The 225,418-nt window shown below is 72.4% G+C and carries 204 protein-coding genes, 1 pseudogene and 1 riboswitch (1 of these 206 only partly in view); of the genes and pseudogenes, 89 read left to right on the top strand and 116 right to left on the bottom strand.

Annotated elements, in window-relative coordinates; translation table 11 throughout:
• A protein-coding gene (locus OHS17_RS21590; protein WP_330313502.1) for a GNAT family N-acetyltransferase crosses the window boundary here: on the top strand, positions 1 to 351 show its 3' portion. It extends 246 nt beyond the left edge of the window; the window shows 351 of its 597 coding nt (coding positions 247-597); its start codon lies beyond the left edge, outside the window; the stop codon is at positions 349 to 351.
• 41 nt (positions 352 to 392) lie between these two features.
• A complete protein-coding gene (locus tag OHS17_RS21585) occupies positions 393 to 896 on the top strand; it encodes a DinB family protein (RefSeq protein ID WP_330313501.1) in 504 nt (167 codons plus the stop codon).
• On the opposite strand, the gene OHS17_RS21580 is transcribed toward OHS17_RS21585, so the two are convergent.
• Positions 893 to 1,804, bottom strand: a complete 912-nt coding sequence (locus OHS17_RS21580) for a YihY/virulence factor BrkB family protein (RefSeq protein ID WP_330313500.1) — start codon at positions 1,802 to 1,804, stop codon at positions 893 to 895. The two genes, OHS17_RS21585 and OHS17_RS21580, sit on opposite strands and share 4 nt — an antisense overlap.
• 172 nt (positions 1,805 to 1,976) lie before the next feature.
• Between OHS17_RS21580 and OHS17_RS21575 the strand changes: the two genes are divergently transcribed.
• The 4 genes from OHS17_RS21575 (at position 1,977) to OHS17_RS21560 (ending at position 6,816) form a co-directional block, all read left to right on the top strand.
• Positions 1,977 to 2,405 (top strand): hypothetical protein, encoded by a 429-nt coding sequence (locus OHS17_RS21575; protein WP_330313499.1) that lies wholly within the window; start codon positions 1,977 to 1,979, stop codon positions 2,403 to 2,405.
• The gene (locus OHS17_RS21570) at positions 2,402 to 3,127 is read left to right on the top strand and encodes a YqjF family protein (protein ID WP_330313498.1); all 726 of its coding nucleotides are present in this window, start codon (positions 2,402 to 2,404) and stop codon (positions 3,125 to 3,127) included. Before OHS17_RS21575 ends, OHS17_RS21570 begins: the two co-directional genes overlap by 4 nt.
• Before the next feature lie 252 nt (positions 3,128 to 3,379).
• On the top strand, positions 3,380 to 5,023 hold the full coding sequence (locus OHS17_RS21565) for a TlrC/CarA/OleB/SrmB family ABC-F type ribosomal protection protein (protein ID WP_330313497.1): 1,644 nt from the start codon (positions 3,380 to 3,382) through the stop codon (positions 5,021 to 5,023).
• Between the two features lie 122 nt (positions 5,024 to 5,145).
• Positions 5,146 to 6,816, top strand: a complete 1,671-nt coding sequence (locus OHS17_RS21560; protein ID WP_330313496.1) for an FG-GAP repeat domain-containing protein — start codon at positions 5,146 to 5,148, stop codon at positions 6,814 to 6,816.
• Between the two features lie 54 nt (positions 6,817 to 6,870).
• On the opposite strand, the gene OHS17_RS21555 is transcribed toward OHS17_RS21560, so the two are convergent.
• The 12 genes from OHS17_RS21555 to OHS17_RS21500 form a co-directional block, all read right to left on the bottom strand.
• On the bottom strand, positions 6,871 to 7,497 hold the full coding sequence (locus tag OHS17_RS21555) for an OmpA family protein (RefSeq protein WP_018100967.1): 627 nt from the start codon (positions 7,495 to 7,497) through the stop codon (positions 6,871 to 6,873).
• Positions 7,494 to 8,087, bottom strand: coding sequence for a hypothetical protein (locus OHS17_RS21550; protein ID WP_330313495.1), 594 nt, complete (start codon positions 8,085 to 8,087; stop codon positions 7,494 to 7,496). Before OHS17_RS21550 ends, OHS17_RS21555 begins: the two co-directional genes overlap by 4 nt.
• Positions 8,088 to 8,113: 26 nt before the next feature.
• The gene (locus OHS17_RS21545; RefSeq protein ID WP_330313494.1) at positions 8,114 to 8,785 is read right to left on the bottom strand and encodes a pilus assembly protein TadG-related protein; all 672 of its coding nucleotides are present in this window, start codon (positions 8,783 to 8,785) and stop codon (positions 8,114 to 8,116) included.
• Complete coding sequence (locus OHS17_RS21540) at positions 8,782 to 9,015, bottom strand: hypothetical protein (protein ID WP_330313493.1); 234 nt, start codon at positions 9,013 to 9,015, stop codon at positions 8,782 to 8,784. The genes OHS17_RS21545 and OHS17_RS21540 overlap by 4 nt, the downstream gene beginning before the upstream one ends.
• A 230-nt stretch (positions 9,016 to 9,245) precedes the next feature.
• Positions 9,246 to 10,133: a DUF5936 domain-containing protein gene (locus OHS17_RS21535; protein WP_330313492.1), complete on the bottom strand. Its 888-nt coding sequence runs from the start codon at positions 10,131 to 10,133 to the stop codon at positions 9,246 to 9,248.
• A 19-nt stretch (positions 10,134 to 10,152) separates the two neighbouring features.
• Positions 10,153 to 11,091 (bottom strand): type II secretion system F family protein, encoded by a 939-nt coding sequence (locus tag OHS17_RS21530; protein WP_330313491.1) that lies wholly within the window; start codon positions 11,089 to 11,091, stop codon positions 10,153 to 10,155.
• A gap of 36 nt (positions 11,092 to 11,127) precedes the next feature.
• Positions 11,128 to 12,468, bottom strand: a complete 1,341-nt coding sequence (locus OHS17_RS21525) for a CpaF family protein (RefSeq protein WP_330313490.1) — start codon at positions 12,466 to 12,468, stop codon at positions 11,128 to 11,130.
• A 45-nt stretch (positions 12,469 to 12,513) separates the two neighbouring features.
• Positions 12,514 to 12,879, bottom strand: coding sequence for a TadE/TadG family type IV pilus assembly protein (locus OHS17_RS21520; protein ID WP_330313489.1), 366 nt, complete (start codon positions 12,877 to 12,879; stop codon positions 12,514 to 12,516).
• A complete protein-coding gene (locus OHS17_RS21515; RefSeq protein WP_330313488.1) occupies positions 12,873 to 13,283 on the bottom strand; it encodes a TadE/TadG family type IV pilus assembly protein in 411 nt (136 codons plus the stop codon). Before OHS17_RS21515 ends, OHS17_RS21520 begins: the two co-directional genes overlap by 7 nt.
• Before the next feature lie 23 nt (positions 13,284 to 13,306).
• Positions 13,307 to 14,554: an AAA family ATPase gene (locus OHS17_RS21510; protein WP_161206760.1), complete on the bottom strand. Its 1,248-nt coding sequence runs from the start codon at positions 14,552 to 14,554 to the stop codon at positions 13,307 to 13,309.
• A gap of 7 nt (positions 14,555 to 14,561) precedes the next feature.
• Positions 14,562 to 15,275, bottom strand: a complete 714-nt coding sequence (cpaB, locus tag OHS17_RS21505; protein ID WP_330313487.1) for a Flp pilus assembly protein CpaB — start codon at positions 15,273 to 15,275, stop codon at positions 14,562 to 14,564.
• 66 nt (positions 15,276 to 15,341) lie between these two features.
• A complete protein-coding gene (locus OHS17_RS21500; RefSeq protein ID WP_330315318.1) occupies positions 15,342 to 16,178 on the bottom strand; it encodes a hypothetical protein in 837 nt (278 codons plus the stop codon).
• A 331-nt stretch (positions 16,179 to 16,509) separates the two neighbouring features.
• On the opposite strand from OHS17_RS21500, the gene OHS17_RS21495 reads away from it, so the two are divergent.
• The gene (locus OHS17_RS21495; RefSeq protein ID WP_330313486.1) at positions 16,510 to 18,240 is read left to right on the top strand and encodes a chitinase; all 1,731 of its coding nucleotides are present in this window, start codon (positions 16,510 to 16,512) and stop codon (positions 18,238 to 18,240) included.
• A gap of 191 nt (positions 18,241 to 18,431) precedes the next feature.
• Positions 18,432 to 20,621, top strand: a complete 2,190-nt coding sequence (locus OHS17_RS21490) for a serine/threonine-protein kinase (RefSeq protein ID WP_330313485.1) — start codon at positions 18,432 to 18,434, stop codon at positions 20,619 to 20,621.
• Between the two features lie 15 nt (positions 20,622 to 20,636).
• Here OHS17_RS21490 and OHS17_RS21485 read toward each other — a convergent pair whose 3' ends face one another.
• The 4 genes from OHS17_RS21485 to OHS17_RS21470 all read right to left on the bottom strand — a co-directional run bounded on the left by OHS17_RS21485 (position 20,637) and on the right by OHS17_RS21470 (position 24,450).
• Positions 20,637 to 22,112, bottom strand: coding sequence for a GntP family permease (locus tag OHS17_RS21485; protein WP_330313484.1), 1,476 nt, complete (start codon positions 22,110 to 22,112; stop codon positions 20,637 to 20,639).
• Between the two features lie 107 nt (positions 22,113 to 22,219).
• Entirely contained in the window at positions 22,220 to 22,630 is a 411-nt protein-coding gene (locus OHS17_RS21480) for a RidA family protein (RefSeq protein WP_018100981.1), read from the bottom strand.
• Positions 22,631 to 22,636: 6 nt separating this feature from the next.
• A complete protein-coding gene (locus OHS17_RS21475) occupies positions 22,637 to 23,395 on the bottom strand; it encodes an IclR family transcriptional regulator (protein WP_330313483.1) in 759 nt (252 codons plus the stop codon).
• Positions 23,392 to 24,450, bottom strand: a complete 1,059-nt coding sequence (locus OHS17_RS21470; protein ID WP_330313482.1) for a sugar kinase — start codon at positions 24,448 to 24,450, stop codon at positions 23,392 to 23,394. Before OHS17_RS21470 ends, OHS17_RS21475 begins: the two co-directional genes overlap by 4 nt.
• A gap of 149 nt (positions 24,451 to 24,599) precedes the next feature.
• On the opposite strand from OHS17_RS21470, the gene OHS17_RS21465 reads away from it, so the two are divergent.
• The 3 genes from OHS17_RS21465 to OHS17_RS21455 are packed head-to-tail and all read left to right on the top strand — an operon-like array spanning position 24,600 to position 28,431.
• Entirely contained in the window at positions 24,600 to 25,889 is a 1,290-nt protein-coding gene (locus OHS17_RS21465; RefSeq protein ID WP_330313481.1) for an amino acid deaminase, read from the top strand.
• A 34-nt stretch (positions 25,890 to 25,923) separates the two neighbouring features.
• The gene (locus OHS17_RS21460) at positions 25,924 to 27,534 is read left to right on the top strand and encodes an N-acyl-D-amino-acid deacylase family protein (protein ID WP_330313480.1); all 1,611 of its coding nucleotides are present in this window, start codon (positions 25,924 to 25,926) and stop codon (positions 27,532 to 27,534) included.
• Positions 27,535 to 27,567: 33 nt separating this feature from the next.
• Positions 27,568 to 28,431 (top strand): DUF1206 domain-containing protein, encoded by an 864-nt coding sequence (locus OHS17_RS21455; protein WP_330313479.1) that lies wholly within the window; start codon positions 27,568 to 27,570, stop codon positions 28,429 to 28,431.
• A gap of 63 nt (positions 28,432 to 28,494) precedes the next feature.
• Here OHS17_RS21455 and OHS17_RS21450 read toward each other — a convergent pair whose 3' ends face one another.
• The 5 genes from OHS17_RS21450 to OHS17_RS21430 all read right to left on the bottom strand — a co-directional run bounded on the left by OHS17_RS21450 (position 28,495) and on the right by OHS17_RS21430 (position 32,634).
• A complete protein-coding gene (locus OHS17_RS21450; protein WP_330313478.1) occupies positions 28,495 to 29,367 on the bottom strand; it encodes a S1 family peptidase in 873 nt (290 codons plus the stop codon).
• A 131-nt stretch (positions 29,368 to 29,498) separates the two neighbouring features.
• On the bottom strand, positions 29,499 to 30,158 hold the full coding sequence (locus tag OHS17_RS21445; RefSeq protein WP_330313477.1) for a response regulator transcription factor: 660 nt from the start codon (positions 30,156 to 30,158) through the stop codon (positions 29,499 to 29,501).
• Positions 30,155 to 31,306 carry a sensor histidine kinase gene (locus tag OHS17_RS21440; RefSeq protein ID WP_330315317.1) on the bottom strand — a complete coding sequence of 384 codons (1,152 nt, stop codon included), beginning with the start codon at positions 31,304 to 31,306 and terminating at the stop codon, positions 30,155 to 30,157. Before OHS17_RS21440 ends, OHS17_RS21445 begins: the two co-directional genes overlap by 4 nt.
• Positions 31,307 to 31,341: 35 nt before the next feature.
• Entirely contained in the window at positions 31,342 to 32,181 is an 840-nt protein-coding gene (locus OHS17_RS21435; protein WP_330313476.1) for a CPBP family intramembrane glutamic endopeptidase, read from the bottom strand.
• A gap of 129 nt (positions 32,182 to 32,310) precedes the next feature.
• Positions 32,311 to 32,634, bottom strand: a complete 324-nt coding sequence (locus tag OHS17_RS21430; protein WP_330313475.1) for a hypothetical protein — start codon at positions 32,632 to 32,634, stop codon at positions 32,311 to 32,313.
• Positions 32,635 to 32,777: 143 nt separating this feature from the next.
• On the opposite strand from OHS17_RS21430, the gene OHS17_RS21425 reads away from it, so the two are divergent.
• From OHS17_RS21425 to OHS17_RS21415, 3 genes are all read left to right on the top strand, one after another.
• Positions 32,778 to 33,614, top strand: a complete 837-nt coding sequence (locus OHS17_RS21425; protein WP_330313474.1) for an arylamine N-acetyltransferase family protein — start codon at positions 32,778 to 32,780, stop codon at positions 33,612 to 33,614.
• A 226-nt stretch (positions 33,615 to 33,840) separates the two neighbouring features.
• The gene (locus OHS17_RS21420; protein ID WP_330313473.1) at positions 33,841 to 35,052 is read left to right on the top strand and encodes a pyridoxal phosphate-dependent aminotransferase; all 1,212 of its coding nucleotides are present in this window, start codon (positions 33,841 to 33,843) and stop codon (positions 35,050 to 35,052) included.
• A gap of 91 nt (positions 35,053 to 35,143) precedes the next feature.
• Positions 35,144 to 35,539 carry an SCO4983 family protein gene (locus tag OHS17_RS21415; RefSeq protein ID WP_018100994.1) on the top strand — a complete coding sequence of 132 codons (396 nt, stop codon included), beginning with the start codon at positions 35,144 to 35,146 and terminating at the stop codon, positions 35,537 to 35,539.
• 384 nt (positions 35,540 to 35,923) lie between these two features.
• On the opposite strand, the gene OHS17_RS21410 is transcribed toward OHS17_RS21415, so the two are convergent.
• Both OHS17_RS21410 and OHS17_RS21405 read right to left on the bottom strand, forming a co-directional pair.
• Positions 35,924 to 36,370, bottom strand: a complete 447-nt coding sequence (locus OHS17_RS21410) for a hypothetical protein (RefSeq protein ID WP_330313472.1) — start codon at positions 36,368 to 36,370, stop codon at positions 35,924 to 35,926.
• A gap of 249 nt (positions 36,371 to 36,619) precedes the next feature.
• The gene (locus OHS17_RS21405) at positions 36,620 to 38,446 is read right to left on the bottom strand and encodes a phosphoenolpyruvate carboxykinase (GTP) (RefSeq protein ID WP_330313471.1); all 1,827 of its coding nucleotides are present in this window, start codon (positions 38,444 to 38,446) and stop codon (positions 36,620 to 36,622) included.
• Positions 38,447 to 38,675: 229 nt separating this feature from the next.
• On the opposite strand from OHS17_RS21405, the gene trhA reads away from it, so the two are divergent.
• Positions 38,676 to 39,374 carry a PAQR family membrane homeostasis protein TrhA gene (gene trhA, locus OHS17_RS21400; RefSeq protein ID WP_330313470.1) on the top strand — a complete coding sequence of 233 codons (699 nt, stop codon included), beginning with the start codon at positions 38,676 to 38,678 and terminating at the stop codon, positions 39,372 to 39,374.
• 53 nt (positions 39,375 to 39,427) lie between these two features.
• Here the strand turns inward: trhA and OHS17_RS21395 are convergent, their stop codons facing one another.
• Entirely contained in the window at positions 39,428 to 41,452 is a 2,025-nt protein-coding gene (locus tag OHS17_RS21395) for a thioredoxin domain-containing protein (protein WP_330313469.1), read from the bottom strand.
• A 119-nt stretch (positions 41,453 to 41,571) separates the two neighbouring features.
• On the opposite strand from OHS17_RS21395, the pseudogene OHS17_RS21390 reads away from it, so the two are divergent.
• Together OHS17_RS21390 and OHS17_RS21385 are read left to right on the top strand one after the other, a co-directional pair.
• Positions 41,572 to 42,137, top strand: a pseudogene (locus OHS17_RS21390) (Uma2 family endonuclease).
• A gap of 507 nt (positions 42,138 to 42,644) precedes the next feature.
• Complete coding sequence (locus tag OHS17_RS21385) at positions 42,645 to 45,824, top strand: tetratricopeptide repeat protein (protein WP_330313468.1); 3,180 nt, start codon at positions 42,645 to 42,647, stop codon at positions 45,822 to 45,824.
• A gap of 49 nt (positions 45,825 to 45,873) precedes the next feature.
• Here the strand turns inward: OHS17_RS21385 and OHS17_RS21380 are convergent, their stop codons facing one another.
• Positions 45,874 to 46,101, bottom strand: coding sequence for a hypothetical protein (locus OHS17_RS21380; RefSeq protein WP_330313467.1), 228 nt, complete (start codon positions 46,099 to 46,101; stop codon positions 45,874 to 45,876).
• 1 nt (position 46,102) lies between these two features.
• Entirely contained in the window at positions 46,103 to 46,984 is an 882-nt protein-coding gene (gene mca, locus OHS17_RS21375; protein WP_330313466.1) for a mycothiol conjugate amidase Mca, read from the bottom strand.
• Positions 46,985 to 47,136: 152 nt separating this feature from the next.
• Here mca and OHS17_RS21370 point away from each other — a divergent pair, with 152 nt between their 5' ends.
• Complete coding sequence (locus OHS17_RS21370) at positions 47,137 to 47,553, top strand: DUF4307 domain-containing protein (RefSeq protein WP_161207250.1); 417 nt, start codon at positions 47,137 to 47,139, stop codon at positions 47,551 to 47,553.
• 183 nt (positions 47,554 to 47,736) lie between these two features.
• Positions 47,737 to 48,234, top strand: a complete 498-nt coding sequence (gene greA / locus OHS17_RS21365; RefSeq protein ID WP_018101005.1) for a transcription elongation factor GreA — start codon at positions 47,737 to 47,739, stop codon at positions 48,232 to 48,234.
• Positions 48,235 to 48,307: 73 nt separating this feature from the next.
• Here greA and OHS17_RS21360 read toward each other — a convergent pair whose 3' ends face one another.
• The 3 genes from OHS17_RS21360 to ilvA all read right to left on the bottom strand — a co-directional run bounded on the left by OHS17_RS21360 (position 48,308) and on the right by ilvA (position 51,487).
• Positions 48,308 to 49,171 carry an ABC transporter permease gene (locus OHS17_RS21360; RefSeq protein ID WP_330313465.1) on the bottom strand — a complete coding sequence of 288 codons (864 nt, stop codon included), beginning with the start codon at positions 49,169 to 49,171 and terminating at the stop codon, positions 48,308 to 48,310.
• Positions 49,168 to 50,154 carry an ATP-binding cassette domain-containing protein gene (locus OHS17_RS21355; RefSeq protein ID WP_330313464.1) on the bottom strand — a complete coding sequence of 329 codons (987 nt, stop codon included), beginning with the start codon at positions 50,152 to 50,154 and terminating at the stop codon, positions 49,168 to 49,170. Before OHS17_RS21355 ends, OHS17_RS21360 begins: the two co-directional genes overlap by 4 nt.
• Before the next feature lie 103 nt (positions 50,155 to 50,257).
• Positions 50,258 to 51,487 (bottom strand): threonine ammonia-lyase, encoded by a 1,230-nt coding sequence (gene ilvA, locus OHS17_RS21350; RefSeq protein WP_330313463.1) that lies wholly within the window; start codon positions 51,485 to 51,487, stop codon positions 50,258 to 50,260.
• A 156-nt stretch (positions 51,488 to 51,643) separates the two neighbouring features.
• On the opposite strand from ilvA, the gene OHS17_RS21345 reads away from it, so the two are divergent.
• From OHS17_RS21345 to OHS17_RS21330, 4 genes are read left to right on the top strand one after another with little or no spacing between them, the layout of a single operon-like run.
• Positions 51,644 to 52,174, top strand: coding sequence for a MarR family winged helix-turn-helix transcriptional regulator (locus OHS17_RS21345; RefSeq protein ID WP_026171246.1), 531 nt, complete (start codon positions 51,644 to 51,646; stop codon positions 52,172 to 52,174).
• Positions 52,175 to 52,231: 57 nt separating this feature from the next.
• Complete coding sequence (locus OHS17_RS21340) at positions 52,232 to 52,726, top strand: sigma factor-like helix-turn-helix DNA-binding protein (RefSeq protein WP_330313462.1); 495 nt, start codon at positions 52,232 to 52,234, stop codon at positions 52,724 to 52,726.
• Positions 52,723 to 52,971: a hypothetical protein gene (locus tag OHS17_RS21335; RefSeq protein ID WP_330313461.1), complete on the top strand. Its 249-nt coding sequence runs from the start codon at positions 52,723 to 52,725 to the stop codon at positions 52,969 to 52,971. The genes OHS17_RS21340 and OHS17_RS21335 overlap by 4 nt, the downstream gene beginning before the upstream one ends.
• Before the next feature lie 56 nt (positions 52,972 to 53,027).
• Positions 53,028 to 53,213, top strand: a complete 186-nt coding sequence (locus OHS17_RS21330; RefSeq protein ID WP_073862753.1) for a DUF1059 domain-containing protein — start codon at positions 53,028 to 53,030, stop codon at positions 53,211 to 53,213.
• Positions 53,214 to 53,274: 61 nt separating this feature from the next.
• Here OHS17_RS21330 and OHS17_RS21325 read toward each other — a convergent pair whose 3' ends face one another.
• Positions 53,275 to 54,420 (bottom strand): cystathionine gamma-synthase, encoded by a 1,146-nt coding sequence (locus OHS17_RS21325; protein WP_330313460.1) that lies wholly within the window; start codon positions 54,418 to 54,420, stop codon positions 53,275 to 53,277.
• A gap of 66 nt (positions 54,421 to 54,486) precedes the next feature.
• Between OHS17_RS21325 and OHS17_RS21320 the strand changes: the two genes are divergently transcribed.
• Together OHS17_RS21320 and msrA are read left to right on the top strand one after the other, a co-directional pair.
• On the top strand, positions 54,487 to 55,593 hold the full coding sequence (locus OHS17_RS21320; RefSeq protein ID WP_330313459.1) for a hypothetical protein: 1,107 nt from the start codon (positions 54,487 to 54,489) through the stop codon (positions 55,591 to 55,593).
• Positions 55,594 to 55,654: 61 nt separating this feature from the next.
• Positions 55,655 to 56,320 (top strand): peptide-methionine (S)-S-oxide reductase MsrA, encoded by a 666-nt coding sequence (gene msrA, locus OHS17_RS21315; RefSeq protein WP_330313458.1) that lies wholly within the window; start codon positions 55,655 to 55,657, stop codon positions 56,318 to 56,320.
• Between the two features lie 61 nt (positions 56,321 to 56,381).
• Here msrA and OHS17_RS21310 read toward each other — a convergent pair whose 3' ends face one another.
• The 4 genes from OHS17_RS21310 to OHS17_RS21295 form a co-directional block, all read right to left on the bottom strand.
• Positions 56,382 to 56,651, bottom strand: a complete 270-nt coding sequence (locus tag OHS17_RS21310) for a type II toxin-antitoxin system RelE family toxin (protein WP_330313457.1) — start codon at positions 56,649 to 56,651, stop codon at positions 56,382 to 56,384.
• A complete protein-coding gene (locus tag OHS17_RS21305) occupies positions 56,648 to 56,908 on the bottom strand; it encodes a type II toxin-antitoxin system Phd/YefM family antitoxin (RefSeq protein WP_161212904.1) in 261 nt (86 codons plus the stop codon). The genes OHS17_RS21310 and OHS17_RS21305 overlap by 4 nt, the downstream gene beginning before the upstream one ends.
• Positions 56,909 to 57,011: 103 nt before the next feature.
• On the bottom strand, positions 57,012 to 58,391 hold the full coding sequence (gdhA, locus tag OHS17_RS21300; protein ID WP_018101015.1) for an NADP-specific glutamate dehydrogenase: 1,380 nt from the start codon (positions 58,389 to 58,391) through the stop codon (positions 57,012 to 57,014).
• Positions 58,392 to 58,640: 249 nt separating this feature from the next.
• Positions 58,641 to 58,997, bottom strand: a complete 357-nt coding sequence (locus OHS17_RS21295; protein ID WP_330313456.1) for a DUF1330 domain-containing protein — start codon at positions 58,995 to 58,997, stop codon at positions 58,641 to 58,643.
• Positions 58,998 to 59,264: 267 nt separating this feature from the next.
• Between OHS17_RS21295 and OHS17_RS21290 the strand changes: the two genes are divergently transcribed.
• Complete coding sequence (locus OHS17_RS21290) at positions 59,265 to 59,714, top strand: RDD family protein (RefSeq protein ID WP_330315316.1); 450 nt, start codon at positions 59,265 to 59,267, stop codon at positions 59,712 to 59,714.
• Between the two features lie 61 nt (positions 59,715 to 59,775).
• Here the strand turns inward: OHS17_RS21290 and OHS17_RS21285 are convergent, their stop codons facing one another.
• The 3 genes from OHS17_RS21285 to OHS17_RS21275 all read right to left on the bottom strand — a co-directional run bounded on the left by OHS17_RS21285 (position 59,776) and on the right by OHS17_RS21275 (position 63,373).
• Complete coding sequence (locus OHS17_RS21285) at positions 59,776 to 60,459, bottom strand: ABC transporter ATP-binding protein (RefSeq protein WP_330313455.1); 684 nt, start codon at positions 60,457 to 60,459, stop codon at positions 59,776 to 59,778.
• Between the two features lie 35 nt (positions 60,460 to 60,494).
• Positions 60,495 to 61,961 carry an ABC transporter permease gene (locus OHS17_RS21280; protein ID WP_330313454.1) on the bottom strand — a complete coding sequence of 489 codons (1,467 nt, stop codon included), beginning with the start codon at positions 61,959 to 61,961 and terminating at the stop codon, positions 60,495 to 60,497.
• A 146-nt stretch (positions 61,962 to 62,107) separates the two neighbouring features.
• Entirely contained in the window at positions 62,108 to 63,373 is a 1,266-nt protein-coding gene (locus tag OHS17_RS21275) for a L,D-transpeptidase (protein WP_330313453.1), read from the bottom strand.
• A gap of 414 nt (positions 63,374 to 63,787) precedes the next feature.
• On the opposite strand from OHS17_RS21275, the gene OHS17_RS21270 reads away from it, so the two are divergent.
• Positions 63,788 to 64,078 carry a hypothetical protein gene (locus OHS17_RS21270; RefSeq protein WP_330313452.1) on the top strand — a complete coding sequence of 97 codons (291 nt, stop codon included), beginning with the start codon at positions 63,788 to 63,790 and terminating at the stop codon, positions 64,076 to 64,078.
• A 12-nt stretch (positions 64,079 to 64,090) separates the two neighbouring features.
• On the opposite strand, the gene hutH is transcribed toward OHS17_RS21270, so the two are convergent.
• The 5 genes from hutH to OHS17_RS21245 form a co-directional block, all read right to left on the bottom strand.
• Positions 64,091 to 65,635: a histidine ammonia-lyase gene (hutH, locus tag OHS17_RS21265; protein ID WP_330315315.1), complete on the bottom strand. Its 1,545-nt coding sequence runs from the start codon at positions 65,633 to 65,635 to the stop codon at positions 64,091 to 64,093.
• 124 nt (positions 65,636 to 65,759) lie between these two features.
• On the bottom strand, positions 65,760 to 66,941 hold the full coding sequence (locus tag OHS17_RS21260) for a GGDEF domain-containing protein (RefSeq protein WP_330313451.1): 1,182 nt from the start codon (positions 66,939 to 66,941) through the stop codon (positions 65,760 to 65,762).
• An 85-nt stretch (positions 66,942 to 67,026) separates the two neighbouring features.
• Positions 67,027 to 67,839, bottom strand: a complete 813-nt coding sequence (locus OHS17_RS21255) for an enoyl-CoA hydratase/isomerase family protein (protein ID WP_330313450.1) — start codon at positions 67,837 to 67,839, stop codon at positions 67,027 to 67,029.
• Positions 67,840 to 67,915: 76 nt separating this feature from the next.
• Positions 67,916 to 69,097 carry an adenylate/guanylate cyclase domain-containing protein gene (locus OHS17_RS21250; RefSeq protein WP_161209083.1) on the bottom strand — a complete coding sequence of 394 codons (1,182 nt, stop codon included), beginning with the start codon at positions 69,095 to 69,097 and terminating at the stop codon, positions 67,916 to 67,918.
• Between the two features lie 125 nt (positions 69,098 to 69,222).
• A complete protein-coding gene (locus tag OHS17_RS21245) occupies positions 69,223 to 70,086 on the bottom strand; it encodes a biotin--[acetyl-CoA-carboxylase] ligase (RefSeq protein ID WP_330313449.1) in 864 nt (287 codons plus the stop codon).
• 133 nt (positions 70,087 to 70,219) lie between these two features.
• Between OHS17_RS21245 and OHS17_RS21240 the strand changes: the two genes are divergently transcribed.
• From OHS17_RS21240 to OHS17_RS21225, 4 genes are all read left to right on the top strand, one after another.
• Positions 70,220 to 71,803, top strand: coding sequence for an acyl-CoA carboxylase subunit beta (locus tag OHS17_RS21240; protein ID WP_330313448.1), 1,584 nt, complete (start codon positions 70,220 to 70,222; stop codon positions 71,801 to 71,803).
• A 14-nt stretch (positions 71,804 to 71,817) separates the two neighbouring features.
• On the top strand, positions 71,818 to 72,024 hold the full coding sequence (locus tag OHS17_RS21235; RefSeq protein ID WP_330313447.1) for an acyl-CoA carboxylase subunit epsilon: 207 nt from the start codon (positions 71,818 to 71,820) through the stop codon (positions 72,022 to 72,024).
• An 81-nt stretch (positions 72,025 to 72,105) separates the two neighbouring features.
• Positions 72,106 to 72,234 (top strand): morphogenic membrane protein MmpB, encoded by a 129-nt coding sequence (mmpB, locus tag OHS17_RS21230; RefSeq protein WP_018101029.1) that lies wholly within the window; start codon positions 72,106 to 72,108, stop codon positions 72,232 to 72,234.
• 132 nt (positions 72,235 to 72,366) lie between these two features.
• Positions 72,367 to 72,975 carry a Maf family protein gene (locus tag OHS17_RS21225; RefSeq protein ID WP_330313446.1) on the top strand — a complete coding sequence of 203 codons (609 nt, stop codon included), beginning with the start codon at positions 72,367 to 72,369 and terminating at the stop codon, positions 72,973 to 72,975.
• A gap of 7 nt (positions 72,976 to 72,982) precedes the next feature.
• Here OHS17_RS21225 and OHS17_RS21220 read toward each other — a convergent pair whose 3' ends face one another.
• Positions 72,983 to 73,450: a hypothetical protein gene (locus tag OHS17_RS21220; RefSeq protein WP_330313445.1), complete on the bottom strand. Its 468-nt coding sequence runs from the start codon at positions 73,448 to 73,450 to the stop codon at positions 72,983 to 72,985.
• A gap of 372 nt (positions 73,451 to 73,822) precedes the next feature.
• Here OHS17_RS21220 and OHS17_RS21215 point away from each other — a divergent pair, with 372 nt between their 5' ends.
• Both OHS17_RS21215 and OHS17_RS21210 read left to right on the top strand, forming a co-directional pair.
• Entirely contained in the window at positions 73,823 to 75,577 is a 1,755-nt protein-coding gene (locus OHS17_RS21215) for an acetyl/propionyl/methylcrotonyl-CoA carboxylase subunit alpha (protein WP_330313444.1), read from the top strand.
• Positions 75,578 to 75,704: 127 nt separating this feature from the next.
• The gene (locus OHS17_RS21210) at positions 75,705 to 76,349 is read left to right on the top strand and encodes a TetR/AcrR family transcriptional regulator (protein ID WP_330313443.1); all 645 of its coding nucleotides are present in this window, start codon (positions 75,705 to 75,707) and stop codon (positions 76,347 to 76,349) included.
• Between the two features lie 31 nt (positions 76,350 to 76,380).
• Here the strand turns inward: OHS17_RS21210 and OHS17_RS21205 are convergent, their stop codons facing one another.
• Positions 76,381 to 77,298 (bottom strand): DeoR/GlpR family DNA-binding transcription regulator, encoded by a 918-nt coding sequence (locus OHS17_RS21205; protein WP_443066175.1) that lies wholly within the window; start codon positions 77,296 to 77,298, stop codon positions 76,381 to 76,383.
• A 165-nt stretch (positions 77,299 to 77,463) separates the two neighbouring features.
• A complete protein-coding gene (locus tag OHS17_RS21200; protein ID WP_018101035.1) occupies positions 77,464 to 78,903 on the bottom strand; it encodes an NAD(P)H-quinone dehydrogenase in 1,440 nt (479 codons plus the stop codon).
• A 261-nt stretch (positions 78,904 to 79,164) separates the two neighbouring features.
• On the opposite strand from OHS17_RS21200, the gene OHS17_RS21195 reads away from it, so the two are divergent.
• From OHS17_RS21195 to OHS17_RS21185, 3 genes are all read left to right on the top strand, one after another.
• Positions 79,165 to 79,602: a gamma-glutamylcyclotransferase gene (locus OHS17_RS21195; protein WP_026171252.1), complete on the top strand. Its 438-nt coding sequence runs from the start codon at positions 79,165 to 79,167 to the stop codon at positions 79,600 to 79,602.
• Between the two features lie 105 nt (positions 79,603 to 79,707).
• Entirely contained in the window at positions 79,708 to 80,532 is an 825-nt protein-coding gene (locus tag OHS17_RS21190) for a purine-nucleoside phosphorylase (protein ID WP_330313441.1), read from the top strand.
• Between the two features lie 137 nt (positions 80,533 to 80,669).
• The gene (locus tag OHS17_RS21185; protein WP_330313440.1) at positions 80,670 to 82,316 is read left to right on the top strand and encodes a phospho-sugar mutase; all 1,647 of its coding nucleotides are present in this window, start codon (positions 80,670 to 80,672) and stop codon (positions 82,314 to 82,316) included.
• 37 nt (positions 82,317 to 82,353) lie between these two features.
• On the opposite strand, the gene OHS17_RS21180 is transcribed toward OHS17_RS21185, so the two are convergent.
• The gene (locus OHS17_RS21180; RefSeq protein WP_330313439.1) at positions 82,354 to 83,775 is read right to left on the bottom strand and encodes an aminopeptidase P family protein; all 1,422 of its coding nucleotides are present in this window, start codon (positions 83,773 to 83,775) and stop codon (positions 82,354 to 82,356) included.
• Positions 83,776 to 83,914: 139 nt separating this feature from the next.
• Between OHS17_RS21180 and OHS17_RS21175 the strand changes: the two genes are divergently transcribed.
• On the top strand, positions 83,915 to 84,907 hold the full coding sequence (locus tag OHS17_RS21175) for a LuxR family transcriptional regulator (protein WP_383164689.1): 993 nt from the start codon (positions 83,915 to 83,917) through the stop codon (positions 84,905 to 84,907).
• A gap of 12 nt (positions 84,908 to 84,919) precedes the next feature.
• On the opposite strand, the gene OHS17_RS21170 is transcribed toward OHS17_RS21175, so the two are convergent.
• Positions 84,920 to 85,558, bottom strand: coding sequence for a PH domain-containing protein (locus OHS17_RS21170; protein WP_330313437.1), 639 nt, complete (start codon positions 85,556 to 85,558; stop codon positions 84,920 to 84,922).
• A 135-nt stretch (positions 85,559 to 85,693) separates the two neighbouring features.
• On the opposite strand from OHS17_RS21170, the gene deoC reads away from it, so the two are divergent.
• From deoC to OHS17_RS21155, 3 genes are read left to right on the top strand one after another with little or no spacing between them, the layout of a single operon-like run.
• Complete coding sequence (deoC, locus tag OHS17_RS21165; RefSeq protein WP_018519122.1) at positions 85,694 to 86,641, top strand: deoxyribose-phosphate aldolase; 948 nt, start codon at positions 85,694 to 85,696, stop codon at positions 86,639 to 86,641.
• A gap of 5 nt (positions 86,642 to 86,646) precedes the next feature.
• Positions 86,647 to 88,086, top strand: coding sequence for an aldehyde dehydrogenase family protein (locus OHS17_RS21160; RefSeq protein ID WP_330313436.1), 1,440 nt, complete (start codon positions 86,647 to 86,649; stop codon positions 88,084 to 88,086).
• The gene (locus OHS17_RS21155; protein ID WP_330313435.1) at positions 88,076 to 88,975 is read left to right on the top strand and encodes an aldehyde dehydrogenase family protein; all 900 of its coding nucleotides are present in this window, start codon (positions 88,076 to 88,078) and stop codon (positions 88,973 to 88,975) included. The genes OHS17_RS21160 and OHS17_RS21155 overlap by 11 nt, the downstream gene beginning before the upstream one ends.
• A gap of 70 nt (positions 88,976 to 89,045) precedes the next feature.
• On the opposite strand, the gene OHS17_RS21150 is transcribed toward OHS17_RS21155, so the two are convergent.
• Positions 89,046 to 89,462 (bottom strand): hypothetical protein, encoded by a 417-nt coding sequence (locus OHS17_RS21150; RefSeq protein WP_330313434.1) that lies wholly within the window; start codon positions 89,460 to 89,462, stop codon positions 89,046 to 89,048.
• Between the two features lie 140 nt (positions 89,463 to 89,602).
• Between OHS17_RS21150 and OHS17_RS21145 the strand changes: the two genes are divergently transcribed.
• Positions 89,603 to 90,283 (top strand): uridine kinase family protein, encoded by a 681-nt coding sequence (locus OHS17_RS21145; RefSeq protein ID WP_330313433.1) that lies wholly within the window; start codon positions 89,603 to 89,605, stop codon positions 90,281 to 90,283.
• A 199-nt stretch (positions 90,284 to 90,482) separates the two neighbouring features.
• Here OHS17_RS21145 and OHS17_RS21140 read toward each other — a convergent pair whose 3' ends face one another.
• Positions 90,483 to 91,229, bottom strand: coding sequence for a SigE family RNA polymerase sigma factor (locus OHS17_RS21140; RefSeq protein ID WP_026171254.1), 747 nt, complete (start codon positions 91,227 to 91,229; stop codon positions 90,483 to 90,485).
• A gap of 212 nt (positions 91,230 to 91,441) precedes the next feature.
• On the opposite strand from OHS17_RS21140, the gene afsQ1 reads away from it, so the two are divergent.
• The 5 genes from afsQ1 to OHS17_RS21115 all read left to right on the top strand — a co-directional run bounded on the left by afsQ1 (position 91,442) and on the right by OHS17_RS21115 (position 95,201).
• On the top strand, positions 91,442 to 92,119 hold the full coding sequence (afsQ1, locus tag OHS17_RS21135) for a two-component system response regulator AfsQ1 (RefSeq protein ID WP_026171255.1): 678 nt from the start codon (positions 91,442 to 91,444) through the stop codon (positions 92,117 to 92,119).
• The gene (locus OHS17_RS21130; RefSeq protein ID WP_330313432.1) at positions 92,116 to 93,657 is read left to right on the top strand and encodes a HAMP domain-containing sensor histidine kinase; all 1,542 of its coding nucleotides are present in this window, start codon (positions 92,116 to 92,118) and stop codon (positions 93,655 to 93,657) included. The genes afsQ1 and OHS17_RS21130 overlap by 4 nt, the downstream gene beginning before the upstream one ends.
• Positions 93,654 to 94,265 carry a hypothetical protein gene (locus tag OHS17_RS21125; RefSeq protein ID WP_330313431.1) on the top strand — a complete coding sequence of 204 codons (612 nt, stop codon included), beginning with the start codon at positions 93,654 to 93,656 and terminating at the stop codon, positions 94,263 to 94,265. The genes OHS17_RS21130 and OHS17_RS21125 overlap by 4 nt, the downstream gene beginning before the upstream one ends.
• A 90-nt stretch (positions 94,266 to 94,355) precedes the next feature.
• Positions 94,356 to 94,907 (top strand): VanZ family protein, encoded by a 552-nt coding sequence (locus tag OHS17_RS21120; RefSeq protein ID WP_330313430.1) that lies wholly within the window; start codon positions 94,356 to 94,358, stop codon positions 94,905 to 94,907.
• Between the two features lie 90 nt (positions 94,908 to 94,997).
• Positions 94,998 to 95,201, top strand: coding sequence for a PspC domain-containing protein (locus OHS17_RS21115; protein WP_330313429.1), 204 nt, complete (start codon positions 94,998 to 95,000; stop codon positions 95,199 to 95,201).
• Positions 95,202 to 95,274: 73 nt separating this feature from the next.
• On the opposite strand, the gene OHS17_RS21110 is transcribed toward OHS17_RS21115, so the two are convergent.
• Together OHS17_RS21110 and OHS17_RS21105 are read right to left on the bottom strand one after the other, a co-directional pair.
• Complete coding sequence (locus tag OHS17_RS21110) at positions 95,275 to 95,589, bottom strand: hypothetical protein (protein ID WP_018101053.1); 315 nt, start codon at positions 95,587 to 95,589, stop codon at positions 95,275 to 95,277.
• A 134-nt stretch (positions 95,590 to 95,723) separates the two neighbouring features.
• Positions 95,724 to 96,878 (bottom strand): adenosine deaminase, encoded by a 1,155-nt coding sequence (locus tag OHS17_RS21105; RefSeq protein ID WP_330313428.1) that lies wholly within the window; start codon positions 96,876 to 96,878, stop codon positions 95,724 to 95,726.
• A 222-nt stretch (positions 96,879 to 97,100) separates the two neighbouring features.
• Between OHS17_RS21105 and OHS17_RS21100 the strand changes: the two genes are divergently transcribed.
• Positions 97,101 to 97,781 (top strand): alpha/beta hydrolase, encoded by a 681-nt coding sequence (locus OHS17_RS21100; protein ID WP_330315314.1) that lies wholly within the window; start codon positions 97,101 to 97,103, stop codon positions 97,779 to 97,781.
• On the opposite strand, the gene OHS17_RS21095 is transcribed toward OHS17_RS21100, so the two are convergent.
• Positions 97,774 to 101,145 (bottom strand): hypothetical protein, encoded by a 3,372-nt coding sequence (locus OHS17_RS21095; RefSeq protein ID WP_330313427.1) that lies wholly within the window; start codon positions 101,143 to 101,145, stop codon positions 97,774 to 97,776. The two genes, OHS17_RS21100 and OHS17_RS21095, sit on opposite strands and share 8 nt — an antisense overlap.
• Before the next feature lie 477 nt (positions 101,146 to 101,622).
• Between OHS17_RS21095 and OHS17_RS21090 the strand changes: the two genes are divergently transcribed.
• A complete protein-coding gene (locus OHS17_RS21090; protein WP_330313426.1) occupies positions 101,623 to 101,805 on the top strand; it encodes a hypothetical protein in 183 nt (60 codons plus the stop codon).
• 139 nt (positions 101,806 to 101,944) lie between these two features.
• On the opposite strand, the gene OHS17_RS21085 is transcribed toward OHS17_RS21090, so the two are convergent.
• The 6 genes from OHS17_RS21085 to OHS17_RS21060 form a co-directional block, all read right to left on the bottom strand.
• Complete coding sequence (locus tag OHS17_RS21085; protein WP_330313425.1) at positions 101,945 to 102,667, bottom strand: type I-E CRISPR-associated protein Cas6/Cse3/CasE; 723 nt, start codon at positions 102,665 to 102,667, stop codon at positions 101,945 to 101,947.
• On the bottom strand, positions 102,664 to 103,512 hold the full coding sequence (cas5e, locus tag OHS17_RS21080) for a type I-E CRISPR-associated protein Cas5/CasD (RefSeq protein ID WP_330313424.1): 849 nt from the start codon (positions 103,510 to 103,512) through the stop codon (positions 102,664 to 102,666). Before cas5e ends, OHS17_RS21085 begins: the two co-directional genes overlap by 4 nt.
• Positions 103,509 to 104,867 (bottom strand): type I-E CRISPR-associated protein Cas7/Cse4/CasC, encoded by a 1,359-nt coding sequence (locus tag OHS17_RS21075; RefSeq protein ID WP_330313423.1) that lies wholly within the window; start codon positions 104,865 to 104,867, stop codon positions 103,509 to 103,511. The genes cas5e and OHS17_RS21075 overlap by 4 nt, the downstream gene beginning before the upstream one ends.
• On the bottom strand, positions 104,864 to 105,433 hold the full coding sequence (gene casB / locus OHS17_RS21070) for a type I-E CRISPR-associated protein Cse2/CasB (RefSeq protein WP_330313422.1): 570 nt from the start codon (positions 105,431 to 105,433) through the stop codon (positions 104,864 to 104,866). Before casB ends, OHS17_RS21075 begins: the two co-directional genes overlap by 4 nt.
• Positions 105,430 to 107,049 (bottom strand): type I-E CRISPR-associated protein Cse1/CasA, encoded by a 1,620-nt coding sequence (locus tag OHS17_RS21065; RefSeq protein ID WP_383164701.1) that lies wholly within the window; start codon positions 107,047 to 107,049, stop codon positions 105,430 to 105,432. The genes casB and OHS17_RS21065 overlap by 4 nt, the downstream gene beginning before the upstream one ends.
• 282 nt (positions 107,050 to 107,331) lie before the next feature.
• On the bottom strand, positions 107,332 to 108,285 hold the full coding sequence (locus OHS17_RS21060) for a LysR family transcriptional regulator (protein WP_018101065.1): 954 nt from the start codon (positions 108,283 to 108,285) through the stop codon (positions 107,332 to 107,334).
• 63 nt (positions 108,286 to 108,348) lie between these two features.
• Between OHS17_RS21060 and OHS17_RS21055 the strand changes: the two genes are divergently transcribed.
• The 3 genes from OHS17_RS21055 to OHS17_RS21045 all read left to right on the top strand — a co-directional run bounded on the left by OHS17_RS21055 (position 108,349) and on the right by OHS17_RS21045 (position 111,573).
• The gene (locus tag OHS17_RS21055) at positions 108,349 to 109,647 is read left to right on the top strand and encodes an MFS transporter (RefSeq protein WP_018101066.1); all 1,299 of its coding nucleotides are present in this window, start codon (positions 108,349 to 108,351) and stop codon (positions 109,645 to 109,647) included.
• 103 nt (positions 109,648 to 109,750) lie between these two features.
• Positions 109,751 to 110,461, top strand: coding sequence for a L,D-transpeptidase family protein (locus OHS17_RS21050; protein ID WP_330313420.1), 711 nt, complete (start codon positions 109,751 to 109,753; stop codon positions 110,459 to 110,461).
• A 98-nt stretch (positions 110,462 to 110,559) separates the two neighbouring features.
• Entirely contained in the window at positions 110,560 to 111,573 is a 1,014-nt protein-coding gene (locus tag OHS17_RS21045; RefSeq protein WP_330313419.1) for a sigma-70 family RNA polymerase sigma factor, read from the top strand.
• On the opposite strand, the gene OHS17_RS21040 is transcribed toward OHS17_RS21045, so the two are convergent.
• From OHS17_RS21040 to OHS17_RS21005, 8 genes are all read right to left on the bottom strand, one after another.
• Positions 111,485 to 111,865 (bottom strand): STAS domain-containing protein, encoded by a 381-nt coding sequence (locus OHS17_RS21040; RefSeq protein ID WP_330313418.1) that lies wholly within the window; start codon positions 111,863 to 111,865, stop codon positions 111,485 to 111,487. The two genes, OHS17_RS21045 and OHS17_RS21040, sit on opposite strands and share 89 nt — an antisense overlap.
• A gap of 43 nt (positions 111,866 to 111,908) precedes the next feature.
• A complete protein-coding gene (locus OHS17_RS21035) occupies positions 111,909 to 113,186 on the bottom strand; it encodes a thymidine phosphorylase (RefSeq protein WP_330313417.1) in 1,278 nt (425 codons plus the stop codon).
• A 118-nt stretch (positions 113,187 to 113,304) separates the two neighbouring features.
• On the bottom strand, positions 113,305 to 113,709 hold the full coding sequence (locus OHS17_RS21030) for a cytidine deaminase (protein ID WP_073964308.1): 405 nt from the start codon (positions 113,707 to 113,709) through the stop codon (positions 113,305 to 113,307).
• A complete protein-coding gene (locus OHS17_RS21025; protein WP_330313416.1) occupies positions 113,706 to 114,995 on the bottom strand; it encodes an ABC transporter permease in 1,290 nt (429 codons plus the stop codon). Before OHS17_RS21025 ends, OHS17_RS21030 begins: the two co-directional genes overlap by 4 nt.
• A complete protein-coding gene (locus OHS17_RS21020) occupies positions 114,992 to 116,107 on the bottom strand; it encodes an ABC transporter permease (RefSeq protein WP_330313415.1) in 1,116 nt (371 codons plus the stop codon). Before OHS17_RS21020 ends, OHS17_RS21025 begins: the two co-directional genes overlap by 4 nt.
• On the bottom strand, positions 116,104 to 117,693 hold the full coding sequence (locus OHS17_RS21015; RefSeq protein ID WP_330313414.1) for an ABC transporter ATP-binding protein: 1,590 nt from the start codon (positions 117,691 to 117,693) through the stop codon (positions 116,104 to 116,106). Before OHS17_RS21015 ends, OHS17_RS21020 begins: the two co-directional genes overlap by 4 nt.
• A gap of 251 nt (positions 117,694 to 117,944) precedes the next feature.
• Complete coding sequence (locus tag OHS17_RS21010) at positions 117,945 to 118,985, bottom strand: BMP family lipoprotein (RefSeq protein ID WP_018101074.1); 1,041 nt, start codon at positions 118,983 to 118,985, stop codon at positions 117,945 to 117,947.
• Between the two features lie 149 nt (positions 118,986 to 119,134).
• Entirely contained in the window at positions 119,135 to 120,364 is a 1,230-nt protein-coding gene (locus OHS17_RS21005) for an amidohydrolase (protein WP_330315313.1), read from the bottom strand.
• 300 nt (positions 120,365 to 120,664) lie between these two features.
• Between OHS17_RS21005 and OHS17_RS21000 the strand changes: the two genes are divergently transcribed.
• Positions 120,665 to 121,909 (top strand): M48 family metallopeptidase, encoded by a 1,245-nt coding sequence (locus tag OHS17_RS21000; protein ID WP_330313413.1) that lies wholly within the window; start codon positions 120,665 to 120,667, stop codon positions 121,907 to 121,909.
• 11 nt (positions 121,910 to 121,920) lie between these two features.
• On the opposite strand, the gene OHS17_RS20995 is transcribed toward OHS17_RS21000, so the two are convergent.
• From OHS17_RS20995 to OHS17_RS20980, 4 genes are read right to left on the bottom strand one after another with little or no spacing between them, the layout of a single operon-like run.
• Positions 121,921 to 122,979: a hypothetical protein gene (locus tag OHS17_RS20995; protein ID WP_330313412.1), complete on the bottom strand. Its 1,059-nt coding sequence runs from the start codon at positions 122,977 to 122,979 to the stop codon at positions 121,921 to 121,923.
• A gap of 11 nt (positions 122,980 to 122,990) precedes the next feature.
• A complete protein-coding gene (locus OHS17_RS20990; protein ID WP_018101077.1) occupies positions 122,991 to 123,926 on the bottom strand; it encodes an N-acetylneuraminate synthase family protein in 936 nt (311 codons plus the stop codon).
• Positions 123,927 to 123,937: 11 nt separating this feature from the next.
• Positions 123,938 to 125,158, bottom strand: coding sequence for an acylneuraminate cytidylyltransferase (locus OHS17_RS20985; RefSeq protein ID WP_330313411.1), 1,221 nt, complete (start codon positions 125,156 to 125,158; stop codon positions 123,938 to 123,940).
• A gap of 29 nt (positions 125,159 to 125,187) precedes the next feature.
• Complete coding sequence (locus OHS17_RS20980) at positions 125,188 to 126,537, bottom strand: DUF6716 putative glycosyltransferase (protein WP_330313410.1); 1,350 nt, start codon at positions 126,535 to 126,537, stop codon at positions 125,188 to 125,190.
• Positions 126,538 to 126,746: 209 nt separating this feature from the next.
• On the opposite strand from OHS17_RS20980, the gene OHS17_RS20975 reads away from it, so the two are divergent.
• The 4 genes from OHS17_RS20975 to OHS17_RS20960 all read left to right on the top strand — a co-directional run bounded on the left by OHS17_RS20975 (position 126,747) and on the right by OHS17_RS20960 (position 132,578).
• Positions 126,747 to 127,724, top strand: a complete 978-nt coding sequence (locus tag OHS17_RS20975) for a glycosyltransferase family 2 protein (protein WP_026171261.1) — start codon at positions 126,747 to 126,749, stop codon at positions 127,722 to 127,724.
• Entirely contained in the window at positions 127,724 to 129,085 is a 1,362-nt protein-coding gene (locus OHS17_RS20970; protein WP_330313409.1) for a polysialyltransferase family glycosyltransferase, read from the top strand. The genes OHS17_RS20975 and OHS17_RS20970 overlap by 1 nt, the downstream gene beginning before the upstream one ends.
• A 2-nt stretch (positions 129,086 to 129,087) precedes the next feature.
• Positions 129,088 to 131,571 carry a YfhO family protein gene (locus OHS17_RS20965; RefSeq protein ID WP_330313408.1) on the top strand — a complete coding sequence of 828 codons (2,484 nt, stop codon included), beginning with the start codon at positions 129,088 to 129,090 and terminating at the stop codon, positions 131,569 to 131,571.
• 80 nt (positions 131,572 to 131,651) lie between these two features.
• Positions 131,652 to 132,578, top strand: coding sequence for a class I SAM-dependent methyltransferase (locus OHS17_RS20960; RefSeq protein WP_330313407.1), 927 nt, complete (start codon positions 131,652 to 131,654; stop codon positions 132,576 to 132,578).
• Positions 132,579 to 132,600: 22 nt separating this feature from the next.
• Here OHS17_RS20960 and leuE read toward each other — a convergent pair whose 3' ends face one another.
• The gene (gene leuE / locus OHS17_RS20955) at positions 132,601 to 133,269 is read right to left on the bottom strand and encodes a leucine efflux protein LeuE (RefSeq protein ID WP_330313406.1); all 669 of its coding nucleotides are present in this window, start codon (positions 133,267 to 133,269) and stop codon (positions 132,601 to 132,603) included.
• A 203-nt stretch (positions 133,270 to 133,472) separates the two neighbouring features.
• Here leuE and OHS17_RS20950 point away from each other — a divergent pair, with 203 nt between their 5' ends.
• Positions 133,473 to 134,384 (top strand): L,D-transpeptidase family protein, encoded by a 912-nt coding sequence (locus tag OHS17_RS20950; RefSeq protein ID WP_330313405.1) that lies wholly within the window; start codon positions 133,473 to 133,475, stop codon positions 134,382 to 134,384.
• Positions 134,385 to 134,561: 177 nt separating this feature from the next.
• Here the strand turns inward: OHS17_RS20950 and OHS17_RS20945 are convergent, their stop codons facing one another.
• Together OHS17_RS20945 and OHS17_RS20940 are read right to left on the bottom strand one after the other, a co-directional pair.
• Positions 134,562 to 135,680, bottom strand: a complete 1,119-nt coding sequence (locus tag OHS17_RS20945) for a hypothetical protein (protein ID WP_330313404.1) — start codon at positions 135,678 to 135,680, stop codon at positions 134,562 to 134,564.
• Complete coding sequence (locus OHS17_RS20940; protein WP_330313403.1) at positions 135,680 to 136,504, bottom strand: RNA polymerase sigma factor; 825 nt, start codon at positions 136,502 to 136,504, stop codon at positions 135,680 to 135,682. Before OHS17_RS20940 ends, OHS17_RS20945 begins: the two co-directional genes overlap by 1 nt.
• Before the next feature lie 295 nt (positions 136,505 to 136,799).
• Between OHS17_RS20940 and OHS17_RS20935 the strand changes: the two genes are divergently transcribed.
• Complete coding sequence (locus tag OHS17_RS20935; RefSeq protein ID WP_330313402.1) at positions 136,800 to 137,300, top strand: NUDIX hydrolase; 501 nt, start codon at positions 136,800 to 136,802, stop codon at positions 137,298 to 137,300.
• An 11-nt stretch (positions 137,301 to 137,311) separates the two neighbouring features.
• Here the strand turns inward: OHS17_RS20935 and OHS17_RS20930 are convergent, their stop codons facing one another.
• From OHS17_RS20930 to OHS17_RS20920, 3 genes are all read right to left on the bottom strand, one after another.
• Positions 137,312 to 137,884 carry a hypothetical protein gene (locus OHS17_RS20930; RefSeq protein WP_330313401.1) on the bottom strand — a complete coding sequence of 191 codons (573 nt, stop codon included), beginning with the start codon at positions 137,882 to 137,884 and terminating at the stop codon, positions 137,312 to 137,314.
• Positions 137,885 to 138,022: 138 nt separating this feature from the next.
• A complete protein-coding gene (locus OHS17_RS20925) occupies positions 138,023 to 138,796 on the bottom strand; it encodes a DUF4328 domain-containing protein (protein ID WP_330313400.1) in 774 nt (257 codons plus the stop codon).
• 186 nt (positions 138,797 to 138,982) lie between these two features.
• Positions 138,983 to 140,578: a beta-N-acetylhexosaminidase gene (locus OHS17_RS20920; protein ID WP_330313399.1), complete on the bottom strand. Its 1,596-nt coding sequence runs from the start codon at positions 140,576 to 140,578 to the stop codon at positions 138,983 to 138,985.
• Between the two features lie 356 nt (positions 140,579 to 140,934).
• On the opposite strand from OHS17_RS20920, the gene OHS17_RS20915 reads away from it, so the two are divergent.
• From OHS17_RS20915 to OHS17_RS20885, 7 genes are all read left to right on the top strand, one after another.
• The gene (locus tag OHS17_RS20915) at positions 140,935 to 141,444 is read left to right on the top strand and encodes a 2-oxo-4-hydroxy-4-carboxy-5-ureidoimidazoline decarboxylase (protein WP_330313398.1); all 510 of its coding nucleotides are present in this window, start codon (positions 140,935 to 140,937) and stop codon (positions 141,442 to 141,444) included.
• A 243-nt stretch (positions 141,445 to 141,687) separates the two neighbouring features.
• Positions 141,688 to 142,068 carry a succinate dehydrogenase, cytochrome b556 subunit gene (sdhC, locus tag OHS17_RS20910; protein ID WP_026171265.1) on the top strand — a complete coding sequence of 127 codons (381 nt, stop codon included), beginning with the start codon at positions 141,688 to 141,690 and terminating at the stop codon, positions 142,066 to 142,068.
• Positions 142,069 to 142,073: 5 nt separating this feature from the next.
• The gene (locus OHS17_RS20905; RefSeq protein ID WP_018101094.1) at positions 142,074 to 142,547 is read left to right on the top strand and encodes a succinate dehydrogenase hydrophobic membrane anchor subunit; all 474 of its coding nucleotides are present in this window, start codon (positions 142,074 to 142,076) and stop codon (positions 142,545 to 142,547) included.
• Between the two features lie 30 nt (positions 142,548 to 142,577).
• Complete coding sequence (gene sdhA, locus OHS17_RS20900) at positions 142,578 to 144,332, top strand: succinate dehydrogenase flavoprotein subunit (protein WP_330313397.1); 1,755 nt, start codon at positions 142,578 to 142,580, stop codon at positions 144,330 to 144,332.
• Positions 144,332 to 145,108, top strand: coding sequence for a succinate dehydrogenase iron-sulfur subunit (locus OHS17_RS20895; RefSeq protein ID WP_018101096.1), 777 nt, complete (start codon positions 144,332 to 144,334; stop codon positions 145,106 to 145,108). The genes sdhA and OHS17_RS20895 overlap by 1 nt, the downstream gene beginning before the upstream one ends.
• A 153-nt stretch (positions 145,109 to 145,261) precedes the next feature.
• On the top strand, positions 145,262 to 145,852 hold the full coding sequence (locus OHS17_RS20890) for a hypothetical protein (protein WP_330313396.1): 591 nt from the start codon (positions 145,262 to 145,264) through the stop codon (positions 145,850 to 145,852).
• Positions 145,853 to 145,865: 13 nt separating this feature from the next.
• Positions 145,866 to 146,639 (top strand): hypothetical protein, encoded by a 774-nt coding sequence (locus OHS17_RS20885; RefSeq protein WP_330313395.1) that lies wholly within the window; start codon positions 145,866 to 145,868, stop codon positions 146,637 to 146,639.
• Between the two features lies 1 nt (position 146,640).
• Here the strand turns inward: OHS17_RS20885 and OHS17_RS20880 are convergent, their stop codons facing one another.
• On the bottom strand, positions 146,641 to 147,150 hold the full coding sequence (locus OHS17_RS20880) for a MarR family winged helix-turn-helix transcriptional regulator (protein WP_073862704.1): 510 nt from the start codon (positions 147,148 to 147,150) through the stop codon (positions 146,641 to 146,643).
• A gap of 130 nt (positions 147,151 to 147,280) precedes the next feature.
• Between OHS17_RS20880 and OHS17_RS20875 the strand changes: the two genes are divergently transcribed.
• Positions 147,281 to 148,552, top strand: coding sequence for an MFS transporter (locus OHS17_RS20875; protein ID WP_330313394.1), 1,272 nt, complete (start codon positions 147,281 to 147,283; stop codon positions 148,550 to 148,552).
• Positions 148,553 to 148,580: 28 nt separating this feature from the next.
• On the top strand, positions 148,581 to 149,306 hold the full coding sequence (locus OHS17_RS20870; protein WP_330313393.1) for a TetR/AcrR family transcriptional regulator: 726 nt from the start codon (positions 148,581 to 148,583) through the stop codon (positions 149,304 to 149,306).
• 27 nt (positions 149,307 to 149,333) lie between these two features.
• Here OHS17_RS20870 and OHS17_RS20865 read toward each other — a convergent pair whose 3' ends face one another.
• The 3 genes from OHS17_RS20865 to OHS17_RS20855 form a co-directional block, all read right to left on the bottom strand.
• Positions 149,334 to 150,887, bottom strand: a complete 1,554-nt coding sequence (locus OHS17_RS20865) for an ABC transporter substrate-binding protein (protein WP_330313392.1) — start codon at positions 150,885 to 150,887, stop codon at positions 149,334 to 149,336.
• A gap of 220 nt (positions 150,888 to 151,107) precedes the next feature.
• Positions 151,108 to 152,388 (bottom strand): metallophosphoesterase, encoded by a 1,281-nt coding sequence (locus tag OHS17_RS20860; RefSeq protein ID WP_330313391.1) that lies wholly within the window; start codon positions 152,386 to 152,388, stop codon positions 151,108 to 151,110.
• Positions 152,389 to 152,453: 65 nt separating this feature from the next.
• Positions 152,454 to 152,699: an SCO4848 family membrane protein gene (locus OHS17_RS20855; protein WP_018101105.1), complete on the bottom strand. Its 246-nt coding sequence runs from the start codon at positions 152,697 to 152,699 to the stop codon at positions 152,454 to 152,456.
• Between the two features lie 121 nt (positions 152,700 to 152,820).
• Between OHS17_RS20855 and OHS17_RS20850 the strand changes: the two genes are divergently transcribed.
• On the top strand, positions 152,821 to 154,089 hold the full coding sequence (locus OHS17_RS20850) for a D-alanyl-D-alanine carboxypeptidase family protein (RefSeq protein ID WP_330313390.1): 1,269 nt from the start codon (positions 152,821 to 152,823) through the stop codon (positions 154,087 to 154,089).
• Here the strand turns inward: OHS17_RS20850 and OHS17_RS20845 are convergent.
• Entirely contained in the window at positions 154,034 to 155,005 is a 972-nt protein-coding gene (locus OHS17_RS20845; RefSeq protein WP_330313389.1) for a YihY/virulence factor BrkB family protein, read from the bottom strand. The genes OHS17_RS20850 and OHS17_RS20845 overlap by 56 nt on opposite strands.
• A 140-nt stretch (positions 155,006 to 155,145) precedes the next feature.
• Here OHS17_RS20845 and OHS17_RS20840 point away from each other — a divergent pair, with 140 nt between their 5' ends.
• Both OHS17_RS20840 and OHS17_RS20835 read left to right on the top strand, forming a co-directional pair.
• Complete coding sequence (locus OHS17_RS20840) at positions 155,146 to 156,486, top strand: FAD-binding oxidoreductase (protein ID WP_330313388.1); 1,341 nt, start codon at positions 155,146 to 155,148, stop codon at positions 156,484 to 156,486.
• 36 nt (positions 156,487 to 156,522) lie between these two features.
• Positions 156,523 to 157,311 carry a decaprenylphospho-beta-D-erythro-pentofuranosid-2-ulose 2-reductase gene (locus OHS17_RS20835; protein ID WP_330313387.1) on the top strand — a complete coding sequence of 263 codons (789 nt, stop codon included), beginning with the start codon at positions 156,523 to 156,525 and terminating at the stop codon, positions 157,309 to 157,311.
• Between the two features lie 5 nt (positions 157,312 to 157,316).
• Here OHS17_RS20835 and OHS17_RS20830 read toward each other — a convergent pair whose 3' ends face one another.
• Together OHS17_RS20830 and trpS are read right to left on the bottom strand one after the other, a co-directional pair.
• Complete coding sequence (locus OHS17_RS20830; protein ID WP_018101110.1) at positions 157,317 to 157,910, bottom strand: 2'-5' RNA ligase family protein; 594 nt, start codon at positions 157,908 to 157,910, stop codon at positions 157,317 to 157,319.
• 106 nt (positions 157,911 to 158,016) lie between these two features.
• Entirely contained in the window at positions 158,017 to 159,030 is a 1,014-nt protein-coding gene (gene trpS / locus OHS17_RS20825) for a tryptophan--tRNA ligase (protein WP_330313386.1), read from the bottom strand.
• Positions 159,031 to 159,209: 179 nt separating this feature from the next.
• Here trpS and rocD point away from each other — a divergent pair, with 179 nt between their 5' ends.
• Positions 159,210 to 160,415: an ornithine--oxo-acid transaminase gene (rocD, locus tag OHS17_RS20820; RefSeq protein WP_330313385.1), complete on the top strand. Its 1,206-nt coding sequence runs from the start codon at positions 159,210 to 159,212 to the stop codon at positions 160,413 to 160,415.
• A 39-nt stretch (positions 160,416 to 160,454) separates the two neighbouring features.
• Here the strand turns inward: rocD and pdxR are convergent, their stop codons facing one another.
• Entirely contained in the window at positions 160,455 to 161,861 is a 1,407-nt protein-coding gene (gene pdxR / locus OHS17_RS20815; RefSeq protein WP_330313384.1) for a MocR-like pyridoxine biosynthesis transcription factor PdxR, read from the bottom strand.
• A 47-nt stretch (positions 161,862 to 161,908) separates the two neighbouring features.
• On the opposite strand from pdxR, the gene OHS17_RS20810 reads away from it, so the two are divergent.
• Both OHS17_RS20810 and OHS17_RS20805 read left to right on the top strand, forming a co-directional pair.
• The gene (locus tag OHS17_RS20810; RefSeq protein ID WP_330313383.1) at positions 161,909 to 162,418 is read left to right on the top strand and encodes a carboxymuconolactone decarboxylase family protein; all 510 of its coding nucleotides are present in this window, start codon (positions 161,909 to 161,911) and stop codon (positions 162,416 to 162,418) included.
• A gap of 8 nt (positions 162,419 to 162,426) precedes the next feature.
• Positions 162,427 to 163,149: an isocitrate lyase/PEP mutase family protein gene (locus OHS17_RS20805; RefSeq protein WP_330313382.1), complete on the top strand. Its 723-nt coding sequence runs from the start codon at positions 162,427 to 162,429 to the stop codon at positions 163,147 to 163,149.
• 63 nt (positions 163,150 to 163,212) lie between these two features.
• On the opposite strand, the gene OHS17_RS20800 is transcribed toward OHS17_RS20805, so the two are convergent.
• The 3 genes from OHS17_RS20800 to OHS17_RS20790 form a co-directional block, all read right to left on the bottom strand.
• Entirely contained in the window at positions 163,213 to 164,202 is a 990-nt protein-coding gene (locus OHS17_RS20800) for a malate dehydrogenase (protein WP_330313381.1), read from the bottom strand.
• A gap of 358 nt (positions 164,203 to 164,560) precedes the next feature.
• Positions 164,561 to 165,058, bottom strand: a complete 498-nt coding sequence (locus OHS17_RS20795) for a DUF3017 domain-containing protein (protein WP_330315312.1) — start codon at positions 165,056 to 165,058, stop codon at positions 164,561 to 164,563.
• Entirely contained in the window at positions 165,039 to 165,908 is an 870-nt protein-coding gene (locus tag OHS17_RS20790; RefSeq protein ID WP_018101118.1) for a bifunctional methylenetetrahydrofolate dehydrogenase/methenyltetrahydrofolate cyclohydrolase, read from the bottom strand. The genes OHS17_RS20795 and OHS17_RS20790 overlap by 20 nt, the downstream gene beginning before the upstream one ends.
• A 226-nt stretch (positions 165,909 to 166,134) precedes the next feature.
• On the opposite strand from OHS17_RS20790, the gene OHS17_RS20785 reads away from it, so the two are divergent.
• Positions 166,135 to 166,719, top strand: coding sequence for an RDD family protein (locus OHS17_RS20785; RefSeq protein WP_330313380.1), 585 nt, complete (start codon positions 166,135 to 166,137; stop codon positions 166,717 to 166,719).
• A gap of 84 nt (positions 166,720 to 166,803) precedes the next feature.
• On the opposite strand, the gene purH is transcribed toward OHS17_RS20785, so the two are convergent.
• Both purH and purN read right to left on the bottom strand, forming a co-directional pair.
• Complete coding sequence (gene purH, locus OHS17_RS20780) at positions 166,804 to 168,357, bottom strand: bifunctional phosphoribosylaminoimidazolecarboxamide formyltransferase/IMP cyclohydrolase (protein WP_330313379.1); 1,554 nt, start codon at positions 168,355 to 168,357, stop codon at positions 166,804 to 166,806.
• Complete coding sequence (purN, locus tag OHS17_RS20775; RefSeq protein ID WP_161211252.1) at positions 168,344 to 169,000, bottom strand: phosphoribosylglycinamide formyltransferase; 657 nt, start codon at positions 168,998 to 169,000, stop codon at positions 168,344 to 168,346. The genes purH and purN overlap by 14 nt, the downstream gene beginning before the upstream one ends.
• 296 nt (positions 169,001 to 169,296) lie before the next feature.
• Here purN and OHS17_RS20770 point away from each other — a divergent pair, with 296 nt between their 5' ends.
• Positions 169,297 to 170,136: a hypothetical protein gene (locus OHS17_RS20770; protein ID WP_330313378.1), complete on the top strand. Its 840-nt coding sequence runs from the start codon at positions 169,297 to 169,299 to the stop codon at positions 170,134 to 170,136.
• On the opposite strand, the gene OHS17_RS20765 is transcribed toward OHS17_RS20770, so the two are convergent.
• Positions 170,126 to 171,691 carry a cell division protein PerM gene (locus OHS17_RS20765; RefSeq protein ID WP_330315311.1) on the bottom strand — a complete coding sequence of 522 codons (1,566 nt, stop codon included), beginning with the start codon at positions 171,689 to 171,691 and terminating at the stop codon, positions 170,126 to 170,128. The two genes, OHS17_RS20770 and OHS17_RS20765, sit on opposite strands and share 11 nt — an antisense overlap.
• A 125-nt stretch (positions 171,692 to 171,816) precedes the next feature.
• Here OHS17_RS20765 and OHS17_RS20760 point away from each other — a divergent pair, with 125 nt between their 5' ends.
• Positions 171,817 to 173,070, top strand: a complete 1,254-nt coding sequence (locus OHS17_RS20760) for a helix-turn-helix domain-containing protein (protein ID WP_330313377.1) — start codon at positions 171,817 to 171,819, stop codon at positions 173,068 to 173,070.
• 104 nt (positions 173,071 to 173,174) lie between these two features.
• On the opposite strand, the gene sucD is transcribed toward OHS17_RS20760, so the two are convergent.
• The 5 genes from sucD to OHS17_RS20735 form a co-directional block, all read right to left on the bottom strand.
• Positions 173,175 to 174,059 carry a succinate--CoA ligase subunit alpha gene (gene sucD / locus OHS17_RS20755; RefSeq protein ID WP_018101125.1) on the bottom strand — a complete coding sequence of 295 codons (885 nt, stop codon included), beginning with the start codon at positions 174,057 to 174,059 and terminating at the stop codon, positions 173,175 to 173,177.
• Between the two features lie 21 nt (positions 174,060 to 174,080).
• On the bottom strand, positions 174,081 to 175,262 hold the full coding sequence (gene sucC, locus OHS17_RS20750; protein ID WP_073862690.1) for an ADP-forming succinate--CoA ligase subunit beta: 1,182 nt from the start codon (positions 175,260 to 175,262) through the stop codon (positions 174,081 to 174,083).
• A gap of 189 nt (positions 175,263 to 175,451) precedes the next feature.
• Positions 175,452 to 176,657, bottom strand: coding sequence for a vWA domain-containing protein (locus OHS17_RS20745; RefSeq protein WP_330313376.1), 1,206 nt, complete (start codon positions 176,655 to 176,657; stop codon positions 175,452 to 175,454).
• Positions 176,654 to 179,011, bottom strand: coding sequence for a DUF5682 family protein (locus tag OHS17_RS20740; protein WP_330313375.1), 2,358 nt, complete (start codon positions 179,009 to 179,011; stop codon positions 176,654 to 176,656). Before OHS17_RS20740 ends, OHS17_RS20745 begins: the two co-directional genes overlap by 4 nt.
• Complete coding sequence (locus tag OHS17_RS20735; protein ID WP_330313374.1) at positions 179,008 to 180,120, bottom strand: ATP-binding protein; 1,113 nt, start codon at positions 180,118 to 180,120, stop codon at positions 179,008 to 179,010. Before OHS17_RS20735 ends, OHS17_RS20740 begins: the two co-directional genes overlap by 4 nt.
• Positions 180,121 to 180,247: 127 nt before the next feature.
• Here OHS17_RS20735 and OHS17_RS20730 point away from each other — a divergent pair, with 127 nt between their 5' ends.
• Together OHS17_RS20730 and OHS17_RS20725 are read left to right on the top strand one after the other, a co-directional pair.
• Positions 180,248 to 181,639 carry an SWIM zinc finger family protein gene (locus OHS17_RS20730; protein ID WP_330313373.1) on the top strand — a complete coding sequence of 464 codons (1,392 nt, stop codon included), beginning with the start codon at positions 180,248 to 180,250 and terminating at the stop codon, positions 181,637 to 181,639.
• A 29-nt stretch (positions 181,640 to 181,668) separates the two neighbouring features.
• Complete coding sequence (locus OHS17_RS20725; protein ID WP_330313372.1) at positions 181,669 to 183,333, top strand: DUF5691 domain-containing protein; 1,665 nt, start codon at positions 181,669 to 181,671, stop codon at positions 183,331 to 183,333.
• 591 nt (positions 183,334 to 183,924) lie between these two features.
• Here the strand turns inward: OHS17_RS20725 and OHS17_RS20720 are convergent.
• Positions 183,925 to 184,338, bottom strand: a complete 414-nt coding sequence (locus OHS17_RS20720; RefSeq protein ID WP_330313371.1) for a cobalamin B12-binding domain-containing protein — start codon at positions 184,336 to 184,338, stop codon at positions 183,925 to 183,927.
• A gap of 326 nt (positions 184,339 to 184,664) precedes the next feature.
• Between OHS17_RS20720 and OHS17_RS20715 the strand changes: the two genes are divergently transcribed.
• On the top strand, positions 184,665 to 185,498 hold the full coding sequence (locus OHS17_RS20715; RefSeq protein ID WP_330313370.1) for an esterase/lipase family protein: 834 nt from the start codon (positions 184,665 to 184,667) through the stop codon (positions 185,496 to 185,498).
• A gap of 199 nt (positions 185,499 to 185,697) precedes the next feature.
• Positions 185,698 to 187,167 carry a M23 family metallopeptidase gene (locus OHS17_RS20710; RefSeq protein WP_330313369.1) on the top strand — a complete coding sequence of 490 codons (1,470 nt, stop codon included), beginning with the start codon at positions 185,698 to 185,700 and terminating at the stop codon, positions 187,165 to 187,167.
• 57 nt (positions 187,168 to 187,224) lie between these two features.
• Here OHS17_RS20710 and pcrA read toward each other — a convergent pair whose 3' ends face one another.
• On the bottom strand, positions 187,225 to 189,663 hold the full coding sequence (gene pcrA / locus OHS17_RS20705; RefSeq protein WP_330313368.1) for a DNA helicase PcrA: 2,439 nt from the start codon (positions 189,661 to 189,663) through the stop codon (positions 187,225 to 187,227).
• A gap of 161 nt (positions 189,664 to 189,824) precedes the next feature.
• Positions 189,825 to 189,975: riboswitch (cyclic di-AMP (ydaO/yuaA leader) on the top strand.
• Here pcrA and OHS17_RS20700 point away from each other — a divergent pair.
• Positions 189,974 to 191,131 carry a C40 family peptidase gene (locus OHS17_RS20700; RefSeq protein WP_330313367.1) on the top strand — a complete coding sequence of 386 codons (1,158 nt, stop codon included), beginning with the start codon at positions 189,974 to 189,976 and terminating at the stop codon, positions 191,129 to 191,131. (Overlaps the previous riboswitch by 2 nt.)
• A 58-nt stretch (positions 191,132 to 191,189) precedes the next feature.
• Here the strand turns inward: OHS17_RS20700 and OHS17_RS20695 are convergent, their stop codons facing one another.
• On the bottom strand, positions 191,190 to 191,543 hold the full coding sequence (locus OHS17_RS20695; protein ID WP_330313366.1) for a hypothetical protein: 354 nt from the start codon (positions 191,541 to 191,543) through the stop codon (positions 191,190 to 191,192).
• Positions 191,544 to 191,852: 309 nt separating this feature from the next.
• Between OHS17_RS20695 and OHS17_RS20690 the strand changes: the two genes are divergently transcribed.
• Together OHS17_RS20690 and OHS17_RS20685 are read left to right on the top strand one after the other, a co-directional pair.
• Positions 191,853 to 192,899 carry a C40 family peptidase gene (locus tag OHS17_RS20690; protein ID WP_330313365.1) on the top strand — a complete coding sequence of 349 codons (1,047 nt, stop codon included), beginning with the start codon at positions 191,853 to 191,855 and terminating at the stop codon, positions 192,897 to 192,899.
• Between the two features lie 42 nt (positions 192,900 to 192,941).
• On the top strand, positions 192,942 to 193,703 hold the full coding sequence (locus tag OHS17_RS20685; protein WP_330313364.1) for a GNAT family N-acetyltransferase: 762 nt from the start codon (positions 192,942 to 192,944) through the stop codon (positions 193,701 to 193,703).
• A 13-nt stretch (positions 193,704 to 193,716) separates the two neighbouring features.
• On the opposite strand, the gene OHS17_RS20680 is transcribed toward OHS17_RS20685, so the two are convergent.
• Entirely contained in the window at positions 193,717 to 194,421 is a 705-nt protein-coding gene (locus OHS17_RS20680) for a LuxR C-terminal-related transcriptional regulator (protein WP_073964369.1), read from the bottom strand.
• The gene (locus OHS17_RS20675; protein ID WP_073862679.1) at positions 194,405 to 195,703 is read right to left on the bottom strand and encodes an ATP-binding protein; all 1,299 of its coding nucleotides are present in this window, start codon (positions 195,701 to 195,703) and stop codon (positions 194,405 to 194,407) included. Before OHS17_RS20675 ends, OHS17_RS20680 begins: the two co-directional genes overlap by 17 nt.
• 197 nt (positions 195,704 to 195,900) lie before the next feature.
• On the opposite strand from OHS17_RS20675, the gene OHS17_RS20670 reads away from it, so the two are divergent.
• Both OHS17_RS20670 and OHS17_RS20665 read left to right on the top strand, forming a co-directional pair.
• Positions 195,901 to 197,211, top strand: a complete 1,311-nt coding sequence (locus OHS17_RS20670; protein WP_330313363.1) for a PspC domain-containing protein — start codon at positions 195,901 to 195,903, stop codon at positions 197,209 to 197,211.
• Positions 197,198 to 197,461: a hypothetical protein gene (locus tag OHS17_RS20665; RefSeq protein ID WP_330313362.1), complete on the top strand. Its 264-nt coding sequence runs from the start codon at positions 197,198 to 197,200 to the stop codon at positions 197,459 to 197,461. The genes OHS17_RS20670 and OHS17_RS20665 overlap by 14 nt, the downstream gene beginning before the upstream one ends.
• Here the strand turns inward: OHS17_RS20665 and OHS17_RS20660 are convergent.
• The 4 genes from OHS17_RS20660 to guaA form a co-directional block, all read right to left on the bottom strand.
• Positions 197,368 to 197,889, bottom strand: a complete 522-nt coding sequence (locus OHS17_RS20660; RefSeq protein WP_330313361.1) for a DoxX family protein — start codon at positions 197,887 to 197,889, stop codon at positions 197,368 to 197,370. The two genes, OHS17_RS20665 and OHS17_RS20660, sit on opposite strands and share 94 nt — an antisense overlap.
• A gap of 173 nt (positions 197,890 to 198,062) precedes the next feature.
• Entirely contained in the window at positions 198,063 to 199,328 is a 1,266-nt protein-coding gene (locus tag OHS17_RS20655; protein WP_330313360.1) for a hypothetical protein, read from the bottom strand.
• Positions 199,329 to 199,474: 146 nt separating this feature from the next.
• A complete protein-coding gene (locus tag OHS17_RS20650; protein WP_330313359.1) occupies positions 199,475 to 200,230 on the bottom strand; it encodes an SAM-dependent methyltransferase in 756 nt (251 codons plus the stop codon).
• A gap of 214 nt (positions 200,231 to 200,444) precedes the next feature.
• A complete protein-coding gene (gene guaA / locus OHS17_RS20645; RefSeq protein WP_330313358.1) occupies positions 200,445 to 202,031 on the bottom strand; it encodes a glutamine-hydrolyzing GMP synthase in 1,587 nt (528 codons plus the stop codon).
• Positions 202,032 to 202,367: 336 nt separating this feature from the next.
• Between guaA and OHS17_RS20640 the strand changes: the two genes are divergently transcribed.
• Positions 202,368 to 202,658, top strand: coding sequence for a chorismate mutase (locus tag OHS17_RS20640; RefSeq protein ID WP_330313357.1), 291 nt, complete (start codon positions 202,368 to 202,370; stop codon positions 202,656 to 202,658).
• Between the two features lie 304 nt (positions 202,659 to 202,962).
• On the opposite strand, the gene OHS17_RS20635 is transcribed toward OHS17_RS20640, so the two are convergent.
• The 6 genes from OHS17_RS20635 to OHS17_RS20610 form a co-directional block, all read right to left on the bottom strand.
• On the bottom strand, positions 202,963 to 204,645 hold the full coding sequence (locus OHS17_RS20635; RefSeq protein ID WP_330315310.1) for a peptidase: 1,683 nt from the start codon (positions 204,643 to 204,645) through the stop codon (positions 202,963 to 202,965).
• A 318-nt stretch (positions 204,646 to 204,963) separates the two neighbouring features.
• The gene (locus tag OHS17_RS20630) at positions 204,964 to 206,802 is read right to left on the bottom strand and encodes a GMC family oxidoreductase (RefSeq protein WP_330313356.1); all 1,839 of its coding nucleotides are present in this window, start codon (positions 206,800 to 206,802) and stop codon (positions 204,964 to 204,966) included.
• A gap of 70 nt (positions 206,803 to 206,872) precedes the next feature.
• Positions 206,873 to 208,501 (bottom strand): succinic semialdehyde dehydrogenase, encoded by a 1,629-nt coding sequence (locus OHS17_RS20625; protein ID WP_330313355.1) that lies wholly within the window; start codon positions 208,499 to 208,501, stop codon positions 206,873 to 206,875.
• A gap of 148 nt (positions 208,502 to 208,649) precedes the next feature.
• Positions 208,650 to 210,293, bottom strand: a complete 1,644-nt coding sequence (locus OHS17_RS20620) for a serine/threonine-protein kinase (RefSeq protein ID WP_330313354.1) — start codon at positions 210,291 to 210,293, stop codon at positions 208,650 to 208,652.
• A gap of 106 nt (positions 210,294 to 210,399) precedes the next feature.
• On the bottom strand, positions 210,400 to 213,282 hold the full coding sequence (locus tag OHS17_RS20615; protein WP_330313353.1) for a protein kinase: 2,883 nt from the start codon (positions 213,280 to 213,282) through the stop codon (positions 210,400 to 210,402).
• A gap of 199 nt (positions 213,283 to 213,481) precedes the next feature.
• The gene (locus OHS17_RS20610) at positions 213,482 to 215,419 is read right to left on the bottom strand and encodes a serine/threonine-protein kinase (RefSeq protein WP_330313352.1); all 1,938 of its coding nucleotides are present in this window, start codon (positions 215,417 to 215,419) and stop codon (positions 213,482 to 213,484) included.
• Between the two features lie 143 nt (positions 215,420 to 215,562).
• On the opposite strand from OHS17_RS20610, the gene OHS17_RS20605 reads away from it, so the two are divergent.
• The gene (locus OHS17_RS20605; RefSeq protein WP_330315309.1) at positions 215,563 to 216,642 is read left to right on the top strand and encodes a serine hydrolase domain-containing protein; all 1,080 of its coding nucleotides are present in this window, start codon (positions 215,563 to 215,565) and stop codon (positions 216,640 to 216,642) included.
• 7 nt (positions 216,643 to 216,649) lie between these two features.
• On the opposite strand, the gene OHS17_RS20600 is transcribed toward OHS17_RS20605, so the two are convergent.
• Positions 216,650 to 218,359 carry a glycerol-3-phosphate dehydrogenase/oxidase gene (locus tag OHS17_RS20600; RefSeq protein WP_330313351.1) on the bottom strand — a complete coding sequence of 570 codons (1,710 nt, stop codon included), beginning with the start codon at positions 218,357 to 218,359 and terminating at the stop codon, positions 216,650 to 216,652.
• Between the two features lie 246 nt (positions 218,360 to 218,605).
• On the opposite strand from OHS17_RS20600, the gene OHS17_RS20595 reads away from it, so the two are divergent.
• Together OHS17_RS20595 and OHS17_RS20590 are read left to right on the top strand one after the other, a co-directional pair.
• A complete protein-coding gene (locus OHS17_RS20595; protein ID WP_073862668.1) occupies positions 218,606 to 219,868 on the top strand; it encodes a nucleotide sugar dehydrogenase in 1,263 nt (420 codons plus the stop codon).
• 122 nt (positions 219,869 to 219,990) lie between these two features.
• Positions 219,991 to 220,524 carry a hypothetical protein gene (locus OHS17_RS20590; RefSeq protein WP_330313350.1) on the top strand — a complete coding sequence of 178 codons (534 nt, stop codon included), beginning with the start codon at positions 219,991 to 219,993 and terminating at the stop codon, positions 220,522 to 220,524.
• 65 nt (positions 220,525 to 220,589) lie between these two features.
• On the opposite strand, the gene OHS17_RS20585 is transcribed toward OHS17_RS20590, so the two are convergent.
• From OHS17_RS20585 to OHS17_RS20570, 4 genes are all read right to left on the bottom strand, one after another.
• Complete coding sequence (locus OHS17_RS20585; protein ID WP_328719853.1) at positions 220,590 to 221,714, bottom strand: GuaB3 family IMP dehydrogenase-related protein; 1,125 nt, start codon at positions 221,712 to 221,714, stop codon at positions 220,590 to 220,592.
• Positions 221,715 to 221,821: 107 nt separating this feature from the next.
• Positions 221,822 to 223,324 carry an IMP dehydrogenase gene (guaB, locus tag OHS17_RS20580; protein ID WP_330313349.1) on the bottom strand — a complete coding sequence of 501 codons (1,503 nt, stop codon included), beginning with the start codon at positions 223,322 to 223,324 and terminating at the stop codon, positions 221,822 to 221,824.
• A gap of 160 nt (positions 223,325 to 223,484) precedes the next feature.
• Complete coding sequence (locus tag OHS17_RS20575; RefSeq protein ID WP_018101160.1) at positions 223,485 to 224,060, bottom strand: sigma-70 family RNA polymerase sigma factor; 576 nt, start codon at positions 224,058 to 224,060, stop codon at positions 223,485 to 223,487.
• A 425-nt stretch (positions 224,061 to 224,485) separates the two neighbouring features.
• Positions 224,486 to 225,097: a response regulator transcription factor gene (locus tag OHS17_RS20570; RefSeq protein WP_003948568.1), complete on the bottom strand. Its 612-nt coding sequence runs from the start codon at positions 225,095 to 225,097 to the stop codon at positions 224,486 to 224,488.
• Positions 225,098 to 225,418 lie beyond the last annotated feature (321 nt).

Here is a 225,418-nt window from a genome sequence, read left to right as displayed (position 1 = left end):
ACCGCCTCCCCCTTCCCGTCCGCCCGGGGCTACGCGGCCGTCGCCTCGGTCCTGGGCCCCGACCGGACGGCGGACTGGCTCGTCGGCGGGCTGGAGGTGGACGAACTCGCGCTCAGCCCGCACGCCCGGGGGACCGGCCTGGCGGCCGCGCTCCTGGAGTCCGTCACCGCGTCCGCGCCCGGGGGCCGCTGCTGGCTGCTGACCTCGGCGGGCGCCGGGCCCGCGGTGCGGCTCTACCGGCGGCTCGGCTGGCGCCGGGTGCCCGGCCCCGCGGGCGGCCCGGACATCGCCGTGTTCCTCGGGCCCGGGCATCCGGCGCTGCGGGACCCCGCCCTGCGCGTCGGGCCATAAGCGGTGGACAACCCCCTTCCGCCCGGGGAAGCTGTGCGGCGATGACACGCACCGACACGCCTCCCGCATGGGACGAGCGCACCCAGCTGACCACCTTCCTCGACTACGCCCGCGCCACCGCGATCGCCAAGTGCGACGGGCTCTCGCAGGAGGACGCCGTGCGGGCGCCCCTGCCCGGCTCCCCGCTGATGACGATCGCGGGGGTGGTCAACCATCTGCGCTGGGTCGAGTACCACTGGTTCGAGCTGGTCCTCCTCGGCGGCGAGGACGAGGGCCCGTGGACGGAGGAGGACCCGGACCGCGAGATGCGGATCGCCGTCGACATGCCGCTCGCCGATGTGCTGCGGGAGTACGAGGAGCAGTCCGCCCGCTACCGGGAGCTGGTCGCCGCCCACGATCTGGACACCCGGGCCGTCCTGAAGCGCTCGAACGGCTCGGCCCCCGATCTGCGCTGGATCCTGCTGCACCTCATCGAGGAGACGGCCCGTCACAACGGCCACATCGACATCATCCGCGAGATCGTGGACGGGACGACGGGGGACTAATCCTGCCGGGCCCGGTCCAGCTCCACGTTGAACTGGACCCCGGACAGCAGTGCCAGGTTGGTGAACCAGACCCAGATCAGGAACACCACCAGGCCCGCCAGTGAGCCGTACAGCCGGCTGTAGGAGCCGACGTACGTGGCGTACAGCGCGAAGCCGGCCGAAGCGGCCAGCCACAACAGCGCCGCGAGCACCCCGCCGGGCACCGCCTGCCGGGCCCGGCGGGCCGGCTCAGGGCCGGTGCGGAAGAGCACCGTGATCAGCCCGGCGACCAGGCAGAGCAGCAGCGGCCACTTCAGCACCGCCCACACCGCGTCTCCCACATGGGTCAGGCCGAGCCGGTGCCCGGCCCAGCGCGCCAGCGGTCCGGTGAGCACGAGGGCGAACGCGCTGGTCATCATCAGCAGGAGCAGCCCGACCGCCCACGCCACGATGATGTGCGCCTGGCGCAGCGCGGGCCGGGTGTCGTGCACGCCGTGCATGGCGTGCAGCGCCCGCCGGAACACCGCGAGATAGCTGGACGCGGACCACAGCGCGCTGACGGACCCGGTCGCGACGAGCACCCAGACGGCGGTGCGCTGCTGGGTGGCGGCCTCCAGCGGCTCGCGCAGCGCGGCGGCGGCCTCGGCGGGCGCGAAGGCGGTGATGTCGGCGATCAGCGCACCGGTGGCCCCCGGGCTGGCGAGCCCGATGACGGACACGGTCACCAGCAGCGCGGGCAGCAGGGCGAGGATCGCGTAGTAAGTGAGGGCCGCGGCCCAGTCCGATATGTCGTCGTTCCACAGCGAGACGGGCGTGCGGCGCAGCGCGAGCGGCCAGTGCCTGGCCCTGCCGGGGCCGGGGGCGGTCGGCGGGGTTCTGCGCGGGTGGGGCGGGGCCCCGGCGGCGGTACCGCTGGACTGACTGGACACGGTTGCGGCTCCGGGGACGTGAGCGGTGTGGAAGGGGTGACGTCGGGGTACGGAGGCGGGCCCGCTCCCCGTCTCTCCTCTTCTGCTCATGTTCCCGCCCGGTACACCCCGCTCCGCACCGGGGTGCGCTGCCGCACCCCCCGTTGTCGTACCCCGCCCCTACGCTCCCCTCATGAGCGTCTCCCTCTACTACACCGCGCACCGCGCGACCCCGCTGACCGGGCCGGAGTCGGCCGCCGTCGCCCGTATCGTCACCGAGCGCCAGGCGTCGTTCCCGTACGAGGACGAGGAGAGCCTGTTCGTGTACGACCCCGGGACGTCGGACCCGGGGACCGTCCTCGACGGCTCCACCAAGATGCCGTTCGACCCCGGCCGGCTGCTGCCGGTGGTCGCCCATGTGCTGGACTCGGTCACGGAGTTCCGCCGGGCGCTGCCGGACGCCGACTGGCGTGTGCACATGGACGACCTGGACGTCGAGTGGGACGAGGCCCGAGGCTACGAGCTGCCCGGGATGCGCGACCCGGACCTCATCGCGGATCTCGCCGCGATCCCGGACGCGGTGGAGAGCGCGCCGGACGGCCCTGCCACGCTTGGCCCGTGACGACCTCGCCCGTGACACCCGACGCCCCCGACGTCCTGCGCCGCCCACTGCTCACGCAGCAGTGGCTCGACCTCTGCTTCGTCCACTGGGCGGTGGAGCCGGAGGCGGTGGCGGGGCTGCTGCCCGCGGGGACGGTGCCCGACACGTTCGACGGGGCCACGTACGTCGGTCTGGTGGCCTTCCGGATGCACCGGGTGGGGTGGCTGGGGCTGCCCGGTGTGCCGTACCTCGGCTCGTTCCCCGAGACGAACGTCCGCCTGTACTCGGTGGACGAGCGGGGGCGGCGCGGGGTCGTCTTCCGCTCGCTGGACGCCTCCCGGCTGGTCCCCGCGGCGATGGGCCGCCTGGGCTTCGGCCTGCCGTACGTGTGGTCCCGGATGCGGGTGGAGGCGGCCGGCGACACGATCGGCTACACCAGCTCGCGCCGCGTGCCCGGCCCTCGCGGCGCGTACAGCCGCATCACCGTGCGCCCCGGCGCACGCATAGACCGGCCCACCGAGTTGGAGCACTTCCTCACCGCGCGCTGGGGCCTGCACCAGTCCCTCCTCGGCCGCACCGCCTACCTGCGCAACGACCATCCGCGTTGGCCGCTGCACCGCGCGGACCTGCTCGTCTGCGAGGAGAACCTGATCGAGGCGGCGGGCCTGCCGGCCCCGAGCGGGGCGCCCGTCAGCGTGCTGTACTCCCCCGGTGTGCCGGTCCGGCTGGGGGGCCCGTCCTGACCGAAAACCGCTTGCCGCCGCCCTGGCGCCCGCCTACCTTGGTGTGCATGGGTTCTCTGTGAAATTCCCCTTGCGCCTGCGTTGAGCCCGGCTCCGCAGTAGCGCATTCTCCTGCGCATCCGCACCTCCACGCCTTCGTACCTCCGTGACGCCTGCCCTTCCGGCACACGTCCTCGGTGCGCCGTCGGCGTGCGCGGACGCGCCCCGACCACCGCGCGCCGATCGGCACGGGCCGAGAATCAGGGGCTTTTCATGCACACCGGACAACTCACACTTCAGAACGTCACCCGCCGCTACGACGACCGCGTCGTGCTGGACGACGTCACCTTCACCGTCGCGCCCGGCGAACGGGCCGGCGTCATCGGCGACAACGGGGCCGGCAAGTCCACGCTGCTCCGGCTGATCGCCGGGCTCGACCGGCCCGACAACGGGGAGCTGACCGTCGTCGCGCCCGGCGGCACGGGCTACCTCGCCCAGGCGCTCGCCCTGCCCACCGGGGCCACCGTCCAGGACGCGGTGGACGCGGCGCTCGCCGGGCTGCGGGAGCTGGAGGCCCGGATGCGCCGGGCCGAGGTCGGGCTCGCGGGGCCGGCGGGCGCGGAGCTGACCGCCGCGCTCGACGCGTACGCGCTGCTGGTCGCGCGCTACGAGGCGCGCGCCGGTTACGAGGCCGACGCGCGGGTGGACATCGCCCTGCACGGTCTCGGGCTGCCCGGCCTGGACCGGGACCGGCCGCTGTCCACGCTGTCGGGCGGCGAGCGGTCGCGGCTGGCGCTGGCGGGGACGCTGGCCTCCCGGCCCGAACTGCTGCTGCTGGACGAGCCGACCAACGACCTGGACGACCGGGCGGTGGACTGGCTGGAGAACCACCTGCGGGCGCACCGGGGCACCGTGCTCGCCGTGACGCACGACCGGGTGTTCCTGGAACGGGTCACCACGACGATCCTGGAGGTCGGCGAGGGCCGGGTGACGCGGTACGGGGACGGCTACGAGGGCTACCTCGGCGCGAAGGCCGCCGACCGGCGGCGCCGGCTGCGGGAGTACGCGGACTGGCGCGCCGAGCTGGCCCGCAACCGCGAGCTGGCCGCGTCCAACGTGGCCCGGCTGGACGCGATCCCGCGCAAGGTGCCGCTCACCGTGTTCGGGCACGGCGGGTTCCGGGCGCGGGGGCGGGGGCACGGGGCGATGGTCCGCATCCGCAACGCGAAGGAGCGCGTCGAGCGGCTGACGGAGCGGCCGGTCGCGCCGCCGCCGGATCCGCTGGTGTTCGCCGCCCGGGTGACCGCCGCGGAGACGTCCGCCCCCCGGGTCGCGGCGGAGCTGGCCGGAATCCGCGTCGGCCGCCGCCTCTCCGTGCCCGCGCTGCGGATCGGGGGCGCGGAACGGCTGCTGATCACGGGGGCGAACGGGGCCGGCAAGTCGACGCTGATGCGGGTGCTCGCGGGTGAGCTGCGGCCGGACGCGGGGACCGTGCGGACGCGGGGGCGGGTCGGGTACCTGCGCCAGGAGGAGACGCCGTGGCCGGCCGGTCTGACGCTCCCGGAGGCCTACGCCCACGGGCGCGGCGGTGACCTCGACGCGCACACGGAACACCTTTTGTCGCTGGGCCTGTTCGGCCCGGCGGACCTGCGCCTCCGGGTGGGCGAGCTGTCCTACGGGCAGCGGCGCCGGATCGAACTGGCCCGCCTGGTCGGCGAACCCGTCGACCTGCTCCTGCTGGACGAGCCGACGAACCACCTCTCCCCGGCGCTGGTGGAGGAGCTGGAGGGCGCGCTGGCCGGGTTCGGGGGTGCGGTGGTCGTCGTCACGCACGACCGGCGGCTGCGGGGCCGCTTCCGCGGCAGGCGGCTGGAACTGGACGGTGGGCGGGTGGTGGAACGTACCGAAGCGGCGTGATGGGCCGATAGGGCACTGGCTTGATGGCTGAAAACAACCCCCTCCAAAGGGATCCAGTACCAGTCATATGAACACCAGCCGACTTTTTGACAGCTGGCTCATAGACAACCCCTGGGGGGGCTTTGCATCTGTCCACACGGAAATCCGGCCGCACCGGCCGCGCGCGCTCGAAGCGCGCGAGCCGGATCGCGGCCTGCACCGCGCTCGTCCTCTCCGCCGGCATGCTGCTGGCGGCCCCGGCCTCGGCCGACGACGCGAAGGGCGCCGAGGCGCCGAAGGCCGTCGGCTCGACGCCGCGCATGGACATCACCGGCGACGGCAGGAGCGACATCCTCTACCAGACGCGGGAGGGTTACCTGTTCCAGTCGGTGGGTACGTCGGTGGCCGACTACCCGCTCGAACTCCACGCGCCCGAGGGCGCCACCGGGCACACCATCTACAAGGACATCATCGCTCCGGGCGATCTGCAGGGCGACGGCCAGCCCGAGCTCCTCACCCTGACGGCGTCCGGCACGCTCACGCTGCACCCGATGGTGGGCATGGACCCGACGGGGGGAACTCCCACCTGGTCCGGGAAGGGCTGGCAGAAGTACAACAAGATCGTCGCGCCGGGGGACCTGACCGGCGACGGGCACAACGACCTGATCGCGCGCACGCCCGCCGGTGACGTCTATCTCTACGTCTCCACCGGGCGCATCGACGGCGAGCCCTTCGAGCCCGCCGTCAAGGTGGCCTCCGGCTGGAACACGTACGACCAGATCGTCGGCCTGAACGACTCCACCGGCGACGGGATCGGCGATGTCGTCACCCGGACGCCCTCCGGTGACCTGTACTTCCACATGGGCACCGGGAATCCGTCGAAGCCGTTCAAGGCAGCGTCCAGGATCGGCTACGGGTTCGACACGTACAACCAGCTCGTGGGTGTCGACGACGTCAACGGGGACGGCTACGGCGACCTCATGGGCCGTCGGCCGAACGGCGACACGTACATCTACCGCTTCTCCGGCCTGGGCCACTACCGGGCGAGGATCCCCGGCACCTTCGGATGGCAGAAGGCGGCCATGTTCGTCGGGGCGGGTGGCAACCCGGCCTTCGGCAAGCGCAGCGTCACGGGGGTAACCTCCGAGGGCGCCGGGTATGTGTACGACTCCAAGAACAACGGCGAGCTCTTCGCCCGCACGCGCGGGTTCGACTACACCGAGGGCAGGCTACGCATCGCCTCCTCCCTCGACGACGGCGGGCGTGCCGACGACCTCTGGGTGCGCGACGGTTCGCTGTACATCGGGTACAACCGGATCGGCGACGGCTGGAACATCTACAACGACCTCATCGGCCCGGGCGACCTGAGCGGTGACGGCGCGGGCGACATCCTCGCGCGCGACACCAAGGGCGACCTGTTCCTGTACCAGGGGAACGGCAAGGGCACCGCGCTCGCGGCGAGGATCAAGGTGGGTTACGGCTACGGCTCGTACCGCCACATCGTCGGCGCGGGTGACCTCACGGGGGACGGCCGGGCGGACGTCGTGGGCATCGCCAAGGACGGCACGCTGTACCTGTACGAGGGCACGGGCAAGGCGTCCGCGCCGCTCAAGGCGCGCGTGAAGATCGGCTCCGGCTTCGACATCTACAACAAGTTCGCCGCGATCGGCGACCTCAACGGGGACGGCAGGGCCGACCTGGTCGGGGTCAATGGCTACGGCGACCTGTACCGGTACACGTCGACCGGAACGGGCAAGCTCAACAAGCGCGTCCGGATCGGCTACGGCTTCAACACGTACAAGGCGCTGTACTGATGTTCTCCGCGCGGCGGCGGCCCCCGTGCGGGGCGCGCCGCCGCGCGGTGCGGGTCAGCTCTGCGAGCCGGTCTCGCCGCGTTGGAAGGAGACCTCCACGCGGCGGTTCTTGCGGCGGCCGTCCTCGTCGTCGTTGCTGGCGATCGGGTAGTCCTCGCCGTAGCCCCGGATCTCGAACGTGATCCCGGAGCCGCCGAGCGCCTCGTCCAGCACGTTGTGGACGGCCTCGGCGCGCTTCTTGGACAGCACGTCGCCGTGTTCGGAGGAGCCGAGGTCGTCGGTGAACCCGAAGACCCTGACCTTCTTGGCGTCCTGCCGCTTGATCTCCTCGGCGATGGCGTTGATCCGCCCCTTGGCCTCACCGCTGAGCTTGGCGCTGTCCTTGCCGAAGAGCACTTCCGCCTGGAGGGCGAACTTGATGTCGGCGTTGGTGTCCTCGCGGCGCTCCTCGCCGCCGAGGTCCTCGATGACGGACTTGATGTCGAGGACTTTGGGCGGGGCGAGGGTGGCGCCCTCGGGGAGCTTCAGGTCGGTGTCGTGGGGGTCGATCTCGACGGGGGGTTCGGCGGACGCGGACGGATAGGGACTGTCCCCGGCAACCGCCTCCGGGGCCACGGCCCCGACACCCCCCAGGGCGACCACCCCGGCGAGGAGGGTTGTCGTGACGCGGCGGGGGGTCATCCGGAGATCTCGATCGTTGCGTTGGGGAAGCCGGGGAACTGCAGGTCGACCTTGGTAGAGGTGCTTGGGGGGGACGGGAACTGAGCGAAGAAGTTCAGGCTCTTCCCTGACGGGATGCTGGGCTCGTAGTTGCTGGTGGTGAGCGGCCGGTTGTCTGTGTCCCGCAGCACGTAGTAGCGCTTCTTGCCGACCGAGTCCACCAGCGTCATGCCTGCGAGCGAAGGCCCGGCGTCGGCTACGGCTTCCTCCTGTCCGCTCCACTCCACAGGCGTGACAAAGCTCTCCGCACCTGAGTTCTTGAACTCGCCGCTGACGGTGAGGAATCCTCCGCTGTCCCTCTTTGCCGAGTACACGACCATCTCGAGGCCCTCGTCGTTCTTGAGGGTCGCGAGCGTCGTGCTGCGGTCGGGCAGCGTTTCGTCTTCAGGCGCCTGCTTGCCCTGCCCCTTCCCCGCGTCGGACGAAGCCGCAGGCGCCTTGTCCGACCCCTTGTCGTCACCGCCGCACGCAGCTACGGAAAAGAGCAGCGACGAAGCCAGGAGGGCGACGGCCCCAGCCCGGCGCACTTTCCTCACGTGCCGGAGATTCATTCGAGATCCTTTGCGTTCATTCGCGGTCAGTTTTCGGCCAAGTGCACGGAGAAGAGGTCAGCTATATCAGGCATGAGCGCCAAGTCCTCGGGGTCCACAACCCATTCTTCGCCTCCGTCACAGCTCACCTTGCCCACCGGCGCGGCCGTCGCCCCCGGATCCGGATCTTCATCCGTGCCTGTGTCCTCGTCCGGAGAGCTTCCCGGGACCGGCGTGTTCTCCGGCTCCTGAGTGAACGAGCAGCGCGGTTCGACCACGGCTACGGCCTCGGCTTCCGCCTTCTCGCCCTTGACGCCCGGCACGATGTCCGTGCTCACGCCCTTACCGGACCGCACACGGACCACATAGCCCCATCTACCGGACAGCTGCCGGCATCGGACGGAGCCGGCCTTGTTCAGCGCAGCGAACTCGGATGCCTTCCAGCAGGCATCGCCCGGGACCCCGAGGTAACGCGCATTGAAAACCGCCTCGAAGTAGTCAGGGTCGGTGAGGTGCGCCATCAGATCCGGTTCGAGGGAACTACGCGATTCCTTGGCCGCCGCCAACGCGGCCGCGTCGGCGGCACTCTGTGCACCATTGCGCTGAACATCGGCTTCGCCGAACGCAAAGAGGACCAACGCGAGGAAGAGCAAACCGGCCACGGCTGCGATGTACAGCGGCGCGGCTTGCCCCGACTCCTCGCAGCCTCCTCGTTTCACTTGTCGAGGACCTTGGTGATCTTCGCCTTGAATTTGTTGGCGATGGAGGCGCCCATCTTTGTGTTGATCAGGGCGATCACGATCGCCACGACGAGAATCGTGATGCCCACATACTCGATGGCACCCTGCCCCCTGTCTCTGCGACGCTTCATGTGATCGACCGTGGAATTCACCCAGTGGTTCACATAAGTCTGCGTCTGCACCGCCGCCTTGAGCGCGATGTCCTTCATGGCGATGTTCCCCCTCCGGGTTCGACCGACCGGGAATCGGTCGACGTTGATCCGTAAGTCCGTGTGTCGTGGGCAAAGTGCATCGGCGCGGCGGCCCTCGTCGTGGGCTGCCGGGCCCATTCCCACTTCTGGGGCTCGTCAGACGTATCGCTTTCAGCCATGCCGTCCCTCCCGCCCCCTCGGCTCCGAATGTCCCACAAATGGCCCTCTGGAGAGGGCACTTCGCGGCCTCAGCTGTTGAAGATCTCATTGATGTTCACGTTCGCCGCGTAGTAGAAGCCGACCGCGATCAGGATGATCGTGCCCGGGAGCATGAAGCTCGTGACGATCAGTGTGGCCTTGGGGACCGCCTTGGAGGCCTTGCGGCGGGCGTTCTGGGCGTCCGTGCGGCGCATGTCGTTGGCGATCTGGATCAGGGTGTCGACGATGGGGGCGCCCAGCTCCTCGCCCTGCTGGAGGGCGGAGACGAACATCGATACCTGTTCGGACTCGTTGCGGCGGCGGAGCTGGTCGAAGGCGTCGCGTCTGCTGACGCCCATGTCCATCTGGCGCAGGGTGATACGGAGCTCGTCGGACCACGGGCCGGTGTACTTCTCCGCCACCCGCTCCAGCGCCTGCCTAAAGCCGAGGCCGGCCGAGACGACGACCGCGAGGACGTCCAGGAAGTCGGGCAGGGTGCGCTCGATGTCGTCCTTGCGTCGGGCGATGGCCGCCCGGATGATCACGTCCGTCCAGAACAGGCCGTAGACGAGCAGGATGATCGCCAGGACCACCTGCCCGTTCATCAGCATCGCCAGGGCGGCCAGGATGCCGAGCCCGCCGAACACCGCGCGCCGGGCGGCGTAGCGGTCGACGGTCAGGCCGCGCGGATTGCCGGCCATGTCGAGCTTCCGGCGGATGCGGTCGACGCGCCGGGGGCCCATCAGCGACAGGACCCGGGGCGCGTACCGCATGCCGATGCGGTCGATGGCCGACCCGGTGGCGCTGGTGCGGCTGGCACCGACCTCCAGGGCGAGGACCAGGTCGCCGGGGAGCTTGGCGTCCGCGCGGTACATGCGGACGCCCTGGAAGGCGCCGAGGACGGCGAGCCCCATGACGGCGGCGAGCAGGATCTCCATGTGTGTCTCCTTCCGGCCCTCAGATGCGGACGCGCGTCAGGCGGTTGATCAGGAAGAAGCCGAGGCCGTAGAGCCCGGCGGCGACGACGATCGCGATGCGGCCGGGGGTCGCGGCGGCCATGTCGTCCAGTGCGCCGTCCCTCATGGTGTTGATGAGGAGCAGGAAGAGCAGCCCGAGGACGGGGACGGCGACGGCGGTGACCTTCACCTGGGAGAGGAGGGTGGTGACCTCGCGCCGGGTCTCCTTGCGCTCCTCCAGCGTGTTGGTGAGGTTGCGCAGCGAGGAGACGATGGTGCCGCCCGCCCGGTTGGAGAGGATGAGCGTCGAGACGAGGACCGTCAGCTCGCGGGAGGGCAGCCGTTCCACGAGTTCGTTGAGGGCGTCGTCCAGGGAGTGCCCGATGGCCAGGCGGTCGGCAACGCGCCGCAGTTCCTCGTGGGCGGGGTCGTCCAGCTCCTCGACGGCCATGGAGATCGCGGTGCGCAGGGCGAGTCCGGCCTGGGTGGCGTTGGCGAGGACGCGGGTGAGTTCGGGGAGCTGGCTGATGAACGCCTCGGTGCGTTTGGCGCGCTGCCAGTTGAGGAAGGCGTTGCCGCCCCACGCGCCGATGAGCACGGCGAGGAGCCCGAAGAACGAGGCGAACACGGCCGCCGTGACGAAGTAGAGCGCGAGCAGGGCGGCGACGACGTACACCGCGTACTCGCCGGGCGTGAGGTCGAGCCCGGTGACCGCGAGCTTCCGCTCGATCCGCTTGCCGAGGCCGGTCCGCCGCAGCCGGCGGTCGATCGACCGGAAGCGCCGGGCGCGCCCCTCGATCGCCGGGGGGCCGGTCCGGGACAGGCGGTCGATGAGCGCCCGCTGCTGTTCCCTGCCGGAGGCGAAGACACGCAGGCCGACGACGGCGAGCACACAGGCGAGCAGGGTCACGCCGACCGTCAGGAGCGGCAGGTTGTCCATGTCCGGAAGCGCCTTCCAAGCGAGGGGGTGCGGGGGTCAGGCCGTGGGCGTACGGGTCAGCAGTTGCTCGGCCGTACGGGCGACCCCGAACGCCGGGGGGACGGTCTCGTTCGCCATGTAGAAGCGGTCCGCGACCCGGCGGGGCACGGGGAAGTACGCGAACTGCCCGTACACGCGCCCGTCCGCCGCCATCGGGAGGGCGTCGAAGCGGCAGACGGAGACGATGCGGTAGTCCTCGCGGCCGTACGAGTCCACGACGGCGATCTCCGTGACGCGGCGGGAGCCGTCGCCGTGCCGGGTCAGCTGGATGATGACGTCGACGGCGCTGTTGATCTGGTCGTGGATCGCGGCGAACGGGATCTCGACCTCGGACATGGAGCTGAGGGTCTGGAGCCGCATCAGCGCGTCCTCCGCGCTGTTGGCGTGGACGGTGGCGAGGGACCCGTCGTGGCCGGTGGACATGGCCTGGAGCATGTCGAGGGTCTCGCCGCCCCGGACCTCGCCGACGATGATGCGGTCGGGCCGCATGCGCAGGGAGTTGCGGACGAGGTCGCGGATGGTGACCCGGCCCTTGCCCTCGACGTTGGGCGGGCGGCTCTCCAGCGTGATGACGTGGGACTGCTGGAGCCGGAGCTCGGCGGAGTCCTCGATGGTGACGATGCGCTCGCCGTCGGGGATCAGCCCGGAGAGCGCGTTGAGCAGGGTGGTCTTGCCGGTGCCGGTGGCGCCGGAGACGATCACGTTGAACTTGGCGCGGACGAACCCGGCGAGCAGGAGCAGCATGTGCTCGTCCAGCGAGCCGAGCGCGATCATCTCCTGGAGCGTGAACGCGCGGGGGAAGCGCCGGATGGTGAGGATCGGCCCGGACAGGGAGAGCGGCGGGATGACGACGTTGACGCGCTCGCCGGAGGGCAGCCGGGCGTCGACCATCGGGTTCGACTCGTCCACCCGGCGGTTGACCGTGGAGACGATGCGCTCGATGGTCTGCATCAGCTGCTCGTGCGAGGAGAAACGCATCGGCAGGAGTTCGAGGCGGCCACCGCGCTCCACGTAGACCTGTTCGGGTCCGTTGACCATGATCTCGCTGATGGAGGCGTCCTCCAGGAGCGGTTCGAGGATGCCGAGGCCCAAGGCCTCGTCCACGACCCGGCGGATGAGTTGCGAGCGCTCCACGGAGGACAGGACAGGGCCCTCGCGGCTGATGATGTGGCCGAGGACGCGTTCGAGCCGTGCCCTGCGGTCGGCCGCCGGAAGGGCGGACATCTCGGCGAGGTCGATCTCCTCCAGCAGTTTGGCGCGGTAGGCGCCGACGAGCCGGCTCTCCTCGCTCATCCCGTTCACGGGTTCGGGGCTGGTGATGCGCGCCCGCAGGCTCATGTGATCGACTCCCTCGTTTCCTGTGGCCGCATGGTCGGTTCCGGGTCAGTCGCTCGGCATGGTGGCGCTCTTCTCGACGGAGCCGAAGGAGAACATCGGCAGCAGGGCGGGCACGGAAACCCGTACGGTCACGGTGACCGACTCCGCGCCGGCCCCGGTGCTGACGGACGCCCCGTCCGCGAGCCAGCCGCTCATGGACTCCCGGGCCACCGCGCCCGCCCGGCCCTGCTGGCCCTCGGTCGACGCCACCCGGGCCGCCGCCCGCGCGGCCGTACCCGCCTGCTGGGCCGCGTACACGGCGAGGCCGAGCTGGACCACGGCCAGCGCGACGACGAGGAGCAGGGTGAGCACGCCCACGTACTCGACGGCGGCCTGCCCGCGCTGGGAGCCGGTGCGGCGCCGGGTCACCATGCGTCCCGCCGCTCGTTCCTGGCCTTCGCCTCGCCGGTGGCGTGCATGGGCACGCTGAACGCCCCGGGGAACAGCAGGGGTACGTCCACGCGCACCTTTACGCTGACCAGCTCACCGAGGGCGTCGCAGCTGTCCATGTGGGCGCTCCAGCCGCCGGGAACGTCCTCGCGTACCGCCTGCGCGCCGGCCGCGCACTGGCTGCCCTTCGCGACGGCGGCGGCCCGGACGGCCTTGTCGGCGGCGTTCCCGGCGAGGATGTACGTGTAGCAGACGAGCCCCGCCTGCCAGAGCAGGGCGAGGGTGAGCAGGATCAGGGGCAGGGTGCCGACGAACTCGATGGCGGTCTGACCCCGGTCGGAGCGGGAGCGGGCGTCACGGCGCACGTCCGCTCGTAAGAGGTTCATGGCACGGCACTCCCCCTCGGTGTTCACTTCGCACGCGCCCGCCGGCCGCCCGACGCGCCGCGCTCACCCTTCAGCCTGCCCCCTCGGGCGGCCGCTTCCGCGTTCTTGACCAGACCGAGGTCTCCGGCCAGCCCCCAAAGAGCTTGTTTCACGGTGGACTTGGCGTCCAGGTCCTGGAGGCGTCCGGCGTCCACAACGGCCTGGAGCTCCTTGAAGTTGGCCGGGACGGCGGTCCGGGCGACCCTGGTGGCGGTGATCTTCTCGATCAGCGCGGGCTGGATCTCCGTGTGGCGGGTGTGGCGGTTGACGAGGGTGATGGTCTCCTCGGCCTTGCGGACCTGGAGCCGGTCCCAGAGCCGGACCATGCGCTTGGCGGCCCGGACGGTGATCACGTCCGGGGTGGTGACGAGCACGGTGCGGTCGGCCATCTCGACCGCCGCGGCGTTGGCCGAGTTCATGTACGTACCGCAGTCGATGACGACGACCTCGTAGCGGTGGCGCAGGGCGCTGACCGTCTGGCGTACGACGCGGTCGGTGACGTCCTCGCCGCGCTCGCCGTCGGCCGGGGCCAGCAGCAACGCGACGCCGGACTCGTGGTTGTACAGGGCGTCCTGGAGGACCCGGGGCGAGATGTCCTGGATGGTGGCGAGGTCCACCACGGACCGGCGGAACTGCACGTCGAGGTAGGAGGCGACGTCCCCCGACTGGAGGTCCAGGTCGGCCAGCGCGACAGTGTGCCCGGAGGCGGCGGCCGCCAGGGCGAGCTGGACGGCGGTGACCGTGGTGCCGACGCCGCCCTTCGCGCCGCTGACGGTGACGACGGTGCCGGCGGGTCCGGTGTGCAGCTCGGCCCCCGCCCCGAGGTGGCGGCGGACGCCGACGGACCAGCCGGAGGCGGCCTGGACGCGCTGCGCCAGCTCCTCGTACGAGAGCGGCAGGCCGACCAGGCCGCGGGCGCCGGAGTCCATGGCGGCGGAGTAGAGCCCGGGGCTGGTGTCGGCGGTGACGAGGACGACGCCGACGGCCGGGAAGCGCAGGGCCACTTCCCGGATCAGCTCCAGGGCCGGGACCGGGCCGATCCGTTCGTGCACGAGGACGACCTCGGGGAGCTCGTCCAGGGATTCGGCGGCGAGCCGGGCGAGGGTGTCGAGCAGTGAGGTCGAGTCGCCGAGCGGGGCGGCCGGTTCCGCGTCGGGGAGCTGGCCGAGGAGCCCGGAGACGGCGCGGGCGGCGTCGGCGTCGCCGACGGCCGGGAGGATGCGTGTGCTCATCCGGTCCTCACTTGTTCTTGTCTTCGTCGAGGTCGTAGCTGCCCTCGCCCGGGCGCAGGGTGGTCGGGCTGTCGGCGGGGAGCAGGGCGAGGCGTACGTGTTCGGCGAAGGACTCCGCGTAGGCGACGCGCTGGGCGTCGTCGGTGTCCAGGGCGAAGGTGATCGGCACGGCCTCGGTGGGGCCGTCGCCGCGGTCCTCCGGCTTGGGTTCGAGGGAGGTGAGCCGGCCGACGTCGATGACCCGGGCGTTGGCCACGATGACGCGCGAGGTCGGCTTCTCCTTGTCGGTGCGGCCGGCGAAGGTGGCGTAGATGTTGACGAGGTTGCCGGGCCTGATCTTGCCGGCGACACCGGTCGCGGCGTCGATCATGATGGCGATCTCCTGCTGCCCGCTCTTCAGCTTCGGGCGGTCGACCAGCATGTCTTCCTGGAGCAGGGAGCCCGGGTGCAGTTCGGTGACGGCGATCTTGCCGCGGAGGGCGGAGAGGTCGGTGACGGCGCTCTTGGAGAGCCACCGCTCGGGCATCGAGATCTTCTCGAACTGGCTGGATTCCAGCGGCTTGTAGGGCGCGATGGTGGTCTTCACCCGGTACGCGGTCACCTCGGGGCCCACCTTCGCGTTCACGTCACCGATCACCCAGAGCACACCGGCGAAGGCGGCGAGGGCGCACAGGACCGACAGGACGAGCAGGATGACGCCGCGGCGTTGCCGTGAATTCATGGGCGGAGCGACCTCGTTGGGGTATGTGGGCCGGTGGTCGGTACGGAGCGGGGCGGTACGGGGACGTCAGGGGTTCAGCGCGGCGGGGCCGCGCGTGCGGTCCTCGGGCGGGTTCAACGGGGCGTTGCACAGCCCGCAGCGGTCGCCGATGAGTTCGTTTCCGCACCAGGTACAGACCTCTCTGCGCACCGAGGAGACCAGTTGGTAGATCAATGAGATGTCCGGCAGATAGGCCGCGAACTCGATCATCTTCGGGGTGCCCCACCAGCCGGGGGACTCGTCGGGCAGGACGGCCTCGTGCACCGCCTGGACCTGCCAGGCCGGGGCCAGCGTCCCGGTCACCCACTCGGACGGGGACTGCCCCCGGGCGACCAGGAGGTGCGTGGCGAAGCGGGGGCCGGACAGCTCCCCCGTACCGGCCCTGACCAGCTGGGGTTCCGGGTTGGCGAGCACGCCGAACTGGGCGCCGGGGAACCAGGACTTGGCGTGCGACTTGAGGCTGACGGGCACCCGGTCGAGCCGGGTCACGGAGTGGAGGAGGGCGCCCGCGTGCACGTAGTGGGACAGGAGCCGCGCGGCGGAGGCGATCACTCCGGCGCTGAAGTCGCAGACGGACAACTGCCGTAACTGGCGCACCAGTACGGCCACGCCGAGCGGCGGCAGGTCCGATTTGAGCAGGGCGATCCGGTCGCTCTCCAGGACCGCGCGGACGGTGTGCAGCCGGCGCTCGTGCGCGGCGGAGATGCCGGCCGGGTAGACGGCGATGACGTGTCCGTGCTGCTCCAGGAGGCGCTGCATGTCCTCCAGGGCCTGGTCCAGGGACTGTTCGGCGGGTCCGCGCAGGACGACCGCCGGGGGCGTCTGGCGGTCCTGCGGGGGCAGCACGAGGCCGGGACCGGTCACTGCTATGGCTGTCGGCACGCCGCTCCCCGTTCCTCGGGCCGCCGCGTACCGCCGGCCGCACTCGCTCCCGCCGGGTGCTTCCGCTCGGATGCTCCCGCCTGAGCACTTTATCCACGTACGGCAGGACAGAGAACACTTTCAAGAAGCCCGCGGAGCACGGGTGATGAGGTCATCGGCACCTTCGGGGGGACCGGAGACCGCCAGAGGTCTTGACAACTTGATTGGTCTGGACCAGTTTATCGGCCAGCGGTGGCCACCGTTCCTCGATTCCACACCCCGGCACCCCCCGTGCCGCCCCCCCGCCATCCCCGACTCCCCCCGGAGGCAGCAAGTGGATCGTTCCCCCGCCCCGAGCCGCAGAAGACGCCACACCCGCCCGGTCCTCGGCTCCGCCGTGGCCGTCGTCGCGGCCGGCGCCCTGACCCTCACCGGGCTCGTGACCAGCGCCGAGGCCGCCGACGTCAACGTCGCCAAGAACGCGGGCTTCGAATCGGGCCTCGCCAACTGGACGTGTACCGGCAACTCCGGCACCACCGTCTCCTCCCCCGTGCACGGCGGCACCTCCGCCCTCAAGGCCACCCCGGCCGGCCAGGACAACGCCAAGTGCTCGCAGACCGTGGCCGTGAAGCCCAACTCCACGTACCAGCTCAGCTCCTGGGTCCAGGGCGGTTACGCGTACCTGGGCGCCAGCGGCACCGGAACCACCGACGTCTCGACGTGGACGCCCGGCTCCTCCGACTGGACGCAGCTGAAGACCAGCTTCACGACCGGCGCGAACACCACGTCCGTCACCGTGTACACGCACGGCTGGTACGGCCAGGCGGCCTACCTCGTGGACGACTTCTCGGTGACCGGCCCCGACGGGGGCGGCGGCACCGACCCCGGCCCGTCGATCCCCGGCGCCCCGGCCGGGCTCGCCGTCGGCTCGACCACCTCGTCCTCGGTCGGCCTGTCCTGGAACGCGGTGTCCGGCGCGACCGGCTACACCGTCTACAAGGACGGCGTGAAGGCCACCACCGCCTCCGGCACCTCGGCGACCGTCACCGGTCTCGCGGCCGACACCGCCTACCAGTTCGCGGTGACCGCCACCAACGCGGCCGGTGAGTCCGTGAAGTCGGCGACCGTCAGCGGCCGCACCGCCAAGTCCGGGTCCACCAACCCGAACCCGGGCACCTCCGTGCCGAAGCACGCGGTCACCGGCTACTGGCAGAACTTCAACAACGGCGCGACCGTCCAGAAGCTCAGCGACGTGCCCGCGAACTACGACATCATCGCGGTCTCCTTCGCCGACGCCACGAGCACGCCCGGCGCCGTCACCTTCAACCTGGACTCGGCGGGCCTGAACGGCTACACCGTCGACCAGTTCAAGGCCGACATCAAGGCGAAGCAGGCGGCCGGCAAGAACGTCATCATCTCGGTCGGCGGCGAGAAGGGCTCGGTCTCGGTCAACAGCGACGCGTCCGCGACCAACTTCGCCAACTCGCTCTACTCCCTCATCCAGGAGTACGGCTTCAACGGCGTCGACATCGACCTGGAGAACGGCCTCAACTCCACGTACATGACGAAGGCGCTGCGTTCGCTGTCGCAGAAGGCGGGCTCCGGCCTCGTCATCACGATGGCCCCGCAGACCATCGACATGCAGTCCACCGCGGGCGAGTACTTCAAGACGGCGCTCAACATCAAGGACATCCTGACCGTCGTCAACATGCAGTACTACAACAGCGGTTCGATGCTCGGCTGCGACGGCAAGGTCTACTCGCAGGGCTCGGTGGACTTCCTCACCGCGCTCGCCTGCATCCAGCTGGAGGGCGGCCTCGACCCGTCGCAGGTCGGCCTCGGCGTCCCCGCCTCCACCCGGGGCGCGGGCAGCGGCTACGTCGCCCCGTCGGTCGTGAACGCGGCGCTGGACTGCCTGGCCAAGGGCACCGGCTGCGGCAGCTTCAAGCCGTCGAAGACCTACCCGGGCCTGCGCGGCGCGATGACCTGGTCGACCAACTGGGACGCGACGGCCGGCAACGCCTGGTCGAACGCGGTCGGCCCGCACGTCCACGGCCTCCCGTAAACCACATCCCCATGACCAGCAGCGCCGCCGCTCCCCCGGCGGCGCTGCTGCGTGTACGGACAGCACCCGCGGGCCACGGCTTCGATACCGGTAACGCAACAGTCGTGTAGGGGAGTTGTGCCACCTCATGGCTGTCCGCGTCCGGACGTGGCACCGTGGTGGGCGCGGTGCTGGGCGACAGGGGGAGTGACATGGCCGGGGCGCGGATCGAAGCGCTGGGCGGGGACGATCCGGTGACGCTCGGGCCGTACCGGCTGCTCGGGCGGCTGGCGTCCGGGGGCATGGGCCGGATCTATCTGGCCCGGGCCGGCGGCCGGGACCTCGTCGCCGTGAAGACGCTCCTCGCGGAGGGCCGGGTCGCCGACACCGACCGGCGGCGCTTCGCCCGGGAGGTGGCGGTCGCCCAGCGGGTGGACAGCGCCTACACCGCCCGCGTACGGGACGCCGATCCGGACGCCGAGCGGCCCTGGATGGCCATCGACTACATCGCCGCGCCCCCGCTCTCCGAACTGGTCCGCTCCTGCGGGGTGCTGCCCGCCTCGGCCGTACGCTGGATCGCGGCCGGCACCGCCCAGGCCCTGGTCACCCTGCACGGGGTGGGGATCGTCCACCGCGACGTGAAGCCGCAGAACGTGCTGCTGCCGCTGGACGGGCCCCGGGTCATCGACTTCGGCATCTCGCACGCCAGCGACCTCACCCTGACGGGCCTCACGCTGGGCACGATCGCCTTCACCTCGCCGGAGCAGGCGCGCGGCGAGGAGTCCACCGCCGCCTCCGACGTGTACTCGCTGGGCGCCACGCTCTTCCTGCTGGCCACCGGCCGGGCGCCCTACCGCGCGGACGGCGACACGCTGCGGCTGCTGGCCCGGGTGCAGCGCGGCGAGCTCGATCTGACCGGGCTGCCCAAGGAGCTGGTCGCGACGATCCGGCCGTGCCTGGCCGTGCAGCCCCGGCACCGTCCGACCCCCGCCGAGCTGCTGGCCCGCTTCCGTGAGCAGCAGGCCGGGCTGCCGATGACGACGAGCGGCACGCGCTGGCTGCCGCCCCGCTGGACGGCGCTGATCGACGCGTACGCGAACCAGGGCCAGGAATGGGCGGGTGGCCGGCCCCCGGGTGGCCCGTCGCACGCCCCGACGGTGACGCAGCGGACGCGCGCGGTGCCGAAACCGCCCCCGACGCTGGTGTATTCGCCGCAGCGGCAGGCCCGGGCCGACCGCGACCGCACCCGCCGCGAGATGGCGGCCCTCGCCCAGCTGGCCGAGCGGCAGCGCGCGGAGCGGGAGCAGTCGGAGCGCGAGGAGGCGGAGCGCCTTGCCCGGGTGCGGGCCGAGCGCGCCGAGCGGGAGGAACGGGAGCGCGCGGAGGCCGCCCGCCGCGAATCCGCCCGCCGCGAGGCCGCCCGCCTGGAGGCCGAGCGTGCGGCGCGGGTGCGCGCCGACCGGGAGCGGGCCGACCGGGAGCGCGCCGAGCAGGAGCGGGCGGCCCGGCAGCGCGCCGAGCACGAGCGCGCCCAGCGGGCGGCCCGGGCCCGGACCGCCTCGCCCGCACCGGCCCCCGTCCCGGCGGGCCCGCGCCCCCGCTCGTCGTCCTCCGGCGGCGCCGCCCTGGGCTGGCTGCTCGCCCTGGTGGCCGTGGCGGGGCTGCTGACGTGGCAGCCGTGGGAGAAGACGGGCGGCGGTTCGTCGTCGGGCGGCAGCGCGTCCGGCTCCGTCACCTCGGGCAGCGACCTCGACACGCACGCGGACGACAGCACGACCGCCGACACGGACACGGACACGTCGGTCAGCGGCGGAGGCTCGACGGCCGACGACACCGACACCGACACCGACGACACCGCGACGGAAGACCCCACCCCGACACCGACACCCACGCCCACACCCACCATGAACGCCACCGACCGCGCCTTCGCCGCCGTGCGCGCGGGTGACTGCCTCGACGTGTACAACGACGGCTACGACCACATGAGCGCGAGCAGCCCGGTCCGGGTGAAGTGCGCCGCCTCGAACGCCTACATGCACGTCAACCAGGTGAGCACCCGCACCGGCGCGTCCGGCTCCTGCGACACGGGCGCGGGTTTCACCTGGTGGAGCCGGTCGGGCGACGACGGGATCACGCGGACGCTGTGCCTGGACCGGGTGTACAGGGCGGGCCAGTGCTTCCCGGCGAAGGTGAACGGGGAGACCAACGCGGACCTGACGGTGGTGTGGAAGTGCAACGCCTTGAAGGTGCCCAAGGCGGGTCAGTCGATCCTGCGGATCACCGGCTTCTACCGGGCCCCGAAGCAGGGCCAGAACTGGACCTGTCCGGCGGGGCCCGGCGAGCGGTTCTGGTACTGGCAGGTCAACCAGGGCCGCAGCATCATCTGCGCCTCGGCCGCCTGACTCGTCGACGTACGGCTAGATCACCAGGCTGAGCAGCGCGGCGACGACGAACCCGGCGACCGACAGGACGGTTTCGAGGACGGTCCAGGACTTCAGGGTGTCGCGTTCGGAGATGCCGAAGTACTTCGACACCATCCAGAAGCCGCCGTCGTTGACGTGCGAGGCGATGATCGAGCCGGCCGAGATGGCCATGATGATCAGCGCGAGGTGGGCCTGCGAGAAGCCCTGGTTCTCCACGAGCGGGACCACGATGCCGGCGGTGGTGACGATGGCGACGGTCGCCGAGCCCTGCGCGATCCGCAGCACGGCCGAGATCAGCCAGGCGAGCAGGATGACGGGCAGGCCGACGTCGTTGAAGGTGTCGGCGAGCGCGTCCGCGATGCCGCTGGCCTTGAGCACGGCACCGAAGATGCCGCCCGCGCCGACGACGAGCAGGATGTTCCCGACCGGCTTCAGCGAGGAAGTGGACACGGACTCCAGGGACTTGCGGGACCAGCCGCGCCGGATGCCGAGCAGGTAGTACGCGAGGAGCAGCGCGATCGTCAGGGCGACGAACGGGTTGCCGAAGAACTCGATGACCGAGCGGCCCGTCGAGGGATCCATCGCGATCGAGGAGAACGTGGCGGCGAGGATCAGGATCAGCGGGGTGCCGATGATGGCGAGCACGGTGGAGAGCGCGACCGGCTCCTCGCGCGGGGTGACCCCGGCGGCCCGCTGCTCGGCGACGACGGCGGCCTTCGCCTCCTCGGCGGCCTCCACCATGTCCTGCGGGACGTCCACGAAGATCCGCTTGCCGATCCAGGCGGCGTAACCCCAGGCGGCGAGCACGGACGGGATGCCGACGAGGGCGCCCATCAGGATGACCCAGCCGAGCGAGACGTGGAAGAGCCCCGCGGCGGCGACCGGGCCGGGGTGCGGGGGCAGGAACGCGTGGGTCATGGAGAGCCCCGCGAGCAGCGGCATGGAGTACAGCAGGATCGATTTGCCGGACCGCTTGGCTGCGGCGTAGACGATCGGCGCGAGGACGAAGATGCCGACGTCGAAGAAGACCGGGATACCGAAGATCAGGCCGGTCAGGCCCATCGCGAGCGGGGCGCGCTTCTCGCCGAAGAGCCGCAGCAGCCGGGCGCTCAGCACCTCGGCGCCGCCGGAGACCTCCAGGATCGCGCCGAGCATCGTGCCGAGGCCGATGATGATCGCGACATGGCCGAGGATGCCGCCCATGCCGGATTCGATGACGGAGACGGCGGCGGACTTCTGCACGGTGCCGAAGAGTTCGGTCACCGAGAGCCCCGCGCCCAGGCCGACGGCTATGGAGACCGCGAGCAGCGCGACGAACGGCTGGAGCCTGACCTTGATGATCAGGAAGAGGAGGAGCGCGATTCCGAGGACGGCGACGGTCAGCAGACCGGGCGTGCCGTCGATCAGGAGAAGGAGTCCACCGGTGTGGGGTGGCGTCTCGGGCGGGGTGGGGCCTGCGGCGAGCTGCATGGGTAACTCCGTTGTTGGTCCATGTTCTTGGGCAGGGGGGGGCCGCGGCACGGCGCCGGTTGGGTGTACGGCGCCGTGCCGGGCAGGGTGCGGATTACGGGGATGGCTCAGCCCAGGACGGCGAGGGCGTCGATCTCGATGAGGAGGCCCTTCGGGAGGCCGACGTAGACCGTGGTGCGCGCGGCCGGGGCCTCCTTGAGGTTCTGCTCGGCGAAGTACGCGTTGTAGATCTCGTTCATCTCGGCGAAGTGGTCCACGTCCGTGAGGTAGACGCGCATCATCATCACGTCGTCCCAGCTCGCGCCGCCCTCCTCCAGGATCGCCTTGACGTTGGCGAAGGTCTGGAGGGTCTGCTCGCGCAGGGTCGGGCCGGCCGGGGTGGGCGCCTGGCCCTCGACGGCGGGCAGGAAGCCGACCTGGCCGGCGACCTGGAGGATGTTGCCCTTGCGCACGCCGTGCGAGAACTTCGCGGGCGGGGTGGTGTGGGTGCTGGGGGTGAGCGCGGTCTTGTCGGTCATCGCTGATCAGACTTTCTTGGGTCGGTTGCTGCCGGAGTACTCCCGGCTGATGGTGTCGGCGGTCCGACGGACCAGGGGGAGCAGGGTGAGGAGTTCCTCGGCCGTGACGACCACGTTCGGCGCGGAGACCGACATCGCGGCGACAACGCGCCCGTCGGCGCCGCGGATCGGGGCGCCGACGCAGTTGATGGACTCCTCGTGGCCGCCGAGGTCGGTGGCCCAGCCCTGTTCGCGTACGGCGGCGAGCTCCTTGAGGAACGCGGCGGCGCCGGGCGTCGAACGGGACGTGTACATGGGGTAGTCGAGCTTGTCGGCGATGGACCGCCGCTCGGCCTCGCTCAGGTCGGCGAGCAGCAGCTTGGCCACGGCGGCGACGGTGATCGCGACGGGCTTGCCGATCCGCGAGTACATCCGGACCGGGTAGCGGCTCTCGACCTTGTCGATGTAGAGGACCTCGTTCTCCTCGTACACGGCGAGGTGGACGGTGTGCCCGCACTGCTCGTTCAGCTCGACGAGGTGCGGGTGGGCGATCTCCCGTACGTCGAGGTTCTCGACGGCCTCCTGCGCGAGCGCGAACAGCCGGGCGCCGAGGCGGTAGCGCTGGTCCTGCTGCCGGTAGACGAGCCCGTGCTCGTGGAGCGTACGGAGCAGGCGCAGCGCGGTGGACTTGTGGACGCCGAGGCGGTCGGCGACCTGTCCGAGGTCGGCGGGCCCCTGGGCGAGGAGCGGCAGGATGCTCAGCGCGCGGTCGACGGTCTGGCTCATGTCGTACGTACCTCCGTGTCGTCCCCCGTCCACCCGGGGCCGAGACGCAGTCTCCCCCACGCGTCGTCGCCCAGTGCGGCGAGCCGGTCGGCGTGCTCGCGGGCGGGGGGTGCGGTGAGGTCGCCGGGGACGGTGAGGACTGCGGCGGCCATGAGGTGGCCGTGCCTGGCGCGCTCCCGCGCGGAGAGTCCCCGCAGCGTGCCCGACAGGAAACCGGCGGCGAAGGCGTCGCCGGCGCCGACGGGGGCGACGACGTCCACGCGGAGGGCGGGGACGTGGGTGACCTCATCAGCCCCGCCGGCGTTTGAGGCGCGGGGTCCGGGGCGGAGCCCCGGTTCATGGGAGAACACCGCCACCCCGTCGGCACCCCGCTTCACGACCACCACCCCCGGCTCCGGCAACGCCTCACGAATCGCGGCGGCTCCCACGACGCCCCACGCCGCCTCCGCCTCGTCCTCCCCCACGAACACCACATCGGCCCGCCGCGCCAGCTCAAGCAGCACCCCGGCCGACTCCCCCCGCCACAACCCCGGCCGGTAGTTCACGTCGAAGGAGATCAGCGGTCGCCCCGCACGCGGAGCGGTCAGCTCGTGGAGCAGCGCCAGGCAGTCCGCCGACAGGGCGGCCGTGATGCCGGACAGGTGCAGGATCCGCCCGGCGGGCAGCCCGTCGCACGGCACGGTGGACGGCGACATCGCGGAGGCCGCGGACCCGGCCCGGTAGTACGCCACCTCGTGGACATCCGTGTCCCGGTCCGTGGCCGTACGGAAGTAGATCCCGGTCGGCCGCGCGGGATCGCGCCGGACGAGGGACGTGTCCACGCCGTACGCGGCGACCGCCTCCACGAGGTGGTCGCCGAAGCCGTCCGCCCCCACCCGGCTCACCCAGGCCGCCCGGTGCCCGGCAGCGGCCAGCGCGCAGGCGACGTTGGACTCGGCGCCACCGATGCCCCGGTCGAAGGAGGGCACGTCGGCGAGGCGCCCGGGGCGTGAGGGCAGGAACGTCACCATGGACTCACCGAGGCACACGACATCGGCGGGCGTCGTTCCGGACACGCGGGGCTCCTCAGCAGTCGGGCGGCGGCACCGGCACTCACCATTGACCGGGCGTCGGCTCGGATGTTAGACAGCCCTGAGCGATATACGCAATGGGTGTTGCATATGTTGCAATCACACACTGACCGGACCCGGACCGAGGAGACCCCATGGCCGCCGCGCACGACGTGACCGCTCTCGCCGACGAACCGGTCGACCACCGGTTCAAGGGCCTCCCGCCCGACGCCGAGGGCCTGACCGTCGGCGCCCTGGCGGCCGAGCGCCGCAACCTCTTCGGCGGCGGGTTCACGACCCCCGTCCTCGCCCTGTCCGCCGAGTCGGTCGAGCACAACCTCGCGCTCCTGGAGACGTACGCGGAACGCCACGGCCTCGCCTTCGCCCCGCACGGCAAGACGTCGATGTCCCCGCAGCTCTTCGCCCGCCAGCTGGAGCACGGCGCGTGGGGCATCACGGCCGCCGTCCCCCACCAGGCGCGGGTCTACCGCGCGTTCGGGATCGGCCGGATCTTCCTCGCCAACGAGCTGGTCGACGCCGCCGCGCTGCGCTGGCTGGCGGGCGAGCTGGACGCCGACCCGGACTTCGCCTTCGTCTGTTACGTGGACTCCGTGCGCGGGGTCGAGCTGATGGACGAGGCCCTGCGCGCGGCGGGCGCCTCCCGCCCGGTCGACGTCGTCGTGGAGCTGGGCGCGGGCGAGGGCGCGCGCACCGGCGCCCGGACCGAGGCGGACTGCGCGGCCGTGGCGGACACGGTGGCGGAGGCGGCGGCCCTCCGCCTGGTCGGCGTGGCCGGTTACGAGGGCGAGGTGCCGGACGCGGACGGCGACCGGGTCCGGGCCTGGCTGCGCAGGCTCGTCGCCCTGGCGGCGGACTTCGACGCGGCGGGCCGCTTCGGCGCGCTGGGGGCCGGTGAGCGCATCGTGATCAGCGCGGGCGGCAGTGCGTGGTTCGACGCGGTGGCGGACGTGTTCGCCGGGATCCCGGAGCTCTCCGCGCCCGTACTGAAGCTGCTGCGCTCGGGGGCGTACGTCTCGCACGACGACGGCCACTACCGCCACCTCACCCCGTTCAACCGCGTCCCGGAGGAGGGCGCCCTGCAGCCCGCGTTCCGGCTGTGGGCGCAGGTGGTGTCGCGCCCGTCCGCCGGGCAGGCGTTCCTGAACGCGGGCAAGCGGGACGCGGCCTACGACCTGGACCTGCCCGAGGCACAGGTGGTCCGCTCGGGCCGGGACGGCTCGGTGCGTCCGGCCGAGGGCATCACCGTGACCGGCCTGTCCGACCAGCACACCTGGGTCCGCACGGACGAGGGCGCGCGCCTTGAGGTCGGGGACTGGGTGGGGATGGGCCTGTCCCACCCCTGCACGAGCTTCGACAAGTGGCAGCTGATCCCGCTCGTGGAGGCGGACGGCACGGTCACGGACTTCGTCCGCACGTTCTTCTGATCCGGGCCAAGCCCTCCGAGAAAGGCCAGGCCGCATGGACCTCGTCATCCGCGACGCGACCGTCATAGACGGCACCGCCACCCCCTCCTACCGCGCCGACGTGGCCGTCACCGACGGCCGCGTCGCGGAGATCCACCGCGAGGACTCCCCCGGCCCCCGCCCCACCGGGACCCGCGTCCTGGACGCCGACGGCCTCGCCCTCTCCCCCGGCTTCATCGACATGCACGCCCACAGCGACCTCGCGCTGCTCCGCGACCCGGACCACAGCGCGAAGGCCGCCCAGGGCGTCACGCTGGAGGTCCTCGGCCAGGACGGCCTGTCGTACGCCCCCGTGGACGACCGCACGCTCGCCCAGGTCCGCCGCTCCATCTCCGGGTGGAACGGCGACGGCGAGGACATCGACTTCGACTGGCGGACCGTCGGCGGCTACCTGGACCGCCTCGACCGCCAGGGCATCGCGGTCAACGCCGCCTACCTCATCCCGCAGGGCACGGTCCGGATGTACGCGGTGGGCTGGGACGACCGCCCCGCGACCGACGCCGAACTGGACCGGATGCGCCAACTCGTTGACCAAGGCATGCGCGAGGGCGCGGTCGGCATGTCCTCGGGCCTCACCTACACCCCCGGCATGTACGCGGACGACGCCGAACTCACCGAGCTGTGCAGGGTGGTGGCCGCTCACAACGGCTACTACTGCCCGCACCACCGCTCGTACGGGGCGGGCGCGCTGGAGGCGTACGAGGAGATGGTGCGGCTCACCCGCAGCGCGGGCTGTTCCCTGCATCTGGCCCACGCGACCATGAACTTCGGGGTCAACGAGGGCCGCGCCCCCGACCTCCTCGCCCTCCTGGACGACGCGCTGGACGCGGGCGCCGACATCTCCCTCGACACCTACCCGTACACCCCCGGCTGCACGACCCTCGTCGCGATGCTGCCCAGCTGGGCGAGCGAGGGCGGCCCGGAGGCGGTCCTGGCCCGGCTCGCCGACGCGGACACGGCCGCCCGCATCCGCCACGACCTGGAGATCGTGGGGTCGGACGGCTGCCACGGGGTCCCGATCGAGTGGGACACCATCGAGATCTCCGGCACCGGCACACCGGACCTTGCCGGATATGTCGGGCGTACGGTCGCCGAGTCGGCGGCCCTGCGGGGCGAGGAGCCCTGGGTGACCGCGCGGCGGCTGCTGGTGGAGGACAGGCTCGGGACGACGATCCTCCAGCACGTCGGCCATGAGGAGAACGTCCGGCAGATCATGCGCCACCGCGTGCACACGGGCGGCAGCGACGGCATCCTCCAGGGCGACAAGCCGCACCCCCGCGCGTACGGCACCTTTCCCCACTACCTGGGCCGTTACGCACGCGAGCTGGGCATCCTCTCCCTGGAGGAGTGCGTCGCCCACCTCACCGCCCGCCCGGCGGCCCGCCTGCGCCTCCCCGACCGGGGTCTCGTACGCGAGGGCTACCGCGCCGACCTGGTGCTCTTCGACCCGGCGACGGTGGCGGCGGGCTCGACGTTCGAGGAACCGCGCGTCCTGCCGGCCGGCATCCCGCACGTGCTGATCGACGGCCGCTTCGTGATCGAGGACGGCAGGCGCACCCAGGTGCTGGCGGGGCGGTCGGTGCGCTCGGCGGCGGGCGGAGTGTAGTTTCCCCGGCCGCCGCCAGGGCAACCGGCTGACATGAATATCTCTGCGACAGCCTCGAAGGGCCAGGGAAAGGCCCGGCAGGCGGGAAACAGCACAGCTGTGGAGGCGGCCGGCCGTGCGGGGTTCGTGGCACGCGGGGTCATCTACTTCCTCGTCGGCTTCCTCGCCCTGCGCATCGCGTTCAACGGCGGCGACAGCGACGGCAAGGGCGGCGGCGGCAAACAGGCGGACCGGGGCGGGGCCCTCGCGGAGATCGCGCAGAAGCCCTTCGGCCACGTCCTGCTGTGGGTCCTGGGCATCGCGCTCGTGGGCATGGCCCTGTGGCGGCTGTCCGAAGCGGCGTTCGGCGCGGCGGGCCCGGACGGGGACAAGGCGACCAAGCGGCTGGCCTCCGGCGGCCGGGCCGTCTTCTACGGCTTCGTCGCCTACTCGGTCCTGTCGTTCGCGGCCAGTGACAAGGGCAGCGGCAGCGGCAAGAGCGATGCCCGCTCCCAGGACGTCACCGCCCGGGTGCTGGATCTGCCCGGTGGGCGCTGGCTGGTGGGCGCGGCCGGTGTGGGCATCGCCTGCGCGGGCCTGTGGATCGCGGGCCGTGCGGCGCTGCGGAAGTTCCACAAGCACCTGCGGATGGAGGACATGTCCCCCGTCGAGCGGCGGGCCGTGGACATCACCGGGATCTTCGGCGGTGTCAGCCGGGGGCTCGTCTTCGCGGTCGCCGGAGGTTTCGCCGTGTCGGCGGCGGTGAAGGCGCGGTCAGGCGAGGCCAAGGGCATGGACGACACCCTGCGGTCCTTCAGCGCGACCCCGGCCGGCCCGTGGCTGCTGGGCCTCATAGCCGTCGGCCTGGTCGCCTTCGGCCTGTTCTCCCTCGCCAACGCGCGGTGGCGCAAGATCTGAGCGGGTGGGGTGCGAGGAAGGGGCGGGGCCACGGCGGCCCCGCCCCTTCTCACGTACGACGGATCACGGCTTGGGCAGCGTGCACCCCGCACGATTCAGGTCGAAGACGTTGCCGGTGCCGATGCACGCGGCGATGCCGTAGGTCTCCTGGGCGTAGTTGATGCCCTGGCGGACCGTCACCTGCCCGCTCTCATCGACCTCGCACGGGTTGTTGTCCGTGCAGCGCTGGCCGTCCTCGTTGCCGGTGTTGTTGACGGCGACCACCTTGCCGGTCGCGTTGTCGATCACGGGCGAGCCGGAGGTGCCGCCGATGGTCTGGCAGGCGGAGGTGTAGCGGACCGAGTCCTTCCAGGTCCAGTTCCCCTCCTTGAGGCGGTAGACGAAGCCGTCCACGTTGCAGCTGTACAGGCGCTTCCAGTACCCGGACGCGACGGTGATCGCGGTGCCCGCGACGGGGTGCGTGGTGCTGAGCTCCAGCGCCTTGATTCCGTAGCGGCTCTCGATCTGCGCGTACGTGGAGGTGAGCTGGTACACCGAGATGTCGGTGTCCGTCATCGTCCCGTACGCGATCTTGCTCGCCCGGACCGTGCCGACTCCGCTGCCGGACGCGTTGAGCAGGGTGAAGCTGCGGGTGGACGAGCGGTTGAACACGACCGCGCCGGGGGCCGGGAAGCCGGTCTCCAGGCAGTGCCCGTTCGACAGCACGAGGGCGGGGTCGCCCGGCTGCGAGGAGGGCGTGCGGACGACCGAGCCGGAGCAGTTGCTGAGCGCCACGGTCCCGGCGAAGTTGACCGCCTTGGCCTGTATCTCCTTCTCGGCCTTGACCGCGGTGTGACCTGCCGGTGCCGCGCCGTGGCTCGTGGCCGCGGTCGCGGGTGCGATGCCCGCTCCGAGGAGCAGCACCGCGAAGAGTGCACCGACGAGAGGCTTTTTCATGTGGGGGTCCCCTCTTACGACTGAACAGAGCACGACTGGCCTCTGCGACCGAAGTTCCTTCGGTTTGACATGCGCATGCTGGCGTACGAAGAGGGGGCGCACAAGGGGCGGATTCCGGCCGCGCGTTCAGGTCAGGTCACCAGGCCGTGCCGGTACGCGTAGACGACCGCCTGGACGCGGTCGCGGAGCCCGAGCTTGGCGAGGATGCGCGAGACGAACGTCTTCACGGTCTCCTGGCTGATCACGAGCGCGGCCGCGATCTCGCTGTTGGAGAAGCCGTCCGCGAGGAGCCGCAGCACCTCCAGTTCGCGCGGGGTCAGCGGGATGTCGGCGGAGGTGTCCCCGGTGGGACGGATCCGGGCGGCGTAGCGGCCGACCAGCCGGCGCGTCACCTCCGGGTCGATCAGCGCCTGGCCCGTGTGCACGGTCCGGATGCCGTGCAGCAGCTGCGCGGGCGGGGCGTCCTTGAGCAGGAACCCGCTCGCCCCGGCGCGCAGCGCCTCGTACACGTATTCGTCCAGGTTGAAGGTGGTCACCACGAGCACCTTGGCGGGCCGCTCCACGCCCGCCCCGGCCAGCAGCCGGGTCGCTTCGATGCCGTCGAGCTCGGGCATCCGGATGTCCATCACCACGACGTCCGGGCGCAGCCGCCCGGCCAGCTCGACGGCGGTACGCCCGTCCCCGCACTCGCCCACCACCTCCAGGTCCGGCTGGGCATCGATGATCGTGGCGAGGCCGGTGCGGACGAGCACCTGGTCGTCGCAGACGAGGACGCGGGCCGGTGCGGTCACGACGCGCTCCCCGAGGGTATGCGGGCCCGCACGACGAACCCGCCGTCCGGACCGGGCTCCGCGCGGAACTCGCCGCCGAGGACGCCGACCCGCTCGCGCAGCCCGGCCAGCCCCCGCCCGCTGCCCGGGGGCACCGCGGCGCGCGCCCCGGAGCCGTCCGTGCCGACCTCCACCGTGATCTCTCTGCCGCCGTGCCGCACGCGCACCGAAGTCCGGCCGCCGTGGGCATGCTTGAGGGCGTTCGTCAGCGCCTCCTGGACCACCCGGTAGGCCACGAGATCGGCGCTCCCGGCGGACTCGGCGGGGGCGCCCTCCTCGCTGAAGTCCACGTCCTGTCCCGCCCGCCGCGCCTGCTCGACCAGGCCCCGGATGCGGCCGGCGGACGGCTCCCGGGCCCCGGCGCCGTGGCCCGGGTCGAGCAGGTCGAGCAGGTGGCGCAGGTCGTTGACGGCCCGCCGCCCGGTGTCGGTGACGCTGCTCAGGGCGCCGTCGAGCCGGTCGGGCGCGGCGGTCAGATAGCGGGCCGCCTCGGCCTGGACGATCATCGCCGTCACGTGATGGGTCACCACATCGTGCAACTCCCGGGCGATCCGGGCCCGTTCGGCGTTACGGCTCTCCTCCGCGACCCGGATCCGCCGGTCGGCCTCGGCGGCCCGGGTGGCGCGCAGCCAGGCTCCGAAGCCCCAGGCGAGGGCCAGCGCCAGGTAGAACGTCAGGAACTCGTCCACCGGCTCCGTGCCGTACCGGTGCAGGGCGAAGGCCAGCGGCAGGTAGGCGGCGGTCAGGGCGAGCGCGACGGCTCGGCGGTGGCGGTCCAGATGGGCCCCCGCGCTCAGCACCGCGAAGGGCAGCGCGGTCCCGGCCACCATGTGGTAGCCGCCCAGCTGGTCGACGGCGAAGCCCAGCGAGACGAGGGCCAGGCAGATCACCGGCCACCGCCGCCGCAGGGCCAGTGACAGGCTCTCCAGTACGGCGGCCACCGCGGCCAGAGCGTCGAACGGACGCTCCGCCACGGCGCCGAGTGCCGTCCCGTGCCGGTGCAGGGCGGGAACGAGCGACATGGCCAGGAGCAGCAGCCCGAACGGCAGGTCGCGGACGACGGGGTCGAGCCGCTGCCACCGCTCCGACCGCCGGACGGCGGTGTCCAACCGCCGCCACCCGGCCGGTACTTCGCGAAGACTGATCACCGGGGCACTGTAGTGGCGGCCGGGGCCTGGGCGGCGCGCCGTCCGGCACGCGGCGCCAGATGGCCGCGCCGGCGGGCCAGCCACAGGAACGCGAGCGTCACGATCACCCCGAAGACCACCGAGTACACACTCGCTTCCGGTCCGAAGTCGCCGCCGGTGACCAGCTCGGAGCCGGTGGCCGTCGAGTCCAGGAGGCCCTGGGAGGCGCCGTTGCCCGAGACCTCCGAGCTGAAGATGCCCGCGGCGGCGAAGTTCCACGCGAAGTGCAGGCCGATGGGCAGCCACAGGCTGCGGGTGGCTGCGTACGCGGCGCCGAGCATGCCGCCCGCCTCGATCGCGATGGCGAGCGCGCCCCACAGGTTCGCGTCCGGGTTGGCCAGGTGCATCAGCCCGAACAGCAACCCGGTCGACGTCAGCGCGATCCAGGTCCCGGCGCGCTCCTCGACGATCCGGAACAGCACGCCGCGGAAGACCACTTCCTCGGTGACGGCGGCAGCGGCCATGAAGCCGACGAACCCGACCGCTCCCGTGACCGACCCCAGGCCGTCCACCTCGTAGTCCCCGAGGAGGGCGAGGTTCGCGATGACCGCCGTGAACAGCACCGCCCCGATGAGCGCGCCGCGCCCCAGGGCCGCCGACGCGCCCTCCCGGGCCAGCTCGGTGACCGGGCGGCGCTCGGTGCGCCCCACCACCCACCGGTAGACGACGACGGCGAGCACCGCCGTCACCAGGCCGGTCACGAGCGTGAGCCACGGATTGCCGTCCACCGCGCTGACGCACTGACCGCCGATCGCCCAGACCGCCACGACGGCGAGAAGCTGCCACACCACTCTCATGAGTCCCCCTTCGACGCCCGCGGCGACCTGCCGCGGCTGCCCCTGAACGCTATGAACGTCCGGCGCCGAAAGCGTCACCGCTGAGGGGACACCTGCGCGTAGCTCGCACGGGGGACAACGTCGGCCGGGCTAGGGTTTCGCCGCCGCCTCCCGCGACAGCTGCACGGCCTGCCGCAGGCTCAGCCCCGGCTCGGCCTGCCGCAGCGCCTTGACCGCCGCCACCGCGTCGAGCGGCCCGTCGTATCCGCCCGCCGTGATCCGCCGCGCGGCCCAGCGCCCGCGCAGCTCCGCGTCCGGGACCCCGGTCTGCGCCTCGGCCAGCGCGAGGGCACGCTCCAGGCCGGGGCGGTCCGCGTCCGAGGCCCGCGCCAGCTCCTCGCGCAGCGCGACGGCCACGGCCTCCGCGTCCCGCACCACGATCACGGCCAGGTCCTTCTTCCCGTTTCCGATCATGTTCCGACCCTCCCCCGGAGCACCCCGGCGCATCCGGCTGTTGAGCTACTTCAGAGGTACGGGAGGACCAGGACCGGCGGACCAGGACCGCCCCGCCCCGGGGCGGAGGCGCCGGACGGCCACCCCCGCATACCGTCGGGGACATGACTCGCGACGCCGCCCACGCCCTCGACCTCGACGCCTATCTCGCCCGGATCGGGTACGACGGGGAGCGCCGCCCCACCGCGGACGTGCTGCGTTCCGTGCACCGGGCGCACGCGCTGGGCATCCCGTTCGAGAATCTGGACCCGCTCCTGGGCACCGTGCCCTCGCTCGCCCTGCCCGACCTGGAGGCGAAGCTCGTACGGGGCGGGCGCGGCGGCTACTGCTACGAGCAGAACACCCTGTTCGCCGCCGCGCTCCGGGTCCTCGGCTTCGGCGTCACCCTGCTCGCCGCCCGCGTGGTGCTGGGCGCGGCCCCCGGTGACGTCCGGCCGCGCACCCACATGCTGATGGAGGTCCGGGTGGCGGGCGAGCCGGACCCGTACCTCGCGGACGTCGGCTTCGGCGGGTCCGGCGCGCTGCTGGAGCCCATCGCGCTGGTCCCGGACGCGGAGCTGCGCGACTCCCCGCGCCACCACCGCCTCGTCCGGCTGCCGCACGACGGGCCGCTGGACCTGTGGGAGTTGCGGGCCCGGACGCGCGACGGGGCGTGGGCGGGGCAGTACGCGTTCACCCGGGAGCCCTTCGAGGCGCCGGACTACGAGGTCATCAACTGGCACATCGCGACCAACCCGCGCTCGCCGTTCTCCCGGCTGCTGTACGTACAGCGCACCACCGGGGACGCCCACCTGTCGCTCTCCGGCCGCACCCTCGTGGTGACGCCGCACGACGGCGGCGCCCGGCGCGAGCGGGAGCTGGCGGACGCCGACGAGGTGGCGCGCGTCCTGGCGGAGGACTTCGCGCTGCGCCTGCCGGAGGGCGTGCGGTTTCCCGGGTGAGCCCCGGCGCACACCACTCCGTGGCGTATGTCACCCGTTCCGGTGCGTCACACCGCCGCGCCACCCCATTCCAAGCCCCGGGCCTCCCGTGACCGGCGTTCCCACGGTTCGCGGGAGGCGGGCGCATGGCGATGAAAGCCCGCGCGGAGCCGTACCGGCGCCCGGCCGGACCAACCTGCGGCGAAAGCCCGGGCGGGCCGTGAAACACAGTCGTAAGCTCGCTGACATGCAGGTCATCCAGTCCACGAAGCTCGCCAACGTCTGCTACGAGATCCGCGGCCCCGTGCTCGAGGAGGCGATGCGGCTGGAGGCGGCCGGGCATCGCATCCTCAAGCTGAACACCGGCAACCCCGCCGCGTTCGGCTTCGAGTGCCCGCCCGAGATCCTCGAGGACATCCTGCGCAACCTCGCCGGGGCGCACGGCTACGGCGACGCGAAGGGGCTGCTGTCCGCGCGCCGGGCGGTGATGCAGCACTACCAGACCAAGGGCATCGATCTGGACGTCGAGGACATCTACCTCGGCAACGGCGTCTCGGAGCTGATCCAGATGTCGATGCAGGCGCTCCTCGACGACGGGGACGAGGTGCTGGTCCCGGCCCCGGACTACCCGCTGTGGACGGCCTCTGTCTCGCTGGCGGGCGGCACGGCCGTGCACTACCGCTGCGACGAGCAGGCGGACTGGATGCCGGACCTCGCCGACATCGAGCGGAAGATCACCGACCGCACCAAGGCGATGGTGATCATCAACCCGAACAACCCGACGGGCGCCGTCTACGACGACGAGATGCTGCGCGCCCTCACGGAGATCGCCCGGCGGCACAATCTGGTCGTCTGCTCCGACGAGATCTACGACCGCATCCTGTACGACGGCGCCACGCACACCCCCACCGCGACGATCGCCCCGGACCTGATGGTCCTCACCTTCAACGGGCTGTCGAAGAACTACCGGGTCGCCGGCTACCGCTCCGGCTGGATGGCCGTCTGCGGCCCCAAGGCGCACGCCTCCTCGTACATCGAGGGGCTGACGATCCTGGCCAACATGCGGCTCTGCGCCAACATGCCCTCGCAGCACGCGGTGGCCACCGCGCTCGGCGGGCGGCAGTCGATCAACGACCTGGTGCTGCCCGGCGGCCGCATCCTGGAGCAGCGCGACGTCGCGTACGACCTGCTGACGCGGATCCCGGGCGTGACCTGCGTGAAGCCGAAGGGCGCGCTGTACCTCTTCCCCCGGCTCGACCCCAAGGTCTACAAGATCAAGGACGACCGGCAGATGGTCCTGGACCTGCTGCGGGCCGAGAAGATCATGGTGGTGCAGGGCACCGGGTTCAACTGGCCGGATCCCGACCACTTCCGCGTGGTGACACTGCCCTCGACCGAGGATCTGACGGACGCGATCGGCCGGATCGCCCACTTCCTGGACGGCTACGGCCAGGTCTAGCGGATCCGCGCTCAAGCTTTTCTCGAAGACGAACAAATTTAGACTGAATCCAAGCTAGGATGGTCCCCACAGCACCACCAGGAGGCCATCCATGTACGAACCGATCCGCACCAAATCGGTCCACACACCGGCCGACCACGCCGGCGACTTCCCGCACCGCACCCGCGAGGAGGAGCTGGACATCCAGCTCGCCGGACACCTGGCCGCCCTGCTCGCGGTCACCGACGAGCTGGGTCTCGGCGAGGCGGGCGACCGCATCGCCGGGCAGGTCGCCAGGCTGCGCGGCGCCCCGCCCGTCCGGCACGCCGGACTCAGCGACGCCCCCGCACCCGTCCTCCACCGCCGCGCCCACGCCCTCGCGGGCCGGGCCCTGGTGGTGGCGGCCTCGCGCGCCGACACGGCGGTCGCGATCCTCTCGGCCGAGCGCATGGACGCCCACACCGAGGCGCTCGCGGCCGACGCCCGAACGCCGGTCGGCGCCCACTGACGGCCCCGGTCCACGCACCGCGGAGGCGCGTGGACCGGGTGCCACCCATGTGTCCAGGGGGACGAAGCCGGGGTCGGCGACCGAGGTGCCGGTGAAGGTCTCGTCCAGCAGCACGGACTCGCCGAGCGCCCGGGCCGACGAGGAGGCGGCGGGGGCGGCGTCGGAGGTGGGGCCGGCGGACTGGGCCACACCGGAGGCGGTGGTCAGCAGGAGCCCCAGCGCCGTTCCCGCACAGGCGGTGGCCGCCACGGCCGGAACGTGGAGCAACCGTTCATATTTGCGCATGAAAAAGCATAAGAAAATGGGACATGACGCTTGGTCAGCCCATCCAGGACACGCCGCATCGGCGGCCGAGTGGCGGCGCGGGCCGCCGGGGCGCAGGGCTCAGGGCGCGGACGGTTCCGGCGACACCGTCGCGGCACCCGCCGTCGACTGGAACGTCACGTCGTCGGCCTCGCACTCCGGGGGCCCCAGCATCGCGGTGGGCCCGACGACCCTCTCCGACACCGTGGCGCCGACCGCCAGGTCCTCCACGACCAGGGTGCGCTTCCCGGCGGCCGCGTCCTTCCCGCTCCCGGCCGCACGGTCCCGGAAGACGAGGTGCACGGTGTACGTCCCGCGCCGCGCCGCCTCACTCGTGATCCGCACCCCCGCCACGGGGCGGCGCGTCTCCTCGTCCATCCGGCAGGAGGTGACGGTGACATCGTCGTACGGGTACCGCATGTCCGCGTGGACCTCGCCGTACGCGTGGGCGAACAGGATCATGACGACGAGCCCGCCCACCGCCGCCAGGGCGATCAGCCCGCCCACGGTGATCAGGGCGATCGTCATGCCACCCATCCGGCGCCCGGGAAAGAGCGGCGGACCCCCCTCGGACGTTTTCGGGTACGGCGGATACTGCATGCCGAGCGGCCCCCCTCCGCTGCCGCGCACCGGCGGCGCGACCGGATCAACCGTACGGGCGCGCGCCTCACCCCCGTAGCTCCGAAGGATCACAACCCGGGTACGAACAGGGCACGTTGGGCAGGCCGATGGCCCCCGAAGCGGCTTCGGGGGCCATCGCCGTACGTACGCGGGACCTCAGCCCAGGCGCTTGACCAGGGAGCGGTACTCGTCCCACAGCTCCTTCGGCGTGTGCTCGCCGAAGGTGTTGAGGTGCTCGGGGACCAGCGCCGCCTCCTCGCGCCAGACCTCCTTGTCGACCTTCAGCAGGAAGTCGAGGTCGGACTCGGAGAGGTCCAGGCCCTCGGTGTCGATGGAGCCCTTCGCGGGAAGGATGCCGATCGGCGTCTCGACGCCCTCCGCCTTCCCCTCCAGGCGCTCCACGATCCACTTCAGGACGCGGCTGTTCTCGCCGAAGCCGGGCCAGACGAACTTGCCCGCGTCGTTCTTGCGGAACCAGTTCACGTAGTAGATCTTCGGCAGCTTCGACTGGTCCGGCTTGTCCGCGCCGACCTTGAGCCAGTGGCCCATGTAGTCGCCCATGTTGTAGCCGCAGAACGGCAGCATGGCGAACGGGTCGCGGCGCAGCTCGCCGACCTTGCCCTCGGCTGCGGCGGTCTTCTCGGAGGCGACGTTGGCGCCGAGGAAGACACCGTGCTGCCAGTTGAAGGACTCGGTGACCAGCGGGACGGCCGAGGCGCGGCGGCCGCCGAAGAGGATGGCCGAGATCGGCACGCCCTTCGGGTCCTCCCACTCGGGCGCGATGATCGGGCACTGCCCGGCCGGGACGGTGAAGCGGGCGTTGGGGTGGGCGGCGGGCGTCCCGGACTCGGGGGTCCAGTCGTTGCCCTTCCAGTCCGTGAGGTGCGCGGGCGGCTCCTCGGTCATGCCCTCCCACCAGACGTCGCCGTCGTCGGTGAGCGCGACGTTGGTGAAGACGGAGTTGCCCCACATCGTCTTCATGGCGTTGGCGTTGGTGTGCTCGCCGGTGCCGGGCGCGACGCCGAAGAACCCGGCCTCCGGGTTGATCGCGTACAGCCGGCCGTCCTCGCCGAACCGCATCCACGCGATGTCGTCGCCGATGGTCTCCACGGTCCAGCCGGAGATCGTGGGCTCCAGCATGGCCAGGTTCGTCTTGCCGCAGGCGCTCGGGAACGCGGCCGCGACGTACTTCGCCTCACCGCGCGGCGGCGTGAGCTTGAGGATCAGCATGTGCTCGGCAAGCCAGCCCTCGTCGCGGGCCATGACGGAGGCGATGCGCAGCGCGTAGCACTTCTTGCCGAGCAGCGCGTTGCCGCCGTAGCCGGAGCCGTACGACCAGATCTCGCGGTCCTCCGGGAAGTGCGAGATGTACTTGGTCTCGTTGCAGGGCCACGGAACGTCCTCCTGGCCCTCCGCCAGGGGGGCCCCGAGGGTGTGGACGGCCTTCACGAAGAAGCCGTCGGAGCCGAGCTCGTCCAGCACCGGCTGCCCCATGCGCGTCATGGTGCGCATCGAGACGGCGACGTACGCGGAGTCGGTGATCTCGACGCCGATCGCGGACAGCGGGGAACCGAGCGGGCCCATGCAGAACGGGACGACGTACATCGTGCGGCCGCGCATCGAGCCGCGGAAGACGCCCCGCTCACCGGTGAAGATCTCCCGCATCTCGGCGGGGTCCTTCCAGTGGTTCGTCGGACCGGCGTCCTCCTCCTTCTCGGAGCAGATGAACGTACGGGTCTCGACGCGGGCGACGTCGCTGGGGTCGGAGGCCGCGTAGTAGGAGTTCGGGCGCTTGATCTCGTCCAGCTTGGTGAAGGTGCCCTTGGCGACGAGCTCCCCGCACAGGCGCTCGTACTCGGCCTCGGAACCGTCGCACCAGACCACCCGGTCCGGCTCGGTGAGTGCTGCGATCTCGTCCACCCAGGAGATCAGCTCCTGGTGGTTGGTGGGAACAGTGAGGGGAGCCGCGATGTCGCGCGCCACGATCGCTCCTTGATGAGGGTGTATTCGGTTGGTGCTCCTGCTGCCCCGTGGGGGCCTCGACCCGGATGCGTGTACCCCTTCGATTCCCCTGGCGCTCATCCGGTGCCGACCGCACTCATTTGATCATCCGACCCCCGCGCCCATATGTCCAGAGGGCCGCCCATGTGAGCATCAGCACTCGGCTCCGGCCCATATCCGGTACCTACGGGCCCGTAGGTACGATGCGGGAATGACTGCTGCCGCTGCCGCACCCGACAACGCCGGCCCCCGCACGGCCACGCTCGCCGACGCCCCGCTGAAGCCTCTGATGCGCGGCTGGCTGCACGCCGGAATGTTCCCCGCCGTGGTCATCGCGGGCATCGTGCTCGTCGCGCTCTCGGACAGCACCCGGGGTCGGATCGCCTGCGGGATCTACGTCCTGACGGCATGCCTGCTCTTCGGCGTGAGCGCGGTCTACCACCGGGGTACGTGGGGGCCGCGCGGCGAGGCCGTCCTGCGCAGGCTCGACCACGCCAACATCTTCCTGATCATCGCGGGGACGTACACCCCGCTGACCCTGCTCCTGCTGCCCGAGTCCACGGGCACCCCGCTGCTCTGGGCGGTGTGGGCGGCGGCGCTCGCCGGCATAGCCTTCCGGGTCTTCTGGGTCGGCGCCCCGCGCTGGCTGTACACGCCGTGCTACATCGCGATGGGCTGGGCGGCCGTCTTCTTCCTGCCCGACTTCATGCGGACCGGCGGGGTCGCGGTGCTGGTGCTGGTGGTCGTCGGCGGCGTGCTCTACAGCGCGGGCGGCGTCATCTACGGCCTCAAGCGGCCGAACCCGTCACCGCGCTGGTTCGGCTTCCACGAGGTGTTCCACTCGCTGACGCTGGCCGCGTTCGTGGTGCATTACGTGGGCATCTCGCTGGTGGCTTACACCCACAGCTGACGTCTTCGCGGAGGTTGACGCGGGGGCGCCCCGGAGGCGCCCCCGCGCGGGACTCAGGCCCCGCCGAGCGCGCGGGCCAGCGCCTCCGCGTCCGTCGTCGGGGCGTCGCAGACGAAGTGCCGGCAGACGTACGCGGTCGGAGCGCCGTCCACCATCGGCCGTTCGGCCAGCAGCGGGAACTCCGCCCCGCCCGGCTCCCCCGCCGCGACGACCGCGCCGGGCGCCCGCCCGAGCAGGGCCGTACGGTGCAGCTCCCCGCCGACCGGTCCGGCCACGGCCACCTCGCGCGGCCCGTCGAGCAGCGCCTCGGCCACCGCGAGCCCCCATCCGATGAAGCGCGGAGCGCGCGGGCCCAGCGCCTTCACGACGCCCAGGGCCTCCTCGGCGGCGGTGCGGTGCGGCTCGGAGCCGGTGTGCGCGGCGTACGAGAGGAGCGCCCCGGCGGCGGCCGTCCAGCCGGCCGGGGTCGCGCTGTCGGTGGGGTCCTGGGGGCGCCGGATCAGCTGCTCGGCGTCGTCCGCGGTGTCGTACAGCTGGCCGCCCTCGCCCCGGAAGTGCTGGAGCACGATGTCCAGCAGGAATCCGGCGAACTCCAGCCAGGCCCCCTCGCCGGTGACCCCGGCCAGGGCGAGGAAGCCCTCCGCGACGTCCCCGTAGTCCTCCAGGACCCCGGCGTGGTCACCGGCCCGCCCGTCCTTCGACGTCCGCACGAGCCGGGCGACGGGGCCCATGTGCACCCGCACCAGCAGATCGGCGGCCTCGGTGGCCCGCTCGATCAGGTCGGGCCGGTCGAAGAAGGCACCGGTCTCCGCGAGCGCGGCGATGGCGAGCCCGTTCCAGGCGGCGACGATCTTGTCGTCGCGCCCGGGTCGCGGGCGCTGCTCCCGGGCGGCGAGCAGCCGCGCGCGTACGGCGGCGGCGCGGGGGTCGTCGGGGTCACGGAGGTCGTCCAGGTCACCGGGCAGCTGGAGCACCGAGGAGCCCTCCTCGAAGGTGCCCTCCTCGGTCACCCCGAAGTGCGCGGCGGCGAACGCGGCGTCCTCCTCGCCCAGCACCTCGCGCAGCTGCTCCGGCGTCCACACGTAGTACGCGCCCTCGACGTGCTTGCCGTGCGCGTCCTCGCTGTCGGCGTCGAGCGCGGAGGCGAAGCCGCCCTCGGGCGTCCGCAGCTCGCGCACCATGAAGTCGGCGGTCTCCAGGGCCACCCGCCGGGCGAGCTCGGACCCGGTGGAACGCCAGAGGTGGGCGTACACGCGGCAGAGCAGCGCGTTGTCGTAGAGCATCTTCTCGAAGTGCGGGACGACCCAGTCCCGGTCCACGGCATACCGGGCGAACCCGCCGCCGAGCTGGTCGTAGATCCCGCCCCGGGCCATCGCCGCGCAGGTGTCGGCGGCCATCTGAAGGGCGCCGTCCGCGCCGGTACGGGCATGGTGGCGCAGCAGGAACTCCAGCGCCATGGACGGGGGGAACTTGGGCGCCCCGCCGAACCCGCCCCGCTTCTCGTCGTAGTCCCGGGTCAGCCCGAGCAGCGCCTGCGCGAGCTCCGCCTCCCCGGGCGGCCCGTCGCCGCCGTGCGCGAGACTCCTCTCGGACAGGTCCCGCACGATCCGCCCGGCGACCTCCCCGACCTCGTCGCGCCGGTCGGTCCAGGCGGCGCCGACCCCTTCGAGCACCTGCCGGAAGGAGGGCATCCCGTGCCGGGCCTCGGGCGGGAAGTAGGTCCCGAAGTAGAACGGCTCCGCGTCCGCGGTGAGAAACACGGTCATCGGCCACCCACCCTGCCCGGTGGCCGCCTGCACCGCCTCCATGTACACCGCGTCCACATCGGGCCGTTCCTCACGGTCCACCTTCACGGACACGAAGTGCTCGTTCATGTACGCGGCGGTCGCCTCGTCCTCGAACGACTCGTGCGCCATGACGTGACACCAGTGACAGGACGAGTACCCGACGCTGAGCAGCACGGGCACGTCCCGCCGCCGCGCCTCCTCGAACGCCTCGGGCGACCAGGGCCACCAGTCGACCGGATTGTCAGCATGCTGAAGCAGATACGGCGAGGTCACACCAGCCAACCGGTTCATGCGGGCCAGCCTCTCACAGTGCCCCACACCGGCATGGGGACCTCGCGGAAGCGGCCTTCCTCGACCACAGGGCAGTGTGCTGAGGCGGAACTGTTCCGGCTCCTCGGAGGACGTACACCGTGACTGCCGAGATGGTGGCGCCCGAGTGGACGCACACGCAGATCAGCCCGGAGCAGTACGACTCCTGGTCCGAGGGGCAGTGCGCCGGCATCGAGATCGTGGACGGGATGGTCGTCGTGAGCCCGAGCGCCTCCAAGCGGCACAACCGCTTGGCCCGCATCCTGGCCAACGCCCTGGACGCGGCCGCGGGCGCGGACTGGAACGCCGACACGGACTTCGACGTCCGCCTGCAGGACGTCCTCTCACCAACCGCCGCCCGGACGTCACGGTGTACCGGGCTGACACCATCGACCTCACCCCGACTCGCCCCGAAGATGTCCTCCTGGTCGTTGAGGTGGTGGCGCCCGGTTCGGAAACCACGGACAGGGTCGTGAAGGTCGACCAGTACGCCAAGGCGGGCATCCCGTTCCACTGGCGCATCGAACAGGCCGCCGCGGGTGTCCCGATCATCTACACGTACGTTCTCGACCCCGCCGCCAACGCTTACAGGGACGGCGAGGTGTTCACCGGCACCGTGAAGGCCACCGCGCCATTCCCTGTCACAGTCGACCTTGGGGCCCTGTAAGCAACGAGGAACCGCCCTCACCGTCGACGCGGGCCGGCTCGTGCTCATCAAGGCGCCTCGGGCACTGCGTTCTCCATGCCGCCGGTACCCTTCCGAGCGACAAGCTCACCGAGTTCTGCCACGGTTTCGCGGACGTGCTCGTCTCACGGGCGGCATTGGAGAGCGCGTAGTGGCACGGCAGGGAGACGTCACGCTGGACTTCATCGCCGCCGTGATCCTGGTGGCCCTCGCTCGGAGTTCGGCCACCAGCGGCTTGTCCGGGCCGCTGAGGATCTTGTTGGCCCGGTCCAGCATTCCGCCGGTGCCGTGGCCGTCGCGGAGGTGGACCAGGACGATGGCGCGCGGCTCCCACAAGCGGGCGAGCAGCCGCACGGACCTGTTGCGCTCACCCAACGCCCCATCGCCCTCAAGGCGTTCCCGGCCGGTGGGCCGCTTCCCTCCCTCGCGCAGACGCGTCGTACGCAGGACACTGGACCTCGCGACCAGCGGAGCCTGAGGGGGACACAGATGCTGATGCGGGACGGCCACCGGGCCGACGCGGAACGGCTGTTGGTACGGGCGGTGGAGGAAGAGGCACGGCGCAGCGGCGGACGGACGGACCCGTCCGTCCTGCTGACCCGGGCGCGGGCCGCCCTCGACACCATCGCGGAGGGCGCGGCGGAGGAGTACGCGGCGTATGTGCAGGCGCTCGACGCCTCGGCGGGCGGACAGCGCTTCAGCAAGGAGAGCATGGCGACGCCGTTGCTGGTCACCGGGGTCGCCGCCGCCGCGGCCTTCGGCGCCGACGTGGCGCTCGGCACGGCGTCCGGTCTCGCGCTCGGCGCGGGCGCGGTCGTCGCCGTGGCGGGGGCCACCGCGACGGTCGCCAAGGCCACCTCCACGCACCGGCCGGCCGCCCCGGCGGGCGCGAGCCCGGAGCAGCTGCGGCTGCAATGGCTGGCCGCCCTGGACGTACGGGGCATACGCCCGTTCCTCGACCAGCAGCGGATGCTCGCCGCCACCACCCGCGCCCCGGCGAAGAAGGCCGCCGCCAAGACGCGCACCCCGCTGCGCGGCGGGGACCGGAGCGCGGCCGCGCGGATGCGGTCGCTGCTTGAGCAGTCGTTCGGCCATCTCCCGGCGGCCGACGGGCTGTTCGCGGGGCGGCGGGGCGAGCTGGCCCGTATCGGCCAGTGGGTGCACGCGGCCCGCGCGTCGACCGAGACGAAGCCGACCGTCGTCGTGCTGCACGGTCCCCCGGGCGCCGGGCGCACCACGCTCGCCGTGCGGGCGGCGCACGAGCTGAGGGACCAGTTCAAGGGCGCGTGCGTGGTGGACCTGCGCGGTGACGCGGAGGGCGAGGCACCGCTGCCGACCCGGGACGCGCTGCTGCATCTGCTGAACCGGCTGGGCGCGCCCCGCGAGCAGCTGCTGTTCCGGGACAGCGCCTCCGCCGAGCAGCAGGTGCGGCGGCTCGGCGAGCTGTACCACCAGCATCTGACGGGCACGGCCGTGACGATCGTCCTGGACGACGCCCGGGACGCGGAGCAGGTCGCGACGCTGATCCCGGAGCGCTCCGACAGCCTGGTCCTGGTCACCGCCCGCGAGCCGCTGGACCTGCCGGATTCACTGCCCGCGTGGGTGCACCGGCTGGAGGTCGGAGCCCTCGATCCGGGCGGCGCGGAGGAGCTGCTGCGCGGGGTCTCGCAGGAGGCCGAGCCGGGTCCGTACGACCATCCGTCGAGCGAGGCGATCACCGAGCTGTGCGGGGGGCTGCCGCTGGCCCTGCGCGTCGCCGGTTCCGCGCTCGGGGCGCGCACGGCGGACGTGCTGGCCGCGGACCTGGCCGCGTACGGCCCGGTGCCGCCCGTGGAGCGCGCCCTGTGGCTGCGCTACACCGACCAGTCCGAGCAGGCCAGGCGGTTGCTGCGGCGGCTCGCGCTGGCGGGCCGGGCGAGCCTGGGCGCGGCGGCGGCCGCGGCGCTGCTCTCCGCCGACGAGCAGGAGGCCGGGCGGCTGCTGACGGCCCTGTCCGGGGCCGGGCTGCTCGACCACGTACGCGGCTCCCGCTACCGGCTGCACGATCTGGTACGCGGCTTCGCCCTGGCCCGGCTGCTGGACGAGGAGGAGCCTGCGGAGCGCGCCGCCGCGCAGGAGCGGCTGATCGCGAACTACGCGGAGCTGGCCGGTGCGGTGATCCGGATGGTGGACGGCAAGATGTCGACCCGGGCCGGTCAGTTCGGCTCGCACGGCTTCAGCTCGCTGGACGCGGCCCTGCGCTGGCTGGACGACGAGTCGAGCTTCATCACCTCCGCCCTGCGCCACGCGGAGGGCGTCGACCAGGCGGCGGTCCTCGCCCTGCTCGGCGCGCTCTGCGACTACTGCCTGCTGCGCGGCGACCTCTACCGGCTGGGTGAGATCAGCGAGCTGTCCCAGGCGGTCGACCAGGGTCTCCTGGAACGCTCGGTGCGGTGGCGTACGGGCATCGCGGCCCGGCAGCTCGGCGAGCTGGACAAGGCCCGCACCACGCTGTCCTCCGTCGTCGGCCTGTACCGGGAGGCGCAGAACGACGCCGGTACGGCGCTGGCGCTGTGCTCCCTCGGCATCACGCTGCACCACCAGGGCAACCTGACCGAGGCGGCGGCCCGGCTCCGCGAGGCGACGGAGCTCCAGCTCGCCGCCGGGCAGGACGAGGACCGGGCCTGGTCGCTGCACGCGCTGGCCGCCGTCGAACGCGACCGGGGCAATCTGGCCGAGGCGGTGACCCTGCTGGACACCGCGCTCACCCTGCACCGCGAGGGCGAGTCCCTGCACGGCGAGGCGTGGACCCGGTTCCAGTCGGGCCAGGTCCGGCTGCGCCTGGGCGAGGTGGAGGAGGCCGAGACCGCCCTGCGCGCCGCCCTCGACCTGTACGGGCGGACCCGGGACGAGCGCGGTGTGGCGTGGGCGACGACCCAGCTGGCGCGGGCCCGGCTGCTGGACGGAGAGCCGGGCGCGGCGGTCGAGCAGCTGGCCGCTGCCCTGGCCCTGCACCGCGACAACGAGGACGCGCGCGGCGAGGCGTGGACGCTGTACTACCTGGGCCAGGCGCTGGAGGAGACGGGCGAAACGGTGGAGGCCGTGCGGCATCTGGAGCGGGCCCGCACGATGTTCTCGCGGATGCGCGATGTCTACGGCCTGGCCTGCGCCCGGCACCACTCGGGCCGCGTCACCCGGGACCAGCGGGCCGCGCAGACGGGCAACCTGCGCAATTCCGGGTTCGCCCGCCAGCTGCTCGCCGACGCGCGGGCGGACTTCCGGCGCATCGGGGTCGCCCACGGCGAGGCGTGGACCTGCCTGGACCTCGCGCTGATCGACGCGGGCAACCAGCGGACGCCCCAGGCCCTCGGGCTGTGCGACGAGGCGGTCGCCCTGTTCGAGTCGTACGGGGACGCGCGCGGCGCGGACTGGGCGCGCTTCCTGCGGTGCACGCTGCTGCCGTACGCCTCGCCGGGCGGCGCCGAGGTGGGCACGGTCGTCGCCCAGCAGGAGCTGGCCGAGCTCCGCGCGTCCGGCCACCCGGCCAGGGACCCCAAGGTGGACGACTGCGCGGACACCTACCGGGTGGTCCTGGACCGGGGCGCGGACCTGGAAACGGGCTGGCAGGCGTGGTCACTGCACCTGACGCCGTCCCGACGGACCCGGGAGATCATGGGCGTAAGGGTCTGACCTCCGCGCCGTCAACGGCGGGCGGGGCGCAGCCGGGCGCCCCGCCGTCCTACTTCCGCTTCGCGGACACCGGCTCGGCCGACTCCTCGGCCGCCGGGTCCGGCCGCTCCTCGAAGTTCACCCGCCCCATGTGCCGGTTCATCGACTTCATGAGCGCCCACACGCCCACGGCGAGCGCCGCGAAGACGATGAAGCCGAGGACCCCGGGGGTCACCTTGTTCTTGTCGAGTTCCTCGGCGAGCGGGACGAGGTTCGTCAGTGCCTGAGTCGCGTACATATCAGGCATTGTCGCGGATGCCCGCGAAGAGGTCGCTCTCGGGGAGGGAGGTATCGACCAGAGACTTCGCCAGCTCGTACTCCTCGGTCGGCCAGACCTCCCGCTGGATGTCCATCGGGACGCGGAACCAGCCGCCGTCGGGATCGATCTGCGTGGCGTGCGCGATCAGCGCCTTGTCACGGATCTCGTAGAAGTCCGCGCAAGGAACGTGCGTGGTCAGGGTGCGCTCGGGGCGCCCGAACTCCTTCCACCGCTCCAGCCACTCCCCGTAGGGCGACTCCATGCCGCGCGCGAGCAGCGCCTCGTGCAGGGCGACGGTGCGCGGCCGGTTGAAGCCCTGGTTGTAGTAGAGCTTCTGCGGCGCCCAGGCGGGGCCGAAGTCCGCCTCGGGGAACTTCTCGGTGTCCGCCGCGCCCTCGAAGGCGATCATCGAGATGGTGTGGGTCATGATGTGGTCGGGGTGCGGGTAGCCCCCGTTCTCGTCGTACGTGGTGATGACCTGCGGCCGGAACGCGCGGATCTTCGCGACGAGGCGGCCGGCGGCGACGGTCTCGTCCTCCAGGGCGAAGCAGCCCTCGGGGAGCGGGGGCAGCGGGTCGCCCTCGGGCAGGCCCGAGTCCACGAAGCCGAGCCACTCCTGCTTCACGCCCAGGATCTCCCGGGCCTCGTCCATCTCCTTGCGGCGCACCTCGTGGATGTTCTCCTCGATGTACGCGTCGCCCTGGAGTTTCGGGTTGAGGATGGAGCCGCGCTCGCCTCCCGTGCAGGTCACGACCAGCACGTCCACCCCCTCGGACACATACTTGGCCATGGTGGCCGCGCCCTTGCTCGACTCGTCGTCGGGGTGAGCGTGTACGGCCATCAGTCGAAGCTGCTCAGTCAAGACTCGATCCTCAGTCATTGGTCGCCATCAAAGGTGCCGTCCCGCAGGGACGCCGGTCTCGGGACGGCGGTCGGGTGACGGGTGGGCGGCTTCTATAGTGACTGAACCGGGGGGTGGAAAATTCCTCGATCCCCGGCACGGGAGGAACGATCATGACGGCGGTGCGCGAGGCGCTTCCCGAGAACCGCTACGGCCGCTCCGCCGACCAGCGCGCGGACCGCAAGCTCAAGATCATCGGCGCGGTGCTCGGCGCCGCCCTGCTGGGCGTGGTCGGCTGGATCGGCTACGACTACGTGGGCGGCAAGGGCCTCAGCGCCGAGATGATCAAGTTCAAGGTCACCTCGGACGAACGCGTCGAGGTGCACCTGGAGGTCCGCAAGGGCCGGGACGACCGGGGCTACTGCACCCTCCGCTCGCTCAGCGAGAACGGCACGGAGGTCGCCCGCAAGGACTTCCGCTTCGACGACGACAGCGACCGGATCGACCGGATCCTGACCCTGCGGACCACGTCCCGGGCGACCGCCGTCGAGCTGCTGGGCTGCACGGAGGACGGCGGGGCGTCGCGTTGACCGCAGCACGCCCGTCGTAACCCCATTTGACCGGCCCTGACCTGCGGTTTCCGCGGTCGGGACTTTTACCTTCTCCCCCTTTTCCCGGTGAATTGTTAGGCTCGTGGTTTCGCCCACCCGTAGCAGCGCATGCTTGCGGGTAGGGCGTTGCTTTGTATTCCCAGTACCGACGAGGAGCACCCTGTGACCCAGACCAGCGAAAACGTCACCTGGCTCACGCAGGAGGCGTACAACCAGCTCAAGGCCGAGCTGGAGTACCTGTCTGGTCCCGCGCGCACGGAGATCGCCGTCAAGATCGCGGCGGCCCGTGAGGAGGGGGACCTGCGCGAGAACGGCGGGTACCACGCGGCCAAGGAGGAGCAGGGCAAGATGGAGCTCCGGGTGCGCCAGCTGACCCAGCTCCTCGAACACGCGAAGGTCGGCGAGGCACCGGCCGACGACGGCGTGGTCGAGCCCGGCATGGTCGTGACGATCGCCTTCGACGGCGACGAGGACGACACCATGACCTTCCTTCTGGCCTCCCGTGAGTACGCGAGCGCGGACATCGAGACGTACTCCCCGCAGTCGCCGCTCGGCGTGGGCGTGAACGGCAAGAAGACCGGCGACAACGCCGACTACGAGCTGCCGAACGGCAAGACCGCCACGGTGAAGATCCTGTCGGCGAAGCCGTACACCGGCTGATCCGCACGTGGGAGAGCCCCGGCCGCACCACGCGGCCGGGGCTCTTCCGTGTCCGGGGCCCGGACGGCGACTCTCAGACGGCGACCGAGCGGTACTTGCGTACGGCCAGGGTCCGGAAGACCACGATGATCAGCACCGACCAGATCAGCGAGGCCCAGACGGGGTGCTCCATCGGCCAGGCGCCGGTCACCGACTTCGGGACGCCCGCGATGGTGTTGCCGAACAGTTCGCGGGCCGCCGCCACCGTCGCGCTGAACGGGTTCCACTCGGCGACGTACTGCAAGAAGGTCGGCATGCCGTTGACCGGTACGAAGGCGTTCGAGATGAACGTCAGCGGGAACAGCCAGATCAGGCCGCCCGAGGTGGCCGCCTCCGGGGTGCGGACGGTGAGGCCGATCAGCGCGCCGATCCAGGTGAACGCGTAGCCGAGCAGGAGCAGCAGGCCGAAGCCGCCGAGGACCTTGCCGATGTTCTCGTGGGTGCGCCAGCCGACGAGCAGCGCGACGCCCCCGAGGACGACGAGCGTGACGGCGGTCTGCACCAGGTCGGCCAGCGTCCGCCCGGTCAGCACCGCGCCCCGGGCCATCGGCAGCGACCTGAACCGGTCGATGAGGCCTTTGTGCATGTCCTCCGCGATGCCCGCGCCGGCGCCCGCCGTGGCGAAGGTGACGGTCTGCGCGAAGATGCCCGCCATCAGGAATTCCTTGTACGCATTGGCGCTGACGCCCGCGCCCGGAATGGCGATGGAGCCGCCGAACACGTACGTGAAGAGCACCACGAACATGACCGGCTGGATGATCCCGAACAGGATCATCTCGGGGATCCGGGTCATCCGGATCAGGTTCCGCTTGCCGATGACCAGGGAGTCGCGGACCGACTGGCCGATGCCGCCGCCCGGGCGTGGGGCGGCGGTACGGGCTTCGCTGAGGGCGCTCATTTCTCCGTCTCCGTTCCGGAATTCCCGGCTTCGTTCTTCTCCTGCTCGGCCGCGTGGCCGGTGAGGGAGATGAACACGTCGTCCAGGGTGGGGCGGCGCAGCCCGATGTCGTCGATCTCCACGCCCTGGGCGTCGAGGTCGCGGATGACCTCGGCGAGGAGCTTGGCGCCGCCGTCGACCGGGACGGTCAGCTTGCGCATGTTCGGCAGCACGGTGGTCTCGCCCTCGCCGAGGCGGGTGAGGACGGTGCGCGCGGGCTCGATCTGCTCGGGGTCGTGCACGACGACCTCGACGCGCTCGCCGCCGATGCGGGCCTTGAGTTGGTCGGAGGTGCCGCGCGCGATGACGCGTCCGTGGTCGATCACGCAGATGTCGTGGGCGAGGTGGTCCGCCTCCTCCAGATACTGCGTGGTCAGCAGCAGGGTCGTCCCCCCGGCGACCAGCTCCTCGATGACCTCCCAGAGCTGCTGGCGGTTGCGCGGGTCGAGCCCGGTCGTCGGCTCGTCCATGAACATGACCGGCGGCGACACGACGAGCGCCGCCGCCAGGTCGAGGCGGCGCCGCATGCCTCCGGAGTACGTCTTGGCGGGGCGGTCCGCCGCGTCGGCCAGGTTGAAGCGGTCGAGCAGCTCGCCCGCCCGGACCTTCGCCGCGCGTCCGCTCATCTGGTAGAGCTGGCCGACCATGCGCAGGTTCTCGCGGCCGGTCAGATATTCGTCCACGGCGGCGAACTGGCCGGAGAGCCCGATCGAGCGCCGCACCTCGTTGGGGTTCTTCAGGACGTCGATCCCCGCCACGAAGGCGCGGCCGCTGTCCGGCCTGAGCAGCGTCGTCAGGACCCGGACGGCGGTCGTCTTGCCGGCCCCGTTGGGGCCGAGGAGTCCGAGCACGGTGCCTTCCGGCACGTCGAGGTCGACACCGCCGAGTGCTCGTACATCACCGAAGGTCTTGACGAGCCCTTCGGCGTAGATGGCGCCTGGCATATGGGATTCCCCCAGTGCGTTCGGGTGGCTACCTCTCAGACCCCAGATCCTAGGTTTGCCGGGGGCGCCGTGCCCGATGAACACACAAGCAGGGGCATACCTGTCAGCCCATCACCAAATAGCCCGCGTCCCGCAGCGCCGCCTTCACGTCGTCGCAGTGCTCCGGCCCCTTGGTCTCCAGGTGCAGTTCCACCTCCGCCTCGGTGAGGCCGAGGCGCGGGTCCGTACGGGCGTGGCTGACGTCCAGCACGTTGGCGTCGGCGACCGAGAGGACGCCGAGCATGGCGGCCAGCGCGCCGGGCCGGTCGGTGAGCCGCAGCCGCAGGCTGAGGTAGCGGCCGGCCGCCGCCATGCCGTGGGTGAGGATGCGCTGCATCAACAGCGGGTCCACGTTGCCGCCGGAGAGCAGGGCCACCACCGGGCCGTGGAACGCCTTCGGGTCGCTCAGGAGCGCGGCGACCGGGCTCGCCCCGGCGGGTTCGACCACCATCTTGGCCCGCTCCAGGCAGAGCAGCAGGGCGCTGGACAGCTCGTCCTCGGAGACCGTACGCACCTCGTCCACCAGGTCCCTGACCAGGGCGAACGGCACGTCGCCGGGGCGCCCGACCTTGATGCCGTCCGCCATGGTCTGGAGCATCCCGATGGAGACGGGGCGGTCGGCCGCCAGGGACGGCGGGTAGCACGCGGCACCGGCCGCCTGCACGCCGACGATGCGCACGTCGGGCCGGACGGCCTTGACCGCGACCGCGATACCGGCCGCGAGCCCGCCGCCGCCCATGCCGACGACGATCGTCCGGACCTCGGGGCACTGCTCCAGGATCTCCAGGCCGACGGTGCCCTGCCCGGCGATGATGTCGGCGTGGTCGAAGGGGTGGATGAACACCGCGCCGGTCTCGCGCGCGTACTCCTGCGCGGCGGCCAGGGTCTCGTCCACGACGGTGCCGTGCAGCCGCACCCGGGCCCCGTACTCGCGGGTGGCGGCGACCTTCGGCAGCGGCGCCCCGACGGGCATGAAGACCGTGGCGCGTACGCCGAGGAGCGCAGACGCGAGGGCGACACCCTGCGCATGGTTCCCGGCGCTCGCGGCCACGACCCCCGCGGCGCGTTCGACCGGGGTGAGTCCCGAGATGCGTACGTAGGCGCCCCGCAGTTTGAACGAACCGGTCCGCTGGAGGTTCTCGCACTTGAAGAGCACGGGCGCGCCCACGAGGCCCGAGAGATGGCGGCTTCCTTCGAGCGGAGTGACCTTGGCGACCCCGGAGAGCATCTTCTGCGCCCCCCGTACGTCATCGAGGATCACGGAGGGGAAGCTGCCGGGCGACGCGAAGTTCATACCGTAAGTCTTGCAGCTCGCAGGGGTCCCGGCCGCCGCTTGCGGGGCCGTCCTGCGCCGATGTCCGCAGGTTTGTGCAGCACTGGTACGCGTTGCCCCGGGGCCGCGTACTCTGTCCCCCACCCATCCGACACCGCACGAAGAGAGCCCCCGGCCATGCCCCCTCAGGACATGACGACTGCCTCGTCTCCTTCCGGGGGCGCTGCCCCGGAAAACCCGGGTCCCGACCACGTTCTCGACACCCTTCAGCATCAGGTGGCCGTATTCGCCCGCCGGGCCGAGCAGACCCGTCTCGGCGGGGTGGGCCAGGTGCGCAACTCCATGGACCGGGCGGCCTATCTGCTGCTGAACCGGCTGGATCTGGAAGGTCCGATGGGCGTCAAGGCGCTGGCCGCCGGGATGGGGATCGACTCGTCCACGGTGACCCGGCAGGTCGCGCCGCTGGTGGACACTGGACTGGTGAAGCGGACCTCGCACCCGGAGGACGGCCGGGCGGTCGTACTCCAGCTGTCGCCGCGCGGCCAGGCCCGTCTTGACGAGGTCCGTGATTCGCGGCGGGAGTTGATGTCGCAGGTGACGGACGGGTGGAGCGAGGAGGAGCGGGACACGTTCTGCGCCCTGCTGACCCGTTTCAACGCGGCGCTGGCGGCCCGGCAGGCCGCGCACCAGACGGCGCACGCGAACTGAACGCCCGCCGCGCTCCGAGGGGTTGACCTGGGGGCCGGGGCGCGTTCGGATTGACGTGTGCGAGAGCGTCATGCGGGCCCGCTGCGGGGCCGCGCCCAGGACTTCGAGTCCTTCGTCGCGGGCGCGGCGGGCCGTCTGCTGCACACGGCCACCCTGCTCACCGCCGAACCGGCGGACGCGTCCGGCGCCCGCCCGCACGCGCTGCGGCTGCTGACCGCCTCGCTGGCCCGGACGTTCGCCGACTGGGAGCGGCTGCGGGGCGAGGACCCGTACGACCGCACCCGGCAGGAGCTCGCGGCGAGGTTCGCCCGCGAGACGTGGCGCCATCACCGGCCGCGCGGCGGCCTGCTGGACCGGCTGACCCCGCAGGAACGCCTCGTCCTGGTGCTGCGGCTGTACGAGGGGGTCCCGGAGGAGCAGACGGCGGCGCTCCTGGGGCTGCCCGAGGACCGGGTGCGTGCGGTCTGCAACCGGTCGGTGGCCACGATGCGCGGCACCAGGAACCCGACCGCCCGCCGGGGCCCGGCCCGGCTGCTGGGGGCCGCGCCGTGAGCGGCACCGGCCGCCGCCAGGACGAGGTGCGCCGGATGCTGGAGGGCCCGCACCCGCCGGTGCCCGCCGGTCTCGCGGCGTCGGCGGCGGAGCGGGGCGCCCGGCTGCTGCGCCGACGGCGGGCGCTGCGCCGGATGTGGGTGCTGGCGCTGGCCGCGGCGATGACGGTGTTCGCGGTGTGGGCGCTGACGGTCCGGTCCTGGGAGACGCCTCCTGCGGAGACGACGCCGGTGGAGGGCTGGTAGACGCGGCAGGCGCGGCGTTCCGGACTACCCTGGAAAGGAGTGGTCAGGAGGCTGTCATGACCCGGAAAATCGCTGACTGCCGCAAGTACCCGAGTGAGACGAACTGCTCGCTGACGATCGCCGGCGAGGAGGAGGAAGTCGTGCGGGCCGCGAGCGAGCACGCCGTCTCCGTCCACCAGCACACGGACGGCCCCGAGCTGCGGGAGCAGGTCAGGGCGACGCTGGAGGACGAACCGGCCTGACGCCCGGGCGGGCGGGACCGGCGAACCGGCCCCGCCCCTTTTACGCCCTGACTCTTACGCCCTAACCCAGCGCCTGCGTCAGGTCCGCGAGGAGGTCGTCCGCGTTCTCGATGCCGACGGAGAGGCGGACCAGGTCGGCCGGGACCTCCAGCGGGGAGCCGGCCGCCGAGGCGTGCGTCATGCGGCCCGGGTGCTCCAGGAGCGATTCGACGCCGCCCAGGGACTCGCCCAGGGTGAACAGCTTCGCCCGGTTGCAGACCTCCAGCGCCGCCTCCTCGCCGCCCTCGACGCGGAAGGACACCATGCCGCCGAAGGACCGCATCTGCTTGGCGGCGACCTCGTGGCCCGGGTGCTCGGGCAGGCCCGGGTAGAGGACCTGGGAGACCTTGGGGTGCCGGGTCAGCAGCTCGGCGATCTTGGTGGCGTTCTCGCTGTGGCGGTCCATGCGCACGGCGAGCGTCTTGATGCCGCGCAGCACCAGCCAGGCGTCGAACGGACCGGCGACGCCGCCCATCGCGTTCTGGTGGAAGACCAACTCGTCGGCCAGGTCGGGGTCGTTGACGATCAGCGCGCCGCCGACGACGTCCGAGTGGCCGCCCATGTACTTGGTGGTGGAGTGCACGACGACGTCCGCGCCGAGCGCCAGCGGCTGCTGGAGGTAGGGGCTCGCGAAGGTGTTGTCCACGACGAGCCGCGCCCCGGCGGTGCGGGCGACCTGGGCGACGGCGGCGATGTCGGTGATGCCGAGCAGCGGGTTGGACGGGGTCTCCACCCAGACCGCCTTGGTGCGCGGGGTGATCGCCGCGCGGACCGCCGCCACGTCCGAGGTGTCGGCGACGGAGAACTCCACGCCCCAGCGCGAGGCGACCTTCGCGAACAGCCGGAACGTGCCGCCGTAGGCGTCGTTCGGGATGACCACGTGGTCGCCGGGGGTCAGCAGCGTACGGAGCAGGCAGTCCTCGGCGGCGAGGCCGGAGGCGAAGGCGAGCCCGCGCCGGCCGCCCTCCAGGGCCGCGAGGTTCTCCTCCAGGGCGGTGCGGGTCGGGTTGGCGCTGCGGCTGTACTCGTAACCGCCGCGCAGCCCGCCCACGCCGTCCTGCTTGTACGTGGACACCTGGTAGATGGGCGGGACCACGGCACCGGTGAGGGGGTCGGCGGTGTTCCCCGCGTGGATCGCGCGCGTTTCGAAGCTGTGCTGGTCGCTCATGGGGCCGAGCGTAGTTCGTCGCGAGGTCCCTCACGGGTCACATGGCCGTCCGGTGACAATGGGGGCATGGAGATTCTGTGGTTCCTGCTCGCGCTGTGCCTGCTGACCGCCGCGATCGGCCCGTACGTGCTGCGCCGCCGCGGCGGCGGCATCCGGCTGGCCGCACCCGGCTCCCCCGATGCCGCCGACCCGCAGGACTACGGCTTCGTCCTCCAGGAGGAGCTGGACGTCCGGACGCCGGGGGCGGACCAGGACCTGCTGGACGTGCTGGAGGTCGTGCAGCACACGCAGGAGTGGCGGGCCGCGTCCCAGCTGCTGGCCGGGACGCCGAAGGAGGGCGAGCTGCGCTGGCAGCGGGTGCAGGCGTTCGCCGGGGCGGCCTCGCTCGAACTGCTGGGGAAGCCGGGCGTCGGCGGGGCGTGGCTGCGCAAGTGGCGCGCGGAGGCGCCGAAGGACGCGGGCGCGGCGGCGGTGCACGCGGAGTTCCTGGTGCAGCAGGCGTGGCGCTCGTCCACGGCGGGGACGGACGACTTCCGGATCATCCTGGAGGAGGCCCGCACGGTGATCGGCGAGGCCGCCCTGCTGGCCCCGGGCGACCCGGTCCCGTACATCGTGGAGCTGGCGGTCGCGCGCGGACTGGGTTACTCCGGCGAGGAGTTCGACCAGCTGTGGGCGAAGATCATCGACCGGGCCCCGGCGCACCTGGGCGCGCACATCGCGGCGCTGCACTTCTGGAGCGAGCGCTGGCACGGCTCGCGCGAGGAGGCCGACCGCTTCGCGACGGCCGCCGCAGCGCGCGCCCCGCAGGGCTCGCTGCTGGCGGGCCTGCCGCTGTTCGCGGTGTACGAGCATCTGCCCGAGGTCAATCTGGTGCGCGGCTTCTACGAGAGCCAGGTGGTGACCCGGGCCGTGGAGGGCGCGATGTACGCGGTGCACTCGGCGCGCGCGGACGACCCGATGCTGCCGCACGTGCGCCATCTGCTGGTGCTGTTCCTGGTGCGGATGGAGCGCTGGGCGGAGGCGGTGCACCAGCTGGTGCACATCGACGGCTACGTGGGCGCGCTGCCGTGGACGGCGAGCGAGGACCCGGCCGCGGAGTACGCGGTGTACCGCGCGCTGGCGGTCGCGGGCTACGAGGCGAACGGCGGCAGCCCGGCGACGCTGCCGCACTAGGAATCCGCGGGGCCCTCCGCGCGTTGTACGGACAGCACGCCGACCCAGGAGGAGCCCCCGCATGTTCCTGCACCGCCGCACCCCCCAGCTCCCCACCCCGGAGGAGGCCCTGCGCGGCCGTCCCGTCCCCGAGTTCACCGTCCCGGCCCGGCATACGGTGCTGGGCAACCCGCTGCTGGGCCCGTACCCGGAGGGTCTGGAGGTCGCGGACTTCGGGCTGGGCTGTTTCTGGGGCGCCGAGCGCAAGTTCTGGCAGACGGACGGCGTCTGGACGACGCTCGTCGGCTACCAGGGCGGCTATACGGAGAACCCCGCGTACGAGGAGGTCTGCTCGGGCCTCACCGGCCACACGGAGGCCGTCCGCGTGGTGTACGACCCGAAGACCGTCACGTACGCCGAGCTGCTGAAGCTGTTCTGGGAGTCCCACGACCCGACCCAGGGCTTCCGCCAGGGCAACGACGTGGGTACGCAGTACCGCTCCGCGGTCTACACCCACACCCCGGACCAGGCGACGGCCGCCGAGGCGTCCCGCCAGGCGTACCAGAAGGTCCTGACGTCCTCCGGCCACGGCGAGATCACCACGGAGATCCTGCCGGCCGAGGGCCGCCCCTTCTACCCCGCCGAAGCAGCGCACCAGCAGTACCTGGACAAGAACCCGGGCGGCTACTGCGGCATCGGCGGCACGGGCGTCTCCTGCCCGGTGGGCGTGGCCCCGGCGGAGAGCTGAGACACCTCTGAACGGGACGGGCCCGGGCAAGCGCGCCCGGGCCCGTCCCGTTCGGCCGGCCTCACAGGCTCCGGTACACATCGCTCCGGTGTCCGAGGTGGAGGACCAGGATGACCAGCACGTCGCCCCGTACCTCGTACACCACCCGGAAGTCTCCGGCGCGCACCCGGTAGAGCCCGTCGTGCCCCGCGAGTTTCTTGACATCCGCGTCCGCCCGGCATGGGTCATCGCCGAGCGGGGTGATGGCTGTGAGGATGCGGAGCGCGTCCTGCCGGTCGATCGCGCGCAGTTGGCGCTGGGCGTGAGCGGTGAAGCGGAAGGCGTACTTCACGCGGCCGGGCTCTCACCCTCGAAGAGGTCGGCGAGGAGTTCCGCCATGCCGACGGTCGGGTCCTGACGGTGCGCCTCCGCCTCCCGGGCGGCCAGTTCGTCGGCAGCCGCGTCCAGGGCGTCGAGAACCTCTATCGGGACCAGCGCGGCAACGCGTTTGCCGTTGCGGGTCACCACCGTCGTTTCGCCGGACTCGGCCCTGTCGATGACCTCCGCCAGGTGCATACGGGCCTCGCGCACGGTCACGGTCTCAGTCATACCTCAAGCGTACACATAAGCGTGTACACAAGCCCGCCCTTCGGAGGACGGGAACGGGCCCGGGGAAGCGTCCCCGGGCCCGTTTCGCGTTGCGTGGCCGGGGTCAGATGAGGCCCTGGGCCAGCATCGCGTCCGCGACCAGTTCGAAGCCGGCGATGTTGGCGCCGACGACGTAGTTGCCGGGGCTGCCGTACTTCTCGGCGGTGGTGTAGCAGGAGTCGTGGATGTGGCGCATGATCTCCGAGAGCCGCTGCTCGGTGTGGGCGAAGGTCCAGGAGTCGCGCGATGCGTTCTGCTGCATCTCCAGGGCGCTGGTGGCCACGCCGCCCGCGTTGGCCGCCTTGCCGGGGGCGAAGGCCACTCCGGCGTCCTGGAAGACGCGGACGGCCTCGGGGGTGGTGGGCATGTTGGCGCCCTCGGCGACCGCCTTGACGCCGTTGCGGACGAGGGCGAGCGCGTCGGCCTCGTGCAGCTCGTTCTGGGTGGCGCAGGGCAGGGCCACGTCGACGGGGACGTTCCAGACGCCGGTGCCCTCGACGTACTTCACGTGCGCGCCGCGCCGCTCGGCGTACTCGGAGATGCGGCCGCGGCCGCGCTCCTTGATCTCCTTGAGCAGGTCGAGGTCGATGCCCTTGTCGTCCACGACGTAGCCGCCGGAGTCCGAGGCGGTGACGACGGTCGCGCCGAGCTGCTGGGCCTTCTCGATGGCGTAGATCGCGACGTTGCCGGAGCCGGAGACGGAGATCCGCTGGCCGTCCAGGGACTCGCCCCGGCTGCGCAGCATCTCGGCGGTGAACATGACGCAGCCGTAGCCGGTCGCCTCGGTGCGGACGAGGGCGCCGCCCCAGCCGAGGCCCTTGCCGGTGAGGACGCCGGACTCGTGGCGGTTGGTGATCCGCTTGTACTGGCCGAAGAGGTAGCCGATCTCGCGGCCGCCGACGCCGATGTCACCGGCGGGCACGTCGGTGTACTCGCCGACGTGGCGGTGGAGCTCGGTCATGAAGGACTGACAGAACCGCATGATCTCGGCGTCGGAGCGGCCCTTCGGGTCGAAGTCCGCGCCGCCCTTGCCGCCGCCGATGGGCATGCCGGTGAGGGCGTTCTTGAAGATCTGCTCGAAGCCGAGGAACTTCACGATGCCGAGGTTCACCGAGGGGTGGAAGCGCAGACCGCCCTTGTACGGGCCGAGCAGGCTGGAGAACTCGACGCGGAAGCCGCGGTTGACGTGGATGTCGCCCGAGTCGTCCGACCACGGCACGCGGAAGATGAGCTGGCGCTCCGGTTCGCATATGCGTTCGATGACCCGGGCGTCCACGAACTCCGGCCGCTTGGCGAGCACGGGACCGAGGGTCTCCAGGACCTCCCGGACCGCCTGGTGGAACTCCTTCTCGCCCTGGTTGCGGCGCAGCACCTCGGCGTACAACGGCTCGATGATGCGGTTCTCGGCGGCGTGCGAGGTGGCGGAGTCAGGGGTGACCGGCATCTGATCAAGACCTTCCATGGGTCGGCTCATACGCGGGGGCAGCCCCGATTCTCCCAGTGGGCCCGCCGGAAGGCCCGTGGCATCCACATGATGACCCTGCCCCGCGACACCCCGGACCTGGGCCAACGGCCTTGCGGGGGCCAGGATCGGCGCGCGATTGGCCGGGCCGGAGCGGCCACCGGGGCCCCGCCGAAGTGGTGAATCTCACAGCCGCGCGGTCTCGACGGTGAGGTTCCGGAAATCCAGCCGTTACGCCACCGGAGCGGCGACCGCCGCCCGCAGCGCCGCGGCGGTCGCCCTCGGGTCGTAGTCCCCCGCTACGCCCTCCACGAGCACCAGGTCGCCCGCCATGTTCCGGGTCCGCAGCGGCGCCAGCTCCTGGTAGGCCGCAGAGGCGTACCAGGCGCGCGCCTCCTCGATGGACGGGAAGCCGAGGACCACCACCGCACCGGGCCACGCGCCCTCGACCACCTCGACCGGCGCGACGTGGACCAGGAAGCGGCCGCCGTACGGGTCCATCGTCGGCTGGATGCGCTCGATGTAGTCGATGACCTCCGCGTTGGGGCGGCCTTCGGGGTACAGGTGCGCGATGGCGTAGGCGGTCATGGCGGGCCCTCCGGTTCGTGCGGTCGTCCGTCGGCTGATGGCTCCATGCTGCCGAGGGCGCCGGAGGACGTCGATTACCCGCGGGGTAATACGGAACGCCCCGGGACGTAATGACGGGTCATCAGACATGATTCGCTCATGACATCCATACGGGGAAACCGCAGAGGTCTCCGTCCGCACCGGCCCGCCGGGCCCGGGCTGCCCGCACGGTCCGGGCGCGGCGGGTCGTTACGCCCCGGGCCGCGCACCCCGCCGCGCGCCGGTGAGATGCGGCGCTGCCTCGCGGTGGGCCTGGACTGCTACCTCTGCGTACTCACGGCGGGGCTGCTGGCCAGGCCGTACGTGGACAGCGCCTCCCTGCCCGAGGCGGCGGCGCTGCTGGCCGGTCCGGTGCTCGCGCTGTCCTTCGTCAACCAGGTCGTGCTCACCGCGTTCCTCGGCGCGGGCGCCGGCAAGCTGATCATGGGCATCCGGGTGGTGAGCCTGCCGGACGTCCGCCGCCCAGGACCCGGCCTGCTGGTGCGGCGCTGGCTCTACGGGCTGGCCTGGCTGCCCCTGCGCCCCTGGTACGGGCTGCGCGGGCGGTACGACGAGGCCGGGTCCCCGCTGGTGCGGAGCTGCGAGCAGGAGGCCTGGTACGCGGACCCGCTCGGCCTGCGCCAGGTCCGCCGGGGCGACCTCGTGGCGTACCGCAGGGCCGCGCGGCCCGGGAGCTGACACCGCCGCCGGGGGCACGAAGGCCCGCCGGCGGCGGTCGGGGACGGGGCGGGAGGGCGGGTCAGGCCGGGGCGTTCTCCGTGATGGTGACCTTGCCCTTGCGGATGGTGGCCAGGCGCGGGGCGCGGCGGGCGATGGCGCTGTCGTGGGTGACCATGACGAAGGTGAGCCCGTGCTCCTTCCACAGGGTCTCCAGGACCTCCATGATCTCGTCGCGCATGGACTCGTCCAGGTTGCCGGTCGGCTCGTCCGCGAGGAGCACCTTGGGCCGCTTGACCAGGGCCCGGGCGATGGCGACGCGCTGCTGCTGGCCGCCGGACATCTCGCCGGGCACATGGCTCAGACGCTCGCCGAGCCCGACGGATTCCAGCGCCTCGGCGGCTCTTCTGCGCCGCTCGGACGCCTTGACGCCGAGGGGCACGAGGGCGGTCTCGACGTTCTCCTGGGCGGTGAGCGTCGGGATGAGGTTGAAGCTCTGGAAGACGAAGCCGATGTTCTCGGCGCGCACCTTGGTGAGCTTGGCCTCGCTGAGCTTGGCCAGGTCCATGCCGTCGAGCTCGATGCTCCCGGCGGTGGGCCGGTCAAGGCCGCCGAGCATCTGGAGCAGGGTGGACTTGCCGCCGCCGGTGGGGCCCTGGATGACCAGGCGGCCGCCGTCCTCGATGGTGAGGTCGACGCCGGCGAGGGCGTGCACGGTGGACTTGCCGCGCTGGTACTGCTTGGTGACGCCTTGAAGGGTGTACATGGGTGCTCTCCTGACGGGGTGTGGGGTCCGGGCTGCTACTCGACGCGGCGGAGCGCGTCCGCCGGGCGCAGCCGGGAAGCGCGCCAGCCGCCGAAGGCGCCCGCGATCAGCCCGCCCGCCACGGCGAGGCCGACGGCGGTGAGGATGACGGAGAGGGAGACGGGCGCGGTGAGCGCGATGTCGAGGGCCTTGGACGCGCTCTGCCGGCCGAAGCCGGGCCCGCCGCCGCCCATCATCCCGCCGCGCGCCCCGCCGCCGGAGGAGCCGAGCTCGGCGGTGAGCGTGGGGCTGACGGCGGTGACCGCGTAGGCGCCGGCCAGGCCGACGGCGATGCCGAGCACGCCGCCGATGAGGCCGTTGACCAGGGCCTCGCCGACGACCTGGCGGGTGACCCGGCCGCTCTTCCAGCCGAGGGCCTTCAGCGTGCCGAACTCGCGCACCCGGCGGCTGACGGCGGAGGAGGTGAGGAGCCCGGCGACCAGGAACGCGGCGGCCAGGACCGCGAAGGACAGCCACTTGCCGACGCCTGCGGCCAGGTCGGACGCGGTGGACAGGGAGCCGGAGACGGTGTCCGCGAGGTCGGCGGAGGTGGTGACGGTGGTGCCGGAGATGTTCTTCTGGATGGCCGACTTGACGCCGTCGATCTGCTGCGAGTCCGCGGCCTTGACGTAGACCGTGGTGACCTTGTCCTTGGAGTCGGACAGGGTCTGCGCCTGCTGGAGCGGGATGTAGAGGTTGGCGGCCGCGTCACCGCTGTCCGCCGTCGAGACGCCGATGATCGTGAACTTGGTGCCGTGGATGGTCACGGTCTTGCCGGTGGCGAGGCTCTTCTCCTTGGCGTACGCGGAGTCGGCCACGGCCACCTTGGCGTTGGTCTCGGTCGTCTTGAACGTACGGCCGGAGGTGATCTTCGAAGAGGTGAGCGGGCCGAGGTCCTGCTGGGTGACGTCGGTTCCGTACACCGTGTAGGAGTTGACGTCGAAGGAGGCGCCGCCGCCCCTGACCTCGCCCTGCGGCTGGCTGTTCCCGCCCCCGCCGGGCCCGCGTCCGCCGCCCTGGCTCGTACCGCCCTCCTGCTTGAACTCGCCGCGCTTGAACTGCCCGTCGACCTTCATGACGGACAGGCTCAGCCCGCCGACCGCACCGGCGACGCCGTCCTGCGCGCCGACCTTGGTGACGGTGGAGGAGGCCAGGGTCTGGAAGCCCTGGACCATGACCCGGTCGGTGCTCTGGGTCGCGTCGTCGTCGCTGTCCTTGGCGTCGAACTCGAATTTGGGGCGGCCGGTGGAGCCCGACCCCGGCGCCGCGGCCGCCTTGGTGACGGTCATGTCGGTGCCGAGCCCGTACAGCGATTCGAGGACCTTGTCCTGGGCCTTGCTCATGCCCGAGGAGACGGAGCTGACGACGATGACCAGCGCAATGCCGAGGGCGAGCCCGGAGGCGACGACGAGCGCCGCCTTTCTGCGGCGGCGCAGCTCGCGCCGGAGGTAGGTGAAGAACATGGCGCGAGGCTAGGAAGGGCTCGTGATGGTGGGTTAAGGCCACCCTGAGAGCCGGATGAGAACAGTGTGTACGCCGAAGGCGGCGGCACCGGATGGGGTGCCGCCGCCTTCGGGCGTACGGGGTGGGGTTCGGCCGGACGGACCGGTCAGGCGGTGGAGCCCGCCGTCCACTCGGCCCAGCTGAGGTTCCAGCCGTTCAGGCCGTTGGAGGGCTGGATCGTCTTGTCCGGGGAGTTCTTGACGACGACGACGTCACCGACCATGGAGTTGTTGTAGAACCACGCGGCGGCCGTGTTGGGGTCACCGGCGCCCTTGGCGTCCTCCAGGCCGACGCAGCCGTGGCTGGTGTTGACCTTGCCGAAGATGCCCTTGCCCCAGTAGTTGCCGTGGATGAAGGTGCCAGACGTGGACAGCCGCATGGCGTGCGGCACGTCCTTGATGTCGTACTCGCCCTTGCCGTCGTCGTCCGTGAAACCGACGGTGGCGCCGTTCATCCGGGTCTCCTTGTACTTCTCGGAGATCACCATCTGACCGTTGTACGTGGGGTTGTCGGGCCCGCCCGCGGAGATCGGGATCGTCTTGACCGTCTTGCCGTCCCGGGTGACGGTCATCATGTGGGTCTTGGCGTCGACCGTGGAGACCTGGTTGCGGCCGACCTTGAAGGTGACCGTCTTCTGCTGGACGCCGTAGACGCCGTCCGCGCCCTCGACGCCGTCCAGGGACAGCTTCAGGGTGACGGTCGAGCCGGCCTGCCAGTAGTCCTCGGGGCGCAGGTCGAGGCGCTGGTTGTTGAACCAGTGGCCGACGACCTCCTGACCGCTGCTGGACGTCACCTTGATGCCGTCCTGGACGGCCTTGGTGTCGGTGATCGGCTTGTTGAAGTTGATCGAGACGGGCATGCCGACGCCGACGGTGGAGCCGTCCTCGGGGGTGAAGTTCCCGATGAAGCTCTTGTCGGGCGAGACGGTGGTGAAGGAGGAGTTCTCGTGCGCCTCGCGGCCCTTGGCGTCCTTCGCCGTGGCGCTGACCTTGTAGGTGGTCGAGCGCTCCAGCTGGGCGTCCGGCTGCCAGCTCGTGCCGTCGGCGGAGAGGGTGCCCTTGACGCTCTTGCCGTCCGCGCTGGTCATGGTGACCTCGGTCAGCTTGCCCTTGGCGACGCTGACCTTGGCGGCGTTGTTGATGCTCGCGTTGGTCGCGCCGTTCTTGGGCGCGATCGTTATCTGCGCCTCGGAGGTCTCCTGGGCCGCCGCCTTGTCGACGTCGGCCGCCTGGGACTTCGAGCTCTCGGGGCTCGGACCGCCCTTGTCGCCGCCGTCGTCGCAGGCGGAAAGCACCAGTACGCCGCCGAGCAGTGCGGACGCGGCCATCAGGCCCTTGCGCCGCTTGCTGTCCGTCATCACACGCTTCTCCATCGTTGCCGAAATCCCCAAAAACCCCGAACAAGGCCGCCCAACGGCGAAACCCCGTCAATGTTCCAAGAACCCCTTGTACGGGATCCCCGTTCCACGTGCGTCGAATGTGTGGGGAACACCACTCTTCGACGCCGTGCCGGGGGCGGTGGTTCCCGCGTCCGCGACACGGACCGGCTCGGGTCCGCCGCGAGCGGGCAGGGCCTGCGTTCCCGCAGGTCGGGCCCGCCGCTCCGGGCCGCCGAAGCCGTCGCCCTCCCTCCCATTGTGCGGGACGCCCGGGGTGCGCCCCGCCGTGCACGCATTCCCCGGCCCCCTCACCCCCATGCGTTCACCGCGGCCCTGGCGTGAGGCGAATGACAGGCCCTAGCATCGGGACGAGCCGGACGTCCGGCCGTCGCAAGGGAGATCCGTTTCGTGGCCATCGCTCGCCGCCCGCTCCTGACCGCCGCTGCTGCGGGGACCCTGCTCTGTGCCCTGTGGTTCGTCCCGTCGGCCAATGCCACGGGCGATACGGGCACCGCGCCCGGCACGGTGGCCACAGACGCGGTGACGGCGGACGAGGACGCGGACTCCGGCCCTCTCACCGAGACGGGGACGGGCGTCGACACCACCCCGTACGTGCTCGGCGGTGTCGCCTTCCTGGGCATCGGGGCCGGTGTGGTGACGTATTCCTCCCACCGGCCGGCCCCGCGCCCCGCGCTCTGAGGCCCGCCCCGGTCAGGCCAGCGGCCCGGTGACCGGCTCCACGGCGGAGACCAGCCCGCCCGCCCGTACGAAGGCGTCGGCGGCGGCCAGGTCCGGCGAGAGGAAGCGGTCGGGGCCGGGGCCCTCGACACCGGCGGCCCGCAGCGCCTCGATGACGGCACGCGTGGCGGGGGCCGGGGTCAGCCCCTGCTGCGCGCGCAGCTCGACCGCGCGGGTTGCCGCGTAGAGCTCGACGGCGACGATCCGGCCGAGGTTGCCGACGGCGGTACGCAGCTTGCGCGCGGCGGACCAGCCCATCGACACGTGGTCCTCCTGCATGGCGGAGGACGGGATGGAGTCGGCGGAGGCCGGGACGGCGAGCCGCTTCATCTCGCTGACCAGGGCGGCCTGGGTGTACTGGGCGATCATCAGCCCGGAGTCCACGCCCGCGTCGTCGGCCAGGAACGGCGGCAGCCCGTGCGAACGGTTCTTGTCGAGCAGCCGGTCCGTACGGCGCTCGGTGATCGAGCCCAGGTCCGCCGCGGCGATGGCCAGGAAGTCGAGGACGTAGGCGACGGGCGCCCCGTGGAAGTTGCCGTTGGACTCCACCCGGCCGTCCGGAAGGACCACCGGGTTGTCCACGGCGGCCGCCAGCTCGCGGTCGGCGACGGTCGCGGCGTACGCGAGGGTGTCCCGGCCCGCCCCGTTGACCTGCGGCGCGCACCGCACCGAGTAGGCGTCCTGGACGCGCGGCGCGTCGTCCTGGTGGTGACCGGTGAGGCCCGAGCCCGCGAGCACCCGCAGCATGTTGTCGGCGCTGGCGCCCTGGCCGGGGTGCGGGCGGATGGCGTGCAGCTCGGGCGCGAGGACCTTGTCCGTGCCGAGCAGGGCCTCCAGGGAGAGGGCGGCGGTGATGTCGGCCGAGGTGTAGAGCGTCCGCAGATCGGCGAGGGCCATGATCAGCATGCCGAGCATGCCGTCGGTGCCGTTGAGGAGGGCCAGGCCCTCCTTCTCGCGCAGCTCGACCGGGGTGATGCCGTGCGCGGCGAGGAGTTCCCCGGCCGGGCGGACGGTGCCGTCGGGGCCCTCCGCGTCGCCCTCGCCCATCAGGGCCAGCGCGCAGTGCGACAGGGGCGCGAGGTCGCCGGAGCAGCCGAGCGATCCGTACTCGTGGACGACGGGGGTGATCCCGGCGTTCAGCAGGTCGGCCATGGACTGCGCGACCCCGGGGCGGACACCGGTGTGGCCGGAGGCGACCGTCTTCAGCCGGAGGAACATCAGCGCGCGGACGACCTCGCGCTCGACGCACGGGCCCATGCCGGCGGCGTGCGAGCGGACGATGTTGCGCTGCAGCTGGGCGCGCAGCTCCGGGCTGATGTGGCGGCTGGCCAGGGCGCCGAAGCCGGTCGAGACGCCGTAGACCGGCTCGGGCTTCGCGGCGAGCGCGTCCACGATCTCGCGGGCGGCGGCGAGCGCGGCCACCGCGTCGGCGGAGAGCTCGACACGGGCGTTGCCGCGGGCCACGGCGATGACGTCCTGAGCGGTGGTACCGGACGTCCCCACCACGACTGTATGCATATCCATATTCAGCAGCGTACGGATTGAAACCCTTCATGTCACCAGTGGTCGGCGGGTTGAACCCTTACGCGAACCCCGACGCGCATCCCGGTGCGAACCCCGGCGCGCGTGCCGGTCGTACGGGTCAGTGCTCGGGCGGATTGCCGCGCAGGCGGCGGCGGTCGTGCGGGGACTTCGGCGGGGAGTCCGCCAGCCGGATGACCTCGTCGTCGCGCCCCGCCACCACCGGGCGGTCCGAGCGGGCCGCCTTCGCCCGGTACTGCGCCGCGTCCGCCAGCCGGAACAGCCGCCGGGCCGAGACCACGGGCCCGATCTCGTCACCGGTGGACGCGATCCCGCAGGCGACCCCGTTGCCGAACTCAAGCCCGGCCGCCCGCTCGCACAACTCGGTGGCCACGGCGACCACCTCGTCCGCCCCGGGGCCCACCGCCAGCAGGCAGAACTCGTCGCCGCCCAGCCGGGCCGCCAGCGCGCCGGGCAGTATGGCCCCGCACCGCGACAGCACCGAGCCGAAACGTTCCAGCAGCCGGTCGCCCACCGCGTGGCCATGGGTGTCGTTGACCCACTTCAGCCCGTTCAGGTCGCAGACGACCAGGCTGACCACCGCCCCCTCCGCCCGGTGCCGCTCCAGCGCCTCGTCCAGCCGCACATCGACGGCCCTGCGGTTGGCGAGGCCGGTCAGCGGGTCCGTGAAGGCCAGCTTGCGGACCTCCTCCAGGCGCTCGGTCTGGGCGAGCCCGGCGGCCACCACGGCGGCCAGCACCGTCGCGAAGTCGGCGTCCGCGCGCCCGAAGACCACCTCGCCCACCGGCCGTGCCACGTACAGCTCGCCCCAGGCCCGCCCGTGCAGCACGATCGGCGCGACCACGCAGCAGCCCCGCCCGCGCCGGCGCAGCGCCGCCACCCGCTGGTGGCAGTAGCCGGGCCCGTACCCGTGCGCCCCGGCCGCCGCCCGCCGTCCCGGGCCGCCGTCCACCGGGCCCTCGGCGGTCTCCACCCAGGCGTCCGGCTCGCCGCCCCCGGCCCACCGCTCGTGCAGGAACTCGGTGATCTCCGGGAACCGGTGGACCGGGTAGACCTCCTCCTCGGGGAACTCCTCCTCGCCCTCGGCCCGCTCCCCCGCGTTGACCAGGACCCTCAGCCGGCCCCGGTCGCGCTCCCAGACCGAGAGCGCGGCGAAGCTGCCGCCCAGCGCCTCGCAGGCCCCCAGGGCGGCAGCTCGCCAGCACCCCCGGGGCGTCTGCGCCGCGGCCATCGTCTGCGCCAGCGAGACCACGGCGCGCAGTCGTGCGTCGTCTCCACCCATTGCGCCAGTTTAGGGCGATATGGCCCCGGTGATCACTCGGCGACTCCGGAGCGTGATCGATCCGCCCGGAAACGGGCACTCAGGGTCACTCCCCCGGCCAGTTCGGCTTCCGCTTCTCGTTGAACGCGGCCACGCCCTCCACCCGGTCCCCGGAGAAGGCCACCGACCGCCACGCGGAGTCCTCGACTTCGAGCCCGGCCCGCAGGTCGAGCCCGTGCCCGAGCCGCAGCGCCCGCTTGGCCGCCCGCAGCCCGACCGGCGAGTGGGCGGCGATCCGGCCGGCCAGGGCCAGCGCCTCGGTCCGGTCCTCGCCCTCCGCCACCAGCTCGTCCACCAGGCCCAGCTCCCGCGCCTCGGGGCCGTGCACCCGGCGGGCGCTGAAGATCAGCTCGGCGGCGCGCGCGGCCCCGACCCGGCGCGGCAGCAACTGGGTGCCGCCGCCCCCCGGGATGACGCCGACGGAGACCTCGGGCAGGCCCATCAGGGCGGTCGGGTCGGCGACGATCAGGTCGCAGGACAGGGCCAGCTCGAAGCCGCCGCCCAGGGCGAAGCCGTGCACGGCGGCGATCGTCGGCATCGGCAGTTCGAGCACACCGGTGTAGGCGGCGCGCGCGGTGGGCCGCTGGCGCACCAGGTCGGCGTCGGAGAAGGAGTTGCGCTCCTTGAGGTCCGCGCCCACGCAGAAGGCCCGCTCATGGCTGGAGGTCAGGACGGTGACGCGTACGTCCCGGTCCGTGGCGAGCGCGTCGCAGGCGGCGGCGATCGAGCGGGCCATGTCCGTGGACACCGCGTTCATGGCCTTCGGCCGGTCGAGAACCAGCTCGGCGACGTGATCGAGGCCCTCGTGACCCCGGACGACGACGAACTCCCCGTACCGCTGCTCGGACGTGACGGTCATGCTGCACCCCTGTCGGTTAACGAGCGTTACCGAAGGGATCCTAGAGCTCTCCCCCGAAAGGGTGTGCGGAACGGATTCAGGAGCCGCCGCGCCGGGCCAGCAGCCAGGGTTCGACCACGCCGAGGCCGCGGACCGGGCGCTGCCACATCGGCTGGAGCCCGTAGCGGTACTTCGGCACCGGGACCACCTCGGCGTCCGGGCCCTCCTTCTCGGCCCGCTCCGCCGCCGCGGCGGCCTCCTCGGCCGCGCGCGCCTCGGAGACCGGGGCGTCGCCCGTACGCGTCAGCTCCTTGGCGAACGCCCCGTCGACCAGCACCGCGTCCTTGGGCGCTATCGAGGTGAGCCGGCTGGCCAGGTTCACCGTGGTGCCGAAGACATCGCCCATCCGGGTGGTGACCGTGCCGAAGGCGATGCCGACCCGGAGCGCCGGCATGGTCTCGTCCACGGTCATCGCCTCGACCAGGCGCAGCGCGATCTCGGCGGCGGTGCCCGCGTCGTCGGCGGCGAACAGGACCTCGTCGCCGAGGGTCTTGATGAGCCGGCCGCCGTGCGCCGCGACCAGGTCGGCGCAGGTGGTCTCGAAGGACTCGACCAGCTCGCCGAGCTCCTCCTCCTCCAGGCGGCGGGTGAGCCGGGTGAAGCCGACCAGGTCCGCGAAGCCGACGGCGAGGCGCCGGTCGACCATCTCGTCGTCGTCGGCCGCCTGCACGACCCGGCCCGTGGCGGCGGCGAGCTGGCGCCGCCACACGTACACCAGGAACTCCTCCAGCTCGGGCAGGAGCAGTTCGACCAGGGGGTACGTGACCTCGGTGCGGGTCATGCCGGGCTCGGGGGGCTCGGTCAGGCCCTCCAGGAAGGAGTCGATCTGCCATTCGGCCAGCCGGGCGGTGGTCTGCCCGGTCGACCGGGCGACCTGGATCGCCATCGGCTCGCTGAGCAGCCCGGCCTCCACGAGACCGGAGAGCCGCCGCAGGGCCAGCACGTCGGCCTCGGTGAGCGCCTTGGCCTGGCCGATGTCCGCGAAGCCCATGGCCCGCCAGAAGCGGGAGGCCAGGTCCATGGAGACGCCGGCCGTGCGGGCCGCCTGGAACGGCGTGTAGCGACGGTCGGCGCCCAGGATCAGCTGTTCCAGCCGGATCGCGAGGGGGTCGTCGGTCGGCTCGGCCGTGTGGTCGACTTCGTGGTGCGGTGTGGCGTGCACCGAGGAGTCCGACGACTGCTGCGCTCCATCGCCGGAGGTCGTGTCGTCGACGGTCACCAGCCGCCTCCTGCCCGTTCCCTGCGCACTGCCCTGCCGATCTGTCCGTCGGTGGATCACCTCAACGATACGGCAGGTGTGCCCTACCTCACGTCCTCAGGGCACGGTGCGCGGGCGGCGCCGGTTCAGGTCAGGCCGCCCGCCGCGCCCCTCAGGTGCACGATGTCGCCCGCGGAGACCGGTTCGCGCAGTCCGCCGTCCGTGGCCAGGACGAGCCGGCCGTCCCCGTCGACGGCGACCGCCTCGCCGGTGAGCGTGCGGTCGCCGGGCAGCTGGGCCCGTACGGCCTTGCCGAGGGTCGCGCAGCCCGCCGCGTACGCCTCCTGCACCCCGCTCGCCGCCGCGTCGCCGTCCGCGTCGCGCCAGAGCCCGTACCAGTGCTCCAGGGACCGCAGGACGCCGCGCAGCAACGTCTCGCGGTCGGTGGAGACCGCCCCGGCCAGGGCGAGCGAGGCGGCGGTGGGGGCCGGGAGCTCGTCGGCGCGCAGGGAGACGTTGAGGCCGATGCCGATGACGACGCCGTCACCGGCCCGCTCGGCGAGGATGCCACCGGTCTTGCGCTCCTCGCCCTCCACCGAGACCAGCAGGTCGTTGGGCCACTTCAGGGCCATGTCGACGCCCGCCGCGCGCGCCAGGCCGGTCGCGGCGGCGACGCCGGTGAGCAGCGGCAGCCAGCCCCAGCGCTCGGCGGGCACGTCCCCGGGGGTCAGGTAGACGGAGAAGAACAGGCCGGAGCGCGCCGGGGCGGTCCAGGTGCGCTCCAGGCGGCCGCGCCCGGCGGTCTGCTCCTCGGCGACGAGGACCGTGCCCTCGGCGAGACCCGCGGCGCGCGCGGCGAGATCGGTGTTGGTGGAGCCGGTCGACTCGACCACGTCGAGGGCGGTCCACAGCGAGCCGGGCCGCAGCAGTCCGCGGCGCAGCGCGGGGACGTTGAGGGGCGGCCGGTCGAGGTCCGACCAACGGCTCTGTGGCGCATCCGAAGGTGTCATGCAAGCCACCCTAGGTGTGTCAAAGGACGCACTGCCGAACCGTATCGGCGCCGATACGCTACGGCTCAGTAGCTGTTCGTCAGCAGATCAGCAGCCAAGTCGTCCCCGTGACCAGGCAGGGAGCCGCCACCCGATGTCCGAGCCGGAAGAGACCGACATCCACACGACCGCGGGCAAGCTCGCGGACCTGCAGCGCCGTATCGAAGAGGCGACCCACGCCGGGTCGGCGCGCGCGGTGGAGAAGCAGCACGCGAAGGGCAAGCTGACGGCGCGCGAGCGCGTGGAGCTGCTCCTGGACGAGGGTTCCTTCGTGGAGCTCGACGAGTTCGCCCGGCACCGCTCGACCAACTTCGGCATCGAGAAGAACCGGCCGTACGGGGACGGCGTCGTCACCGGCTACGGCACGGTCGACGGGCGCCCCGTCTGCGTGTATTCGCAGGACTTCACCATCTTCGGCGGCTCGCTGGGCGAGGTCTACGGTGAGAAGATCGTCAAGGTGATGGACTTCGCGCTGAAGACCGGCTGCCCGGTCATCGGCATCAACGACGGCGGCGGCGCCCGCATCCAGGAGGGCGTCGCGGCGCTGGGTCTCTTCGCGGAGATCTTCCGGCGCAATGTGCACGCCTCGGGTGTGATCCCGCAGATCTCGCTGATCGTCGGCCCGTGCGCGGGCGGCGCGGTGTACTCCCCCGCGATCACCGACTTCACGGTGATGGTCGACCAGACCTCGCACATGTTCATCACGGGTCCCGACGTCATCAAGACGGTGACCGGTGAGGACGTCGGCTTCGAGGAGCTGGGCGGAGCCCGTACGCACAACACCACCTCGGGCGTCGCGCACCACATGGCGGGCGACGAGAAGGACGCCATCGAGTACGTCAAGTCGCTGCTGTCCTACCTCCCGTCGAACAACCTCTCGGAGGCCCCGGCCTTCCCGGAGGAGGCGGACCTGGCGGTGAGCGACGAGGACCGCGAGCTGGACACGCTCATCCCGGACTCGGCGAACCAGCCGTACGACATGCACACCGCGATCGAGCACGTGCTGGACGACGGCGAGTTCCTGGAGACCCAGGCCCTGTTCGCGCCGAACATCGTCACCGGCTTCGGCCGCGTCGAGGGCTACCCCGTCGGCATCGTCGCCAACCAGCCGATGCAGTTCGCCGGCTGCCTGGACATCAACGCCAGTGAGAAGGCGGCGCGTTTCGTCCGCACCTGCGACGCGTTCAACGTGCCGGTGCTGACCTTCGTGGACGTGCCGGGCTTCCTGCCGGGCGTCGACCAGGAGTACGGCGGCATCATCCGGCGCGGCGCCAAGCTGATCTACGCGTACGCGGAGGCGACGGTCCCGCTGATCACGGTGATCACGCGCAAGGCGTTCGGCGGCGCGTACGACGTCATGGGCTCCAAGCACCTGGGCGCCGACATCAACCTCGCCTGGCCGACCGCGCAGATCGCCGTCATGGGCGCGCAGGGCGCGGTGAACATCCTGCACCGCCGCACGATCGCCGCCGCCGAGGATCAGGACGCCACGCGCGCCGAACTGATCGCGGACTACGAGGACACGCTCCTCAATCCGTACGTGGCGGCCGAACGCGGGTACGTGGACGCGGTGATCATGCCGTCCGACACCCGGGCCCACGTGGTCAAGGGCCTGCGCCAGCTCCGCACCAAGCGCGAGTCCCTGCCGCCCAAGAAGCACGGCAACATCCCCCTCTAGAAAGGGTCCTGGCCATGATCAAGGTCGTACGGGGCAACCCGACCCCGGAGGAACTGGCCGCCGCGCTCGCGGTCGTCCAGGCCCGTGCCGCCGCGGTGTCCGCGGTGCCGTCCAACACCCCGGCTCCCCCGGCCGGCTGGTCCCACCCGAGCCGCCTGGCCCGCACCGGCCGCCACCTGCCGGGCCCGCGCGCCTGGGCCCGTACGTACTGGCCCGCGTAACCGCTGGTGACACGGGTACCGGGCGGCGGTTGAGTACGCGTACTCAGGCGCCGCCCGGGCCCTGCGCAGCAGGATCAAGTCATGCTCTGGTCCGACCCCGAGAACAAGCCCCCCAAGGAACTCCGCGACGCGGAAACGATGATGCGTCGAGCCGGTTTGATCCTGGCCCTGGCGATGGTCGTAGCGATGTTCGTACTCGGTACGCGCTGAGGCGTTCCAAGCCCCTCCGCCCGCACAATCAGGCACCCCCGGCGCCAAAATCAAGCCCCTCCGGCGATTGAGGAGCGGGGGCCCGGGGGCAGCACCCCCGCAACGAACCCGCGCGCACCCCACGTCCGTACGATGGCGGTCATGACCGCCCAGCGCCTCGTACTCGCCTCCGCCTCCCCGGCCCGCCTCGGCCTGCTCCGCCAAGCCGGCCTCGCCCCGGAGGTGATCGTCAGCGGCGTCGACGAGGACGCCCTCACCGCAGACACCCCCGCAGAACTCGCTCTCGTCCTCGCCCAGGCCAAGGCGGCCGTCGTCGCCGCGCTCCCCGAGGCCGCCGGCGCCCTGGTCATCGGCTGCGACTCCGTGCTGGAGCTCGACGGACAGGCGCTCGGCAAGCCCGCCGACGCCGAGGAGGCCACCGCCCGCTGGAAGTCGATGCGCGGCCGCGCCGGGGTCCTGCGGACCGGGCACAGCCTGACGGACACCACGACCGGCCGCACGGTCTCGCGGACGGCGTCCACGACCGTGCACTTCGGGGAGCCGACCGACGCCGAGATCGCCGCCTACGTGGCCTCCGGCGAACCGCTGCACGTGGCGGGCGCCTTCACCCTGGACGGGCGCTCGGCGCCGTTCGTGGACTCCATCGAGGGCGACCCGGGCAACGTCATCGGGCTCTCGCTGCCGCTGCTGCGCCGCCTGCTGGGCGAGCTCGGTGTCGAGATCACCGGCCTCTGGGCCTGAGCGGGGATCAGGCCGGCCCGGGCTCCGGCTCGGGCCCGGCCGCCTCGGGAGCGGCCTTCCCGGACCGGGCGGCCGGCTCGGCCCCGTACGCCACCAGGACGAGCACGATCAGGCCGAGCGTCACCATCATGCAGACGAACGCCGTCCAGCCGACGAGTCCGACCGTCAGCGCGCCGAGCACGCCGTGGACGGCCGCGCAGCAGATGAGCACGATCCGGCCCACGCGCCCCGGGCCCCGGTCGCGGATTCCCGCCACCACGAGCAGCACGGCGCACAGGAGCAGGAAGACCCCGGAGACCCCGCCGAGCACCCAGGTGCCCTTGGACATCGCCTCGGGGTCCGTACCGGCGAGGGACATGTCCTGGTTCTTCACGACCGTGCCCAGGACCACGTTGATGATCACGATCCCCACGGCCTCCACGGCCAGCACGAGCGCGGCCAAGAAGGCGACCAGCCTGCGCACCACGACACTCACCCCCTGTTACCAGCAGTACGTGCAATAGCGCGGACCCTACTAACCGGTAATGGCCGCGACAAGAGCTGTGCGCAACCCGGACGCACCCCTACTTCTCCGGGCTTTCGTGGGTCGGGCAAAGAATTGCCCACCCCTTAGTGGGAACTCCACAAAGAATCACGGTAAGTCGCTGCTCGTGCCGATAGAGACCTGGGCCACACCTGGTCGCTACTGTGCGGTTTCAGAACCCGGCGTACCGTGGTGGCACAAGGGATTTCGCGACTCGAGCACACCTCGAATCACACTCCGTGTGGGCAAGCTCACCATTGGGGGCGGGTCGTAGGACCGTGTGGGTTGTCCCTAAACTCAGCTTGTTTCAAGGAGGGAGCCATCGTGCGCAAGGTGCTCATCGCCAACCGTGGCGAAATTGCTGTCCGTGTTGCTCGGGCCTGCCGGGACGCGGGGATCGGGAGCGTGGCCGTCTACGCCGACCCGGACCGTGACGCTCTGCACGTCCGTGCGGCCGACGAGGCATTCGCTCTGGGCGGTGACACCCCGGCGGCCAGTTATCTGGACATCGCCAAGGTGCTCCAGGCTGCCAAGGATTCCGGGGCGGACGCGATCCACCCGGGGTACGGCTTCCTCTCGGAGAACGCCGAGTTCGCCCAGGCGGTGCTGGACGCGGGTCTGACGTGGATCGGGCCGCCGCCGCACGCGATCCGGGACCTGGGTGACAAGGTCGCCGCCCGTCACATCGCGCAGCGCGCCGGTGCCCCGCTGGTCGCGGGCACCCCGGACCCGGTCTCGGGTTCCGAGGAGGTTGTCGCGTTCGCTTCGGAGCACGGGCTGCCGATCGCGATCAAGGCGGCGTTCGGTGGTGGCGGGCGGGGGCTGAAGGTCGCCCGGACGCTGGAGGAGATCCCGGAGCTGTACGACTCCGCGGTGCGTGAGGCGGTTGCCGCGTTCGGGCGCGGGGAGTGCTTCGTGGAGCGCTACCTCGACAAGCCGCGGCATGTGGAGACGCAGTGCCTGGCCGACACGCACGGCAACGTGGTCGTCGTCTCGACGCGTGACTGCTCGTTGCAGCGCCGTCATCAGAAGCTGGTGGAGGAGGCCCCGGCCCCCTTCCTGTCGGATGCGCAGAACGCGGAGCTGTACGCGGCGTCGAAGGCGATCCTGAAGGAGGCCGGCTACGTCGGTGCCGGCACGGTCGAGTTCCTGGTCGGTATGGACGGCACGATCTCCTTCCTGGAGGTCAACACCCGCCTGCAGGTGGAGCACCCGGTGACCGAGGAGGTCTCCGGTATCGACCTGGTCCGCGAGATGTTCCGGATCGCCGACGGCGAGGCCCTGGGTTACGACGACCCGGCCTCGCGCGGTCACTCCTTCGAGTTCCGGATCAACGGCGAGGACCCGGGCCGCGGGTTCCTCCCGGCCCCCGGCACGGTGACCCGGTTCGACGCGCCGTCGGGTCCGGGTGTGCGTCTGGACGCGGGTGTGGAGTCCGGCTCGGTCATCGGCCCGGCGTGGGACTCACTGCTCGCGAAGCTGATCGTGACGGGTGCGACGCGGGAGCAGGCGCTCCAGCGCGCGGCGCGTGCCCTGGCGGAGTTCCACGTCGAGGGCATGGCGACCGCGATCCCGTTCCATCGTGCGGTGGTGGTGGATCCGGCGTTCACCGCGGACCCGTTCCGGGTCCACACGCGCTGGATCGAGACGGAGTTCGTCAACGAGATCAAGCCGTTCGCCGCCCCCGCCGAGGCGGACGCGGATGACGAGGCCGGCCGCGAGACGGTGGTCGTGGAGGTGGGTGGCAAGCGCCTGGAGGTCTCGCTGCCCTCCTCGCTCGGGATGAGCCTGGCCCGTACCGGTCTCGCGGCGGGCGCCAAGCCCAAGCGCCGCGCGGCCAAGAAGTCCGGCTCGGCCGTCTCCGGCGACACCCTCGCCTCCCCCATGCAGGGCACGATCGTCAAGATCGCCGTCGAAGAAGGCCAGGAAGTCAAGGAAGGCGACCTCATCGTCGTCCTGGAAGCCATGAAGATGGAACAGCCGCTGAACGCGCACCGCTCCGGCACGATCAAGAGCCTGGCAGCCGAGGTCGGCAGCTCGATCTCCTCGGGCGCCGTCATCTGCGAGATCAAGGACTGACCCGCGTCTTCCCCGCCGGTGCCCCGGTCATGTCCTCGGACGTGACCGGGGCACCGGCGCATTCGGGGAACGGGGGCCGCCCGCGCGATGGCATCCTGGAGACCGGGGAGACAGGAGGGACCGCACCATGGCGATGAGTACGGCAGGGACGCCGACCCGGCCCATGCGTGCCGACGCGCGCCGCAACTACGGCCGGCTGCTGGCGGAAGCCCGTACCGCCTTCGCGGAACACGGCACCGACGCGTCCCTGGAGGACATCGCCCGGCGCGCGGGGGTGGGCATCGGCACGCTGTACCGCCACTTCCCGACCCGGCACGCCCTGATGAGCGCGGTCTTCCAGGAGGCGGTGACCGCCCTGATCACCCGCTCCCGTGAACTCGCGGGCGCGGATCAGCCGTGTGCCGCGCTGGTGGAGTGGCTGGGCGCGATCGTCACGCACGCGGGCGAGTACCGCGGCCTGGCCCAGGCCCTCATGTCCACGTGCCGCGACGAGAGTTCGGCCCTGGCCCGCTGCAACACCCCGCTGCGCGAGGCGGGTTCCACCCTCCTGACACGGGCCCAGTCGTCGGGCACGGTGAGGCAGGACGTCTCGATAGACGACCTGATGCAGCTGACCAACGCGATCGCCCTGGCAGCGGAACAGTCCCCGGACGACCCGGAACTGGCAAACCGCCTACTGAAGCTGACGCTACGAGGGCTTACTTCAGGCCCCTCCGACGGAGGCAGAACAAGCCCCACCGGCGACGGCACATCAAGCCCCTCCGGCGATTGAGGAGCGGGGGTCCGGGGGCAGCGCCCCCGAGCTACCGCCGCCGCAGGTCCGCCACCCGCGCCCGGTCCCGCTCACCGGCCCCCGCCTCCCCGAGCGCCCGCAACGGCTGCCCCTGCGTACGCCGCTGCCCGGGCAACGGCATCTCGCGCCGGGCGGAGGGCCTCCCACCCGCCCCCGGGTCCGCGGCGGCGGACGACGCCCCCCCGCCCCCCGCGACAGCGATCCGTACGCCCTGATCCGCCAGCGCCTGCAACTCCGCCGCCGACCGGTCGTCATGCGCGGCGGGCTCGTCCGTCACCAGATGGGTGATGAGATCCGTCGGCACCGTCTGGAACATCGTGTCGGAACCGAGCTTCGTGTGGTCCGCGAGGACCACCACCTCCGCCGCGGCCTGCACCAGCGCCCGGTCCACGCTCGCGGAGAGCATGTTGGACGTGGAGAGACCGCGCTCGGCGGTGAGCCCGCTCCCGGACAGGAACGCACGGGAGACCCGCAGCCCCTGGAGGGACTGCTCGGCCCCGCTGCCCACCAGGGCGTAGTTGGAGCCACGCAGGGTGCCTCCGGTCATCACCACCTCCACCCGGTTGGCATGGGCCAGCGCCTGGGCGACGAGCAGCGAGTTGGTGACGACGGTCAGGCCGGGGACGCGCGCGAGCCGGCGGGCCAGCTCCTGCGTGGTCGTACCGGCACCGACGACGATGGCCTCGCCTTCTTCGACCAGGCCGGCGGCCAGGTCGGCGATGGCCGTTTTCTCCGCGGTGGCGAGATGGGATTTCTGCGGAAAGCCGGACTCCCGCGTAAAACCGCCCGGCAAGACCGCACCGCCGTGCCGGCGGTCGAGGAGTCCTTCTGCCTCCAGTGCCCGCACGTCCCGCCGTACGGTCACTTCGGAGGTCTGGACGACGCGGGCGAGCTCACGGAGCGATACCGCCCCGTTGGCACGCACCATTTCGAGGATCAACTGACGACGTTCTGCAGCGAACACGAAACTGACAGTAACGTGACCGCGCGAGACTTTTCAGCAGTTTGCGCCGAATAGCAGAAGTTGGACATACAGGCAGTCACCAAGTGATATAGGAGACTGCCTTGTTGTCCTCTCCTGATCGAACGGCGGTCACGCCCCGCCCGTGCGCTTACGGCTGTGCAACTGACGGGCCACTTCGGCGATCGATCCCGACAGGGACGGGTACACAGTGAAGGTGTTTGCGATCTGGTCGACCGTCAGATTGTTGTCGACCGCGATCGAGATCGGATGGATCAGCTCGCTCGCCCGGGGGGCGACGACACAGCCGCCGACCACGATGCCGGTGCCGGGGCGGCAGAAGATCTTGACGAAGCCGTCCCGGATGCCCTGCATCTTCGCGCGCGGGTTGCGCAGCAGCGGCAGCTTGACGACCAGCGCCTCGATCTTGCCCGCGTCCACGTCCGCCTGGGTGTAGCCGACGGTGGCGATCTCCGGGTCGGTGAAGACGTTCGAGGAGACCGTCTTGAGGTCCAGCGGGGCCACCGCGTCGCCGAGGAAGTGGTACATCGCGATGCGGCCCTGCATGGCGGCGACGGAGGCGAGCGCGAAGATGCCGGTGACGTCACCGGCCGCGTAGACGCCGGGCGCGCTGGTGCGGGAGACCTTGTCGGTCCAGATGTGCCCGGAGTCCTTGAGCCGGACGCCGGCCTCCTCCAGGCCCATGCCCGCGGTGTTCGGGATGGCGCCGACGGCCATCAGGCAGTGCGTGCCGGAGATGACCCGGCCGTCGGCGAGGGTCACCTCGACCCGGTCGCCGACGCGCTTGGCGGACTGGGCGCGGGAGCGGGCCATGACGTTCATGCCACGCCGCCGGAACACGTCCTCCAGGACGGCCGCCGCGTCCGGGTCCTCGCCGGGGAGCACCCGGTCGCGGGACGAGACGAGGGTGACGCGCGAGCCGAGGGCCTGGTAGGCGCCGGCGAATTCGGCACCGGTCACACCGGAACCGACGACGATGAGTTCCTGCGGCAGCTCGTCCAGGTCGTAGACCTGGGTCCAGTTCAGGATGCGCTCGCCGTCCGGCTGCGCGTCCGGGATCTCCCGGGGGTGCCCGCCGGTCGCGATGAGCACGGCGTCCGCGGTGAGCGTCTCCTCCGTACCGTCGGCGGCCGTGACGACGACCTGGCGGGAGCCGTCGGCGGCCTGAAGGCCCTCCAGACGGCCGCGGCCGCGCATGACGCGGGCGCCGGCGCGGGTGACGGAGGCGGTGATGTCGTGCGACTGGGCGAGCGCCAGGCGCTTCACACGGCGGTTGACCTTCCCCAGGTCGACGCCGACCACACGCGCGGCCTGCTCTATGTGCGGGGTGTCGTCCGCGACGATGATGCCCAGCTCCTCGTACGAGGAGTCGAAGGTGGTCATCACCTCGGCCGTCGCGATCAGGGTCTTCGAGGGCACGCAGTCGGTGAGGACGGACGCGCCGCCGAGGCCGTCGCAGTCGACGACGGTCACCTCCGCGCCGAGCTGGGCACCCACCAGGGCCGCCTCGTACCCGCCGGGTCCGCCGCCGATGATCACGATCCGGGTCACGAAAAGTCCGCCTCGCGTTTCTCGTCCCACGGCCGCCTGCTGCCCCGGCCGGGGGTCCGGGGGATCGCCCCGGGGGAATGCAGTACGTACTTCATTGTCCCGCACGCGCCAAGGTGCTTCTCCCCGGGGCCCTCCATACGTGCGCCGGGGCGCGCGGCGCACGTGCGCGGCGGACACGTCCGCCCCGTTCCCGCCTCCCCTCGGGGGTCGTTCCTCACAGGAACCGGCATGCCCGCCGCCACCTCCCGTACCCTCGATCCCATGTCGCTCTACGCCGCGTACGCCGGCAACCTCGACGCGCGGCTGATGACGCGCCGCGCCCCGCACTCACCGCTGCGCGGGACCGGCTGGCTGAACGGCTGGCGGCTGACCTTCGGCGGGGAGCAGATGGGCTGGGAGGGCGCGCTGGCCACCGTGGTGGAGGCGCCCCGCTCGCAGGTCTTCGTCGCCCTGTACGACCTGGCCCCCATGGACGAGGACTCCATGGACCGCTGGGAGGGCGTCGGCCTCGACATCTACCGCCGCATGCGGATCCGGGTGCACACCCTGGACGGCGAGGAGCCGGCCTGGATCTATGTGCTGAACGGGTACGAGGGCGGCCTGCCGTCCGCCCGCTATCTCGGCGAGATCGCGGACGCGGCGGAATCGGCGGGCGCGCCCCACGACTACGTGATGGAACTGCGCAAGCGCCCCTGCTGAGGGGCCCGGCCGCCGGCCCGATTGTCGGAACACACGAACGATTCCCGCCAGACTCTGTACAGGGGCATCTACGCGCGTAGGGGTTCAGCGGTTACGCTCGTCCGCGTGAACGCATCACTTATTCCGGACCACATCCAGGGCGACCCGCACGCCGCCGCCGCCGACGCCGCCGCCCGCCTGCGCGAGCTGGCCGGTGCCGAGACTCACGACGTCGCCCTCGTGATGGGCTCCGGCTGGGCGCCGGCCGCTGCCGCGCTCGGCGTTCCGGCGGCCGAGTTCCCGGTGACGGCCCTGCCCGGCTTCCCGGCGCCCGCCGTCGAGGGCCACGGCGGCACGATCCGCTCGCACGTGATCGGCGACAAGCGGGCCCTGGTGTTCCTGGGCCGTACGCACTACTACGAGGGCCGCGGCGTCGCAGCGGTCGCGCACGGGGTCCGCACGGCGGTCGCGGCGGGGTGCCGGACGGTCATCCTGACGAACGGCTGCGGCGGCCTGCGGGAGGGCATGCGCCCCGGACAGCCGGTCCTGATCAGCGACCACATCAACCTGACGGCGGCCTCGCCGATCATCGGCGCGAACTTCGTGGACCTCACCGACCTGTACTCGCCGCGCCTGCGCGCGCTGTGCAAGGAGGTGGACGAGACGCTCGAAGAGGGCGTGTACGTCCAGTTCCCCGGCCCGCACTACGAGACTCCGGCCGAGATCAACATGGTCCGCGTCATGGGCGGCGACCTGGTCGGCATGTCCACGGTCCTGGAAGCGATTGCCGCCCGGGAGGCGGGGGCGGAGGTCCTCGGGCTGTCCCTGGTGACGAACCTGGCGGCGGGGTTGAGCGGGGAGCCGCTGAACCATGAGGAGGTCCTTCAGGCGGGGCGGGATTCCGCGACGCGGATGGGGTCCCTGCTGGCGCGGGTGCTGGACCGGATCTGAGGTTGTCCTGGGGGCGCTGCCCCCGGACCCCCGCTCCTCAATCGCCGGAGGGGCTCGGTCTGGCCGCGCGCGGCCACTTCCAGCCCCGCCGCAGGCGCAACGCACCCGCACCGCACACCGCACACGAAAGGCACCCCGTGACGACACCCCCGGACCTCCTCGCCCGTGCCGGCGCCTGGCTCGCGGAGGACCCCGACCCCGACACCCGCGAAGAGCTCGCCAAGCTCATCGCCGCCGAGGACACCGCAGAGCTCACCACCCGCTTCGCGGGCACCCTCCAGTTCGGCACCGCCGGACTGCGGGGCGAGCTCGGCGCGGGCCCGATGCGCATGAACCGCTCCGTGGTCATCCGCGCCGCCGCCGGCCTCGCCGCGTACCTGAAGGACCAGGGGCAGACCGGCGGTCTCGTCGTCATCGGCTACGACGCCCGCTACAAGTCCGCCGACTTCGCGCGGGACACCGCCGCGGTGATGACCGGCGCGGGCCTCCGCGCGGCGGTGCTCCCCCGCCCGCTGCCCACCCCCGTGCTGGCGTACGCCATAAGGCACCTGGGCGCCGTCGCCGGCGTCGAGGTGACCGCCAGCCACAACCCGCCCCGCGACAACGGCTACAAGGTCTACCTCGGCGACGGCTCGCAGATCGTGCCCCCGGCGGACGGCGAGATCGCCGCGGCCATCGCGGCCGTCGGCCCGCTGGACACCGTGGACCGCCCGGACTCCGGCTGGGAGACCCTGGGCGACGAGGTCCTGGAGGCGTACCTGGCGCGGACGGACGCCGTGCTCGACGCGGACTCGCCGCGCACCGCCCGCACCGTGTACACCGCGATGCACGGCGTCGGCACCTCCGTGCTCACCGCCGCGTTCGATCGGGCCGGTTTCCCGGCCCCGGTGCTCGTCGCGGAGCAGGCCGAGCCGGACCCCGCGTTCCCCACCGTGGCCTTCCCCAATCCGGAGGAGCCCGGCGCGATGGACCTCGCGTTCACCACCGCGCGCCGCGCGAAACCGGATCTCGTCATCGCGAACGACCCGGACGCGGACCGCTGTGCCGTCGCCGTGCCGGACCCGGCGGCGGACGGCGGCTGGCGGATGCTGCGGGGCGACGAGACGGGCGCGCTGCTCGCCGCGCACCTGGTGCGCCGGGGCGCCACCGGCGTGTTCGCGGAGTCGATCGTCTCGTCGTCGCTGCTGGGCCGGATCGCCGAGAAGGCGGGCCTGGGCTACGAGGAGACCCTGACGGGCTTCAAGTGGATCGCCCGGGTCGAGGGGCTGCGTTACGGGTACGAGGAGGCGCTGGGCTACTGCGTGGACCCGGACGGCGTCCGCGACAAGGACGGCATCACGGCCGCGCTGCTCGTCGCCGAGCTCGCCTCCGTACTGAAGGAGCAGGGGCGCACGCTCCTGGACCTGCTGGACGACCTCGCGCTCGAACACGGGCTGCACGCGACCGACCAGCTGTCGGTGCGGGTCGAGGACCTGTCGGTCATCGCGGACGCGATGCGCCGCCTGCGCGAGCAGCCGCCGGCCGCCCTGGCGGGGCTGCCCGTGACCTCGGCCGAGGACCTGTCGCGGGGCACGGACCGGCTGCCGCCCACCGACGGGCTGCGCTACACGCTCGACGGCGCCCGGGTGATCGTCCGCCCGAGCGGCACCGAGCCGAAGCTGAAGTGCTACCTGGAGGTCGTCGTGCCGGTGGGCTCCGCCGACGCGCTGCCCACCGCCCGCGCCCGGGCCACGGAGCTGCTGACCGGCATCAAGCGCGACCTGGCGGCAGCGGCGGGCATCTGAGACGGGGCGGCCGGGGCCCGGCCCGGCCGCCCTCCGCTCAGCCCGCCACCCGCGCCATCCACGCCTCGACCTCGTCCGCCGAGCGCGGCAGCCCCGCCGACAGGTTCTCGTGGCCGGAGTCCGTCACGACGAGGTCGTCCTCGATGCGGACGCCGATGCCCCGCCACTCCTCCGGGACCGTCAGGTCGTCCGGCTGGAAGTACAGCCCGGGCTCGACGGTCAGCACCATGCCCGGTTCCAGCACCCCGTCGACGTACGCCTCGTTGCGCGCCCGGGCGCAGTCGTGGACGTCCAGGCCGAGCATGTGACCGGTGCCCGCCATGGTGAAGCGGCGCTGGAGGCCGAGTGCGTACGCCCGCTCGGCCGGGCCCTCGATGAAGCCCCACTCCACGAGCCGGGCGGCGAGATGGCGCTGCGCGGCCTCGTGGAAGTCGCGGTAGTGGGCGCCCGGCTTCACCGCGGCCATGCCCGCCTCCTGCGCCTCGTACACCGCGTCGTAGACCTTCCGCTGGAGCGGGGTGAACGTGCCGCTGACGGGGAGGGTGCGCGTGACGTCGGCGGTGTAGAGGGTGCGCGTCTCCACGCCCGCGTCGAACAGGAGCAGGTCGCCGGGGCGCACGGGGCCGTCGTTGTCCGTCCAGTGCATGATCGTGGCGTGGTCGCCGGCGGCGCAGATGGAGCCGTAGCCGACGGCGTTGCCCTCCAGGCGGGCGCGGCGGAAGAACGTGCCCTCGATCCACCGTTCCGAGGTCGCCACGGCTGTGGACAGGTCGGCGATCGCGTCGGTGAAGCCGCGCACGGTGGAGTCGACGGCCTTGCGCAGCTCGCCGAGCTCCCACGCGTCCTTGACGAGCCGGAGGTCGCTCAGCGCCTCCGCCAGTTCGGCATCGCGCTCCTCGTCGGTGGCGACCGCCCGTTCCAGGGCCGGATCGATGCCCCGGACGATCCGGGTCGGCACCGGGCCGCCCGCCGGGACGGCGGCCAGCTCCTCGGCCGCCGTGCGGACGTCCCGGCAGGGCAGCCCCAGGACCCGCGCGGACTCGGCGAGCGTGCGGCGCCGCCCGGTCCACAGCTCGGCCGTGGCCCCGGTCCAGAACTCGTCGTCGTCCCGGCTGTCGCGCGGCAGCTGGAAGCAGTAGGCGTCGTGGCCGCCGTTTGCCCGGGGTTCCAGGACGAGGGCGCCGTCGCGGGCCTGGTCGCCGGTCATGTGGACGTAGCCGGAGTAGGGCCGGAAGGGGTAGTCGTCGTCGTTCGACCGGGTCTTGAGGTTCCCGGAGGGAATGACGAGGCGTTCGCCGGGGAAGCGCGCGGAGAGCCTGGCGCGCCGGGCGGCGGCATGGGGAGCCTGCTCGTCGGGTACGAGGTCGTGCCGTTCGGTGTCCGCCCACCCGGTCCGCATCAGCGCGGAGAGTTCCTCGGAGATTTCCGGGTAGAGCCCGTTCTTCCGGCCTTTCGCCACGTCATGCTCCCTGTCTCGACGGGTGGGCCACCGGCTGTCACCGGCGGTTCACGGAAGCTACCGCCGACGGGACGGCCCGGGGGCGCGGCTGTGCCAGTGGCACTGATCGGCCATCTCGTGGTGTCCTTCGCGGCGGAGAATGCGGTGCATGACGAACGCGAAGCTGGCCGACGCCCTTCGGCTCCTCGGGATCGGCGAGGCGGCGGCCCGGGTCTATCAGGCGCTGCTCGACCTGGCGCCCGCACCCCTGACCGCGATCGGCCGGGCGGCCGGTCTGGACGCCCCGGCGCTTTCGGCGGCGTACGGGGAGCTGGCCGACGCGGGGCTGGTCAGCGGGGCGGGGACCAGCGCGGACGTGGTCGCCCCGGTCCCGCCGGGCGACGGTCTGGAGATCCTGGTCCGGCAGCGGGCGAGCGCGGTCGAGGAGTCCCGGATCGCGGTCGGGGGCGCGTTCGAGTCGTTCCGGCGGCAGCGGCTCGCCGCGTACAACGACCATCTGGTCGAGTCCGTGGCCGGTGACGCGGTCGGGCCGAGGATCCGCCGGGCGTGGGCGAGCGCGCGGGAGCAGATCCGGCAGCTGGAGTCGCCGCCGTACGTCCCGCTGCCCGGGGCGACCGAGGACGCGCTGGCCACGCTCGCGCGCGGGGTGAAGCAGCGCGTCGTGTACTCGCGGGAGTCGCTGGAGCACCCCGGGCATCTGAAGGACGTCATCGAGCCGTGCGTCCGGGCCGGGGAGCAGGCGCGGGTGGCGCCCGCGGTGCCGGTGAAGCTGGTGATCATCGATGACGCGTCGGCGCTGGTGTCGCTGTCGATCCGGGAGGCGGACGTGCACAACACGATGCTGGTCGTGCAGCCGTGCGGCCTGCTCTCGGCGCTCATCGCGCTGTTCGAGCAGTACTGGCAGAGCGCGCTGCCGTTCAGCGGCCGGACGACGCGCCCGGGCGGGCTGGCGCCCGCGGACCGGCGGCTGCTGTGGCTGCTGGCGGGCGGCACGAGCGACGAGGTGATCGCGCGCGAACTGGGCATCAGCCGCCGCACGCTGTTCCGTCGGTTGCAGGTCCTGATGGCCAGGCTGGGCGCCACGAACCGCTTCCAGCTGGCGTTGCAGGCGCAGCGCCAGGGCTGGCTGTGAGCGCCCGGAGGGTCAGCCGGTCGCGCCGAGGACCACGAGCAGCACCGCGCCGACGACGGCCGGGGCGATGACCTCGTACGCCCAGCGCACCGAGGCGGCGGGGGCGTCGGCCACGGGCTTGTCACCGGCCCGCTCGGCCAGCTCGCGCAGGTCCGCGACGGTCTGGTCGGCGGCCGCGGTGCGGGCCTTGGTGTTGCGTACGTCGGCGATCGTGGACGTACGCCGGTACGGGTCGTCCATGGCCTGCCGGGACTGCTGGCGGGCGGCCTTCTTGCGCTGCCGCAGCGATACGGGGACGGCCCAGAGCTGGAACTTCTTGCCGTCGTTCGTGAACAGCTCGCTCGAATAACCGGCCCGTACGTCGGCCACGTCGCTCCACGGCAGCGTGATCGTGCGGAAGGGGTTGCGGATGCGGATACGGGCGTCGTTCGCGGCGACCACCGGGCGCAGCGTGAAGGCGACGATCACCGGCACGGCGGTCAGCATGCCGGCGAGCGCCATCCACGGCACCCGGCCGTCGCCCCGGAGCAGGGCGTCGCCGCCGATCCCGCAGACGAGCACGAGGAGCAGGACGCCACCGGCCAGCCCGGCGGGCGACCGGAAGGTCCGGTCGGCGTAGGTGGGCTCGTCGGCAGGCGTGGGGCTCGTCATGAGCCCGATTGTGCCTGACGCGGCGCGGGGGCGCGGTGGCGGCTTCGCCCGCGGTGGGGGCGCGGTGCGGGAACCTCCGGTGACCTGGGTCCCTGTACAGGTCGCTACGCGCGTAGATATGCTCATGTGGTGACCATGCCCACCACCCTCCCCGCATTCGCCGACGCGACGGCGTCCGACAGTGCGCTGCGCCGCTTCCTGCACGGGCTGCCCGGCGTCGACGCGGTCGGCCTCGAAGCGCGTGCCGCCGCCCTCGGAACCAGGTCGATCAAGACGACGGCCAAGGCGTACGCCATCGACCTCGCGATCTCGATGATCGACCTGACGACGCTCGAAGGCGCGGACACCCCCGGCAAGGTCCGGGCCCTCGCCGCCAAGGCCGTCAACCCCGATCCCACCGACCGCACGACCCCGCGCACCGCCGCGGTCTGCGTCTACCCCGACATGGCGGCCACCGCCGCCGCCGCGCTGGCCGGCTCCGGCGTGAAGGTGGCGTCCGTGGCGACGGCCTTCCCCGCCGGGCGGGCCGCGCTCGACGTGAAGCTCGCGGACGTCCGGGACGCCGTGGCGGCCGGGGCCGACGAGATCGACATGGTGATCGACCGGGGCGCGTTCCTGGCCGGCCGCTATCTGAAGGTGTACGAGGAGATCCTCGCCGTGAAGGCGGAGTGCGGGTCCGCCCGGCTCAAGGTGATCTTCGAGACCGGTGAGCTGTCCACGTACGACAACATCCGGCGGGCCTCCTGGCTCGGGATGCTGGCCGGCGCGGACTTCATCAAGACCTCGACCGGCAAGGTGGCGACGAACGCCACGCCCGCGAACACCCTGCTGATGCTGGAGGCGGTGCGCGACTTCCGCGCGCAGACCGGCGTCCAGATCGGCGTGAAGCCGGCCGGTGGCATCCGCACCTCGAAGGACGCGATCAAGTTCCTCGTGCTGGTCAACGAGACGGCGGGCGAGGACTGGCTGGACAACCACTGGTTCCGCTTCGGCGCCTCCAGCCTGCTGAACGACCTGCTGATGCAGCGCCAGAAGCTCAGCACCGGCCGTTACTCCGGCCCCGATTACGTGACGGTGGACTGATACCCATGGCATCCGCATTCGAGTACGCACCGGCGCCGGAGTCCCGTTCCGTCGTCGACATCGCCCCCTCGTACGGCCTGTTCATCGACGGTGAGTTCACCGACGCGGCCGACGGCAAGGTCTTCAAGACGGTCAGCCCGTCCTCGGAGGAGGTGCTGTCCGAGGTCGCCCGGGCCGGTGCCGACGACGTGGACCGGGCCGTGAAGGCGGCCCGCCGCGCGTTCGAGAAGTGGTCGGCGCTGCCCGGCTCCGAGCGCGCCAAGTACCTGTTCCGGATCGCCCGGATCATCCAGGAGCGCAGCCGCGAGCTGGCCGTCCTGGAGACGCTGGACAACGGCAAGCCGATCAAGGAGACCCGCGACGCGGACCTCCCGCTGGTCGCCGCGCACTTCTTCTACTACGCGGGCTGGGCCGACAAGCTGGACCACGCGGGCTACGGTCCGAACCCGCGTCCGCTGGGCGTGGCCGGCCAGGTCATCCCGTGGAACTTCCCGCTGCTGATGCTCGCGTGGAAGATCGCCCCGGCGCTCGCCACGGGCAACACGGTGGTCCTGAAGCCCGCCGAGACGACGCCCCTGTCCGCGCTGTTCTTCGCGGACATCTGCCGCCAGGCGGGCCTGCCGAAGGGTGTCGTGAACATCCTGACGGGGTACGGCGACGCGGGCCAGGCGCTCGTGGAGCACGGGGACGTCGACAAGGTCGCGTTCACCGGTTCGACCGCCGTCGGCAAGGCCATCGCCCGGAGCGTCGCGGGGACGGACAAGAAGGTCACGCTGGAGCTGGGCGGCAAGGGCGCCAACATCGTCTTCGACGACGCCCCGATCGACCAGGCCGTCGAGGGCATCGTCACCGGCATCTTCTTCAACCAGGGCCAGGTGTGCTGCGCGGGCTCCCGCCTGCTGGTCCAGGAGTCGGTCCAGGACGAGCTGCTGGACGCCCTGAAGCGCCGCCTGTCCACGCTGCGCCTCGGCGACCCGCTGGACAAGAACACGGACATCGGCGCGATCAACTCCTCGGAGCAGCTGGCCCGGATCACCGCGCTCGTGGAGACCGGCGAGGCAGAGGGCGCGGAGCGCTGGAGCGCCCCGTGCGAACTGCCGTCGGCCGGTTACTGGTTCGCTCCGACGCTCTTCACCAACGTCACCCAGGCGCACACGATCGCCCGCGACGAGATCTTCGGCCCGGTGCTCTCGGTGCTGTCGTTCCGTACGCCGGACGAGGCGGTCGCCAAGGCGAACAACAGCCAGTACGGCCTGTCGGCCGGCATCTGGACGGAGAAGGGCTCGCGCATCCTCGCGGTCGCGAACAAGCTCCGGGCGGGCGTCGTCTGGGCCAACACGTTCAACAAGTTCGACCCGACCTCGCCGTTCGGCGGTTACAAGGAGTCGGGCTTCGGCCGCGAAGGCGGCCGTCACGGCCTGGAGGCGTACCTCGATGTCCGATAACCGTCTGAGCGTCTTCAAGACCTACAAGCTGTACGTCGGGGGCAAGTTCCCCCGCTCCGAGAGCGGCCGGGTGTACGAGGTGACGGACTCGAAGGGCAAGTGGCTGGCGAACGCGCCCCAGTCCTCCCGCAAGGACGCGCGCGACGCGGTCGTGGCCGCCCGCAAGGCGTTCGGCGGCTGGTCCGGCGCGACCGCGTACAACCGCGGCCAGATCCTCTACCGCGTCGCGGAGATGCTGGAGGGCCGCCGCGAGCAGTTCGTACGCGAGGTGGCCGAGGCGGAGGGCCTGTCGAAGTCCAAGGCGGCGGCCGTCGTGGACGCGGCGGTGGACCGCTGGGTCTGGTACGCGGGCTGGACGGACAAGATCGCCCAGGTCGTGGGCGGCGCGAACCCGGTCGCGGGCCCGTTCTTCAACCTGTCGACGCCCGAACCGACCGGCGTGGTCACGGTCCTGGCGCCGCAGGAGTCCTCGTTCCTGGGCCTGGTCTCGGTGATCGCCCCGGTGATCGCGGCCGGCAACACCGTCGTCGTGGTCGCCTCCGCGGAGGCCCCGCTGCCCGCCCTGTCGCTGGGCGAGGTGCTGGCCACCTCGGACCTGCCGGGCGGTGTGGTCAACGTCCTGTCGGGAAAGACCGCGGAGATCGCCGCGCCGCTCGCCGCCCACCAGGACGTGAACGGCATCGACCTGACGGGCGCGGACGCGGAGCTGGCGAAGGAGCTGGAGATCGCGGCGGCGGACAACCTGAAGCGCGTCTCCCGTCCACAGGCTGTGGACGGCGGCCACGACTGGACCGCCGACCCGGGCACGCACCGCCTGACGGCGTTCCTGGAGACCAAGACGGTCTGGCACCCGACGGGCGCGCTGGGCGCGTCGGGCTCCTCGTACTGACCGCACACGGCGACGGCCCGTTTCCCGGAAGCGCCTCCGGGGAACGGGCCGTCCCGCTGCCCGCGGGAACTCAGCCGCGCAGACCCTCCACGACCGGGCCCACGACGGGCAGGTCCTTGATGGCGCCGCCGCTCGTCAGCGGGTCGGTGACCAGAGCCGTGGACAGCGGCTTGAAGTCGGCGACCTGGGTGCCCACCGCGTTGTCCAGCGGGTCCGTGCCCGTGCCGGCCAGCGGGTCGAGCCGGAGGTGGGTGACGGGCGCGACGCTGTGCTCCAGCGACTGCCCGAGCGCCCCGGTGACCGCGCCCCCGGCCGCCCCGGTGGCCTCCGCGAGGCCGACGTCGGCCCCGGTCTCCTGGACGACGGGCAGCGGGGCGGCCTGCGCCGCCGCACCCCCCGCGCCGAGTGCGGCGCCGACCGCGGTGACGGTCAGACCTGCGCGCAGCAGGGTGCGGCGCCGGGACTTGGAAAGTGCGTGACGTGCCATGGATTTCCCACCTGATCGAGCCGATCGAACCATCGGTCGCGTAATCAACCGAACGCTCAGCGTAGTTGAGTTGTGATGCGCGATACCAACAAGACCTCCGGGGGTCCCACGTGCGGGTCAATGCCTCACACTCGTGTCCTGTGAGTTCCCAAGCGCTTTCGACCCGCGTCGTCCTGTTGACGGGCCCCTCCGGCTCCGGCAAGTCGTCCCTCGCCGCCCGCACCGGCCTCCCGGTGCTGAGGCTCGACGACTTCTACAAGGAGGCCGGCGACCCCACCCTGCCGCTGGTCACCGGCAGTACGGACATCGACTGGGACTCCCCGGGCTCCTGGGACGCCGACGCGGCGGTCACCGCGATCACGGAGCTCTGCCGGACCGGCCGCACCGACATCCCGGTGTACGACATCTCCACCAGCTCCCGCACCGGGCACGAGGTCCTGCACATCGGGCGCACCCCGCTCTTCGTCGCCGAGGGCATCTTCGCGGCCGACATCATCGACCGCTGCCAGTCCCTGGGCCTCCTGGCCGACGCCCTCTGCCTGCGCGGCCGCCCCTCCACGACCTTCCGCCGCCGCCTCCTGCGCGACCTCCGCGAGGGCCGCAAGTCGGTCCCGTTCCTGCTGCGGAGGGGCTGGCGCCTGATGCGTACGGAACGCCGCATCGTGGCCCGGCACACCGCCCTGGGCGCGCACGCGTGCGCGAAGCCGGAGGCGCTGGGCCGCCTGGCCGCCGCGGCGGCGGGCCGGTGCCGTTTGCCGGCACATTCAGGGGCGGCGAATTCAAGTGCCGCAGCGGCGAAATCAAGCCCCTCCGGCGATTGAGGAGCGGGGGTCCGGGGGCAGCGCCCCCGAAACGCGCCGCAGGGCCGGACAGGACCCCCCGGCCCGTCCGACCCCACAACTTCCCCGTATCCCCGTTGTCCCCCGAGATACCCCCGTATCCCTCGGGCCCCCGTTGCCTCCCCCGTAACAACACCACCGCGTCCCCCGACGCGGCAGCGCGCCCCCGTTCCCCCAGCCTTCAGGCCACCAGCTCGCCGAAGGACTCCTCCTCGTCACGGCCGAAGCTGAGGACCTCGTCCTCGCGCAGCCGGCGGAGCGACCGCCAGATGCTCGACTTCACCGTGCCGACACTGATGTCGAGGATCGACGCGATCTCGGGGTCCGTACGACCCTCGTAGTACCGCAGGACGAGCATCGTGCGCTGCAGCTCGGGAAGGCGCGCCAGCGCCTGCCAGAGCACGGCGCGCAGCTCCGTACCGCGCATCGCGTCCGTGTCGCCCGCCGTCTCCGGCAGCTCCTCGGTCGGGTATTCGTTCAGCTTGCGCCTGCGCCAGGCACTGATGTGCAGATTGGTCATCGTGCGGCGCAGATAACCGCCGACGGCGGCCTTGTCGCTGATGCGGTCCCAGGCCCGGTACGTCGAGAAGAGGGCGCTCTGGAGCAGGTCCTCGGCCTCGAACCGGTCACCGGTCAGGTGGTAGGCGGTCGCGTACAGGGAGGCACGGCGCTCCCGGACGTAGGCCGTGAACGCCGCTTCGGCGTCCCCGGACCGTTCCGGTGCCTTCCGCTCCCCCGAGTCCTCCCCGTACGCGCTCCCCCCGTTGCCCCCCGTGTCAACCACCGTCATGAATGACGTGTGCTGACGCCCGGCGCCACGAACGCACCCCCGTCCGTTCACTGCGGCGCCGGACTTCTCTGTGCTCCGTCCGACATCGTGGAGACGCGTGACAACTGCGCTTGCGTTGATGCTGTGAGTTGCGTTCATCTCGCGCCCCCCATCGGTGGAGTCCGTCCGTTCCTTGTGCCAACGAGCTTGCCGGGGCAGTTTCATGGCGCTGTCCGCCGACTGTCACAGGGCTGTCACAGGGCCCGGCGGCGGCACGAATCCGTGCTTCCGGATGCATGAGGGACGTATGGGGCACGCATCAGGGGGGACCAACTGTCGAACTGGGGCGCCCCATGGGTCAGAATGACCAAGTGCCTTTCCTGTTGCTGATCGAGGACGACGACGCCATCCGCACGGCCCTCGAACTCTCGCTGTCACGCCAGGGCCACCGTGTGGCCACCGCGGCGACGGGAGAGGACGGCCTCAACCTGTTGCGCGAGCAGCGCCCCGACCTGGTCGTGCTGGATGTGATGCTGCCCGGGATCGACGGTTTCGAGGTGTGCCGTCGCATCCGCCGCACCGACCAGCTGCCGATCATCCTGCTGACCGCCCGCAGCGACGACATCGACGTCGTGGTGGGTCTGGAGTCCGGTGCCGACGACTACGTGGTGAAGCCCGTGCAGGGCCGGGTGCTCGACGCCCGCATCCGCGCGGTGCTGCGCCGGGGCGAACGGGAGTCGACCGACTCCGCGACGTTCGGGAACGTGGTGATCGACCGCTCCGCCATGACCGTCACCAAGAACGGGGAGGATCTGCAGCTCACGCCGACCGAGCTGCGTCTCCTGCTCGAACTGAGCCGGCGGCCCGGCCAGGCCCTGTCCCGGCAGCAGCTCCTGCGCCTGGTCTGGGAGCACGACTACCTGGGTGACTCCCGGCTGGTCGACGCCTGTGTCCAGCGGCTGCGCGCCAAGGTGGAGGACGTACCGTCCTCGCCGACCCTGATCCGTACGGTCCGGGGCGTGGGTTACCGGCTGGACTCACCGCAGTGAGCACGGCTGTGCGGCGGGGCCTGCGCGCCGGGCTCCGCTGGACCAGCCTGCGCCTGCGGCTCGTCATCGTCTTCGGCCTGGTCGCGCTGACCGCCGCCGTGTCGGCCTCCGGCATCGCGTACTGGCTCAACCGCGAGGCCGTGCTGACGCGTACGCAGGACGCGGCGCTCGGGGACTTCCGCCAGGAGATGCAGACCCGGGCGGCCTCGCTGCCGCTGCGCCCCTCCAAGGAGGACCTGCAGACGGCCGCCGTGCAGATGGCGAGCAGCAGCCCAGGCTACAGCGTGCTCCTGATCGACGAGCGCGACCCGGGCAAGCCCATCGTCGGCAACAGCGACCTGGACACCTTCACCCGCGACAACGTCCCGCTGTCGCTGCAGAAGCAGGTGGACCGCAAGCAGCCGGTCAAGGCGGGCAACAAGTACGAGTACCACCTGTTCTGGCAGCGCACCTCGATACGCGGCACGCCGTATCTCGTCGCCGGTACGAAGATCATCGGCGGCGGGCCGACCGGCTACATGCTGAAGTCGCTCGACCAGGAACGGCAGGACCTCAGCTCGCTCGCCTGGTCGCTCGGGATCGCCACGGCGCTCGCCCTGGTCGGCTCGGCGCTGCTCGCGCAGGCGGCGGCGACCACCGTGCTGCGCCCTGTGCAGCGGCTCGGGGACGCGGCCCGCAAGCTCGGCGAGGGCAAGCTCGACACCCGGCTCGTGGTGTCCGGCACCGATGAACTGGCCGACCTGTCGCGCACGTTCAACCGGACCGCCGACTCGCTGGAGAAGAAGGTCGCGGACATGAGCGCCCGCGAGGAGGCCAGCCGCCGCTTCGTCGCCGACATGTCGCACGAGCTGCGTACGCCGCTGACGGCGCTCACCGCGGTCACGGAGGTGCTGGAGGACGAGGCCGACAGCCTCGACCCGATGATCGCGCCCGCGGTGAACCTGGTGGTCAGCGAGACCCGCCGGCTGAACGACCTCGTGGAGAACCTGATGGAGGTGACCCGCTTCGACGCGGGCACCGCCCGCCTCGTCCTGGACTACGTGGACGTCGCCGACCAGGTGACCGCCTGCATCGACGCCCGCGCCTGGCTGGACGCGGTCGAACTGGACGCCGAGCGCGGCATGATGGTCCGCCTCGACCCGCGCCGGCTCGACGTGATCCTCGCCAACCTGATCGGCAACGCGCTCAAGCACGGCGGTTCGCCGGTCCGGGTCGCGGTGCGCATCGAGGGCGAGGAGCTGGTCATCGAGGTCCGGGACCACGGCCCCGGCATCCCCGAGGACGTCCTGCCGCACGTCTTCGACCGGTTCTACAAGGCGAGCGCCTCCAGGCCCCGTTCGGACGGCAGCGGGCTCGGGCTCTCCATCGCCATGGAGAACGCGCACATCCACAACGGCGACATCACCGCCCGCAACTCCCCCGACGGCGACGGCGCGATCTTCGTGCTGCGCCTGCCGCGCGACCCCGGGGCGCCGAGCGGTGCCGCCGGGGACCACGACGCACCGATACCGGACCACCAGGAGGACGACGCGACGTGAGGCGCAGCGAACGCCGGGGACACCGAACCGCCGCCGCCCTGGCAGGTGCCGCACTCTGTGCCGTACTGGCGGCGGGCTGCGGCATCCGTACGACCTCGGTGCCGGTGGACGCCGGTGCCGCCCCGTCCCGGGTGCCATGTGCGATGCCCGCCGGGGACGCCGCGTCCCAGGCCGGGCGGGGCATCCCCGTGCAGGTCTACCTGGTCTGCGCCGCGCAGCTGGTGACGGTGGACCGGGCGGTGCAGGTCCAGGAGGCCAAGGCGGACCGGCTGGCGGTCGCCACGGAGCTGCTGGACGAGTTGCGCAGGCAGCCCACGGCGGACGAACGGCAGGCGGGCTTCTCCACCGATGTGCCCGGGACGCTCCGCGTCTTCGCGCCGCGCCTCGGCGACGCGAAGGACGCGCTGCGGCTCAACGAGCAGCCGGAGGACCTGCCGGCCGAGGCCCTGGCCCAGGTCGTCTGCACCTTCGCGGACAGCGAGGCCCTGACTCCCGGTGACACGGTGACGCTGGGCGGCCCGGGCGACTACCCGGCCCGCGGCTACCTGTGCACGGCGGAGACGAAGGCCAGCCCGAAGGCGATGCCGAGCGCGGTGGGGGTGCCGTAGGGGGCGCCTCGGGGGTCCGGGGACCGGCGTGAGGCAGGTCTCCCCAGGTCGGGCGGAACCGATCCTGCCGCCGCCCGCGTCTAGGGCATCGTGCGTCAAGGTTCGGACGGCCAGGCCGTCATCCGCTTCCGCGCGGCCGGGGTGTCGCTGCTCCTCGCGCATCTGCTGCTCGTCGGGTGGCTCACTCTGCGTCCGCTGGACGTGCCGTGGATGAACGCCGCCAACCTCTCGCCCTTCGCCGGCATCAGGGCCGATCTGTCGCTCGGTCCCGCCGCCGCGTTCCGCCGGATCGGCGGCGGGCTGCTCCTCCTGGCGCCCCTGGGCGTGCTGCTCCCGATGGCCGGGGGCCGTCTCCACGTGTCCCCGTGGCTCTCGCTGGCCCGTACGGTCGCGGCCGGCTCCCTGATCTCGCTGGCCATCGAGCTGGGGCAGACCGGGGTGCCCGGCCAGGTGGTGGACGTGGACTCGCTGTTCCTGAACACGGCGGGCGTCGCCCTCGCCCATGTCCTGGTGGTGCCCGCGTGCCGGGCGCGCCTGCGGCGGCGCGGCGGAGCGGCGCGGACGCATGTGGTGGCGCGCAGGGGGCACGAGGCCCCTCAGGGTTCGACCCCGACGATTTCCGGGGTCGGGATGGCCCCGTAGAGCGACGCTTCGTCCGGTTCGTCGAGGGACCATGGACGTATCGGGAGCACACCGGACTGCTCCCCGCAACGGTTCGCGAAGGAGCCCATCATGGCCGCACTTGCCCGCCCCCGTGACGGACGCGTGCTCGGCGGAGTGTGCGCAGCGCTGGCACGGCGTTTCGGCACGTCGGCGAGGACCATGCGCATCATCTTCGTGGTCTCGTGCCTGCTGCCGGGCCCGCAGTTCCTGCTCTACCTGGCGCTGTGGCTGCTGCTGCCCCAGGAGGGGTCGTCGTCCTCGACGGCCTGGTAGTCGTTCCCGTACGCATGCCGGTGGGCGGGCACCCGCTCGGGGTGCCCGCCCACCGGTGTGATGCTGCTTCGGCTCAGCCGCCGAGCGGCAGACCGTTGGCGGACAGGCCGCTGGTGCTCAGACCACCGGCCGGCATGCCGCCGAGGAGGCCCTTGACGGGGGTGGTGGCGTCGCCGAGGAGCTTGGTCTGGCTGGTGCCGAGGACCTGGTCGGCGGTGTCCTGGACCGGCAGCGTCGAGGTGGCGTCGGCCAGGGCGCCGGCGACGGGCAGCACGCTGGTCGCGGTCTCCAGCGGCAGCGCGGAGGCGGACGCGGTGCCGGCGGCGGCAGCGGCGAAAGCGGCACCGAGAGCGGCGACGCCGAGAGTCCTGGCGGCAGACTGCTTCATATGACATTCATCCTTGGGGAAGGGGACGTGAGCGGCTATGCAACGTAGTCAGCCGCGACCCCGCTCCGCAAACATGCGACACCACGGAAAACGGCCGGGAAAACCTTTCCCCGGCCGTTTTCCGTACGTCTACGTCAGCCGGCCAGCGAGGAAGACACGCTGGTCGCAGCGGTCTGCTCGAAAAGCCATTCGGACTTCAGCTCGGCGTAGCCGGGCTTGATGACGTCGTTGATCATCGCCAGACGTTCATCGAAAGGAATGAATGCCGACTTCATTCCATTGACGGTGAACCACTGCATGTCATCGAGCGTGTATCCGAAAGCTTCGGTCAGCTTCTCGAATTCCTGGCTCATGCTCGTACCGCTCATCAGCCGGTTGTCGGTATTGACGGTGGCCCGGAAGTGCAGCTTGCGGAGCAGCCCGATGGGGTGCTCGGCGTACGAGGACGCGGCCCCGGTCTGGAGGTTGGACGTCGGGCACATCTCCAGCGGGATGCGCTTGTCCCGTACGTACGAGGCGAGGCGGCCCAGCTTCACGGAGCCGTCCTCCGCCACCTCGATGTCGTCGATGATGCGGACCCCGTGCCCGAGCCGGTCGGCGCCGCACCACTGGATGGCCTGCCAGATCGACGGCAGCCCGAACGCCTCGCCCGCGTGGATCGTGAAGTGGTTGTTCTCGCGCTTGAGGTACTCGAAGGCGTCCAGGTGCCGGGTGGGAGGGAACCCCGCCTCGGCGCCCGCGATGTCGAAGCCGACGACGCCCTGGTCCCGGTAGCGGTTGGCCAGCTCCGCGATCTCCAGGGAGCGCGCGGCGTGCCGCATGGCGGTGAGCAGGGCGCCGACCCGGATGCGGTTGCCGTCCTGCCGGGCCCGCCGCTCGCCCTCGCGGAAGCCCTCGTTGACGGCCTCGACCACCTCTTCGAGGGTCAGCCCGGCCTCCAGGTGCTGCTCGGGGGCGTACCGCACCTCGGCGTACACGACCCCGTCGGCGGCCAGGTCCTCCGCGCACTCGGCGGCGACCCGGACCAGCGCGTCACGGGTCTGCATGACCGCGCAGGTGTGGGCGAACGTCTCCAGATACCGCTCCAGGGAACCGGAGTCCGCCGCCTCCCGGAACCAGATGCCGAGTTTGTCGGGCTCGTTCTCGGGAAGCGCTTCGTAACCGATCGCCGCGGCGAGATCGACGATCGTTCCGGGGCGCAGACCGCCGTCGAGGTGGTCGTGCAGAAGGACCTTGGGGGCGCGCCGGATCTGGTCCGGGCCGGGCACGTTGAGGGTCGGGCTCATCATCCAGGCACTGTAGCGCCTACGCGCGTAGAGCGGGCTTGTCGTTGCATAACGGTACGGTCGAGCCGCCCCGCGCCCCACTGCGTAACAGACCCCGCGAACAGGGGTGGCGGACGGACGCTCGTCTGACACTGTTACGCCATGGCACAGCGCGTACTCCCCCAGCCCGCGGCGCGGCTGGGACGGGCCGTCGGAGCGGCGGCCGGAGCAACAACGGTCGGCGGCGTGGTCCTGCTGCTCCCGGACGGCGAGCCGCACTCGCACCGCCGCCCCTCCTCCCTCTCCCACGCCCGCCTGCTCCCGCTGGCCCGCGCCCTGGCCCACGCGGGCCGCGCCGACGGCCTCACCGCCCATGTGGTGCGCTACCGCTGCCGCGGCTGGAACGAGGACGACGCCCACCTCGCGGCGGACGCGGAGTGGGCGGTGGACGAGGCCGTACGCCGCTACGGCGACGTCCCCCTCTGCCTGGCCGGCCACGGCATGGGCGCCCGGGCGGCCCTCCGCGCGGGCGGCCACCCGGCGGTCGGCGCGGTCCTGGCCATGGCCCCCTGGCTCCCCGGCGACCCGGCCGCCGCCCCCGAACCGGTCAAACACCTGGTCGGCCGCCCGGTCCTGCTGGTCCACGGCACCAACGACACGCGCTGCGCCCCGGACTTGTCCTTCCGCCTGGCCGAACGCGCCAAGAAGGCCAACCGCGACACCTGCCGCTTCGAGGTCCACTCGGACGGCCACGCCCTGCGCCAGCACCGCTCGGAGGTCGCGGCCCTGGCCGCCGACTTCGTACGCGGCACCCTGTTCGGCCACGCCTACGCCCGCCCGGTGACGGACGCGCTGGCGGCCCCGCCGCCCCTGGGGCTGCGGATGCCGTTGGCGGTGGGGTTCGGGGAGTCGTTGGGGGTCAGCTGAGGGGCCAGTCGTCCTCGGTGTCCCGCGGTGTGCCCAGGTGCTTCTCCGTAATGGCGTGGATGGTGGCGAGGGTGTCGGGTGCGATGTGGGACAGGGCCGGGATGGCGTGATGCCAGCCGGGTGTCGCCAGGGCGTGTTGCAGGGACCTCGCGGCGGGCCGCACGGCGGCCGGTGCGGCCCGGGTCGTGTGGAGCGCCAGGTACCGGACGGTGTGCGTGAAGGTGTCCGTGCCGACCGGGTCCGGGACGGGGCAGGGACGGCACGGCACACGGGCGAGGTGCGCGGCCACCGCGGACAGCGCCACGGCTCTGTGGCGGGGTGCGCCGGGAGACATCGCCACGCGGTGCGCGGCGGTGTGGTCGCCCAGGGCCGCGTGCAGCACGGCCAGCGCGGCGGTGGGGGAATGCTCGGCCCCGCGATGGGCCATGTCCTGTGTCAGCCGGTCCAGCTGACGGGCGGGCTCTTCCCCGTCAGCGATGAGAAGGAACGCGTGCACGAGGAGGTCTTCGGGGCGCCAGGAGTCGGGATCGTTCCGCGCCGCCTGCTCCCGCGCGGTCGCCATGAGCTCGTGGAACAGCTGCTGTTGGTGGGGCGGCAGGTCTGCAACGGCAGGGAGTAGTCCTGCCAGCGAGGGCAGCAGCCCGTGGCTTCGGATCGCGTTCCGGGACGCGTGCAGACGTTCCAGCACCGGACGGACCAGTTCGTACGCTGCTTCGGGGTCGTGTGACGCGAGTTCGGCTGCGACGGCGACCCGCGCCGCCCGGTCCGCCGTTCGCCAGGCGGCCCGCCCGCCGGGGTGCTGCGGCGGACGGTGCCGCTCGACGTGGTCGACGGCGGCCGCCACCTCGCCGACACGGGCCAGTGCCTGCGCGGTGTACGCCCAGCCCCTGCCGGAGCCCCCACGGGCCGCTTCCCGCGCGTGGTGGCGTGCCTCGGCCTGCCGGTCGCAGTCCGCATGGGCCAGGGCCATGGCCGCGTGTACGCGCACCCGCTCGGCCGGGTGCCGTGCGAGGCCGGGCAGCTCCTCGGGATCGACGGCTGCGCCGGTACGGACGAGCGCGCCCGCGAGGTCCGGCAGCCAGACGGGTCCCCGGCCACCGCGTCCGGCCGGGGGCAGGAGGGTCAGCGCCTGTTGCAGATGGTGCTCCGCGTCGTCCACGGCGCCGCGTCCGGCGAGGTGGACGGCCTGCTCGGCGAGCGCGGTGGCTTCGGTGAACGTGTCGTCCTCGGCGGGGTCCTCCTCCGGGTCGTGTGCGGGCTCCAAGGGCACGGCAAGCTGCCCGAGCTCCAGGATGCGGGTGGCTTCCTCCGGTGGTGCCCCCACGTCGGTGAGGGCCCGGGCGAGCACGGCGAGTGTGTGCGGGAAGCCGAATTCCAGGTGGAAGGCGTCCTCCGGCGAGCGCTCCCCGGCGTCGGCGTGCAGCACGCGTTCGAGGCGGTCGCGGGCGGCGGCCGCGAGTTGCCCGGCCTGCGCCGGACGGGTGGGTGCCACGAAGGACGCGGTGGCGGCGAGCGTGGCCACGGCCTCCAGTGAGGGGGCCTCCTGCCACGCCCTCGTCACGTGCTCCAGGGCGAGGTCGTGCAGACGGCCGGCGCGGTCCGGGTCCGCGGCCGCCACCGTCTGCCAGAGCTGCACCGCGACGGCCACGCCCTTGCCGCCCATGGGTTCGGCCTGCCGTTCCAGTTCGTCCAGGAGTCGGGCCGCGTCCTGTGGATGGTCGGGTGCCGGCAGGGCGGCGGCCAATGCCCAGGTCTCGCTGCGGGCCGACCCGGTGCCCCGGGTGGAACGGAGCAGGGCGAGGCCGTCCGCGTACTGCTCCTGCTGATCGCGGCCGCCTGCCGTCGTCAGCAGGGCGAGAGCCGCCCGCGCGGCCGCGCCCTCGGCCTCATCGGTGACGTACCCGGCCCGGTCCGCCTCCCGCAACGCCGTGCGCGCCCACCTCTCCGCCTCCCGGGCGATGACGGCGGCCTCCTGCTCGTCCATCGCCCGCACCGCCTCCGCCAGGTCGGCGAGCCGCAGCGCCTTGTCCACGGCACTCCCCGACGCGACCGCCAGCGCCCGCCCCCTCCCCGGATCCCCGAGCCGGGCAACGGCCTGAGCGACGGCCACCGGGACCGACCGCACCCGGCCCAGCAGCATCTCCCGGGAAACGGCGGCCGCGACGGCCGGCCCCAGTGCCGCGTGCTTCCCGCGACGGGCGGCGACCGGACCCAGATGGGCGAGGGCGACGTCGGCGCCGGAGCGGTCGGCGAGGCGCAGTTGGTAGCACGGATCGAGAACGAGGGCGTCGAGACGCTCGGTGTCCGCGGAGTCCTGGAGGAGGCGGATGTAGCCGGTCAGAAGATAGTTGGGCGTGTTTTCGGGCCAGCCCTGGTCCTGGTACGCCTGCGCCCAGCGGTGCAGGTCGTCCCTCCGTTCGGCGAGGTCGGGCTCCCCCAGCTCCTGGCACACCGTCCTGAGGATCGCGTCGTGGGCCAGCACGAACGCCTGGCGGTCCTCTTCTGCCTCCGCTCCGGTCCGTCCGTTCAGGGCGAGGCGATCGACGCGCGTGGGCGCGAGTGATCGGCTGACCACGGTGCCGAGCCGGAGCCGCACCTCGCGCGGCCGGACGCGGAGGATCTTCGCCAGATCCGCTCGCGTGAGGGCTCCTCGCGCGGTGGCGAGCAGCCCCAACACCTGTTGGCCGATGCGGGGGTCGCCCAGGAGCTCGTCCAGCTCCACCAGAGCCATGTCCCGGATGGCCCGTGCGGCCGGAGAGGCGGTGAGCTGCCGGACGATGCCGGGATCCCGCAGGGGGTGATCCCCCGCCAGTTTCAGCGGGACCGAGGGGTGGGCACGGCCGCTGACAATGACGCGCATGCCGTGCGGCGGGGCTTTGGGGAGCAGCCCGGCGATGCCCATGCCGTCCCGATCCACGTCGGCGTCCTCGTCAAGTCCGTCAACGATCAGTACGAGCCGACGATGGCGCTGCTCGCAGGCTTGAGCGGCCGCCGCGTACGCCACGGAGAAGTCCTTGAGGGCGGCAGCAGGCAGACGTCGTATGCCCGACGCGGCAGCCAGTTGCTGCCCGACCACGCGCGTGAAGTCCTCGCGTCGATCCGTGCCCAGGCGCCCCGAGATGAAGTGGTGGGCGATGTCGATCCCGGGCAGCCGGTAGCGGTCGGCGAACCAGGCCAGCAGCGCGGTCTTCCCCGCCCAAGGGCTCGCCTGGTACCACCGGTAGTCCGGCCCGTCCTGACCCGCCGTCACGAATGCGACCAGCTCGTCGAGCTCGGCCTCCCGGCCCGCGAACTCACGTGGCAGTACGTCCAGGAGCGCTGGGGACGGCCCGGCCAGCAGACGCCCTGGGGACGTTCTGTGCACCCGGGGGCCGGAAGGGCTCTGCTTCCTTTGGCGGACCGTGTTGGCAGCCAAAAAGCGGGCCTGCCACGTGGCCTTGGTCCGGCCGACATAGGTACGCGACCGGCTCTTCGCACACTTCTCCAACGTGGGGATCAGCTGACCCAATACATAAGGCATGTTCTCTTCACGAGGGAGCGTTTCACCCCGCAGCCACGTACTCAGGCTTGAGACCGTGACCGTGCACCCCTCAAGGGCGGCCAGTTCGTGAAGCCCCGGCCCCTTGGACCGGCCGCCCGCTGCCTCGTCCAGCCTCCTGAGGTCGTCGCGGAAATCAGGCGCTGCGGAAGAGTGCTCTGGAATGTTTTTCATCCGTCCCTGACCTGCATGTTTCGGGCGTGTACGGGTTCCCGAACGTTTCTGGAATCCGGACGCACGGTGGATACCTGAGGCACGCCGCCCGGCGGAGTAGCCACGGGCGACACCCCTGAGGAGATCCGCATGTCCGGCCTGCCGCCCGTCCTCGAGTCCGTCCTGCAAGGGGCCGCCGCCACCGGCCTCGCCTACGTCGGGGCCGTCGTCACCGTCGCCGCCTCCTCCGTGCTGTTCCGCAGCCCGGAGCGCCGGCGCGACGCGCGGGCGACGCTGACGATCCTGCTGCGGCGTGGCAGTGGGAAGCGGTGATGTCTGAGGGGCTGGTCGCGGCGGGGCCCGAGGGCCTACTCTCGGCCCTTGCCGGAGGTTCCCCGCACGCGTGGGGATGGCCCCCGTTAGGAGCAGATCCTGCTCGGCCCCCCGCGTGCGCGGGGATGCCCTCCATCGGTCAACGCGCCAGTATCAGCCCGCAGCTGTACGCCCGCGCGTGCCCCAGGCCGTTCGAGAGGGACGTCACCAGGGGCTCCGGGTCCGTGACCGTCAGGGTGCCGCGGATTTCGGCGCGGCCGATGCGGACGGGTTTGGCGCGGTGGGCGCTGGACACCGTCGGCAGCATGCGGATGCCCAGGGTCTCCGGATCCGCGGTGGCGCCGATGCGGGTGACGCCGTCCTCGGCGACCGGGGGCTCGCCGGCGGCCTGGAGGCGGCGTGCGAACCAGCGCTTCACGTGTTCCGGGGTGGTGTGGGCGGTACGGGTGCCGCGCACCTTCTCCTCGGGCGGGCGGCCCGACGGTCTGCTGCGCGTGGGGTTCACGACCGCGCGGAAGCCGAAGACCTCGCCCCGTTCGAAGGTGCGGTCGACGGTGATGATGTGCGGGGCCGTCGTCAACGCTTCGCGGGGGATGCGCGACCAGTCGCCCGGGACCCTGGACTGGACGACCAGGACGAGGGCCCCCGCCTTCAGGTCGACCGACCAGGTGGACAGGACGCCCATCTGGGCGCGCGCCTCGGGTTCGCCGTCCTCGACCCAGCCCCGGAAGCCGCTCATCACCGTGCGGTGCATCTCCTGGGCGTCGACCAGGGACTTGGCGACCAGGGGGTGGCGGGCGTTCAGCGTGAGGACGGAGTGCGTGGCGACGAAGCGGGCCGTCGAGGCCCGGGTGCTCTTCACGGGATGATGTCCCATCCGGTTGCGGTCGGTGCGATGGTGATGCGCGTACGGGTCTCCCAGCGGGTGACATGGGCCCGCCGGCCCGGGTCGAAGCTGACCGGCTCGTCGTTGACCTGGAGCGCGCCCCGGGTGCCCGGCGCGGCCTGGATCCACGCCCAGGGGCGCCGCCCCGAGGTATCGGGCCCCTCCGGCCCCGGAAGCAGGAGCTTGCCCGTGAAGGCGTCGGCGAGCGTGCCGGGCAGGATCTCCGCGGCCAGGGTCCCGGAGGGCGGGCAGGACTTCCGGCCGAGCCACAGCAGCCGCTTCGGGTGTTCGAGGGCGTGCGCGACCTCCTCCAGGAGCGCCCGGTCCTGATGCTGGAGTCCGACGACGAAGGCGGCGTCCGACAGGTACCAGCGCTCGGTGATCAGGGCCGTACGCGACAGCTCGGCCGAGACGAGCGCCCCGGAGACGGGGTCGGCGGTGATCTTCTTCGGAGCCCCGTACCAGCCGGCCAGCTCGTGGTGTCCGAAGCCCTCGCCGTCGGCCGCCTCCATGCTCGCGGCGACGGCAGCGGCCCTCCGGTGGTCGGTGATGATGTCCCGGGGCCGCAGGGGGAACCGCCCTGCGCCGACCGTGTGGTAGTCGCGCACCGGGGTCCCTGGGTGGTCGGCGCGGACCCCGAAGGCGAGCGTGGCCAGGTCGTCCACGGGGTCGGTGCGTTCCCGGCCGAGGGCCGCCGCACACATGCCGATGACCGCCGACTTGGTGGGGCGGGCATGCGTGTCGCGGTGCGAGAACCGCGATGCCACCCCCCAGGACTGCAGCGGCGCGGCAAGCCGGACGAGCAGGACGTGCGGGGTCACGCCGTCAGCTCCTCGGCCGAGGCGACGGCCAGGGCGCCGGTGTCCTCAAGCGTGCCGAGGAGTTCCTCGATGCGCGGGTCGTAGGTGAGGACGCGGCCGGTCCTGATGTCGGGGCGGCGGCGGCTGACGAATGCGTGGTGCTTCAGCAGCCGCCGCACCGCGGCCGGTCCCGCGGGGCCCTCGCCGTCCTTGTCCACGGGGTTCTCGTCAATGGGGGCCTGGAAGGCGGCCGCGTAGTTGTAGGGGCGCTCGCCCTCGAAGGCGAGGACGAGCGCGGGCAGCGAGCCGGTGGAGGCGGTCGAGTTCTTCTTCGCCTCCGGGAAGGCGTCGACGAAGGCCGTGACGAACTCGGCCTCGGCCGCGACGGAGGCCTCCTCCGCCTCCTGTGCGGTCATCCCGGCGGCGCGGAGGTTGTTGCGCAGTTTGACGCGGTCGAGGACGGCGTGCCGGTAGAACGTGCCGGTGATCAGGGACTGGTAGCCGGTCATGCCCGCTCCGGCGTCGTCCGCCGCGTCGAGGAAGTCCAGCGCGTTGGCCTTGCGGTCCAGCTTCGCGTCGTCGGCCGCCGCGTAGAAGTCGTCCACCTGCTCCGCCTCGTGCACCGTGAAGGCGTGGCTGCTCTGTACCGCGCCGTCGACGTTCGGCGAGTCCGCGATCTCGGCGAGGAAGCGTCCGTACAGGGCGATGTCGACGGCGTCGCGCGGGGCGAGCGCGGTGAGGACCGCCGCCCTGGTCGCGCCCGGCAGCGCGGGCAGCTTGGCGTCGGCCGCCGGGGTGTCCGCGCCCTCGCCCTCGGCCGGCTCGTCCTGGACGGCGCCCTTGCGGGTGCCCTTCTTCGCCTTGGCCCTGGCCGCCGCGGTCTGCGCCGCCACGTACTCCTCGGTCCAGGGCCGGAGGGCCCCGGCCTGCTCCTCGATGTGGGCGGCGATGCGCGTGCCCGCGTCCTCGGGGGCGAACAGGAGCACCTTCGTCAGGTTGGCGACGGTCTTCTTGGCGGGGTCCCCGAACTTCAGCCCGGTGGCCTCGATGACGGCGCGGGCGGTACGGATGGCCTCGTCCCACTCCCAGCCGTGCGCGGAAACGAGGGCGCGCGCGGTGGTGAGCGCCCACTCACGGGTCCGGACACCGGTGCGGTGGCCGGCCAGGGCACCGACGCCCGCGTTGGCCCGGTTGCGGGTGTGGACGCGTTCGGCCCTGCGCCGCGCCTGACTCGTGATCATGTGGCGTTCGTAACCGCCGTACACGATCGACTTGGGCGCCCCGTTCTCGTCGCGTACGGGCAGGACGGCCACCAGGGTCTCCAGCAGGTGCAGGGAGAGGAACTGGCTGCCGGAGGATGCGGCGTTGCTGGTCATGCGAGGGAGCCCTTCTCGGGGTCGGCGGCGGCAGTCGGCGGGGCGGTCCGGGCGGGCGGCATGTGGAAGGCGGCGCCCCACTCGTACGAGATGCGGGCCTTGCGGTCGTGCCACAGGCAGAGGTCGTCCACGAGCCGCGCCCAGGACGGCGGATGCCGGTCGCAGGAGCGCAGCCGTGCGACGGCGTGCTGCAGATGACGCCACGGGATACGGCGGCTGGACACGATGCGGTCCACGAGACGGGCCGCGCCGGGATCGTCGGGTCCGCGTCCGGCTCCGCCGCCGATACGGCGGGCCGCTTCGCCGAGACTGCCGTACCCGAAGTCGGGCTTCGACCGCCCCTGGTGGTAGACCGCGAACAGGAAAGCGACCTGGCCGTAGATCTCTCGCTGGGCCTCGGTCGGGCTGTACCAGAGGGCCCGGAAGTGGGGCTCGCGCTGGACGCGGGGGCGTCTCAGTTCGGCGAGGCTCGCGTAGTTGTTGTTGTGGACCAGGCCGGCGAGCCAGGCCGTGAGCGCGGCGCTGCTCTCGCTGGTGCGGGCGTCGGCGCCCGTGCGGGTGGTCATGTCGTTCCTCCCCCTCGGATTTCGGCCGGGGCCTTCGGTGCGCTCAGCTCGGCGTCGAACCTTCTCAGCGCGGCTGCCCGGGTCTTCGCCCCCTGAGCGCTCCTGGGCCGCGCGTCGAGGCGTTCGGCGAGGAACCGGCGGGCGGCGGCGGTGACGGTGGCCGCGTACTCGTACAGGGAGGCGTGGACGTCCTCGCCCAGCGTCGTTTCCTCCATCAGCAGGTCGAACGGCTCCAGGGTCGCCGCCCAGTGCTGGGCTCGGGCGTCGAAGCGGTCGATCTGGGCGGCCTTGTCGGCCGGTTTGGGGTTCGGGTACGCCACGGTCCAGGCCGCGTACGCCGCCTTGGACAGGGCGGACGCCACGTACTCGGCGATCTCCGAACCCCCTCGGGAGGCCGTGTACAGCCTGGCTTCGAGGCCGGGGGCGAACGGGAAGACGCCGTCGACCCAGGCGATGGCCGTGGTCTGCCTGGCCACCAGCCCGACCGCCCAGAGGTCGATGCGCCGGGCGGGCTGCTGTCCGGGCTCGGGGGCGACGTCCTGGGCCGGGAAGAGCGCGAGCCGCCGGTACAGGGTGCCCCCGTCGTTGCCGCCCCCCGGGTGCGACCGCGCCTCGGCCACGGCGGCGTAGAGGGCGTGCGCCTCCCGCCATACGGCCCGGGTGGCGGAGGCCCACAGCGGTTTCCTGACGCCGTCCGCCCTCTTCGCGTATACGGCGTCCTGCCGGTGCTCGTCGCTCAGTGCGAGCAGTTCGCCGGCCCCGAGGAGCACCCGGTCCACGTGGTCCCCGGTGCGGGTCGGGCGGAGCAGGACCGACCGGCCGAGGGAGCTGTGCAGGTCGGCCGGACCGGTCACCGCCCGGCCGCTCGGCTTGGCCGTGAACCCCCGCCGCTCCTTGCCCGCGGTCCACGTGCGGTTCAGTTCGCCGGGCGGACCGGGGACCGGGGCGAGGTTGAGGCGCAGCGTCTCACCGAGGGTGTCCCCGAGCGCGATCACGCGGATCCGGCTGCCGAGACGGGTGGCGGCGAGGTTGGTGAGGGTGGCCCCGAGCGTCTCCTTGCCGGAGATCCGGGCGCGCCCCGCCGGACCGTACACGTGCTGGGTGAGCATGGCCCGGAACGCCTCGGCGGCCGGGAGCGGATCCGGGTGCTCCAGGTGGTGGTGGTCGAAGAACTGGTTGTAGTCCCCCACCCGCTCGATCACCAGCTGGGCGGGACCCGCCCCGTGCTCATCGATGAACGGGGCCAGCAGGGCGTTCTGCCCCAGGGGCTCCTCGGGGTGGAACAAATCCCAGACCTCGTCCTCCGGACGCTGGGCGAGCCAGTCGGCAGCGGGCCGGAGCGCGTCCTTCCGGTCCACCCAGGCGGGCCACTGCGCGGCCGACTCCGGATACGTGCCGGAGGCGTAGCAGATGGCCAGCAGGTACTCGATGACGGCGACCCGCTCCCCCGGCGTGCCGCCTTCCACACTCCGCAGGCCGTCGGCATCGTGGAACAGCTCCACCAGATTCAGCTCCACGAGCCGGCCGTCCAGGGTCAGGACCCGGACGCAGGGGGAGTCCCGGGGGTCCCATCGGGGCCGTAAGCCCTTACCGGGCAAGGCACTTGATCCAGCCACGCTCCACCGTTTCTTTTTGCTCTTAACGGTTGCCTGCTTGAACGGGACAGGACGCTAGCAGCCGGACGCCTGCGGAGCGGCGGCATTGACGTATCTCCAACGAGCTTGTGCGAAGAGCCAGTTGGGGAAGGAGCGCGGCTGTACGATGCCGTGGCCGAGATGGCCCGTACGGGACGAGGAACCCGTTCCCCGCGGTGCTCGACTCCCGCGCACGCGGGGATGCCCCGAAGGCCGAAGACCTGCTGGACACGTTCAACGACTGCTCCCCGCACACGCGGGGCCTCACCCCGGCAGCAAACTCCCCCGCCGCCCCAGCAGGAACTTCTTGAACGCCGCCACCGGCGGCGTATCCGGGTGCCCGTCCAGCCACGCCACCCCGATCTCGCGCACCGCGCGCGGCGCCGTCACCGTCAGCTCCACCACCCCCGGGCGGGCCACCGCGGGCGGAGGCAGCAGGGCCACGCCCAGGCCCGCCGCGACCAGGCCGCGCAGGGTCTCCGCCTCCTCGCCCTCGAAGGCGACGCGGGGGACGAAGCCCGCCGCGGTGCAGAGGTCGTCCGTGATGCGGCGGAGGCCATAGCCTGGTTCGAGGGTGACGAACGTTTCGTCGGCGGCTTCGGCGAGGCGGATGCGGCGGCGGGTGGCGAGGGGGTGGTCGTCGGGGACGACCAGGCGGAGGCGTTGTTCGTCCAGGCGGCGGGTGACCAGGTCGGGGGCGTCCGGGACCGGGGAGGTGAGGCAGAGGTCGAGGCCGCCGGCGCGGAGGCGTTCGATCATGGCCTCGCCGTAGTTCTGGACGAGCTGGAAGCGGACCCGGGGGTGGTCGGCCCGGAAGGCGCGGATGAGGGCGGGGACCGTTTCGGAGCCCATCGTGTGGAGGAAGCCGAAGGCCACCTTGCCCGCGGTGGGGTCGGCGTCGGCGCGTACCGAGTCGGCGGCCTTCTCCACCTCGGCGAGGGCGCGCTCGGCCGAGCCGAGGAAGGTGCGGCCGGCCGGGGTCAGGGACACCGTGCGGCCCTTGCGCGCGAACAGGGCGACGCCGAGGTCGTCCTCCAGCCGCACCATCGCGCGCGAGAGCGTGGACTGCGGGACGCCCAGCTCCTGCGCGGCGCGCGTGACGTGCTCGTGGCGGGCGACCGCCTCGAAGTACGCGAGGCGCGGTGCGAGGACCGCGCGGATGTCTTCTTCGTAACTGCTCGGTGACAGCCGGGGCTGTGAGCTGCGTTGATGCACCATGGGATTGATTATTCGCTGTTTGTGCATTGGACGCATGAATCCCGCGCGTCCTACGGTCGTCGCATGCCTCCCGCCAGTACCGGGGCGTCCACCCTCACCGTGGCCGCCTCGACCCAGTCGTCCCCCGTCACCGACACCACCGACCGGCTCGCACCCGGGCGCCCCGGCTACCGCCGGATGAGCTTCGCCCTTTTCGCCGCCGGTGTCGCGACCTTCGCGCTCCTCTACTCCACGCAGGCGCTGCTGCCCGCCGTCTCCGCGTCCTTCGGCGCGACGGCCGGGCAGGCGAGCTGGACGGTGTCCGCCGCGACGGGCGCGCTGGCACTGTGCGTGCTGCCGATGAGCGCGCTGTCCGAGCGGTTCGGGCGGCGGCAGATGATGACCGCCTCGCTGGTGATCGCGGTGACGGTCGGCCTGTTCGTGCCGTTCGCCCCCTCGCTGGGCTGGCTGATCGCGCTGCGCGCGGTCCAGGGCGCCGCGCTCGCCGGACTGCCCGCCTCCGCGATGGCGTATCTGGCGGAGGAGGTGCGGCCCAAGGCGCTCGTCGCCGCGATCGGGCTGTTCGTCGCCGGGAACAGCATCGGCGGGATGAGCGGCCGCATCCTCACCGGCTGGGTCGCCCAGCTGTGGGGCTGGCGGGCGGCGCTCGGCGCGGTCGGGCTGCTGGCCGTGGCCTGCGCGGTGGTCTTCCACTTCATGATCCCGCGCGCCCGCCACTTCACCCCGGGCACGCTGAACCCGAAGGCGCTCGCGCGTACGGTCGGTTCGCACCTCGCCAACCCGCTGCTGCGGCGGCTGTACGCGATCGGCGCGCTGTTCATGACGGTGTTCGGCGCCGTGTACACGGTCATCGGATACCGGCTGGTCGAAGCCCCCTTCAACCTGCCGCAGGGCGTCGTCGGTTCGATCTTCCTCGTGTACCTGGTCGGTACGGTCTCCTCCGCCGCCGCCGGACGCCTGGTCGCCCGGCTGGGGCGGCGGGGCGCGCTGTACCTCGCCGTCTCCACGACGGCCGCGGGTCTGCTGCTCTCGCTGGGCGACCAGCTGGCCGCCGTGCTCCTCGGCCTGGTGCTGATCACGGCCGGCTTCTTCGCCGGGCACGCGGTCGCCTCCTCCTCGGTGAGCCGTACGGCGACGACCGGCCGCGCCCAGGCGTCGGCGCTGTACCAGTCGGCGTACTACCTCGGCTCCAGCGCGGGCGGCACGCTCGGCGCGGTGGCCTTCCACACCGGCGGCTGGGCGGGCACGGTCGCGCTGGGACTGCTCGCGGTCCTCGGAGTCGTATCCATCACGCTGTACGGGACGCGGGCCGCCCGCGCCGAACGGCTGCGGCCCGCCGCCGCGGTGCCCGTACAGAACTGAGACATTCGGCGCACAACCAGTCGCTCCCCTTCGCGCATCTAGCAGGCGGAATCACCGCAGTGCGCGCGAAGGGGAGTTGGCGTACATGGGAGTCAGGAAGAGCATGCGTGACATACGGGGCATTACGGGCGTGAGGCGCGGGCTCGTGCTGTCCGTCGCGGGTCTGACCGCGATACCGGCGTTCGTCCTCGGTACGGGCACCGCCGCGCAGGCGGCGTCCTGCACGACGTCCACGGGCCCGAACCAGAAGCAGGTCGAGAAGTACCTGCACCTGAAGGTGGACGGGAAGCAGTCGGCGGCCGACTGCAAGAAGATCCGGTCGTTCCAGAGCACCTACGGGGTCACCCCGACCATCGGTTACGCGGGCCCGGTCACCTGGCGCACGATGCAGACGCTCACCGCGCAGAAGGCGGCCGGCAAGAACCCGAACAAGGCCGGGAAGTGCCCGACCAACAAGGGGCGCATCGCCTGCGTCGACCTGACGCGGCAGATCAGCTGGATCCAGGACGGCAAGAAGCTGAAGTTCGGGCCGGTGCCGGTGCGGACCGGGCGGGACAAGTACGAGACGCGGACGGGCGCCAGGAAGATCTACTGGCGCCACAAGAACCACGTGTCGTCCCTCTACCACGTGTCCATGCCGTACTCGCAGTTCTTCGACGGCGGTCAGGCGTTCCACGCGGTCGGCGTGAAGATGTGGAACCCGCCGGGGTCGCACGGCTGCGTCAACATGCGCACCTCGGACGCGAAGTCATACTGGAATTTGTTGAAGAACGGCGACGACGTCTACGTGTACGGCCGCAAGCCGGGGACCTGACGGCTGCCGCTCGCCCGCCCCGTTGTCAGTGCCCCGCTGTAGCTTCCGAAGGACTGGACGAAGCGAGCGGTCGCACGGCACGGCAGGGTGGATCGGCGATGAGGGAACTGACAGCGGCGGCAGCGGGGCCCGGCGCGCCGGGCGACATCGACAGCCGCCTCGAAGGGCACCGGGTCGAGCTGACCGGCTACTGCTACCGGATGCTCGGCTCGGCGTTCGAGGCGGAGGACGCGGTCCAGGACACGCTGGTACGGGCCTGGCGCGGCTTCGACAAGTTCGAGGGCCGGTCCTCGCTGCGGTCCTGGCTGTACCGCATCGCGACCAACGTCTGCCTCGACATGCTGAACGCGGGCAAGCGGCGGGCCCGCCCGGTCGATCTGACCGGGCCGACGCCGCTCGCCCAGGCCGCGCTCAATCCGCTGCCGGAGAACACCTGGCTGGAGCCGATGCCGGACGGCCGGATCATCCCGACGACCGACGACCCGGCGGAGGCGGCGGTGGCGCGCGAGTCGGTCCGGCTGGCGTTCGTCGCGGCGCTCCAGCACCTGCCGCCGAAGCAGCGCGCGGTGCTCATCCTGCGCGAGGTGCTGGCGTGGAAGGCCGCGGAGGTCGCGGAGCTGCTGGGCACCTCGGTCGCCTCGGTCAACAGCGCCCTCCAGCGGGCCCGGGCGACCCTGACCGACCACGAGTCCGTGGCGGCCGACGCGGCGGACCCGCTGGACGCGGAGCAGAGCGCCCTGCTCGAACGGTACGTGGCGGCGTTCGAGGGCTACGACATGAAGGCCCTGACCGCCCTCCTCCACGAGGACGCGGTGATGACGATGCCGCCGTTCGACCTGTGGCTCCGGGGCCACGAGGACATCACCGGCTTCATGACGTCCCTGGGCGCGGGCTGCGCCGGCTCCCGCCTCCTCGCGACCACCGCCAACGGCACCCCGGCCTTCGCCCACTACAAACCCGACCCGGCGGGCCCGGGCTTCCTCCCCTGGGCGGTCCAGGTCATCGACATCCAGGACGGCGCGATCACGGGCCTCCACTGCTTCCTGGACGCGGACCGCTGGTTCCCGCTGTTCGGCTTCCCGGACCGTCTGGAGGCGGATGCGGTGCGCTGACATCCTCCATCACGCTCCCCAGCCCCACCAGGCCCAGCAGTGCCCGTAGTTCCGGTGGGGTGCCGTGCAGGCGCAGGCCCGGTGCGCCCATTCTGCGGGCCGTCAGGGACAGGCGGGCGATCGCCTCGATCGTCGTCAGGTCCGGGTGGGCGACGGCGCTCGTGTCGCAGGCCGCCTCCGCGGTCGGGGACGTCGTCAGGGCCGCCGCCAGTTCGGTGCAGAGGCGGGGGACATCGGCCCGGGTGAGGGGGTCCGGGAGGACCACGACGGCCGCCGGCTGCTCGGGGTTCATGTCCAGGCAGACCGGCGGCTCGCCGGAAATTCATCGCACGGGGTCAGGCGATGCGTTCCCGTACCACCGGGGTCGCCGTGAACGCCGTGCCCGTGGGCTCGATGTCGTAGGCGTCCGGGAGCGCCTTCAGGGCGTAGTCGAACTTCTCCGGGGTGTCCGTGTGCAGCGTCAGCAGGGGCTGGCCGGCGGTGATCTCGTCGCCGGGCTTGGCGTGGAGCTCGATGCCCGCGCCGGCCTGGACCGGGTCCTCCTTGCGGGCGCGGCCCGCGCCGAGGCGCCAGGCGGCGACGCCGATGTCGTAGGCGTCCAGGCGGGTCAGGACGCCGGAGGAGGACGCCTTGATGACGTGCTGCTCGCGGGCGACCGGGAGCGCGGCGTCGGGGTCGCCGCCCTGGGCGGAGATCATGCGGCGCCAGACGTCCATCGCGGAGCCGTCCTGGAGGGCCTTCTCCGGGTCGGCGTCCTTGAGGCCCGCCGCGTCCAGCATCTCGCGGGCGAGGGCCAGCGTGAGGTCGATGACGTCCCTCGGGCCGCCGCCGGCCAGGACCTCGACGGACTCGCGGACCTCCAGGGCGTTGCCCGCGGTGAGGCCCAGCGGGGTGGACATGTCGGTGAGCAGGGCGACCGTGCGGACGCCGCTGTCGGTGCCGAGGGCGACCATCGTGGAGGCCAGCTCGCGGGCGTCGTCCAGGGTCTTCATGAAGGCGCCGGAGCCGACCTTGACGTCCAGGACCAGGGCGCCGGTGCCCTCGGCGATCTTCTTGGACATGATCGAGCTGGCGATGAGCGGGATCGCCTCGACGGTGCCGGTGACGTCGCGCAGCGCGTACAGCTTCTTGTCGGCGGGGGCCAGGCCGTCGCCCGCCGCGCAGATGACCGCGCCGGTGGTGTCGAGGACGTCCAGCATCTCGGCGTTGGAGAGGTGGGCGCGCCAGCCGGGGATGGACTCCAGCTTGTCGAGGGTGCCGCCGGTGTGGCCGAGGCCCCGGCCGCTGAGCTGGGGGACGGCCGCGCCGCAGGCGGCGACCAGCGGGGCGAGCGGCAGGGTGATCTTGTCGCCGACGCCACCGGTGGAGTGCTTGTCCGTGGTGGGGCGGGAGAGGCTGTCGAAGTTCATCCGCTCGCCGGAGGCGATCATCGCGGCGGTCCAGCGGGCGATCTCCGTACGGTTCATGCCGTTCAGCAGGATCGCCATGGCCAGCGCGGACATCTGCTCGTCGGCGACCTCGCCGCGGGTGTACGCGTCGATGACCCAGTCGATCTGCTCGGGGGTCAGCTCGCCTCGGTCCCGCTTGGTGCGGATGACGGAGATGGCGTCCATGGTCTGGCGTCCTTCCGGCCGGTACGTACAAACGCGTGGGTCCCGTTGACTCTACGCGCATAGAGAGCAAAAGAGCCGCCGGGTGGGCCCGTTGTGCGGGCCCACCCGGCGGGAGGCGTCAGCCGAGGTGCGACGGGCCGAACGCCTGGGGCAGCATCTCGTCCAGGGTGCGGAAGCCGTCCGGGGTCTCCAGGATCAGCTCCGGTCCGCCGAACTCGTACAGCAGCTGTCGGCACCGGCCGCACGGGACCAGGCTCTCGCCCGCCCCGTCCACGCAGGTGAAGTGGGTCAGCCGGCCGCCGCCCGTGGCGTGCAGCTGGGAGACCAGGCCGCACTCGGCGCACAGCCCGATCCCGTACGAGGCGTTCTCGACGTTGCAGCCGGTGATCGTACGGCCGTCGTCCACCCGGGCGGCGACGCCGACCGGGTAGCCGGAGTACGGGGCGTACGCCCGGGACATGGCGTCCCGGGCCGCGGCCCGCAGGGCCTCCCAGTCGGCCTCGGTGAAGGGCGGCGGCGTCACTTGCCCTGGCCCTTGCGGTAGCGCATGCCGTCCGCCTTCGGCATCCGCAGCCGCTGCGCGGAGAGCGAGAGGACGAGCAGCGTGACGATGTACGGCGTGGCGCTGACGAACTCCGTGGGCACGCTGTCCGTGCCGAGGTACCAGACCAGGACGACGGCCGCGATGACCGCGCTGACGACGCCCTGCAGCCAGCTCTTGCGGTAGAGCTTCCACGCGGCGATGCCGACGAGCACCACGAACAGCAGCAGGAGCAGCGCGTGGACGGACTCGCCGCCGTTGCGCAGCTGGAGCGCGTCGGCGAAGCCGAACAGGCCCGCGCCCATGGCGAGTCCGCCGGGGCGCCAGTTGCCGAAGATCATCGCGGCGAGACCGATGTAACCGCGTCCGCCGGTCTGGCCCTCGTTGTAGATGTGCGAGGTGACCAGGGAGAGGAAGGCACCGCCGAGTCCGGCGAGGCCGCCGGAGACGATCACCGCGATGTACTTGTACGTGTAGACGTTGACGCCCAGCGATTCGGCGGCGACCGGGTTCTCGCCGCAGGAGCGCAGCCGCAGGCCGAACGCGGTCTTCCACAGGACGAAGAAGGTCGCGACGAAGAGGACGATGGCCAGGATCGTCAGCAGCGAGAGGTTGGTGACGAGGCCGCCGAGGATGCCGGCCAGGTCGGAGACGAAGAACCAGTGGTGCTTCTCGATGGAGTGGAGTCCGTCGGAGAGGCCGGGGATCGTCACCGAGGTGATGTCGTCGGCCGGCGGGGACTGCTTCGGGGAGCCGCCCTTGGCCGCCGCCTCACCGCTGTTGAACCACAGCTTGGCGAAGTAGGTGGTGAAGCCGAGCGCCAGGATGTTGATCGCGATGCCGGAGATGATGTGGTCGACGCCGAAGGTGATGGTCGCGACCGCGTGCAGCAGGCCGCCGAGCATGCCGCCGATGACCCCGGCGAGGACGCCGAGCCAGGGGCTGGTCTGCCAGCCGGCCCAGGCGCCGAAGAAGGTGCCGAGGATCATCATGCCTTCGAGGCCGATGTTGACCACGCCGGCGCGTTCGGACCAGAGGCCGCCGAGACCGGCGAGGCCGATCGGCACGGCCATGGCGAGCGCCGCGCTGATCTGGCCCGCCGAGGTGACGTCCTGGGCGCCGGTGATGGCACGCACGGCGGACAGCGCGAGCAGGACGCCCGCGACGATCAGCAGGATGACGGGGAAGGACAGGCGGGAACGCCCGCTCTTGCCGCCGGAGACCTTGGGGGCCGCCGGGGGCGGGGTGGAAGTCGCCGTGACGGTCACGCCGACACCTCCTGCTGGTCGGAGTTACGGGCGGCCTGTGCGGCGAGTTCCGCGCCGACCTTGCTCTGCTGGCGCTTGAGTCCGTAGCGGCGGACGACTTCGTACGCGATGACGACGCACAGGACGATGACGCCCTGGATCACACCGACGATCTCCTTGTCGTACCCCTCGAACTCCAGCTTTCCGGTGCCGCGCTCCAGGAAGCCCCAGAGCACCGCGCCGAGCGCGATGCCGACGGGGTGGTTGCGGCCGAGGAGGGCGATGGCGATGCCGGTGAAGCCGATGCCGACCGGGAAGTCGCCGCTGAACTCGTGGCTGTCGTTGAGCAGCGTCGGCATGCCGATGAGACCGGCGACGGCGCCCGAGATGAGCATCGAGGTGATGACCATGCGGCGGACGTTGACCCCGCTGGCCTCGGCGGCCGAGCCGGACTGGCCGACCGTGCGCAGGTCGAAGCCGAAGCGCGTACGGGAGAGCGTGAACCAGTACGCGATGCCGGCGGCGACGGCGATGACGATGAAGCCCCAGATCGGCGTCGGCGTCGTCGGGAACTCGAAGAAGTGCGAGGACTCCGGGAGCGGCTTGGTGGAGATCTTGGTGCCGGCCTCGTCCAGGTGGCCGAGGCGGTTCTGCTGGAGCAGATAGCCGATGATCGCGGTCGCGATGGAGTTCAGCATGATGGTCGAGACGACCTCGCTGACGCCCCGGGTGACCTTGAGCAGACCGGCGATACCGGCCCACATGGCGCCGACGATCATCGCGGTGAGGATGATCAGCGGGATCTGGAGGGCGCCGGGCAGGGTCAGCGCGCCACCGAGCGCGGCGGCGAAGAAGGCGGCCAGGCGGTACTGCCCGTCGACACCGATGTTGAAGAGGTTCATCCGGAAGCCGACGGCCACCGCGAGACCCGCGAGGTAGTACGTCGTCGCCTTGTTGAGGATGTAGACCTGGCTGTCCGACTTCAGGCCGTAGTCGAACATGATGCCGAAGGCGTTGAACGGCTCCTTGCCGGTGGCGGCGAGCACGAGTGCCGTCACCAGGAAGGCGACCACGATCGCGAGTACGGGGGCCGCGATCCCCAGGAGCAGCCGCTCCTTGTCGATCTTCTTCATCGGTCCTCTCCCCCTTCGCGGGGGTCGGTGTCGTCGTCCGTGGCGGGCGCGGCGGACGCCTCGCCCTCCTCCGTCGCTTCCAGGTGGCCGCTGGCCGCGCCGGTCATCGCCGAGCCCAGCTCCTCGGGGGTGATGTCCGCCGGGTCGGCGTCCGCGACCAGGCGGCCGCGGTACATGACGCGCAGGGTGTCGGAGAGCCCGATCAGCTCGTCCAGGTCGGCGGAGATCAGCAGGACCGCCAGGCCCTCGCTCCGTGCCTCGCGGATCTGGTCCCAGATCTGGGCCTGGGCGCCGACGTCGACGCCCCGGGTGGGGTGCGCGGCGATCAGGAGCTTGGGCGCGTGGCTCATCTCGCGGCCGACGATCAGCTTCTGCTGGTTGCCGCCGGAGAGGGAGGCCGCGGTGACGTCGATCCCGGGGGTGCGGACGTCGTACTCGCGGACGATGCGCTCGGTGTCGGTGCGGGCGGCCTTGATGTCGAGGAAGGCGCCCCGGCTGTTGGGCCGCTCGGTGACGTGGCCGAGGATGCGGTTCTCCCAGAGCGGGGCCTCCAGGAGGAGGCCGTGCCGGTGGCGGTCCTCGGGGATGACGGCCATGCCGCCCTCGCGGCGCTTGCGGGTCGGGGTGCGGGAGATGTCCGCGCCGTCCAGCGTGAGGGAGCCCGCGTCCGGGGAGCGCATGCCCATGATCGCGTCGACCAGTTCGGACTGGCCGTTGCCCTCCACGCCGGCGATGCCCAGGACCTCGCCCTTGTGGATGGTGAAGGTGATGCCGTCGAGCACGGCGCGCACGGCGCCGTCCGGGTCGGTCGCGGTGAGCCGCAGGCCGTCCACGGTGAGCATGGGCGTGTCGGTGACCGTGGACTCGCGGGTCTCCGGGGAGGGGAGCTCGCTGCCGACCATGAGCTCGGCGAGCTGCTTGGTCGTGGTGTTCCGGGGGTCGGCGGTGCCCACGGTGGTGCCGCGCCGGATGACCGTGATCTCGTCGGCGACCGACAGGACCTCGCCCAGCTTGTGCGAGATGAAGATGACGGTCAGACCCTCGGCCTTGAGCTCCCGCAGGTTGTCGAAGAGCGCGTCGACCTCCTGGGGCACGAGGACCGCGGTCGGCTCGTCCAGGATCAGGGTGCGGGCGCCCCGGTAGAGGACCTTGAGGATCTCCACGCGCTGCCGGTCGGCGACCCCGAGGTCCTCGACCATGGCGTCCGGGCGGACGCCGAGACCGTACGCGTCGGAGATCTCCCGGATCTTGGCGCGGGCCCGGTCGCCGATGCCGTAGAGCTTCTCGGAGCCCAGGACGACGTTCTCCAGGACGGTGAGGTAGTCGGCGAGCATGAAGTGCTGGTGCACCATGCCGATGCCGCGGTCGATGGCGTCGCCCGGGTTGGAGAACACGGCCTGTTCGCCGTCGATCGCGATGGTGCCCTCGTCCGGCTTCTGCATGCCGTAAAGGATCTTCATCAGAGTGGACTTGCCGGCACCGTTCTCGCCGACGAGGGCGTGGACGGTGCCGCGGCGCACGGTGATGTCGATGTCGTGGTTGGCCACGACTCCGGGGAACCGCTTGGTGATACCGCGGAGCTCCACGGCGTGGGGACTGCTGGACGCGTTGATGGCGCACTCTCCTTGGCAGGAGCGGAGGGCGGGGGCGGTGAGGACGGGAGGCGGGGGTGGAAAACGTATCGCGCCCGGCCGGTTCCAGTCCCGACGCTACGCGCGTAGCGTCGCCGAATCGTTGGCCACCTGATCACAGGTGGCCTCCACCCCGCCGGGGGTACGTGAATCGGGGCCCGGAACGAGCGGCCGAAGCCGCTCGCCGGGCCCCGATCGACGGTGGATCAGGTCGTGGTCTTGACCGTGATGGTGCCGTCGACGATCTTCTTCTTCGCCTCGTCGAGCTGGGTCTGGATGTCCTTGAGGTGGTCACCCGTGGGGGTCAGGCTGACGCCGCCCTTGGCCAGCGAGTACGTCTGCGTGCCGGTCAGCGGCTTGCCGTCCTTGACCGACTTGACCAGGTCGAAGACGCCGGAGTCGACGTTCTTGACGACCGAGGTCAGGATTGTGTCGGCGTACTTCGACAGGGCCGGGTCCTTGGCCTGGTCGGAGTCGACGCCGATGGACCAGGCGCCCTTCTTGCCGGCGACGGCCTCGATCGAACCGGCACCCGAACCGCCCGCGGCGGCGAAGATGACGTCGATGCCCTTGTCGAGCATGCCCTTGGCGGCGGCCTTGCCCTTGTCGGGGCTGCCGAAGCCGGAGAGGTCCGAGCCGGTGGACAGGTACTGGATCTGCACCGTGGCCTTCGGCTTGGTGTCCAGGACGCCCTGGCGGAAACCGGCCGCGAACTTCTTGATCAGCGGGAGGTCGACGCCGCCGATGAAGCCGATCTTGTCGTCCTTGGACTTCAGCGCCGCCGCGACACCGGCGAGGTACGAGCCCTGCTCCTCGGTGAAGACGATGTTGGCGACGTTCTTCGCGTCGGAGACCGAGTCGACCAGGCCGAAGCTGACCTTCGGGTACTTGGGCGCGATCTTGTCGACCGCGTCCTTGTACGCGAAACCGATCGCGATGACCGGGTTGTAGCCGCCCTCGGCGAGCGACTGGAGGCGCTGGTCACGGTCGGCCGAGCTCTCACCGGTCTTGGCGGTGAGCTCCTTCGTCTCGGCGCCGAACTCGGCCTTGGCCTTGTCCAGGCCGCGCGCGGCGGAGTCGTTGAACGAGTTGTCGCCACGGCCGCCGACGTCGTAGGCCATACCGATCTTCATCTTGCCGTCGCCCGAGCCACTGCTCTCGTCGGACGACTCGCCGCACGCGGTGGCGGTGAGAGCGAGGGCCGCGGTGACGGCGATCGCGGCGCTGAACTTGGATACCCGGCGCAAGGGAAGGCTCCTTCAAACCTGACCGAAGCGCCTCTTCCGGCGCTGGTTTCGCCGCGATCGTAACGCGCGTAGATGTCAGATAAAGCCCTGTACGGAAGCCGTTATCGGATCGTCGCGAACGCGCGCCGAACCCGGGGCGACGCGTCCGGTTACAGGTGGTTGACGTGGAGCAACGCGGAGGCGGTGAAGAGTTCCACGCCGACCGTGATCGCTTCCTCGTCGACGTCGAAGTTGCCCCGGTGCAGGTCCAGCCCGCGCGTGTCGCCTGGGGTGCGGACGCCCAGGCGCGCCATGGCCCCCGGGACGTGCTCCAGGTACCAGGAGAAGTCCTCGCCGCCGAGGCTCTGCTCGGTGTCCTCGATTGCGTACGATCCCCGGCGCGCGGCCATCGCGCCGGCCAGCAGGTCGGTCGCTGCGGTCTCGTTGACGACGGGCGGGACGCCCCGGACGTAGTTGATCACCGTCTTGGCCCGGTGCATTCCGGCCACCTCGTCGATCGCGGCGTGCACCAGGTCCGGCGCCTCGCGCCACGCCTTGAGGTCCAGGCAGCGGACCGTGCCGGAGAGCTCCGCGTGCTGCGGGATGACGTTGCAGGCGTGGCCCGTCTCCAAGCGCCCCCAGGTCAGGGCGAGCCCGGCCCGCGCGTCGACCCGGCGGGCCAGCAGGGCGGGCACCTCGGTGGCGACCTTGGCGGCTGCGGTGACCAGGTCCGTGGTGAGGTGCGGGCGGGCGGTGTGGCCGCCGGGTCCGTCCAGGGACAGTTCGAGGCGGTCGCAGGCGGAGGTGATCGCGCCGACCCGGAGCCCGATCCGGCCGACGTCCACCTTCGGGTCGCAGTGGACGCCGACGATCCGGCCGACGCCTTCCAGGACCCCGGACTCGATCGCGTCGGGCGCCCCGCCGGGCAGGACCTCCTCGGCCGGCTGGAAGATCAGCCGCACCGGGTTGGGCAGCAGCCCCTGCCGGTCCAGCTCGGCGAGCACGAGGCCGGCGCCGAGCACGGTGGTGGTGTGGATGTCGTGCCCGCAGGCGTGCGCCCGGTCGGGCACGGTGGAGCGGTAGGGCACGCCGCTCTTGGTGTCCGGGATGGGCAGCGCGTCGATGTCGGCCCGGAGCGCGAGCATCGGCCGGGTGTCCTCCCCGCGCGTCCCGACGTCGCACATGAGCCCGGTCCCGGAGGCGAGCACCTTCGGCGCGAGCCCGGCCTGCTCCAGCCGGGCCTTGATCGCCGCGGTGGTGCGGAACTCCTGATTGCCCAGCTCAGGGTGCATGTGGAGATCTCTGCGGAAGGCGATCAGCTCGGCGCGCAGGGCGTCGGGCAGAGCGCCGGGCAGGCTCTCGCCCTGGGAGGGACCGGCTTCGGACTCGGGGCAGATCAACTGGCTCACCTTTTGAAGGGTAAGCCTGTTCCCTCCTCAACTGACCATGAAACAAGAAAACTTCAGCCACACAGGCGAATGTTTGGCCGCGTCCCGGCGTGTGGGACGGGCGCGGGATGGGTACACTCCGGCGCTCGTCTCGTGGCGGAACCCGGCTCGATCCCCTGTACGGCTGTCCGAGCCGCGGCCTACTGTGCCGTCCGCGGACACGCACAGGTGTCCGCCGTACACCTGAGCGGTCTCCGGCCGGAGCCGCGGGACGAGGGGGCCTCGGCAGTGCTCGACGCAGTGGACCAGCGTATGCGGTCATGTCCGGAGTGCGGGGCGGAGATCCTGACGGGCCACGGGTTCGTGGAATGGTGCGCCGCCTGCGACTGGAATGTGGACCCGGGGCAGCCCGAGGAACCGATCGGCCGGGTGGACGTGCTGCGGCGCAGGCTCGCCCAGCAGCACGGCGAGGCGCTGCTCGCCGAGGTGACGACGGACGAGGCCCTGCGTCCCGGGCGCGGCACGGCCGGCGTCCTGGCCCTGGCCCTCGCGCCGGCCGTCCACGGGGTGACGGTCGCGCTGTTCGTCGGCGGGCTGCTGCTGGTGGTGCTCGGCTGGGGCGGTGGGCTGCCGCTGCTCGGCGCCGTCTGTCTGGTCGTCGCCCTCGTTCTGCGTCCGCGCTTCGGCAAGCTGCCCGAGGACGCCCCGGTCCTGCGGCGCGCCGACGCGCCGGGGCTGTTCTCGCTGATCGACGAGGTCGCCGCCGTGGTGGGAACCCGCGGCGTGGACGTCGTCGTGGTCGACGGCGAGTGCAACGCGAGCGTGTCCACGTACGGCATCCGGCGGCGCCGAGTGCTGACCCTGGGGCTCGGCCTCTGGGAGGTCCTCACGCCCGGTCAGCGTCTCGCGCTGCTGGGTCATGAGCTCGGACATTACGCCAACGGGGACTCCCGCCACGGATTCGTGGTCGGAAGCGCGCTGCGGTCGCTGGAGACCTGGGTCTACATGGTCGGCCGGACCGAACGGCCCACGCCCGGCGAGGCCCTGCTCAACGGATTGCTCCTGCTGCCGCGCTGCGCGGTGACCGGGGTCCTGCTCCTTCTGGAACGCCTGACCCTGCGGGCCGCGCAGCGCGCGGAGTACCTGGCCGACGACAGCGCCGCGCGATGCGGTTCCACCGAGGCCGCTTCCGGTCTGATGGACCGCCTGCTGATCGCGGACTCGGCGGAGGTCGTGCTACTGCGCGAGTCCAATTCCGCGCAGGCGGTACGTGGCGCGGACGCCCGGGATGCCTGGCGGGGTCTGTGGGACCGGCTGGCCGCGCGCATTGACGCCGTACCGGAGAGCGAGCACGAACGGCTGCGCCGGGCCGGGGCCCGTCGCGGGCACAGTGTCGACGCCACGCATCCGCCCACCCATCTGCGCCGGGCCCGACTGCTCGCCTCGTCCCCGGTACCGGCGGCGGTCACCACGGGCGCGGCGCGCGAGGCGGCCCTGAGCGAGGAGCTGGCCGGGGCCCGGGAGCGCGTGGCGCGGCAGATCATGAACGGCCGTTAGTCCGCGCCCCCTCACGCCTCCCCCGTCACCGCCGTAACCCGCCAGGGCGCCAGGCGGTGGACGTCGCGGGCGGTCTCCGTCACGCCGCTCAGGAAGCCCTGGGCGCGGGGGGAGGCCGTTGCGTGGAGCCATTCCGGGGCGATGTCGCAGACCGCGACCTTCACCTCGGTGCCGGCCAGGGCGAGGGGCAGGGTGTGGACCACCGTGGACGGGAAGCTCAGGACCGTGCGGCCGATGGGGCCGCGGCGGGCGATGAGCTCCAGGGGGAGGTCGGGGCGGACGATCTCCAGGCCGGTGACCGCCTCCAGGGCGTGCAGCTTCTCGGTGGACTCGCGGCGGTGCGCGAAGTAGCGGGTGGCGCCGTGCGTACGGGCGAGGGCGCCGACCGCCTCCAGATAGCGGTCCCGGTCCACCACGCCCGTCTCGACCAGCGAGGTGCCGACCAGGTCCGCGCCCTTGGTGAGCGAGGGCGGGCCGAAGCGGGACCGGGTCCAGGAGAAGGTGTTCGGGATGAGGGTGACGCCCGGCGGCGGGATCACGGGCATGGCGGTGAACAGCTCGACCTCGCGCGCCGCCGACGGGGTGAACCTGCGCCGCGCGGTGGACGTCACCGGGGCGAGGGCCAGGCCGCGCGGGTCGAAGCCGCCGCGCCGGTGCCAGCGCACCAGGCGCTCGCCCCGGGTGAGCTGGGCGACGAACTCCATGGTGGCGGTGCCGTCGTCCACCACGGTGAGGCGGCGGGGGCGTACGAGCGACAGCAGCAGCTGCACGTAGCGCGAGAACGGGTCGCCGATGACGATGTGGTCGGCGTTGCGGACGAGCCGGGTGAGGGCGCGCAGCGACTTCAGGGGGGTGCCCGAGTCGCCGCGCGCCTCCTGCCAGCGCACGGTCATGCCCTCGTCGCGGGCCAGCTCCGCCATCCGGCGCAGCTGACCGCGCGACATCGGGTCGACCGGGGGGAGGACGACGACGGTGACGTCCGTGAGGACGCGCCCGCCGCCTCCCTCGGTGACGGCCCACTCCAGGACGTTCAGGAGCTGGACCGGGCTCTCGACGAAGGCGAGGTTCACCGGCCGGCCCGTCAGACCGCGACCGGCTCGGCGGCCGGGGCCGCCGCGTCGCTCTCCGCCACGACGCCCGGGACCCGGCGGAGCTTCTTCATCGGGCCGAGCTCGGACTCGTACACCTTCTTGACGCCGTCGCCGAGGCTCGCCTCGATGGTGCGGATGTCGCGGACCAGGCGGGACAGGCCCTGCGGCTCGACGGACGCGGCCTGGTCGGAGCCCCACATGGCGCGGTCCAGGGTGATGTGGCGCTCCACGAACGCGGCGCCGAGGGCGACGGCGGCGAGGGTGGTCTGGAGGCCCGTCTCGTGGCCGCTGTAGCCGATCGGGACGTTGGGGTACTCCTGCTGGAGGGTGTTGATGACCCGCAGGTTCAGTTCCTCGGCCTTCGCCGGGTACGTGGAGGTGGCGTGGCAGAGCAGGATGTTGTCGGAGCCCAGCACCTCGACGGCGTGCCGGATCTGGCGCGGGGTCGACATGCCGGTGGAGAGGATCACCGTGCGGCCGGTGGCGCGCAGGGTGCGCAGCAGCTCGTCGTCGGTGAGCGAGGCGGAGGCCACCTTGTGGGCGGGGACGTCGAACTTCTCCAGGAAGGCGACGGCCTCGGTGTCCCACGGCGAGGCGAACCAGTCGATGCCGCGCTCGGCGCAGTGCTCGGAGATGGCCCGGTACTCGTCCTCGCCGAACTCGACGCGGTGGCGGTAGTCGATGTACGTCATGCGGCCCCAGGGGGTGTCGCGCTCGATGTCCCACTGGTCGCGCGGGGTGCAGATCTCCGGGGTGCGCTTCTGGAACTTGACGGCGTCGCAGCCGGCTTCGGCGGCCACGTCGATCAGCGCGAGGGCGTTGCCGAGGTCGCCGTTGTGGTTGATGCCGATCTCGCCGGTGATGTACACGGGGTTGCCGGGTCCGGCGGTGCGGTTGCCGAGGGTGCGCAGGCGGGAGGTGCTCATGAGGGTGTTCCTTACTCGGTGGGGGCTGTGGTGAGGGTGGGGCCCAGGAGCCAGGCCGCGATCTCGCGGATGGCGCCGGAGCCGCCGGGGGTGGTCGTCACGGCGCGCGCCGCTGCGCGCACCGAGTCGTGGGCGCTCGCGACGGCCACGGGCCAGCCGGCGAGCGCGAAGCAGGGGAGGTCGTTGACGTCGTTGCCGACGTACATGACGCGTTCGGGTGCGAGGGACTGCTCGTCGCACCACTGCTTGAGCGCGAGGTCCTTGCGGTCGACGCCGTGCAGGACGGGCACCCGCAGCTTGTGGGCGCGGGCGGCGACGACGGGGTTCTGTTCGGTGGACAGGATCAGCAGCGGTACGCCCGCCTTGCGGAGGGCGGCGATGCCGAGCCCGTCGCCCCGGTGCACGGCGACGGTCTCGCGGCCGTCGGAGTCCACGAGGACCCGGTCGTCGGTCTGGGTGCCGTCGAAGTCGAGGACCACGGCGTCGATGTCGTCCAGGGTCGGCAGCGGGGCCGGGTCCAGGAGCGGGGCGAGCGCGCGGGCGCGGGCCAGGTCGTGCGGGTCGTCGATCTCCAGGACGCGCGCGGGGTCGGTACGGACCAGCGCGGTGTGGCCGAAGAAGCGGTGGCGGTGGATGCGGAAGCCGGCGGCGTCCATGGCGTAGGCGGCGCCCGTCTCCAGCAGGTCCTCGGGGCGGTCCTGGCGGCGCGGGCGGACCCGCTTGTCGTGGTTGACGCCGTAGTTGTGGTCCTCGACCGCGGTGCCGTCGCGCCACAGGAAGCCGTGGAAGGGGGCGACGGTGACGGCGGTGTCGGCGCCCTCGCGGGCGACGGCGGCGGCGACCCCGTCGATGTCCTCGCGGGTGACGAAGGGGCTGGTGCACTGGACGAGCAGGACGACGTCGGCGGTACGTCCCCGCAGCGCCTCGTAGGCGTCGAGGGCGTGCAGCACGGCGGCCTCGCTGGTCGCGGTGTCCCCGGCGATCTCCTCGGGGCGCTGGACGCAGTGCAGCCGGGCGCTCTCACCGAGGGCTTCGGCCGCCGCGCGGGCGGCCTCGGCGACGGCGGGCGCGTCGGTCGTCACCACGACGTCGGTGACCTCGCCGGAGGCCAGGCAGGCGTTGACGGCGCGGGCGACGAGCGGGACGCCGCCGACCCGGGCGAGGTTCTTGGCGGGTACGCCCTTGGAGCCGCCGCGTGCGGGGATGACGGCGAGCACGGTGGGTCGGTTCATCGGTGCTCCAGTAGGTGGCTTGTCGGTGTTCACAGCTCCCCCATCCGCCGGACGACCGGGGCGACGCGCTGGACGCCGTGCCGGTACGCGCCCCGGGCCGCGTCCCGGACCGCCTCGCGCACCGCCGTCCTGACCCGGCCCGCCTCGCGGGGCACGGCGGCGCCGGGCAGCGGGTGGCCGTCGGGGGCCAGGTGGTGGCGGGCGAGGATGCCCGGGAGGTAGCCGGGGGCGGTGGCGGGCGTGTAGTAGGGCGCCGGGTCGGGGAGTTGCGCCCCGGCGAGCAGCGCGGTGACCCGGGCCCGGGCGGTGTCGTACGCCGTGGGGTAGCTGCCGTCGGCGGCGACGCCCTGGCCGGCCAGCCACTCCGGGTCGGGTTCCGGGTGCCCGCCGCCGTCGAGGTGGTCGAAGGAGGTGAGCAGTCCGGAGCCGGTGAAGTGGTGGTTGCCGAGGGCTTCGCGCACCCCGAGGTCGGTGAGGACGGCGGTGGGGATGCGGCGGTGCAGGGACTCCAGGGCGGCCGTGGAGGAGACGGTGACGAGGAGGTCGGTGCGGTCCAGGACCTCGCCCATGTGCCCGTACACCAGGCGGAAGTTGGGCGGGAGTCCGCCGGGCAGCCGTTCGGCGAGCCGCTGGTAGGGGTGCTCCTCGATGTGCGTGGTGTGCTCGCCGGGCTTGGAGCGCAGCTTCAGCAGCACCTCGCGGCGGGGGTGCAGCCGGGCGTGTTCGACCAGGCGCCGCAGCAGGTACGCCCGGTCGGCGCGGCTCTCCGGCACGGAGGGCTGGGCGGCGAACACCAGGGTGTCGCGACCGGGTTCGGGGCGGTACGGCTCGCCGCCGAGGAACGGGAGGGCGGCCTCGGTGACGGCCGAGACGTCGGCGCCCACTCCCTCGTACACCGCGCGGAAACGCCGGGCGTCGTGGCGGGAGTTGGCGAGGACGACGTCGGCCCCGTGGCGCAGCAGGAGCCCGTCGGTGAGCTTCTCGTAGACGACGCCGACGTAGCCGGTGACGAGGACGGGCCTGGTGGGCAGCCGGAGCGCCGCGATGCCGTGCAGCATGGCCTGGACGGCGCCGCCGACGAGGGCGAGGACGACGACGTCGTATCCCTCGTCCCGTACGGCGTGCAGGAATTCGACGGCGGTAACCTCGCGCACCCGGTCGGCGGGGATCCCCACGTCGCCGACCTCGGCGAGCTGGCGGGGGGTCGGGGTCGCCCGGCCGCGCAGCAGCAGTCCGCTGATCTCCACCCGCTGCGCGGGCTCCCCGGACACGGGGGCGGTGAGGCGGTGCGCGGTGAGCGCGCCCCATTTCCACCGGGTGTCGGAGTCGGCGATCACGGCTGCCCTGAGGGCGGTCGTCTTTTCGGTACGTCGTGGCACGTCTTCGAATTTAGGAAGGCATTCGGATTCGCGGCCCAACGTGACGGCAACAGCGGGTTAACAGCCCGCCGACACCCGGAGAATCAGCTGATGGAAAGGGCGTTCCGGGGCGGGGAATCGGGCCGGTTCATGGTCCCGACATTCTTCGTTCACCTGGTGTACCCGTCGGGTCCAGGGTAAATGCCGGACCGGCGCCTAGCGTGGTCCGCGTGGTCAAGCTCTCCGTCATCGTGCCGTTCTACAACGTTCGGGCCTACGCCCCCGACACCCTGAGAAGTCTGCGGGCCAATGCCCGCGAGGGGGTCGAATTCATCCTCGTCGACGACTGTTCGTCCGACGGGACCCTGGACATCCTCCGGCGCGCCGAGCGCGAGCTGCCGGGTGCCGTCCTGGTCCCGCACGAGCGGAACGGGGGCCTGGCCACCGCGCGCAACACGGGGATCGACGCGGCGCGCGGCGAGTACCTCACGTTCCTGGACGGCGACGACTGGGCGGCGCCCGGGCACTACGAGCGGCTGCTCGCCGCGATCACGGCCCTGGGCTGCGATTTCGTCCGTACGGACCATGTGCAGTTCACCGACCGGGTGCGCACGGTCCACCGCGTCCCGTTCGGGCTGCGGAACACCGTGGTGAGCCCGCGCGAGGTGATCCTGCCGGCCGACCGCTCGACGCCGGTGGACTACGCGTACGCCTGGGCCGGGGCCTATCACCGCCGGCTCGCGGATTCGGGGCTGCTGCGGTTCCGGGACGGGCTGCGCACGGCGGAGGACCGGCCGTGGATCTGGCGGCTGCACCGGGAGGCGGAGTCCTTCGCGGCGGTCGGGCTCCCCGGGATCTTCTACCGGCGCGGGGTCGCCTCCTCGCTGACCCAGATCGGCGATGTGCGCCAGCTGGACTTCATCCGCGCGTTCGATCAGGTGCTGGAGGAAACGGCCCTGGATCCGGACGCGGACCGGCTGATGCCGAAGGCCGTGCGTACGTACTGCGCGGTCATGGCGCACCATTTGGAATCCATCGAAAGGTTCGAACCAGCAGTGGCCAGGAAATTGCGCTCGATGAGTGCGGCTTCGCTGCGGCGCATGCCCCAGGACATTCTCGCGGAAACGCTGAATTCGCTGGGCGAGCGCCGTGCGGACCGGCTGCGCCGGGTGCGCCGCCGCTCGGTGTCGCGGGAGGTCGCGGCCTGATGCCCGCCACCATCCAGATCTTCTCGGCGTGCACGCAGTACGCCGCCGCCACGCTCGTCGCGGCCCTGCGCTCGGGCATGTTCGGGCCGCGCTCCGAGCACCGGCGCATCCTCGTCGTGAGCGACACCTCGCCCGCCCCGGAGCTCGGCACCCCGCTCCACGAGCGGCCCGGATTCGGGGCGCTGGCCGCCGAGTTCGACGCGGTGCGGTCCTGGAACGACTTCATCAGCCCGTTCCACCCGGGCGGCTGGGCCCCCCGGGAGCAGGACGCCCCGCTGTGGGAGCGGGCGGTGCGCGCGGCCTGGGACCTCGGGGACGGACCGGTCGAGCTGGCCTGCGAGTCCATCCAGGCCAACCCCGCCCAGGCGCTGGCGACGGTCTTCGGGGACAGCCCGCTGCATGTGTACGCGGACGGGCTGATGAGCTACGGACCGACCCGCAGCCGGCTCGACCAGCTGATCGGCACCCGCATCCGCCGGCTGCTCCACCTGGACCTGGTGCCGGGGCTCAAGCCCTTGCTGCTCACGGAGTTCGGGGTGGAGCCGGAGGTCGTCCCGACGGACGTGTTCCTCAAGGTGCTGGGCGAGCTGGCCGACCCGGTCGCCGCCCCCGTCGTCCCCGCCCAGGCCCCGGGCCCCGCGCTCGTCCTCGGCCAGTACCTGTCCACGCTGGGCATCCTGACGCCCCGCCAGGAGGAGGAGCTGCACGCGGGAATGGTGCGCGGCGCGGTCGCCCTCGGCCACACCCGTATCGTCTTCAAACCGCATCCCAGCGCGCCCGCCCACTGGACGCGCGCCCTGGAGGAGGAGGCGGTACGGCTCGGTGCGGTGCTCACCGTGGCGGACAGCCCGGTCCTGGCGGAGACGCTGTTCGAGTCGATGCGCCCCGCCCTCGTCGTCGGCTGCTTCTCCACCGCGCTGCTGACCGCCGCCTCGTTCTACGGACTGCCGGTCGCCCGCCTGGGCACGGGCCCGCTGCTGCAACAGCTCAGCCCGTACCAGAACAGCAACCGCATCCCCGTGACCATCGTGGACGCCCTGCTCCCCGACCTGGCCGACCCGGCGGCGGTGACCGGCTGGTCGATGCCCTCGCCGGAGGAGATCGCGCGCGGGGCCGCCGGGCTGGTCGGCGCGGTCGGCTACGCGATGCAGCCGCAGCTCCAGGCCCCCCTGCGCCCCGTCGCCGAGCGCTATCTGAGCGGCCACCGGGACGCCGTGCGGCGGTACTTCAAGCGGCGGCGGCTGACCGCGCTCGGGCTGCCGGGGGCGATTCCGGCGCAGCTCACGTTCATCCCGCGCAACGCGACGGTCCGCCGCCTCGCGCGCCGGGCCCGCACCCTGAAGCGGGCTGCGGCCGGCTGAGCATGACGAAACTCCCGATACTCCGGTTGCCGCGCGGCCGGGCCGCCGCCCTGGCCGCCGTGCTCGCCGCCCTCACCGTCTGCGCCGGGGACGCGGTGGCCCGCAGCCACCCCTTCGGCCCGCTCACCCGCAGCGTCAACGACCTGGGCAACCAGTTCGTCCCGTTCCACGCCCGCCTCTGGGACCTGCTGCACGGCCGCGCCGACGGCGGGCTGCTGCTGAACTGGCAGTCCGGCTACGGCACGGGCTTCCTGCCGGACTTCGGTACGTATCTGAGCAGCCCGTTCGCCCTGCTCGTCGGCGTCTTCCCCCGGGACCGCATCGACCTGGCGGTGTACGCGGTCACGCTGGTGAAGACCGGGGCGGCGGCGGCCGCGATGACCTGGCTCCTGACGGCGCTCCGTCGCGGCCGGGGCCGGGAGTGGGCGGCCGTCGTGCTCGGGGCCTCGTACGCGCTGTGCGGGTGGTCGGTCATCGAGGCCGTGTACAACCCGATGTGGCTGGACGGGCTGATCGCCTTCCCGCTGCTGTGCCTCGCCGCCGAGTGGGCCCGCACGGGCCGTCGGCCGGTCCTGGGCACGCTGCTGGTGACGCTGGCCTGGGTGTCGAACTTCTACACCGCGTACATGGCGACGCTCGGCGCGGCGCTGGTGCTGGTGGTGCGGCTGCTGGTGGAGGGCGGGACGCGCCGGGAGCGGGTACGGGGGCTGGGGAGGGCGGTACGGACGGTCGCGCTGGGCGTGGGACTCGCCGCGCCCGTCCTGGTGCCGGTGTATCTCGGGACGCGGCACGCCTACCCGGGCTGGACCCGCGCGTTCGCTCCGGCGGCCTGGCCCGATGTCGCGGCCCGGTTGCTCCCGGCGACGTACGGCTTCTTCAGCCCGGCGCTCTTCCTCGGCACCGGCGCCCTGCTCCTCGCGGGCGCCCTGGCCTTCCACCGGGCCGTCCCGCGCACCGAACGCCTGGTGTGGGCGGGGCTCGTGGCGGGGGTCGCGCTGTCGTTGCAGTGGGGGCCGACGCATCTGCTGTGGCACGCCTTCGCGACGCCCAACGGCAGTCCGTACCGCCAGACGTTCGTGCTGTCCGGGCTTCTGGTGATCGCCGCCTGGCTGTCGGTCGCCTCCGGCTGGCCGGACCGGCGGGCGCTCCTCGGCGGCGCGGGGGTGGTCGCGCTGATCGCCGCCGGGGCCGCGTCCAGCGCCCTGGTCACCGCCTGGACGTACCCGCTGTCCGTGGCGGGCCTGGCGGCCGTGGCGGGCGCCCTGGTGCTGGCCCGGCGCGGCCGGTACGCCGTGCTGGCGGCGCTCCTCCTGGTCGGGGCGCAGGCCGGGCAGGCCGCCGCGACGACCGCGTACGCCGACCGGCAGCGGCTGGGCCGGCTGGACGACTACGCCCCCTGGGGCGAGCGCCAGCGCCTCCAGGCGGCGGCGGTCGCCGAGGCGGACGGCTGGCCGCGCTACCGGACCGATCCGGGCCTGGAACAGAGCACGGCGAACGATCCGATGCTGACCGGCGGCCAGGGCGGGGCCTACTACAGCAGCCACACCCCGGACGTGCTGACCCGCACCTTCCTGGCCCTGGGCGCCGGGTGGACGTCCAACGGCCGCGCCCTGCACGACCCGGACAGCCCGGTGACCGACGCGGTGTTCTCCGTGGGCGCCCGGGTGCACATGCCGCGCGACCCGCACCAGGGCTGGAACCGCCCGGACGACCGCCCGGTCACGGTGACGCACGAGGACGTGCCGCCGCTGGTGACCGTACGGCCCGCCGACGAGCATGCGCGCTACGGGCGTTCCCCCTTCCGCAACCAGGAGAAGCTGCTCGGCGCGTCCGTCTACACGGTGCCGGAGACCTCTCTGCGCGCGGCGGACGGGAGCGGTGCGGGCGACACGGGCGCGTACGACTACGCGGTGCGGCCCGGCGCGTACACCCTCCGCGCGGCCTGCCCGGCGGGCAGTGAGGTGTATCTGTGGGCGCCGGACCTCTTCGGCCGCGCGCGGCTGGGTTCTGGGGAAGAGGCCGACTTCCGGGGTGAGTTGCCGGGGCGCCGGGCCGAGCTGCGGAAGCTGGGCGACGGGGGCGGGGCGCTCGACGTGGCCTTGCGGGTGGCCCGGCCGGGGACCGTCCCGCACGAGGCCGTCGGCTGCCTGGACCGGGACCGGCTGACCCGTGCGGTGGCCGGGCTGAAGCGGACGGGGGCGACGCGGGTGACGGTCACCGGGAGCGGGGTGCGCGCCGAACTCCCCCGGGGGACAAAGGGCTTGGCGGTGCTCGCCGCGCCCCGGATCGCCGGGTGGAGCTGCGGGGGCCGCCCGGCGGACTCGTACCTCGGGCTGGTCGCGGCCCCGGTGAGCGGCGACCGGCCGGTGCTGGACTGCGCGTACCGGCCGCCGGGGCTGAAGGCGGGGAGCCTCGCGGGGGGCCTGGCGCTGCTGGGGCTGGTGGCGGTGGGGCTGACCGGACGGCGGCGCAGGGCGGCGCCGTAAACCTGAACACCCCCGACGACACCGAGACTTCATCTCCGCGTGGTGGGAGCGGCCCGGCGCTCGCGCGTACGTTCCCAGCCATGGTCTCCCTTCTGAACAACCGCCTCGCACGGCGCGCCCTGCGCCCCGCCGCCGCCCTGGTCGACCGCCGCATCCAGCAGCGCGTGGAGCGCGCCGCCGGGCCGTTGCGCGGCGAACTCGCCACCCTGCGCAGGGAGTACGAGGAGGAGCGGCGCGGCCGGTATGCCGTGGAGCTGCTGCTCGACGGGACCGGGCGCGGCGCCCACCGCATGCCCCCGGCCCATGAGGTGGACCGGCTGGTCCGCGAGGTGGGGGCGCTGGCCGGGAACAACGCGGCGGCGCGGCGCAGTGTGGTGTCCGCCTACCGCACGGTGGTCGCCCTGGAGGCGCTGGGCGTCGGGCGGCTGGCGGGCTCGACGTCCAATGTGTGCGGCAAGCTGGCGACCGTACCGCTGCTGGCCCCGCCGAACGGGCGCATCCTGGAGATCGGCACGCTGTACGGGCTGTTCGCCGCCGCGCTGACCCGGATGACGCACCGGGCGGGGGTCGAGCCGGAGCTGACGATCGTGGACCCGTTGGCCGGTTCCCAGCTCCAGCCGGGCACCTCGCAGCCCGCCGACCCCACGGGCACGCCGGTCCGCGAGGACGTGGTGCGGGCCAACCTGGCGCTGACCGGGGGCGGCACCACCCACCACCCCCGGATCGTGCGGGGCTTCTCCAGCGCCCCGGAGGTGCGGGCGGAGGCGGGCGACCGGGAGTACGGGGTGATCGTGGTGGACGGCGACCACTCCATGGCGGGGGTGGCCGCCGACCTGGAATGGGTCGAGGGGATCGTGGCCCCCGGCGGGATCGTGGTCCTCGACGACTACGGGGACGCGGCGTGGCCGGGCGTCCAGGAGGCCCTGGACAAGCATCTGGCGGACGGGACCTCGCGGCTGCGGCTGCTGGGGCGCGTGGCGACGTCGGCGTACCTGCGGGCGGAGTGACCCGTAGCCCCTGAAGGACCCGTCAGACGCTGCTGAGCGACAGCTTCGCGGCGAAGCCGAGGAACAGCACCCCGGCCGCCGAGGTGGCCCCGGCCGAGAGCCGCCGGCGCCTGCGGAAGGCGGCGGACAGCCGGGTGCCGCCGAAGATCAGCGCCGACAGGTACAGGAAGCTGGCGAGCTGGAGCAGGGTGCCGAGGACCAGGAACGACAGGGCGGGGTAGGCGTATCCGGGGTCCACGAACTGCACGAAGAACGAGATCAGGAAGAGGATCGCCTTCGGGTTGAACAGGCTGACCACCAGCGCCCGCCGGTACGGCCGCTCCATGGCCCCCGGGGCCCGCGCCTCGGCCCGCTCCTCGTCGGTGATCTCGGCGACCCGCCGGTGCCGCTCGCGCCACATCGACACGGCCGCCCGCAGCATCCCGATCGCCATCCAGGTCAGATAGCCGGCGCCCGCGTACTTGACGACGGCGAACAGCACGGGCGTCGTCTGCAGCAGCGACGAGGCGCCCAGCGCCGACAGCGTCATCAGCACGGTGTCCCCGGTCCACACCCCGGCCGCCGCCACATACCCGGTCCGCACCCCGCGCCGCGCGGCGACGGACAGCACGTACAGCGAATTCGGCCCCGGCAGCAGAACGATCAGCACGAGGCCGGCGAGATAGGTCGGAAGGTCGGTGACACCCAGCATGAAACGGAGTCTCGCACGCGGCCACGACCGCGCGGAAGCGGGAATTCCGGGTGCGGGGGTGCGGAAGGGTGCGTTCTGCGTCACAGACACGCGACGGTTGACGCGGTGCAGGATTCGGCAACCGGTTGGCGTGGGAACCCGTCCCATGAGATACGCGAGTGCGCGGGCCGAAGACGCCGGGGCCGAGGATGCAGGGGGCTGGGATGATACGCACGGGCAGGACCGGGCGCGGTTACGCGCTCCGAGGGGCCGCCGTCGTGGCCGTGGTGGCGATGGCCGGGGTGACCGCCGGATGCAAGGAGCAGCTCGCGGCCGGTGCCTCGGCCGCGCCCTCCGCACCGGCGGGCAGCAGCTCCCCCGCCGACGACGCGAAGCCGGGCGACGGCTCCGCGAGCCCGTCGGCGAGCGCGAAGCCGAAGGAGCCGGTCAAGGCGTCGCCCAAGCCGAGCGCGACCCGCTCCACGCCCACGGCCGACCCGCAGGGCACGGTGCTGATGGCGAGCGGGGCCGAGGGCAAGCAGGTGCGCGAACTCCAGGCGCGGCTGCGGCAGATCGGGCATTTCGACCGCAGCCCCACGGGCTACTACGGGACGGTCACCGTGGCCGCCGTGCAGTCCTTCCAGGGCAAGCGCGGTCTGGCCAGGACCGGCAGGACCGACACCGTCACCTGGCAGAAGCTGCTCGGCATGACGCACAAGCCGACAGCCACCGAGCTGAACCCGCCGACCACCCGGCCGGTCGCCAAGCCGGACAAGCGGTGTCTGACCGGCCGTGTCATCTGCATCAGCAAGAACAGCCGCACGCTGTCCTGGATGATCGACGGCAAGGTCCTCTCGTCCATGGACGTGCGGTTCGGCTCGCAGTACACACCGACCCGCGAGGGCACGTTCTCCGTGTACTGGAAGTCGCGCCACCACGTGTCCACGATCTACCACACGGCCATGCCGTACGCGATGTTCTTCAGCGGCGGCCAGGCGGTGCACTACTCCTCGGACTTCGCGGCCCGCGGCTACAACGGGGCCTCGCACGGGTGTGTGAACGTCCGGGACGAGGGGAAGATCGCGGCCCTGTTCGCCGCCGTCCGCACCGGGGACAAGGTCGTCGTCCACAAGTGAGGCGGCGAGAGGAATGAGGGGCGCGGACGGGACCGGGGGAACGTGTCCCGCCCGCGCCATGTGCGCCGAGCCGCAGGTACGGGGGGAACCCCGGCTCCGGGCGCTGCCGATGACCAGTCGGCTCATTCCGTACAGCGTCGGCAGGCCGGAAAACGTCACACCGACCGGTACGGACGCTCAGCGGGCCGCCGCGGAGGCGGCCGGCCAGGGGTCATCGGAGGCGAAGTCCGTCGCCCCCGGGTCCGGTGCGACGGCCGCCGTCGAGGGGCCGGGCGACTCGGTGAACCGGATGGCGGGGAGCGGCGCGGAGGCGTCGCCGCCCTGCTCGGCGTCACCCGCGCCGCTGCCGTGCTTGCCGTCCTCGGCGTCGAGCAGCCGGTCGCAGAACCGGTCGAGGTTGCGGGCGCCCTTGGCCAGGGCTTCGAGGCGGGTGCGGCGGTCGGCGTCGAGCGTGCCGTCCCGGTAGTCGCGGCACGCCTGGAGAGTCTTGGCGTACCAGGAGCCGGAGGGGTCGTCGCCGGAGTGGCCGCTCCCCTTGCCGGTGTCCTCGTCGCTGTCGCCGTCGCCGTCGTCATGGGAGGTGCCGCCGCCGGGGGACGTGGCGCCGCCGGTGCGGCTGCCGCCGGTCCGGTCGGTGCCGGTCCCGTCGTCCTTGCCGCTCCGGTCGTCGTGGGACGCACCGTCGCCGGGGAGCGCGGTGTCCTCGTCGTCGGCGTCGGGACGGTCGCCGGGGGGCGGGGCGTCCGGGGTGGGGGTGCCGGGCGGCGGGGGCGCGGAGGTCTCCTCGTCGGGGAGGACGTCGGTGCCCAGCTCCTCGGGGGACTCGGCGGCCGAGACCGAGGTCGCCGGTGAGGGGGTGTGCCGGCCGAAGGGGCCGGGCAGCATCCCGGACCCGGCGGCCACGGCCACCCCTCCTATGGCACAGCAGGCCAGCGAGGCGACGAGTCCGAAGCGCAGGGGCCGGCTCCAGCGGAACGGGCGGTCGGTGCGCTTCGGGCCCGCCGCCCGGCCTATGTGGACCGGGGCGAGCGTCGCCGTCTCGGCTTCGTCGTCGTGCGCGGCCGTGATCCCGGCGGTACGGGGGCTGCGGGGGGCGGCGCGGAAGGCGGCGAGCGCGGCGGCCTCGCCGGGGAGTTCACCGGTGGCGGGGCGGGCGGTGCGGGCGACGGCGTCGAGGGCGGCGGCCAGGCGCTCGGCGTCCTGGCGGGGACGGCCTTCGGCAGGGTCGACCGGTTCGCCGCGGAGCAATTTCTCCGCCGCTTCCTTGTCAAGCCATGCGTACTGCTCGTCGGCCATCACATGTCCTTCTGCGTCCACAGACGCGAATGCGTCACACCGGCGGGAGCCACCAGGCCGGTGCGTGGGGGGCGTTGCACGGGTACGGCACCGAGCTCCCCGGTCCGTCCCGGCGCGTCCCCCGCATTCTTCCGGAAGGCCGCCGAGGACGCCTCGGGGCCCTCCGGCTCCGCCCGGCGCCGCCGGGTGCCGTCCGCCTGACCGGGGAGCCTGGCCGGGCCGGGGCCGGGCTGTCCGCCCTCGCCGCCCGGGCGCTGGGCCGCGATGCCCGCCGTGTCCGCCCCGAGCAGTTCGGCGAGCCGCTTCAGTCCGCGGTGGGCGGCGGTGCGGACCGCGCCGGGCCGCTTGCCGAGGGTCTCCGCGGCGCTCTTCGCGTCGAGGCCGACCACCACGCGGAGCACCACCGCCTCGGCCTGGTCCTGCGGCAGCTGGGCGATGAGCGACAGGGTGCGCCCGGTCGCCAGGGACTCGATCGCCTCGTCGGCCGTGTCGGAACCGGCCGGCTTGTCGGAGAGCTCCGTCTCGTCGCCGCCGATGGCGGGGCGCCTGCCGCGCATCCGGAGATGGTCCAGCGCCCGGTTGCGGGCTATGCGCGCGGCCCAGCCCCGGAAGCGGTCCGCGTCCCCGCTGAAACGGTCGAGGTCACGGGCTATCTGAAGCCACGACTCGGACGCCACGTCCTCGGCGTCCGGCTCCCCCACCAGTGTCCTTATGTAGCCAAGCAGCCGCGGCTGCACAGCGCGGTACACAGTACGGAAGGCGTCCTCGTCCCCGCGCTGTGCCGCGAGCACCGCGGCAGTAAGCCCCGCGTCGTCCCCCAGCACTACCTCAACCCTGCCCTGCTGTCCGAATCGCAGCTGGTCACCACTGCCGCGCCACCCTGCGCGACTCCGCACGCTACGTCCTTGGCGTGCACCGCGTCCATGACTTGTACAACCCGCAACATTCCATCGCCCCACCCCGGTGTGACAGAAAACGCACCCGCGGCGCAGAGATGAGTACGGGGTCGCCCTGCGGCCCCGCGGAAGACGACCGGGGCCTCTCCTGTGGGGGGTGGCGGCCCCGGTCGTCCTCGTTCTTCCCGCCACGCGACGGCCGTTCACGTACGAGGATGACTCCGTGACGACCACCGCAGGCGTTCCCGCCGTCCCGGTCCGCGTGTGCGCGGTCCTCGTCGAAGGCGGCGAGCTCTGTCTCATCCGGCGTGGGCGGCCCGCCGGAGCGCAGTACTCGCTGCCCGGCGGGCTGCTCCACGCGGACGAGCAGGTGTCCGCCGGACTGGCCCGGGAACTGCGCGAGGAGCTGGGCCTCGATGTCGCGGCGCTGCCCGAACCGCCCCGGCTGCTCCGGGTGCAGGACCAGGTCACGACGCGGCCCGGCCGCCCCGGTACGTTCCGCCGGCTCCACCTCATCCATCTGCTGCCCGTGCCCCGCGAGGTGCGCGCGGCCTTCCCGGCCACCGAGTTGGACGCGGAGGACGGGGCCCGTGTCGTCTGGGTGCCCCTCGCGGAGGCCGCCGGGCTGCACCTCTACCCGGCGGCCGGACCGGTGCTGCTGGACCCGGCCGGGCCCGACGTACTGCTGCCCCCGCTCACCGACCTGACGTACGCCTGGCGGTAGGGGCCGAGGGCTCAGGACCGCACCCGTCCCCGTCGGGCCGCCGCCGCGCGGAGTATCCGGCCGCCCTCCGTGGAGACGTCGCGGATCTGGCGCAGGCCCGCCGTGGCCGGGGCGTTCTCGTCCATGGCGGACAGCATCTCCAGGATCGCGGTCTGGCGGGCCGCCTCCCCGGCCAGCAGCGGGCCCGCGCCCGAGGGGTCGCCCGCCCGGCAGCGGGCCACCGGGTCCGGGAGCGCGGGGGCGGTCATGTCGTGGCCGAGGTGGACCTCCAGGGCCAGCACCGAGCAGGCGTCCGCCCAGGCGCGCAGCGCTTCGCCCGCCCGGTCGTCCGGGGCGTCGGCGAGCAGGTCCCGGACGGGGGCGGCCGGTTCGCCGGGGTGCGCGAGGGTGTCCAGGGCGGTGCGGGCCTCGGCGAGGCGGGCGGGCCAGAGGCGGGGCTCGGCGCAGGCGGCCCAGAGCGGGCGCAGCGGTTCGGGGCCGGTGGCGCCCGGGGCGGGCTGGGGCAGACAGCGTTCGAGGCAGGCGACCGCGGAGGCGGCGAGCCCGCGTTCGTCGGCGGCGGCGATCAGGTCGAGCAGGCTCATCGGCGTCTCCTGTCAGCCCTCCCATGAGCCCCATGCCGGGACACAGGGGGGCGCAGCGCTTCCTGTTATCGCATTCAGCGCCGAATGGCCGAAAAGCGTCACTGCCTCTGGCCGATTACCGCCGCCGGGGCCCCCGTCTCAGTGCGCCTGGAGCGGACGCGGCACCGCGGGGAACGCGCCGAGTTCCGCGCGCCGGGACTGCATCGCCGTCACCCTGCGGACGACCAGGATGGCCAGGACCGCCGCGACGAGGTCGAGCGCATCGGTGGCGGCAACCAGGTCGAGCCCGCGGATGATCTCGTCCCCGGTCTCCGCGTCGGCGTAGAGGCGGCCGGCGCCCCGGCTCACGAGCTGGTCCGCGACCAGCGCCGCCCACCACGCGTTCAGCAGGCCGCGCGGCACGAAGGACCGGTGTCCAAGGCCGTCGAGCGGGGCACTGGCGGACCACACACCGCTCACCACCCGGTACGGCAGCCACAGGTTGCCGATGGGTACGAACCAGCCGCCGATCGCCCAGCCGGGCCGCAGCGTGTGGGCGGACGGGTCGAACACTTCCGCGTTGCGCCGGACCCGGTGCAGCCACACGAGGAAGACGACGACCGTCGCGAGGAAGGTGAGCGACTGGAGGGCCCCGGTGGACCGGTACAGGTTGTCGGCGTGGTTCCACGCCACCTCGTCGACCCTGCCGCCGTCCGCCTCGTCGGCGTACAGCATGCGGGCGTGGACACCGGCGGCGATCGACAGCACGTCCGCGACGGCCGCCGCGCCGAGCAGCACGCACACCGCCCTGGCCAGGCCGACCGGTGAGCGCAGCTGGTCCGGCCCGAGCGGCTCCGGCGCCCAGCCGGGGCTGCCGGCCCAGGACTGGGACTGGGACTGGCCCCGGCCGGCGTCCGCCGCAGTGGTGCACACGGCGCACCGCGCACCGGCCGAGCCGACCGGTCTCGTACCGCAGAGTGAACAGAGCATGGAAACGGAACCCCCCAGGATTCAGACGTCGACGCGAGAAGCGCGCGCGTCCCTCCCCGGACGAGCGCGGCCACCGGAACGTAATGCCCGGTGGCCGCGTTGTCCATGGTCAGAGACGTTTCCGGCGGCTCAGCCCGCGTCGATCTCCTTCGCCAGGGACTGGAATTTCGCGTAGCTCAGCTTCGGCTTGCCCGGGACCCACAGCTTCTGGGCCGTCGCCCGCAGCGGCATCCGGATGCCCGCGGCGACCTGCTCGGCGGTCTGGGCGTTCGGGAAGTCGCCCCAGACCGCGAACCGGCCGCCGAGGATCTGGTCCGAGTAGCGCGCCGGGACCGGGGTGGTGCCGCGCAGCACGAGCGGGGTCCACTGCTCGTAGATCCGCTTGCCGGTCGGGTAGACGAAGGCGTTGGGCTGGCCGAGCACGTAGTACATGAACTCGTCGTTGAGGTTGAGGACCTTGCGGCCCTCGCGCAGATACTCCTCCGGCGACCGGGCCCCGTACTCCTTGCCCGTCCAGTACTCGACCTCGATGTCCTTGTCGGCGCGCACCTCGCTGTCGCGGAACTGGCCGTCGTTCCACGCCTTCGGCCGCATGTCGTGCTTGCGGACCACCTTCGCCCGGTCGTTGAGCCAGCCGGTGGCGAGGTCGGAGATGCCGGCCCCGGAGCCGTACTTCGCGACCGCCGCGCGCTGGAGCTGCGGGTAGGAGGCGGCCGGGTTGCTCGCCATCAGCGCCCGGTACTCGTCGCCGCCCAGGTGCCAGTACGCGCCGCCGAACAGCTCCGCGTACTCGCCGAGGAGCTCGTCGATCAGCTTGGCCGCGCCCGGCTTGGAGATGTCCAGCGACCCGGTCGAGGCGACGCCCGAGACGTTGTGCAGCTGGAGGTCGGGGTGGGCGCGCAGCACCGCGCCGAGGTGGCCCGGCGAGTCGATCTCCGGGACGACCTGGATGTGCAGCCGGCCGGCCAGGGCGACGATGTGCCGCACCTGCTTCTTCGTCAGGTGGTCCGGCGAGACCACCTCGGGGTGCGTGTCCGACTCGATGCGGAACGCCTGGTCGTCGGAGAAGTGCAGGCCGAGCTGGTTGAGCTTGAGGTCGGCCATCTCGTGCATCCGGTCCTCGATCCAGGACGCGGTGTAGTGCTTGCGGGCGATGTCGAGGTTGAGGCCGCGCTGCGGCTTGTCGGGCCGGTCGCGCACCTCGCCCTCGGGCATCGAGCCGTCGGCGCGCACGGACTGCTTGAGGGTGCGCGTCCCGTAGAAGACGCCCGCCTCGCCCGGCCCGCTGATCCGCACCCGCCCGTCGGCGGTGCGCAGGGTGTACGACTCGGACCCGCCGGACGCCTTCGGGGTGAGGGCCAGCTCGACGTCACCGGCGCGGGCGGCCGCCTCGCCCCGGTAGTGGATCTTCAGCTCGCCGGCCAGCAGCTTGCCCTCGTCGGCGAGCTTGCCGCTGCCCTTCGCGAGGACCACCCCGCTGTCCTTGCCGGGCTTCCAGCCGGGCCCGTGGGCGGGGGTGTGCTCGCGTACGGCGGGGATGGTGCGGGGCGTCTTGGAGAGCGGGTAGCTGCGGGTCGGTGACGGGGTGGGGGAAGGGGACGACGCCGCACGGGACGTCTCGGGGCCGTTGCCGTGCTCGGTTCCGGAGCCGCCGCAGCCGACGAGCACGACGCTCGCCGCGGCCACCGCCGTCACGGCCAGGAGGGCGCCGCGTGAGGATGCCATCAGTCAGAAACCTCCGGTTCGGAGAAACGTGGGGGGAGAAAAGTCAGAGGCGGGTCAGGGAAAAGTCAGGGGCGGGTCGGAGTAAAGGGAGCAGAACTACGAGGAAAAGGGGCAGATGAAGGGAGGTAACCGGGCATTCTCCTCACACAACCGCTCGCCAGGCATCGCGAAACTCTCCCGTCCGGGTGAAATTCGCGCATCCTTCGCCCACCCTTATCCCCTCCTCGCTAGCGTTGAGCTTCCTTCACATCCGAGTCCCCCTTCATCTCTCCATTCGGGAGCTCCCGCTGTCCAGGTCCAGCGAGTCCCACGCCGGCCTTCCCGAGCAGCCGCCCCGGCCCGCCCGGCGCACCGCCGTGCCCGTACAGAGCCGCAGCGGCGCCCCCGCCCGGTCCGCCCCGCACGCCTGGGGCCTGCCCCGGTTCAACGGCGCGCCCGCCCCCGAGGCCGAGGCGGCCCTCCTGGAGTGCTTCGGCAGCGCGGCCTGGGCGCGCCGGCTCGCCGACCACCGCCCCTACCCGGACACGGACGCGCTGCTCGCCGCGGCCGACGAGGCGGCCTACGACCTGGCCCCCGCCGATCATGCCGAGGCGCTGGCGGCCGAGGAGTCACCGGGGCTGCGGCCGGACGCGCCGCGCTCCGCCCATCTCGCACTGGCCGCCGCCCACGCCGAGTACGAACGCAGGTTCGGCCACGCCTTCGTGATCTGCCTGGACGGCTATCCGCCTGCCGAGCACCCGGACCAGGTCCTGGCCGGCATCCGGGCCCGGCTGGGGCACGAGGAGGACCGGGAGCGGGCGGTCGCGGCGGACGAAATGCGGCGACTCGCCCGGGGTCGACTGGCCGCGTTGGTATCGAGTCGATAACGGGTTGCGGACGGGCCGGGCGGGCCGGATTCCCCCGCACGGAGGGGCCGAGCAGGGTCGCGGAGGGCTGTCCATAGCCCGTCCGTGCCTGTTTCGTTGCCACTTTGATCACACCGGAGGGCCCCGCGCGATCGAACCGACAAACCGTCGCTACGATGGCCGGGGCCGGTGGACCGTACCCGGCCGGGTCAGACCGACAGTCAAGCCGGCCGACCCCAATCCCCGCTCCCGGAGGGTTCTTCCGTGCCGGCTGGAACGCTGTACCGCGGCCGGGAAGGCATGTGGTCCTGGGTGGCTCATCGAGTCACCGGTGTCCTCATTTTCTTCTTCCTGTTCGTTCATGTCCTGGACACCGCCCTCGTCCGCGTCTCCCCCGAGGCCTACGACGACGTCGTGTCCACGTACAAGACGCCGATCGTCGCGCTGCTCGAATACGGCCTGGTGGCCGCGATTCTCTTCCACGCGCTGAACGGTCTGCGCATCGTCGCCGTGGACTTCTGGGCCAAGGGCCCGCGCGTTCAGAAGCAGATGCTCTGGGTCGTGCTGGGCATCTGGATCGTGCTGATGCTGGGTGCCCTGTACCCCGTGCTCGGCCACGCCGTACGCGAACTCTTCGGGAGCTGAGGCCCATGTCCACCGAGACTTCCGCGATCGGCGCCGTCGAAGGCGTTTCCTTGTACGACGTCGACAACCCGGCCCCCGTCATCGAGCCGCCGCGCAAGCGGACCGGCAAGACCCCCAAGGGCTCGCGCACCAACTTCGAGATGTACGCCTGGCTCTTCATGCGCCTGTCGGGCATCGTGCTGGTCGTCCTCGTCCTCGGCCACCTGCTGATCCAGCTGGTGCTGGACGGCGGCGTGTCCAAGATCGGCTTCGCCTTCGTGGCGGGCCGCTGGGCCTCGCCGTTCTGGCAGGTCTGGGACCTGGCGATGCTGTGGCTCGCCATGCTGCACGGCGCCAACGGTCTGCGTACGGTCATCAACGACTACGCCGAACGGGACAACACCCGCTTCTGGCTGAAGATGCTGCTGTACACCGCCACGGTGTTCACCGTCCTGCTGGGCACGCTGGTGATCTTCACCTTCGACCCGAACATCCGCTAGGCGCCGGGCCCGAAGGACCAGAGGTAAACCATGCAGATCCACACGTACGACACCGTCATCGTCGGCGCCGGCGGCGCCGGCATGCGCGCGGCCATCGAGTCGACCAAGCGCAGCCGCACCGCCGTGCTGACCAAGCTCTACCCCACCCGCTCCCACACGGGCGCCGCGCAGGGCGGCATGGCCGCCGCGCTGGCCAACGTGGAGGAGGACAACTGGGAGTGGCACACCTTCGACACGATCAAGGGCGGTGACTACCTGGTCGACCAGGACGCCGCCGAGATCCTGGCGAAGGAGGCCATCGACGCCGTTCTCGACCTGGAGAAGATGGGCCTGCCGTTCGGCCGCACGCCCGAGGGCAAGATCGACCAGCGTCGCTTCGGCGGTCACTCCCGCAACCACGGCGAGGCCCCGGTCCGCCGCGCGTGCTACTCGGGCGACCGCACCGGCCACATGATCCTCCAGACGCTCTACCAGAACTGCGTCAAGGAGGGCGTGGAGTTCTTCAACGAGTTCTACGTCCTGGACCAGCTGGTGGTCGAGGAGGACGGCGTCAAGAAGTCCGCCGGCGTCGTCGCCTACGAGCTGGCCACCGGTGAGATCCACGTCTTCCGCGCGAAGGCGGTCATCTACGCCTCCGGCGGCACCGGCAAGTTCTTCAAGGTGACGTCGAACGCGCACACCCTGACCGGTGACGGCCAGGCCGCCTGCTACCGCCGGGGTCTGCCGCTGGAGGACATGGAGTTCTTCCAGTTCCACCCGACCGGCATCTGGCGCATGGGCATCCTGCTGACGGAGGGCGCCCGCGGTGAGGGCGGCATCCTCCGCAACAAGGACGGCGAGCGCTTCATGGAGAAGTACGCGCCCGTCATGAAGGACCTCGCGTCCCGTGACGTCGTGTCCCGCTCCATCTACACGGAGATCCGCGAGGGCCGCGGCTGCGGTCCCGAGGGCGACCACGTCTACCTCGACCTGACGCACCTCCCGCCGGAGCAGCTGGACGCCAAGCTCCCGGACATCACCGAGTTCGCGCGTACGTACCTCGGCATCGAGCCCTACACGGACCCGATCCCGATCCAGCCGACCGCGCACTACGCCATGGGCGGCATCCCGACCAACGTCGAGGGCGAGGTGCTGGCCGACAACACCACCGTCGTCCCGGGCCTGTACGCCGCCGGCGAGGTCGCCTGTGTGTCGGTGCACGGCGCCAACCGCCTCGGCACCAACTCGCTGCTCGACATCAACGTCTTCGGACGCCGCGCGGGCATCGCCGCCGCCGAGTACTCCGCGAAGAGCGACCTCCCCGAGCTTCCCGAGGACCCGGCGCAGCAGGTCATCGACCAGGTCGAGCGGCTGCGCAACTCCACGGGCACCGAGCGGGTCGCTGCGATCCGCCAGGAGCTCCAGGAGTGCATGGACGCCAACGTGATGGTGTTCCGCACCGAGCAGACGATCAAGACCGCGGTCGACAAGATCGCGGAGCTGCGCAAGCGCTACCTGGACGTCTCCGTCCAGGACAAGGGCAAGCGGTTCAACACCGACCTGCTGGAGGCCATCGAGCTGGGCAACCTGCTCGACCTGGCCGAGGTCATGGCGACGTCGGCGCTGGCGCGCAAGGAGTCCCGCGGCGGTCACTACCGCGAGGACTACCCGAACCGCGACGACGTCAACTTCATGCGCCACACCATGGCGTACCGCGAGGTCGCCGAGGACGGCACCGAGTCGATCCGGCTGGACTACAAGCCGGTCGTCACGACCCGCTACCAGCCGATGGAGCGTAAGTACTGATGGCTACACCCACCCTGGACAAGGCCGACAAGGCTCCCGAGCCCGAGGCCGGCTTCGCCGACTCGCCGTACATCACGGCCACGTTCCGCATCCGGCGGTTCAACCCGGAGGTCTCCGACGAGGCCCAGTGGCAGGACTTCCAGATCGAGATCGACCCGAAGGAGCGTGTCCTCGACGCCCTTCACAAGATCAAGTGGGACCAGGACGGGACGCTCACGTTCCGCCGGTCCTGCGCGCACGGCATCTGCGGTTCGGACGCCATGCGGATCAACGGCAAGAACAGGCTCGCCTGCAAGACGCTGATCAAGGACCTGAGTCCGGAGAAGCCGATCACGATCGAGGCCATCAAGGGCCTCACGGTCCTCAAGGACCTCGTGGTCGACATGGACCCGTTCTTCCAGGCGTACCGCGACGTCATGCCCTTCCTCATCACCAAGGGGAACGAGCCGACCCGCGAGCGTCTGCAGTCCCCCGAGGACCGCGAGCGCTTCGACGACACCACCAAGTGCATCCTGTGCGCCGCGTGCACGTCCTCGTGCCCGGTGTTCTGGAACGACGGCCAGTACTTCGGCCCGGCGGCGATCGTCAACGCGCACCGCTTCATCTTCGACTCGCGCGACGAGGGCGGCGAGCAGCGCCTGGAGATCCTCAACGACCGTGACGGTGTGTGGCGTTGCCGCACCACCTTCAACTGCACGGACGCCTGCCCGCGTGGCATCGAGGTCACCAAGGCGATCCAGGAGGTCAAGCGCGCGCTGATCACGCGTCGCTTCTGATCCCCCCGCGCCTGTGAAGAGGCCCGGTCCCCTTCGGGGGTCCGGGCCTCTTGCTGCGTCCCGGCGGCCCGGACGGTACGGTCGTGCGGAACCGGTGGTCGGTTCACCCACCGCCGCCACGGGGGTGCGCGGGGAGAGCGAGAGCGGGGAACGTTGAGCGATCCGAATCCGTACGCGGACGACTCATCCAAGTGGGGGCCCTCCCAGCCGCCCGGAACACCTCCCGGGCCTCCGCCCGGCGTCCCGAACGGCCAGGGCTACGGCTACCCGTCGGGCGGCAATCCGGTCTACGGCTACCCGCAGCCGCTCTCCGGCCCGCCGTCGCAGCCGCCGGGCTACGGCTATCCGTCGCAGCAGCCCCCGGGATACGGATATCCGGGCGCGGCTCCGGCGGGCGGCGGGGCGCCGGTGCTGTCCATCGGGGACATCACGGTGATGAGCGATTCGATCGTGACGCCGTCCGGGACGATGCCCCTGAGGGGCGCGGTGTGGACGGCGACGGACATGTCGCGCACCGAGGAGAAGATCCCGCCGGTCGCGATCGTGCTGGCGATCATCTTCGCCCTGTTCTGCCTGATCGGCCTGCTGTTCCTGCTGATGAAGCAGAAGCGGACGACCGGTTTCGTCCAGGTGACGGTGACCAGTGCGGGCCGCCACCACTCCACGATGATCCCGGCCTATCAGCCGGAGACCTTCCCGATGGTGATGTCCCAGGTCAACACCGCCCGCTCGATGAGCGTCTGAGGGCGGACACCCGATGGCCGTCCTGCGGCACTCCGTCACCGTCCTGGCCGTGGAGCGCCCCCTCGTCGCCGAACTCGCCCCGCTCCTCTGGGACCTGGCCGAGTCGACCCGGGCCGAGGGCGCGACCGTCGTCACGCCGGACGGCCAACCCGTCGAGGACCTAAGGCTGCTGAAGGGGCGTCACCTCCGGGCCGGGGCGCTGTACGAGGTCGGCCGGGCGGACGACGGTGAGCGGATGGCGGTCCGCATACGGGAGTGGCGGCGCGCCTCCGCGGTCGAGGTGGAGCAGCGGCTGAGCGCCCCGGACCTGAACGCCAAGGTGTCCCTGCGGCTGACCGCGCCCGACCGGCCCCGGCTCATCGAGGGGCGGGGCCGGATGTGGGGGCCGGACGGCTCGGGTGTGCTGCGGCGCGGGTCGGGGCGGGCGCGGGCCGACCTGGCCGCGTGGTGGGACGCGGCGGCGCTGCCGCCCGGTGCGCCGCCCGCCCCGCGCGCGCCGGTGACCGTGCGGCTGAAGCACCTGCTGGGTGAGGCGCGGCTGCACCTGCGGCCCCGGCGCGCGGAGGACGGGCGCTGGGCGGTCGAGGCGGTGGCCACGGTGCGCGGGCGGTGGCTGCTGCGCCCGGTCGCCGCCGTCGCGCTGCTGCTGGCCGGGGGTCCGCTGCGGCGGGGCTTCCGGGACGCGGTGGAGCGGGCGGCGGAGGGGTGGAACGAGGCGGTGGCCCGGCTGCTGGAACTCGGCCCGGACGGGGTGCGGGAGGAGCTGGGCCTCACAGCGGAGGACTGAGTCAGTCCCAGGCCGCCCCGCCCCGGTCCTCCGCGACGACCATGATGCGCCGCAGCATGTCGTTGAGCAGCGCCCGCTCGTCCGCGTCCAGGACGCCGAGCAGCCGTTCCTCCTCGTGCCCGAGGAAGGCCATCGCGCCGAGCCAGGTCGACCGGCCCTCGTCCGTCAGCACCACGTCGACGCGGCGCCGGTCCGTGGTGGACGGGGTGCGCCGGACGAAACCGCGGCGCTCGACCGCGTCCAGCCGGCCGGTGACGGACGCGGGGGCGAGGTCGAGGTCGGCGGCCAGTTCGGACGGGGCCGCGGTGCCGCCGCGTCCGGCGAGCTTGTGCAGGGTGTCGAACTCCTGCCGGTCCAGGTCGAAGTCGATGAGGGACTGCTCGCGCACCCGGCGCAGATGGACGGAGAGCTTCTTCATCCGGGTCACCGCACCCTCGACATCCGCGTCGAGCTCGGGAAGCACGGGTCTCCAGCGCTCCACGTGGCCGTCGGTCCAGTCGCGTTGCTCCATGGCGCTCAGCCTACGCGGGCGCCTCCGGCGGGCGGGGCCCTCCGGCGGCCGGGCACCTCCGGCGGGCGGGGTCCTTCGGAACCGTAATTCTCGTTGACGGATACTTCGGTACCGAAATAGATTTCCGCCCATGGTCACTCCCGCGCCGCCCACGGCGCACCCCTTAAGAACACGCTCGTTCCGGCTGCTCTTCATCGGGCGCTCGCTCTCGATGCTGGGCGACTCCGCGATCCCCGCCGCGCTCACCCTCGCCGTCTATCTGGCCACCGGCTCGACCGGCGATCTCGCCCTGGTGCTGGGTTGCGCGATGGTGCCCAAGCTGCTGCTGCTCCCGCTGGGCGGGGTCGTGGGCGACCGCTTCAACGCCCGCACGGTGGCCCTGACCACCGACCTCGTGCGGTGCGCGACCCAGCTCTTCGTCGGCGCCGAGCTCCTCTCCGGCACCCCGGCCCTCTGGCAGATCGCCCTCGCCGAGGCGGTTGGCGGCGCGGCCGGAGCCTTCGCGATGCCGACCTCGTCGCCGCTGGTCCGGGGCACCGTGGACGAGTCGGGGCTGCTGCGCGCCAACTCGCTGATGGCGGTGGCCTCCGGGACCGCGCGGATCGGTGGGCCCGCCGTCGCCGGGGCCCTGATCTTCACCGCCGGACCGGGCTGGGCCTTCGTGCTGGACGGCGCCAGCTTCGCGGTGAGCGCCGCCCTGCTGTACGTGATCCGGGTCCGCCATGTCCCCATCCCCCGGCGCTCGTTGCTCGGCGACCTCAAGGGCGGCTGGACCGAGGTCCGCAGCCGCGACTGGTACTGGACGAGCCTGATCGCGCACGCCGTCTGGAACGGGGCGGCGGCCGTGCTGACCACGCTCGGCCCGGCCCTCTTCCTGCACGGCCCGGGCGGCAAGGGGAGCTGGGTCGTCCTGCTCCAGACCGGTGCGGTGGGCCTGCTCGTCGGCTCGCTGGTGGCCGGCCGCGTCCGGCCCCGCCGGGCGGTCCTGGCCGCCAATCTCGCCGGGGCGCTGTACGTGCTGCCGCTCTGCCTGCTGGCCGCGCACGCCCCGGTGGCCGTCTCGCTCACCGCGTACGGGATCGCCATGGCCGGTCTGGGATTCCTCAACCCGGTCTGGGAGACCGCCGTCCAGTCCGCGGTGCCCCCGCAGGCCCTGGCCCGCGTGACCTCGTACGACTGGCTGCTCTCGCTGGCCGCGATGCCGCTCGGCTACACCCTCGCCCCGCTCGCCGCCTCCGCCTGGAACACGGAGGTCCCGCTCGCCGCGGCCGGGCTGCTGGCCGGTGCCGCCTGCGCGGCCACCGCCCTGGTGCCGGGCGTACGGCGCTTCGGGGCGCCCGCCGCCGGTGGCGCGGCCCGGGAGGCCGGGGCGCCTGCGGGGACGACGCCCGCGGCGGGGTAGCGGGCACGGCCCGGATACGCTCGGGGCCGTGGTGAAGGAAGAGAAGGACGAGAAGGCCGTCAAGGCCCCCCGGAGCGAGCAGACCCGTGCGCTGATCCTCGAAACCGCGCTCCGGCTCTTCCAGGAGAGAGGCTACGACCGGACGACGATGCGGGCCATCGCCCAGGAGGCGGGCGTCTCCGTGGGGAACGCCTACTACTACTTCTCGTCCAAGGAGCACCTGGTCCAGGGCTTCTACGACCGGCTGGCCGCCGAGCACGCGGAGGCGGTGCGGCCGGTCCTGGACGGCGAGAAGGATCTCGCGGCGCGGCTGCGCGGGGTGCTGCTGGCCTGGCTGGACGTGGCGGAGCCGTACCGCCCCTTCGCCACGCAGTTCTTCAAGAACGCGGCCGATCCGGAGAGCCCGCTCAGCCCGTTCTCGCCGGAGTCGGTCACCGCGCGCGAGGCGGTCATCGCCATCCACGAACGCTGCCTGACCGGCTCCACCACCCGGACGGACCCCGAACTGACCCCGCTGCTGCCGCAGTTGATGTGGCTCGCACATATGGGCCTGGTGCTGTTCTGGGTGTACGACCGGACGGACGGCGCCGCCCGCAGCCGCCGCCTGGTCACCCGTACGGTCCCGATCGCGGCCCGCGCCCTGGCCCTGTCCCGGTTCCGGGTGGTGCGGCCGCTGGTGCGCCAAGTGGCCGAGGTGCTGGAGGAGTTCCTGCCGGAAACGACGGCGCGGGCGGCCGGACCGGTGAAGTCCTAGCCGCCCGCGTCCCGGTCGTGGACCGGATCAGATCCAGCCGAGCTCCCACAGGCGCCACACGCCCGTGCCGTCGGAGAGGTACTGCGAGCCGGAGACGTCCGCCTTGGCGATGACGTAGTCCTTCTTCTGCCACAGCGGCACCAGCGGCACGTCCTCGCCGACCAGCTTCTGGAGCTCCTTGAAGTCGTTCGAGGCCCGGCTGCGGTCGCTGTACTGCAGCGTGGCGCTGATCAGCTCGTCCATCTTCTTGCTGGTGTAGCCGTTGTGGAGGCTGCTGTCGCGGCCGACGAGCGGCTGGCTGAAGGTGTCGGGGTCCGGGTAGTCGGGGAGCCAGCCGACGGTGTACATGTCGTACTCGCCCTGCGCGTAGCCCTTCTGGAACCGGGTCCACTCGACGGCCTTGATGGTGACCTTGAAGAGCCCGGTGGCGTTCAGCTGCCGCTGGATCTCCTTGGTCTCGTCGGTGTACTGGTCGCCCTCGCGGTAGGCGAAGGTGACGGCCAGCGGCGTCTGGACGCCGGCCTGCTCCATGAGCGCCTTCGCGCGCTTGGCGTCCGGCGAGGGGTAGGCGTCGAAGAACGGGGTGCTGTGCCCGATGGTGCCCTGCGGGATCAGCGAGTAGAGCGGTTCGACGGTGCCCTTGTAGACCTTGCTCACCAGCGGGCCGCGGTCGATGACCGCCGCGATGGCCTGGCGGACCTTGCGGTCGGCGAGCGGGGCGCCCTTGCGGACGTTGAAGACGAGGTTGCGGATCTCGGCGCTGTCCGCCTCGGTAACGCGCTGGTCGCTGTCGCCCGGGTTCAGCGAGGCGAGCGTGGACGGCGGCAGCTGACGGTGCGTGACGTCGACCTGGCCGGACTTCCATGCCGAGAGGAGGTCTTCGGACTCCTTGTAGTACCGCACGGTGATCGGGCCGCCGGTCTTGGTGACCGCGCCCTTGTACCGCGAGTTCGGCACGAGTTCGGCCTTCACACCGGCGTCGTAGGACTTCAGGACGTACGGCCCCGAGCCCGTCACCTGGCCGTCGTTGCGCAGCTTGTGCTCCGCGTAGGCGTCCTTCTCCACGATGGCGCCGGCGCCCGTGGCGATCTTCTGCGGGAAGGTCGCGTCACGCGAGGAGAGGTTGAAGGTGATGAGCCGGCCCTCGGTGACCACGTTCTTCAGGCTGGGGAAGAGGACCGACGGACCGACGTCCGTCTTGATCTCCAGCATCCGGTCGAACGAGTACTTGACGTCCTCGGGGGTGACCTTGTCGCCGTTGGAGAACGTCAGGTCGTCGCGGAGCTTGCACTGGTACGTCTGCAGCTTGGCTCCGATGAACTGGCAGCTCTCGGCCGCGTCCGGCTCGGGGACGATGCCCCCGGACTTGAACGTCATCAGGGACTGGTAGACGTTGCTGTACATCGCCCAGGAACCGGCGTCATAGGCGCCCGCCGGGTCGAGCGAGGTCACCGCGTCGGTCGTGCCGACAACGACCGGATCGGAGTTCCCCTCGTCCGAGGGAAGCAGTTGCCAGGCGACCACGCCTGCGATGACCAATACCGCGAAAATCGCGAGAATCCGTAGCCGGATCGACCGCATTGACGTGCTCTCCCTTAACTGCCCCACCTCGGTGTCGCGCTCAGATACGCAGATCACCGCACGTTCGCGCCAAGCAAATCACACGATTTTCACATCTGGAAGGGGAGATCAGAGGCTCATAGCCAATTGTTTGTCAGTCGAAACCTTTGACGCTTACGCCGAATACAGAGGGTTTCCGGACGGTCACCCGTTCCGCCATTTCGCGTGCGTACGAGGGTGATTACGCCTGCCGTGAGGCGAGCTCGACCACGGTGATGTCGGACGGCGCGCCGACCCGCACGGGCGGCCCCCAGGCCCCGGCGCCCCGGGTGACGTAGAGCTGGGTGTCGCCGTAGCGTTCGAGCCCGGCGACGGTCGGGTTGGACAGCTCCGCGATGTAGTTGCCCGGCCACAGCTGGCCGCCGTGGGTGTGCCCGGACAGTTGCAGGTCCACGCCGTGCTCGACGGCCTCGTCGATGACCACGGGCTGGTGCGCCATGAGCACGACCGCCCGGGCCGGGTCGCGGTCGCCGAGGGCGCGGGCGAAATCCGGGCCCTGCCCTTCGCTCTCGCCGCCGATGTCATTGACCCCGGCCAGATCGAAACCGCCGGTCTCCACCCGGGCGTTCTCCAGCGGGTGCAGCCCCAATTCCCTTACATGATCAACCCATTGGGCCGCGCCGGAGTAGTACTCGTGATTGCCGGTGACAAAGAACGCGCCGTGCCGGGCACGGAGCCCTGCGAGCGGTTCGGCGGCCGGGCCGAGATCGGCGACCGATCCGTCGACCAGATCACCGACGACCGCGATGAGATCGGGCTGGGTCCGGTTGACCGTGTCCACGATCCGTTGCGTATGGGAGCGGCCCAGGATCGGGCCCAGGTGAATATCGCTGACGACGGCGATGCGGAACCCGTGCGCGGACCGCGGCAGCCGGGCGAGCGGCACGGTGACCCGCTTCACCCGGGGCCCGCGCAGCACCCCGTACGTCCCGTACCCCACGGTCCCGAGCCCGGCGACGGCGGCGGCGCCCCCGACCGCCCGCGCCACGAACAGCCGCCGCGACGGGGCGGGCAGGGACGGCGCGGCGGGTTCCGCTTCGGGCGCGGGCCCGGCCTCCGGCGCCGACGCCGGTACGGGGACGGGCGCGGCCTCCCGTACCGGCGCGGGTTCCGGTACGGACACCGCACCGGCCGCCGCCCGGCGCGCGAGCCACCGGCGCAGCAGGGGGCGTACGGCCTCGCCGACGAGCAGGGCGAGCGTCAGATAGAGCAGCGCGGCGAGCCAGAGGTAGCCCGGCCAGGCCAGCACCCGCTGGACCGCGAAGGGCGCGCCCGCGGGCCCGGCGACCAGGGCGCCGACGCTGAGCAGCGGCAGCGCGTACGCGGCGATCGTGCCGGCTCTGCGCCACGGGCTGCCCTGGCGCGTCGTGTCACCGACGAGCCGGCGCCACACATAGCGGTGCACGGCCACGAGCAGGGCGAGCACCACGAGCACCGCCAGCACGGCTCCCACAACCCGCATGCCCGCTCCCCCGCCCCTTTTATCCCGGTAACGCCCGACTCAAGCCCCGGCCGGGACCCGTGGTTTCAAGCCTTTTCGGTGCGCAGGGCCCTGACGCCCCGGAACCCGATCCACCCGACGGCCGTCCCCAGAAGAAAGGACGTGATGGCGAGCAGCAGATGCACCCAGAAGTACGCGGTCGGGTCACCGGCGTCGTCGAAGGCGAGGCCGCTGCCGTCCTTCCAGAGATTTTTAGCGAAGGTGACCCAGATGATCCACGACCACACCCCGAAGGCGAGCAGGAACCAGGAGACCGGGCGGCTGAGCTTCATGGATTCAGTATCGCCGCCGCGCTCCGGGCGGCTCGGGCGGGGTGGTCCGTCCCGGCGGTCCGCCCGGCGGGTCACGCGGCCAGTACATATATTCACATCAACTGCATGTACGTTTTCGACCGTGCCAGCTCTCAAGAAGGCCGCGTTGGCGGTCACCTCTGCCGCCCTGCTGTCCGCTTTTGTCGTCACGCCCGCCTCAGCGGCCGACGGGGACGATGACGCTCCCAAGCCTCCGGCGACCATGTCGCAGATCGGCGGCGCACAGCTGGGGCGGTCCGGCACCCAGGTCAACCTCGGACCCGGCGCGCCGGTGCTGCCCAAGAAGCTGACGGGCCGGTCGTGGATGGTCTCGGACGCGGAGACCGGCGAGGTGCTCGCCGCGCACAACGCGCACTGGCGGCTGCCCCCGGCGTCCACGCTGAAGATGCTCTTCGCGGACACGCTCCTCGCCGATCCGGCGCTCCTGCCGAAGACGCGGGAGTACACGGTGAAGGACGAGGACCTCGCCGGCATGGGCGAGGGCAGCAGCCTGGTCGGCATCAAGGAGGACCTCAGCTACACGGTGCACGACCTGTGGCTCGGGGTCTTCCTGCGCTCGGGGAACGACGCGGTGCACGTGCTGTCCTCGATGTACGGCGGGGTGCCGAAGACCGTCCAGGCCATGCAGGACCGCGCGGAGGAGCTCCAGGCGATCGACACGCACGTGGTGTCGCCCGACGGGTACGACGCGCCCGAGCAGGTCTCCAGCGCGTACGACCTCTCGCTCTTCGCCCGCGACGGGCTCCAGAACGCGGACTTCCGGGAGTACTGCTCGACCGCCGAGGCCCAGTTCCCCGGGGAGAAGAAGAAGGGCAAGAAGCGCGAGACCTTCGGCATCCAGAACACCAACCGGCTGCTCACCGGGGCCGACGGCGTGGACGCGTACAAGGGCATCGCGGGCGTCAAGAACGGCTACACCACGCACGCCGGCAACACCTTCACCGGTGTCGCCGAGCAGGGCGGCAAGGTCCTCCTCGTCACCGTCATGCACCCGGACGACGACGAGACGCATGCGGTGTACAAGGAGGCGGCCCGGCTCCTGGACTGGGGGTTCGCCGCGACCGGCAAGGTGACCCCGGTCGGTGAGCTGGTCGCGCCGAAGTCCGCGGTCACCGGCAACGGCACGGACACCGAGGGCGCGGGCAAGGGCGCCGAGGCGGACAAGGCCCAGGGCGAACACGGACCGGACAAGGCGGCGCGTGCGGCGGCCGCCACCGACGGCTCCGGCGGGGTCGGGATCGCGCTGGGCATCGTCGGCGGGGTGCTGGTGCTGCTGGCCGGCGGAGTGTTCCTGGTCAACCGGCGCTGGCCGCTGCCGGACCTGATGCGTCGTCGCCGCCCTCGCCCGTGACGCGCCGGGCGGCGAGCGTGGAGCCCCCCTCCGCGTCCGCCGCCCGCTCCTTCTCCTCGTCCTCCTCCTTGCTCGGCGTCGCCGTCCAGGCGGCGCAGAACAGCAGCAGCTTCGCCGAGAAGTTGATCCACAGCAGCAGCGCGATCGGCACCCCGAAGGCGCCGTACATGCTCTTGGACGCGACGCCCTTCATATAGCTGCCGAGCAGCAGCTTGAGCAGTTCGAACCCGACCGCGCCGACCAGTGCGGCCACCACCAGCCGGCGGCGCGGCGGTTCGACGCCGGGCAGCAGGGTCAGCAGATAGAGCAGCAGCAGGAAGTCTGCCGCCACGCCCACCAGCAGGGCGGCGATCCGCAGCAGCACCCCGCCCGCCCCGTTCTCGGGGATGTTGAGCAGGTCGGCGACCCGGCCCACGGCCACCGAGCCGACCGAGGAGATCGCGAAGGTCACCAGTGCCGCGCCGCCCAGGCCGAACAGCACCCCGGCGTCCTTGAGCTTGCGCAGGACCGGATTGCCCTCGTCCAGGTCGTCCATGTCCCAGACCGCGCGCAGGCAGTCCCGCATCGAGCCGATCCAGCCGATACCGGTGAAGAGCAGCAGCGCACCGGCCACCAGACCGATCGTTCCCGCGTGGGCGACCAGACCGTCGATGCCGAGCTGGTCGGAGATGCCGGGCACCTGCTCGGCGAGCTTGTCCTCGATCTTGTCCAGCTGCTTGTCGGTGAGCAGCGCGGCGCCGATCGCCGCGCCGACCGCGATCAGCGGGAAGAGCGCGAGGAAGCTGATGAACGTGATGGCCGCGGCCAGCCGGGCCCAGTGGACCCGCACCAGCGTCTCGTAACTGCGCCACGCGTGCGTCTCCATCAGCCGGGAGACGAGTGGCCCGATGACGGGGAGATTTTTCAGCCAGTCCATAGGTCACTGCTACCCCTCCGGCGCGTGAAAACCGAAGCCCGGTGCGAGGTGGAGGAGATGACGGACCCTCAATCACCCATTTCGGTGAGTGTTGTAACAAATCCCTCAAAGGTGTTATCCCGGGCGATACGGTCACCCTCATGTCTGTCGACACCGTGTCCCTGACCGGCTGGGGCCGCACCGCCCCGACGACCGCGCTGCGTTTCCGTCCCCGTAGTTACGAGGAGGCCGCGGCGACCGTGCTGGGCTGCGGGCCGCGCGGCTCGATCGCCCGGGGCCTGGGCCGGACGCACGGCGACGCGGCGCAGAACGCCGGGGGTTCGGTCCTCGACATGACGGCGCTGGACCGCGTCCGGACCATCGACGCGGCGGCCGGCCTGGTGGTCTGCGACGCGGGCACGACGCTACACCGGCTGCGCGAGGTGATGCTTCCGCTCGGCTGGTTCCCGCCGGTGGTGCCCGGCGGGCGTTACGTCACGGTGGGCGGTGCGATCGGCTCGGACGCGCACGGCGACAACCACCGCGCGGCCGGCTCCTTCTCCCGCCACGTCACGGAGTTCACGCTGCTCACCGCCGACGGCGAGGTGCGTACGGTGCTCCCGGGCACCCCGCTCTTCGACGCGACCGCGGGCGGCCTCGGCCTGACGGGCGTGATCCTCTCGGCCACGCTCCGGTTCCGGCCCGTGACCACGGCCCTGATGTCCGTCGACACCGAGCGGGCGGCCGGGCTCGACGACCTGCTGGGCCGGATGGCCCGCGGCCACCGCCCCTACGAGTACGCCCGGATCGACCTCACCGCCCGGGGCCGGGCCACCGGCCGCGGCGTCCTGGTGCGCGCGGACCACGTCCCGGTGCAGGCGCTCCCGGGACACGCCCGGCACACCGCGCTCGCCCTCGGTCGGGCGCGCCGCCCCGCCGCGCTGCCGCTGCTGCCCCGCCTCTTCGGCCGGCTGTCCGCCACCGCGCTCAACGAGTTCGGCTACCGCGCCGCGCCCCGGTCCCGCACCGGTGAACTCCAGCCCGTCGGCGCCTTCTTCCGCGCCCTGGACGCCCGGCCGCACAGCAACCGCGTCTCGCCCACCGGCGGCCGCATCCACTACGCGTTCCTGGTCGGGCACGGGCAGGAGGAGACGCTGCGCCGGATCGTCGGGCGCATCGCGCGCAGCCGCTGCCCCTCCTTCCGGGCGGTGCTCAGGCGGTGCGGCGAGGGCGGTCCGGGCTGGCTGTCCTTCCCGGCGCCCGGCTGGCACCTCTCCCTCGACCTGCCGGCCGGGCTGCCGGGGCTCGCCCGCTTCCTCGACTCGCTGGACGAGGAGGTGGCGGCGGCGGGTGGCCGGGTCTCCCTGACCGAGGACGCCCGGCTGCGCCCCGGCGCGCTCGCCGCGATGTACCCGCGGCTGCCCGACTTCCGGGCGCTGCGGGCCGAACTGGACCCGAACGGGGCGTTCCGCTCGGACCTGTCCCGCCGGCTGTCGCTGTAGATCCCCTCTTCTCTTCCCCCTGCAAGGAGCGTTCCCGTGAAGGATGCCTTCGGTGCCCCGCAGTCCCTGCTCGTCCTCGGCGGCACGTCGGAGATCGGGCTCGCCACCGCACGCCGCCTGATCGCCCACCGCACCCGCACGGTCTGGCTGGCCGGCCGCCCCTCGCCCGCCCTGGAGGCCGCGGCGGAGGACCTGCGCCACCTGGGGGCGTACGTCCAGACCGTGGCGTTCGACGCGTTGGACACCGAGTCCCACGAGACGGTCCTCGGCAAGGTCTTCGCCGAGGGCGACATCGACATGGTGCTGCTCGCCTTCGGCATCCCCGGCGACCAGGGGCGCGACGAGGAGGAACCGCTCGCGGCGGTCCGGGTGGCGCAGACGAACTACACCGGCGCGGTCTCCGCCGGGCTGGTGTGCGCGGGCGCGCTCCAGGCGCAGGGGCACGGTTCGCTGGTGGTGCTGTCCTCGGTGGCCGGTGAGCGGGCCCGGCGGGCGGACTTCATCTACGGGTCGAGCAAGGCGGGCCTGGACGTCTTCACGCAGGGCCTCGGCGACGCGCTGCACGGCACGGGGGTGCACGTGATGGTGGTGCGCCCGGGGCTCGTGGTGCCGGACGCGGCGGGGGTGCGGGAGGCCGGGGGTCCGCTGGCGACGATCCCGTTCACCCGGACGCCGCTGGTGACGACGCCGGGCGCGGTGGCGGACGCGATCGTGACCGGGCTGCGGAGGCGCCAGGAGACGGTGTGGGTGCCGGGGGCGCTGCGCGCGGTGATGTCCGCGCTGCGGCACGTGCCCCGGCCGCTGTTCCGGCGGCTGCCGGTCTGACCCTGTTACGGGTGCAGCGAGGGGGTGTCCAGGGTGCTGCCGCTCTGCGCGGGGACGGCGGGACCCGCGCCCCCGGCGCCGAACGGGAACTCGTTGATCTTGCGCCAGACCCGGTCCAGGCGGCCCTGCTCGTACAGCGCGAAGGAGCCGCAGATCCAGGACGCCTCGTAGTCGGCGAGCTCCTCGTACGCCCGGTCCATCGCCGCTTCGGGGATGTCGTGGGCGACGGTCACATGCGGGTGGTACGGGAACTGGAGCTCGCGCACCAGCGGCCCGGAGGCGTCCCGTACCCGCTTCTGGAGCCAGGAGCAGGCCGAGGCGCCCTCGACCACCTGGACGAAGACGACCGGCGAGAGCGGGCGGAAGGTGCCCGTGCCGGACAGCCGCATCGGGAAGGGGCGGCCGCCGGTCGCGATCGAGGCGAGGTGCGCCTCGATCGCGGGCAGGTCGGCCGCCAGGGCCTCGGTCGGCGGCAGGAGGGTGACGTGGGTGGGAATGCCGTGTGCGGCAGGGTCCCCGAAGCTCGCGCGGCGCTCCTGGAGCAGGCTGCCGTAGGGCTCCGGGACCGCGATCGAAACGCCGAGCGTTACGGTCCCCACGTCGTTCTCCTCAATCCTCGGTGGTCTGTTTTCAGCCACTGACGGCCGCAAGCATCACGCCGCAAGTGTGCCGCCTGCGGGCCCTCCGCCGCCAGGGTCCTTGGACTCAGTGCTTGGCGGGCAGAAGGCCCATCCGGTCGTAGGTGAGCGCCAGGGTCTCCGCCGCCACGGCCCGCGCCTTCTCGGCGCCCTCGGCCAGGATGGAGTCCAGCGTCTCGGTGTCGTCCAGATATTCCTGCGTCCGCGTACGGAACGGTGTGACGAAGTCGACCATGACCTCGGCCAGGTCCGTCTTCAGCGCGCCGTAGCCCTTGCCCTCGTACTTCTGCTCCAGCTCCGGCACCGAGGCGCCGGTGAGCGTCGAGTAGATGGTGAGCAGGTTGCTGACGCCGGGCTTCTCGGCGCGGTCGAAGCGGATCACCGTGTCGGTGTCGGTGACGGCGCTCTTCACCTTCTTGGCGGTGGCCTTCGGCTCGTCCAGGAGGTTGATCAGACCCTTAGGGTTCGCCGTCGACTTGCTCATCTTCGAGGACGGGTCCTGGAGGTCGTAGATCTTCGCCGTCTCCTTGAGGATGTACGGGTCCGGGACGGTGAAGGTGTCGCCGTAGGTGCTGTTGAACCGCTCGGCGAGATTACGGGTCAGCTCCAGGTGCTGGCGCTGGTCCTCGCCCACCGGGACCTGGTCGGCCTGGTAGAGCAGGATGTCGGCGACCATCAGCATCGGGTAGGTGAACAGGCCGACCGTGGTGCGGTCGGCGCCGTGCCGGGCGGACTTGTCCTTGAACTGCGTCATGCGGGACGCCTCGCCGAACCCGGCCAGGCAGTTCATGACCCAGCCCAGCTGGGCGTGCTCGGGCACATGGCTCTGGATGAACAGCGTGCAGCGCTCGGGGTCGAGCCCGGCGGCCAGCAGCTGGGCCACGGCGAACCGGGTGTTCGCCCGCAGCTGCGCCGGGTCCTGCGCGACGGTGATCGCGTGCAGGTCGACCACCATGTAGAAGGCGTCGTGGGACTCCTGCAGGGCCACCCACTGGCGGACCGCGCCGAGGTAGTTGCCGAGGTGGAACGAGCCTGAGGTGGGCTGAATTCCGGAGAGCACGCGGGGACGTTCAGAGGCCATGCGCTCATTGTCTCAGGTGTGCGGCCCTTCCCGGGCGCCCGGTGGAGGAATCGCCTGCGGGGCTCTCGCGGCGGAAGAATCAGCCGCGCCGTGAACCGAAGGTTTCCCCGCGGAAGAACCGACCGACGATACAAAGTGGGCCCAACCTCAGCCCACGCCGCACGACGATCGGAGATCCCGTGTCGACCACGGAAAACGCCATCGCCTCCGCCGAGGCGCACAGCGCGCACAACTACCACCCGTTGCCCGTCGTCGTCGCCACGGCGGACGGGGCCTGGATGACCGATGTCGAGGGCCGCCGCTACCTCGACATGCTCGCCGGATACTCGGCGCTCAATTTCGGCCACGGCAACCGCCGCCTGATCGACGCGGCGCGGGCGCAGCTGGAACGGGTGACGCTCACCTCCCGGGCCTTCCACCACGACCGGTTCGCCGACTTCTGTACGCGCCTCGCGGAGCTGTGCGGCATGGAGATGGTGCTCCCGATGAACACCGGGGCGGAGGCCGTCGAGACGGCGGTGAAGACCGCCCGCAAGTGGGGCTACCGGGTCAAGGGCGTCCCGGACGGCATGGCGAAGATCATCGTGGCCGCCGACAACTTCCACGGCCGCACGACCACGGTGATCAGCTTCTCCACGGACCCGGAGGCCCGCGCCGACTTCGGCCCGTACACCCCCGGTTTCGAGATCGTGCCGTACGGGGATCTCACCGCGATGCGCGCGGCCATGACGGAGAACACCGTGGCCGTGCTGATCGAGCCGATCCAGGGCGAGGCGGGCGTGCTGGTGCCGCCGCCCGGCTATCTCGCCGGGGTGCGGGAGCTGACCCGTGAGCGGGACGTGCTGTTCATCGCGGACGAGATCCAGTCCGGTCTGGGCCGGACCGGGAAGACCTTCGCCTGCGAGCACGAGGGCGTCGTCCCCGACATGTACCTCCTGGGCAAGGCGCTCGGCGGCGGTGTGGTGCCGGTGTCGGCCGTGGTGTCGTCGGCTGCGGTGCTCGGGGTGTACCGCCCCGGGGAGCACGGCTCGACGTTCGGCGGCAATCCGCTGGCCTGCGCGGTGGCGCTGGAGGTCATCGCGATGCTGAACACCGGCGAGTACCAGCAGCGCGCCGCCGAGCTGGGCGACCACCTCCACCACGAGCTGGGCCTCCTGACCGGCGGGGGCTCGGTGCAGGCCGTCCGGGGACGCGGGCTGTGGGCGGGCGTGGACATCGAACCGGAGCTGGGCACGGGCCGGGAGATCTCCGAGAAGCTGATGGAGCGCCGGGTCCTGGTGAAGGACACCCACGGCTCCACGATCCGGATCGCGCCGCCGCTGGTCATCGGCAAGGAGGACCTGGACTGGGGCCTTGAGCAGCTGCGGGAGGTCCTGCGGGGCTGAGGGGTCGCGGGGCCGAGGGGCTGCGGGGCAAGACACCCCCTAGGTCAGCACCCGCAGCAGCGCCTCCAGCGCCCCCGTCCACGCGCTGTCCGTCGGGGTGCCGTAGCCGATGACCAGCGCCTCGCGCTTCAGGTCGGCGTCCGGGTGGCGGTAGAAGGCCAGGCCCTCCAGGGCGAGACCCTGCCAGGCCGCCGCCCGGATCACCTCGGCCTCCTTGCCCTCCGGGAGTTCGAGGAGGGCGTGCAGCCCGGCGGCGATCCCGCTGACCCGGATCTCCGGGGCGCGCTCGGCCAGGGCCGCGACGAGCTGGTCGCGGCGGTTGCGGTAGCGCAGCCGCATGGACCGCACATGCCGGTCGTACGCCCCCGAGGCCATGAACTCCGCCAGCGTCAGCTGGTCCAGCGCGCCCGGCGCCCAGTCGCTCGCCCCCTTCGCCTCGGCGATCTCGGCGGCCAGGGCGCGCGGCACCACCATCCAGCCGAGCCGCAGCCCCGGTGCCAGGGACTTGCTGGCGGTGCCCAGGTAGACGACGCGTTCCGGGTCCAGGCCCTGGAGGGCGCCGACCGGCTGGCGGTCGTACCGGAACTCGCCGTCGTAGTCGTCCTCCAGGATCAGCCCGCCGGTGGACCGGGCCCAGTCGACGGCCGCCGCCCGCCGGTCCGGGTGGAGCGGGACGCCCGTGGGGAACTGGTGCGCCGGGGTCAGCAGGACCGCGCCCGCCTGGCGCAGGGTGTGCAGCTCGCCGGTCCGGGTGCCCAGCTCGTCGACCGGCAGACAGGGGATGCGCAGCCCGGCCTCGGTGAGCAGGCGGGTGTGGATGCCGAGGCAGTACGACTCCACGGCCACCTCGCGTACCCGGCGCCCGTGCAGCACCTTGCCGAGCAGCATCAGGCCGTGCACGAAGCCGGAGCAGACGATGATCCGGTCCGGGTCGGCGTACACCCCGCGCGCCCGGGCCAGGTACTCGGCGAGGACGGTGCGCAGCTCGATCCGGCCGCGCGGGTCGCCGTAGCCGAAGGCGTCGTTCGGCGCGGCGGACAGGGCGCGCCGGGCGGCCTTCAGCCACTCGGCGCGCGGGAAGGTGGCGAGGTCGGGGGTGCCCGATTTCAGGCTGTACGCGGGTGCGCTGCGCGGCGGTCTGGCGCGCGGGGCCTCGGGCGCCGCCGGGGGCCGGGGGTCGGCGCGGCGGGCCACCCTGGTGCCGGAGCCCTGCCGGGCGGTGAGCCAGCCCTCGGCGACGAGCTCCGCGTAGGCGTCGGCGACGGTGTTGCGGGCGATGCCCAGGTCGGCGGCGAGCGTGCGGGAGGACGGCAGGCGGGTGCCGGGGGTCAGCCGGCCGGTGCGGACGGCCTCGCGCAGGGCGTCCATCAGGCCGGCCCGCAGCCCGGTCGAGCCGGTCGGGTCGATATGGAGGTCGGCGCCGAAAGTGGCCCAGGCATCTGTCATGGAAATGGACCATACCGCTGCGCCACTCCCCCCGTAGCGTTGAGGTCATGACGACGAACGAGAACAGCAACAGCACCTCCGGCTACTGCCCCGAGCACACCCCGCGCCTGGCCTGGGCGCAGCACGCTCCCGACGTATACAAGGCGATGGCCCGCCTGGACGCCGCCGCCCGCAGGGGCATCGACCCGGTGATCGGCGAGCTGGTGAAGATCCGCGCCTCGCAGATCAACCACTGCGCGTTCTGCCTGGACATGCACACGAAGGACGCGCTCGCGGCGGGCGAGTCGCTGGAGCGGATCGTCCAGCTCAGCGCGTGGGAGGAGTCGCAGCACTTCTACACGCCGAAGGAGATCGCCGCGATCGAGCTGACCGAGGCGGTGACCGTGCTGACCGACGGCTTCGTGCCGGACGAGGTGTACGCGCGGGCCGCGAAGCACTTCGGCGAGGAGGAGCTGGCCCACCTCATCGGCGCGATCATCACGATCAACGCCTGGAACCGGTTCGCCGTGACCACCCGCATGGTGCCGGGCCACTACACGCCCGGCGACCACGGCTGAGCGGCCCGGTGACCGCGTCGGGCCTGCGGGCCCTGCACCACGGCCGCGCCCCCGGCGACCCGCTGGTCCTCCCGGGCCCGTGGGACGCCGCGAGCGCCCGCGCCTTCGCGGACGCCGGCTTCCCCGCGCTCGCCACGCCGAGCGCGGGGGTCGCCGCGTCGCTGGGTTACGAGGACGGCTCGACGCCCGCCGACGAGATGTTCGCGGCGGTGGCCCGGATCGCCCGGGCCGTCCCCGTACCGGTCTCCGCCGATGTCGAGGCGGGGTACGGGCTGCCGCCCGGCGAGCTGGTCGAGCGGCTGCTCTCGGCCGGGGCGGTCGGCTGCAATCTGGAGGACACGGTGGGCGGGGCCCTGCTGGACGCCGGACGGCAGGCGGACCGGCTGGCGGAGGTACGGGCGGCGGCCGGGGATTCGTTGTTCGTGAACGCCCGGATCGACACGTACGTCACGGGCGTCGCGGACGGGGTGGACCCGGCGGCGGAGACCCTGCGCCGGGCGGAGCTCTACGCGGCGGCGGGCGCGGACTGCGTCTACCCGATCCTGGCCCCGCCCGAGGCGTTCGGGCCGCTGGCCGCCGCCCTGCCCGGGCTGCCGCTGAACGCGCTGGCCCGGCCGGACGGGCCGGGGCCGCGCCGCCTCGGTGAGCTGGGGGCGACCCGGATCACCTTCGGGCCGGGGCTCCAGCGCCGGGCCATGGCCGCGGTGCGGGAGATCGCGGCCGGGCTCTGACCGCGTAACGAACACCACGCCCCCGGCAGCGTTGCGGCTGCCGGGGGCGTGGTGTGTGGTGGATCAGATCAGGCCGAGCTCGCGGACCGCGTCGCGCTCCTCGGTGAGCTCCTTCACCGAGGCGTCGATGCGCGCACGGGAGAACTCGTTGATGTCCAGGCCCTGGACGATCTCGTACTTGCCGTCCTTCGTGGTGACCGGGAAGGACGAGATGATGCCCTCGGGCACGCCGTAGGAGCCGTCCGACGGGATGCCCATCGAGGTCCAGTCGCCCTCGGCGGTGCCGTTGACCCAGGTGTACACGTGGTCGATGGCGGCGTTGGCGGCGGAGGCGGCGGAGGACGCGCCCCGGGCCTCGATGATCGCGGCGCCGCGCTTGGCGACGGTCGGGATGAAGGTGTCGGCCAGCCACGCCTCGTCGTTGACGAGCTCGGCGGCGTTCTTGCCGGCGATCTCGGCGTGGAAGATGTCCGGGTACTGGGTGGCCGAGTGGTTGCCCCAGATCGTCAGCTTCTTGATGTCGGAGACGGCGGCACCGGTCTTGGCGGCCAGCTGCGAGATCGCGCGGTTGTGGTCGAGGCGGGTCATCGCGGTGAAGCGCTCGGCCGGGACGTCCGGGGCGGCGGCCTGCGCGATGAGCGCGTTGGTGTTGGCCGGGTTGCCGACGACGAGGACCTTGATGTCGTCCGCGGCGTTGTCGTTGATCGCCTTGCCCTGCGGCTTGAAGATGCCGCCGTTGGCGGAGAGCAGATCGCCGCGCTCCATGCCCTTGGTGCGGGGGCGGGCGCCGACGAGCAGGGCGACGTTCGCACCGGCGAAGCCGACGTTCGCGTCGTCGGTGATCTCGATGTTGCGCAGCAGCGGGAAGGCGCAGTCGTCGAGCTCCATCGCGGTGCCCTCGGCGGCCTTCAGCCCCTGGGGGATCTCCAGGAGACGCAGGTTGACCGGCACGTCCGGGCCGAGCAGGTGGCCGGAGGCGATGCGGAAGAGCAGCGCGTAGCCGATCTGGCCGGCTGCGCCGGTCACGGTGACATTCACGGGAGTGCGGGTCATGGCGATCTCCGTTAGACAGCTGGCGGTCCGGGCTCCTGGCCCCTGGTGCGGGACATCTCCCTGAATCTTGATGTGAAGAGATATCCGTCGGCCAGGCTATCCGACCCGGAACCCCACGGCCGCCCGCCCCCCGTTGCCTGTCGATCACACGGTGGCGGAATGGTCACTTCCGTGCCACAGGGAACAGCCATCCCTTGAACGGGTGAGGGCCGTCAACAAGGCTGGACGCAGGACGGGGCAAGGCCGCTCAACCGCCGCTTCGGGAGCTTCGCGCTCCGGGGTTGCCCCGGACTCCGGTGTCCGTCCCTTCTCGGGGGAGGGGACGGCCACCGGTTCTTCCGCTCTTCGGAGCGCGGGTTCAGCGGACCGTGAAGTGGACCGCGTCCTCCAGGAACGGGATGTCGAGCCACGGTTCCGGCTGCGCGACCAGCGCGAGCAGCACGATGAGGACGCCGAGCAGGCCGTACGTCACCAGATCGGTGAAGCGGGACCGCACCGCGAGCATGCCCACCGACCGGACGGTCACGCGCAGGACCGCGCCCAGGACGAGGGCGATGCCGATCAGTATCGTGCCGACGCGGAAGGCCTGCTCGAACGGATCGGCCGCCACGATCAGCAGTCCGGCGCCGGCCGTGCAGAGCACCGCGAGCAGCGGCCACTGCCGGGCCGGGGCCGGCGCGTCCCCGCCCGCGGCCCGCCCGCCGCCCTCGGGCCGCGCGGTGTCGCGGGTCAGCGAGAACCGCCGGGCCCGCCGCGTCTCGGCGGGGGCGTCGGGGGCCGCCGCCGCACCGGCCTCCGTGGAGCCGGTGTCCGGACTCGTACCAGCAGCCACGGGGTCAGCCGGCGGAGACGGCAGCCGCGTCGCGCTCGGCGGCCTCGACCACGTTGACGAGGAGCTGGGCGCGGGTCATCGGGCCGACACCGCCCGGGTTCGGCGAGATCCAGGCGGCGACCTCGGCCACGCCGGGGTGGACGTCGCCGACGATCTTGCCGTTCTCGTCGCGGCTGACGCCGACGTCCAGGACGGCCGCGCCCGGCTTCACGTGCTCGGGCTTGATGATGTGCGGCACGCCCGCGGCGGCGACGATGATGTCGGCCTGCTTCAGGTGGGCGCCCAGGTCCCGGGTGCCGGTGTGGCACTGGGTCACCGTGGCGTTCTCCGACTTGCGGGTGAGCAGCAGCGGGATGGACCGGCCGATGGTGACACCGCGTCCGACGACCACGACGTGGGCGCCGTTGATCTCGACGCCGTGGTGGCGCAGCAGCTGGACGACGCCCTGCGGGGTGCACGGCAGCGGTCCGGTCTCGTTGAGTACCAGACGGCCGAGGTTCATCGGGTGCAGGCCGTCCGCGTCCTTGGCCGGATCCATCAGTTCCAGGACGCGGTTGGTGTCGATGCCCTTGGGGAGGGGAAGCTGCACGATGTAACCCGTGCAGGCGGGGTCGGCGTTGAGCTCGCGGACGACGGCCTCGATCTCCTCCTGCGTGGCGGTGTCGGGGAGTTCGCGCTGAATGGACCCGATGCCGACCTGGGCGCAGTCCTTGTGCTTGCCGTTCACGTACCACCTGCTGCCCGGGTCGTCCCCGACCAGCAGGGTTCCCAGGCCGGGCGTGACGCCCCGGGCCTTGAGGGCCGCCACGCGGGCGGTCAGATCGGACTTGATCGCGGCTGCGGTGGCCTTGCCATCGAGAATCTGGGCAGTCATGGTCCCCATACTCCCGGATGACCCCGCCCTCGGACCAATCAGGTACCAGGCGTGGACGCAAGGTTGCACTTGGACAACTTCTTGCGCCGCGGCTGGACAAACGTACTAACGGCTTATAACGATGAGGGCCGCTGTGCCGCAGCAGTAACCGGGGGGCTGGACCGCTGACGTTTTCTTTTCCTCCGTGCGGCCGCACCGTCCCCGTACGTCTGTTGGAGGAACGCCCATGAGCTTCGGCGACCCGAACCCGAACAACCCCTACGGGCAGCAGCCCGGTCAGCCGCAGCAGCCGGGCTACGGCTACCCGCAGGCCCCGCAGGGTGTACCGCAGCAGGGCTACGGCTACCCGACGGCCCCGCCGGTGCCCGGCGGCGACTACGGCCAGCAGCCCGGTTACGGCGCGCGCCCGCCGCTGTCCGGCTGGTGGCGCCGCGTCGGCGCGATCGTGATCGACGGCATCGTCATCGGCCTCCCCTACGGCATCCTCTTGGGCATCGGCGGCGGCGTGGGCGGTGGCGCGGGCTCCGCGATCGTGTTCCTCGGCATCATCGTGGGCATCGGCGGCGGCCTGTTCAAGCTCTACAAGGAGGGCACGACGGGCCAGTTCATCGGCAAGAAGGCCCTCGGCATCAGCCTGCTGCGCGAGGCCGACGGCCGGCCGCTCGGCTTCGGCATGGCCTTCGTCCGCTACATCGCCCACTTCCTGGACAGCCTCGCCTGCTACATCGGCTGGCTGTGGCCGCTGTGGGACGACAAGAACCAGACGTTCGCGGACAAGATCTGCTCCAGCGTCGTCGTCCGCGTCGGCTGACCGGCCGTCCGACAGGCCCGAGGGCCGTAACCGCACGCGCATCGCGTGGGGTTACGGCCCTCGGTCGTACGGGGACGAACCGGCTCAGTGGAAGAAGTGCCGGGTGCCCGTGAGGTACATCGTGACGCCGGCCTTCTTCGCGGCCTCGACCACCAGCTCGTCGCGGACCGAACCGCCCGGCTGGACCACGGCCTTGACGCCCGCGGCGGTCAGGATCTCCAGCCCGTCCGGGAAGGGGAAGAAGGCGTCGGACGCCGCGTAGGAACCGGCGGCCCGCTCCTCGCCCGCGCGCTCGACGGCCAGCTTCGCGGAGTCGACCCGGTTGACCTGACCCATGCCGACGCCGACCGAGGCGCCACCCTTGGCGAGCAGGATGGCGTTGGACTTGACCGCCCGGCACGCCTTCCACGCGAAGGCGAGCTCCTTCAGCTCGTCGGCGGAGAGCGCGTCGCCCGTGGCGAGCGTCCAGTTGGCCGGGTCGTCGCCTTCGGCCTGGAGGCGGTCGGTGACCTGGAGCAGCGCGCCGCCGTCGATCGGCTTGACCTCGACCTCGGCGGACGGGGCCTCGGGGCAGCGCAGCACGCGGATGTTCTTCTTGCGCGCCAGGATCTCGACCGCGCCGTCCTCGTACGCCGGGGCGACGATGACCTCGGTGAAGATCTCCGCGACCTGCTCGGCCAGGGCGACGGTCACCGGGCGGTTGACGGCGATCACGCCGCCGAACGCGGAGAGCGGGTCGCAGGCGTGCGCGTTGCGGTGCGCCTCGGCGATGTCGTCGGCGATGGCGATGCCGCACGGGTTGGCGTGCTTGATGATCGCGACGCACGGCTCGGCGTGGTCGTACGCGGCGCGCCGGGCGGCGTCGGTGTCCGTGTAGTTGTTGTAGGACATCTCCTTGCCGTGCAGCTGCTCCGCCTCGGCGAGACCGCCGGTGCCGGAGGTGTAGAGCGCGGCGGGCTGGTGCGGGTTCTCGCCGTAGCGCAGGACGTTCTCGCGCTCGTACGTCGCACCGAGGAAGTCCGGGAAGCCGGAGTCGTCGGCGGCGGCGTAGTCGTCGGCGAACCAGCCGGCGACGGCCACGTCGTAGGCGGCGGTGTGCTGGAACGCCTCGGCGGCGAGCCGCTTGCGGGCGGTCAGGTCGAAGCCGCCCGCCTTGACCGCGGCGAGCACGTCGGCGTAACGCTCCGGGCTGGTGACGACGGCCACGGAGGGGTGGTTCTTGGCGGCGGCGCGGACCATCGACGGGCCGCCGATGTCGATCTGCTCGACGCACTCGTCGGCGGTGGCGCCGGAGGCGACGGTCTCCTTGAACGGGTACAGGTTGACGACGACCAGGTCGAACGGCTCGACGCCCAGCTCGGCCAGTTGCGCGCGGTGCGCGTCGAGGCGCAGGTCGGCGAGGATGCCGGCGTGGACGCGGGGGTGCAGCGTCTTGACGCGGCCGTCGAGGCACTCGGGGAAGCCGGTCAGCTCCTCGACCTTGGTGACCGGGACACCGGCGGCGGCGATCTTTCCGGCGGTGGACCCGGTGGAGACCAGTTCGACACCCGCCTCGTGCAGACCGCGGGCGAGGTCTTCGAGGCCCGTCTTGTCGTAGACGCTGACCAGGGCGCGGCGGATGGGCTTATTCTCCGACATGACCGAGATGAACCTTTCGTCCCTCAATGCGATAGCCGTCGCGGGCGAGCCGCCCCACGGCCTCGACGAGCAGCTTGCGCTCGACTTCCTTGATGCGTTCGTGGAGGGCCGCTTCGCCCTCCGGGGTGTCCTCTTCGGTCACCTCGACCACGCCCTGCGCGATGATCGGACCGGTGTCGACGCCGTCGTCGACGAAGTGGACGGTGCACCCGGTGACCTTCACGCCGTACGCGAGCGCGTCACGCACACCGTGGGCACCGGGAAAGCTGGGGAGCAGGGCGGGGTGGGTGTTGATGAACCGGCCGCCGAACCGGGCCAGGAACTCCTTGCCCACGATCTTCATGAACCCGGCGGACACCACGAGGTCCGGCCGGTGCGCGGCGGTGGCCTCGGCGAGCGCGGCGTCCCACTCCTCGCGGGTGGCGTGGTCCTTGACGCGGCACGTGAAGGTGGGGAGCCCGGCGCGCTCGGCCCGCTCCAGGCCGGCGATACCGTCGCGGTCGGCGCCGACCGCGACGATCCGGGCGCCGAAGCCCTCGGGATCGTCACCGATGACGTCGAGCAGGGCCTGAAGGTTCGTACCGGAACCGGAGACCAGAACGACCACACGGGCCGGGGCGGCGGAGGGAAGCGGGGAGGCCACGGCTGGGCCCTTTCTCGCGTGCGAGCGGTTCGAAGCGGCCGGCCCGCCACCACGGCACCGGGGCGGCGGCCTGCGATTTGTACGGTCGTACGAAAGAAGCGCGCTCCCCCATACGGGGAACTCTACGAACGGGCCGACCGTCAGCAACGATACCGGCACCTCGCCGCACCCCTGCCTGACGGGGGTGACGGACCCCCGCGCTCCCCGCTTTCGGCCCCTCCTCGCCGGAAGGTAGCGTCAGGGGCAGCGAACCGTCCGCCGGGCGGAAACGACGAGATGGGGAAGACGTTCACCACATGCCGGACCGACGCCGCACCGCCTTCCGCCAGCCGCTGCCCGAGCGGGCCGCCGTGCTGATGCGCGAGCGCTCCTCCTCGTCCTCTCCCTCCGGCTCCTCCGGTTCCTCCGGGAGCCCGAACGACGACAACCCCTTCGCCCCGCCGCCCGAGGGCCGGCCCGACCAGCCCTGGCAGCCGCGCCACCCGTCCGGCTCCCCCGACGGGTCGTCGAACGGCTCGGCGAACGGCGACGACCGGCCCGAGGGCGGACCGTCCGACGACCGGCCCGCGTGGGGCAGCCAGTGGAGCAGCCGGCAGCCCGGCCGCCAGAACGGCTCCTTCGGCGGGCGGCCCTCCGGCCCCGGCGGTACGGAACGGCCCCCGGCCGGTCCGCGCTGGGACCCGACCGACCCCATCCAGCGCCGCGCCCGCTACGCGCTGCTCTCCGGCATGTGGGCCTTCTTCTTCGCGATCTTCGACTTCTCGGAGATCGCCCTGCTGCTCGGCGCCCTCGCCACGTACTGGGCGGTCAGCGCGCTGCGTGCCAAGCCGAAGCCGCCGGTGCCCGGTGCCGCCGCCGCGCCCGCCGGGGCGGAGAGCCCCCAGGCGGAGGGGACCGCTCCCGCGCCGGACACGCTCGCCGCGCAGCGCGGGGGCCGGCAGCAGACCACGGCCGCGGTGAGCGGTCTGGTGACGGGCGTGGTCGCGCTGGCGATCGTCGCGACGACGTTCACGGTGCAGATGGTCTACCGCGACTACTACACCTGTGTGAACGACGCCCTGACCAAGTCGGGCCAGCTGACCTGCAACGACCTGCTCCCGAAGCCGCTGGAGCCCTTCTTCGGCGTCAAGCGCTAGCGGTCGGGGGGCCGGGGGGCGCGTCGGCCTCCCGCTCGGTCTCCCTTGCGTGCCAGGGGTCGGTGGGCAGGAAGTCGTACGCGTCGAGGTCGTCCTCGTCGTCGCCTTCGTCCTGGCCCTGGCCCTGGTCTTCGTCCTCGCCCTTCGCGTTCTTGGCGTCCTTCGCGTCCTTCGCGTCCTTCGCGTCCTTCGCGGGTACGGGCGGCTGGGGGACGGCGGGCGCGGGGGCCCTGGGGGTCTCGGGGGCCTTGGCCGTGCTCACCGGGTGCGCCGGATCGGCGTCCTCCTTCTTGCGTCCGCGCAGCCGCCAGGCCCGTAGCAGCAGGGCCGCCGGGACGCCGATGAGCGTCGTCCACGCCAGGGCCGCCGCCCCGGTGAGCCACCACACCGGTCCGAAGTCCGCGAGGGCGTGGGTGCCGAGCGGTCCCCCGGCGGCCGCCGCCAGCAGCGCGGCGCCGAGCCCGCAGCCCGCAGCCCCCAGTGCGGTGGTGAGCGCGGTCTCCCCCAGGCCCCACGCCTCTTCCCGTACGCCCTCGGCCGGCACCGCTCTCCGTACGGTGAACCAGGCCACGGTCAGCGCCGCCGCCACCGGGACCGCCGCGGCCGCCCAGTTCAGCGGGGCGCCCGGGCCGGGCGCGGGCATCGCGGCCAGCAGCGGGAAGTCGGGGACGGCCGGGGGCCCGGTGAAGGCCAGCGGGGTGACCGTCGACGCCGTGCCGAGGGCGAACCCGGGGCCGAGCCCGTACGCCGCGCCCCACACCGCCGCGTTCGGCACGAGCCCCAGCGCCAGCAGGAGCACGGCGACGCGGCCGCCCCAGTCGCCGGAGAGCCGGAGGAACGATTCCTGGACCGGAGCGCCGTGCCACACCAGGGCCGACGCGACGACCAGCGCGCCGCCGCCCAGCAGCACCGCGGTCCCGGCCAGCGCCGACCGGCCCACCGCGTCGGCCCGCCGCAGGAACCAGCTGCGCGCCATCGCCTCGTGCAGCCGCACCGGCGCCCAGGAGGGCGGCGGGCCGAGCGGGCGCCCGCAGGCCGTCCACACCCCGGCCGCCGCCGCGCCCGCCACCACGAGGGCGCCGGGAAAGAGCAGGGAGAGCGGCCGCGCGGACAGCGACGCGCCGCGCGCGTAGAGGGCGACCGCCCCGCCGACCAGCAGATATCCGCCCGTCACCAGGGCGAACGCACCCCCCGGCGACGGGGCGCCGTGCCCCTCCTCGGGCTCCAGCACGTCCCTGGCCGCCCGGTGCACCAGCCACACCGGCAGCACGGAGAGCAGCAGCGGGACGACGCCCATCGGTGCCGGGGCCCCGGTCAGCGTCTCGGTCCTGACGAGTTCGGCGCCGTGCGCGAGGAGCCAGAGCCCGGCCGCCGCGTGGAACGCCTCGCCCGGACCGCTGTCCGGGGCCGGTGAGCTGATCCAGAGCGCGGCGACGAGGACGGCGAGGGAGCCCAGTCCGAGCCCGGCCGCGACGGCCCCGCGCAACACCGCGGAGACCAGTACGACGGGCCGTACCCGCTCGTCCTGCGACAACAAGGGGCTGCGTTCGGTCACTTGGGTCACGCGGTCATGCTGCCAACGACACGCGCTTATTTCGTGTAACGGGCGAACAGCCGGGGTGTCGATCAATATACGTTTATGTACTTTTTCACCCGGTGCAGGCCGTGTGGGCGGCCCTCATGACGCAGAGCACGTCCGAGAAGGCCGCCGCCCCTCCGCTGCCCTCGCCGAAGGAGCGGCGCAGGCTGCGGGAGGCGCTGTCGCTGACGGAGGACCAGGTCGCGTCGGCCGTCGGCGTGACCCGGGCGACGGTGCGGGCCTGGGAGACGGGCCGCAGCAGCCCGCGCGGCCGCAAGCGCGAGGCGTACGCACGGCTGATCGGGGCGGTCGAGGCCGCCCTGGCACCGCCTGCGCCTCCGGCACCCCCTCCGCCGGTTCCTGCCGAAGCCCCCGGGAGCGTAGCCATGGCCGCCACCGAACCGGACGAGGCCGTTGAGCCGGAAGCCGTCGAGCCTGAAGCCGTTGCGCCGGACGAGGTCGTTGAGGCCGAGGCTGCTGTTGTGCCCGAGGCAGCCGAGGCGCCTCCTGGCGATCCGGACCCCGGCCACGCGCCCGACGCGCCCGCTGCCGCGTTCGACGCGTTGTACCAGTACGCCGCCTCGGCCCTCTTCCAGCAGACCTATCTGCTGACCGGGCAGCGCGCCCTGTCCCGCGCGGCCGTGACCAAGGCGTTCGAACTGGCCTGGGAGCGGTGGCCGGAGGTCGCGGTGGACCGGGACCCGGTCGGCTGGGTGCGGGCCGCCGCGTACGAGTACGCGATGTCCCCGTGGCGCCGTCTCAACCGGGAGCACCGCCGCCTCGACCCGCCGCCCGAGGCCCCGGCCTCGCGAGCGCTGCTGGACGCGCTCCTGGCCCTGCCCCCCTCGTACCGCCGCACGCTGGTGCTGCACGACGGGGTGGGGCTCGGGCTGCCGGAGACGGCGGCGGAGACCGAGGCGAGCACCCGGGCGGCGGCCGGGCGACTGGTGACGGCACGGGCGGCGGTCGCCGAGCGGCTGCCCGAGATCGCGGAGCCGGAGGCACCGGCCGGGCAGTCCGCGCTGATCCACGAGCAGCTGGGCACCCTCGCCCGCAGCCGGCCCGTCGCCCCGCTGCCGGTGCCGGAGCTGATCCGTACCGGCAGCGAACGCAAGGCGCAGCTGTGGGCCCGGACGGCCATCGCGTTCACCGTGCTGATCGTGGGGCTCACGCTGATCACCCTGGCGACGGCTCCCCGGAAGTACGAGACGCCTCCGGCGCCCGCCCAGAAGGTCGGCGGGGTGCCGCCGGTCGGGGGCCCGCAGAAGCTGACCCCGCAGGACGTCAAGCTGCGGAAGAAGCTCGGCGACGAGGTCTTCCACGGCCCGGCCCGGCTGGTGCCGGAGACCGGCTGAACCGGTCCGGCGCGCACGACGACGCGGGCCCGTCCCCCGGGTGAGGGGGACGGGCCCGCGTCGTGCGTACGGTGACACCCTGCCGCGCGAGCGCGGCTGCGGGGTCAGGCGCCGAGGATCTCGCGCGCCAGCTTGGCGGTCTCGGTCGGCGTCTTGCCGACCTTCACGCCGGCGGCCTCGAGGGCCTCCTTCTTCGCCTGGGCGGTGCCGGAGGAGCCGGAGACGATGGCGCCCGCGTGGCCCATGGTCTTGCCCTCGGGGGCGGTGAAGCCCGCGACGTAACCGACGACCGGCTTGGTGACGTTCTTCGCGATGAAGTCCGCCGCACGCTCCTCGGCGTCGCCGCCGATCTCGCCGATCATGACGATCAGGTCGGTCTCGGGGTCCGCCTCGAACGCCGCGAGGGCGTCGATGTGCGTCGTGCCGATGACCGGGTCGCCACCGATGCCGACGGCGGACGAGAAGCCGATGTCGCGGAGCTCGTACATCATCTGGTAGGTCAGCGTGCCGGACTTGGACACGAGACCGATGCGGCCGGGCTTGGTGATGTCGCCCGGGATGATGCCGGCGTTGGACTGGCCGGGGGTGATCAGGCCGGGGCAGTTCGGACCGATGATCCGGGTCTTGTTGCCCTTCGAGCCGGCGTACGCCCAGAAGGCGGCCGAGTCGTGGACGGCGATGCCCTCGGTGATCACGACGGCGAGCGGGATCTCGGCGTCGATCGCCTCGATGACGGCGGCCTTCGAGAAGGCCGGCGGCACGAAGAGGACGGACACGTTCGCGCCGGTCTTCTCCATCGCCTCGGCGACGGAGCCGAAGACGGGCACCTCGGTGCCGTCGAAGTCGACGGTCGTGCCGGCCTTGCGCGGGTTCACGCCGCCGACGATGTTGGTGCCGTCGGCGAGCATGAGCTTGGTGTGCTTCATGCCCGTGGCGCCGGTCATCCCCTGGACGATGACCTTGCTGTCCTTGGTGAGGAAGATAGCCATGGTGGTCTGAGTCCCTCTTCCTTACTTCGCAGCCGCGGCGAGCTCGGCGGCCTTGTCGGCCGCGCCGTCCATGGTGTCCACGCGCTGGACCAGCGGGTGGTTGGCGTCGGAGAGGATCTTGCGACCCAGCTCCGCGTTGTTGCCGTCGAGACGCACGACGAGGGGCTTGGTGACGGCCTCGCCCTTCGACTTGAGCAGCTCCAGGGCCTGGACGATGCCGTTGGCGACCTCGTCGCAGGCGGTGATGCCACCGAAGACGTTGACGAAGACGGACTTGACGTCCGGGTCGCCGAGGATGATCTCCAGGCCGTTCGCCATGACCTCGGCGGAGGCGCCGCCACCGATGTCGAGGAAGTTGGCGGGCTTCACGTTGCCGTGGTTCTCACCGGCGTACGCGACGACGTCCAGGGTCGACATGACCAGACCGGCGCCGTTGCCGATGATGCCGACCTCGCCGTCGAGCTTGACGTAGTTGAGGTTCTTGGCCTTGGCGGCGGCCTCGAGCGGGTTGGCCGCGGCCTTGTCCTCGAGAGCCTCGTGCTCCGGCTGGCGGAAGTCGGCGTTCTCGTCCAGCGAGACCTTGCCGTCCAGGGCCAGGATGCGGCCGTCCTTGGTCTTCACCAGCGGGTTGACCTCGACGAGGAGCGCGTCCTCGGCGACGAAGGTCTCCCACAGGGTGACCAGGGCCTCGGCGACGCCCTCGGCCACGTCGGCCGGGAACTTCGCCTGGGCCACGATCTCGCGGGCCTTGGCGATGTCGACGCCGTCGACGGCGTTGACCGGGACCTTCGCGAGGGCCTCGGGGGTCTTCTCCGCGACCTCCTCGATGTCCATGCCACCCTGCACCGAGGCCATGGCCAGGAAGGTGCGGTTGGTGCGGTCGAGCAGGTACGAGACGTAGTACTCCGCCTCGATCTCCGGCGACAGCTCGGCGATCATCACCTTGTGGACCGTGTGGCCCTTGATGTCCATGCCGAGGATGTCGGTCGCGCGGGCGACCGCCTCGTCGGCGTTCGCCGCCAGCTTGACGCCGCCGGCCTTGCCGCGGCCGCCGACCTTCACCTGCGCCTTGACGACGGACTTGCCGCCCAGCCGCTCGGTCGCCTCGCGGGCTGCCTCAGGCGTGTCGATGACTTCACCGGCCAGCACCGGTACACCGTGCTTGGCGAAGAGGTCCCTCGCCTGGTACTCGAACAGGTCCACGCGCGTCCGTCCCTTATCAATGGTCTCGCGGTTGGTTTTCTGCGTGGGCGTGCCGCGAGGGGCAACGTGACTGCGGTGTCACTAGGAAGGCGCACACGGTGACCGGATACGCGGCATGTCCATCTCGCAGGTTATCCCCGAGGCCGGTGTGACCCTAAATCGCAGATCACACCTGGGCGGTGATTACGGTCACAGATTCCCACTGGTGGGGGCGGTCTCCGGGTCCGGTATCGGCAGGGGGCGCTTCTCGATCGCGGCGGCCATGACGTCCGGGAAGAGGTCCGGCGTGCAGGCGAAGGCGGGGGCGCCGAGGGCGGACAGCGCCGCCGCATGGTCGCGGTCGTAGGCCGGGGCGCCCTCGTCGGAGAGCGCGAGCAGCGTCACGAACTGGACCCCCGACGCCTTCATCGCGGCGACCCGCTTCAGCATCTCGTTGCGGATGCCGCCCTCGTACAGGTCGCTGATGAGCACGACGACGGTGTCGGCCGGCCGGGTGATCCGGGACTGGCAGTAGGCGAGGGCGCGGTTGATGTCGGTGCCGCCGCCGAGCTGGGTGCCGAACAGGACGTCCACGGGGTCGTCCAGCTGGTCGGTGAGATCGACCACCGCCGTGTCGAAGACGACCAGCCGGGTCTGGAGCGAGCGCATCGAGGCGAGCACCGCGCCGAACACCGAGGCGTAAACCACGGAGGCGGCCATCGAGCCCGACTGGTCGATGCAGAGGATGACGTCCTTCTTCACGGACTGGGCGGCCCGGCCGTAGCCGATGAGCCGTTCCGGGACGATCGTGCCGGCGCCGTCCCGGCCGGGCAGCTCCAGGTAGTTCTTGAGGTTGGCCCGGATGGTGCGGTTCCAGTCGATGTCGTGGTGGCGGGGGCGGGTGACCTTCGCCGAGCGGTCGAGCGCGCCGGTGAGCGTGGCCCGGGTGCGGGTGGTGAGCCGCCTCTCCAGCTGCTCGACCACCTTGCGGACCACGGCCCGGGCGGTCTCCTTCGTCGTCTCGGGCATGGCCTTGTTGAGCGAGAGCAGCGTGCCGACGAGGTGGACGTCGGCCTCGACGGCCTCCAGCATCTCCGGTTCGAGCAGGAGCGCGGAGAGGCCGAGGCGGTCGATCGCGTCGCGCTGCATGACCTGGACGACGGAGCTGGGGAAGTACGTCCGGATGTCACCGAGCCAGCGGGCCACGGAGGGCGCGGAGGCGCCGAGTCCGGCCGAGCGTCCGCCGCCGCCCCGGCCGCCGGGCCGTCCGCCGCTCTCGTAGAGCGCGGTGAGCGCCTGGTCCATCGCGGCGTCGCGGCCGGTGAGAGCGCGGCCGGTGCTCTCCTCGCTGTCGGCTCCCAGCACCAGGCGCCAGCGCCGCAGCCGTTCGTCGTGGGCGGTGTCCTTGACCGTCATGCCGTTTCCCCCAGGGGTGTGTCGTCGTGGTGCGCGGGGGCCGTCGCGGGGCGCTCGTCCAGGCCGAGGAGCAGGCGCAGGACCGGGACCACCGCGTCCGCGCGGGCCGCGTCCAGGACCGGCCCGAAGCCCGGGGCCGTCGCGCCCGCCCCCGACGGGGAGCCGACGGTCGCCCCGACGGGGGCCGGGCCCCGCCGGACGAGGTCGCCCAGGGTGCGCCGGACGCCCGGTTCGTACGCGGAGAACGTGCGCCGCAGCAGGGGCAGCACGTCGGTGAACGTGTCGGCGGGGACCGCGGTGAGCCAGGAGTCCACCAGGGCGAGCAGCCGTTCGTCGTGGACGAGGAGCATGCCGCCGCCCGCCGCCCCGCCGACGAAGCCCTCGATCCAGGCGGCCGCGTCGGCCGGCGGAGTGCCCGGGGAGAGGGCGAGGCCCATCAGCCGGGCGGCGGCGTCCTGGTCGAGGTGGCCGTCGTCCAGGAGCAGGCGGGCGGCCCGGCCCCGGATGACGCCCGCGACGGTGTCCCGGACGGTGAGCTTGTGCAGCACCGCGCGCCACCGCGCCCGCAGGCCGTCCGCGCTCGAAGGGACGGCTCCCGCGAGCAGCCCGATCGCGGTGTGGACGCCGTCCACCTGACGGCGCAGCGCCTCCGCGCCCTCGGCGTCGAGCCCGGTGCAGGCAGGGGGCAGGCCGACGCAGATCCGCTCCGCGAGGCCCGCCGCGACCTCGCCGAGGGCGGTGGTGTCCGTGGCGCGGACGTCTCCGTAGCGCAGGGTGCGGGCCAGGGCCGGGAGGGCGTCCGCGAGGTGTCCGACGTCGGAGTCGAGCGCGGCGCGGTCGGCGAGGGCCCGCATCACGACGGGCAGGGCGTCCGGCAGATCGGCGAGCAGGCAGTGCTCGGCCAGCGCGGTGACCTCGGCGAGCGCGGTGGCGGTCAGGGCGTCGGACTCGGCGCGGGCGGTGGCGGCGGAGAGCACGGTGGTGCCCCAGACGCCCGCCTCGGCGACGCGCACGTACAGCTCGGGCTCCCAGCGCAGCCGCCAGCTCTCCCGGAAGGTGCCGGTGCTCCCCCGGCCCGTGGCCGGTTCGCCCCAGGCGATGCCGAGGAGGCGGAGCCGGTGCAGCAGGCGGCTGCGGGAGGCGTCGGTGTCCTTGCGGAGGTCGAGCTCGATCTCCCGCTCGTCGGCCTCCGGCTTGAGCCGCAGGGTGCGCTGCTGCCGGGTCAGGTCGCGCTGGAGGGGGACGGCGGGGGCGGTGTCGGGGACCTCGCCGAGCGTGGTGCCGACGACGAGGCGGTCGTGGACGAGCGCGAGGGGCACGTCGGAGCCCTCGCACATGACGGCCCGGATCGCGTCGGTCGTCTCGCTGAGCCCGGCGAGCGGGCGGCCGCGCATCGCGGCGAGCGTCTCGGCGAGCCGGACGGCCTCGATGGCGTGGGCGGACGAGACGAACCGGTCCTCGTCGCGCAGGAGTCCGGCGACCTTCGTCATCCACCGCTCGATGGGGCGGTCCGGGGCGGCGAAGAGGTGCTCGTACCAGCCGGGCGACTCGATGCCCGCGCCGTAGCCGCTGTGCCGGGCGAGCCTGCGGTGGGTCCAGGGCACCCAGGTCAGTTCGGCCTTGGCCTTGGGCAGGCCCTTGAGCAGCGCCCGGTCGGCGGTGAGCGTCGTCCGCACAAGGAGTGCGGGGACGTGCCAGGCGCCGCAGACCACGGCGAAGTCGTCGCCGAACTCCTTCTTCGCCGTACGGATCTGGATGCGCATGTACGCCTCGCGCACCGCGTCCCTGGGATGCCCGCCGTCCCCGTACGCCTCGCGGAGCGCGGTCATCGCCTCGCCGAGCGCGGCGAACGCGGCGAGCGGTCCGGCCGCCTCACCGCTGCCGGGGACGCGGTGCTCGACCACGTCCTCCCACCAGCGCTCGGGGTCGTCGTATCCGGCGGTCTCGGCGAGCACCCGGATCGGGTCGACGGGGACGGGCCGTGCGTCGGGCTCCTCCTGGGAGGCGTCGTCGGCCTCCATGGCGAGCGAGTGCGCGGCGGGGAGGTCGATGAAGCGGACGGGCACGTCCCGGGCCAGGGCCCAGCGGATCGCGACCCACTCGGGCGAGAACTCGGCGAACGGCCAGAAGGCGGCCCGGCCGGGGTCGTCCACCGCGTGGGCGAGGAGGGCGACCGGGGGCCGCATCTCCTCGTCAGCCGCGAGCGGCAGCAGCGCGTCGCCCTCGGGCGGGCCCTCGATGAGGACCGCCCGGGGGTTCGCCGTGTCGAGGGCGGCACGGACGGCGCGGGCCGAGCCGGGGCCGTGGTGCCGCACCCCCAGCAGCAGCGGCCCCGCGGCACGGGTTCCGGTCATGCGGACGCCTCCCGGCAGGCGCGGTAGAAGTCCTTCCAGCCGTCCCGCTCGCGGACCACGGTCTCCAGGTACTCCTGCCAGATCACCCGGTCCGCCGCCGGGTCGCGGACGACCGCGCCGAGGATGCCGGCCGCGACGTCCCCGGGGCGGAGCACGCCGTCCCCGAAGTGAGCGGCGAGGGCGAGGCCGTTGGTGACGACGGAGATGGCCTCGGCCGTGGAGAGCGTGCCCGAGGGGGACTTGAGCTTGGTGCGGCCGTCGGTGGTGACGCCGTCGCGCAGTTCGCGGAAGACCGTGACGACGCGGCGGATCTCGGCGAGGCCGTCGGGCGCGGGCGGCAGGTCGAGCGAGCGGCCGACCTGGTCGACGCGGCGGGAGACGATGTCGACCTCCGCCTCCGGGGTCGCGGGCAGCGGCAGGACCACGGTGTTGAACCGTCGCCGCAGCGCGCTGGACAGCTCGTTGACGCCCCGGTCGCGGTCGTTGGCGGTCGCGATGACGTTGAACCCGCGCACCGCCTGGACCTCCTGGCCCAGCTCGGGCAGGGGCAGGGTCTTCTCGGAGAGGATCGTGATCAGCGAGTCCTGCACATCGGCGGGGATGCGGGTCAGTTCCTCGATGCGGGCGGTCATGCCCTGGGCCATGGCGCGCATCAGCGGGCTGGGCACGAGCGCGTCGCGGCTGGGGCCGTTGGCGAGCAGCTGCGCGTAGTTCCACCCGTAGCGGACGGCCTCCTCCGGGGTGCCCGCCGTGCCCTGGACGAGCAGCGTCGAGTCACCGCTGACGGCGGCGGCCAGGTGCTCGGAGACCCAGGTCTTGGCGGTGCCGGGGACGCCGAGGAGCAGCAGCGCCCGGTCGGTGGCGAGCGTGGTGACGGCGACCTCGACGAGGCGGCGCGGGCCCACGTACTTGGGTGTGATGACGGTGCCGTCGGGCAGGGTGCCGCCGAGCAGATACGTCGCGACGGCCCAGGGCGACAGGCGCCAACGCTCGGGCCTGGGACGGTCGTCGGCCGCCGCGAGCGCCTTCAGCTCGTCGGCGAAGGCGTCCTCGGCATGCGGGCGCAGCGCCTCGCCTGCGCTCGCCTGGGTGGTTTCGGACACGCTCATGGATCCCCCTCCGGATCGGTCGCCGAGTCGGTCGGCCGGATGTGGTTCCACCGTGCACCATGGCACTGACAATCGGTCTTTGCGCAGGTCAGGGCGATTGTCAGTGGGGCGGCCTAACGTCGTTGGCATGCTGCTGACTGACGGGGGAGAACCCTTGGGCGCCGCTGCCTCGGCCGCGCGCTGGACGGTGGAGCAGGTACTGGCCCTGGCTCCTGACGACGCCTCACGCAAGGCGGGGAACAAGCTCGGTGCGGCCGGCTCCTGGTCGGACACCGGGTGGGACGGGACGGGTGCGGTCTGGGGGCTGTGCAAGGGCAGCGGAAGCAAGCCGTACCGGACGGTGGTCGACACCACCGGTCCCGCGTACAAGTGCAGTTGCCCCAGCCGGAAGTTCCCGTGCAAGCACGCGCTGGGGCTGCTGCTGCTCCGCGCCGCCGACGATGTGGCGGTGCCCGCCGGGTCGCCACCGGACTGGGCGCGGGAGTGGCTGGACGGCCGTCGCGCCCGTGCGGAGGCGAAGGCGCGGCCCGCCGGGGGTGAGGGGGCGGGTGGCCCCGCCGATCCGGAGGCCGCGCGCAAGCGGGCGGAGAAGCGCGCCGAGCGGATCGGGGGCGGCGCGCGGGAGTTGGAGCAGCGGCTCACCGACCTGCTGCGGGGCGGTCTCGCGGCGGCCGAGCAGTCGGGGTACGGGCTGTGGGAGGAGACGGCGGCCCGCATGGTCGACGCGCAGGCGCCCGGTCTCGCGGGCCGGGTGCGGGAGCTGGGCGCCGTCCCGGCGTCCGGTCCGGGCTGGCCGGTGCGGCTCCTGGAGGAGTGCGCGCTGCTCCATCTGCTGGACTCGGCCTGGCTGGGCCGCGACCGGCTGCCGCCCGCGCTGGCGGCCACGGTCCGCACCCGGGTGGGGCTGCCGGCCTCCCCGGAGGGCCCCCCGGTCCGCGACCGCTGGCTGGTCCTCGCCCAGTACGACACGCCCGAGGGCAAGATCGTCACCCGCCGCATCTGGCTGTACGGGGAGGAGTCGGGGCGCACCGCGCTGCTGCTGTCCTTCGGGGCGGCGGGCCGCTCACCCGCCCAGGCGCTGCCCGTGGGCGTCACGATCGACGCCGGGCTGACGCCCCATCCGGGGTCCGGGCAGCTCCGGGCCGAGCTGGGCGAGCGCTTCGGCGTCCCCGAGCCCGCCGTGACGCCTCCGCCGGGCGTCACGGCCGCCGAGGCGATCGCCGCGTACGGACGGGCCCTGGGCGACGACCCGTGGGCGGAGTCCTGGCCGGTGACCCTGCGCGACGTCATACCGGTGCCGTCCCCGGACGGCTGGCAGCTGGTGGACGCGGAGGGCCGGGAGGCCCTGCCCGTGGCCCCCGCCGCGCTGAACCGCCCGTCGCTCTGGAAGCTCGTCGCGGTCTCGGGCGGCGCCCCGCTCACGGTCTTCGGCGAGTGCGGCCACCGGGGCTTCGACCCGCTGGCGGCGTGGACCGCGGGCGGGACGGGTGCCCCCGTCGAGACCGTCACGCTCATCTGACCCCGTAGTCCGGCTCCCGAGGAGGGGCGATGTCCCGTACGACCACACCAGCCGCCACCCCGACAGCGGGCGCGGCCACCGCGTCCGACGCGCTCGCCTCCGTGCCGTGGGAGGAGCTGGTCACCTCGGCCCTGCTCGGCACGGACCGCCGGCCGCCCGAGGGCGCGTCCGGCACCGGCCCGGACGGAGCGGCCGCCGCGCTGCTGGACGCCGCCGCGCTGCACACCGTGCGGCGGCGGGCGGGACTGCTGCCCGCCGCCGCGTCCCCGCGCCCCGCCGTGGCGCCCGACGATCCCCGGCCGCCGCTGCCGGAAGCGGCCCGGGGCCGGCTGGCCCAGCTCCTGGCGGACCGGGCGGCGGGTTCCGGCGGCAGGCGGGGCGCGGCCCCGGACCTGACGGAGCTGATCCCGCAGTGGCTGGCCACCGCCAACGTGCACGGCTACCGGGCGCCGGACTCCGCGCTGCCCGCGCTGCTGGACGCGGCCCGGGCCCGCACCGATCTGCGCCCGCAGACCCTGGAGTTCGCCGGGCCGCGCGGCCTGTGGCTGGCCGGTCTCAACCCGGAGTGGAAGTTCGCGCTGCGCGGCGCGTCCGGCAGCGCACTGCTGCCCTCGCCGGACGACCCGGAGGCGGTGCGACGACTGTGGGAGGAGGGCCTGTTCGCGGAGCGGATCGCGCTGCTCGGGGCCGTACGGGCGCATGACGCGGAGGCGGCCCGCGCGCTGCTGGCCACCACATGGAAGACCGAACGGGCCGAGGACCGGCTGATGTTCGTGGACTCGCTGCGCACCGGCCTGTCCGCCGCCGACGAGGAGTTCCTCGAGCGGGCGCTCGCGGACCGCAGCCGCAATGTCCGGGCGACGGCGGCCGAGTTGCTGTCCGCGCTGCCCGGTTCGGCGCTGGCCCGGCGGATGGCGGACCGGGCGCTGTCCTGTGTGAGCCCGGGGCTCACCGGGGACGCGCCGTTCGTCGCGGTGGAGGCGCCGCACGAGTGCGACGAGGCGATGCAGCGCGACGGGGTGGTGCCGCTCCCGCCCTCCGGCCGGGGCGAACGGTCTTGGTGGCTGGGCCAGTTGGTGGAGGCGACCCCGCTCTCCGTCTGGCCCGCGCGGTTCGGCGGGCGCGGCGCGGCGGAGATCGTGGGCCTGCCCGTGGCGGACGGCTGGGGCGAGGAGCTGCACGCGGCCTGGTGCCGGGCCGCCGTGCGACAGCGCGATGCCGCGTGGGCGCGGGCGCTGCTGGGTCCGCCGTCGACGCCGCCGTCGAACGGTCCCGGTACGGCGTCGCTCGCCGAGCGGGCGAAGCTCCTGGCGGTGCTGCCTCCGGCGGAACGGGCCGTCTGGGTGGCGGATTTCGTCGCCGCGCACGGTTTGTCGGAGGCGTTCCAGCTGCTGGGGGTCTGCCCGGTCCCATGGGCGCCGCCGCTCGGCCGGGCCGTGGTCGACGCGCTCGACATCGCGAGGGACGCGGGCAGCTACCCGTGGAGCTTCAGCGGCGTCATGGGCCTGGCCGAGCGCTGCCTCGATCCGGCCGAGGCGGCCCGCCTGGAGGTCCTGACCACCACCCCGGCCGAACCCGAGGACGCCTCCCCCGGCGCGAACGGCTACTGGACGGAGGCGTTCCAGCGCCTGGTCTCCACGCTGCGCCTGCGCGCCACGATGGACAGCGAGCTGTCCGGGGTTCCGATGGGGTGACCCCGCTGCGGGCCCCCGATGCGGTGCCCCCGTGCCCGGGCGCCCGCGCCGGCTCCGCCCGGGCACGGAGCCGACACGAACCGCCCGCGCGGGGCGGGGCGGGGCGCGGCGCGGCACGCGCGGCACGCGCGGCACGCGCGGCACGGCCCGGGGCACGGCCCGGGGCGCGGGGCGCGGCCCGGTCGGGGCGCCCGGGGTGGGCGCGACGCACCCGGCGACCCGGAAAGCGCGGGTGCGGAGGTCGCGGCCCGGGGTGGGCGCGACGCACCCGGCACCCCGGAACGCGCGGGTGCGGGGCCGCGGCCCGGGGCGGGCCCGACGTGCTCCCCAGCAACCCGGGACGCACGGGCCCGGCCGGCCCCAGGACACCCCCGCGCGGTCCCGAGCCCGGGCTGCCCGCCCGGTCGCCCGGCGCCAACGCCCCGCTCCGGCGACGGCGGCACCGACGCCCGGCGAGCGCGGACCGGCCCGCGCGGCCGTGGCACGGGGTGCTCGGGCGGACGTGCCCGGCGCCCCTCAACCGGGCGCCGACGCACGGCGTACCCGGTCGCCCCGGACCCCGGCGCCCCCGGACCCCGGCGCCCCGGCGCCCTACGCCTCGGCCGGGTGGCGGACGTTCGCGTTGACCCAGTCGACGATCGCCGTCGTCGTCGCGCCCGGGGTGAAGATCTCCGCGACGCCCTGGTCCTTCAGGGGGGCGATGTCGTCCTCCGGGATGATGCCGCCGCCGAAGACCTTGATGTCCGCCGCGTCGCGGGCCTTCAGGAGTTCGATCACCTTGGCGAAGAGCGTGTTGTGCGCGCCGGAGAGGATCGAGAGGCCGATCGCGTCGGCGTCCTCCTGGATCGCCGTGTCCACGATCTGCTCGGGCGTCTGGTGCAGGCCGGTGTAGATGACCTCCATACCCGCGTCGCGCAGCGCCCGCGCGATCACCTTCGCCCCGCGGTCATGGCCGTCGAGGCCCGGCTTCGCCACCACCACACGGATCGGACCGGTCACACCCATCACTGCCTCCACATGCGTCTCCCGTGCCTGAAGGGCCGGGGATGTGAACGAACGTTATCCACAGCATCCCGCAAGCCGCCGTTTCGCGGTGAGCCGGGAGGGGGAAATCACACATGGGACGTTGTTCACGGGCACCCACCCCTGACCCCCCGGCGGATTCGCCGGGTGGGGCGGGCGCCCGGGGAGCCGCACCGGGTCGCCGTATCACCGCGCCGTCAGCCGCACGGCACGGTGGTACGGGCCTCCGTCCGCGCGGGCCGCCTCCGATACGGCGCCCCGCCCGGGCCTCCGCCGGCGCGGCGCCCGTCCGGAGCAGGAGGCCGCCCATGAAGACCCCCAGCCTGCCGTTCCCCGCCCCGCCGACCGCACTGCTGAGAGCGACCGCGCTGGAGCTCTTCGTGCTCGCCGGGCACGCCCTGCTGTATCCGACCGGGATCGCCGGTGAACGCCACCCGGGCCGCGGCCCGGCGGACGAGGGCGCCGAGCCCGCCGATCGCCCGGACATCGCGCCCACCGACCGGCCACCCGTCGTCTTTCTTCACGGATTCATCGACAACCGCTCCGTCTTCGTCCTGCTGCGCCGCTCCCTGGCCCGGCACGGCTGGCTCCATCTGGAATCGCTCAACTACTCCCCGCTGACCAGCGACATCCGTACGGCCGCCGAGTTGCTGGACCGGCACATCGAGGAGATCTGCGCCCGCACCGGCCACCCCCGGGTGGACATCGTGGGCCACAGCCTGGGCGGCCTCATCGCCCGCTATTACGTACAGCGGCTGGCCGGTGACCGCCGGGTGCGGACCCTCGTCACGCTGGGCACGCCGCACTCCGGGACCGCCGTCGCCCCGCTGGCCGGGGCGCTGCCCATCGTGCGGCAGATGCGCCAGGGCTCAGCCCCCGTCGAGGAGCTGCGACTGCCCGCGCCCGGCTGCCGTACCCGGTTCGTCAGCTTCTGGAGCGAACTCGACCGGGTGATCGTCCCCGCCGAGGCGGCCTGCGTCGACCACCCGGATCTGGACGCGGTCAACGTACGCGTCACCGGCATCGGCCACCTCGCGCTGCCGGTGCACCCGGCCGTGGCGGCGGCCGTGCGGCAGGCGCTGGACGAGGCGGGGCCCACCCGGGAGGCCCCCGGGACCACCCGCTCCACCCCCGCCGCCTAAACCGAACAAACTTCGAACATAGAGCCAAGGCTCTGTGCGGGCGCCGCCGAAAGACGGCCGATTGCCCGTTTTCCCGCGCGCCCCGGCGCCGTCGAAGATTGTCGATGGCGGATACCGCCGGGTACAGTCGCCGCCAGTTCTCCCGGGGTACCCCACGCCCCCGGAACCTGGTCCTGCTGCCGAGGCGAGAGAGAAGTTGGTGAACGACCAGCACCCCCACGCCGGGTATGCCGGATACGACGGCTACTCCACAGGCAGCTTCGATACGGGCAGCTTCGAGACGGACCCGCTCTTCGGCTCCCTCCCCGGCACCGGCGCCACCTACGACGGCGCCTACGACGCCTCGTACGACACCTCACAGGGCTACGGCATCCCGTACACCGGCGGCGAGACCGCCTACGGCGCGTACGACACCACCCAGTGGGACACGGGCGCGCACCACGGCTATCAGGCCCAGCAGCACCCGCAGTACGACACCACCCCGTACGACACCGCGCAGTACGACACCACCGCGACCTGGCTGCCGACGGAGGGCTACGCCCCCGGCATCCCGTCCCAGGGCGGCGCCCCGGACTCCTCCGGCCAGTGGGACACCACCACCTGGACCGCCGCCGCCCCCGCGTGGCCCTCGGACGACACGGGGACGTACGACACCGGCGTGTACGACGCCACCGCCTGGAACACCGGCGCCACGCCCGGGCACGAAGAGCAAAATGTGCAAAGCCCGGCCGCCTCGAACGAAGCCGAACAGCCGGAGCCCCCGGAGACGTACGAGACCTACGAGTCGTACGAGAACGGTGAGTCGTACGAGAACGGCGACCACGACCCGTACGAGCCCCACCGCCGCGCCGCCGACGACACCGAGCCGGACGAGGCCGCCGAGCCGCACCCCGATCTCGCCCCCGTCGAGCCCCGCCGGGGAGGCCGCAGCCGCAGGCGTTCCCCCGCGAAGCGCTCCGCACTCCTCACCGTCGCCGTTCCCTCCGCCTGTGTGATGAGCGTGGCCGGGATCGCCGCCGCCTCCGTGAGCGGGATGGGCGGGGACGAGACGAAGAAGGACGCGACCACCACCATGGCCGCCGCCGACCCCGGCACGGTCAAGCCGGTCGCGGCGAACAACGCGCTGGACACCCAGCTCGCCAACCTCAGCGCCGACGCGGAGAACTTCGCGGACCGCGCCAGCCGCACCCAGGAACGCATCGACCTGAAGGAGCGGCAGGCCGCCGAGAAGAAGAAGCGCGAGGAGGAGGCCGCCCGCAAGGAGGCCCTGCGCCCCAAGTTCGTGATGCCGGTCAAGCAGCACGGGCTGAGCGCCTACTTCGGGCAGGCGGGCGTCAACTGGATGTCCGTGCACACGGGCATCGACTTCCCCGTCCAGTACGGCACCCCGGTGATGGCGGCGACCGACGGCACGGTCCGTACGCAGTACAACACCGCCTACGGCAACATGGCCATCGTGACCATGGCCGACGGCACGGAGACCTGGTACTGCCACCTCAGCAGCACCCGTATCCGCTCGGGCCCGGTCAAGGCCGGTGACGTCATCGCGTACTCCGGGAGCTCCGGGAACTCGACCGGCCCGCACATGCACTTCGAGGTGCGCCCGGGCGGCGGCGCGGCGATCGACCCGCTGCCGTGGCTGCGCGGCCACGGGATCAACCCGACCTGATCCGGCGCGACCGTCGTCACGGCCGGGGCCTCGGGGGCTCCGGCCGTGACGCGTGTCTCAGAGCTTCTGCACCGGCGCGTACCGCAGGAGCAGCTTCTTGGGGCGGTCGTCGCCGAAGTCGACCGTGGCCTTCGCCTGGTCGCCGACGCCCTCGACCGCCGTCACCGTGCCCAGGCCGAACTGGTCGTGCGTGACCCGGTCGCCCGCCACCAGCGTGATCGTCGGCTTGTCCGAGGTCCGCCGGGTCGCGAAACCGGAGGGGCCGGAGCGGGCACGGGAGGCGGAGAGCGACGAGGTGATGCCCGAGGTGGGGCCCGCCGGGGCGGCCATCGGGCCCTTCCGTTTCCACTCCAGGTGCTGGTCCGGGATCTCCTCCAGGAACCGCGACGGCGGGTTGTACGAGGGCTGGCCCCAGGCGCTGCGCATGGCGGCCCGGGTCAGATACAGCCGCTCGCGGGCGCGGGTGATGCCGACGTAGGCGAGGCGGCGCTCCTCCTCCAGCTCCTTGACCTGGCCGAGCGCCCGCATGTGCGGGAAGACGCCGTCCTCCATGCCGGTCAGGAAGACGACCGGGAATTCGAGGCCCTTCGCGGTGTGCAGGGTCATCAGCGTGATGACGCCGGAGCCGTCGGTGTCCTCGTCGGGGATCTGGTCGGAGTCGGCGACGAGCGCCACCTTCTCCAGGAACTCCGCGAGCGTGCCCGCGCCCTCCTCCTCGCCCCGGTCCTGCTCGAATTCGAGGGCGACGGCCGCGAGCTCCTGAAGGTTCTCGATGCGGGTCTCGTCCTGCGGGTCGGTGGACGCCTGGAGCTCGGCGAGATAGCCCGTACGCTCCAGGACCGCTTCCAGCACCACGGCGGGACCGGCGCCGGACTCCACGACCGTGCGCAGCTCCTCCATCAGCGTGTTGAACCGCTTGACGGCGTTGGCGGAGCGGGCGGCCATGCCGTACGCCTCGTCCACGCGGCGCAGCGCCTGCGGGAAGGTGATCTTCTCGCGCAGCGAGAGCGCGTCGATCATGGCCTCGGCGCGCTCGCCGATGCCGCGCTTGGGCACGTTGAGGATGCGGCGGAGCGGGACGGTGTCCTCGGGGTTGGCGAGGACCCGCAGGTAGGCCAGGACGTCCCGGACCTCCTTGCGCTCGTAGAAGCGGACGCCGCCGACGACCTTGTAGGGCAGGCCGACGCGGATGAAGATCTCCTCGAAGACACGGGACTGCGCGTTCGTCCGGTAGAAGACGGCGACGTCGCCGGCCTTCGCGTCGCCCGCGTCCGTGAGGCGGTCGATCTCCTCGGCGACGAACTGCGCCTCGTCGTGCTCGGTGTCCGCGACGTAGCCCGTGATGCGGGCGCCGGTGCCCGCGTTGGTCCAGAGGTTCTTGGGGCGGCGGCTCTCGTTGCGCTCGATGACCGCGTTGGCGGCGGACAGGATCGTCTGGGTGGAGCGGTAGTTCTGCTCCAGGAGGATCGTCGTCGCGTCCGGGTAGTCCTCCTCGAACTGGAGGATGTTGCGGATGGTCGCGCCCCGGAAGGCGTAGATCGACTGGTCGGCGTCACCCACGACACACAGCTCGGCGGGCGCGTTCTCCGGACCGGCCGGGCCGACCAGCTCGCGCACCAGCGTGTACTGGGCGTGGTTGGTGTCCTGGTACTCGTCCACCAGGACGTGCCGGAAGCGGCGGCGGTAGTGCTCGGCGACGTCGGGGAAGGCCTGGAGCAGGTGGACCGTCGTCATGATGATGTCGTCGAAGTCCAGCGCGTTGGCCTCGCGCAGCCGGGCCTGGTACATCGCGTACGCCTGGGCCAGGGTCTTCTCGAAGCCGTCGGCGGCCTGCCCGGCGAAGGTCTCCTCGTCGATGAGCTCGTTCTTGAGGTTGGAGACCTTGGCGGTGAAGGACTTCGGCGGGTAGCGCTTCGGGTCCAGCTCCAGATCGCGGCAGACCAGGGCCATGAGCCGCTTGGAGTCGGCCGCGTCGTAGATCGAGAACGAGGACGTGAAGCCCAGCTTCTTGGACTCGCGGCGCAGGATGCGGACGCAGGCGCTGTGGAAGGTCATGACCCACATGGCGTTGGCCCGGGGCCCGACCAGCTGCTCGACGCGCTCCTTCATCTCGCCGGCGGCCTTGTTGGTGAAGGTGATCGCCAGGATCTGGCCGGGGTGGACGCCCCGCTCGGCCAGCAGGTGGGCGATGCGGTGGGTGAGCACCCTGGTCTTGCCGGAACCGGCGCCGGCGACGATGAGCAGGGGCGACCCGGAGTGCACGACGGCGGCGCGCTGCTCGGTGTTCAGCCCGTCGAGCAGCGCCTCGGGGTCGATGACGGGGCGGTGTGCGCCGTCGCGGTAGTACGCGTCACGGGGCGGCGGGGGCCCGTCGAACACGCCCGCGAACAGGTCCTCCGGCACCGCTTCGGGTGCGGGGTCCTCGGGGGGCGGCGGGGCCGCGTCCTCCTCCTGCTGGAGGCCGGCCAGGAAACTGTCGTCAAAGAGGCTGCTCATCGCTGTCCGAGTCTAAAGCTCTCCACTGACACCCGGCCCCGCTCCGAAAAGGTCACGGAAATGTATCGGGCATATCGCACACCAACCTTCACAGCGGCCCCGTCAGTTGGCTAGCGTGCACGTTCGGACGGCCCGTACCCCCAGAGGCGACCTACGCCGAGCGTGCCGCCACGCCGAATCCGGGCCCGCCCGGAACCGGGGACCCACACGCAGCACCGGGGTGAATCGGTCCTTCCCCACCGGACCGTAGGGCAGCCTTCCGTTCCGCCCGAACCCGACAGCTAACCCGGTAGGCGGTCCACGGAAGGAGATGCCGGCCTTGGCGTCGCATCGCAAACCGCGCCCCCGGGTGCGTTCCACCGTCCCCGCGGTCGGGCTGACCTCGGCCGCGCTGGCATCGGTGACCCTGCTGTCCTCGCAGAGCGCGATGGCCGCGCCCGCGCCGAAGCCGAGCATCGAGGAAGTCCAGAAGAAGGTCGACGACCTCTACCGGCAGGCCGGCAACGCGACCCAGAAGTACAACCAGGCCAAGGAGGCCACGGACCAGCAGAAGTCCAAGGTCGACGCGCTCCTGGACGACGTGGCCAAGCGCACAGAGAAGGTGAACGACGCCCGCAGGACGCTGGGGAACTACGCCGCCGCCCAGTACCGCAACGGCGGCCTCGCGCCGACCGCGACCTTCTTCCTGGCCGACGACCCGCAGTCGTTCTTCGACCAGACCCACCTCATGGACCGCATGGCCGAGCGCCAGCAGCAGGCGGTCGCGAACTTCCGCACGCAGCAGGCGAAGGTGTCCAAGCAGCGGGCCGAGGCCGTGGAGAGCCTGGAGACGCTGACCGAGTCGCAGGCCTCGCTGCGCACCAGCAAGCAGGACGTCCAGACGAAGCTGACCGAGGCCCGGACGCTGCTGTCGAAGCTGACCGCCGAGGAGAAGGCGCGCCTGGCGGAGCTGGAGCGGAAGAAGGAGGCGGAGGCCAAGCGGAAGGCCGCGGAGCTGGCGAAGAAGCAGGCCGCCGCCAAGAAGGAGGCCGAGCAGAAGGCCAAGGAGGCGGGCGGCAGCAGCGGTACGGAGACGGGCTCCGGCTCCGGCTCCGGTACGGGCTCCGACAGCAGCGCCTCCACGAAGGCGGAGAAGGTCCTCGCGTTCGCCCGCGCCCAGATCGGCAAGCCGTACGTCTGGGGGGCGACCGGCCCCGCCTCGTACGACTGCTCGGGGCTGACGCAGGCGGCCTGGAAGGCGGCGGGCGTCGACATCCCGCGCACCACCTGGGACCAGGTGAACGTCGGGACGCGGGTCGCCACGGCGGATCTGCAGCCGGGTGACCTGGTGTTCTTCTACGACGACATCAGCCACGTCGGGATCTACAAGGGCGACGGGATGATGATCCACGCGCCGAAGCCCGGGGCGAACGTGCGCGAGGAGTCGATCTACTACATGCCGATCTACGGGAGTGTGCGCCCCGCCTGACCGGGGAAGAGGGCCGGTCCGCACGGGCCGGCCCCCTCTTGCGGGGCGCGTCCGCCGCTCAGGTCCAGAGCGTGGCGATGAAGATGTTCGCCAGGGTCAGCGCGCCGACCGCCGCGAAGACCCCCTTCTCGACCTTCTCCTCGTCCCGCTTGACGTAGACGAGCCCCAGGATCACGACCAGGAACAGCAGCTTGACGCCGATCTTGACGTTGTTCACGGGGTGGTCGTCGGCCTGGTCCAGGCCGACGAGGGCGACGCCGGTGACGAGCATGGTCAGCGCGCCGTGCAGCATGCCGGGGACGAACCGGGCGGTGCCGGCCTTCATCGCCTTCATCTGGCCGAGGAAGCCGCCGAGCAGGGCGGCGATGCCGATGATGTGCAGGGCGACGACGAAATCGATGAGTACGCGCATGGTTCCGCACCCTAGAACCCTCTCTCCGGACGGCTCCGGGCAGGGTGGGGCCTACGGGCCGCTTGAATGATGAATGCACTTTTTGCCTGATTCTGTGGCCCTTTTCCCGGTCACTCAGGCTTCATGTGCGGTCATTCTGCGACAATGCCACGCCAAGAGCGGGCAATAACCGTCATAACGACACCTTCCCGTGACCTCGGATTAGCGTCCCTTCCCGGTGGCCGTGGAACAGGGACCGTCCTCGCCGGCCACCGGAGAAGCCCGCCGGTATACCCCGTCGGGCCGTCGCACGGAAGGACGCCCGCCCCCGTGGCAGCGCATCGCAAACCCAGGCAGCGCCTCACCACCGCCTCCGCGGCCCGCACCGCGGCGACCCTCGCCGTCGCCGGAGCCGCAACGGCCGCCGTGCTGCCGGGAGCCGCGCACGCGGACCCCGCACCCACCGCGAAGCAGGTCAAGGCCCAGGTGGACCGGCTGTACCGGGAGGCGGAGGTCGCCACCGAGAAGTACAACGGCGCGAAGTCCGAGGCGACCGCCGCCGCCAAGTCGGTCGACGCCCTGCGCGACGAGGCCGCCCGCAGGACCGCCCGCCTCAACACCGCCCGCGACGTGCTCGGCGCGTACGCCGCCGCGCAGTACCGGTCCGGCGGGATCGACCCCTCCGTGCAGCTGGCGCTCTCCTCCGACCCGGACCAGTACCTGCGTCGCGCCACCTACGCGGAGCGGGCCGGTGAGCGCCGGGCCACCGAGGTGCGCTCGGTGCGCCGCCAGGTCGCGGAGATCGCCCAGGTACGCGCCGAGGCGGCCGGGAAACTCACCGAGCTGGCCTCCCGACAGGCCGCCCTGAAGGAGCACCGGGCGACCGTCCGCGCCAAGCTGGCCGAGGCCCGCCGCCTGCTCGCCCGCCTCACCCCGGCCGAGCGCGCCTCCTACGAGGCCTCCGAGGACGGGCGCGGGGCCGGTCACGCCGACCGCAGCGCGCCGCGCGCCGCCGTGGCCGCGCCCAACGCGCGCGCCGCCCAGGCGGTCGCCTTCGCGTACAACTCCCTGGGCAAGCCGTACGTGTGGGGCGCGACCGGGCCCAACTCCTTCGACTGTTCCGGGCTGACCCAGGCCGCCTGGCGCGCCGCCGGGGTCTCGCTGCCCCGGACCACGTACACGCAGATCAACGCCGGGCAGCGGGTGCCGCGCTCCCAGCTGGCCCCCGGGGACCTGGTGTTCTTCTACTCGGGCATCAGCCATGTCGGCCTGTACATCGGGAACGGCCGGATGATCCACGCGCCGCGCCCCGGGGCCCCGGTCCGGATCGCGCCCATCGACGAAATGCCCTTCGCGGGGGCGACCCGGGTGGCATAGGCTCCGGCCCTCCGAAGCCAACGGCCCGAAGGACACCCGCACATGCCGATGGACGCCGACGTCCAGACCCATGCCCGTACGCTCACGCTGCGCTCCCCGGACCACGTCCGGGTCGGGCCCTTCGTGATCCGCTACAACCCGAACTGGTCGCTGAAGTACGCCAACTACGCGATCCCGGACCAGGACGCGGAGCCGACGCCCGGCGAACTCGACGCGCTCATAGCGGCGTTCCGCGAACGGGACCGGATGCCCCGGCTGGAGTTCCTGCCCGGCTGGGCGCCCGCCGTCGAACCGGCGCTGCTCGCCGCCGGGTTCACCGTCGAGAACCGCGCCCCCGTCCTCGCCTGCGCCCCCGGCGACCTGGTGGACCCGAAGCCGGTCGCGGACCTGGTCACGGCCGAGCCCGCCACCGACGCGGCGTTCGCGGCCGCCGCGCTCGTCCAGCACCTGGGCTACGGCGGGGAGGGCGAGCCCGAGGACGGCACGGTCGGGTGGCTGCGCAACGCGGTGGCCGGCGGCGGGGTCGCCGCGCTCGCGACGGTGGGCGGCGTGCCGGCGGGCGCGGGCGGCTGCTCGGTCCCGGTGGACGGGCTCAGCGAACTGGCGGGCCTGGCGGTCGGCGCGGACTTCCGCCGCCGGGGCATCGGCGCCGCGCTCTCCGCCCACCTGACGCGCACCGCGTTCGACCGGGGCTGCCGGGTGGTGTGGCTGGAGCCGGGCGACGCCGACGTGGAGCGGATCTACGCCTCGATCGGCTACCGCAGGATCGGCGAGAAGCTGAACATCTCGCTCGACCCGGCCTGATCCTGGAGAGTCCCTAGACCAGCCGTCGCGCGGTCGCCCAGCGGGTCAGTTCGTGGCGGTTGGAGAGCTGGAGCTTGCGCAGCACCGCCGAGACGTGGGACTCGACCGTCTTCACCGAGATGAACAGCTGCTTGGCGATCTCCTTGTACGCGTAGCCCCGGGCGATCAGGCGCAGCACCTCGCGTTCGCGCTGGGTCAGCCGGTCCAGGTCCTCGTCGACCGGGGGCGCGTCCGTGGAGGCGAAGGCGTCGAGAACGAAGCCGGCCAGGCGGGGCGAGAAGACGGCGTCGCCGTCCTGGACGCGGAAGACCGAGTCGACCAGGTCGGTGCCGGTGATCGTCTTGGTGACGTACCCCCGGGCGCCGCCCCGGATGACGCCGATGACGTCCTCGGCGGCGTCCGACACGGACAGCGCGAGGAAGCGCACCGGGTTCTCGGCGGCGCCCATCAGGGGCGCGCAGCGGCGCAGCACCTCGACGCCGCCGCCGCCGGGGAGGTGGACGTCGAGGAGGACGACCTCGGGGCGGGTCGCCGTGATGACGGTGACCGCCTGGTCGACGTCGGCCGCCTCGCCGACGACCTCGACGCCGGTCTCCTCGGTGCGGCCGATCTCGGCCTGTACCCCGGTGCGGAACATCCGGTGGTCGTCGACGAGCACGACTCGTACCCGGCGCTCCGGGTTCTCCTGGCCCCCGGCCGCCTCACTGGTCCCGTTCATCGCTCGTCCTCTCCATCTCAAGCTCGACCTCGGTGCCCCCGCCGGGCACCGAACGCAGCCGGGCCGTGCCGCCGTTGCGCTGCATCCGGCCGATGATCGATTCTCGTACGCCCATTCTGTCCCCCGGAACGGAGTCCAGGTCGAATCCCGGGCCCCGGTCGCGCACGGAGACGAAGACCGTGCGGCCCTCGACCTCCGCGTAGACCTGGACGGCGCCGCCCTCGCCACCGTACTTGGCGGCGTTGACCATCGCCTCGCGTGCGGCCTGCATCTGCGCGGCCAGCTTCTCGTCCAGCGGGCAGTCGCCGACGACGACGACCTCCAGCGGGACGCCGTGCTTGTCCTCGACCTCGGCGGCGGCCCGTTTGACGGCCTCGGCCAGGGTTTCCGGCTCGTCGTCCTCGTCCTTGCCGGTGCCCTCGGGGTTGTACAGCCAGTTGCGCAGTTCGCGTTCCTGGGCGCGGGCGAGCCGGCGGACCTCGCCGGCGTCGTCGGCGTTGCGCTGGATCAGGGTGAGGGTGTGCAGCACGGAGTCGTGGACGTGGGCGGCGACCTCGGCGCGCTCCTGGGCCCGGATGCGCATGAGGCGTTCCTCGGAGAGGTCCTGGGTCATGCGGACGAGGTAGGGGCCGGCGAGGAGGGCGATGCCGGTGAGCACGGCGATGGCGGCGGTGATGACGTTGCCGAGCTGGGCGGCGGAGCCGCGTACGACCATGAAGACGGCGAGGCCGAGGCCGACGAGGGCGACTCCGGCCAGGGCGCGGGCCAGTTGCAGCACCCGGCGGCGGCGGCCGACCTCCATCCAGCGGGCGCGCCGGGCGTTGTCGGCCTGGCGCCAGACCAGGACGGAGCCGGCGCCGATGAGGAGGCTGGGCCAGATGTAGCGGTCGGCCTTGCTGCCCATGTCGACGTTGCCGACGAAGATGAAGGCGCCGACGAGCAGCGCGATGAGGGCGAAGAGCTGGCCCTTGTCGGGCTTGCGGAGGCGGCGGGTGCCGTCGGGGGCGGTCTCGAAGACGGATCTGGGCCCGTCCACACCGCCGACGCCGAGCGGGACCACGATCCAGAACACCGCGTAGAGCAGGGCGCCGAGGCCGTCCGCGAAGAACAGGCCGAGGAAGACGAACCGGAGCCAGGCGACCGGGAGTCCGAGGTGTCCGGCGAGCCCGCGCGCCACACCGCCGAGGAGCCGGCCGTCGGCGCTGCGGTACAGCTTGCGCAGCGGAGGCTCCTCCGGGTCGGGGGCGTGGGAGCTTGCGGCTCGGGTGGTGGCGGCTGGCATGGTCCGATCGTCACATGCCCGTACGGGCGAGGGCATCAGGGTCGGCCCCCACTTCGACCCTGAGACGGCCGGGACGCGGGCAGGGTGGGGCCCCGGGGCGGGGCCGGGCATCCCTGAGAGGCGGGCGGGGCAATATCAGGGACCGGCCAGGGTCGGGGCGGGTGCCGGTGGGGCGCGGGGGCCGTCACCATGGAGTCATGACCGTTCCCCAGGACGCGCCGCCCGGCGCCGCACCTCCCCCGGACCCCGCTCCGCGCCTGCACCGCAGCCCGCGGCACAAGGTGGTGGCCGGGGTGTGCGGCGGGATGGGCCGGTACTGCGACGTCGATCCGGTGATCTTCCGGATCGTGCTCGGGGTGCTGTCGGTGACCGGCGGTTTCGGGCTGATCTTCTACGGCTTCGCCTGGCTGCTGATCCCTGCGGAGGGCGAGGAGGAGAACGAGGCGCGGCGGCTGCTGTCGGGCCGGGTCGAGCTGGCGTCGCTGAGCGCGGTGCTGTGCGCGCTGATCGGCTGCGGTCTCTTCCTGTCGATGCTGGGCAACGGCGGCACGCTGGCGTTCTCGGCGATGCTGTCGCTCGCGGTCGTCGGCTTCTCCATGTGGACGCAGGCGCGCAAGAGGGCCGATCCGGAGGACCCGCTGCACCAGGCGGCCGCGCAGGCCGCGTCGGAGGCGCCGCCCGAGGTGAAGGCGCCGCCGGTGCTGTCGTGGCCGTCGTGGTGGCGCGACCCCATAGTCAAGGACGGCTCGACCGGGAAGGTGGCGATCGGCTACCTGTGGGGGCCGCATGACGCGGCGGTCCTCGGCGAGCCGCGCGGGGCGACGCCGGACGCGCCGTTCCGCCCGCCGCCGCCCCGGTCGCGGGAGGTGCGGGGGCCTCGGTCCCTCGCCGGCCCGGCGTTCCTCGGCGCGCTGCTCGCGGGCGGTCTCGGTACGGGGCTGACCTGGGGGTCCGAGCCGATGGGCACGAGCCTGGAGGTCGGGTTCGCCGCCGCGCTCGGGGTGTTCGGGCTGGCGATCCTGATCAGCGCGTTCATCGGGCGGACCGGGTTCGGCACGCTGCTGCTGGCGATGATCACGTCCGGGCTGCTGGTGGGCGCCGCCTCGCTGCCCAAGGACATCGGCACGCACTGGGTGCGCGAGGAGTGGCGCCCGGCGTCCGTCGCCGCGGTCGAGCCGTTGTACGCGATCGGCTCGGGCCAGGCCGAGCTGGACCTGACCCGGATCACGGTGCCGAAGGGCGAGACCGTACGGACCCGGGTGGAGGCCCGGGCGGGCCGGGTCGTTGTGCACGTCCCGCCGGAGGTCACCGTCCGGGTGCACGCGCGGACCCGGTTCGGCGTGCTCGTCGTGGTGGACGGCCGCCGCAAGGGCGATCTGGACATCCGCGCCACGCAGGACCAGCGCCGGACCATGCCGCCGGCCGAGGGCAGCACTCCGGGCGGCACGGTCGACCTGGATCTGGAAGTGGACTACGGACAGGTGGAGGTCAACCGTGCCGCGTCATGAGTTCCGGCCGGGGCGGGCCGTCTCCGGCCTGGTGATGCTGGCCCTGGCCGCCGGATACGCGGCGGACGCGGCGGGCGCCTGGGACGCCCCGCCGCAGTTCTTCATCGCGCTGTTCTCCGGCGGGCTGTGGACGGCCGCGTGGGTGACCTGGATCGGCTACCGGATCCGTCGGCGGCGCGCGGTGAGGAGCGCGTCCAGCGAGAGCGACGCGGCCCCGCCCAGCAGCAGCGGCAGCCACGCCATGAGGTAGATCAGGTCGTTGCCGAGGTAGTACGGCGAGACCTGCCAGCTGACGGTGAGCCACAGGCTCAGCGAGATGAGGGCGCCGCCGAGCGCGGCGATCCTCGCCCACAGGCCGAGGAGGGTGCCGATGCCGACGGCCAGCTCGCCGAACGCGATCGCGTAGCCGAAGCCGGACGGGCTGTGCAGCGCCAGGTCGACCAGGCCGGGGATCGCGGCGGAGTCGCGGACGGCGTGCATCTGCTCGCCGATCGACCCGGGGCCGGCGGCGTGGAAGAACGCGCTGTCGGTGAGCTTGTCGAGCCCGGCGTACACGAAGGTGACGCCGAGGAAGATCCGCAGCGGCAGCAGGGCGTGCTCCCGCGCGAGGTCCCGCAGGCTGCTGCCCTCGCCCTGGACCCGCCCCAGTCCCCGCCCGTTACCGCCGTACCCGTACATGCTGCTCCCGCCTTCCGCGGCCGTGCCGTGCGCCACCGGACCGTACGGCCCGTCACCCGACCTTACGTACGAACGGAGCGGAGGGCTCCGGCGCGGTACCGGTTCGTGGGGGAAGGGTCGCGGGGAGCGGTTCCGGGAAGGGGGAAGCCGGGAGCGGGCCGGTCGGAAAGGGGTCAGTCCGTGACGTCGATGGCGACCGGGGCCGTCTCCGTGCCCGCGGCGGTCACCACCTGCACCTCGACCACGCCCGGCTCCACCTCGACCGGCACCGGCACGGTCAGCAGCGTGTCGGAGGGGTTCGCGAAGCCGCCGGGGACCGGCACCAGCGGGACATGGACGTGCACGGTCCCGATCCGCACCACGACCCGGGCCAGCCGGTCCGGGGCCCCCGCGCCCGGCGGCACGAATCCCGCGCCCCGGATCTCGATGTCGTCCCCGGTCCGGATCGGCGCGTCCAGGTCGCCCGCCTCCCGGGACCGGACGACCGAGAGCACGACGGGCCGGCCGCCCTCGCCGAACTTCCCGGTGAAGTAGACGGCCGCCGACACCCCCACCAGGAGGGCGAGGCCCCACGGCAGGTCGGGCAGCTGCTCGGGCCTGCGGGCGAGACGGACGGCGGCGAACACCACGGCCACCGTGGACACCAGCACGTACTGCACGTCCGTGAAGCCGCCGCGCCCCGAGTCGTCGGTGAGCAGGTCCGCCGCGCGCGGCCGGTCGGCGCGGAGCTTCTGGAGCCGCCCGGACAGCACCCGTACGCTCACCACCCGGCGCACGGCCACCGCCACGGCGCACACCAGCGCGAGCACCGCCACGATCCCGGCGCCGCGCGCCAGGTCCAGGCCGTCGATCAGCTCGTCGCGCCGGGCGTGCCCGGAGGCGGCGGCCAGTTCGAGGGCGAGGACGAGCACGGAGAACACGGCGAGCAGCACCCAGGACGCGGCGACCGCGCGGGAGGTGGAGAGCCGGTTGTCCTCGCCGATCAGCGGGGCGAGGAGGCCGCCGCGGGCCCGGTGGACGTGGGCGGCGGCGGTCAGCAGCCCGGCGGTGACCAGACCGGCGACGAGTCCGGCGGTACGGGCATGGGTCCAGCCCGCCCCGATCGCGGTGGCGGCCTCGGCGAGGGCGAGGACGGCGAGGCCGCCCCAGACGACGACCAGGGTGCGCTGCCACACCCGGTACAGCCAGGCGTCCCCGGCCTCGCGGCCCCGGTCGGCCACCTCGCGCGCGGACTCGGTCAGCTCGTCGGAGACCCACTGCCGGGTCGCGGACGCCGACTGGGCGACCCCGGCGGGCAGCCCCTGTCCGGCGGCGAACTCGTCGCGCTTGGCCAGGAAGGCGGCCACCGCGCGCCGGTGTCCCTGGCGCGCCCCGTGCGGGCAGTCCCCGCAGGTGCAGCCGCCGCCGTGCGCGCCCTGTCGTGCCTCGTCCAACGCCACGGAGAACGCCGCCCTTTCCCGCCCCTGTTGCCGCCGTCGGCGGGTCAACTCGTCTGTGAACGCTGCGAATTGTGCCGTACGGGGTGGAGGGGTGCCGCATCGGGGCGCACCGGAGGGGTGGCTTCGTCAGCGTGTTCGATACCCGCTCAGGCGCTGAGCACGAGGTAGGCGAGGCCGAACGTGCCCCGGTAGCCGCCGTAGTAGCCGGTGCGCCGCTCGTCCACGGCGGCGACGACCCCGTCGCGCAGGGGGTGTTCGGGGTGGGCCAGGGCCCAGCGCTCGCCCCGGCCGATGTTGGCGTGCGACTCGAAGAGGTCCCATTCCCGCTGGTCGGCAGCGGTCACCTGGAGTGCCCGCAGGCCTGCCGCCTCGGCCTGGCGGATCAGGTCGAGCAGCGAGCCGAAGTCCTCGCGTTCGGCGCCGAGCCCGGCGAGCGCGGCGTCGTCCGGCTCCCGTTCCCAGAAGCCCTCGCCGAACAGGACCCGGCCGCCGGGCCGTACGGTCGCCCGCAGCGCGGCCAGGGCCTCGGGGGTGCCGCCGGGCCAGGCGTGCGAGGCGCCGATGGACACGGCGAGGTCGTATCCCCGCTCGGGCCACTCGGCGGCGGGGGCCTCGTGGAACCGTACGCGTTCCGCGAGGCCGCGTTCTGCCGCGAGTGCGCGGCCTCGGGCGATGGCCTCCGGGTCGGTCTCCACGGCGTCGCCGGTGCTGCCGGGGGCGGACTCCACGAGACGCATCAGGAGCTCGCCCCAGCCGCTGCCCAGGTCCGCGATGCGGGCGTGGGGGGTGGGGGCGCAGGCGGTGATCAGTTGGGTGGCGTGCGCGGTGGAGAGGGGGGTGTTCCAGGTGAGGTGGTCGTTGTGGGCGGCGGACATCAGGGTGCGGATCTTTTCGGTGGACATGGGGGCGGAGCCTGGCATGGCGGCTGGGCGTCCGCCATGCGTTTTCGGGGGGCCGGGGGTGGGGGCGCCTGCGGCGGGCCTTGTCCCCTACCCGCCCCTTCCCGAAACCGGGGCTCCGCCCCGGACCCAGCTCCTCAAACGCCGGAGGGGCTGAATGGCGATGCCGCCGCCCGGTTCACCGGGTGGCGGCATCGTCAGGGGCATGCGGGGAGGGTCACTCCCACTCGATCGTCCCCGGCGGCTTGCTCGTCACGTCGAGCACCACGCGGTTGACGTCGGCGACCTCGTTCGTGATGCGGGTGGAGATCTTCGCCAGGGTCTCGTACGGGAGCCGGGACCAGTCGGCGGTCATGGCGTCCTCGGAGGAGACCGGCCGCAGCACGATCGGGTGGCCGTAGGTGCGGCCGTCGCCCTGGACGCCGACGCTGCGGACGTCCGCGAGCAGGACCACCGGGCACTGCCAGATGTCGCGGTCCAGGCCGGCCGCGGTCAGCTCCTCGCGGGCGATGGCGTCGGCCTCGCGGAGCAGGTCGAGGCGGTCCTTGGTGACCTCGCCGACAATGCGGATGCCGAGGCCGGGGCCGGGGAAGGGCTGGCGCTGGACGATCTCGTCGGGCAGGCCGAGCTGCTGGCCGACCATCCGGACCTCGTCCTTGAACAGCTGGCGCAGCGGCTCGACGAGCTCGAACTCGATGTCCTCGGGGAGGCCGCCCACGTTGTGGTGGGACTTGATGTTGGCGGTGCCGGTGCCGCCGCCGGACTCCACGACGTCCGGGTAGAGCGTGCCCTGGACGAGGAAGGCGACCTCGGGGCCGTCCTCCTGGAGGATCTCCAGCTGGGCCTGCTCGAAGACGCGGATGAACTCGCGGCCGATGATCTTCCGCTTCTGCTCCGGGTCGGAGACTCCGGCCAGCGCGTCCAGGAAGCGCTTCTCGGCGTCGACCACCTTGAGCTTGGCGCCGGTCGCGGCGACGAAGTCCTTCTCGACCTGCTCGGTCTCGCCCTGGCGCATCAGGCCGTGGTCGACGTACACGCAGGTGAGCTGGGAGCCGATGGCCTTCTGGACGAGGGCGGCGGCGACGGCGGAGTCCACGCCGCCGGACAGGCCGCAGATGGCGCGCTTGTCGCCGACCTGGGCGCGGATCGCGGCGACCTGCTCCTCGATCACGTTGCCCGTGGTCCAGGTGGGCTCGATGCCCGCGCCCCGGTACAGGAAGTGCTCCAGGACCTGCTGGCCGTGCGTGGAGTGCATGACCTCGGGGTGGTACTGAACGCCGTAGAGCTTCTTCTCGTCGTTCTCGAAGGCGGCGACCGGGACGACGTCCGTGGACGCGGTGACGGTGAAGCCCTCGGGGGCGGCGGAGCAGGCGTCGCCGTGCGACATCCACACCGACTGCTCGTCCGGGGTGCCCTCGAAGAGGGTGGAGCCGGACTTGGAGACGGTCAGCGGGGTGCGGCCGTACTCGCGGGCGCCGTTGTCGTCCACGGTGCCGCCGAGCGTGGTCGCCATCAGCTGGAAGCCGTAGCACATGCCGAAGACGGGGACCCCGGCCTCGAAGAGCGCGCGGTCGAGCGAGGGCGCGCCCTCGGCGTAGACGGAGGAGGGGCCGCCGGAGAGGATGATCGCGCGGGGGTTCTTGGCCAGCATCTCGGCCACCGGCATCGTCGACGGCACGATCTCGCTGTAGACCCGGGCCTCACGGACGCGGCGGGCGATGAGCTGGGCGTACTGCGCGCCGAAGTCGACAACCAGGACCACGTCGGTGGTCGTGTCGGGGGCGGCGGGGGGTGCTGCTGGCACGGGCGGCCTTCCGGCGGTGGAGAGGGGTCGGTCCTCCCAATTCTACCGGCGGCCGGAAGTGGCCCGGCCCGGTCCGGGGCCGCCGCCCCGGGGTGTGCGCCGTCTCACGATCCGGGCCGGGTGTGGGCGGCCGGGGGCGCGGGGGCCATACTGTCCGCATGCGTCAGCACACGACCTTCGTCTTTACCTATGGCATCCGGCCCGCCGGCTGCCATGGTCGTGCTGCTTGAGCAACTGACAAGCAACGTTCCAGGCGCCCCGGGCCGACAGGCCCGGGGCGTTCTGCGTTCCGGGCCCGTCCGGCCCCGGGGTGCCGCATCTCACCGGGAGACCGCCATGAGCAGCACCACCGGCACCGACATCACCGGCGCCCGCACCGACGAGGCCGCGTCCCTGATCGGCGACGCCCGCACCCGTATCGACTCCCTGGACGACCGGATCATCGGGCTCGTCCAGGAGCGGATGGCGGTCTCGTCGGTGATCCAGGAGGCCCGCATGACCTCGGGCGGCCGCCGGGTCAACCTGTCCCGCGAGACGGAGATCCTGGTCCGCTACCGCGAGGCGCTGGGCAAGCCGGGCACCTCGCTGGCGATGACGCTCCTGGAGCTGTGCCGGGGCCGGGTCTGAACGGCGCTCCCCCGCCGTATCCCAGTTCGGGCGGAGTCTCACCCGTACGGCGCGTGACCGGGTCCGGCGCGGCTTCGTTGGTCCCGGTGTCCGTGCCGGCCAGGTACGGATCTTCAGGGGAACCACACGTGGCTCCGCCGGGGTGTGTGGCGTACCGCGTGTACGCCGTGGGACCACGCACCGGCGTGCGTGACCGGTCGGCAGGGGACAGCAGCCCGGTCACTCGGAGGGACCGCCAGGTCGCTCCCGGGAAACGGCCGGCTCCGGGGACGCCCGGGGCCGGCCGTTTCTCCGTGTACGGGGGTCAGCGCGTCGCGCGCCGCCTGGACACCGTGAACAGGACGCCGCCCGCGAGCAGCGCGACCACGGCCGCGCCGGACGCGGCGAGCGCGACGGTGCCGGTGGAGGCGAGCGCGCCGCCGCCGGAGCCGGAGCCCGTGGTGCCGGAGCCGGTCGTGCCGCTGGCGCCACTCGTACCGGTGGTGCCGGACGAGCCGGAGCCGGTCGTGCCGCTCGTGCCCGACGAGGACGAGCCGCCCGTGGCCGTCGAGCCGCCGTTGCCGGAGCCGCCCGTCGTGGCGCCCGGGTCCTCGCCGTTGAGCTCCACCCATGCCGCGTTGTTGGCGGGCTTCGGGTCGAAGGGCAGCGGGGGCGCCTGGAGGTGGGTGTTGCGGACGACGACCGCGCCCCTGCTGCCCGGGTCGGCCGAGTCGAGCTTCAGCCGGAAGGGCAGGGCGAAGTCGGCGTCCTCCAGGACGGACATGGGCGTGGAGCAGAAGTAGCGCGGGGCCTTCTCCTGGTTCTCGCGGTACTCACCGGCCGCGGTCACGCCCCGGCAGATGTCCGGCTTGGAGACGACGTGGCTGCCGGGCGGCACGGTGAAGTCGACGGTGGCGACGGGCTCGCCGGAGCGGATGTACCCGACCCAGGCGGGGCCCTTGTTACGGAAGCCCAGGGTCACGTCGACGGTGTCTCCCGGCTTGCCCGCGGCCCGGTCGCCGTAGGCCGCGAAGTCGGCGGTGTTGCTGGTCCGGAAGTCGGTCTCCTGCTGGTTGTCCGACGGGTCCAGGTCGGCCGAGCGGACGGCGGGGGCCTCGCGCAGGGCCAGCTTCGCGCCCTTGCCGGGGCTGAAGCGGGCGCCGGAGCGCAGCGCCGTACGGGCGTCGGTGCCGTCCTCGTTGATCCGGTAGAGGAAGGTGTCGTAGAAGGCGCGCTCGGTGGCCCGCAGGGTGGGCGGCACTTCCAGCGTGTACGTGGCGCCGGGCTCGAAGCTGCCGGGGAAGCTGCAGAGCGCGGTGGACCAGGTGCCGGGGCCCATGCCCAGGTCCTCCTCGCTGTACTCGCAGTTCTGGTAGCGCTCGGTGAATTCCAGGCCGCGCGTGTTGCGCAGGGTGAGCAGGACGCCCTGGGCGGCGCGGGTGCCGTTGTTGGTGAAGGTGACCGGGACCGGCTGGCTGTCGCCGGGCTCGAGCTCCGTCTTCAGTGGCAGCGGCTTCATCGACAGGTCGGGCCCGCCGATCGACACGTGCGCGGTGAACGGGCGGAAGGTGGCGCCCTCCGCCTCGGCGGTGACCTCGATGCTGCCGGAGTCGCCGTCCTCGCTGCCCTCGGCGGCGCTGACCCGGAGTTCCGCGAGGGTGCTCAGGCCGGGCCGGATCCCGTAGTCGTGGCAGACGGCGGTGGTCCCGGTCCGCTCGCAGTCCGGGCTGCCCTCCTTGTCGAAGGACACGTCCGCGACGCCCGCCAGCTTCCCGAAGTCGAAGCGGACGGTGTACTCCTGCGCGAAGTCCCCGTTCTCCTCGTCCTCGGACGGGTTGGTCACCGTGATGTCGAGGCTGGTCTCCTGCGGGGAGCCCGTGGCCGGATACGGGTGCAGGGCGGTCTCGGCGGGTCCGCCGATCGCGAACTCGGGGTCGGCAGCCTGCGCGGGACCGGCCGCCGTGAGCGTTCCGGCGGCCAGCAGACCGGCCGAGGCCAGGACGCCCATCGCACGGCGGAACGGAATCGTGCTTCTCATCTCGGGGCCTTCGGGGTCGTCGGGAGCTGTGTGATCGCTGGGGCGGCGACAGGGGGTACGACCGGGGGCGACCGGGAAAAGTTGCCCGAAATCAGATCACGGATCGGGCACGAGAAGCGGAGTGATCCACCTCACATAAGGATTTCATCAGTACGAGGACAACCATCCGGGGGCCCGGCAGGTCATGCATGCGGAACACCGGTTGTCGTTTGTTGAACGATGGACCGGTTACAGCGTGAGGGGCTGCACTGGGAGGGGGGTGCAGCCCCTTCTGCTGTTCCCGGGCCCTCAGGCCGTGTCCGGCGCCTTCTCCTTCGGCGGCACCGCCGGCATCCCCAGGAACGGCAGCCTGAGCGCGCCGAACGCCTCCTTCGGGACCGCCGGCGCCTGCGGCTCCACCGCCGCCAGCCGCTCGTACGCCTCACCCTGCGCCGGGCGCCGGTCCGGCTCGCCCTTGTTCGGCCAGAACGACATCGCGCGCTCCGCCTGGGCGGTGATCGTCAGCGACGGGTTGACGCCGAGGTTCGCGGAGACCGCGGAGCCGTCGACCACCGAGATGCCCGGGTGCCCGAAGAGCCGGTGGTACGGGTCGATGACGCCCTCGTCCGCGGTGGCGCCGATCGGGCAGCCGCCGAGGAAGTGGGCGGTGAGCGGTGTGCCCATCAGCTCGCCGATGTTGGACCCGGGGAAGCCGTTGATCTCCTCGGCGAGCAGGGTCGCGCTCTGCGTCGCCTCGGCGATCTGCGTGGGGTTGGGCGCACCGTGGCCCTGGCGGGCGGTGAGCAGGCCCTTGCCGATGCCGCTCGGCTTGCGGTAGGCGGTGAGGGAGTTGTCGAGCGACTGCATGACGAGCCCGATGATGACGCGCTCCGACCAGCGCCGGTTGGAGAGCGAGCGGGCGGCGATCGTGGGGTGCTTGACCAGGTTGGCGAGCCAGGCGCGGACCCGGTGGGCGCTGTAGGGGACCTGGACGATGGTCATGCCGCCCATGGCGTTGGAGCCCTTGCCGTAGCGGACGGGCTCGATGTGGGTGTTGGCGTCCGGGTGGATGGACGAGGTGATGGCGACGCCCTTGGTGAAGTCGGGCTTCGTCCCGTGCTTCTTGCGGTAGCGCCGGTCGGAGGTCTGGGCGCCGACCAGCCCCTCGGAGTTGGTACGGGTCAGCTCGCCGAGCCTCGCGGAGAGCCGGGGCAGCAGCCCCTTGTCCTTCATCGTGTGGAGCAGGGTCTGGGTGCCGTACGTGCCCGCCGCCACGACCACCTCGCGGGCGCGCAGGGCCGTGGGCTTCGCCTTACGGCGGCGGTCGGTGGGCACGGTGGCGACGCGGTAGCCGCCGTCGGGGTGCTCGGTGACGCCGACGACGGAGGTCATGGGGTGGATGACCGCTCCGGCCTTCTCGGCGAGGTGGAGGTAGTTCTCGTTGAGGGTGTTCTTCGCGCCGTGCCGGCAGCCGGTCATGCACTCGCCGCACTCCGTGCACGCCTTGCGCGCCGGACCCGCCCCGCCGAAGTACGGGTCCGCGACCGTCCCGCCGGGCTTCGCGCGCGCGGTGCCGTCCGCGTCCTCCCCATCGCCGAAGAAGACGCCGACCGGGGCGAGGTGGAAGGTGTCGCCGACGCCCATGGCCTCGGCGGTCGCCTTGAGGTGGACGTCGGAGGGGGTCGTCGTGGGGTTGAGCCGGACCCCGAGCATCCGCTTGGCCTGGTCGTAGTACGGCTTCAGCTCGTCCTGCCAGTCCGTGATGTGCGCCCACTGCCGGTCCTCGAAGAACGGCGCGGGCGGCACGTACAGCGTGTTGGCGTAGTTCAGCGAGCCGCCGCCCACCCCGGCACCGGCCAGCACCATCACCTTGCCGAGCAGGTGCACGCGCTGGATGCCGAAGAGGCCCAGGGCGGGCGCCCAGAGGTAGTTCTTCAGGTCCCAGGAGTTCTTCGGCAGGGTGCCCGGGGTGAAGCGGCGCCCGGCCTCCAGGACGCCGACCCGGTACCCCTTCTCGGTCAGCCGCAGCGCCGAGACCGCACCGCCGAAGCCGGACCCGACGACGATCACGTCGTAGTCGTACGCGGCATCGTCGTCGGCCGCACCGGCCGGCCGGTCCTGATTCTGGGCAGGGCTGTCCTGGGACATGGCACTCCTCGATACGAAAAGGAACGAAAAGGACAGAAGTGGTGCGGGGGTTCACCGGCCCTCGTGGGGCTCAGCGCAGGCGGAACGCCTTCATCGCCTTCAGGCTGCGGGTCATGAACGCGGCGTACTTCTCGTCGTCCATCCCGAAGGACGGGGCGAGCGGGATCAGCCGCTGCTGGGCGACGGTCTGTGCCTCGGTGTACTTGAGGATGCCCTCGGAGCCGTGGCGCCGGCCGAGACCGGAGTCCTTCATGCCGCCCATCGGGGACTGCACGCTGCCGTACGCGGGGGCGTACCCCTCATTGATGTTGACGGTTCCGGTGCGCAGCCGGGCGGCGACGCGGTGGCCGCGCCTGGAGTCCTTGGTCCAGACACTGGAGTTCAGGCCGTACGGGGTGGCGTTGGCCAGTTCCACGACCTCGTCCTCGTCACGGAAGCGGTAGATCGAGACGACCGGGCCGAAGGTCTCCTCGGTGCAGACGGCCATGGGCGCCTCGACGCCGTCCAGGATCGTCGGCTCGTAGAAGAGCGGGCCGATGTCCGGGCGGGCGACCCCGCCGGCGACCAGCTTGGCGCCCTTCTCGACGGCCTCGGCGACGTGCAGGCTGACGGTCTCCAGCTGCCGTTCGCCGACCAGCGAGCCCATGTCGGCGCCGTACGCGAGGGAGCTGCCGAGCCGCATCGCCTTGGTCCGGGCGGCGAACCGCTCCACGAAGTCGTCGGCGACCGACTCGTGGACGTACAGCCGCTCGATGGAGATGCAGAGCTGGCCGGCCGAGGAGAAGCAGGCGCGAACGGCGCCGGCGGCGGCCTTCTCCACGTCGGCGTCGGCCAGAACCAGCATGGCGTTCTTGCCGCCGAGCTCCAGCGAGACGCCGACGAGCCGGGCCGCCGCGCCCTGGGCGACCTCGCGGCCGGTGCGGGTGGAGCCGGTGAACGAGACGTAGTCGGCGTGCTTGACGACCTCCGGGCCGACGACCGGTCCGTCCCCCAGGACGACCTGGAAGACCTCGGCCGGGAGCCCCGCCTCGATCAGCAGGTCGCGGGCCCACAGGGCGGTGAGCGCGGTCTCGGTGTCGGGCTTCATCACCACGGCGTTGCCGGAGACGAAGGCGGGCAGCGCGTCGCCGACGGACAGCTCCAGCGGGTAGTTCCAGGGGGCGATCTGGCCGACGACACCGCGCGGCTGACGGAGCTCGGTGACCTTGGTGAGCGTCGGCACGACCCCGGTGTGCCGCTTCGGCTTCAGATACGCGGCCGCCCTGCGGCCGTAGTGCCGGGCGGCGACGGCGACCGCCTGGACCTCCTCGTGGGCGTGGAGGCGGGCCTTGCCGGTCTCCAGCTGGACGAGGTCGAGGATCTCGGACTGACGGTCCATGAGCAGGTCGTGGAAGCGCAGGAGCACCGCGGCCCTGGTGCGGACCGGCAGGGCGGCCCAGGCGGGCTGGGCGGCGCGGGCGTGCGCGAAGGCGGTGGCCACGTCCTCGGGGGTGGACTCCGGCAGGTCGGCCAGCTTCTCGCCGGTGAACGGCGTGTGGTTGGCGGTGCGGCCGGAGCCGGTGACGCCGCGCGTCAGCCGGGCGACGACCTCGGGCGTCACGACATCGGCGGCCGTGCGCACGCCCGCGGGGGCGGCGGCCACGGGGTTGGTGCCGACCGTGGCGGCGGCGGGGGACGTGGGGGCCTGCGAGTCCGTCATGAGGGCGAGAGTACGTCGGCGGGAAGGCTTTGGGTACCCGTGGGTAACACCTTTTCACCGTCTCTCCCGGAGTCCCGCCACAGCCCCGTCGACTCAGCCAGTGATCACTGGCGGCATAAGCCCTGATCAGGGGCTATGGCCCGGCGGGCTACTGCTCGGCCGGGGGGCGCCAGCTGCGGAGGATCGCGTTGAAGCGGTCGCGAGTCTCGTCCCAGTCGTCCGCCGGGCCCGTCATGTAGAGCGCGTACTCCGGGCCGCCGTCCTTCTCGAAGTACATCTGGTCGATCGCGTGCCTCGCCTCGCCGTTCTTCTCGGTCCAGGTGAACTCCCAGATGGAACCGGTGTAGTCGCGATAGACGTTGCTGTTCAGCTCGATCCGGTGATACTCCGGCAGCCGGACGCTCAGCCCTTTCTCCAGCCCGATCATGTGGTCGTACGGGTGGTCGAAGTCGGGGGACGGGTCGGTGCTGACCCGGAGGTAGTGCACGCCGTCGTCGGGGGTGTAGTCGATGTTGTTGTCGGTGACCTTGCGCTCCCAGCCCTCCGGCAGCAGCACGCTGAACCCGGACGGGTCCACCACGCGCCGCCAGCCGTCCGGCACGTCCTGCGTCACGGTGTCCGAGGGGCTCGGCGTGGGCGTCGGCTTCGTCTTCGACGTGTCCGGCCCCGGGGTGCGGGTGCCGTGCGCGCTCGTGCCGCCGTCCGTGGTGCCGGCCGCGTCCGTGCGGTGCGCGTACAGCATCGCGGCGATCCCCGCGCCGCCGCCGATCACCGCGGCCAGGGCGATGACCAGGATCCTCGTACGCCACCGGCTGCGTCGGGGGGCCGGGGCGGGGGCCGGGACCGGGGCGGGCTGCACGACGGGGCCGGGGTGGGGCAGCACCGCGGTGCCCCCGCGCAGCATCTCCTCGGAGACCTGCTGCGTCGGGACGAACGCCTGGGCGCTCCTCGGCGCGCGGCCCTCCATGGCCTCCAGGAGCATCCGCTCGGTCTCGGCGGCCGACGGGCGGTCCGCCGGCTCCTTGCGCAGCAGCGCGGTGATGACGGGGGCGAGCGCCCCGGCCCGGGCGGGCGGCGGCGGTTCCTCGGTGACGACGGCCTGCATGGTCGATATGGGGGACGTCCGGCGGAACGGCGAGCGCCCCTCGACCGCCGTGTACAGCGTGGCGCCCAGGGACCAGAGGTCGGAGGCGGGGCCGGGGTCGCCGCCGCGTACCCGCTCGGGCGCCAGATAGTCGATGGAGCCGACGAGTTCACCGGTCCTGGTGATGGTGGAGTCGCCCTCGATCGCGGCGATCCCGAAGTCGGTGAGCAGGACCCGGCCGTCCCGGGCGAGCAGCACGTTGCCCGGCTTCACGTCCCGGTGCAGCACCCCGGCCCCGTGCGCGGCGCGCAGCGCGCCCAGCACGTGCAGCCCTATGCGGGCGGCCTCGCGGGCCTCGATCTCGCCGCCGGACTCCTTCGCCCGGTCGGCGAGCGACGGCCCGTCCACGTACTGCATGACGATCCACGGCCGGTTGTCGTACTCGACCACGTCATGGACGGTGACGACGCCGGGGTGGGTGATCCGGGCGGCCGCGCGGGCCTCCTTCTGCGTGCGCTGGTGCAGCACGATCCGGTCCGACTCGGCCACGTAGAGACCGGCGGTCAACTCCTTGACGGCGACCGTGCGGTGCAGCACCTCGTCGTGGGCGCGCCACACCTTGCCCATGCCGCCGCGTCCGAGGACGTCGCCCAGCCGGTACCTCCCGGCCAGCAACAGCCCCGCTTCCGTGCCCTGTGAACGATCCACCTGTGTCCCCGCCCCCGTTGCCTCGGATGACAGGTTACGGAGGGGACGCGCGGCCACGGAACCTCGCATCGCCCACGAGACCGCACTGTGATGCGAATCCCGCGCTTCAGCCCGTCACGCGGTAGGAAAGACTGGCCTGTTGGTAGATCTCGGTGATCCGGTCGCGCTCGTCCTCGGGGCCGATGACCTGGAGGATGTGGTACCGCCCGCCGACGAGCATGACGAGGTTGCGGACGTACACCTCGCGGCCGTTGCTGTCCTGCCAGGTGAACTGACCCTCGGCCATGGCCTGTCGGCCGACGTCCGTACGCCGCAGGCCGCTCGCCGACGACCAGCTGGAGTCCCGGAACGGCTTCAGCTCCGGCTCCCTGTCCCGCTGGTAGTCGAGCGGGTCGCTGCCGTTGGCCTTGGCGGTGTCGCGGCCGGGGACGATGAGCACGCTGAACCCGTCGCTGCCGTAGTGGATCTGACGCTCCGCGTTGGCGGGGCTGCGCTGCCAGCCCTTGGGCAGCCCGACCTCGAAGCCCTCGGCGTCCTTGCGCAGGGTGTACCCGGGCGCGAGCGCGGCGGCGGACCGGCTGGTCTGCGGCTTCTGCGCCCCGGAGGAGGCGGGCGCGGACGGCTTGTCCGACGCACCCGTCGTGGGTGCGGGCGTCGTCGCGGCGGGTGGTGCGGACGCGGTACGCGAGGGAGCGGCGCCGGCCCCCTTGTCGTCCTCCGCACCGGACTTGGGCATGAACATCACCGCGTACACGATGGCCGCGACGAGCGCGAGCATGATGAGGACGAGCAGCGTCCGGCCGAGGCGGCGCGGCTGGTCGCCATCCCGCAGCGCGCGGGGCTCACGGGGAGGCTTCAGGCGTGGCTCGTGGTGGGTGACGGCGGTGCGGTCCACGGCCTCGCGGGGATGGCGGCCGCGGGCGTGCGTTCCTCCGCCGCGCCGGGAGCGCCGCTTGCGGACGAGCTCGCCGCGCCTGCGGACGACGGGGAGCCGGGTGGCGTCCTCGGCGGGCAGCGGCACGACGTCGAACCCGGCCTCCGGCTCCGGCGCCGACCGTACGAGGGAGCGCAGCCAGCCGCTCAGCTCCTCCACGTCGGGCCGTTCGGTGGGGTCCTGCCGCAGCAGCGACTCCACGACCGGGCGCAGCGGCCCGCACTCCTCGGCGAACGCGGGCGGTTCGCCGCACACCATCTGGACCAGCTCGGCCGCGCTGTCCTCGGGGTAGGGCGCGTGCCCCTGGACGGCGCGGAAGAGCAGCGCGCCGAGCGCCCACAGGTCGGTGGCGGGCCCGATGGGCGGCGCCAGCTGCCAGTTGCCGTGCACCGGTCCGGCCTGCTCGGGCGCCCACCGCTCGGTGACCGCGCCGACCACGGCGATGCGCGCCTGCCGCGCCCGCTCGGCGGCGAGCGCGGTCGCGGGGCCGCGGTACCCGGCCGCGCCGGTCTCCTCGGGGTCCTCGTCGTCCCAGCGGCCGGAGGGGGCGTCGGAGCCCGGGGCGTCGGGGCCGTACGCGTCGTAGGGGTCGCGGCCTCGCGCCTCGGGGGCGTACGGCCCGCGGCCCCGCCGCTCCGCGTCCCGGTCCGGCGGGGGCAGTTCGGCGCGGGCGCCCGGGTGCGTGGAGCGGCGGGCGGCGTCGGCGCGGAGCGCGTCCTCGCGGGAGCCGCCCGCGGGCACGGGGCGCCCGGCGGCCGGGCCGTCGTCCCAGGTGCCGGTGAGGTGGAGGCGGCGGGGCGGCGGGCCGTCGTCCTCGTCCTCGTCGTCCTCGTCGTCGTAGGGCTGGGCGTCGTACGGCCCCGTCGCGTCCGGGCCCCGCACCCAGCCCCCGGGCAGCTGCGGCAGCTCGGGGCGGGGGCGCGGCGGGGTACCGGGACGCGGCTGGTCGGGGGCGTCCCCGTACGCGTCGTCGCCGTACGCGTCGTCGCCGTACGCGTCATCGTCGTCGTACGCCTCGTCCCGGGCCGGCGGCAGGGCGCTCCAGGGCCCGGCCTCGTCGTCCCGGGGGCGGCCCGGCGCACCGGGGCCCGACGGCGCGGTGTCCCGCGCCCACTCGTCCCGGTCCGGCGGTGCCTCCCTGCGGGCGGCGGCGCGGGTGCCCGCGCGGTACGCGGCGATCGCACCGGCCCGGGCGCGCGCCGCGCTGTCCGCCCCGGCGGCGGGCACGGGCAGCCCGGCGGGCGGCACCGGCCGGGGCGCGTGGCCTTCGGCGGGGCCGTCAGCCGGATCCTCGGCGGGGGCCTCCGCGTAGTCCTCCCCGTAGCCCTCCCCGGAGTCGTACGGGCGGCCGGGCTCTATCGCCGCCGGGCCCCGGGAGGCGGGCAGCATGCCGGTGGGCGGCACGTACGGGCCGGTGGGCCCGGTCTCGACGGCGGGTCCGCCGAAGCCCTCCTCGTCCGGCTCCTCGTCGTCGGGGTTCGGCACCGGGCTGTAGCCGCACAGCGCCTCCTCGGCGGCCCCGGCGGCGAGGCCGGTGAGGACGACGCGTCCGTCGTCGCAGACGAGCACCGTGCGCACAGTGATGTTGCGGTGGGTCCAGCCGTGCGCGTGCAGCACACGCAGCGCGGTCAGCACGTCGGAGCCGATCTCGGCGGCCCGGTAGGGATTGAGCGGGCGCTCCGCGAGCAGCGCGGCGAGCGGGCGGGACGCCACGAGTTCGCTCACTATCCAGAGCGAGCCCGCCTCCGCGAACACGTCGAAGACCTGGTCGAGGCGCGGGTGGTCGGGCACCTGGGCCGCCGCCTGGGCGGCCTCGATGGCCCGCCGCACGGCCGGGTCGGCGGGCCGCCGGGCGGTGCGCGGCGCGGCGGAGGTCCGGCCGTCGCCCTCCACGAACTCCGCGTCCACGATCTCGGGCAGCGGCACCTGACGGACCAGGACCTCCTGCCCGCTGTAGGTGTCGAAGGCCCGTGTCTCCACGAGTTCGTACGCGTCGGACGGGGGCAGCGGAAGGCGGTAGCGGTCGGCGAGCACCCGACCCGCGTAGTCGTCCACGACGCCTCCCCAGAGCGCGCTGTCCCCCGGTCACGGAGACCGCGCCGAATCGGTCAATCACAGTCGCTTGCGGTGCAATTGACTGCGTGTTCCGGCTGCGTACGGTCTCCGGACTCTCACCATACGTGGCATGCGGCGGCCACGCGGCAGGTCGGCCCAACCAGCCGCGCCGCCGCGCCGAATCCCGCCACCTACCGGCTCAGTCGACCGGCTTGAACGTCGCGAACGCCGCCTTCCGCAGCTCCCGGCACTCCTTGCCGTCCCACTCGTCGGCCTTGCAGCTGATCATGATCGCGTAGCCGTGGTCGCCGTCGGCCTTGAAGCCCCGGTTGAGCACCCGGACCCGCTGCCCCTGCTGCGTACGCTCGAACTGCCAGTCGGCGACGGTCGGATAGCCGTTGTACTCCACCTTCTTGATGCCCAGGTGGTGGTAGTTGGTGCTGGTGGCGGCGACCCCGCCCCGGGCGGAGTTCCAGGAGGCGGCGGCGTCGTTGCCGGGCGAGGAGGTGTAGTCGACCTGGAGGCGGGGAAAGCCGCCGTCCTCGTTGTAGATCGCACCGGCGCCCTGGCCGGAGTCGGTGTCGAAGCGGAAGTCCTTGGGCATCGCGATCGAGAAGTGGAACCGCTTGTTGGTCACCGTGTGGTAGCCCGCGGGCACGGCGTCCTCGGTCTTGCCGTCCTTCTTCCCGTCCTCGCCCTGCTGACCGGCCGCGTCGTCGTCCTGGCCCTTGCCCTTGTCCTTGTCCTCGCCCTGCCCGGCGTCCTGCTCCTTGCCGCTGTCGCCCTGAGGGGCGTCGGACGAGCCGGACGGGGCGTCGGCGCTCGGGGCCCCGGCGGGGGCGGAGGCGCCGGTGCTCTTCTTACCGGAGTCGTCGGGCTGGTCGTCGCCGCCGCCGAGCGTGAGCGCCAGCACGGTGCCGAGAACCGCGAGCACGATGACCGCCGCGATGATCGCGAGGGTGCGGCGCGGGACCACGTCCGTGAGGGACGCCCGGGGCGCGGTGACCGGCGAGGAGGCCGGGCGCTGCGGCGGCACGGCCCCGGAGGGGGACGCGGCGCCGGGCGCGGAGGTCGGCCGGGCCGGGACGGGCGGTGCGGTGACGGCGGCCGCACCGGCGGCGGGCGTGGTCCGGGCGTTGCGCACGGAGCGCAGCGCGCCGCGCAGCCGGTCCCGGGTGCCCTCGCCCGCGTCGCCGGATGCGGGCTTGGCGTCGGCGACGCCCTTGGGCAGCGCCATGACCTGGGTGGCGTCGGCGGGGGGCGGGGCGGGGCGCTCCGGCTGCTCGAAGGAGGCGATGACGTCGTTGAGCAGGGCGCGCGCCCCGGCGTCGTCCAGCCGCTGTTCGGGGTCCCGGGTGAGCAGCCCGTAGATGACCTCCTCCAGCGGGCCCGCGTTCTTCGGCGGGTCCAGCGGCTCGGTCATGACGGCGGTCAGGGTCGCGATGGCGGAGCCCTTGTCGTACGGCGGGGAGCCCTCGACGCTCGCGTACAGCAGGCCGCCGAGCGACCAGAGGTCGGCGGGCGGTCCCGGCTTGTGGCCGCGCGCCCGCTCCGGCGAGATGTAGGAGGGGGCGCCGACGAGCATGCCGGTGGAGGTGACCGAGGGGTCGCCCTCGACCTGGGCGATCCCGAAGTCGGTCAGCACGACCCGGCCGTCCTCGGCGATCAGCACGTTGGACGGCTTCACGTCGCGGTGCAGGATGCCCTCTCGGTGCGCGGAGCGCAGCACGTCGAGGAGGGCGAGGCCGATCTCGGCGGCCCGCTTCGGCGGCAGGACCCCGTCCTCACGGACCGCCTCGGCCAGCGACTTGCCCTCGATGAGCTCCATGACGATCCACGGCCGGTCGTCCTCGTCCACGACGTCGTAGACCGTGACCGCGCCGTTGTTGCGGATGCGCGCGATCGCCTTGGCCTCGCGCAGCGTACGCGTGATGAGGCGGCGCTTCTCGTCCTCGTCGATGGCCGACGGGAAGCGCAGTTCCTTGACCGCGACCGTGCGGCCCAGGGTCTCGTCAACGGCACGCCAGACCGTGCCCATACCGCCCCGGCCGAGCACCTCCCCCAGCCGGTACCGCCCCGCCAGGAGACGTCCGTCCGTGTCCCCTTGGGGCTCCCGTGCCTGCTCCGCCTCCGACATGCGTCCCCTCTGCGATCAACCCGCCCTGGCAGAGCGTTCATTGTCCCTCACCCCGGGACCGGTCCCGGTGCCGGGTCCTGATGCCGCTTCCGGCGTGGTTTCCGGCTCGGTCATGATGGGGCCCGATGAAGGGACATACCGTCATGCCGGTGGTCAGGGCCGTGCTCGTCACCCTGGTGGTGCTTGCGCTGTGCGGCCTCGGAACGGCGCGCGTGTCCAGCGAATCACACCTCTCCCCCGCCGCCGCCTACCTCCCCCGGTTCACCGGCCCCGGGGGCGCCCCCGACGCGGCCCTGCTGGCGCACGATCCGGCCCGCTCGCCCCGGGACACCTACCGTTCGACGGGGCCCGGCATCCGTTACGCGGACCGCTTCCGGGCAGGCAGCGTCACCAAGTCGTTCGTCGCGGTCGTCGTCCTCCAGCTCGCGGCCGAGCAGCGGCTCCGGCTCTCGGACCCGGTCGAGCGCCACCTCCCCGGGCTGATCCGGGGTCACGGCAACGACGGGCGCCGCATCACCCTGCGCGCCCTGCTCGGCCACACCAGCGGCCTGTACGACTACACCGACGACGCCGGCGCGCTCCCCCTCTCCGCCGCGGCGGCCGTCCGCACCGCGACCGCCCACCGCCCCGCGGCCGCCCCGGGCACCTACGCGTACTCCAACACCGATTACGCCCTCCTCGGCCTCGTCGTCCGCAGCGTCACCGGCCACTCCTACGCGACGGAGATCCGCCGCCGGATCATCGCCACCCTCCACCTCACCGGCACCTCCCTCCCCGGCGGCCGCACCACCCTTCCCGCCCCGCACGGCCGGGCCTACTCCCGCCCGGCGTCGGGCGGCGGCCTCACCGACGTCACCCAGCTGGACCCGCGTCCGGCCGGTGCCGCGGGCGAGCTGATCTCGACGCTCCCCGACCTCAACCGCTTCTACGCGGCCCTGCTGGACGGGCGGCTGCTGAGACCGGCTCAGCTCGCCGCGCTGCTCAACACCTCCGCCACGGACGGGGTCTACGGCCTCGGCGTCTACCCGGAGCGGCTGTCCTGCGGGGTCACTGTCTGGGGCCACAACGGCCGCATCGCGGGCAGTTACGTCCGCACCGCCACCACCCGCGACGGCCGCCACACGCTGACCTACCGCATCGACACGGAAGCCCTGGCCGGGGCGGACACCCTGGAACCGGGCCTCTTGGAGGCGGAGTTCTGCCCGGAACCGGGCCAGGGCTGAGGCGAGGTCACAGCAGCGGCACGATGTCCGGTGCCCCCAGCCTCGCCGCGTCCGCCGTCAGGTCGTCCGGCTGGCGTTGCGACTCGCGTTCCGCCTCGACCCGCTTCTCGTAGTGCTCGGTCTCCCGGTCGACCCGTTCGGCGTCCCAGCCGAGGACCGGGGCCATCAGCTCGGCGCAGAGCCGGGCGGAGCGGGTGCCCCGGTCGAAGGTCTCGATGGAGATCCGGGTGCGCCGGGTCAGTACGTCGTCCAGGTGACGCGCGCCCTCGTGCGAGGCGGCGTACACGATCTCGGCCTTCAGATAGTCGTCGGCGGCGGGCAGCGGTTCGCCCAGCGCGGGGTCGGCGACGATCAGCTCAAGGAGCTCCTCGGTCATCGAGCCGTACCGGTTGAGCAGATGCTCCACCCGGGCGACGTGGAGGCCGGTGCGAGCGGCGATCCTGGCCCGCGCGTTCCACAGGGCGCGGTAGCCCTCGGCGCCCAGCAGCGGGACGTCCTCGGTGACGCAGTCCGCGACCCGCTGGTCGAGGGCGTGCACCGCCTCGTCCACGGCGTCCTTCGCCATCACCCGGTACGTCGTGTACTTGCCGCCCGCGACGACGACGAGGCCCGGCACCGGGTGGGCGACCGTGTGCTCGCGCGACAGCTTGCTGGTGGCGTCCGACTCCCCGGCCAGCAGGGGCCGCAGGCCCGCGTACACGCCCTCGACGTCGTCCCTGGTCAGGGGCGTCGACAGGACCGCGTTCACATGTTCAAGGAGGTAGTCGATGTCGGCGCTGGAGGCGGCCGGGTGCGCCTTGTCCAGGTCCCAGTCGGTGTCCGTGGTGCCGACGATCCAGTGCCGGCCCCAGGGGATGACGAAGAGCACGGACTTCTCGGTGCGCAGGATCAGGCCGGTCGAGGAGTGGATGCGGTCCTTGGGGACGACCAGGTGGATGCCCTTGGAGGCCCGGACGTGGAACTGGCCGCGCTCGCCGATCAGCGACTGGGTGTCGTCCGTCCACACCCCGGTCGCGTTGACCACCTGTTTGGCCCTGACCTCGTACGCGCCGCCCGCCTCGACGTCCTCCACGCGGGCGCCGACGACGCGTTCGCCCTCCCGGAGGAAGCCGGTGACCCGCGCCCGGTTCGCCACCTGCGCGCCGTACGCGGAGGCGGTGCGCACCAGGGTGGCGACATAGCGGGCGTCGTCCATCTGGGCGTCGTAGTACTGCAGGGCCCCCACCAGGGCGTCCCGCTTCAGGGCCGGGGCGACGCGCAGGGCCCGGCGGCGGGAGAGGTGGCGGTGCATGGGCAGGCCCCGGCCGTGCCCGGAGGAGACCGACATCGCGTCGTACAGCGCGACGCCGGAACCGGCGTACAGCCGCTCCCAGCCCTTGTGCTGCAAGGGGTAGAGGAAGGGCACCGGCTTCACCAGGTGCGGGGCGAGCCGTTCGAGGAGCAGCCCGCGCTCCTTCAGCGCCTCCCTGACCAGGGCGAAGTCGAGCATTTCCAGATAGCGCAGGCCGCCGTGGATCAGCTTGCTCGACCTGCTCGACGTGCCGGACGCCCAGTCGCGCGCCTCGACCAGACCGGTCGAGAGCCCTCTGGTGACCGCGTCCAGCGCCGTCCCGGCGCCGACCACGCCCGCTCCCACGACCAGCACGTCCAGTTCGCGCTCGGCCATGGCGGCGAGCGCCTCGGCGCGCTCCGCGGGTCCCAGTGTCGCTGTCCTCACCGCTGCCTCCCGGTTGCTCGGGGTGTCCGGCACGGTTCGCGGCCCCGACCATGCGTTCGGTGCCCGTGCCCACAGATCGATTCTGTCCGCGCTGCGCGACTTCAGCCACCGCCTGTGGACAACACCCGGACGACAAGGGCTCCACAATGCGAGATATCGGTCATATTTACGCCTAACCTGACATAGCGCTGTCCACAGCGGTTGCGCTTTCTGCCTCCTGGTCTTATGGGAAGGACGGCCCACCCCGTGCCTGCAGACCTCGCCGTCATCGGACTCGGTCACCTCGGCCTGCCCCTGGCCCAGGCCGCCGTCCACGCCGGCATCCAGACAATCGGCTACGACACCGACCCCCGGGCCTTCGCGGAGGTCGCCGCGGGCCGTGCCCCGGTCGAGGGATCACTGCCGGCCTCCGACATCCGCCGCATGCTCTCGCTGGGCTTCCGGCCCACCACCGACCAGGCCGAACTGGGCCGGGTCCGCACCGCCGTGATCTGCGCGCCGACCCCGCTCGGCCCCGACCGCACCCTCGACCTGAGCGCCGTCGCCGACGCGGCCCGCGCCCTGGCCGCCCGGCTGCGCCCGCACACCACCGTGCTCCTGGAATCCTCCGTGCCCCCCGGCACCACGGAGGGCTTCCTGCTCCCGATCCTGGAGGAGGGCTCGGGCCTGCGCGGCGGGCGCGACTTCCACCTCGCGCACTCCCCCAGCCGGCTCGACCCGGGCAACCGCAGCCACGTCTACGCCAACACCCCCAAGGTCATCGGCGGCCTCACCCCCGCCTGCACCGAGTCCGCCGCCGCCTTCTACGGCCGCCTCACCGACAAGGTGGTCCGGGCCCGGGGCACCCGCGAGGCCGAGATGACGAAGGTCCTGGAGACCAACTTCCGGTACGTCAACATCGCGCTGGTCAACGAGATGGCGGTGCTCTGCCACGATCTGGGCGTCGACCTCTGGGACGTCATCCGGTGCGCCGAGACCAAGCCCTTCGGCTTCCAGCCCTTCCGCCCCGGCCCCGGCGTCGGCGGCCACGGCGCCCCGGTCGACCCGGGCCATCTCCCGTACCACCACCGCACCCCCGGCCCCCCGCTGCGGATGGTCTCGCTGGCGCAGGAGATCAACGAGCGGATGCCGCAGTACGTGATCCAGCGCTGCGCCACCCTCCTCAACGAGCACGGGAAAGCGGTGCGCGGCGCGAGAATTCTTCTGCTGGGCGTCACCTACAAGCCCGACCTCGCCGACCAGGAGGCATCGCCCGCCCGCGAGATCGCCACCCGGCTGATGGACATGGGCGCCCAGATCGGCTTCCACGACCCGCACGTCCTGGACTGGCGCGTCCGCCAACTCCCGGTCCCCCGCGCGGATTCGCTGTACGAGGCGGCGGCGGGCGCGGACCTCACGGTGCTGCTCCAGCAGCACCGTACGTACGACCTCCAGGGCCTCGCCGTGAAGGCGCAGCTCCTCCTGGACACCCGTGGCGCGACCCCCGCCGGAGCCGCCCACCGGCTGTGATGACGGGCCCTCAGCCCAGTCCCCCCAAGGATTCCGGTGGGCCGATGTCGGAACCGGCTGCTAGCCTGCGGCGTCACTCCTCGCACAGCAGTGCGTAGACGTCCCCAGGGGGAGAACCCAGCATGAGCCAGCCCGTACCACCGCCGAACCAGCCCTACGGCCCGCCCCAGGGCGGCAACCCGTTCGCCGGCGGCCAGCAGCAGCCCGGCGCCCCGTTCGGCGGCGGCCCCGCGCCCTTCACCCCGGCGCCCCCGGCCCGCAAGAACATCGCGCTCGGTCTCGTCGCGGGCGTGGTGGCGGCCGTCGTCGGCGCGCTCATCTACGGCTTCATCCTCGGCAAGTCCGATCACCAGATCGGCTACATCGCGGTCGGCGTCGGCTTCCTCGTCGGCTTCGCGGCGAGCAAGCTCGGCGGCGCCAACCCCGCCGTGACCGTCGTCAGCGCCCTGATCTCCATCGGCGCCGTGTACATCGGTCAGCTCGTGGGCGTGTCGATCGCCCTCTCCGACCTCGCGCACGAGTCGGCGACCAGCATCTTCTTCGACCACTTCAGCGACCTCACGGACGCGTACAGCGAGGGGGCCGGCTTCAAGGACTACCTCTTCCTGGCCCTCGGCGCGCTCGGCGCGGTCGGCGGTGCCCGTAAGGGCGCGTAACGCGAAACCCCGGAGGGCCCGGACCGCGCTTGCGGTCCGGGCCCTCCGGCGTGCGTACGGGAAACTCAGCGGCGGTGCTGGGAGTCCGCGACCGTCACCTCGACGCGCTGGAACTCCTTGAGGTCGCTGTAGCCCGTGGTGGCCATCGCGCGGCGCAGGGCGCCGAAGATGTTCATCGAGCCGTCCGGGGTGTGCGAGGGGCCGGTCAGGACCTCCTCGGTCGTCCCGACCGAGCCCAGGTCCACCAGCTTGCCGCGCGGCACGTCCTCGTGGACGGCCTCCATGCCCCAGTGCCGGCCGCGGCCGGGCGCGTCCGTCGCGCGGGCCAGCGGGGACCCCATCATCACGGCGTCCGCACCGCAGGCGATGGCCTTCGGCAGATCGCCGGACCAGCCGACGCCGCCGTCCGCGATGACGTGCACGTAACGGCCGCCGGACTCGTCCATGTAGTCGCGGCGGGCACCGGCCACGTCGGCGACCGCGGTCGCCATCGGGACCTGGATGCCGAACACGTTGCGCGTGGTGTGCGCGGCGCCGCCGCCGAAGCCGACGAGGACACCGGCCGCGCCGGTCCGCATCAGGTGCAGGGCGGCGGTGTACGTGGCACAGCCGCCGACGATCACCGGGACGTCCAGCTCGTAGATGAACTGCTTCAGGTTCAGCGGCTCGGCCGCGCCCGAGACGTGCTCGGCGGAGACCGTGGTGCCCCGGATGACGAAGATGTCCACGCCCGCGTCGACCACGGCCTTGGAGAACTGCGCGGTGCGCTGCGGGGAGAGCGCGGCGGCGGTGACGACGCCGGAGTCGCGCACCTCCTTGATGCGCTGCCCGATCAGCTCCTCCTGGATCGGCGCGGAGTAGATCTCCTGGAGGCGGCGGGTCGCGCTCTCGACGGGCATCTCGGCGATCTCGTCGAGGAGCGGCTGCGGGTCCTCGTGCCGCGTCCACAGCCCTTCCAGGTTGAGGACGCCGAGGCCGCCGAGCTCGCCGATGCGGATGGCGTGCTGCGGGGACACCACGGAGTCCATGGGGGCGGCCAGGAACGGCAGCTCGAAGCGGTAGGCGTCGATCTGCCAGGCGATCGAGACCTCCTTCGGGTCGCGGGTCCGGCGGCTCGGGACGACGGCGATGTCGTCGAATGCGTATGCCCGGCGGCCGCGCTTGCCGCGCCCGATCTCGATCTCAGTCACGATGATGTGGCCTTTCCCTCTGCGTCTGCGCTGTCCAGTATCCCCGACACGCGCCGGAGGGGCGGTCCGGGGAACCCCGGGACCGCCCCTCTCGCACGCGTCTCGCGTTACTTCTTGCTGTAGTTCGGTGCTTCGACCGTCATCTGGATGTCGTGCGGGTGGCTCTCCTTGAGGCCCGCCGAGGTGATCCGCACGAAGCGGCCCTTGCTCTCCATCTCGTCCACGGTCGCGGCGCCCACGTAGCCCATGGTCTGGCGGAGGCCGCCGACGAGCTGGTGCAGCACGTTGGCGAGGGGGCCGCGGTAGGGCACCTGGCCCTCGATGCCCTCGGGGACGAGCTTGTCGTCCGAGGCCACCTCGGCCTGGAAGTACCGGTCCTTGGAGTAGGAGCGGCCCTGGCCGCGGGACTGCATCGCGCCCAGCGAGCCCATGCCGCGGTACGACTTGAACTGCTTGCCGTTGATGAACATCAGCTCGCCCGGGGACTCCTCGCAGCCCGCGAGGAGCGAGCCCAGCATCACGCTGTCGGCACCGGCGGCGAGCGCCTTGCCGATGTCGCCCGAGTACTGCAGGCCGCCGTCGCCGATGACCGGGACGCCCGCCGCGCGGGCGGCCAGCGCGGCCTCGTAGATCGCGGTGACCTGCGGGACGCCGATGCCGGCGACGACGCGGGTCGTACAGATGGAGCCGGGGCCGACGCCGACCTTGACGCCGTCCACACCGGCGTCGATCAGGGCCTGGGCGCCGTCGCGGGTGGCCACGTTGCCGCCGATCACGTCGACGTTCACGGCCGACTTGATCTTGGCCATCCAGTTCAGCGCGTTGCTGTTGTGGCCGTGCGAGGTGTCCACGATGAGGAAGTCGACGCCCGCCTCGGCCAGCGCCTGGGCGCGGTCCAGCGCCTCGGGGCTGGCGCCCACGGCGGCACCGACGAGCAGCCGGCCCTCGGCGTCCTTGGCCGCGTTCGGGTACTGCTCGGCCTTCTTGAAGTCCTTGACCGTGATGAGGCCCTTGAGGAGGCCCGCCTCGTCCACCAGCGGCAGCTTCTCGATCTTGTGCCGGCGCAGCAGCTCCATGGCGTCCACGCCGGAGATGCCGACCTTGCCCGTGACGAGCGGCATCGGCGTCATGACCTCGCGCACCTGGCGCGAGCGGTCCGACTCGAAGGCCATGTCGCGGTTGGTGACGATGCCGAGCAGCTTGCCCGCCTGGTCGGTGACCGGGACACCGCTGATGCGGAACTTGGCGCAGAGCGCGTCCGCCTCGGAAAGCGTGGCGTCCGGGCCGACCGTGATCGGGTCGGTGACCATGCCGGACTCGGACCGCTTGACCAGGTCGACCTGGTTGACCTGGTCCTCGACCGACAGGTTGCGGTGCAGCACGCCGACGCCGCCCTGACGGGCCATCGCGATGGCCATGCGAGCCTCGGTGACCTTGTCCATGGCGGCGGACAGCAGCGGGATGTTGACGCGGACGTTGCGCGAGATGAGCGTCGAGGTGTCGACCGCGTTGGGCAGCACTTCGGATGCGCCCGGCAGCAGCAGCACGTCGTCGTATGTCAGCCCGAGCGTCGCGAATTTCTCGGGCACTCCGTCGACGTATGCAGTCATGACACCTTCCCCAAATGGCCTTGATCGGTGCGGATGTCCATGCTAACGGCCTCGGGGGGCGTCTCATTCCACGAGCAAGATCACCCGCGGTTTCTGTAGCTTTCTACGGCTGTGGCGTACGTCTCCGAGGGGCCCGGCCCCCGGCGGCGCACGGCCCGGCTCACTGTTCCGCGAGGGCCCGGAGCCGGCTCAGCGCCCGGTGCTGGGCGACCCGGACGGCGCCCGGGGACATGCCGAGCATCTGGCCGGTCTCCTCGGCGGTCAGCCCGACGGCGACGCGCAGCACGAGCAGTTCGCGCTGGTTCTCCGGGAGGTTGGCCAGGAGCTTCTTGGCCCAGGCGGCGTCGCTGCTGAGCAGCGCGCGCTCCTCGGGCCCGAGCGAGTCGTCGGGGCGCTCCGGCATCTCGTCGGAGGGCACGGCGGTCGAGCCGGGGTGCCGCATCGCGGCGCGCTGGAGGTCGGCGACCTTGTGACCGGCGATGGCGAAGACGAAGGCTTCGAAGGGTCTGCCCGTGTCCTTGTAGCGCGGCAGTGCCATGAGCACGGCGACGCAGACCTCCTGCGCCAGGTCCTCCACGAAGTGGCGGGCGTCACCGGGCAGCCGGTTCAGCCGGGACCGGCAGTAGCGCAGGGCGAGCGGGTGGACGTGGGCGAGCAGGTCGTGCGTGGCCTGCGCGTCGCCCTCGACGGCGCGGTGCACCAGGGCACCGATCACCGTCGTCCCGTCGTCGCGCATCGAACCATGGTGCCCCGGCCCCGCTTCGTCCGCGGCACCGCCTCCATAGTTGTGCACCGAAGCGTTATGAGCGGGTGCGCCGGAAGTCATGTCCTGCGCCCTCCCCTTCCGCTCGACCGAATCGTTCCCGAGGAACTCCACGTCTCAAGGATGCGGCATCGGCCGGGAAGCGTCACATACCGCCGGATCGGCGGGGTACGGCGGCGTGCGCCGCACCCCTGCCCGGGCCGTAGGCCCTGTCGTCACATTCCCGTCGTCCGCCCGGAGGGCGGGCCGGGCGGCGTCAGGTGCGTGCTCTCGGCGTGCCGGCCCCAGACCCCTGTACTGGATGTACTGGGGTCTGGGGCCGGTGCGGCGAGAGTGCGTGCATGGCGTCGCCCGGCAGACGGGAATGTGACGACAGGGCCTGGGGCCCGGACCGACTGTCAGCGCACCAGACCCCAGCGGAAGCCGAGGGCCACCGCGTGGGCGCGGTCGGAGGCTCCGAGCTTCTTGAAGAGCCGCCGGGCGTGCGTCTTCACCGTGTCCTCGGAGAGGAACAGCTCACGGCCGATCTCCGCGTTGGAGCGGCCGTGGCTCATCCCCTCCAGCACCTGGATCTCGCGCGCCGTGAGCGTGGGCGCCGCACCCATCTCGGCCGACCGCAGCCGACGCGGGGCGAGCCGCCACGTCGGGTCGGCCAGCGCCTGGGTGACGGTCGCCCGGAGCTCGGCCCGGGAGGCGTCCTTGTGCAGATAGCCGCGGGCACCGGCGGCGACCGCGAGCGCGACGCCGTCCAGGTCCTCGGCGACGGTCAGCATGATGATCCGGGCGCCGGGATCGGCGGAGAGCAGCCGGCGGACCGTCTCCACCCCCCCGAGCCCGGGCATGCGTACGTCCATGAGAATCAGATCCGAACGGTCGGCACCCCAGCGGCGGAGGACTTCCTCGCCGTTGGCGGCCGTCGTCACCCGCTCGACGCCGGGCACGGTCGCGACCGCGCGACGGAGCGCTTCTCGGGCAAGCGGGGAGTCGTCGCAGACGAGGACGGAAGTCATGACCGCCCTCCGCAGCTGATGCGCGTCACCTTGAGCCTCCAGGCTGTTACAAGTCGTCACCTGTGCGGTTGACGCTCTCGGACATCTGCCCGATCGCTCTTTCTGCCAACCGCCTCCGCACTCTCAACGATGGTCACTCGAAAGAGTTACGGGTCGGAAGACCGAGTTCGGCACTCTACGTGAGTACGCGCTCACGGAGGAGAGCGCCACGGGTCGTCCAGTCGTCAACCGAAACTTTTGGTGACCCCGTGCCCCATTTAGCGGGATTTCTTCCCTTTTGCTGGTGTCTGTGGCTAGATTCGCAATCAGTCATATTTACAT

The sequence above is a fragment of the Streptomyces sp. NBC_00523 genome, assembly GCF_036346615.1.
Classification (GTDB): Bacteria; Actinomycetota; Actinomycetes; order Streptomycetales; family Streptomycetaceae; genus Streptomyces.
This window is presented reverse-complemented; position numbering and strand designations above follow the sequence as displayed.

Excerpts from the sequence above, each read along its gene's own strand:
- leuE (WP_330313406.1), bottom strand. The coding sequence starts at position 133,269 with ATGCTGGGTGTCACCGACCTTCCGACCTATCTCGCCGGCCTCGTGCTG.
- OHS17_RS20660 (WP_330313361.1), bottom strand. The coding sequence starts at position 197,889 with ATGTACGGGTACGGCGGTAACGGGCGGGGACTGGGGCGGGTCCAGGGC.
- OHS17_RS21170 (WP_330313437.1), bottom strand. The coding sequence starts at position 85,558 with ATGACGAGCCCCACGCCTGCCGACGAGCCCACCTACGCCGACCGGACC.
- OHS17_RS21585 (WP_330313501.1), top strand. The coding sequence starts at position 393 with ATGACACGCACCGACACGCCTCCCGCATGGGACGAGCGCACCCAGCTG.
- OHS17_RS20945 (WP_330313404.1), bottom strand. The coding sequence starts at position 135,680 with ATGGCCGACGAGCAGTACGCATGGCTTGACAAGGAAGCGGCGGAGAAA.
- OHS17_RS21465 (WP_330313481.1), top strand. The coding sequence starts at position 24,600 with ATGGCCGCCGCGCACGACGTGACCGCTCTCGCCGACGAACCGGTCGAC.
- OHS17_RS21150 (WP_330313434.1), bottom strand. The coding sequence starts at position 89,462 with ATGGCACGTCACGCACTTTCCAAGTCCCGGCGCCGCACCCTGCTGCGC.
- OHS17_RS21530 (WP_330313491.1), bottom strand. The coding sequence starts at position 11,091 with ATGGACAACCTGCCGCTCCTGACGGTCGGCGTGACCCTGCTCGCCTGT.
- trpS (WP_330313386.1), bottom strand. The coding sequence starts at position 159,030 with ATGGCCTCTGAACGTCCCCGCGTGCTCTCCGGAATTCAGCCCACCTCA.
- OHS17_RS21510 (WP_161206760.1), bottom strand. The coding sequence starts at position 14,554 with ATGAGCACACGCATCCTCCCGGCCGTCGGCGACGCCGACGCCGCCCGC.
- sucD (WP_018101125.1), bottom strand. The coding sequence starts at position 174,059 with ATGGCTATCTTCCTCACCAAGGACAGCAAGGTCATCGTCCAGGGGATG.
- OHS17_RS20735 (WP_330313374.1), bottom strand. The coding sequence starts at position 180,120 with ATGAGCGTGTCCGAAACCACCCAGGCGAGCGCAGGCGAGGCGCTGCGC.
- OHS17_RS20785 (WP_330313380.1), top strand. The coding sequence starts at position 166,135 with ATGAGCTTCGGCGACCCGAACCCGAACAACCCCTACGGGCAGCAGCCC.
- OHS17_RS20700 (WP_330313367.1), top strand. The coding sequence starts at position 189,974 with ATGCCGGCCTTGGCGTCGCATCGCAAACCGCGCCCCCGGGTGCGTTCC.
- OHS17_RS21290 (WP_330315316.1), top strand. The coding sequence starts at position 59,265 with ATGCGGCGCTGCCTCGCGGTGGGCCTGGACTGCTACCTCTGCGTACTC.
- sdhA (WP_330313397.1), top strand. The coding sequence starts at position 142,578 with ATGCAGATCCACACGTACGACACCGTCATCGTCGGCGCCGGCGGCGCC.
- OHS17_RS20960 (WP_330313407.1), top strand. The coding sequence starts at position 131,652 with ATGGTCTCCCTTCTGAACAACCGCCTCGCACGGCGCGCCCTGCGCCCC.
- OHS17_RS21535 (WP_330313492.1), bottom strand. The coding sequence starts at position 10,133 with ATGGAGATCCTGCTCGCCGCCGTCATGGGGCTCGCCGTCCTCGGCGCC.
- OHS17_RS21045 (WP_330313419.1), top strand. The coding sequence starts at position 110,560 with ATGAGGGAACTGACAGCGGCGGCAGCGGGGCCCGGCGCGCCGGGCGAC.
- OHS17_RS20675 (WP_073862679.1), bottom strand. The coding sequence starts at position 195,703 with ATGCCAGCCGCCACCACCCGAGCCGCAAGCTCCCACGCCCCCGACCCG.
- OHS17_RS21550 (WP_330313495.1), bottom strand. The coding sequence starts at position 8,087 with ATGAATCTCCGGCACGTGAGGAAAGTGCGCCGGGCTGGGGCCGTCGCC.
- OHS17_RS21485 (WP_330313484.1), bottom strand. The coding sequence starts at position 22,112 with ATGCAGCTCGCCGCAGGCCCCACCCCGCCCGAGACGCCACCCCACACC.
- OHS17_RS21420 (WP_330313473.1), top strand. The coding sequence starts at position 33,841 with ATGCAGGTCATCCAGTCCACGAAGCTCGCCAACGTCTGCTACGAGATC.
- hutH (WP_330315315.1), bottom strand. The coding sequence starts at position 65,635 with ATGCATACAGTCGTGGTGGGGACGTCCGGTACCACCGCTCAGGACGTC.
- OHS17_RS20860 (WP_330313391.1), bottom strand. The coding sequence starts at position 152,388 with ATGCGGGTTGTGGGAGCCGTGCTGGCGGTGCTCGTGGTGCTCGCCCTG.
- OHS17_RS20715 (WP_330313370.1), top strand. The coding sequence starts at position 184,665 with ATGAAGACCCCCAGCCTGCCGTTCCCCGCCCCGCCGACCGCACTGCTG.
- OHS17_RS21280 (WP_330313454.1), bottom strand. The coding sequence starts at position 61,961 with ATGTTCTTCACCTACCTCCGGCGCGAGCTGCGCCGCCGCAGAAAGGCG.
- OHS17_RS21540 (WP_330313493.1), bottom strand. The coding sequence starts at position 9,015 with ATGAAGGACATCGCGCTCAAGGCGGCGGTGCAGACGCAGACTTATGTG.
- OHS17_RS20770 (WP_330313378.1), top strand. The coding sequence starts at position 169,297 with ATGCCGGACCGACGCCGCACCGCCTTCCGCCAGCCGCTGCCCGAGCGG.
- OHS17_RS20990 (WP_018101077.1), bottom strand. The coding sequence starts at position 123,926 with ATGAGCACCTCCCGCCTGCGCACCCTCGGCAACCGCACCGCCGGACCC.
- OHS17_RS21020 (WP_330313415.1), bottom strand. The coding sequence starts at position 116,107 with ATGAAGAAGATCGACAAGGAGCGGCTGCTCCTGGGGATCGCGGCCCCC.
- OHS17_RS20730 (WP_330313373.1), top strand. The coding sequence starts at position 180,248 with ATGCTGCTGACTGACGGGGGAGAACCCTTGGGCGCCGCTGCCTCGGCC.
- OHS17_RS20640 (WP_330313357.1), top strand. The coding sequence starts at position 202,368 with ATGAGCAGCACCACCGGCACCGACATCACCGGCGCCCGCACCGACGAG.
- OHS17_RS21475 (WP_330313483.1), bottom strand. The coding sequence starts at position 23,395 with ATGAGCCAGACCGTCGACCGCGCGCTGAGCATCCTGCCGCTCCTCGCC.
- OHS17_RS20930 (WP_330313401.1), bottom strand. The coding sequence starts at position 137,884 with ATGAGCCTGCTCGACCTGATCGCCGCCGCCGACGAACGCGGGCTCGCC.
- OHS17_RS21395 (WP_330313469.1), bottom strand. The coding sequence starts at position 41,452 with ATGAACCGGTTGGCTGGTGTGACCTCGCCGTATCTGCTTCAGCATGCT.
- OHS17_RS20885 (WP_330313395.1), top strand. The coding sequence starts at position 145,866 with ATGGCCGTCCTGCGGCACTCCGTCACCGTCCTGGCCGTGGAGCGCCCC.
- OHS17_RS21040 (WP_330313418.1), bottom strand. The coding sequence starts at position 111,865 with ATGAACCCCGAGCAGCCGGCGGCCGTCGTGGTCCTCCCGGACCCCCTC.
- OHS17_RS20875 (WP_330313394.1), top strand. The coding sequence starts at position 147,281 with ATGGTCACTCCCGCGCCGCCCACGGCGCACCCCTTAAGAACACGCTCG.
- OHS17_RS20880 (WP_073862704.1), bottom strand. The coding sequence starts at position 147,150 with ATGGAGCAACGCGACTGGACCGACGGCCACGTGGAGCGCTGGAGACCC.
- cpaB (WP_330313487.1), bottom strand. The coding sequence starts at position 15,275 with ATGAATTCACGGCAACGCCGCGGCGTCATCCTGCTCGTCCTGTCGGTC.
- OHS17_RS20845 (WP_330313389.1), bottom strand. The coding sequence starts at position 155,005 with ATGGACTGGCTGAAAAATCTCCCCGTCATCGGGCCACTCGTCTCCCGG.
- OHS17_RS20745 (WP_330313376.1), bottom strand. The coding sequence starts at position 176,657 with ATGACGGTCAAGGACACCGCCCACGACGAACGGCTGCGGCGCTGGCGC.
- OHS17_RS21110 (WP_018101053.1), bottom strand. The coding sequence starts at position 95,589 with ATGAAGCAGTCTGCCGCCAGGACTCTCGGCGTCGCCGCTCTCGGTGCC.
- OHS17_RS21060 (WP_018101065.1), bottom strand. The coding sequence starts at position 108,285 with ATGGTGCATCAACGCAGCTCACAGCCCCGGCTGTCACCGAGCAGTTAC.
- purH (WP_330313379.1), bottom strand. The coding sequence starts at position 168,357 with ATGTCGGAGAATAAGCCCATCCGCCGCGCCCTGGTCAGCGTCTACGAC.
- OHS17_RS21255 (WP_330313450.1), bottom strand. The coding sequence starts at position 67,839 with ATGACCGTCACGTCCGAGCAGCGGTACGGGGAGTTCGTCGTCGTCCGG.
- OHS17_RS21055 (WP_018101066.1), top strand. The coding sequence starts at position 108,349 with ATGCCTCCCGCCAGTACCGGGGCGTCCACCCTCACCGTGGCCGCCTCG.
- OHS17_RS20905 (WP_018101094.1), top strand. The coding sequence starts at position 142,074 with ATGTCCACCGAGACTTCCGCGATCGGCGCCGTCGAAGGCGTTTCCTTG.
- OHS17_RS20610 (WP_330313352.1), bottom strand. The coding sequence starts at position 215,419 with ATGTCGGAGGCGGAGCAGGCACGGGAGCCCCAAGGGGACACGGACGGA.
- OHS17_RS21385 (WP_330313468.1), top strand. The coding sequence starts at position 42,645 with ATGCTGATGCGGGACGGCCACCGGGCCGACGCGGAACGGCTGTTGGTA.
- OHS17_RS21155 (WP_330313435.1), top strand. The coding sequence starts at position 88,076 with ATGTCCGATAACCGTCTGAGCGTCTTCAAGACCTACAAGCTGTACGTC.
- OHS17_RS21115 (WP_330313429.1), top strand. The coding sequence starts at position 94,998 with ATGGCCGCACTTGCCCGCCCCCGTGACGGACGCGTGCTCGGCGGAGTG.
- OHS17_RS20650 (WP_330313359.1), bottom strand. The coding sequence starts at position 200,230 with ATGTCCACCGAAAAGATCCGCACCCTGATGTCCGCCGCCCACAACGAC.
- pcrA (WP_330313368.1), bottom strand. The coding sequence starts at position 189,663 with ATGAGCAGCCTCTTTGACGACAGTTTCCTGGCCGGCCTCCAGCAGGAG.
- trhA (WP_330313470.1), top strand. The coding sequence starts at position 38,676 with ATGACTGCTGCCGCTGCCGCACCCGACAACGCCGGCCCCCGCACGGCC.
- OHS17_RS21275 (WP_330313453.1), bottom strand. The coding sequence starts at position 63,373 with ATGGAGAAGCGTGTGATGACGGACAGCAAGCGGCGCAAGGGCCTGATG.
- OHS17_RS21430 (WP_330313475.1), bottom strand. The coding sequence starts at position 32,634 with ATGATCGGAAACGGGAAGAAGGACCTGGCCGTGATCGTGGTGCGGGAC.
- guaB (WP_330313349.1), bottom strand. The coding sequence starts at position 223,324 with ATGACTGCATACGTCGACGGAGTGCCCGAGAAATTCGCGACGCTCGGG.
- ilvA (WP_330313463.1), bottom strand. The coding sequence starts at position 51,487 with ATGAACTTCGCGTCGCCCGGCAGCTTCCCCTCCGTGATCCTCGATGAC.
- deoC (WP_018519122.1), top strand. The coding sequence starts at position 85,694 with ATGCCCACCACCCTCCCCGCATTCGCCGACGCGACGGCGTCCGACAGT.
- OHS17_RS20685 (WP_330313364.1), top strand. The coding sequence starts at position 192,942 with ATGCCGATGGACGCCGACGTCCAGACCCATGCCCGTACGCTCACGCTG.
- OHS17_RS20790 (WP_018101118.1), bottom strand. The coding sequence starts at position 165,908 with ATGACTGCCCAGATTCTCGATGGCAAGGCCACCGCAGCCGCGATCAAG.
- OHS17_RS21195 (WP_026171252.1), top strand. The coding sequence starts at position 79,165 with ATGTCGCTCTACGCCGCGTACGCCGGCAACCTCGACGCGCGGCTGATG.
- OHS17_RS20740 (WP_330313375.1), bottom strand. The coding sequence starts at position 179,011 with ATGACCGGAACCCGTGCCGCGGGGCCGCTGCTGCTGGGGGTGCGGCAC.
- OHS17_RS20680 (WP_073964369.1), bottom strand. The coding sequence starts at position 194,421 with ATGAACGGGACCAGTGAGGCGGCCGGGGGCCAGGAGAACCCGGAGCGC.
- OHS17_RS20970 (WP_330313409.1), top strand. The coding sequence starts at position 127,724 with ATGCCCGCCACCATCCAGATCTTCTCGGCGTGCACGCAGTACGCCGCC.
- OHS17_RS21160 (WP_330313436.1), top strand. The coding sequence starts at position 86,647 with ATGGCATCCGCATTCGAGTACGCACCGGCGCCGGAGTCCCGTTCCGTC.
- OHS17_RS21175 (WP_383164689.1), top strand. The coding sequence starts at position 83,915 with ATGCGGTGCATGACGAACGCGAAGCTGGCCGACGCCCTTCGGCTCCTC.
- OHS17_RS20760 (WP_330313377.1), top strand. The coding sequence starts at position 171,817 with ATGACGCAGAGCACGTCCGAGAAGGCCGCCGCCCCTCCGCTGCCCTCG.
- OHS17_RS20985 (WP_330313411.1), bottom strand. The coding sequence starts at position 125,158 with ATGAACCGACCCACCGTGCTCGCCGTCATCCCCGCACGCGGCGGCTCC.
- OHS17_RS21000 (WP_330313413.1), top strand. The coding sequence starts at position 120,665 with ATGCGGTCATGTCCGGAGTGCGGGGCGGAGATCCTGACGGGCCACGGG.
- OHS17_RS21355 (WP_330313464.1), bottom strand. The coding sequence starts at position 50,154 with ATGCCAGGCGCCATCTACGCCGAAGGGCTCGTCAAGACCTTCGGTGAT.
- OHS17_RS21035 (WP_330313417.1), bottom strand. The coding sequence starts at position 113,186 with ATGGACGCCATCTCCGTCATCCGCACCAAGCGGGACCGAGGCGAGCTG.
- casB (WP_330313422.1), bottom strand. The coding sequence starts at position 105,433 with ATGACCACCCGCACGGGCGCCGACGCCCGCACCAGCGAGAGCAGCGCC.
- OHS17_RS21090 (WP_330313426.1), top strand. The coding sequence starts at position 101,623 with ATGTCCGGCCTGCCGCCCGTCCTCGAGTCCGTCCTGCAAGGGGCCGCC.
- OHS17_RS20570 (WP_003948568.1), bottom strand. The coding sequence starts at position 225,097 with ATGACTTCCGTCCTCGTCTGCGACGACTCCCCGCTTGCCCGAGAAGCG.
- OHS17_RS20630 (WP_330313356.1), bottom strand. The coding sequence starts at position 206,802 with ATGTCCCAGGACAGCCCTGCCCAGAATCAGGACCGGCCGGCCGGTGCG.
- OHS17_RS21480 (WP_018100981.1), bottom strand. The coding sequence starts at position 22,630 with ATGACCGACAAGACCGCGCTCACCCCCAGCACCCACACCACCCCGCCC.
- OHS17_RS21565 (WP_330313497.1), top strand. The coding sequence starts at position 3,380 with ATGCACACCGGACAACTCACACTTCAGAACGTCACCCGCCGCTACGAC.
- OHS17_RS20605 (WP_330315309.1), top strand. The coding sequence starts at position 215,563 with ATGCCGGTGGTCAGGGCCGTGCTCGTCACCCTGGTGGTGCTTGCGCTG.
- msrA (WP_330313458.1), top strand. The coding sequence starts at position 55,655 with ATGTTCCTGCACCGCCGCACCCCCCAGCTCCCCACCCCGGAGGAGGCC.
- OHS17_RS20670 (WP_330313363.1), top strand. The coding sequence starts at position 195,901 with ATGACCGTTCCCCAGGACGCGCCGCCCGGCGCCGCACCTCCCCCGGAC.
- OHS17_RS21075 (WP_330313423.1), bottom strand. The coding sequence starts at position 104,867 with ATGACCAGCAACGCCGCATCCTCCGGCAGCCAGTTCCTCTCCCTGCAC.
- OHS17_RS20965 (WP_330313408.1), top strand. The coding sequence starts at position 129,088 with ATGACGAAACTCCCGATACTCCGGTTGCCGCGCGGCCGGGCCGCCGCC.
- OHS17_RS21515 (WP_330313488.1), bottom strand. The coding sequence starts at position 13,283 with ATGAACCTCTTACGAGCGGACGTGCGCCGTGACGCCCGCTCCCGCTCC.
- OHS17_RS21455 (WP_330313479.1), top strand. The coding sequence starts at position 27,568 with ATGAATATCTCTGCGACAGCCTCGAAGGGCCAGGGAAAGGCCCGGCAG.
- OHS17_RS21380 (WP_330313467.1), bottom strand. The coding sequence starts at position 46,101 with ATGTACGCGACTCAGGCACTGACGAACCTCGTCCCGCTCGCCGAGGAA.
- OHS17_RS21425 (WP_330313474.1), top strand. The coding sequence starts at position 32,778 with ATGACTCGCGACGCCGCCCACGCCCTCGACCTCGACGCCTATCTCGCC.
- OHS17_RS21520 (WP_330313489.1), bottom strand. The coding sequence starts at position 12,879 with ATGGTGACCCGGCGCCGCACCGGCTCCCAGCGCGGGCAGGCCGCCGTC.
- OHS17_RS21490 (WP_330313485.1), top strand. The coding sequence starts at position 18,432 with ATGGCCGGGGCGCGGATCGAAGCGCTGGGCGGGGACGATCCGGTGACG.
- OHS17_RS21225 (WP_330313446.1), top strand. The coding sequence starts at position 72,367 with ATGGCGGTCATGACCGCCCAGCGCCTCGTACTCGCCTCCGCCTCCCCG.
- gdhA (WP_018101015.1), bottom strand. The coding sequence starts at position 58,391 with ATGCCGGTCACCCCTGACTCCGCCACCTCGCACGCCGCCGAGAACCGC.
- OHS17_RS21285 (WP_330313455.1), bottom strand. The coding sequence starts at position 60,459 with ATGTACACCCTTCAAGGCGTCACCAAGCAGTACCAGCGCGGCAAGTCC.
- OHS17_RS21450 (WP_330313478.1), bottom strand. The coding sequence starts at position 29,367 with ATGAAAAAGCCTCTCGTCGGTGCACTCTTCGCGGTGCTGCTCCTCGGA.
- OHS17_RS21210 (WP_330313443.1), top strand. The coding sequence starts at position 75,705 with ATGGCGATGAGTACGGCAGGGACGCCGACCCGGCCCATGCGTGCCGAC.
- OHS17_RS20865 (WP_330313392.1), bottom strand. The coding sequence starts at position 150,887 with ATGCGGTCGATCCGGCTACGGATTCTCGCGATTTTCGCGGTATTGGTC.
- OHS17_RS20635 (WP_330315310.1), bottom strand. The coding sequence starts at position 204,645 with ATGGGCGTCCTGGCCTCGGCCGGTCTGCTGGCCGCCGGAACGCTCACG.
- OHS17_RS21325 (WP_330313460.1), bottom strand. The coding sequence starts at position 54,420 with ATGAGCGACCAGCACAGCTTCGAAACGCGCGCGATCCACGCGGGGAAC.
- mmpB (WP_018101029.1), top strand. The coding sequence starts at position 72,106 with ATGCTCTGGTCCGACCCCGAGAACAAGCCCCCCAAGGAACTCCGCGAC.
- OHS17_RS21460 (WP_330313480.1), top strand. The coding sequence starts at position 25,924 with ATGGACCTCGTCATCCGCGACGCGACCGTCATAGACGGCACCGCCACC.
- OHS17_RS21140 (WP_026171254.1), bottom strand. The coding sequence starts at position 91,229 with ATGAACGCAACTCACAGCATCAACGCAAGCGCAGTTGTCACGCGTCTC.
- OHS17_RS20625 (WP_330313355.1), bottom strand. The coding sequence starts at position 208,501 with ATGACGGACTCGCAGGCCCCCACGTCCCCCGCCGCCGCCACGGTCGGC.
- OHS17_RS20840 (WP_330313388.1), top strand. The coding sequence starts at position 155,146 with ATGTCTGTCGACACCGTGTCCCTGACCGGCTGGGGCCGCACCGCCCCG.
- OHS17_RS21295 (WP_330313456.1), bottom strand. The coding sequence starts at position 58,997 with ATGACCGCCTACGCCATCGCGCACCTGTACCCCGAAGGCCGCCCCAAC.
- OHS17_RS21435 (WP_330313476.1), bottom strand. The coding sequence starts at position 32,181 with ATGAGAGTGGTGTGGCAGCTTCTCGCCGTCGTGGCGGTCTGGGCGATC.
- OHS17_RS20895 (WP_018101096.1), top strand. The coding sequence starts at position 144,332 with ATGGCTACACCCACCCTGGACAAGGCCGACAAGGCTCCCGAGCCCGAG.
- OHS17_RS21330 (WP_073862753.1), top strand. The coding sequence starts at position 53,028 with ATGACCCGGAAAATCGCTGACTGCCGCAAGTACCCGAGTGAGACGAAC.
- OHS17_RS21360 (WP_330313465.1), bottom strand. The coding sequence starts at position 49,171 with ATGAGCGCCCTCAGCGAAGCCCGTACCGCCGCCCCACGCCCGGGCGGC.
- OHS17_RS20725 (WP_330313372.1), top strand. The coding sequence starts at position 181,669 with ATGTCCCGTACGACCACACCAGCCGCCACCCCGACAGCGGGCGCGGCC.
- OHS17_RS20810 (WP_330313383.1), top strand. The coding sequence starts at position 161,909 with ATGACGACGAACGAGAACAGCAACAGCACCTCCGGCTACTGCCCCGAG.
- OHS17_RS20950 (WP_330313405.1), top strand. The coding sequence starts at position 133,473 with ATGATACGCACGGGCAGGACCGGGCGCGGTTACGCGCTCCGAGGGGCC.
- OHS17_RS20720 (WP_330313371.1), bottom strand. The coding sequence starts at position 184,338 with ATGGGTGTGACCGGTCCGATCCGTGTGGTGGTGGCGAAGCCGGGCCTC.
- OHS17_RS21415 (WP_018100994.1), top strand. The coding sequence starts at position 35,144 with ATGTACGAACCGATCCGCACCAAATCGGTCCACACACCGGCCGACCAC.
- OHS17_RS20590 (WP_330313350.1), top strand. The coding sequence starts at position 219,991 with ATGAGCCAGCCCGTACCACCGCCGAACCAGCCCTACGGCCCGCCCCAG.
- pdxR (WP_330313384.1), bottom strand. The coding sequence starts at position 161,861 with ATGACAGATGCCTGGGCCACTTTCGGCGCCGACCTCCATATCGACCCG.
- OHS17_RS21525 (WP_330313490.1), bottom strand. The coding sequence starts at position 12,468 with ATGAGCCTGCGGGCGCGCATCACCAGCCCCGAACCCGTGAACGGGATG.
- OHS17_RS21245 (WP_330313449.1), bottom strand. The coding sequence starts at position 70,086 with ATGACACCTTCGGATGCGCCACAGAGCCGTTGGTCGGACCTCGACCGG.
- OHS17_RS21205 (WP_443066175.1), bottom strand. The coding sequence starts at position 77,298 with ATGGTGCGTGCCAACGGGGCGGTATCGCTCCGTGAGCTCGCCCGCGTC.
- OHS17_RS21260 (WP_330313451.1), bottom strand. The coding sequence starts at position 66,941 with ATGGGTGGAGACGACGCACGACTGCGCGCCGTGGTCTCGCTGGCGCAG.
- OHS17_RS21555 (WP_018100967.1), bottom strand. The coding sequence starts at position 7,497 with ATGACCCCCCGCCGCGTCACGACAACCCTCCTCGCCGGGGTGGTCGCC.
- OHS17_RS21105 (WP_330313428.1), bottom strand. The coding sequence starts at position 96,878 with ATGATGAGCCCGACCCTCAACGTGCCCGGCCCGGACCAGATCCGGCGC.
- OHS17_RS20800 (WP_330313381.1), bottom strand. The coding sequence starts at position 164,202 with ATGACCCGCACTCCCGTGAATGTCACCGTGACCGGCGCAGCCGGCCAG.
- OHS17_RS21240 (WP_330313448.1), top strand. The coding sequence starts at position 70,220 with ATGTCCGAGCCGGAAGAGACCGACATCCACACGACCGCGGGCAAGCTC.
- OHS17_RS21235 (WP_330313447.1), top strand. The coding sequence starts at position 71,818 with ATGATCAAGGTCGTACGGGGCAACCCGACCCCGGAGGAACTGGCCGCC.
- OHS17_RS21345 (WP_026171246.1), top strand. The coding sequence starts at position 51,644 with ATGCCCCCTCAGGACATGACGACTGCCTCGTCTCCTTCCGGGGGCGCT.
- OHS17_RS21320 (WP_330313459.1), top strand. The coding sequence starts at position 54,487 with ATGGAGATTCTGTGGTTCCTGCTCGCGCTGTGCCTGCTGACCGCCGCG.
- OHS17_RS21305 (WP_161212904.1), bottom strand. The coding sequence starts at position 56,908 with ATGACTGAGACCGTGACCGTGCGCGAGGCCCGTATGCACCTGGCGGAG.
- OHS17_RS20575 (WP_018101160.1), bottom strand. The coding sequence starts at position 224,060 with ATGCGCGACGACGGGACGACGGTGATCGGTGCCCTGGTGCACCGCGCC.
- OHS17_RS21410 (WP_330313472.1), bottom strand. The coding sequence starts at position 36,370 with ATGACGATCGCCCTGATCACCGTGGGCGGGCTGATCGCCCTGGCGGCG.
- OHS17_RS20695 (WP_330313366.1), bottom strand. The coding sequence starts at position 191,543 with ATGCGCGTACTCATCGATTTCGTCGTCGCCCTGCACATCATCGGCATC.
- OHS17_RS20920 (WP_330313399.1), bottom strand. The coding sequence starts at position 140,578 with ATGGCATCCTCACGCGGCGCCCTCCTGGCCGTGACGGCGGTGGCCGCG.
- OHS17_RS21050 (WP_330313420.1), top strand. The coding sequence starts at position 109,751 with ATGCGTGACATACGGGGCATTACGGGCGTGAGGCGCGGGCTCGTGCTG.
- OHS17_RS20855 (WP_018101105.1), bottom strand. The coding sequence starts at position 152,699 with ATGAAGCTCAGCCGCCCGGTCTCCTGGTTCCTGCTCGCCTTCGGGGTG.
- OHS17_RS21575 (WP_330313499.1), top strand. The coding sequence starts at position 1,977 with ATGAGCGTCTCCCTCTACTACACCGCGCACCGCGCGACCCCGCTGACC.
- OHS17_RS21370 (WP_161207250.1), top strand. The coding sequence starts at position 47,137 with ATGACGGCGGTGCGCGAGGCGCTTCCCGAGAACCGCTACGGCCGCTCC.